Here is a 179,537-nt window from a genome sequence, read left to right on the forward strand (position 1 = left end):
AAACGATGTCGCAAAAGAAACGCATTGGTGATGCGCCGTCGATCCGCGCGGCTTCCACCAGCTCATCCGGCAGCGTCATAAAGAACTGGCGGAACAGGAAGGTGGCGGTCGCCGAGGCCATCAGCGGCAGCGTTAAGCCGGCGTAGCTGTCGAGCATCTTCAGATTGGCGATGACTTCCACCGTCGGGAAAATACGCACTTCAACCGGCAACATCAGAGTAATAAAAATCATCCAGAAGAAGAGGTTACGCAGCGGAAAACGAAACCAGACAATGGCAAATGCCGAGAGCATCGAGACGGTAATTTTGCCGAGCGTAATGCTGAACGCCATCACAAAGCTGTTAAGCAACATCCGCCAGAAAGGCGCACTATTCGTGCCTACCCCGTTCACCCAGATGTTGTGGATGTTTTCCAGCAGATGCGTGCCGGGGATGAGCGTCATCGGCGCGGCGTAGACGGCCTGTTTATCCAGCGTCGCCGCGACAAACGCCACGTACAGCGGGAAGAGGATCACCGCAATCCCGAGGATCAGCATGGTATGGCTGAATATCGTCAGCCACGGACGGTTCTCAATCATTGGTAACGCACCTTGCTTTCAACATAGCGGAACTGCACCACCGTCAGCACGATGACGAGGAACATCAACACTACCGACTGCGCGGCAGACGAAGCCAGATCCAGTCCGGTAAAGCCTTCGCGGTAGATCTTATAAATCAGCGTCGTGGTGGCCTGTACTGGCCCGCCGGACGTGGCGGCGTCGATCACCGGGAAGGTGTCGAAGAAGGCATACACCAGGTTCACCACCAGCAGGAAGAAACTCACCGGAGCGATAAGCGGCAGCGCAATCTTAAAGAAGCGGCGAATCGGGCCTGCACCGTCGATGGCTGCGGCTTCGATCAACGAACGGGGAATGGATTGCAGCGCGGCATAGAAGAACAGGAAGTTGTAGCTGATTTGCTTCCACACCGAGGCAAACACCACCAGAAACATCGCCTGACCGCTGTTTTGCGCGTGGTTCCAGTCGTAGCCGAACTCAGCGAGAAAATGGGTGATCAGCCCGCGACCAGGGTTAAACAGGAAGATCCACAATACGGCGGCAACGGCGGGAGCCACGGCATACGGCAGCAGCATCAAGGTTTGATAGAAACGGCTGCCGCGCACGATGTACTCCACCAGCGCCGCAAAGAACAGCGACACCAGCAAACCACTGACGGTGACAAAGGTGCTGAATTTTATCGTCGTCCAGAAGGAGTCGAGATAGTAGCTGTCATGAAACAGCGTGACGAAGTTATCCAGGCCGACAAACTGGCTGGAGAAACCAAACGGATCGACGCTTTGCAGCGAGTACCACAACGCTTCGCCCGCAGGCCAGATAAAAAAGATAACGGTGATGATGAGCTGCGGCGCGACCAGCAAATAGGGCAGCCAGCGCGAGCGGAACACCGGACGGGATGATGACATAGTTAAACTCTTCGTGTTGTGTTCCCCTCACCCCGGCCCTCTCCCCAGAGGGGCGAGGGAGAAAGGCGGTGCATACTTTCCCACCGAGCGAAGTTGCAAACCGACACGGCACCTGGATACCACGCCGATCGGTCCCCTCTCCCTTTGGGAGAGGGTTAGGGTGAGGGTAAGAGAATTAAGACTTCGTAGACTGCTCAAAGCGGCGCAGTAACTGATTCCCACGCTCAACGGCGGTATCCAGCGCCTGCTGTGGCGTCTTCTTACCGGTCCACACGCTCTCCAGCTCTTCATCCACAATCACGCGGATCTGCGGCATGTTGCCCAGACGCAGCCCTTTGGTGAACGGCAACGGCGGCTTATTCAGCATCTGACGCGTCGCGGTATCCGCCCCTGGGTTTTTCTCATAAAAACCCTGCTCACGGGTCAGGTCATACGCCGCTTTGGTGATTGGCAGATAACCAGTTTTCTGATGCCACTCGGCAGCGTTTTCTGGCTTCGCGAGGAAGTCGAGAAACTTCGCCACGCCGGTATACGTTTCTTTATCTTTGCCCTGCATCACCCACAGGCTGGCTCCGCCGATAATGGCGTTTTGTGGCGCATCTTTCGCATCGGCGTCGTAAGGCATCATACCTACGCCGTAGTTGAATTTGGCGTACTCACGAATATTGGCAAGAGAACCAGAAGAGGCGGTGGTCATCGCGCAATCACCGTTATAGAACTTCTCGGTGGATTCATCCTTACGACCGACGTAGCTGAAGTCGCCCTTCTTGTTCATCTCTTCGAGCATGGCGATGTGTTTCACCTGCTCCGGCTTGTTGAACTCCAGCACCGCGTCCGTGCCGTCAAAGCCGTTGTTTTTGCTGGCAAACGGCAGACCGTTCCAGGCGCTAAAGTTTTCCAGTTGGATCCAGCCCTGCCAGCCGCTGGCGTAGCCGCACTTCATGCCGGAGGCTTTCAGTTTTGCGGCATAGTCCGCCAGATCCTGCCAAGTTTTCGGCGGCTGTTCCGGGTCTAACCCCGCTTTCTTGAAGGCGTCTTTGTTGTAATAGAGAACAGGAGTCGAGCTATTGAACGGCTGGGAGAGTAAGTGGCCGGTTTTGCTGTCGGAGTAATAGCCTGAAACCGTCGGCACAAACTGCGACTCATCGAACTGAATCCCCGCCTCTTTAAACACGTCATACACCGGTTTAATGGCTTTCGACGCCATCATGGTGGCGGTGCCAACTTCATAAACCTGCAAAATAGCCGGAGCGTTGCCGGTACGAAATGCGGCAATCCCCGCGCTTAAATTCTGTTCGTAGTTGCCTTTATAGGTCGGTACAATTTTGTAATCCGGGTTTTCGGCGTTAAAACGTTGGGCAAGAGAATCCACCTCTTTACCCAGTTCCCCTTCCATAGAATGCCAGAACGGAATGGTCGTCACTGCCTGTGCATTCCCCATTAACGCCAGTCCGAGCGCCAGTGCTGAAGCTGTATAATGTAACGGTTTCATCGTTTATCTCTCTTGTTGTACCGAATGCGCGAATTCACGCGTTTTATGCTCGCGGGGTAACATGACATGCTCGAATTACAGAAAAATAACTTTTTTGTTACATTTGTAAGATAGTAAGGTGTCAGAAAGATGACAAGGCGGTGACGGTACGGGTGAGGGAAAATGGGAGATGGGGCACGGATAAGCGGGAAAAATAGAAGGTCTGAATCAAACTCTACAGATTGCTCATCGTTTCATGCCGGATGCGGCGTAAACGCCTTATCCGGCCTACAAGATCGTGCAAATTCAATATATTGCAACTCACCCAGTAGGCCTGATAAGCGCAGCGCATCAGGCAATTTTACATTTGTAACCTGTCTCAAAGGAGTCTTTTGACTCCTTATCAATCAACGTGTTATTACCCGCCTAAATACGCACTTCTCACCGCTTCATTTGCCAGCAGCGCGTCGCCGGTATCGGAGAGCACCACATGACCGTTTTCCAGCACGTAGCCGCGATCCGCCAGCTTCAGCGCCTGGTTGGCGTTCTGCTCGACGAGGAAGATGGTCATCCCCTGCTCGCGCAGCTGCTCGATGGTGTCGAAAATCTGCTGGATGATAATCGGCGCAAGACCGAGCGATGGCTCATCAAGCAACAATAAACGCGGGTTGCTCATCAGCGCGCGACCAATCGCCAGCATCTGCTGCTCACCGCCGGACATGGTGCCCGCCCGCTGAACACGGCGTTCATGGAGACGCGGAAACAGTTCATACACCCACTTTATGCGTTCCTGGAACTGGTCACGTTCAGCAAAAAAACCGCCCATCGCCAGGTTCTCTTCCACCGTCATCCGCGAGAAAACACGACGCCCTTCCGGGACAATCGCCACCGCTTCGCGCATGATTTTCGCCGTCTGCCAGTCGGTAATGTCTTTATCATCAAACACAATTCGCCCGCTGGTGGCGCGTGGGTCGCCGCATAACGTGCCGAGCAAGGTGGTTTTCCCCGCGCCGTTCGCGCCAATGAGGGTGACAATCTCGCCCTGATTGATATGCAGGCTCACCTCATGCAGCGCCTGGATTTTGCCGTAGTGGGCGCTGACTTTGTCAAAGGACAACATGACTTTTTCCATCTTATGCCTCACCTAAATAGGCACGGATCACGTCCGGGTTATTACGGATCTGCTCCGGCGTACCGTTTGCCAGCGGCGTCCCCTGGTTGACCACGTAAATTCTGTCTGAAATCCCCATCACCAGCTTCATATCGTGTTCAATCAACAAGATAGTGGTGTTGTGATGGTTACGCAGTTCGGCAATCAGCTCATCCAGCTCTTTCGTCTCTTTTGGGTTAAGACCCGCCGCCGGTTCATCGAGCATTAAAATCTCCGGCTGCGTCACCATGCAGCGGGCGATCTCCAGACGACGCTGGTCACCATAGGCCAGGTTACTCGCCTGACGGTTGGCGTGTTCCAGCAAACCAATACGCTCAAGCCAGGTGGCGGCGCGGTCGAGTGCTTCACTCTGGGCGCGACGGAAAGAGGGCGTTTTCAACAGGCCGGAGAACAGCCCGGTTTTCAGTTGCTGATGCTGCGCCACCAGCAGGTTTTCAATCACCGTCATTTCACGGAACAGACGCACATGCTGGAAGGTACGCACCACGCCCATGCGGGCAATTTGCTGCCCCGGTACACCTTCCAGATGCTGATCGCGCAGTAAAATAGTGCCGCCGGTGGGTTTATAGAATCCGGTCAGGCAGTTGAAGACCGTGGTTTTTCCGGCACCGTTAGGGCCGATTAACGAGACGATCTCCTGCGGGTACAGTTCAAGATTGACGTTGTTCACCGCCAGCAGGCCGCCGAAGCGCATCATCAGGCCGTTAACGGATAATAATGGCTGACTCATGCCTGCTCTCCTTTCGCTGCGCCGTTCTTCAGCTTGAGTTGCGGGCGCGTCATGGGCAGCAAACCCTGCGGACGCCAGATCATCATCAGCACCATCAAACCACCGAGCATTAACATGCTGTATTCGTTGAAATCACGCATCAATTCGCGCGACACCACCAGCAGAACTGCCGCCAGAATCACTGCAAATTGCGAACCCATACCGCCGAGCACCACTATTGCCAGCACAAAGGCTGATTCGGCAAAGGTGAAGGATTCCGGGCTGACAAAGCCCTGACGCGCAGCAAACAGCGTTCCGGCAAAACCGGCAAACGCGGCGCTGATGGTAAAGGCGGTCAGCTTGATACGACGCGGGCTTAAGCCCAGCGAACGGCAGGCAATTTCGTCTTCACGCAACGCTTCCCACGCACGACCCAACGGCATCCGCAGCAGGCGGTTAATGACAAACAGGCTTAACACCACCAGCAGCAACGCCACCAGGTAGAGGAAAATGACGCGATCGGAGGGATCGTATTTCAGGCCAAAGAAATTACTGAACGTGTCCCAGCCGCCTTCACGGGCGGTACGGCTGAACTCGAGTCCGAAGAGCGTCGGTTTCGGGATCTGACTGATTCCGTTCGGGCCGCCGGTGATTTCAGTGTTATTGAGCAGCAATATGCGCACAATTTCGCCGAAACCGAGGGTAACGATCGCCAGATAGTCGCCACGTAAACGCAACACCGGGAAGCCGAGCAGGAAGCCCGCCGCCGCTGCCATTAACCCGGCAATCGGCAGACAGGTCCAGAAGCCCAAACCGTAATAGTGATTGAGCAGCGCAAAAGTGTAAGCGCCGATGGCGTAAAAGCCGCCGTATCCCAGCACCAGCAGACCAGAAAGACCTACCACCACGTTCAGCCCGAGACCGAGAATAATGTAGATCATGGTCAGGGTGGCGATATCCACCGTCCCACGTGAAACCATAAACGGCCACGCCACCGCAAGCACCAGCAGCGCCACGAGAAACAGCTTTTGCTTCACCGTGGAGCCATCAATCGCTGGCAGAATAAACTTAGGCCCGGAAACGCTTTTCAGCCCTTTCTGGAAAGCAGGTCGCAAAATCTGGAAGAAAAAGACTACCGCCGTGCCGATAAACACCCACTGCCAACGGATGTCTGAAGCCGTGTCGACCACCAGTTTGGTGCCATCCAGCTCCAGTTGCACGCCCATAAAGACGCCAGCGAGGACAAAGAACATCGCGGCAGAAAGCAGCGCCATTGCAATATGCATCGGTTTCATACTTTCTCTACCTCCGGGCGACCCAGAATACCGGTCGGCATCACCAGCAACACCAGAATCAGCAGGGCGAATGAGACCACATCTTTATATTCCGTACTCAGATAGGCAGAAGAGAGCGCCTCCGCAATCCCCAGAATCAGGCCGCCAATCATCGCTCCCGGAATGCTGCCAATCCCACCGAGCACCGCAGCGGTAAAGGCTTTCATCCCGGCCATAAAGCCGATGTAGGGGTTAATGACGCCGTAGAACTGACCGAGCAGCACACCCGCCACCGCCGCCATCGCCGCGCCAATCACAAAGGTCAGCGCAATCACCCGATCGGTGTTGATGCCAAGCAGGCTCGCCATTTTCAGATCTTCCGCGCAGGCACGGCAGGCGCGCCCCATACGGGAATAGCGAATGAAAATCGTCAGCGCCAGCATGGCGAGGAAAGTAACAATCCATATCACCGCCTGCATGGTGGTAATAGAGGCAGAGAAGTTTTCGCTATGGCCCACCACCCACTGACCGTTAAACAGGCTGGGCAGCGCCACGTCGCGCGAACCTTCGGTCAGGCTAACGTAGTTTTGCAGGAAGATAGACATGCCGATTGCGGAAATAAGCGCAATCAGGCGCTTAGAGTTACGCACCGGACGATAGGCTACCCGTTCGATACTCCAGCCGTAGGCGCTGGCAATGACGATTGCGCCGACGAATCCCGCCGCCACCAGCAGCCAGCCGGTATCAATGCCCATCATCATCAGTGCGGCGATGATCATAAAGGAGACATAGCTACCAATCATATAAACCTCGCCGTGGGCGAAGTTGATCATGCCGATAATGCCGTAAACCATGGTGTAGCCGATGGCTATCAGCGCGTAGGTACTGCCCAGCGTGACGCCGTTAAACATCTGCTGCAAGAAATACAAAAACTGCTCAGACATAAGGTAACCTTTCTAAACCCGCCCGTTTTTCACGGGCGGTGGGATGATCACTTGGCTGCCGTGGATGAACCGTCGGCGTGCCACTGGAAGACACCAAAATCAAATCCCTTAAGATCGCCTTTTTCATCCCAGTTCAGCGGCCCAATCACGGTATTTGCACCGTTAGCTTTTAAATCTTTCACCAGCGCCAGCGGCTCATCGCTGCCGGTACGCTCAAGGGCAGTTGCCAGAGATTGCACCGCCGCGTAGGTGATCCAGACATATGGCCCGGATGGATCTTTCTTGTCTGCTTTCAGCGCATCAACGATGCCTTTGTTTGCCGGGTCCTGGTCATAGCGTTTTGGCATGGTGACCAACATGCCTTCGGCAGCATCGCCAGCAATGTTCGACAGCGACGCATTACCCACACCTTCCGGCCCCATAAATTGGGTTTTCAGGCCGACAGAACGGGCCTGGCGCAGCATCTGCCCCATTTCCGGGTAGTAACCGCCGTAGTAAACGAAGTCGATATTTTCTTTTTTCAGGCGGGCGATCAGCGCGGAGAAATCTTTCTCACCCGCGGTAATACCGTCGAAGAAGACAACGTTGGCGTTAGCCGCTTTCAGCCCGTCCTGCACCGAACGTGCCAGCCCTTCGCCATACTGTTGTTTGTCGTGAATGATGGCGATGCGCTGGGGCTTCACCGTCTCAAGAATGTATTTTGCCGCCGTTGGCCCCTGGGAAGAGTCCAGCCCGGCAGTACGCATGATGTATTGATAACCGCGTTGGGTCAGCTCCGGGTTGGTCGCACCCGGCGAGATCATCAGAATACCTTCGTCTTCGTAGATATCTGATGCAGGTTGGGTAGAGGAGGAACACAAGTGCCCAATAACGTATTTAATGCCGTCGTTAACGATTTTGTTGGCGACCGCAACGGCTTGTTTCGGGTCGCAGGCGTCGTCATATTCCACGCCCACCAGCTTATCGCCTTTAATTCCCCCTTTGGCATTAATGTCTTTAATCGCCTGACGCGCGCCGTTAAATTCCATATCGCCCCACTGGGCAATCGGGCCGGACATCGCGCCGACAACGGCGACTTTAATATCGTCAGCCATAGCGGTGTGTGAAATTGCCAGTGCAATCATCCCTGCGATGATAGGTTTCGCATTCCGTTTCATAGTCAAAAATCCCCATTCGTGATGTTGTGTTGCTTTGTTTTTATGTGTTAACAAATCAGACTGTTCTTTTTTTATACTGCACTGTTTTTGCCTGTCTGATTAAGGGTTTAGCGCAGTATTTTGTGATAATAGCGATTAAAATCCCTATTTTTCAGTCGATTAAGAACAGATAATATTCTGAATTTATTGATAGATAAACAGAAAAAAGTGCCGTTGTCAGCATAAAATAACGGCACAAAGGGCGGAATAATTCACTACCATTCAGGGGATTATGCTGGGTATTTTTCATTCTCTAATGTTTTAACTTTGTAATTATTGCTGAAAAAAAATTAATCACCTGCCAAAAGAAATAAAAAAGAGAAAGCCTCCGATTAAATTATTTCGCTACACTGGTTCCACTTTTGTGATTTACACGGGTTCCCCATGAAGCTGACCATCATTCGATTAGAAAACTTTAGCGACCAGGACCGGATTGACCTGCAAAAGATCTGGCCGGAGTATTCCCCTTCCTCGTTACAGGTTGACGATAACCACCGTATCTACGCCGCGCTTTTTAACGAGCGTCTGCTCGCGGCCGTACGGGTAACCTTAAGCGGCACCGAGGGAGCACTGGATTCCCTGCGTGTGAGGGAAGTCACCCGCCGTCGCGGTGTGGGACAATATCTGCTAGAAGAGGTTTTGCGTAACAATCCTGGCGTTTCATGTTGGTGGATGGCGGATGCTGGCGTGGAAGATCGCGGCGTGATGGCGACGTTTATGCAGGCATTGGGGTTTACGGCACAAAAGGGCGGCTGGGAGAAGCGTTAATCGTCAAGTTTGATTTCAAAAGTGATGACCAACGAGAAATTGCCTGATGCGCTACGCTTATCAGGCCTACAACGTGTGTTTCAATTTACTGATTTCTTTGGATCTTGTAGGCCGGATAAGGCGTTTACGCCGCATCCGGCATGAAGCAACGTACTCGATATTAGCAATTTGGCGGCAACCCAAAGTTGCCGATTAATGATTACTTCGCATCGGTCGCCGTGCCGTTGGCGTGCCAGTCAAATACGCCGAACTCAAAGCCTTTCAGATCGCCTTTCTCATCCCAGGTCAGCGGTCCCATCACGGTATCCACGGAGTTCGCTTTCAGGTATTTGGCGATTTCTGCCGGATCGTCAGACTGATTCAGGCCCGCCTGCAAAGATTGCAGCGCGGCGTAGGTGGTCCAAACGAATGCGCCGCTTGGGTCCTGTTTTTTCGCTTTGATCGCATCAACAATGGGTTTGTTCGCCGGAACCTGATCGTAGTTCTTCGGCTTGGTCACCAGCAGTCCTTCCGCTGATTCACCCGCAATGTTAGACAGCGAGACGTTAGCCACGCCTTCCGGCCCCATAAACTGAGTTTTCAGCCCTGCCGCGCGTGCCTGACGCAGGATTTGCCCCATTTCCGGGTGATAACCGCCGTAGTAAACGAAGTCGATATTCTCTTTTTTCAGACGCGCCACCAGCGTTGAGAAATCTTTTTCCCCAGCGGTGATACCATCAAAGAACACCACGTTAGCATTGCCTTTCTTCAGGCCGTCCTGCACCGCACGCGCCAGACCTTCGCCGTACTGCTGTTTGTCGTGGACGATAGCAATACGCTGCGGTTTCACTTTCTCAAGAATATATTTCACCGCCGTCGGCCCCTGGTCGGAGTCCAGGCCGGTAGTGCGCAGGATCAGCTGATAGCCACGGGCGGTCAGCTCCGGCGCGGTTGCCGCTGGGGTGATCATTAAAATGCCTTCATCTTCATAGATGTCTGACGCTGGCTGCGTTGATGAAGAACAGAGGTGACCAATCACATATTTAATGCCGTCGTTAACGACTTTGTTCGCCACCGCAACCGCCTGTTTCGGGTCACAGGCATCGTCATATTTTACGATTTGCAGTTTGTTGCCTTTAATGCCGCCTTTAGCATTGATATCCGCTACTGCCTGCTCTGCGCCAGTGAACTCCTGGTCACCGTACTGGGCCACCGGACCAGACATCGCGCCCACGACCGCGACTTTAATATCTTCTGCCAGAGCCATATTGCTGAATGCCAGCGCGATACATCCTGCCAGTAACGCTTTACCCTTTATATTCATCCTGAGAATCCCCATTCTTCTGGTTATTACGTGTGTTGTGGTGTTGTGATTCAGCACTTTATTTCGTTTTATGCATGACTACCCGTGCTTTAGCAGCATACTCTGCTAAAACATACCCCATTTTTATGATATTGGAATAGCTATTTTGACAGTTTATTAACAATCTGCGTGGGGATTGGCGTTTTGCCGGAGGGGGAAACTGATTATTGCAGAGGTCCAAAAAACAAAAACCCCGGATTCTCATCCAGGGTTCTCTGCTGAGTAGCGGAAATTACGCTTCAATGGCAGCGCGAAGTTTTTTCATCGCGTTCTTTTCCAGCTGGCGCACACGCTCAGCGGAAACACCGTAACGGTCAGCCAGTTCCTGCAACGTGGACTTGTTGTCTTCGTCCAGCCAGCGCGCGCGGATGATATCCTGGCTACGCTCGTCCAGACCTTGCATCGCGTCGGTCAGACGGTTTGCCGCCTGCTCTTCCCAGTTATCATCTTCGATGCCGTCAGCAAAGTTAGATGATTTATCCTGCAGATAGAGCACCGGAGCCATCGGCTGGCTGTCGGAATCGTCGTCGGAAGACAGGTCAAAGGTCATGTCCTGTGCCGCCATACGCGACTCCATCTCACGTACGTCTTTGCTGGTTACGCCCAGTTCACGGGCCACCATTTCAACTTCATCCTGATTAAACCAGCCCAGACGCTGCTTGGTTTTACGCAGGTTGAAGAACAGTTTGCGCTGCGCTTTGGTGGTCGCAACTTTGACGATACGCCAGTTACGCAGAACGTATTCGTGGATCTCTGCTTTGATCCAGTGGACGGCGAAGGAGACCAGGCGCACACCCACTTCCGGGTTGAAACGGCGCACTGCTTTCATCAGGCCGATGTTACCTTCCTGAATCAAATCCGCCTGTGGCAGGCCATAGCCCGCATAATTACGAGCAATATGAACAACAAACCGCAGGTGAGACAGGATCAGCGTTTTAGCTGCTTCCAGATCGCCATGGTAATGCAGCTTTTCAGCCAGCGCCCGCTCCTCGTCAGCCGACAACATCGGCCACGCGTTAGCTGCCCGGATGTAGGAATCCAGGTTGCCAACTGGGGCTAAAGCTAAACTTTGCATTTTGTCAGTCATTCAAATCCTCTCAATCGATATCTTCTGGCGCTTCAGTGGTAGCAACAACTGTGCCAGAGCTTAAGAGCAACGAGGTTATCATTCACTGTTTTATCAGACCGTGATTTTATCCACAAGTTCAATGCAACGCTGTGAATAAATTACGCACAAAATGTGACATAGAGATGAAATACCGGGAAGAGACAACGGGGTCTCTTTCCCTGCTACGGAACCCATTGCAGGGAAAGAGTATAACACGATTTTATTATTCCGGCGTAAAGTGGCGTAAATGTTGTACCGTGGCAAGCCACGCTGCCACCCAGCCAATCATCGAGCATACCAGCAGCAATAGCAGGCATTCATCGAACGATAAGCCATTGATATCGAACTTCGTTCCGAAAACCTGTGCCACTTCCGCAACCGCCGATGACAAACGCAGTACCAGAATTTCTGACAAAATTAATGACAGCAATGCGCCAGAAAATCCCAGCAATGCGCCTCCGTACAGGAACGGGCGCAGGATGAAACCATCCGTCGCACCAATCAGTTTTTGTACGTTAATGGAGTCACGGCGAGCAAAGATGCTCAGACGCACACTGTTGCCGATGACGAGGAACACTGCTGCCACCATCAACACGCCGATCATCGCCGAAACGCGCCCGACCAGCCCGGTCAACGCCGCCAGACGGGCAAACCAGCTGTCATCCATCCGCACTTCGTCAATGCCGTTGATCTGGGTGATACGATCACGCAGCGTATTCAGTGATTCCGTCCCCTGAAAATCGAGTTTCGGGATCACCACCGCCACTGCCGGAAGCGGGTTTTCTTCCAGCATATCCAGCGCACCACCAAAACCAGACCAGTTACGGAACTCGCCCAGTGCGTCTTCACGAGAAAGATAATTCACTTTCTCCACGCCTTGCTCGGCCTGCAACTGTGCCACCACGCCCGCAGCAGCGTCATCGTCCAGCGTTTTTTGCAGATAAACAGTGATTTGCGGTGACGGATAATATTGCGTCGCCGCCTGGTTAACGTTTTTGTACACCATATAACAGACGCTGGGCAGCGTCAGGGAGATGGCGATAACCATCACCGTTAAAAACGTGGCGAACGGTTTGCTTTTCAGATCCTGCAATGCGCCGTGGAAGGCATAGCGCACCTGTTCGTTGAAAACGTTGGTTTTGCGATTTACCGGTTTTGGCGAGGATTTCGCGCGTTTCGGCGCGTTACGACCGCCGTCGCCAGAGCCACCGACCGATTTACGGAAGCGATCCAGACGCCCGCCAAACTGCCGAATATGATTGATTGCATCGCGCTTATTCATGGCCCACGCCTCCATGCAAGTGACCATCGCTCAGGGTGAGCATGCGATAGGAACGCCGCGAAATCAGGTTGATGTCGTGCGTTGCCATCAATACGGTTACCCCAACGCGGTTAAACTCTTCAAACAGACGTAAAATGCCTTCCGACAGCGCGTCGTCCAGGTTACCAGTCGGTTCGTCAGCCAGCAGTACCGCGGGCTTGTTCACCACCGCACGGGCAATGCCAACACGCTGTTGTTCACCGCCGGAAAGCTGAATAGGGAAGTTCTTCGCTTTGTCCAGTAGCCCGACTTTATCCAGCGCCGCCGACACCCGGCGACGAATATCGTCACCGCTGGCACCGGCGATAATCAGCGGGATCGCCACATTATCGTAGACAGTACGGTCCATCAGTAGATGGTGATCCTGGAAAATCATGCCAATCTGGCGGCGCAGAAACGGAACTTCACGGTTTTTCAGACGCGTGATGTCATGGCCGCTAAACCAGATTTTCCCGGCGCTGGGCCGCTCAATCCCACAGATCAGCTTCAGGAGGGTACTTTTCCCTGCGCCGGAATGACCGGTCAGAAACGCCATCTCACCCGGCTGCATATGGAACGTAACGCCCTGCAGCGCCTGTCTCCCACCGAGATAAGCCTTGCTGACATGTTCAAAGCGAATCATTGTTAATCCTCTCGGGCAAAAAGTGCCTCTATAAAGTCGTCCGCCTTAAACGGACGCAAATCCTCAATACGTTCGCCGACACCAATGTAGCGGATAGGGATACCAAACTGGTCAGCCACCGAGAAAATTACCCCGCCTTTCGCCGTGCCGTCCAGTTTCGTTAGCGTGATGCCGGTTAAGCCAACAGCTTCGTGGAACAGTTTGGCCTGGCTTACCGCGTTCTGCCCGGTGCTGGCATCAATAGTCAGCATAACTTCATGCGGCGCTTCAACGTCGAGTTTCTTCATCACGCGGACGATTTTCTTCAACTCTTCCATCAGGTGCGATTTGTTCTGCAGGCGTCCGGCGGTATCGGCAATCAGGACGTCGATATTACGCGCTTTAGCAGCCTGAATGGCGTCGAAGATAACAGAGGCGGAATCCGCACCGGTATGCTGGGCAATCACCGGAATATTGTTGCGCTGACCCCAGACCTGAAGCTGTTCAACCGCTGCCGCACGGAAAGTATCGCCCGCCGCCAGCATCACCGATTTACCCTGCTGCTCAAACTGACGTGCCAGCTTACCAATCGTCGTGGTTTTACCCACACCGTTGACGCCCACCATCAGGATCACGAACGGCGTTTTACCTTCAACATTCAGCGGCTCATCGACTTTCGCCAGAATCTCGCCCATCTCTTCTTTCAGCAGGCCATAGAGCGCCTCGGCATCACGAAGCTGCTTGCGGGATGCGCCTTCCGTCAGATTGGTGATAATTTTACGTGTGGTTTCCACACCCACATCGGCGATCAAAAGCTGCTCTTCCAGCTCCTCAAACAGATCATCGTCGATTTTTTTACCGCGGAACAGGCTGATAAATCCGGAACCGAGATTTTCTTTGGTTTTTAACAGGCTGCGTTTCAGGCGCGCGAAGAAACCTTCTTTGGTCGGTTTTTCCTGCTCCTGAGCGATTTCATCCACCGGCTGCTCTTCTTCTGCCGGAGGAACCACCATCACCGCCTCTTCTGCCGCTTCGGCAGCCAGCGCCTGTGCTTCCAGCTCTTCGTCGGTGATTTCTTCTTTAGCCGCTTCTTCTTCCGCCGCGTCGACAATCTCTACGGTTTCCGCTTCAGCCCGCCACTCTTCTGGCGAAACCTCTTCGGCGTTGACGTCTTCCGGCAACGGCAGCTCTTCACGTTCGATAGCCACTGGCTCCGGCGTTTCTTCTGCGACCAGTTCCGGCTGTGCAACGACTTCCGCTTCAGGCTGTGCAACGACTTCCGCTTCAGGCTGCGCTTTTTCACTTTCAGCAACCTGTTCAGAGACTTCCACAACGTCGGCAGCAAAAGTTTCCGCCTCGGCCTCAGTATGCGCCTGCGGCTGCTCTTCAACGGCTTGTTCAGAAGCCTTCGCAGGCTCTTGCGCCGGAACGATTTCTTCTACAACCGGTTGTTCATTCTGAACTTCTGTCTCTTTTTCCGGGGTCTGCTCTTTTTGACCAAAGCCCAGCCAGGAAAAAAAGCCACGTTTTTTTTCTTTCGCCATTTGCGACTACACTCCTCGCTGTTGCTTCATGGCACAGCGTTAACGCTATGTACATAGCAGCTAAAAAAATGATGAAATAGTCTATCACTTAACTTAATTCACATCACCGCCTGCAAGTATGTGTTATCTGGCGGATTGAGCAATTTATCATGAAAAAACCGAATCATTCCGGCAGCGGCCAAATCCGCATTATTGGCGGGCAGTGGCGAGGCCGTAAACTCCCGGTTCCTGATAGCCCAGGTCTGCGCCCCACCACCGACCGCGTACGCGAAACGTTGTTTAACTGGCTGGCTCCGGTCATTGTTGACGCCCAATGTCTGGATTGCTTCGCCGGAAGCGGCGCGCTGGGGCTGGAAGCGTTGTCGCGCTATGCTGCGGGGGCCACGTTGATTGAGATGGATCGCGCGGTTTCTCAGCAGTTAATTAAGAATCTGGCGACACTAAAAGCAGGCAATGCACGCGTGGTGAACAGCAACGCAATGTCATTCCTGGCGCAAAAAGGCACACCGCATAATATCGTGTTTGTCGATCCACCGTTCCGCCGTGGCTTGTTAGAAGAGACGATAAATTTACTGGAAGATAACGGCTGGCTGGCTGACGAAGCCCTGATTTATGTCGAAAGCGAAGTCGAAAACGGTCTGCCCAACGTTCCGGCGAACTGGTCATTACATCGGGAAAAAGTGGCGGGTCAGGTGGCTTATCGGCTGTATCAACGCGAAGCACAAGGAGAAAGTGATGTTGATTAATATTGGACGTTTGTTAATGCTCTGCGTTTGGGGATTTTTAATCCTCAACCTGGTGCATCCCTTCCCGCGTCCGCTGAATATTTTCGTTAACGTGGCGCTGATTTTTACCGTGCTGATGCATGGTATGCAACTGGCGCTATTGAAATCCACTTTACCGAAAGATGGCCCGCAGATGACCACCGCCGAAAAGGTGCGGATTTTCCTTTTCGGCGTGTTTGAACTGCTGGTCTGGCAGAAGAAATTTAAAGTAAAAAAATAACCTTATTGTTCGCCAACAAAGCTGACAAAGCGCGTTCCTTTATAGCTCAGCGTACCTTTATCGCCCACTGTCAGGGCGTGGTACTGCTGGGCGTCGAGGCGAAACGTCTGCTCCATTCCTCCGCTTTGCGGTTTGAAGCTTGCCTCATAGCGCATACTGGTGCCTGCCGGAGTCACTTCCTGCTGGCGCGAACGGCGATCGTTAATCGGTTTTTCCCGCTTGTTGCTCACCACCACCAACTTTTGCTGGAGCGGTGCCATATCATTATCAGCTTTTTCCCGTCGTTGTTGCATAAAACGAAACGATGCGGCGACGATGATTAAGCCAATGATAACAATAAAGAAAAGAGGTGGTTTGCTCATCTTTATCCCTCATCGGAAAATGCGGAATTAAGCATACCCTGCCAGTTATGGTGTTGTCATCCGTCCACCCTCGCCACTAAACTGGAAGCAAGACCGTAGGCATTCCGCTTACGAAAAAATAACGAATTCAAGGAACTAAGATGCTTTGGTCGTTTATCGCTGTCTGTCTTTCCGCATGGCTATCTGTGGATGCATCGTATCGTGGGCCAACCTGGCAACGCTGGGTGTTTAAACCGTTAACCCTTCTTCTCCTGCTGTTACTGGCCTGGCAAGCGCCGATGTTCGACGCCATTAGCTATCTGGTGCTGGCAGGGCTGTGCGCCTCACTGCTGGGCGATGCGCTAACCCTGTTGCCACGTCAACGTCTGATGTACGCCATCGGCGCGTTTTTCCTCTCGCACCTGCTGTACACCATCTATTTCGCCAGCCAGATGACGCTCTCTTTCTTCTGGCCTTTGCCACTGGTGTTGGTGGTTCTGGGTGCGCTGTTACTGGCGATTATCTGGACGCGGCTGGAAGAGTACCGTTGGCCTATCTGCACGTTTATCGGCATGACGCTGGTGATGGTGTGGCTGGCAGGTGAACTTTGGTTCTTCCGTCCGACCGCTCCGGCGCTCTCTGCGTTTGTTGGCGCTTCGTTGCTGTTTATCAGTAACTTTGTCTGGCTGGGGAGCCACTATCGCCGCCGCTTCCGTGCGGATAACGCGATTGCTGCGGCCTGCTACTTTGCCGGTCATTTCCTCATCGTCCGCTCGCTGTATCTCTGATAAAACTTGACTCTGGAGTCGACTCCAGAGTGTATCCTTCGGTTAATGAGAAAAAACTTAACCGGAGGATGCCATGTCGACTCCTGACAATCACGGCAAGAAAGCCCCTCAATTTGCTGCGTTCAAACCGCTAACCACGGTACAGAACGCCAACGACTGTTGCTGCGACGGCGCATGTTCCAGCACGCCAACTCTCTCTGAAAACGTCTCCGGCACCCGCTATAGCTGGAAAGTCAGCGGCATGGACTGCGCCGCCTGTGCGCGCAAGGTAGAAAATGCCGTGCGCCAGCTTGCAGGCGTGAATCAGGTGCAGGTACTGTTCGCCACCGAAAAACTGGTGGTCGATGCCGACAATGACATCCGTGCCCAGGTTGAATCTGCGGTGCAAAAAGCGGGCTATTCCCTGCGCGATGAACAGGCCGCCGACGAACCGCAAACATCACGCCTGAAAGAGAATTTGCCGCTGATTACGCTAATCGTGATGATGGCAATCAGCTGGGGTCTGGAGCAGTTTAATCATCCGTTCGGGCAACTGGCGTTTATCGCGACCACGCTGGTTGGGCTGTACCCGATTGCTCGTCAGGCATTACGGCTGATCAAATCCGGCAGCTACTTTGCCATTGAAACGTTAATGAGCGTAGCCGCTATTGGTGCGCTGTTTATTGGCGCAACGGCTGAAGCTGCGATGGTGTTGCTGCTGTTTTTGATTGGTGAACGACTGGAAGGCTGGGCCGCCAGCCGCGCGCGTCAGGGCGTTAGCGCGTTAATGGCGCTGAAACCAGAAACCGCCACGCGCCTGCGTAACGGTGAGCGGGAAGAGGTGGCGATTAACAGCCTACGCCCTGGCGATGTGATTGAAGTCGCCGCAGGTGGACGTTTGCCTGCCGACGGTAAACTGCTCTCACCGTTTGCCAGTTTTGATGAAAGCGCCCTGACCGGCGAATCTATTCCGGTGGAGCGCGCAACGGGCGATAAAGTCCCTGCTGGAGCCACCAGCGTAGACCGTCTGGTAACGCTGGAAGTGCTGTCAGAACCGGGTGCCAGCGCCATTGACCGGATTCTGAAACTGATCGAAGAAGCCGAAGAGCGCCGCGCGCCCATTGAGCGGTTTATCGACCGCTTCAGCCGTATTTATACGCCAGCGATTATGGCCGTCGCCCTGCTGGTAACGCTGGTGCCACCGCTGCTGTTTGCCGCCAGCTGGCAAGAGTGGATTTATAAAGGCCTGACGCTGCTGCTGATTGGCTGCCCGTGCGCGTTAGTTATCTCCACGCCCGCGGCGATTACCTCCGGGCTGGCAGCAGCAGCGCGTCGTGGGGCGTTAATTAAAGGCGGTGCGGCGCTGGAACAGCTGGGTCGTGTTACCCAGGTGGCGTTTGATAAAACCGGTACGCTGACCGTCGGTAAACCGCGCGTTACCGCGATTCATCCGGCAACGGCTATTAGTGAATCTGAACTGCTGACACTGGCAGCGGCGGTCGAGCAAGGCGCGACGCATCCACTGGCGCAAGCCATCGTACGCGAAGCACAGCTTGCTGAACTCGCCATTCCCGCCGCCGAATCACAGCGGGCGCTGGTTGGGTCTGGCATTGAAGCGCAGGTTAACGGTGAGCGCGTGTTGATATGCGCTGCCGGAAAACATCCGGCTGTTGCATTTGCTGGTTTGATTAATGAACTGGAAAGCGCCGGGCAAACGGTAGTGCTGGTAGTACGTAACGATGACGTGCTTGGCGTAATTGCATTGCAGGATACCCTGCGCGCCGATGCTGCAACTGCTATCAGTGAACTTAACGCGCTGGGGGTTAAAGGAGTGATCCTCACCGGCGATAATCCACGCGCAGCGGCGGCAATTGCCGGGGAGTTGGGGCTGGAGTTTAAAGCGGGCCTGTTGCCGGAAGATAAAGTCAAAGCGGTGACCGAGCTGAATCAACATGCGCCGCTGGCGATGGTCGGTGACGGTATTAACGACGCGCCAGCGATGAAAGCCGCCGCCATCGGGATTGCAATGGGCAGTGGCACAGACGTGGCGCTGGAAACCGCCGATGCAGCATTAACCCATAACCACCTGCGCGGCCTGGTGCAAATGATTGAACTGGCACGCGCCACTCACGCCAATATCCGCCAGAACATCACTATTGCGCTGGGGCTGAAGGGCGTTTTCCTCGTCACGACGCTGTTAGGGATGACCGGACTGTGGCTGGCAGTGCTGGCAGATACCGGTGCGACGGTGCTGGTGACGGCGAATGCGTTAAGGCTGTTGCGCAGGAAATAAGGCAAACCGATCGCAACATTGAGCGCGATCGGTCCCCTCGCTCCTCTGGGGAGAGGGTTAGGGTGAGGGGAAAAGGCGGCATCGAAGCCAATCTTCCCCCATCAACCGCCTTTACGAATCAAATAACGATAAGGCAGTCCATCCGTCTCTTTAGCAACCAGTTCGTGTTCCATAAAGGTACAAAACCCAGGAATATCGCGGGTCGTCGCCGGATCGTCAGCAATAATCAGCAACGTTTCACCTGGCTGCATATTGCGCACTGTTTTGCGCACCATCATTACTGGTTCCGGGCAGCGCAGGCCAAGTGCGTCGAGTGTGTGGTCAGGGCTGGAAAAGAGATCGGTCATTTTCTTCTCATCACATAAAAAAACGGCGCTAGTTTACGCCCTGTGAGTCCGTAAGCAAACCAGGTTAACGATTGCGTGAAAATTAACCATTGCATTGTCAACGTAAAGCAGTATCATGCGGCGGCTCGAAAAAAGGGTAAGAACGTTATTTAATCAAGGTAAAATAGCGTGTCGTACGTATTGGGTTCCCTCACCCCAATGGTTAATCAAAAAGGTACAATATGAACGTTTTCTCGCAAACGCAACGCTATAAGGCGTTGTTCTGGTTATCGTTATTTCATCTTCTGGTGATCACCTCCAGTAACTATCTGGTTCAGCTTCCCGTCTCCATTTTTGGTTTCCATACCACATGGGGCGCGTTTAGCTTTCCGTTTATTTTCCTTGCTACCGACCTGACTGTGCGTATTTTTGGCGCACCGCTGGCCCGTCGTATCATCTTTGCGGTGATGATCCCGGCGTTGCTGATCTCCTACGTCATCTCGTCGCTGTTCTATATGGGTTCCTGGCAGGGATTCGGCGCGCTCGCCCACTTCAACCTGTTTGTCGCCCGTATCGCCACCGCCAGTTTCATGGCCTACGCGCTGGGGCAGATCCTCGACGTGCACGTTTTTAACCGCCTGCGTCAGAGTCGCCGCTGGTGGCTGGCACCGACAGCGTCCACACTGTTCGGTAACGTCAGCGACACGCTGGCCTTCTTCTTCATTGCCTTCTGGCGTAGCCCGGATGCCTTTATGGCTGAACACTGGATGGAAATCGCGCTGGTCGATTACTGTTTCAAAGTGTTAATCAGTATCGTTTTCTTCCTGCCAATGTATGGTGTATTACTCAATATGCTGTTGAAAAGACTGGCAGATAAATCTGAAATCAACGCTTTGCAGGCGAGTTAAAGGTTCGTTATCAGAGTTGTGATAAGATGGATGAATGAGCCGTTATGGCCGTTTATCGAAAGGAAGAAGTCAATGCGCAATCTGGTTAAATATGTCGGAATTGGCCTGCTGGTTATGGGGCTTGCGGCCTGTGATGATAAAGACACTAACGCTACGGCGCAGGGTTCGGTCGCAGAAAGTAACGCGACCGGGAATCCCGTCAACCTGCTTGATGGCAAGTTAAGTTTCTCGCTGCCAGCGGATATGACCGACCAGAGCGGTAAGCTGGGAACGCAGGCCAATAACATGCATGTCTGGTCCGACGCCACCGGGCAGAAAGCAGTCATCGTCATCATGGGCGATGATCCGAAAGAAGATCTGGCGGTGTTGGCGAAGCGTCTGGAAGATCAGCAACGTAGCCGCGATCCGCAGCTGCAAGTGGTAACCAATAAAGCCATTGAGCTGAAAGGTCACAAAATGCAGCAGTTAGACAGCATTATCTCCGCGAAAGGCCAGACGGCGTACTCTTCCGTTATTCTGGGTAACGTGGGTAATCAACTGCTGACCATGCAAATTACGCTGCCCGCTGACGATCAGCAAAAAGCGCAGACCACCGCAGAAAACATCATTAATACGCTGGTTATTCAGTAAGTTTTAAGATGATGAGGCGGCCTCAGGGACGTGTTCCGGAGGCCGTTTTTTTAATCGCCACGTCAGTAATAACGCGATTGCGACCAGTCCCGCCGCCGCCAGATAAATCACCGGTACGCCCGCCCAACTCATCACCAGCCCAGCCAGTGGTCCGGTCACGCCAAGCGATAAATCCATAAATACGGTGTAGGTTGCCAGCGCCGCCCCCTGATTTTGCTGTGGAACCGCTTTTACCGCCACTACGCCCAATGCCGGGAACACCAGCGAAAACCCTGCCCCCGCCAGTAAGACGCCGATTTTCGCCATCCACGGCATAGTCGCCACGCCAACCAGTAGCAGGCCGATTATCTCAACGCTAAAGCAAATCATCGCCACGTTTAAGCCGCCGATACGGTTAATGCCATTAGGGAATAACAAACGCGTACCGACAAACGCACAGCTAAACAGCGTCAGCGCGAAAGCCGCACCGTCCCAACCTTTAGCGTCATAAAACAGCGTGATAAAGGTGGCGATAACGCCAAATCCGGCGGAAGCCAGTGCCAGCGCCATGCCGTACAGCCAGACGCGCCCAAGCACCGCGCGAAACGGCAGCGGTTTGCCTTTACTGGCTTTTACCGTCGGACGCGGGATCGCCAACAAAATGGCCACCAGCGCCACGCCCATGATGATTAACGCTAACGCCTGCAAGCCGCCCCAGTGATAAAACACGACACCTAACGGCGCACCCATCGCCATCGCCCCGTAAGTGACAATGCCGTTCCACGAAATCACCCGCCCGATATGCAGCGAACCAACCACGCCAACGCCCCATAGGGTCGATCCCGTTCCGGCAAAACTTTGCCCAATCCCAAGGATGACGCGTCCCAGGCAAAGTAATAACAGGCTGATGACGGGCAGACTGGCGGTTAATCCTGCCGTCAGATATCCCAAACCGCTCAAAAAGCAGCCGCATAAACCGAAGACGACAATCTTTTTGGGGCCCAGCAAATCGGCGTAACGTCCGGCATGAGGGCGGCTCAGCAAGGTGGCGAAATATTGCAGGCTGATAACCAATCCTGCCCAGAAAGCGCTAAAGCCCATCACATCATGGACATAGCCCGGTAATACAGCGAGCGGCAACCCGATAGTGAGGTAGCTGGCGAAGTTAAACATGACAATGGAGACAATGCGCAAATTCAGGCGCAATCCGTTTAGCGCGGGTTCGGCTACGGGTTCGGGCATGAGGATCACCACATTTTTACAACAGTGTTTCATTTTTACCACGTGCTGACGTGAAAATCAGCAGTAAGAATCAGAATATTGCTGGCGTGACTCCCGCTACACTTAATACAAAAAGTCACAAGGAAGCCCCAATGGAAACCCCTCAACCCGATAAAACGGGCATGCACATTCTGCTCAAGCTGGCCTCGCTGGTAGTGATCCTCGCGGGCATTCACGCAGCGGCAGATATCATTGTGCAGCTATTACTGGCGCTGTTTTTTGCCATCGTTCTCAACCCGCTCGTCACCTGGTTTATTCGTCGGGGGGTACAACGCCCCGTTGCCATTACGATTGTGGTTGTGGTGATGCTGATCGCACTCACCGCGCTGGTCGGCGTACTGGCGGCATCGTTTAACGAATTTATCTCTATGCTGCCGAAGTTTAATAAGGAGCTGACGCGCAAACTTTTTAAATTGCAGGAGATGTTGCCTTTTCTTAATTTGCATATGTCGCCGGAGCGAATACTGCAGCGGATGGACTCGGAAAAAGTGGTTACCTTCACCACGGCGCTAATGACCGGGCTTTCCGGGGCAATGGCGAGCGTGCTTTTGCTAGTGATGACCGTAGTTTTTATGCTGTTTGAAGTGCGCCACGTCCCTTACAAAATGCGTTTCGCGTTGAATAATCCACAAATTCACATCGCCGGACTACACCGCGCACTTAAAGGCGTTTCGCATTATCTGGCGTTAAAGACGCTACTCAGTTTATGGACAGGCATAATCGTCTGGCTGGGGCTGGAGCTGATGGGGGTGCAGTTTGCGCTGATGTGGGCAGTACTGGCGTTTTTGCTCAACTACGTGCCCAATATCGGTGCGGTAATTTCCGCCGTACCGCCAATGATTCAGGTGCTGCTGTTTAATGGTATTTACGAATGTATTCTGGTCGGCGCATTGTTTTTAGTGGTCCATATGGTCATCGGCAATATTTTAGAACCACGGATGATGGGCCATCGCCTGGGGATGTCCACCATGGTGGTATTTCTTTCATTGTTAATTTGGGGATGGCTGCTCGGCCCGGTAGGGATGCTACTTTCGGTGCCATTAACCAGCGTGTGTAAAATCTGGATGGAAACCACCAAAGGCGGCAGCAAACTGGCGATTTTACTGGGGCCAGGCAGACCGAAAAGTCGGTTACCGGGATGAGGCGACAAGTGTTACGATACGCACTTTCATTTTCCATTAAACGTTGGCCCTGATATGTATCGGATAGTTCTGGGGAAAGTTTCGACCTTAAGCGCAGCTCCTCTGCCACCGGGTTTACGCGAGCAAGCACCGCAAGGTCCACGACGCGAACGCTGGCTGGCGGGACGTGCATTGCTTTCGCACACGCTTTCCCCGCTACCGGAGATCATCTATGGCGAACAAGGCAAACCTGCATTCGCGCCGGAAACGCCGCTATGGTTCAACTTAAGCCATAGCGGTGACGATATCGCCCTGCTGTTGAGCGATGAAGGCGAAGTCGGCTGCGATATCGAAGTGATTCGCCCGCGCGCCAACTGGCGCTGGCTGGCGAACGCCGTGTTCAGCCTCGGGGAACACGCTGAGATGGACGCCGTGCATCCTGATCAGCAACTGGAAATGTTCTGGCGCATCTGGACGCGCAAAGAAGCCATCGTTAAACAGCGTGGCGGCAGCGCCTGGCAAATCGTCAGCGTAGACAGCACCTATAACTCCTCGCTGTCAGTCAGCCATTGTCAGCTGGAAAATTTAAGCCTGGCGATCTGCACCCCTACCCCCTTTACGCTCACCGCCGACAGTGTGCAATGGATCGATTCAGTTAACTGATCCGCCCACCCGACTGCCCATCTATTGATCCAGAACAGGTAATCAGTATGACGAATACTTAAAATCGTCATACTTATTTCCGCCATCTATTTTAATCCATTGGGGTTACCATGTTCTCTACACTCCGCCGCACTCTATTTGCGCTGCTGGCTTGTGCGTCTTTTATCGTCCATGCCGCTGCACCAGATGAAATCACCACCGCCTGGCCGGTGAATGTCGGGCCACTAAACCCGCACCTTTACACGCCTAACCAGATGTTCGCCCAGAGCATGGTTTATGAACCATTGGTGAAATATCAGGCAGACGGTTCGGTGATCCCGTGGCTGGCAAAAAGCTGGACTCATTCAGAAGATGGTAAAACCTGGACCTTCACCCTGCGTGATGACGTGAAATTCTCCAACGGCGAACCGTTTGATGCAGAGGCGGCGGCAGAAAACTTCCGTGCAGTGCTCGATAACCGTCAACGTCACGCCTGGCTGGAGCTGGCAAACCAGATTGTTGATGTCAAAGCACTCAGCAAAAACGAGCTGCAAATCACCCTGAAAAGCGCCTACTATCCTTTCCTGCAAGAACTGGCCCTGCCCCGTCCTTTCCGTTTTATCGCACCCTCGCAGTTTAAAAACCACGAAACCATGAACGGAATTAAAGCGCCGATTGGCACCGGGCCGTGGGTTTTACAGGAATCGAAACTGAATCAGTACGATGTCTTCGTCCGTAACGAAAACTACTGGGGCGAAAAGCCGGCGATTAAAAAGATCACCTTTAACGTGATCCCGGACCCGACTACCCGCGCGGTGGCGTTTGAAACTGGCGATATCGACCTGCTGTACGGAAACGAAGGGTTATTACCGCTCGATACCTTCGCCCGCTTTAGCCAGAACCCGGCTTACCACACTCAACTGTCACAGCCGATCGAAACCGTGATGCTGGCGCTCAATACCGCCAAAGCCCCCACCAACGAGCTGGCCGTACGTGAAGCTCTTAATTACGCGGTAAACAAAAAATCGCTGATTGATAACGCGTTGTATGGCACCCAGCAGGTCGCCGACACCCTGTTTGCTCCTTCTGTGCCCTATGCCAACCTCGGCCTGAAACCGCGCCAGTACGATCCGCAGAAAGCGAAAGCGTTGCTGGAAAAAGCCGGTTGGACGTTGCCTGCGGGCAAAGACATTCGCGAGAAAAATGGTCAGCCGCTGCGCATTGAACTGTCGTTCATCGGCACCGATGCGTTAAGCAAATCGATGGCGGAAATCATTCAGGCTGATATGCGCCAGATTGGCGCAGATGTCTCACTGGTTGGCGAAGAAGAGAGCAGTATCTATGCTCGTCAGCGCGACGGTCGTTTTGGCATGATTTTCCATCGCACCTGGGGCGCGCCATACGATCCACACGCCTTCCTGAGTTCAATGCGCGTACCGTCGCACGCTGATTTCCAGGCACAGCAAGGATTAGCCGACAAGCCGCTGATTGATAAAGAGATCGGCGAAGTGCTGGCAACCCATGACGAAACGCAACGTCAGGCGCTGTATCGCGACATTCTGACCCGTCTGCATGACGAGGCGGTTTATCTGCCTATCAGCTACATCTCGATGATGGTGGTATCAAAACCGGAGCTGGGTAACATCCCCTACGCGCCGATCGCCACCGAAATTCCGTTCGAACAGATTAAACCGGTGAAACCTTAATGTTGCGTTACGTATTACGCCGCTTTCTGCTGCTGATCCCGATGGTGCTCGCCGCCTCGGTGATCATTTTTCTGATGCTGCGCCTCGGCACCGGCGACCCGGCGCTTGATTATTTGCGTCTGTCTAACCTGCCGCCGACGCCGGAGATGCTGGCCTCTACCCGCACCATGCTGGGGCTGGATCAGCCGCTGTACGTGCAATACGGCACCTGGCTATGGAAGGCGCTGCATCTCGATTTCGGTATCTCATTCGCCAGCCAACGCCCGGTGCTGGACGATATGCTGAACTTCCTGCCCGCCACGCTGGAACTGGCGGGTGCGGCGCTGGTATTAATTCTGCTCACCTCCGTGCCGCTCGGTATCTGGGCGGCACGCCACCGCGATCGCTTGCCCGATTTCGCCGTCCGTTTCATCGCGTTTCTCGGCGTGTCGATGCCTAACTTCTGGCTGGCGTTTTTACTGGTGATGGCGTTTTCGGTATATCTGCAATGGCTACCCGCGATGGGCTACGGCGGCTGGCAGCACATCATTTTGCCTGCGGTTTCCATTGCCTTTATGTCGCTGGCGATTAACGCGCGGCTACTGCGCGCCAGTATGCTGGACGTCGCCGGTCAGCGTCACGTCACCTGGGCGCGGCTACGCGGCCTGAATGACAAACAGACCGAGCGTCGTCATATTCTGCGCAATGCCTCGCTGCCGATGATCACCGCCGTGGGGATGCACATCGGCGAACTGATTGGCGGGACGATGATTATCGAAAACATCTTTGCCTGGCCGGGCGTCGGGCGCTATGCGGTGTCGGCGATTTTTAACCGTGACTATCCGGTGATCCAGTGCTTTACGCTGATGATGGTGGTGGTTTTTGTGGTCTGTAATTTGATTGTTGATTTGCTCAACGCCGCGCTGGACCCGCGCATTCGTCGTCATGAAGGAGCCCACGCGTGAACTTTTTCCTCTCTTCCCGCTGGTCGGTACGCCTGGCGCTGATCATTATCGCCCTGCTGGCGCTGATTGCGCTCACCAGCCAGTGGTGGCTGCCGTATGACCCACAGGCGATTGATCTGCCGTCGCGCCTGCTTTCACCGGATGCGCAGCACTGGCTGGGTACCGATCATTTAGGGCGCGATATTTTCTCGCGGCTGATGGCGGCGACCCGCGTGTCGCTCGGCTCGGTAATGGCCTGCCTGCTGCTGGTGCTGACATTAGGGCTAGTTATTGGCGGCAGCGCCGGGCTGATTGGCGGGCGCGTTGATCAGGCCACCATGCGCGTCGCGGATATGTTTATGACCTTCCCGACTTCGATTCTGTCGTTCTTTATGGTCGGCGTACTCGGCACCGGGTTGACCAACGTGATTATCGCCATCGCCCTGTCGCACTGGGCGTGGTATGCGCGCATGGTGCGCAGCCTGGTGATTTCGCTACGCCAGCGCGAGTTTGTACTGGCGTCACGGCTTTCTGGCGCGGGCCATGTGCGGGTGTTTGTTGATCATCTGGCAGGTGCGGTGATCCCTTCGCTGCTGGTGCTGGCGACGCTGGATATTGGTCATATGATGCTGCACGTCGCGGGGATGTCCTTCCTCGGCCTCGGCGTGACCGCGCCGACCGCCGAATGGGGCGTGATGATTAACGACGCGCGTCAGTATATCTGGACCCAGCCGCTGCAAATGTTCTGGCCGGGGCTGGCGCTGTTTATCAGCGTGATGGCCTTTAACCTGGTGGGTGACGCACTGCGCGATCATCTGGATCCTCATCTGGTGACGGAGCACGCACACTAATGCCGCAACAGATTGAACTGCGCGATATCGCGCTACAGGCCGCGCAGCCGCTGGTGCACGGCGTATCGTTAACCCTTAAACGCGGGCGTGTGCTGGCGTTAGTCGGCGGTAGCGGCAGCGGGAAATCACTGACCTGCGCCGCGACGCTGGGCATTCTGCCCGCAGGCGTTCGCCAGACGGCGGGGGAAATTTTAGCCGATGGCAAACCTGTTTCTCCCTGTGCCCTGCGCGGCATCAAAATTGCCACCATCATGCAGAACCCGCGCAGCGCCTTTAATCCGCTACACACCATGCACACCCACGCGCGTGAAACCTGCCTGGCGCTGGGGAAACCCGCCGATGACGCTACGCTTACCGCTGCCATAGAAGCGGTGGGGTTGGAAAACGCCGCGCGCGTGTTGAAGCTGTACCCGTTCGAGATGAGCGGCGGCATGTTGCAGCGCATGATGATTGCGATGGCGGTGTTGTGTGAATCGCCGTTTATCATCGCCGATGAACCGACCACCGATCTCGACGTGGTAGCACAGGCGCGCATCCTCGATCTGCTGGAAAGCATTATGCAAAAACAAGCGCCGGGAATGCTGCTGGTGACCCATGATATGGGCGTTGTGGCGCGTCTGGCGGATGACGTGGCGGTGATGTCACACGGTAAAATTGTCGAACAGGGCGATGTCGAAACGCTGTTTAATGCCCCCAAACATGCGGTAACGCGCAGCCTGGTTTCCGCTCATCTCGCCCTCTACGGTATGGAGCTGGCATCATGACTTTACTTAACGTCTGCGACCTTTCACATCACTATGCGCACGGTGGATTTAGCGGAAAACATCAGCATCAGGCGGTGCTGAATAACGTTTCCCTGACTCTGAAAAGCGGTGAAACCGTCGCCCTGCTGGGGCGCAGCGGCTGCGGAAAAAGCACCCTCGCGCGGCTATTGGTAGGTTTAGAATCGCCCTCACAAGGGAATATCAACTGGCGCGGCGAACCGTTGGCAAAGCTCAATCGCGCCCAGCGTAAAGCGTTCCGCCGCGATATTCAGATGGTATTTCAGGACTCCATCAGCGCCGTGAATCCGCGCAAAACCGTGCGCGAGATCCTGCGTGAACCGATGCGCCACCTGCTATCGCTGAAAAAAGCCGAACAACTGGCGCGCGCCAGCGAAATGCTGAAGGCGGTCGATCTCGATGACAGCGTTCTCGACAAGCGCCCACCGCAGTTAAGCGGCGGCCAGCTCCAGCGCGTCTGCCTGGCTCGCGCGCTGGCGGTCGAACCGAAACTGCTGATTCTGGATGAAGCCGTTTCTAACCTTGATCTCGTGTTACAGGCGGGCGTCATTCGCCTGCTGAAAAAGCTGCAACAACAGTTTGGCACCGCCTGCCTGTTCATCACCCACGACTTACGTCTTGTAGAACGCTTTTGCCAGCGGGTGATGGTGATGGACAACGGACAAATCGTCGAAACCCAGGCGGTGGGAGAGAAATTAACCTTTTCCTCTGACGCCGGACGTGTGCTACAAAACGCGGTATTACCCGCATTCCCCGTGCGCCGTCGCACCACAAAAAAGGTTTAACGCAAATGCAACGAGTCACCATCACGCTTGATGACGATTTACTGGAGACGCTGGACAGCCTGAGCCAGCGTCGTGGCTATAACAACCGTTCCGAAGCTATCCGCGATATTCTGCGTAGCGCCCTGGCGCAGGAAGCTACCCAGCAGCACGGCACACAAGGTTTCGCGGTGCTGTCGTATGTGTATGAACACGAAAAACGCGACTTAGCCAGCCGTATTGTCTCCACCCAGCATCATCACCACGATCTCTCGGTTGCTACTCTGCATGTGCACATTAATCACGACGACTGTCTGGAAATCGCCGTGTTGAAAGGTGACATGGGCGACGTGCAGCATTTTGCCGATGACGTCATCGCCCAGCGCGGCGTGCGGCACGGGCATTTGCAGTGCCTGCCGAAGGAAGATTGAGTTATTTCTAAAACGAGGAAAGAAAAGATATTAACTGAACTTAATTTATAAAATTAAGTTCAGTTGCATAGATAGATCCTGTAAAGGCAGATATTCTGCGTAATGTACGCCGCTAAAATTTATAAATGATTCAAACGCTCATTTAGCGTTTCAATAATATAAGTATTTACAGAGACTTGTTGCTGCGCAGCCGCATTAGTAAGGCGTTCACTCAGCGATTCTGGATAGCGTAATGTAAAAGTCTTAATCTTTTCTGTACGCGCATACGGCTCAATACCCGCAGCTTTACAATCCTCAAGATACTCTCGCAGGGAAAGCTCCCCTTCTTTTTGCAGCCCCTGAATGCTGTCAGAGACAAAATCACAATAACCTGACAAGCCCAGGAATTTGCCACGAAATGCATTCAGTTCTGGCACGTAAGTGATAACAGCAGGTTGCCCGGCAATCTCCATAGAGTTTGGCGTCTTCAGTTTGATCATGGTTTTACCCCTATACTTAGTAACCAGTCACGAACGCTTTCTACAGCGCCTTTATCGGTATCTGGCGACGGATGAGGCCGATGGAAACACGCAACGCTCATATTTAGTATGAACTTACAACGCGAACCTCTTCCTTCCTTAATTTCTCCGCCTAATGCTTTAACCAGTGACTCTATATCAGACCACTTGATCCCTTGAGGAACAGGAGTTTTAAATATTTGATCCAATGTATTTTTTTTTCTTCCGTAAAGCCTGTACCTTGGTTCTCATGGCATGTCCTTATGACTTCACTTTATGACATCAATAGTATGACATCACAATATGAAGTCAAGTTTCGCTTCCTTACGCCATTGTCCCAATCGTCTTCCTGAATCGCAGCAGCGCGATAGTGAAAAATGCGCCGCCAATTGCCATCAGCGTCAGGAACTTCGGCCAGACGATTTCGAATCCGGCACCACGGTAGAGGATGGCCTGCGCGAGGCTAACAAAGTGTGTCGTCGGCATGGTCAGCATAATGTCCTGCACCATCTGCGGCATACTTTCGCGCGGCGTGGAACCACCGGAAAGCATTTGCAGCGGCAGCAGCACCAGAATCACCAGCAGCCCCAGTTGCGGCATTGAACGCGCTATCGTCCCCATAAAAATGCCGATCGACGTAGTGGCAAACAGACTGAGCGCCACGCCAAGCATAAATAGCGGGATCGAGCCTTCAATCGGTACGCCCAGCACGCCTTTTACCATCAGCACCAGCGATAATCCCGATACCACCAGCACCACCAGCCCCATCGACCAGACCTTCGCCATCATGATCTCAAACGGTGTTATCGGCATCACCAGTAAGTGTTCCACCGTGCCGTGTTCACGCTCGCGGATCAGCGCCGATCCGGTCAATACAATCGCCAGCATGGTAATGTTGTTGATGATCGCCATCACCCCGCCAAACCACGCGGGATCGAGGTTCGGGTTAAAGCGCATCCGGGTTTCCAGCGATACCAACGGTTCGCTATTATCACGGTAGCGCGCGACAAAGCTGTTCACTTCACCGTTGATAATATTCTGGATATAACCGTTGCCAGTGAATGCCTGGCTCATGCGCGTGGCATCGACGTTCACCTGAATATCCGGCTGGCGTCCGGCGAGGACATCACGCTGAAAATTAGGCGGAATATTTATCGCGAAGGTATAGCGTCCGGCGTCCAGTCCGGCATCCATCTCATCGGCGGTGATCATCTCCGGTGGCAAAAACCACGGGCGATAGAAGCTGTTAACGATCCGGTTCGACAACTGCGATTGATCCATATCGGCTATGGCGATCGGCGCGAGGTTCAACGATCCTGGCGTGACGGTCGCTGACGAATACACCGATACCGTAAACGAGAAAACAATCAACGTCAGCATCGCTTTATCACCGAGCAGACTGCGCAACTCTTTGATACCCAGATTAAAAATATTGCGTAAATGGCGCATCATCCCTCCTGTTTTTTCAGCAGCAGGATGCTTAAGCCCATCACCAGCGGGATGGCTATCAGCAACGGGATAAAAAGTTGCCACAAATCAGTCAGATCCAGCGCTTTCGAGAACGTCCCGCGGGCAATAGTCAGAAAATGACTGGTGGGGTAAACCTCGCCGATCCAACGTCCTGGACCTTCCAGCGAAGCTACCGGATCGATCATCCCGGAAAACTGTGTCGCCGGGATCAACGTGATAATCGCCGTACCGAAAATGGCGGCAATCTGGCTTTTCATAAAGGTGGAGATCAGCAGCCCCATTCCGGTGGCAATGATGATATACAGCAGCGCCGCCAGGGTGAGCGTCAGGAAACTGCCTTTATGCGGTACGCCAAACACAAACACCGACAGGCCGCAGAGCAGGAAAAAGTTCAGCATCCCCAGCGCAATGTACGGCAGCTGTTTGCCAAGCAAAAATTCGCTACGGGTGGTGGGTGTCACGTAAAGGTTGATAATCGACCCCAACTCTTTTTCCCGCACCACGCTAAGGGCGCTTAGCATTGACGGGATCATCATCAGCAGAAGCGGGATCACCGCCGGAACAATCGCTGGCAGGCTTTTTACGTCCGGGTTATAGCGATAGCGCGTCTCAATGTTCATCAGCCCGCTTTGGCTGGAGGGTGTGGATTGTCGGCTCGCCACATCCTGTAGCCAGCTCTGGTGCATAGCCTGCACGTAACCTTTTACCGTTTCGGCACGACTGGGCATCGCACCGTCGATCCAGACACCGAGTTCCACAGGCGTACCACGCGCGATATCGCGCCCGAAATTGGGAGGGATCTCAATCGCCACCGTGATATCGCCCGCACGCATCCGACGATCAAGCTCGTCATAACTGGTGAGCGGCGGCTGTTCGATAAAGTAACGGGAACCGGAGAGATTGAGCGTCCACGCCTGGCTACTGACGGTCTGGTCGCGATCGAGCACCGCAAAGCGCAGGTTTTCCACATCCATACTGATGCCGTAACCCATTATCAGCATCAGGATCACCGTTCCCATCAGCGCCAGCGTCGAACGTACCGGATCGCGTCGCAGTTCCAGTGCTTCGCGACGGCTGTAGCTAAACAGACGGCGCAGACTAAATCCCTGACGCGGCGCGTGGGTGGCGTCGTGTACCACGGGCGGCGCTTCGGCTTCGCTGCTCTGCCCTGCCGCTTCCTGCAAATAGGCGATAAATGCCTCTTCCAGACTGGCGGATCCGCGTTTCTCAACCAGTTCCTGCGGTGTCCCGCTGGCGAGCACTTTTCCGGCGTGCATCAGTGAGATACGGTCGCAACGTTCCGCTTCGTTCATAAAGTGGGTGGAGATGAAGATAGTCACTTTGTCCTGGCGCGAGAGATCGACCATCAACTGCCAGAACATATCCCTCGCCACCGGATCGACGCCAGAAGTAGGCTCATCGAGGATTAACATCTCCGGGCGATGAATCACCGCCACCGCCAGCGAAAGCCGCTGGCGAATGCCGAGCGGTAATGACTCCGGCAGAACATCTTCAACGTCGTTGAGCTTAAAACGCTCGCTCATTTCAGCCACTCGCGCGGGAATTTCCGCTTCCGGGATGTGAAACAAACGGGCATGTAACTCCAGGTTTTGCCGCACGGTGAGCTCGTTATAGAGCGAAAACGCCTGCGACATATAGCCCACCCGACGGCGAGTATCGATATCTTTTGGATCAACCGGTTGCCCGAACAACCACGCCTCACCTTCGCTGGCGGGCAACAGTCCGGTAAGCATTTTCATGGTGGTGGATTTACCGCAGCCGTTCGAACCGAGGAAACCAAAAATCTCCCCGCGTGGAATGCGGAAATTGACGTGATCAACGGCAACGAAGGAACCAAAACGCATGGTCAGATCGCGCGCTTCGATGGCAATCTCTGCGTTTTCAGGTTGATATGGTGGGATCACTACCGCCTGATGCGCCTGGCGTTGCGCTTGCGGTAACAGATTTATAAATGCTTCTTCCAGCGTGGCGCTTTGCGTTTGCTGCCGCAGCTCTTCGGCGCTGCCGGTTGCCAGCACTTCTCCGGCATTCATCGCTACCAGCCAGTCGAAGCGTTCGGCCTCTTCCATGTAGGCGGTGGCGACCAGCACGCTCATATTGCTCTGCCGCTGGCGAATACTGTCGATCAGATCCCAGAACTGGGCGCGGGAGAGCGGGTCAACCCCCGTTGTTGGCTCATCAAGAATCAACAATTCCGGGTCGTGGATTAACGCACAGCACAGCCCAAGTTTTTGCTTCATCCCGCCGGAGAGTTTCCCTGCCGGACGATCGCGAAACGGCGCTAACCCGGTGCTGGTCAGCAGCTCATTAATTCGCACTTCCCGCTCCGCTTTGTCGTGACCGAACAGGCGGGCGAAAAAATCGACGTTTTCATACACCGACAAGGTGTGGTAGAGATTTTTGCCCAGCCCCTGCGGCATCCAGGCAATGCGCGGGCAGACGTCGCGGCGATGCTTCGGGTCGCGCATATCGCCGCCCAGCACCATCACATTGCCCTGCTCAATGACGCGGGCACCGGAAATCAACGACAACAAGCTCGACTTCCCGACGCCGTCCGGGCCAATCAGCCCGACCATACAGCGGGCCGGAATATCGAGAGTGATATTGTTCAGCGCAACGGTTTTTCCATAATGCTGGCTCACGCCCGCCAGTTGCGCGACAGGCGGGACGGGAACCAGTTCCAGATGCGTCATTGCGGCAACCTCACCACCAGGTTGTCAGGCCACGGAAGTTCTTCATTCACCCGCACCCACGCTACGCCCGGCAAACCGGTTTTGACATATTCCAGATGCTGCTGGAGTAATTCCGGTGGGATACGCGCTTTGACGCGGAACATTAGTTTCAGCCGTTCATCGCTGGTTTCGACAGTTTTTGGCGTGAACTGGGCGACGCTGGCGACAAAACTGATGGTCGCCGGAATACGCAGATCTGGCGCGGCATCGAGGATCAGCCGTGCTTCACCGCCCAGTTTCAGCGTGCCCGCCTGTTCGGTTGGCAGGAAGAAGGTCATATAGACGTCGCTGAGATCGACCATATTCAGTACCCGACCACCTGCCGCCAGCACTTCGCCTGGCTCGGCAACCTGATACTGCACGCGTCCGTCACGCGGGGCTTTCAGTTCGCTGTCATCGATATCTGCGGCAATGCGCCGTTCAGTGGCTTGCGCGGCTTCGACGCGAGTTTGCGCCTGAATGATATTGGTGCGTGCCGCTTCTATAGCCGCTTTAGAGGCTGAAACCTGGGCTTTCGCCGATTCCAGCGCGGCTCGGGCGCTCTCGGCGGCGGCGCGATCGTCATCCAGCTGTTGCGCAGAAATAGCCCCCCGTTGGGCAAGCGAGCGGGAACGCGTATGACGTTTAGCCACGGAGTCCAGTTCGGCCTGGCGTTGATTAACCAGCGACTGTGCGGCACGAGTTTCGCTTTGGCGTTGCTCCAGCAAAGCCTGCGCGGCGGCAACGGCGCTTTGCGCTTCTTTGATTTGCGCGATGGCTTCCAGTCGCTGCTCCTGCAACACGCGAGTATCCATCTTCGCCAACACTTCGCCTTCGCGAACAAACTGGCCTTCTTTCACCAGAATGGTATCGATACGCCCGGCAATTTTGCTGGCGATATCCACTTCCGTCGCTTCAATGCGCCCATTACTGACGGCAAAGCCTTCCGGCACACCTGCCGGGCGCAACAGCCACCACGCCACGACGGCAGCCACCGCCAGTAACCCGACAACCCACCATGCCAGATGGCGCTTACTCTTATCCATAATCGACCCGCCATAATCCCTGTAAACAAACGACGCGTGTTACAACTGCCGCCGAACGACGTTCAGCGGATTCTTCCATCCGGGATAAGAAGGAAACGGCAAATACGACCAGCGCGCAGAGCATTGAGCGCCAATGGGGAAGGCTTAGTGAAAACGGGTAGTAATGTTGTCATCATCAGCATTCCTGGCCGTAAATGAAACACGCATACTCATAAGTGTGATCTATAAAACTGGCTGACAAAACGGTATCCATCCTGTTGGATAGCGTTTCACGCCTGTTCAGTTGCAGGAACAGAGCATTCCTTTTTACGTTTTATCAACAGTCTCAACCAGATAGTAACATTAATATTCATGTTGTCTATGGTTCAGAGCTGTAACATTGTGCGCCTTCTAATCAAAGGCATAAGTCCATTTCTGTTTTTTTCATGCTGGTAAGACTTCCAGGGAGTGGTTATCTCAGGCCCTGCACCAGGGTTAATTTGGCAATTATGCATGCTGAACATTCTTCCAGCATGTTTACTGTCACGGGCGTTAAGACCTAAAACTGTCCCCGTTTCACCTATGCGTTCTCTCCCACCATTTCCGTTATGTGCAACAACTTGATTTATACCTAACATTTGTGAGCATGCTAATAGTGCTTCAAGTTTAGGTCTGTAATCTGTCGAAACAGAAAAATAACGATTAAAGGATCGACAAGAGATAGCCCGGCTAGTTTTAAACTTTTTACCATTAATTATAGTATGGTGCTTTTTATTAATAATTGCCGCTAATTCGACCGGATCGAGAGCATTGGTCATTTCATCAATAGAGACTGTTATCGGTCCTATAATGTAACGTTTTCGCTGATCATCAAAAGTTATCCCATGATGATTTGCCATTATTTTGTATTTGGGGTCATAGAAACATACAGGATAATCTTTTATCCCAGCGTAGGTATCCTCATCAAGTGGTTTCATACGCGTGAAGTTCTGCATATAGTTACCATTGCAATTCGTTTCATGATTTCCAGCTAATACATGAACGTTTTCATTGATACTCATTATACGTTTTAACAAATCGATGATAAATTGATCGCCACAGATATTACTAAATCGATCGCCGGTTTGGTCGCCAAGAAACGTACATGGCGTCACAGCGTCTTTATTAATAACTAAATAAGGCTGAAGACTTTCTAAAACTATATCTCTTCTGTTCAGAATACTGATTATTGTATTAACATTAGTGTCAAGTTGCTCATTAAAGTTCTCCCTTAGCAATACGTTGAGAACTTCATCTTCTATATTAAGCAACTGGCTAAGGAAATTTTCTCCTTCAGCCATAACTCCCAAATGCCCCGTTGCGAAAAGCGCGTACAAAACTGCACCAACTGAGCCATCGGTATCGCCAAAATAGGTTGGTCTGGTACTTGTGGGATCAACAGGTGAACAATTGGAGAAATAGGTTCTGTCAGCGAACTGGGGTTTTATTATTGTTTCGAATTTAATATCTGATACATTGTATTGCGATATTTTCCAGTCCCAGACGGGTTTGTACGACTCAGTAACTGCAACATCATTAGCATCATCATTTACTGTCATATTATTAAGTAAATAAACAATGCTGCACCAATTAATATCGGTATTATCAAGAGGGCAACCGTAATTTTTACTATTAATTGTCACAATAAACTGATAACAGTTATTCCTACGCAGAATATGAGCGCGCATGCCCGATAGCATACTATATTTTTCTGAATGATTCGTTTGTATGGTAAATGAAATTTTGTCATCTTGAATAGATTGTTGGAAACGTTCTATTTGCCAATCATCAATTTTTTCCACAACTTCACCGAGCATTGTCCTGGCAATACTTGATATATCATCACCTATCCCATTTGCAATATACCCAAACAGTTCTTTAGTGAAGTTGGTAACATGCTCTTGCACCATATCATTTGTTGCGATTGTCGTTGTACTGTCGTTAGTGCCTGCCACAGTTCCAATTTTCATCTTTTACCTCATATAATTCACCGCGAGGAATGCATAGTTAACATTTAATCTTATGACATACACCTCATGTTCGATGGAAAAATAATTATATTTTGCACAAATCATTCAGCCTTAAATCATAATATGAAATTTCTTATCTCATAGCAGAGAAAGTCCCTAAAGATTGTAGAGGCGTCATCAGAACATGCCTCTACAATCGATTAAGAAAACCTATGAAATACTGGCAGGATTAAAAAGACATACCACCGTATTCATGGAGTTTTAATGAGATTGAAAACAACTAAGCCCTGAGGAATAAATTATTTTATTATTTTTATCACGTGCTTCCTTCAGGGAATTTAGCCCCATAATACCATTATCAAATTGTTGATTCTGATCTACCCCGAGCCCATGATGCCCATATTTTTGTCTAATGTATTTGCTGGGGTCTTCACCTTTGAGTGTCTCCCCACATATGAAGATACGTTCACGTGTTGGTCTGAAATCAGTAGTGTTATCAAAATAATTAGCATATACAGGTGTGGGTTTCAAAGTATTGCTTCGGATTAGATGGAATAGAGGATCATCCATGTGTTCTTTATGTTTTTTATTAAAAATATTGGCTAATTCTTCAGGATCAGTAGGATTTTTCATCTGATTAAATGGAACCTGCAAAGCACCGAGACAATAACATTTTTTTCTTCATCTCTTATTATTCCGTGATGACTGGTTAAAACTTGCCTTTCTGAGTCATAATTACAAACATCGAGCGTTTTAATTAAGTTATACGTATCACCGGCAGAGAGTTTATGATTTGCTAATCGTGCAGTATAGTTACCATTAAAATTGATTTCATGATTTCCAGCCAGAACGACGACATTTTTATTAATACGGCTATCTTTATTATCCTCCATATTTCGCATAGAATTTAGCAAAGTAAGGATATATTTATCACCAAAAATAGTACTAAATCTATCGCCTGTATGATCCCCAAGGAAGATACAAGGGGTTATCGCATCGTCCTTTAAAAAAACATGTTGATGCAACTCATTCAAGATCATGTCTCTCGTATTTAATAAATCGTAGAGCACTTTATTATTTTTATGTTTGTATTCAAATGAAGCCATGTCTTCGTGTTTTAATAATTCACATAATAAACTCCAACCCTTTTCCATGATGCCTATATGCCCTGAAACGAGCAATGCATAAAGTACAGCGCCTACTCTTCCATCTGTATCGCCAAAATAAGCCGTGTTGGCATTTTGTGGGTTAATCACACCACACTGTTTATAAAAGTCTATTTTTGAAAAAACAGATTTAACATAGCTATCAAACTTTTCCTTAGTAAACGTCTCTTTAGAGACATCCCAACGCCAGTCAGGTTTGAAATTACCACTAAGAAGAGTAAAGAAATTTCTCGCTATGATAGAAAGCCCATCAACTTTATAAATTACATCTGATTTATCTCCAGAGGAATTAATAAAATAATAACCGCCCTTACACTCAACAGTAACGGTAATGGGAGACGATAATTTTAACACATGCTTATTGTCTGGTATAATTGTAAAGATAAACGTGTCAGTAGTATTGTCGGCGAATCTATTATATTCTTGAATATCTATAGAAGGTTCACTATTGTAAAACCATACTTTCTCCATCTGGTGACTACGATCATTTACCTTCCAGTGACCATGTTGCAGGAAATAGATGATATGCAGGCCAAAATCGTTATCTATTTGCGAATGTTTATTCAGCTTATCAATTTCAACTATCTTTGCACGATGTTTTTTATCAACCTTGCCATGGTGTTGATGACCGTTAACTTTATCTGAATGCTTATCTTGATGGCTTGAAGAGATGTTTATAATCTGATTGTGAATTGCTTTCATAAATAACCTGTGATATTTTTGACTTGTTTGTAACAAAATAAATAATACATGTCTGAAAGACATATTTTCGACGATATAAAGCAATAATGCGTATATGTTCGCTGATTTTAAGCACCGATACTATCCGGTCTTTTACCAAATAATGAAAAAGAATCCCTCCCTGGAAGATAATTGTAAAAAACAACAGAATAAGAATTAATCTTAGGATAAATATTTATTTACCATGGCCTTTTGAACGCTGAAAAGTAGCGCTCTGCAAAGTAAATCCCGCTATAGTTATGCTATGCATTTGTCTTTAATGATATCTCGTCATTATATTAACAGGCTGAAATTATCATTAATGCACATTTCAATATTAGCAGGGATACCTGAGGAGTTTAAAGTGAACATATATATCGGGTGGCTTTTCAAATTAATCCCTTTGATTATGGGCTTAATTTGTATCGCGTTAGGTGGCTTTGTGCTGGAAAGTTCTGGGCAAAGTGAGTATTTCGTCGCGGGTCATGTGCTGATTTCTCTGGCAGCCATATGCCTGGCATTATTCACTACCGCATTTATTATCATTTCGCAGCTCACGCGCGGCGTTAATACGTTTTACAATACATTGTTCCCCATTATTGGCTATGCGGGGTCAATTATCACCATGATATGGGGCTGGGCACTGTTAGCAGGCAATGATGTGATGGCAGACGAGTTTGTTGCCGGCCATGTTATTTTTGGCGTTGGTATGATTGCCGCCTGTGTATCGACAGTGGCAGCGTCATCCGGTCACTTTCTGCTCATTCCCAAAAACGCAGCAGGGAGCAAGAGCGATGGAACACCGGTACAGGCTTATTCGTCATTAATCGGTAATTGCCTCATTGCCGTTCCCGTTTTACTCACCCTGCTCGGTTTCATTTGGTCTATTACGCTGTTACGTAGTGCCGACATAACTCCGCATTATGTCGCCGGTCACGTATTGCTTGGGTTAACCGCAATCTGTGCCTGTCTAATTGGCCTTGTTGCCACAATCGTCCATCAAACACGTAATACGTTCTCATCCAAAGAGCACTGGCTGTGGTGTTATTGGGTTATTATTCTCGGCTCAATCACGGTGCTGCAGGGCATATACGTGTTAGTCAGCTCCGATGCAAGCGCCCGACTGGCTCCCGGCATTATCCTCATTTGCCTCGGAATGATCTGTTACAGCATATTCTCAAAAGTCTGGCTACTGGCACTGGTCTGGAGACGTACCTGTTCGTTAGCCAACAGAATACCGATGATTCCCGTCTTCACCTGCCTGTTTTGCCTTTTCCTGGCATCGTTTCTTGCGGAAATGGCGCAGACCGATATGGGATATTTTATTCCTTCGCGGGTTCTGGTCGGTTTGGGAGCGGTATGCTTTACGTTGTTCTCAATCGTTTCAATATTAGAAGCGGGTTCTGCTAAAAAATAATTGCAACGTACCGGATAAAACCAGCGTTGACCATTTGCGTAACGCTGGTTTTTCTTAGGTAGAATGAAATAACGCAGCATTAATGCATAGTGGTTAAGTATAAAAAACAGCAAAGTTACTGTTTTTTTCAACCTGTTCATATTTTATAAAGATCTGGCCACTGGGGGAGTTTTAATCACCTTTCCCTCCACCTTATATTAAGCATGGAGGGTCTCAGTTCACAGGCTCATTAGAAAATAATCACAAGATAACCACTATCAAAATTAGCTCATTTTTAATGCGACTCTAATAATTTTCATCTTTAGGAAATAGCTCAGGACGACTTCGCTGCAATCAAATCCTGCGCACAAGCCCATGCACTCGACCACGCCCACTGGAAGTTATAGCCCCCCAGCCAGCCGGTGACGTCCATCACTTCGCCGATGAAGTACAGCCCAGGCACTTTGCGCGCTTCCATCGTCCGTGAAGAGAGTTCGTTGGTGTCCACGCCGCCGAGCGTCACTTCGGCAGTGCGATAGCCTTCAGTGCCGTTGGGTTGTACGCGCCAGTCGGTCAATGTGCTAATCAGTGCCTGTTGGTCACGCACGTTGAGCTGTTTTAGCGAGACATCCGGGATTTGCCCGAGTTGTTGTAAACGTTCAACCAACCGCTTCGGTAGATGAACCGCCAGTGTGTTTTTCAGGCTCTGATTCGGATGTGCATTACGCTGCTCATTCAGGAAGGTTTCGAGGTCCACATCCGGTAGCAGATTGATACTGACAAATTCACCCGGTTGCCAGTAGCTGGAAATTTGCAACACCGCCGGTCCAGATAAGCCGCGGTGGGTGAAGAGTAAGTTCTCACGGAAAACGGTGCCGTTTTCAGCGGTAATCACGGAAGGCACCGCCACGCCCGCCAGCACCTGTAACTCTTCGAGCAACGGTTTATGCAGAGTGAATGGCACCAGGCCCGCGCGGGTCGGCAGCACGTTGAGGCCAAATTGTTCGGCAATCTTATAACCAAACGGCGACGCGCCCAGCCCCGGCATTGACAGTCCACCGGTCGCGATGACCAGCTTTTCGCAACCGACAGTCATGCCGTTCAGTTCAAGCGTGAAGCCTGTTTCATCCTTCGCCACGCTCAGCACTTCGCTACGCAATCTGAAGGCCACATTGCCCTTCTCGCACTCATCCACCAGCATGTCGACAATCTGCTGCGCGGAGTCATCGCAGAAGAGTTGCCCTAACGTTTTCTCGTGCCAGGTGATGCCGTGTTTATTGACCAGATCAATGAAATCCCACTGGGTAAAACGCGCGAGTGCTGACTTACAAAAATGCGGATTCTGGCTCAGATAAGCGCCCGGTTCGACATAAAGGTTGGTAAAGTTGCAGCGCCCACCGCCAGACATAAGGATTTTGCGCCCTGGTTTTTTACCATTATCGATCAGCAGAACCCGGCGTCCTGCCTGACCTGCCAGCGCAGAACAGAACATACCCGCCGCACCAGCGCCTATAATAATGGCATCAAACCTTTCCACGTTGCGCTCCTCTAAGAAAAAACGGGCGTGAATTGTAAAGATTCCTCAGTGGTCGCACCAGCATCAATATTACTAAAAGGAAGTATTTACCTGAATTATATAAAATAATTATTTTTTGAGTGAAATCCATACAGGAGGCAAATCAAAAAAAGTCTATATTTCACTTTGCCCGCGCCGCGAAAGTCACTGATAATGCGCCGCGTTCATGTCCTCAAAATGGCGTAACGTCCTATGCTACATTTGTTTGCTGGCCTGGATTTGCATACCGGGCTGTTATTATTGCTTGCACTGGCTTTTGTGCTGTTCTACGAAGCCATCAATGGTTTCCATGACACAGCCAACGCCGTGGCAACCGTTATCTATACCCGCGCGATGCGTTCTCAGCTCGCCGTGGTTATGGCGGCGGTGTTCAACTTTTTGGGTGTTTTGCTGGGTGGTCTGAGTGTTGCCTATGCCATTGTGCATATGCTGCCGACGGATCTGCTGCTTAATATGGGATCGTCTCATGGCCTTGCCATGGTGTTCTCTATGTTGCTGGCGGCGATTATCTGGAACCTGGGTACCTGGTACTTTGGTTTACCTGCATCCAGCTCTCATACGCTGATTGGCGCGATCATCGGGATTGGTTTAACCAATGCGTTGATGACCGGGACGTCAGTGGTGGATGCACTCAATATCCCGAAAGTATTAAGTATTTTCGGTTCTCTGATCGTTTCCCCTATTGTCGGCCTGGTGTTTGCTGGCGGTCTGATTTTCTTGCTGCGTCGCTACTGGAGCGGCACCAAGAAACGCGCCCGTATCCACCTGACCCCAGCGGAGCGTGAAAAGAAAGACGGCAAGAAAAAGCCGCCGTTCTGGACGCGTATTGCGCTGATCCTTTCCGCTATCGGCGTGGCGTTTTCGCACGGCGCGAACGATGGTCAGAAAGGTATTGGTCTGGTTATGTTGGTATTGATTGGCGTCGCACCAGCAGGCTTCGTGGTGAACATGAATGCCACTGGCTACGAAATCACCCGTACCCGTGATGCCATCAACAACGTGGAAGCTTACTTTGAGCAGCACCCTGCGCTGCTGAAACAGGCTACCGGTGCTGATCAGTTAGTACCGGCTCCGGAAGCTGGCGCAACGCAACCTGCGGAGTTCCATTGCCATCCGTCGAATACCATTAACGCGCTCAACCGCCTGAAAGGCATGTTGACTACCGATGTGGAAAGCTACGATAAGCTGTCGCTTGATCAACGTAGCCAGATGCGCCGCATTATGCTGTGCGTTTCTGACACTATCGACAAAGTGGTGAAGATGCCTGGTGTGAGTGCTGACGATCAGCGCCTGTTGAAGAAACTGAAGTCTGACATGCTTAGCACCATCGAGTATGCACCGGTGTGGATCATCATGGCGGTCGCGCTGGCGTTAGGTATCGGTACGATGATTGGCTGGCGTCGTGTGGCAACGACTATCGGTGAGAAAATCGGTAAGAAAGGCATGACCTACGCTCAGGGGATGTCTGCCCAGATGACGGCGGCAGTGTCCATCGGCCTGGCGAGTTATACCGGGATGCCGGTTTCCACCACTCACGTACTCTCCTCTTCTGTCGCGGGGACGATGGTGGTAGATGGCGGCGGCTTACAGCGTAAAACCGTGACCAGTATTCTGATGGCCTGGGTGTTTACCCTTCCGGCTGCGGTACTGCTTTCCGGCGGGCTTTACTGGCTCTCCTTGCAGTTCCTGTAATCGCACGCACCAAAACGAGCGGGTCAGTTTACTGGCCCGCTTTTTTTATGCGTTATTTTTGCTGAAGTGCTTAATGCCAAATCATCAATGCAATCAGGCTGACCACCACCAGACCACACAATGCGCTGGTCAGAATAAACTGCCGACGCACCCGCTCACAGCGGCGAATAAACTCATCATCGTGATGATCGCGATAACGTTGGGCATAGATATACCAAACGAGACGCACCTGTTTGTTGGGTTGGCCATGTGAGGTAAAAAAGCCCCCTCCATCAACATATTGATAGAGCAATGGATCGCAGTTACGCAGTACCACTAACAACGCGCGTAGTGATGAGAAATAGCGCGCCATGTTAACAATGCAAACGACACATAAAGCCCAAAATAATGCGACGGTGCTTATCATACCTCCTCCCCGGCGACCTGCCCGCGGAGTTCCACCCCGGGGCTACCGCTCCCGATACGCTGCCAATCAGTTAACACCAGGTCCTGGAGAAACCGCTTTTGTGGTGACCAACATCCGAGCGGCTCTATAGATAGTGTAGGAGATCAGGTTGTTTTTTTTCCAGAAGGTTAACCACTATCAATATATTCATGTCGAAAATTTGTTTATCTAACGGGTAAGCAAGGCGGATTGACGGATCATCCGGGTCGCTATAAGGTAAGGATGGTCTTAACACTGAATCTTTACGGCTGGGTTAGCCCCGCGCACGTAGTTCGCAGGACGCGGGTGACGTAACGGCACAAGAAACGCTAGCTGGCCAGTCATCGACAACTTTATGGAAGGAGTAACACTATGGCTTATAAACACATTCTCATCGCGGTCGATCTCTCCCCGGAAAGCAAAGTTCTGGTAGAGAAAGCAGTCTCTATGGCTCGCCCCTATAATGCGAAAGTTTCTCTGATCCACGTAGATGTAAACTACTCTGACCTATACACCGGGCTTATTGATGTGAATCTGGGTGATATGCAGAAACGCATCTCTGAAGAGACACATCATGCGCTGACCGAGCTTTCCACTAATGCAGGCTACCCAATCACTGAAACCCTGAGCGGCAGCGGCGACCTGGGCCAGGTTCTGGTCGATGCAATCAAGAAATACGATATGGATCTGGTGGTTTGTGGTCACCACCAGGACTTCTGGAGCAAACTGATGTCTTCCGCACGTCAGCTGATCAACACCGTTCACGTTGATATGCTGATTGTTCCGCTGCGCGACGAAGAAGAATAATCTTCCCTCTACGACGTGTTCCTGAACGCCCGCATATGCGGGCGTTTTGCTTTTTGGCGCGCCTTGTTACCTTGCAGCGTAAACACCTTATCTGGCCTACGGTCTGCGTACGCAATCAAAATCCCCTACCAATACAACATTTAACACCATCATATTTTCCATCATTAGTGTGATCAGCTGGTTATTTTCTGTTGTAATAGTGTATTAATTTATTCACCGCATCAATATTAAGAATCTCTGACAGATGTAAACTTTTTCGCGCGTTATCCCTTACGCGTTCATACTTTTCAGGATGGTATTGGAAGGTTAATAAATATGAATACAACAACACCCATGGGGATGCTGCAGCAACCTCGCCCGTTTTTCATGATCTTTTTTGTCGAGTTATGGGAGCGATTCGGCTACTACGGCGTGCAGGGCGTACTGGCGGTTTTCTTCGTTAAGCAGCTTGGATTCTCGCAAGAACAGGCTTTTGTCACTTTTGGTGCGTTTGCTGCGCTGGTCTATGGCCTCATTTCCATTGGCGGCTATGTCGGCGACCACCTGCTGGGGACCAAACGCACCATTGTTCTCGGAGCACTTGTGCTGGCGATTGGCTACTTCATGACCGGCATGTCGCTACTTAAGCCTGACCTGATTTTCATCGCCCTGGGGACTATCGCTGTCGGTAACGGCCTGTTTAAAGCTAACCCAGCCAGCTTGCTTTCGAAGTGCTATCCGCCGAAAGATCCGCGGCTTGATGGCGCATTTACCCTGTTCTATATGTCGATCAACATCGGCTCGTTGATAGCGTTATCGCTGGCCCCTGTGATCGCTGATAGATTCGGCTATTCAGTCACCTACAACCTGTGCGGTGCAGGATTAATTATCGCGCTATTGGTTTACATCGCCTGTCGCGGAATGGTGAAAGACATTGGTTCTGAACCCGACTTCCGGCCGATGAGCTTCAGCAAACTGTTGTACGTGTTACTTGGCAGCGTGGTGATGATCTTCGTCTGTGCATGGCTGATGCACAACGTAGAAGTCGCCAATCTGGTGCTGATTGTTCTCTCCATCGTCGTCACCATCATTTTCTTTCGTCAGGCATTCAAGCTGGATAAAACCGGGCGCAATAAAATGTTTGTCGCCTTTGTCCTGATGCTCGAAGCGGTGGTGTTTTACATTCTCTACGCCCAGATGCCAACGTCGCTGAACTTCTTTGCCATCAACAACGTGCATCATGAAATTCTCGGCTTTTCCATCAACCCGGTCAGCTTCCAGGCGCTTAACCCGTTCTGGGTGGTACTCGCCAGCCCAATACTGGCAGGCATTTACACGCATCTGGGTAACAAAGGCAAAGATCTCTCTATGCCGATGAAATTTACTCTCGGCATGTTTATGTGCTCACTGGGCTTTTTGACGGCTGCAGCTGCGGGAATGTGGTTTGCGGATGCCCAGGGGCTGACATCGCCGTGGTTTATTGTGCTGGTTTACTTATTCCAGAGCCTGGGTGAACTGTTTATTAGCGCCCTTGGCCTGGCGATGATTGCTGCCCTGGTGCCGCAGCATTTGATGGGCTTTATTCTCGGGATGTGGTTCCTGACGCAGGCTGCCGCGTTCTTGCTGGGCGGCTATGTGGCAACATTTACCGCAGTACCAGACAACATTACCGATCCGCTTGAGACGTTGCCCGTCTATACCAACGTGTTTGGTAAGATTGGCCTGGTTACGCTGGGCGTTGCGGTGGTGATGCTGCTGATGGTGCCGTGGCTGAAACGAATGATTGCGACGCCCGAAAGCCATTAATTATTCTTGCAGAAAGCAGGGTAGCGATAACGCTACCCTGCTTTACTTTTACACCGGCGTTCCGGCATAAATATCAAAGCGATGCCCTTTGGTCACTACCGCGTTTGGCGTGGCGACATTCGCCAGCGGCGGCGCGTAGTCCGGGCGCTTTACCACCACGCGTTTGGTCGCCAGCAAGCGTGCAGGCTCCAGCAATCCATCGGCATCAAGATCCGGCCCCACCAGCGACTGAAAGACTCGCATCTCTTTTTTCACCAACGCGCTTTTCTGCTTATGCGGGAACATCGGGTCGAGATAGACCACCTGCGGGCGCGGAGTAATATCGGTCAGCGCCGTCAGGCTGGAAGCGTGAATTAACTGCAACCGCTCCTGCAACCAGCCGCCGATTTCCGCATCCGCATAACCACGCGCCAGGCCGTCGTCGAGCAATGCAGCAACCACCGGATTACGCTCCAGCATCCGCACGCGGCAGCCGACCGAAGCCAGCACAAAGGCATCGCGCCCCAGCCCTGCGGTAGCGTCCACCACGTCTGGCAAATAATCGCCTTTAATACCCACCGCTTTCGCCACTGCCTCCCCACGTCCGCCGCCGAATTTGCGACGGTGCGCCATCGTCCCGCCAACAAAATCAACAAAGATGCCGCCAAGTTTTGGCTCATCACGCTTGCGCAGTTCCAGATGCTCCGGCGTTAATACCAGCGCCATCAGGTTGTCTTCATCATGTTCCAGCCCCCAGCGGGCCGCCAGAACAGATAAGGCACCGTCTCCGGTGCCTGTTTCATCAATTAAGCAGATTTTCACTGAATGATCAGCCCTTAATGCCGTAATGCTCCAGCATCGCATCCAGCTGCGGTTCACGACCACGGAAGCGTTTGAACAGATCCATCGGCTCTTCTGAACCGCCACGGCTCAGAATGTTGTCGAGGAACGACTGTCCGGTTTCACGGTTGAAAATGCCCTCTTCCTCAAAGCGCGAGAAGGCATCTGCCGCCAGCACGTCGGCCCACAGGTAGCTGTAGTAACCTGCGGCATAACCACCGGCGAAAATATGGCTGAAAGCGTGCGGGAAACGGCCCCAGGATGGAGACGGTACTACGGCAACCAGTTTCTTGATTTCTGCCAGAGTTTCGAGGATTTTCGCTCCCTGATCCGGGCGGAACTCGGCATGGAGGCGGAAATCAAACAGGCCGAACTCCAGCTGGCGCAGAATAAACAGCGCCGCCTGGTAGTTCTTAGCCGCCAGCATTTTATCCAGCAGCTCCTTCGGCAGCGGTTCGCCGGTTTCATAGTGACCGGAGATAAACGCCAGCGCCTCAGGCTCCCAGCACCAGTTTTCCATAAACTGGCTCGGCAGTTCGACCGCATCCCACGGCACCCCGCTGATACCAGACACACCGGCAGTTTCAATGCGGGTCAGCATATGGTGCAGGCCGTGACCGAACTCGTGGAACAGGGTGATCACTTCGTCATGGGTAAACAGCGCCGGTTTACCATTCACCGGGCGGTTGAAGTTACAGGTCAGATACGCGACCGGTTTTTGCAGCGAACCGTCGGCTTTACGCATCTGGCCTACGCAGTCATCCATCCACGCCCCGCCGCGCTTGTTCTCACGGGCATACAGGTCGAGGTAGAAGCTGCCGCGCAGTTCGTTGTTCTCGTCATACAGTTCGAAGAAACGTACATCCGGATGCCAGACATCAACATCTTTACGCTCTTTAGCGGTGATGCCGTAAATACGTTTCACCACTTCAAACAAGCCGTTAACCGCTTTGTTTTCCGGGAAGTACGGACGCAGTTGTTCGTCACTGATGCTGTAGAGGTGCTGTTTTTGTTTTTCGCTGTAGTACGCGATATCCCACGGCTGCAACTCATCCACGCCAAATTCGGCTTTAGCGAAGGCACGCAGTTGCGCCAGCTCTTTTTCACCTTGCGGACGCGCGCGTTTTGCCAGATCGGTTAAGAAATCAAGCACCTGCTGCGGATTTTCTGCCATTTTAGTGGCAAGGGATTTAAAGGCGTAGTTTTCAAAACCCAGCAGTTGCGCCAGTTCGTGACGCAGCGCGAGGATCTCTTCCATCACCTTGCTGTTGTCCCACTTACCGGCGTTCGGGCCTTGATCGGAAGCGCGGGTGCTGTAAGCACGATACATCTCTTCGCGCAGAGCCTGGTTGTCGCAGTAGGTCATTACCGGCAAGTAGCTTGGGATATCCAGCGTCAGCAAATAACCTTCCAGCTCTTTCGCTTCGGCCTGGGCTTTTGCCGCAGCCAGCGCGCTTTCTGGCATCCCCGCCAGCTCCGCTTCGTCGGTAACGAGTTTGGTCCAGCCCATTGTCGCATCGAGGACGTTGTTGCTGTACTGGTTGCCCAGCTCGGAAAGACGAGTGGCAATCTCACCGTAGCGTTGTTGTTTCTCTTTTGGCAGACCGATGCCAGAGAGTTCGAAGTCGCGCAGTGCGTTATCAACCGCTTTCTTCTGCGCCGTGTTCAGCGTGGCGTAATGATCGCCATCGCGCAGGTCGCGATAAGCTTTATACAGCCCTTCATGTTGCCCTACCCAGGTGCTGTATTCCGACAGCAGCGGCAGGGTTTGTTCGTAGGCTTCACGCAGTTCCGGGCTATTTTTCACCGAGTTCAGATGGCTGACCGGGGAGAAGATACGCCCCAGCACATCGTCCACTTCCGCCAACGGCTGGCAGAGATTTTCCCAGGTGTACGGTGCCCCTTGCGCTACTACGCGCTCCACATTTTCGCGGCAGTCGTTCAGCGCCTTAGTCACGGCTGGAACGACATGTTCCGGGAGAATTTTAGAAAACGGAGGCAATTCAAAGGGAGTCAGTAACGGATTCGTCATTAGCGCAGTCCTGGTTAAAGAGGTTAAGGAAGCGCTCAACAGGCGCTTTACATAATGTTTGTAGCATGGGGTTAAGTGTAGTGAATTTCAATGAGAAACGTTACGCTTTCGCGGCGGCGGCCTCTTTTCGGTATACTGTCCTGATAGGCTTTTGTGCGCCCCGAATACGGGCCGATTTTTACTTACCGGAACACCTTTACCCATGCTCAGTTATCGCCACAGCTTTCACGCTGGCAACCACGCCGACGTCCTTAAACATACCGTTCAGAGCCTGATCATCGAGTCGCTGAAAGAGAAAGATAAACCGTTTCTCTATCTCGATACCCACGCAGGGGCCGGGCGTTACCAGTTAGGCAGCGAACATGCCGAGCGTACCGGCGAATATCTCGAAGGTATCGCCCGTATCTGGCAGCAGGACGATTTGCCTGCAGAGCTGGAGGCGTACATCAATGTGGTAAAACACTTTAACCGTAGCGGTCAGTTGCGTTACTACCCCGGTTCACCGTTGATTGCCCGTCAGTTACTGCGTGAACAGGACAGCCTGCAACTGACCGAACTGCACCCGAGCGATTACCCGTTGCTGCGTTCTGAATTTCAGAAAGACAGCCGTGCGCGCGTCGAAAAAGCCGATGGCTTCCAGCAGCTTAAGGCCAAACTGCCGCCGGTTTCCCGCCGTGGTTTAATCCTTATCGACCCGCCGTATGAAATGAAAACCGACTATCAGGCGGTGGTCAGCGGGATAGCAGAAGGTTACAAACGTTTCGCCACGGGCACTTACGCATTATGGTATCCAGTGGTGCTGCGCCAGCAAATTAAGCGCATGATCCACGACCTGGAAGCGACCGGCATTCGCAAAATTCTGCAAATTGAACTGGCGGTGCTGCCAGACAGCGATCGCCGTGGCATGACCGCTTCCGGCATGATTGTGATTAATCCGCCGTGGAAACTGGAACAGCAGATGAATAACGTGCTGCCGTGGCTGCACAGCAAACTGGTTCCGGCTGGCACCGGGCACGCCACCGTAAGCTGGATCGTGCCGGAGTAATTGCAGCCATTGCTGGCACCTATTACGTCTCGCGCTACAATCGCGGTAATCAACGATAAGGACACTCTGTCATGACTAAACACTATGATTACATCGCCATCGGCGGCGGCAGCGGCGGTATCGCCTCCATCAACCGCGCGGCTATGTACGGTCAGAAATGCGCGCTGATTGAAGCCAAAGAACTGGGCGGCACCTGCGTAAATGTTGGCTGCGTACCGAAGAAAGTGATGTGGCACGCGGCGCAAATCCGTGAAGCGATCCACATGTACGGCCCGGATTATGGTTTTGATACCACTATCAATAAATTCAACTGGGAAACGTTGATCGCCAGCCGTACCGCCTATATCGACCGTATTCATACCTCCTATGAAAACGTGCTCGGTAAAAATAACGTTGATGTAATCAAAGGCTTTGCCCGCTTCGTTGATGCCAAAACGCTGGAGGTAAACGGCGAAACCATCACGGCCGATCATGTTCTGATCGCTACCGGCGGTCGTCCGAGCCACCCGGATATTCCGGGCGTGGAATACGGTATTGATTCTGATGGCTTCTTCGCCCTTCCTGCTTTGCCAGAGCGCGTGGCGGTTGTTGGCGCGGGTTACATCGCCGTTGAGCTGGCGGGCGTGATTAACGGCCTCGGCGCGAAAACGCATCTGTTTGTGCGTAAACATGCGCCGCTGCGCAGCTTCGACCCGATGATCTCTGAAACGCTGGTCGAAGTGATGAATGCCGAAGGTCCGCAGTTGCACACCAACGCCATCCCGAAAGCGGTAGTGAAAAATGCCGATGGCAGCCTGACGCTGGAGCTGGAAGATGGTCGCAGTGAAACGGTGGATTGCCTGATTTGGGCGATTGGTCGCGAGCCTGCCAATGACAACATCAACCTGGAAGCCGCTGGTGTAAAAACCAACGAAAAAGGCTATATCGTCGTCGATAAATATCAAAACACCAACGTTGAAGGTATTTACGCGGTGGGCGATAACACGGGTGCAGTGGAACTGACACCGGTGGCAGTTGCAGCGGGTCGCCGTCTCTCTGAACGCCTGTTTAATAACAAGCCGGATGAGCATCTGGATTACAGCAACATTCCAACCGTGGTCTTCAGCCATCCGCCGATTGGTACTGTTGGTTTAACGGAACCGCAGGCGCGCGAGCAGTACGGCGACGATCAGGTGAAAGTCTATAAATCCTCTTTCACCGCGATGTATACCGCCGTCACCACTCACCGCCAGCCGTGCCGCATGAAGCTGGTATGCGTTGGACCGGAAGAGAAGATTGTCGGTATTCACGGCATTGGTTTTGGTATGGATGAAATGTTGCAGGGCTTCGCGGTGGCGCTGAAGATGGGCGCAACCAAAAAAGACTTCGACAATACCGTCGCCATTCACCCGACGGCGGCAGAAGAGTTCGTGACAATGCGTTAAATGTTAAAGGGCTAAGAGTAGTGTGCTCTTAGCCCTTAATTACGTTTCCGCTATCAGTTCAGAAGCTGAAGCAGAAAGCGGATCAGTTCCAGCAGCGCAATTAACGCTCCAAGAACGATGATTGCTTTATCAATCACCCGTTTTCTCCATGCGATGGAGTGAGAATGCATCCGCTTACTCATCCACTGCCTGTCACGGCGCATGTCTCATTGTTAGATAAGAACTCTCTCACTCCGGCCAGAGCATCAGTTAACGGCACCACCCGTACTTCTGACCAGGACTTTGAAAGCGTTTATGCGCATTACCAGAGTGAAAATGCCTCAGAGCTAACTGGATAATCATACAGTATATGCAGACGATATAACCAGCACGTCCTTGCAATAGTTTCAGTATGGTATTAGCATTGATGCGTTAGATGATGGCATTCTCACTCCAACCAGGGCCACCAACTCAGGGCTGGAAAGTAAAAAACCGACGCGAAGTCGGTTTTTTTACGTCCGGATTCGGACAAGGCTTGGTACGGCAGCGACCCGATGAAAGTATATAAATCCTCTTTCACCAACATGTATAGCAAACTGTCCCTTCTCCAGCTGAAGAAATCGCTAATTCTTGCAATGTTAGCCACTGGCTAATAGTATTGAACTGTTAGATAAGAGCTCTCTCACTCCAGCCAGAGCCACCAACTCAGGGCTGGAAAGTAAAAAACCGACGCAAAGTCGGTTTTTTTACGTCCTGATTCAGACCTCCTTTCAAATGAATACCCAACGCTTAATTCACACCTATACCTTTCTCTGCACTTACATATTCGTTAAGTCATATATGTTTTTGACTTATCCGCTTCAAAGAGAGACACTACCTGCAACAATCAGGAGCGCAATATGTCATTTCTCTTACCCATCCAACTGTTCAAAATTCTTGCTGATGAAACCCGTCTGGGCATCGTTTTACTGCTTAGCGAACTGGGTGAGTTATGCGTCTGCGATCTCTGTACTGCCCTCGATCAGTCGCAGCCCAAGATCTCCCGCCATCTGGCATTGCTGCGTGAAAGTGGGCTATTGCTGGATCGCAAGCAGGGTAAGTGGGTTCATTACCGCTTATCGCCGCATATTCCAGCATGGGCAGCGAAAATTATTGAGCAAACAAGATTAAGCCAACTGGACGACGTGCAGGCTATCGCCCGTAAGCTGGCCGCAGCCAACTGCTCTGCAGACGGTAAAGCAAGCTGCAGTTAAAAAATTTGCCTGGATATATATGATTTTCCGAATGTGAGGTGTCGAAGATGAAGACGTTAACGGTGTTTGATCCGGCGATGTGTTGCAGTACCGGCGTCTGTGGTTCTGATGTTGATCAGGTGCTGGTCGATTTTTCCGCAGATGTGCAATGGCTGAAAAGCCGCGGTGTTCAGGTCGAACGTTACAATCTCGCGCAGCAACCGATGAGTTTCGTGCAAAACGAAAAAGCGAAAGCGTTTCTTGAGGCTTCCGGGGCGGAAGGATTGCCCTTGATCTTACTGGGAGGCGAAACCGTGATGGCGGGCCGTTATCCGAAACGCGCCGAGCTAGCCCGCTGGTTTGGGATCCCGCTGGAGAAGGTGGGACTGGCACCAACACACTGCTGTGGCGGAAAAACCGACTGTTGTTGAGCCGGTCAGGGGGACATATGAAATTCTTACAGAATATCCCGCCTTATCTGTTTTTTACCGGTAAGGGGGGCGTAGGTAAAACGTCAATTTCCTGCGCAACTGCTATCCATCTGGCGGAACGGCGAAAACGGGTTCTGCTTGTCAGCACCGACCCCGCATCGAATGTCGGTCAGGTATTTAATCAAACTATTGGTAACGCTATTACTCCTGTGACAGCGGTTCCCGGTTTGTCCGCGCTGGAAATTGACCCTCAGCAAGCCGCTGAACAGTATCGGGCCAGAATCGTTGACCCTATCAAAGGACTTCTCCCTGAGGAGGTTGTAAATAGTATACGCGAACAACTTTCGGGAGCATGTACGACGGAGATCGCGGCGTTCGATGAGTTCACCGGTTTACTGACCGATGCCTCTCTGCTGGCCCGCTTTGATCACATCATTTTTGATACCGCGCCAACGGGCCATACCATACGACTTCTGCAGCTCCCCGGTGCCTGGAGCAGTTTTATTGAAAGTAATCCCGATGGTGCCTCCTGTCTTGGCCCGATGGCTGGGCTGGAAAAACAGCGTGAGCAGTACGCTGATGCGGTAGAAGCATTATCCGATCCTGAGCGTACCCGCCTGGTGCTGGTTGCACGCCTGCAAAAATCAACATTGCAGGAAGTCGCTCGCACTCATGAAGAACTGGCAGCGATTGGTCTTAAAAATCAGTATCTGGTGATCAACGGCGTATTGCCTGAGTCCGGGCAGCAAAATGACCCACTAGCAATGGCAATAGTTCAGCGTGAGCAGGAAGCCCTGGTAAATTTACCCGCCGGTTTATCGACCATTCCAGCAGATACCCTCTTCCTTCAACCGGTGAACATGGTTGGCGTGCCTGCATTAAAAGGTCTTTTTAATACCCGTTTCGAGCCTGCACCGCTCTCTGACCAGATGCGCCAGCAATTCTCTGAAAACATGTCATTCTCTGAGCTAGTGAATGATATTGCCCGCAGTGAACACGGTCTGATCATGCTGATGGGAAAAGGCGGCGTGGGGAAAACCACAATGGCCGCAGCTATCGCCGTCAGGCTGGCAGATATGGGATTCGATGTGCATCTTACAACCTCCGATCCTGCTGCCCACATTAACACTACCCTAAACGGCACACTTACCAACCTACAGGTCAGCAGGATCAATCCGCAGGAAGAGACCGAGCGCTATCGCCAGCATGTCCTTGAGACAAAGGGAAAAGATCTCGATGAAGCGGGGAAACGACTGCTGGAAGAGGATTTACGCTCTCCCTGCACCGAAGAGATTGCTGTATTTCAGGCGTTCTCGCGCGTGATCCGTGAGGCGGGTAAACGTTTTGTGGTGATGGATACCGCGCCAACCGGTCACACGCTGTTACTGCTGGATGCCACCGGGGCTTATCACCGTGAAATGGCGAAAAAAATGGGCGAAAAAGGTCACTTTACTACGCCAATGATGCAACTTCAGGATCCGCAACGCACCAAAGTGCTGCTGGTTACGCTGCCTGAAACCACACCCGTACTGGAAGCGGCTAATTTGCAGGCCGATCTTAAACGCGCAGGGATTCATCCCTGGGGCTGGATAATCAATAACTGCCTTTCTATTGCGGAAACTCGTTCGTCGCTACTGTGTCAGCGAGCAACGCAGGAACGACCACAAATTGAGGCGGTGATGGCCCGACATGCTAAGCGTGTAGCGCTGGTCCCTCTATTCGCACAAGAACCTACGGGTATCGAAAAACTCAGAAAGCTGGCAAGTTAATTTTTTATACAGGGCGACCATGTCGCCCTGTCAGGAGGGTGTATGTTACTGGCAGGCGCTATTTTTGTCCTGACCATCGTATTGGTTATCTGGCAGCCGAAAGGTTTAGGCATCGGCTGGAGTGCAACGCTCGGCGCGGTACTGGCGTTGCTTACGGGCGTGGTTCATCCGGGTGATATTCCGGTGGTGTGGAATATCGTCTGGAACGCGACGGCGGCGTTTATTGCCGTCATTATCATCAGCCTGCTGCTGGATGAGTCCGGCTTTTTTGAATGGGCGGCGCTGCACGTCTCACGCTGGGGCAATGGACGCGGTCGCTTGCTGTTTACCTGGATTGTCCTGCTCGGTGCTGCCGTTGCAGCTCTGTTTGCCAATGATGGCGCGGCGCTTATTTTGACACCGATTGTCATCGCCATGCTGCTGGCTTTAGGGTTCAGTAAAGGCACTACGCTTGCGTTCGTGATGGCGGCCGGGTTCATTGCCGATACCGCCAGCCTGCCGCTTATTGTCTCCAACCTGGTGAATATCGTTTCCGCAGATTTCTTTGGCCTCGGCTTTCGCGAATACGCATCGGTGATGGTGCCGGTGGATATCGCCGCAATTGTTGCAACGCTGGTGATGTTGCATCTCTATTTCCGCAAAGATATTCCACAGAACTACGATATGGCGCTGCTGAAATCTCCCGCAGAAGCGATTAAAGATCCTGCTACGTTCAAAACTGGCTGGGTTGTTTTACTGTTTCTGCTGGTGGGATTTTTCGTCCTGGAACCGCTCGGCATTCCGGTAAGCGCCATTGCGGCAGTGGGCGCGCTGATATTATTTGCCGTCGCTAAACGCGGTCATGCAATTAATACGGGTAAAGTCCTGCGCGGTGCGCCCTGGCAGATTGTCATCTTCTCGCTCGGCATGTATCTGGTGGTTTATGGCCTGCGCAATGCCGGACTAACGGAATATCTTTCTGGCGTACTCAACGTGCTGGCGGAAAACGGCCTGTGGGCCGCGACGCTCGGCACCGGATTCCTCACCGCCTTCCTCTCTTCTATTATGAACAATATGCCGACGGTACTGGTTGGCGCGTTGTCCATTGATGGCAGCACGGCATCTGGCGTTATCAAAGAAGCGATGGTTTATGCCAACGTGATTGGCTGCGATTTGGGGCCGAAAATTACCCCAATTGGTAGCCTGGCGACGCTACTCTGGCTGCACGTACTTTCGCAGAAGAATATGACTATCAGCTGGGGATATTACTTCCGTACAGGGATTATCATGACCCTGCCGGTGCTTTTTGTGACGCTGGCTGCGCTGGCGCTACGTCTCTCTTTCACTTTGTAATGAGATATTGATATGAGCAACATTACCATTTATCACAACCCAGCCTGCGGCACGTCGCGAAATACGCTGGAGATGATCCGCAACAGCGGCACAGAACCGACCATTGTCTATTATCTGGAAACCCCACCGACGCGTGATGAACTGGTCAAACTCATTGCCGATATGGGGATTTCCGTACGCGCGCTGCTGCGTAAAAACGTCGAGCCGTATGAGGAACTGGGCCTTGCAGAAGATAAATTTACTGACGATCGGTTAATCGACTTTATGCTTCAGCACCCGATTCTGATTAATCGCCCGATTGTGGTGACGCCGCTGGGAACTCGCCTGTGCCGCCCTTCAGAAGTGGTGCTGGAAATTCTGCCAGATGCGCAACAACGCGCGTTCACCAAGGAAGATGGCGAGAAAGTGGTTGATGAAGCGGGTAAACGCCTGAAATAAAGCGGCGATATCCACTGCCGATAGTTGGTAAAGTGCGCTTCGTTTATGTCGGATGCGACGCTAACGCGTCTTATCCGACCTACAAAACCGTGCATGGCATGAAATCTGTAGCGCGTAGCGCATCAGGCAATTTTGCTATTTACGCAGCACTCCTCGCGTAAGAATTCAATTATCGCTTCCAGCATTGCGTATTGCGAAACACACATCAGCGTCCGACTCTCACGGTTTTGTTTGACCAGCCCTACCGATACCAGTGCTGAAATATGGTGACTGAGTGTAGAGCCGGGTATCCCAAGCTGCTTTTGCAACTCACCGACCGGCAAACCTTGTTCCCCCGCTTTGACCAAGTGTTTGAATATGAACAAACGGGTCGGGTGACCTAGCTCTTTCAGCGCTTTAGCAACTTCTTCCAACTGCATATGACACCCCCTTTGTCTGGTTGATATTTCGATAATACCAGAAATATCTTGATCTGAATTTCATTTCGATTATTCTGGAAATATAGATTTATTCAATGAGGTTACGTATGAGTAGTTGGCTTGCGATGCTGCAAGATGCTGCAGAGATGTTTGTGTTTCTCGCCGTCGAGCTTTCTTTGCTGTTTATAGTGATTAGTGCCGGTGTCAGCCTGATAAGACAAAAGGTGCCAGACCATAAAATCCAGCAAATGATGGGGGCCAGAAAAGGGAGAGGCTATCTCCTGGCTGCTCTGTTGGGAGCCGTTACCCCGTTCTGTAGTTGCTCGACAATCCCAATGTTACGTGGCTTGTTATCAGCGAAAGCCGGGTTTGGTCCGACTCTCACTTTTTTATTTGTTTCCCCATTACTTAATCCCATTATCGTCGGGTTAATGTGGGTGACCTTTGGCTGGAAAGTTACCTTGTTGTACGCGATTATCGCCGCCGGCGTCTCCGTACTTGCCAGTATTATCCTGGATTCTCTGGGATTTGAACGTCATATCATTGCCAGTAAAAGCTCATCAGCAAATTGTTGTGCTCCAGCCAAAACTTCGCCGGGGACGACATATACGCCAATAAAAGTGAGTTGCTGTAGTCCAGCGGCTAAAGCCATTGAGAAACCTGTAGTTACCTGTTGCAGTACCAAAGCTGTGGTAAGTATTAATCCCATAAAACTAGCCACCAAAGATGCGTTGCAACAGTTTAAAGATGTACTGCCATATCTTTTGTTAGGGGTATTAATAGGCTCTTTTATTTATGGCTTTATTCCCTCAGAGTGGATTGCCGCTCATGCAGGGGCAGATAATCCCTTCGCCATCCCATTGAGCGCCGTTGTCGGTATTCCGCTGTATATCCGGGCAGAGGCGGTTATCCCTCTGGCATCTGTTCTGATGACAAAAGGAATGGGTCTGGGAGCATTAATGGCATTAATCATCGGCAGTGCCGGCGCAAGCCTGACGGAAGTGATATTACTTAAATCAATGTTCAGAATGCCGATGATAGCTGCATTCCTGACGGTTATATTAGGTATGGCTATCTTGATGGGCTATTTGACTCAAATGCTATTTTAAATAGATGCCAGCAGTAAACTATAAGGAGCATTGTGAGTGCCTTATCCTTCTGAGTAGAAAATCATAGATAGGATAATCCTTAAAAAGCACAAATAACTTAACTAATGCTTTGAGAATGATGACGGATCCGTCAGTAAGTCATCAATCGACAATCACCACGCAATCATGCTTCTCTGACATTTTATCGGAGAAGCAATGCCTCTTTGTCTCAGTGCTATCCCCCCTTTTAAAGGGCAGATTTCAGTCGCCAATACAACACATTTTTAAATACACTTTAACCTGGTTCATTATTACACATCTAAAACATCACAAAAATATCACTTCACACACTATCGGAGAACATCATAACTTTTTAAAATGAGCGCTTTTTGATAGTTGTTAACGTTTTCCTTTACGATACTATCACTGCCCTTTTTTTATACACAAATATTACCGGGTGGAAATGAAAGGGAAGTTAAAGGTAATTATATCAGGAAGATATGGCGCATTATGTTTATTTCCGCGTAGAAGAAAATCCATTCCTGCTCTAATTCTCCGATTTACAAAAATTTAGCGAAATAGATGAACAATAAGGAATGTTATGTCAATTGACTTTACCCCAGGTATGATAAATACATATCACGGCGATATTTATAACCGCACAACAGATACCGACAATGTTAAAACACCAGACACACCGATGTGGCCTTGTGATAATCAGGAAGAACAACAACCCATTAATTCCCCATTCTCTGGAGAAGGATACAACCCTGAACAATATGATTTAGCGCGGAAACACCTCCCACAAATTTATGCGTGCCGCACGAACACCACATATACAAATGCAGACTACTCCAAAGTTGTGGCTCAACTTGTAAGTCTTATTACTAACATTGAATCGATAAGTTCGACACCACTTACGCGGCAGGCACAGGGACTACTTAATCAAATTAATAACATTAGATACGAAAAGAACAAAAGTGCTGAATGTCGAATCATTGTTGTCGCTAATCCTAAACCCGACAAGGCAATCATAACTAAAATTAGCGTAGAAGAGGGAATACCAGTAAGATTCAGTGTCCAAACCATGTTTTCAGATACTAATTTTATTGCTGAACAACGAGCTGACTTACCGACTAATATAAAAGATATTCAAAACCTGTATCAAAAAATGACGAAGTTATATATTGAGCACAGTGAAAATAAAAACAGGATGAAAGTCTTTGCCGGAACCAACTTTATTGATTTCAATATGACAGGACAGAACCTGTCCGGGTTCGTTCTAACCTTGTCAAGGTTTTATTTCGAAGATCTACTTAATATAAATTTCACTGACGCAAATTTAGGTGACACTATTTTTTCACATAAAGAACACCCTACCCCAAAATTATATAAAGACGAACAATATCTTGACAAACAAATCGAAGGTTTATTTTCAACATTATTAACCATTAATGACAACTTTTTACGAGCAAAAGCGGAAATTGCTTCGACAATAATTAAATTCTTAGAGGCCAGGATAACCAATATTTCATACAATGACATATTAAAATATCAGCAAGAATTCAAAAAACAATGTTATAAGCAAGTTAAAGCCTTTACGACACTACCCCGATACAATAAAATTCAAACATGGGCAGAAATGTCTGAATATCAATTCGAAGTATTTCAATACGAGACGCTTAACCCAAAAAAAATGTCATACGCACCTTATTTAAAGAGATCGCTACCTGATGAAAAAACTATAAATTATGGGGTGGAAATAGAAACACCATCTGGCAAAAGAATTCGCTTATCAAATCATTACCAGAATATAATCCCATAATATGAACATTAGCACTTTATAATCATTGAATAAAAATAGATTTTATGTACCTTTAAAAAAAGACTATTTTATGGGGCGATGGATACTCATGTCACGCCCCAAAATTAACAGAATTAAACTAAACAGAAGGGATATAAACATCAGACAGGTTTACGTTACTATCAGGCATATCGCCTCAGAATCAGATGAAAACTATAAAGAAATATCTATTATGGTTTTAATATTTGTTGATAAGGATAGTAACATGAACATGACAAAAGGTGCACTCATCCTCAGCCTTTCATTTTTGCTTGCCGCATGTAGTTCAATTCCGCAAAATATCAAAGGCAATAACCAACCTGATATTCAAAAAAGTTTTGTTGCTGTTCATAACCAGCCGGGGTTATATGTTGGTCAACAAGCGCGCTTTGGTGGGAAGGTTATCAACGTTATCAATGGCAAAACGGATACGTTGTTAGAAATCGCTGTATTACCGTTGGATAGCTATGCGAAGCCTGATATTGAAGCCAACTATCAGGGCCGACTGCTCGCCAGACAAAGCGGCTTCCTTGATCCAGTGAACTATCGTAATCACTTTGTTACCATCCTCGGTACCATTCAGGGTGAACAACCTGGCTTTATCAATAAAGTCCCGTATAACTTCCTCGAAGTGAATATGCAGGGCATCCAGGTGTGGCATTTGAGAGAAGTGGTTAATACCACCTATAACCTGTGGGATTACGGCTATGGTGCATTCTGGCCGGAACCGGGCTGGGGTGCGCCTTACTACACCAACGCGGTGAGTCAGGTAACACCTGAGCTGGTCAAATAACACCACCGAAAGATGCAGATGCTTTCTCAGCATCTGCATCATGCATTACATCAAATTAATACACAGCCAGCTAACTATTATTATAAGCCCTGTCCTGTTAATTACCTTTGGCAAACTGATTATAAAGTTAATGTTCGCACCAGGAGTCGGTTATGTTTCTTATAATTACCAGGGATACGATGTTCTTCACCGCGATGAAAAACATTCTGAGTAAAGGTAATGTCGTTCATATACAGAACGAAGAAGAGATCGACGTAATGTTGCATCAGAATGCCTTCGTCATTATTGATACATTAATGAATAATGTATTTCATTCTAATTTGCTCACTCAGATTGAACGATTAAAACCTGTCCATGTGATTATTTTCTCTCCCTTTAATATTAAACGCTGCCTGGGGAAAGTACCGGTGACCTTTGTTCCGCGAACTATCACCATCATCGACTTTGTCGCACTCATCAATGGCAGTTACTGCTCTGTGCCTGAAGCGGATGTGTCCCTTTCGCGCAAGCAGCATCAGGTTCTGAGCTGCATTGCGAGTCAAATGACAACGGAAGATATTCTGGAGAAACTGAAAATATCGCTAAAAACGTTCTACTGCCATAAACACAATATCATGATGATCCTCAATCTTAAGCGGATCAATGAGTTGGTACGCCATCAGCATATTGATTATCTGGTGTGATCGATTGATTAATATAAAGAGGCCCAGCAATAAATAGCCAGACCTCCCGTTAATTATACGTTATGCAGTAACGACTTCCGGTATCAGCGAAGCAATTTGCTTACGCCATTGCGCTTGCTCCTGTTCGCCTTCTGTACGTTGACCATAAAGTTGCGCTATCTGCGTACCATCATGGGCAAACAATTCCAGACTGGTCACATAACCGTCACTAGCAGGTTTACGGGTTACCCAGGTTTCAGCAATGCTCTCTTCTAATAGATGAAGAGTAAACGTCGGGTTAAAAATATTCAGCCAACCTTTCATTGGCACCACTTTTTCTACCACGCCAGTGAAAATCTGTACGCAGCCACGGTTGCCAACAAACACCATGATTTCATTGCCATCCTGCTGTGCAGATTCAAGAATTTGCGCCAACGCACTGTTGGATACTTTGCAGGCCAAATCGTCTGCCACCAGATTGAACGCCTGTTGGCGCGTCAGGTTGTGGCGCTTTAGCAACGTAAAAAACTGATGAACGTCGGTCATCGCCCGCCACTCTTGCTCGACCACACTGGCATCGGCTCGCATTTGAACGACTGGCGCATCAACGGCTTTTAACTCAAGCGGCGTATTCTCATCGGTGATAAACCGTGCCAGAAGCTCACTCCATGCCGCCATATCGGTATTGTCGGTGGCATAAACTTTTAGTAATGCATCGCCCTGATGATCAAAGAACTGAATACTCTGGCGTTCGCCACGAGTCGTATTTTCTTTAATGTGAAAAACACTGGCCCATTGATTGAGAAACAGACGCAAATCCAGCGCGCGTGGATTGAGGATCAATCCGGCATGTCCGTTCAAATGCTGGTTTGTGAACGCACCAACTTGCTCATGGACTGCATATTCATTACGGCAAATACATTTGGTCTCGCCAACACTTTCGAGCGCCGCCAGAATTTCACGGATATCGCCGCGCATCCGCCACGCATCGTGCGTGACGCGTGCAAATGCCAGTTCTGCTTCGCTAATATTCATTAACCCTGCGATGTCACGCGCGTACTTTCCGGGATTTTGTTCTTTTAACTCAAGCCAGCGTGTGTAGTGGTTCATTGTCTCTCTTCCTTCCAGATAAATGCCCCGAAATATCGGGGCAGATGATTACCATTGATAACTCACGAAAATTTTTCCGTTACGACCATCCTGTGGGATGCCTTGCGGCGACCAATACTCTTTGTCGAAAGCGTTACCCAACACCAAAGTAGTGGTCATACCTTTCAGCGCCTGTTGTCCTTGATAACTGACGTAGAAATCATTCACGCCATAGCCTGGTTGTTTGCTGTAACTGCTGCTGATATGTGTTGAGCGATCGGCAAACGTACCAACCCACCCAACAGAGAAGCCACTGTGAGCGATCGGAATATTCAGAGTGCTGGTAACGGTATCCGGGTTAATGCTGGAGATGTATTCGCCGGTATCGGTGTCTTTGCCGCGGGTACGGTTATAGGCCACATCAAGGCTAAACAGATCAGTGGTATATTTCGTCATTACATCCCAGCCCCAGATTTTGGCGTTCGGGACGTTATACGACATAGTTGTCGCCGCCGCGAAATCGACGGTCGTGGAGATGTAATCCTTCGCTTTGGTATCAAAGTAGCTGGCTTTAAATTCCAGGGCATCATTGGACAACATCAGGTCATCAAAACGCAGCCCAAAACCGTACTCCTGAGTTTCGTTAGTTTCCGGACGTAAGTTCGGGTTTGGCACCCAATAGTTGGTATAGAAGCGACCAATCGAGAAGTGCTTAGAATCGTTATACATTTCGCCCATCGTCGGGGCACGGAATGCCTGGGCATATGAGCCAAATAACATCAGCCAGTTAGTCGGATTGATAGTCATCCCCGCACGAGATGACCATTTGTCGGCATCAACATCTTTGTAACCGTCACTGCTACCGCGATAACTGTCATAGCGGGTTCCGCCAAGCAGGGTAATCGGCAGATCGCGTAAGGTGATCTCATCCTGTAGCCAGCCGGAGCTAAAATCGATTTTTGCTTGCGGGAAGCCCGTCGTCGCGCCGCCCGGATGTTGTTCCTGACGATAATACTCACCGCCATATGTCAGTAAGTGAGAAGCGAAACTGTCGGCAAAGAGAGTGGAACGGTTCTCCAGCCTGGCTCCTTTTGTTATCTGTTCACGATACTCGCCGGAACTCCCCGTGTTTTGCGCATTAATACGGACTTCCGACCAGTAAATTTTTGCATCTGCATTTAACCAGTCGTTGCCCTGCGGGGCGAGTTTATAAGAAAGCTGCGCATCGCGTTGAATTGTTGAACGATCAACCATCGGGTTGCTGCTATCAGAAGCCTCAACAGTCTGCGGATTTTTTGGTTCACGCGCGTCGTTGTTGTAGTAACGCACTAAACCGCTCAGAGACTGGGCTGAATCAATTTGCCAGGTCCCTTTCGCCAGCATGTTATTAATGGACTCGTCATTCGGCGCGGTTTCACCATTGCTCTGGCGTAAATCACCCCGATCGCGACTGGACCAGGCCACAATACCATCCAGATTTTCAGTTCGTCCAAACGCGCTCGCGCCTAATCCCAGGCTATGGTCCCCCGTGCCGCCAGTACCAAAGACACGAAAACCACTACTTTGTCCTTCCTGCAATAAATCTTTTGCATCGACCGTATCGTAGGAGATCACCCCACCCAGCGCGCCACTGCCATACAGTAATGCTGAAGGTCCGCGAACAATCTCAACACGCTTGATCAGCGCCGGATCAAGAAAAGTACCATTCAGGTGTCCGGTATCCGTTCCCTGGCGAACACCATCGACAAGAACCAGCACGCCGCGATGATCATAGCCACGCATATTTACATCCTGACCGTTGGTTCGTCCGGTACCATCAAGAGTAATTCCAGGAACATGACGCAGCAGATCGGTGGCTGAAGTAGCCGTTTGATTTTCAGGAGCGGAAGTGTCGATGACGCTGACCATCATAGGCGCTTCGAAGGAACTACGGGCATTCCCCGTTGCCGTAACGGTCATGGTTTCAGTAGCAAAAGCAAACGTTGGCAAGGTGGCAGAAACAGCCAAAGCCAACAAACTCAAACGCAACGAGGTAAATTGCGGACGTGACATAGCGATTCTCCATGAGGAAAATAAAAAATGCTGGCTGCCTGGGTTAATACCGGGGTGGCTGGCGAAAAATAAATTTATTTAAAATTCAGGGCGATAATATTCGCCGGGTGAGTTTACAGGCGTTTATATCCCATGAAATTGCCTGGTATCTCGGCAAATACGCAAAAGCACGCCCTCTTTGTCAGGCAAAACGATATGCCCCATCAGGAGTGAAGAGCGCTGTGCGTTACCCCTTGCAAATGATATGGCTTTGTTATCCATATGGCCGTATTTTGTTAAATGCAAACGTGATAATGAGAATTATTATCGATCAATTTTTTATGATCAAGCTTTTTTTTAACCGCCATTAACACAATAAACAGGGGGTTATGAAACTTATCCTGCGCCCTGGAAACCACTTTGTTTTTATGGTTATTCCCCCATGACCTCATCACTAAACTTTGTCGTTAACAGTGATAATTTTCTCTTCGCTTTGCTCTGCAAGCCTCGATATCTCTGGGTTCTCAGCTTTTTCCCGCGCTGAAATTTAGTCGGTAACAAGAACGTTAGCTGACGAAGCATCTTGATAAAAATCAAAAATAAATACGCTTGTAACGCCTTGCGTATTGAATCGACGGTTGTATTTCATATATAACTCAAATGATAATCATGATCATTCTCAATTTGATAAGAGTTCTCATATTATGCCAAGGATCATCACCAGGCCGTTTCTTTTTTCCCCACTGACGTTATGTATTTCAGCCGTGGCCTCTGCCGCGAAGACCGCGGTAAAACGAAAAAAATTGTTTACGGCAGTACTGGCTCTTAGCTGGGCTTTTAGCGTAACGGCTGCCGAACGTATCGTGGTCGCAGGAGGATCGCTGACGGAGCTAATCTACGCGATGGGCGCTGGCGAACGCGTGGTTGGTGTCGATGAAACGACATCTTATCCACCAGAAACCGCCAAACTGCCGCATATTGGCTACTGGAAACAACTCAGCAGCGAAGGCATTTTGTCACTTCGCCCGGATAGCGTAATTACCTGGCAGGATGCTGGACCGCAAATTGTGCTCGACCAACTACGGGCGCAGAAAGTCAACGTCGTTACCCTGCCGCGTGTGCCTGCCACCCTTGAGCAGATGTACGCCAACATTCGCCAACTGGCAAAAACGCTACAGGTTCCTGAACAAGGCGAGGCGCTGGTGACACAGATCAACCAACGCCTGGAGCGAGTACAGCAAAACGTGGCGGCCAAAAAAGCCCCGGTTAGAGCCATGTTTATTCTCTCCGCAGGCGGAAGTGCGCCACAGGTTGCCGGTAAAGGCAGCGTCGCGGACGCCATTCTTTCGCTTGCCGGAGCAGAAAACGTCGCAACCCACCAGCAGTACAAAAGCTACAGTGCAGAATCACTGATTGCGGCCAATCCAGAAGTGATTGTCGTAACCTCACAAATGGTCGATGGCGATATTAATCGGCTACGTTCTATTGCCGGAATTACCCACACTGCCGCATGGAAAAACCAGCGCATTATCACCGTTGATCAAAACCTGATTCTGGGAATGGGTCCGCGTATTGCTGATGTCGTTGAGTCTTTACACCAGCAGCTTTGGCCGCAATAAATGGATTTAAATCAGACGAATGAACGCAAATAACACCCTGGATCTCACGCCACATTTTGCTTTAGACGGTGATCAGCCATTTAAAGACAGGCGCGCCATGATGCCGTTTCGTGGAGCCATTCCGGTTGCCAAAGAGCAACTGGCACAGACCTGGCAAGAGATGATCAATCAAACGGTATCACCACGTAAGCGACTGGTTTATCTACACATTCCTTTTTGTGCGACACACTGCACGTTTTGTGGTTTTTATCAGAACCGTTTTAATGAGGATGCGTGTGCTCATTATACCGACGCCCTGATTCGTGAAATAGAAATGGAAGCGGACAGCGTATTGCATCAGTCTGCCCCCATCCACGCGGTCTATTTCGGTGGCGGTACGCCTTCCGCGCTTTCGGCACACGAGTTAGCCAGAATTATCAACACATTACGAGAAAAGCTGCCACTGGCCCCTGATTGTGAAATCACTATCGAAGGCCGGGTACTGAATTTTGACGCTGAGCGAATCGATGCTTGTCTTGATGCAGGAGCAAACCGTTTCTCAATTGGTATCCAGTCGTTTAACAGCAAAATCCGCAAGAAAATGGCCCGCACCTCGGATGGCCCAACCGCCATTGCGTTTATGGAAAGCCTGGTCAAACGTGACCGTGCTGCGGTGGTCTGTGACCTGCTGTTTGGCCTGCCAGGTCAGGATGCGCAAACCTGGGGAGAAGATCTGGCTATTGCCCGCGATATCGGTCTCGACGGCGTCGATCTCTATGCGCTCAATGTCCTGCCCAATACACCGCTGGGCAAAGCCGTGGAAAATGGGCGTACTACCGTGCCCTCTCCGGCAGAACGTCGCGATCTTTATCTGCAAGGGTGTGATTTTATGGACGATGTCGGTTGGCGCTGCATCAGTAACAGCCACTGGGGCCGTACCACACGCGAACGCAATCTCTATAACCTGCTGATTAAACAAGGTGCCGATTGTCTGGCCTTTGGTTCCGGAGCCGGCGGTTCGATTAATGGTTACTCCTGGATGAACGAACGCAATCTGCAGACCTGGCATGAATCCGTCGCGGCAGGCAAAAAACCGCTGATGATGATCATGCGTAACGCCGAACGTAATGCGCAATGGCGTCATACCTTGCAGTCAGGTGTTGAAACAGCGCGTGTACCGCTGGATGAACTTACGCCACATGCCGAAAAACTCGCGCCGTTACTGGCTCAATGGCACCAAAAAGGCTTAAGCCGCGATGCGTCAACTTGCCTGCGGCTGACTAATGAAGGTCGTTTCTGGGCAAGCAATATTTTGCAGTCTCTTAATGAACTAATTCAGGTACTTAATGCGCCAGCGATTGTGCGTGAAAAACCATAACAGGAGTGATTTATGAGCCATGTCTCGTTACAAGAATTTTTGAAAACGGAGCCGGACGGTACGCTGGAGGTGGTAGCCGAACAATACAACACCACACTGCTGGAAGTAGTGAAAAATCTGCCCTCCTCTACCATAGTGTCAGGCGATAAATTCGATACTGTCTGGGATACCGTCTGCGAATGGGGCAACGTCACCACGTTAGTACATACTGCCGATGTCATCCTCGAATTTAGCGGCGAACTGCCTTCGGGTTTCCACCGCCACGGCTATTTCAACCTACGCGGAAAGCACGGCATGTCCGGGCATATCAAAGCAGAAAACTGCACACATATTGCCTTGATCGAACGTAAATTTATGGGCATGGACACCGCATCCATTCTCTTTTTCAACAAAGAAGGCAGCGCAATGCTGAAAATCTTCCTCGGCAGGGATGACCATCGTCAGCTCCTGAGCGAACAAGTCAGCGCCTTCCATGCTCTGTCAGCATCGTTAAAGGAACACGCCTGATGACGCCGTGGCTACTCTTTGGCGCAGGCGGAAAAGGTGTGGGTGCCAGAACGCTTGAACTGGCGCTGGCAGAGCAACGTCCGGTCGTTGCTGTCGTTCGTCATGCCGATGCCGCCACGAAACTGGCGCAACAAGGCGTACAGGTTTTTACAGGCGACGCCTGTGATGCCAGCGTAGTCGCGGATGCTTGCCGCGCAGCTGGCCCGGATGCGCTTATCATCTCAACAATGGGCGGAGCTCAGGATTATCTGGCGCACAGAACAGTGATTGATGAGGCCGAAAAGGCCGGCATCAGTCGCATGATTCTGGTGACCTCTTTGGGATGCGGCGATAGCTGGCCGTTTTTATCGGAGCGGGCAAAGGCTGCGTTTGGTCAGGCGGTACGGGAAAAAACGCTGGCGGAAAGCTGGTTGCAAACCAGCCAGCTTGATTACGCCATTCTCCGCCCTGGCGGTCTGCTTGATGGTGCGGCAACGGGCAAAGCACAACGGATACAAAATCAGGAGTGTCATGGTTTTGTTCACCGTGCCGATGTCGCCGCACATATCCATGAACTGGCAAATGCGCCAGCACTTAACCAGCAGGTCTACAGTCTGATTGAACCGGACCTGAAACCGGCGTGATACCCCGGCGCGGCATGTCCGCGCCGTAATGTCGTAACGGAGTTTTGCGTGCTCAAGGATTCACTCTCTTCCGCCAGGGTCTTTATGGGGCTATCACTATTATTGCTCGCTCTGGTGCTGTTCGGTGCCAGTCAGGGAGCGTTAAGGATCAGTTTTGATGCTCTTTTTGATGAGGAATACCGCGATATCTGGCTCAATATTCGTCTACCACGGGTTTTGCTGGCGGTGCTGGTAGGTGCAGCGTTGGCAACCGCAGGGGTAATTATGCAGGGGCTTTTTCGCAACCCAATGGCTGACCCAGGATTACTCGGCGTCAGTAGCGGTTCTGCATTAATGGTTGGCGTTGCAATTGTGCTGCCCTTCTCCTTCCCAGTGGTGCTGGTGCTCTATGAGCAAATGGTGTTTGCCATTGCCGGAAGTTTAGTGGTCTGCACCATCATTTTTCTCATCACGCAGCGCCATCGCGATGGCAGCATGATGCAATTATTACTCGCCGGTATCGCCATCAATGCCCTGTGCGGCGCAGCGATCGGCATCCTGAGCTATATCGGCGATGAGCAGCAGCTACGACAACTCACATTGTGGATGATGGGCAATCTTGGACAGGCGCAATGGCCGACGTTATTGGTTGCCAGTTCATTCATCCTACCGGCCATTATCGCAACAACTTGTCTCGCCGGAACGCTGAATTTACTGCAGCTCGGTGATGAAGAAGCCCACTACCTCGGCGTGAACGTTAAGCGTAAACGCCAGCAATTACTGTTAGTGAGCTCACTGCTCGTTGGTGCCGCCGTATCGGTAAGCGGCATTATCGGCTTTATCGGCCTGGTGATCCCGCATCTGATTCGTATGACTACCGGGGCAAATCACCGCTGGCTAATCCCTTGCTCCGCCCTCGCCGGAGCCTGTTTATTGCTGATGGCAGACACGCTTGCCCGCACGCTGGTACAGCCAGCAGAAATGCCCGTGGGATTATTAACCAGCCTGCTTGGCGGTCCTTATTTTATGTGGTTGATTCTGCGCAACCGGAGGATCACATGATCAGCGCCCAGAATCTGGTTTATAGCCTTCAGGGGCGGTGTCTAACTGACAATGTCTCGCTGACTTTTCCCGGTGGGGAAATTGTTGCCATTCTCGGCCCTAATGGTGCGGGAAAATCTACGCTGCTTCGCCAGTTAACCGGCTATCTTCAACCTGATAGCGGCGAATGTCGGTTGTTTAATAAGCCATTAAATGAATGGTCGATTACTGAACTGGCGAAACACCGGGCCGTGATGCGTCAAAATAGCCACATGGCGTTTCCATTCAGCGTACAAGAAGTTATCCAGATGGGGCGGCATCCGCATCGCACTGGTAATCAGGATAATGAAACAGCACAAATAATGGCGTTATGTGACTGTCAGGCGTTAGCAAACCGTGACTATCGGCAATTATCCGGTGGTGAACAACAGCGCGTACAATTAGCGCGCCTGCTGGTGCAACTCTGGGAACCTACTCCCTCACCGAAATGGTTATTTCTTGATGAACCAACTTCGGCGCTGGATATTCACCATCAGCAGCACTTGTTCCGTTTATTACGCCAGTTAGTTCACGAACGGCAGTTCAATGTTTGCTGCGTATTGCACGATCTAAATCTTGCCGCGCGTTATGCAGACCGTATTGTATTAATGCAAAAAGGAAAGGTTATCGCAAATGGTAAACCGCAGGACGTATTGACACAGCAGGCGCTGACAATGCTCTACGGCGCGGATATTACCGTACTTAAAGATCCTGCCAACCATTCACCACTGATCGTCCTCGATCATTAAAACCAACAGGAGTACCGCACTGGTACTCCTGCGAATAAATAACTATACAGATTAGCTAATTGAAACGCCTTTCACCCCTGCCATCTCTTTTAATAATCGCAACAGATCTTCTATCGACGTTGTGGCATGAAGCTGGATATCAATGGCGACCACTTCATGATCTTCATTTTCCTGCAACGAAACTAAATCAGTTTTTATTTTTTGCTGCTTAAACCAGTCGAGCATTGATACCGTATTACCGTTCACTAATGTCAGCTGTAAATGGTAATTTTTGTTCATCAGGCGGAAGGTTAATTGATGGAAGACTTCCAGCACCAGTAAGGTCATCACTGAACCATAAATGCCCAGTTCGTACATACCGCTACCAATAACCATACCAATGGCGGCGGTCACCCAGATATCCGCTGCCGTCGTCAGACCTACAATATTTTGGTTACGAACGAGAATGTTACCTGCACCGATAAACCCGACGCCCGTCACCACCTGAGCAGCAATACGGCTGGGGTCCAGTCCGACGTGATCTAAAGACAGTACGTCAGCAAAACCATATTTCGAAACAATCATAAACAGGGCGCTTCCCATGCCAATTAATACATGTGTGCGTAACCCTGCTCCTTTGCCGCGTATTTGCCTTTCCATGCCAATAGCGCCACAGGCAATTGCTGCGAGTATAAGACGTATAATAAATTCTGCTGTCATATAAAAATGCAAAAAGGAGCAGCAAGATGGCTCAACTTGCTACTCCTTTTTACTTGTACCTCATTAATTCGGCAAGTCATTAGATGCTTGATTTTTGAAGGTATACAAATTTTTCTGCGGGTTTTTCTTGCAGTATTCGATCACTTTAGGAATTTGAGTGAGATCGGTTTCATTTAAAGTAACGGTATCGCCACCTTTATATACTGTCTCTTCATGCAGCATCCACCATGCAACCGGTGTCATTGCTTTTGGATTCAGATCAATAAATTCCTGGCAGGTCATATCTTTAGCAGATTCATTGGCTGCCAGCGCAGATTGTGCGTTCACCAGTGACAAAGCCGCTACAGCGCCCATAAAAATAAACGCTTTACGGAGAGATGAAATGTTCATTTTGTAACCCATTCAATATAGAGATTATATACAAACAGGAGGAATAGCTGCTTTTAAAGAAGATATTCCGGCCTGTTCAATATGCAAGGAAATACGATGTAACGCATTCCCGGTATTACATATCTTTCTTAATTTTGTCCCATTCGCCTTTAACTTTATCTTTAAAGCTGGCTTTTTTATCCTGAGTACAAGCCTGAACGATAGCTGGGGTTACGGTTGCAATACCCTGAACATCTAAAACCGCATCTTCTGGTTTATCTTTGTTGTTCAGCGCTTCAGCAAAACCAACTGCAGTTGGCTGGAAGGATTCGTCCACAGCCAGGAAATCTTCACAGGTCCAGGAGTTGACCGGTTTTTTGTTATCAGCTGCTTTTTGCGCATCCGCTGCATTGCTCACTACTGGCAGAAGAAGCAGACCACCAAGAATAACGCCTAATACTTTTTTCATCGTAATATCCTCAACTATAAAGTGAAAGAGCCGTCACGAATCAATTTCGACACTGAGGTTATAACCTGGTTTTCTGTATATGTCATGTTGATGGAAAATATCAAAATCAGATATTTTTATTTCAATACAATGAGTTACAGATGCATCAGATACTGTAATTAGGAAATTTTTATTAAATCGACTGCATTCTTAGACGCGTTTTTGGCATAGATTGATAGCAGGGGATTTTCTTCTTAATTTTATAGGGTGGTTCTATGTTATATATAGATAAGGCAACAATTTTGAAGTTTGATCTGGAGATGCTTAAAAAACATCGCAGAGCAATCCAGTTTATTGCCGTGCTGCTGTTTATCGTCGGGTTGCTGTGTATCAGTTTTCCGTTCGTCTCTGGCGATATTTTAAGCACAGTAGTGGGTGCATTATTAATCTGCTCGGGTATTGCGCTTATTGTTGGATTATTCAGCAACCGCAGTCATAATTTCTGGCCTGTATTATCCGGTTTCCTCGTCGCAGTCGCCTATTTATTGATCGGCTATTTCTTCATCCGCGCACCGGAGCTGGGCATTTTTGCCATTGCGGCATTTATTGCCGGTTTGTTCTGTGTTGCAGGGGTTATTCGCCTGATGAGTTGGTATCGTCAGCGTTCAATGAAAGGCAGCTGGCTACAGCTCGTTATTGGTGTGCTGGATATCGTCATTGCATGGATATTCCTTGGTGCAACGCCGATGGTGTCTGTAACTTTGGTTTCCACACTGGTGGGTATTGAACTGATATTTAGCGCCGCCAGCCTGTTCAGCTTCGCCAGTTTGTTCGTTAAGCAGCAATAATTATTCCTGTTGTCACCCGGATCATAGTCACTTGATGTGACTATGATCCGATTAATACTCTCTCCGCTACACAGCGTTGTAGATCAATTGCGCACTATCATTGAAATAATTACCTGCTGATGATTATTTCAACCTACTGAATTTCATCTAATTTTTTTCATTCCATGGCAAATTAGCCATTTCAAACATTATCATGGCTGATATTTTCCGTAGTCAGGTTTAATGTTTTAAAAGTGCTGTGGGAAAGTGAACAAAGAGTTCCGTAAGCGTTGATGCTATGGGCGGTTAAATAAGTAATCCGGGTTCATTTTTTTGCAACAGGCGTTGATTACATTGCATAAATATCCGTGTCTCCAGACGCTATATAAAAACCTGAAGACATGAATGCGTTATTTACTCAGGTAATTTCAATGCGTTAAAAGAAAGCTGGCAATCCAATTGCCAGCTTAAGTCGAAACAAGGAGACTCGATATTTAAATCGGATTACATTTTAACTTTAGTAATATTCTTCAGAGATCACAAACTGGTTATTGATAACTTATTCTTGGGCAGTAATCCGTAAACGTTAAGTTTTTGTTTGCCGTTTACAAACTGATAACAACCAGGAATTTTACTTAGGATCAATATATGGAGTGTGTGATGGATAAATCTGAAGCATTGATTAGTGTTAATAGACGTATTAGTTCACGAAAGGCAAAGTTCTTATAGGCGTTTACTATATTGAACAACGATTCGGACAAGGATGTAAATAATGAAAAGGATGACATGTTCGAAACGATAACGGCTAAGGAGCAAGTTATGATTTTTCTCATGACGAAAGATTCTTTTCTTTTACAGGGCTTTTGGCAGTTGAAAGATAATCACGAAATGATAAAAATCAATTCCCTGTCAGAGATCAAAAAAGTAGGCAATAAACCCTTCAAGGTTATCATTGATACCTATCACAATCATATCCTTGATGAAGAAGCGATTAAATTTCTGGAGAAATTAGATGCCGAGAGAATTATTGTTTTGGCACCTTATCACATCAGTAAACTAAAAGCTAAAGCGCCTATTTATTTTGTTAGCCGCAAAGAAAGTATCAAAAATCTTCTTGAGATTACTTATGGTAAACACTTGCCCCATAAGAATTCACAATTATGTTTTTCACATAATCAGTTCAAAATTATGCAACTGATTCTGAAAAATAAAAATGAAAGCAATATCACGTCGACGCTCAATATTTCGCAACAAACATTAAAGATTCAGAAATTCAACATTATGTACAAACTGAAACTAAGACGTATGAGCGACATCGTCACCCTGGGTATCACATCTTATTTTTAGTCAGGACATAAGCAACTGAAATTGATGGCTGGCATGACGAGGGATGCAGATGCTGATTTCATTACCCCCGGTGATTACTAAAGGAGAGGTTAAAACGACTTTATTCCCCTGGTATGTGTATCCACCAGTAGAACCCTTCGTTGCCCGAATGCTGGCAGGAACTGTTGGCAGAACGGCAACATTTTTTTTGTCGTTGACCTCACCATGTCGATCACTATGCCTGTATCCCACCTTACTGGCTGACAACCCCACTATGCCGCTGGTCTGTAAATCCCTCATATCTCTCCTCGCGCGCAATTTAAAGAACCGTTATTTCTCAAGAATTTTCAGGGACTAAAATGAACAGAAGAAGAAAGCTGTTAATACCGTTGTTATTCTGCGGCGCGATGCTCACCGCCTGCGATGACAAATCGGCGGAAAACGCCGCCGCCATGACGCCTGAGGTCGGTGTCGTCACACTCTCCCCCGGTTCGGTCAATGTATTGAGCGAATTGCCCGGTAGAACCGTTCCTTATGAAGTTGCCGAGATACGTCCCCAGGTTGGCGGTATTATCATTAAACGCAACTTTATCGAAGGCGATAAAGTGAACCAGGGCGATTCGCTGTATCAGATTGATCCTGCACCTTTACAGGCCGAGCTGAACTCCGCCAAAGGCACGCTGGCGAAAGCGCTCTCTACCGCCAGCAATGCCCGCATCACCTTTAACCGCCAGGCATCGTTGCTGAAGACCAACTACGTTAGCCGTCAGGATTACGACACCACGCGCACCCAGCTGAATGAAGCAGAAGCCAATGTCACCGTCGCCAAAGCGGCTGTTGAACAGGCGACGATCAATTTGCAATACGCGAATGTCACCTCGCCGATTACGGGCGTCAGCGGGAAATCGTCGGTGACCGTCGGCGCACTCGTTACCGCTAATCAGGCAGATTCGCTGGTTACCGTACAACGTCTGGACCCGATTTATGTCGATCTCACGCAGTCGGTGCAGGATTTCTTGCGTATGAAAGAAGAGGTCGCCAGTGGGCAAATCAAACAGGTTCAGGGCAGTACGCCAGTACAGCTCAATCTGGAAAATGGTAAACGTTACAGCCAGACCGGCACGCTGAAATTCTCCGACCCGACGGTGGATGAAACCACGGGCTCCGTGACGTTACGGGCGATTTTCCCCAACCCAAATGGTGACTTGCTGCCTGGCATGTACGTTACGGCATTAGTGGATGAAGGTAGCCGCCAGAATGTATTACTGGTGCCGCAGGAAGGCGTCACCCACAACGCCCAGGGTAAAGCAACGGCGCTCATTCTGGATAAAGACGATGTCGTGCAGCTACGCGAAATCGAAGCCAGCAAAGCCATCGGCGACCAGTGGGTTGTCACCTCTGGCTTGCAGGCTGGCGATCGGGTGATCGTTTCCGGTTTGCAACGCATTCGTCCGGGTATCAAAGCACGAGCAATTTCCTCCAGCCAGGAAAACGCCAGCACCGAATCGAAACAATAACGTTGCAGGCTTAAGGGGACTTTCATGGCTAACTATTTTATTGATCGCCCGGTTTTTGCCTGGGTACTTGCCATTATTATGATGCTTGCAGGCGGTCTGGCGATCATGAACTTACCGGTTGCGCAGTATCCGCAGATTGCGCCACCGACCATAACCGTCAGCGCAACCTATCCAGGTGCCGATGCGCAAACGGTAGAAGACTCGGTCACTCAGGTGATTGAGCAAAATATGAATGGGCTTGATGGCCTGATGTACATGTCTTCAACCAGTGATGCGGCGGGCAATGCCTCTATCACTCTGACCTTCGAGACTGGGACATCTCCTGATATCGCACAGGTTCAGGTGCAAAATAAACTGCAACTCGCTATGCCTTCATTACCTGAAGCGGTGCAGCAGCAGGGGATTAGCGTCGATAAGTCGAGCAGTAATATCCTGATGGTAGCGGCGTTTATTTCTGATAACGGCAGCCTCAACCAGTACGATATCGCGGACTATGTAGCGTCTAATATCAAAGACCCGCTAAGCCGTACCGCGGGCGTTGGTAGCGTACAGCTCTTTGGTTCCGAGTACGCCATGCGTATCTGGCTGGACCCGCAAAAACTCAATAAATACAATCTGGTACCTTCCGATGTTATTTCCCAGATTAAGGTGCAGAACAACCAGATTTCTGGTGGTCAACTGGGTGGCATGCCACAGGCGGCAGACCAGCAACTAAACGCCTCGATCATTGTGCAGACGCGTCTGCAAACGCCGGAAGAATTTGGCAAAATCCTGTTGAAAGTTCAGCAAGATGGTTCGCAAGTGCTGCTGCGTGATGTCGCCCGCGTCGAACTTGGAGCGGAAGATTATTCCACCGTGGCGCGCTATAACGGCAAACCTGCTGCCGGGATCGCCATCAAACTGGCTACCGGAGCAAACGCCCTGGATACCTCGCGGGCAGTCAAAGAGGAGCTGAACCGCTTATCAGCCTATTTCCCCGCAAGTCTGAAGACGGTTTATCCTTACGACACCACGCCGTTTATCGAAATTTCTATTCAGGAAGTTTTTAAAACACTGGTTGAGGCTATCATCCTCGTCTTCCTGGTCATGTATCTGTTTTTGCAGAATTTCCGTGCCACAATCATCCCGACGATTGCCGTACCGGTGGTTATTCTCGGGACGTTTGCGATCTTGTCGGCGGTCGGTTTCACCATCAACACGTTAACTATGTTCGGGATGGTGCTGGCGATAGGGTTACTGGTGGATGACGCCATCGTGGTGGTGGAGAACGTCGAGCGTGTCATTGCGGAAGATAAGCTACCGCCGAAGGAAGCAACGCATAAATCGATGGGGCAGATCCAACGTGCGCTGGTCGGGATTGCCGTTGTTCTTTCCGCAGTGTTTATGCCGATGGCCTTTATGAGCGGTGCAACCGGGGAGATCTACCGCCAGTTCTCCATCACGCTGATCTCCTCCATGCTGCTTTCAGTATTTGTGGCAATGAGCCTGACCCCTGCCCTGTGCGCCACCATTCTGAAAGCCGCGCCGGAAGGCGGTCATAAACCTAACGCCCTGTTCGCACGCTTCAACACGCTGTTTGAAAAATCAACTCAGCACTATACCGATAGCACCCGCTCGCTGTTGCGTTGTACCGGTCGCTACATGGTGGTCTACCTCCTGATTTGCGCCGGGATGGCGGTGCTGTTCCTGCGCACGCCGACCTCTTTCTTACCAGAAGAGGATCAGGGGGTATTTATGACCACCGCGCAGTTACCTTCCGGTGCCACCATGGTTAACACCACGAAAGTGCTGCAACAGGTGACGGATTATTATCTGACTAAAGAGAAAGATAATGTTCAGTCGGTGTTTACCGTTGGCGGCTTTGGCTTCAGCGGCCAGGGGCAAAACAACGGTCTGGCGTTTATCAGCCTCAAGCCGTGGTCTGAACGTGTCGGTGAGGAAAACTCGGTTACCGCGATCATTCAGCGGGCAATGATTGCGCTAAGCAGTATCAATAAAGCCGTCGTCTTCCCGTTCAACTTACCCGCGGTGGCTGAACTGGGTACCGCGTCAGGTTTTGATATGGAACTGCTGGACAACGGTAACCTGGGGCACGAAAAACTAACCCAGGCACGAAACGAGCTATTATCACTGGCAGCGCAATCACCGAATCAGGTCACCGGGGTACGCCCGAACGGCCTGGAAGATACGCCGATGTTCAAAGTGAACGTCAACGCCGCGAAAGCTGAGGCAATGGGTGTGGCGCTGTCTGATATCAACCAGACAATTTCCACCGCCTTCGGCAGCAGCTACGTGAACGACTTCCTCAACCAGGGGCGGGTGAAAAAAGTGTATGTCCAGGCAGGCACGCCGTTCCGTATGTTGCCGGATAACATCAACCAATGGTATGTACGCAACGCCTCTGGCACGATGGCACCGCTTTCTGCCTACTCGTCTACCGAATGGACCTATGGTTCACCGCGACTGGAACGCTACAACGGCATCCCGTCAATGGAGATTTTAGGTGAAGCGGCGGCCGGGAAAAGTACCGGTGACGCCATGAAATTTATGGCAGACCTGGTCGCTAAACTTCCGGCAGGCGTCGGCTACTCATGGACCGGACTGTCGTATCAGGAAGCGTTATCCTCAAATCAGGCTCCCACGCTGTATGCCATTTCACTGGTCGTGGTGTTCCTCGCCCTCGCCGCACTTTATGAGAGCTGGTCAATTCCGTTCTCGGTGATGTTGGTTGTACCGTTAGGCGTCGTTGGCGCATTACTGGCCACCGATCTACGCGGCTTAAGTAATGACGTCTACTTCCAGGTTGGTTTGCTGACCACCATCGGGCTTTCCGCCAAGAACGCCATCCTGATTGTCGAATTTGCCGTTGAGATGATGCAGAAAGAAGGGAAAACGCCGATAGAGGCAATCATCGAAGCGGCGCGGATGCGTTTACGCCCAATCCTGATGACCTCTCTGGCCTTTATTCTCGGCGTGCTGCCGCTGGTTATCAGTCATGGTGCCGGTTCTGGCGCGCAAAATGCGGTTGGTACCGGCGTGATGGGCGGGATGTTTGCCGCAACAGTGCTGGCAATTTACTTCGTTCCGGTCTTTTTCGTTGTAGTGGAACATCTCTTTGCCCGCTTTAAAAAAGCGTAACGTGTAAATGAGAGTAAGGTTGAACGTGAGGGTTCAGCCTTACTCTTTCCTGCCAACCATTCACCACTCAACAACCAGCTAACCGTCAGGAATACCAGGCTTAGTACACAGCACTGAAAGTAGAAACCACTCCAGCCATTCGTCATCAATTTGAATAACACAATAGTGACCCACATTCCCGTAATCGTATGAATTGTCAGCTTAATAATCCCAAACATGCCGAGTCTTTTCCTCCTGAAAATACCTATACCGCCTGGCAAACTGCGAAAGAGAACTAGCCGGTAGCCCGGCAGAAATCATCAGGGAAGAGTTTCACATGAAGCAGGTGTGAGATCCTGACCAATATTCAAATGCAAAATATGTCAGGAAAAGGTACCTGGCGAATGTTGCGCAAACTGATGTGGCGTTACACCATAATATTGTCGAAATGTGTTTATAAAGTACGACGTACTGCTATAGCCACATTTTTCCGCAATAGTATGCAGAGGAATTTGACGTAACTCGAGTAATCGTCTGGCCATCGACATCCTGGAGGCGAGTAATATTTTACTGAAACAGGTATTTTCATCCTGCAACTTTTTTTTGATGAGACTCTCGCTGGTATACATTCTTTCCGCAATATCGCGCAGATACCAACGTTTGGCGATATCAAAGCTAATAAGGCGTTCAACTTTTCCTGAAACAGTACTGATACTATTGAAAAGTAAGGGGATCAGTTCTTTCTTATGAGAAAACATCGATAAACAGGAAAGATAGAGCATTTTGCTCAGTATCGGTGAATTTACCCCTGATTCATTGAAACTATCAAAAATCGCCGTCACCAGCGGCATGGGGGGTGACTGGTTAATTAACAGACGGTCTTTGCTATGTAACCCTAAATTGCGTGGTATCTGACGAATATTTTGTAAGTAATGGCAAACTGTCAGCTCATCGATATCCAGTCGTCGCGTATCCGGTGAACAAAACGCAAAATCGTCTGCCAAATTTTTATCCAGTAACAGGATACTCTCGTTGTGCAACGATATTTTTTGCTGTTCATGATAAATATCGAATGAACGACGAACGAGGATCACCGAGCAGACATGAGTCATGACTATCCCTTATATTTCATTACTGCGATTATTTCAATTTCAGTATACTAATGAAATGATGCCAGACTGTTTCTTAGCGCAAAAACTGCCAGATTTGGTAGGACCAAAATTTATCCACAAAGTAGTTTTGCATAACAGTTAATTGATAATAAGTAAATGCAACACGAATATATTTTCGCACAGCGTATAGCTTATGTTTATAAAAAAATGGCTGATCTTATTTCCAGTAAAAGTTATATTTAACTTACTGAGAGCACAAAGTTTCCCGTGCCAACAGGGAGTGTTATAACGGTTTATTAGTCTGGAGACGGCAGACTATCCTCTTCCCGGTCCCCTATGCCGGGTTTTTTTTATCTCTGAGTAAAACTCTATAATCTTATTCCTTCCGTAGAACGGTCAGTGCCGTAAAAATTCCCTTGTGCAACAATACTTGCCGCCGGGTCACGGTTCGGCAATCCCTGCGCCGATCGCTCCTGATACTCTGTGGGCGTCATCCCATAATAATTTCGAAAAACGTAAATGAAATACGACACGCTGTGATATCCACAGGACACTGCAACTCGCTTAATTGAAACCCCATATATAACAATAAGTTGTAAAGCACGCTGCATCCTACACTCAGTAAGCAACTGTGAATATGACGTACCTTCTTCGCGCAATTTTTTCTTTAACAGGCTTGGGCTCATCAACAATTCGCTAGCGATTCGGGCTAATGTCCACTCATGGGCGATATTATTATTGATGACCGTACAAACTCGTGTTCGCATATTCGGTTGCAACACGTTCAGAAGTAACGGTATAAACTGCATATCCTCAAGAAAAACAGATAATAACGCAAAGATTAATGCCCTTTTACGTAGCATTTCTGCATAGCGAAGATTCTTATTCTGCGATAGTTGCGCAACTTCCTGAAAAACAGGAATATCTCTGGTACAGTGATGAACGAGTAATGCAGGAACTTTTTTATGTGCATGAAGTTTTAATGCCTCCTCCTTGAGCATCGGGAGAAATAATGAAAGCGTGTCTCTTGAAACTAATACGAAATTCTCAACACACTTATCCACTTGAATTTGGCTTGCATCCGCAAAAACCAGATCACCGCCATTAAAATAGCGATATTCACCATTAACCATGGTGAGAATATATTTATGTCTTGCGTACGCAATTAGACAATTACCATGTAGTGGTTGCATAGTTGACTTAATATTACATAAACATATTACTGTTTATTAATGTAGCACGCCGCCCTCTTAAGTCAAATTGATTGATAAATAAATTTAAACGAAGCGGGAAAACAGGATGATAATCTACGGCAGGATGACTGGATTTATAATACAAAAGGCGTGCTTAAGAACACGGTGAAATTAATAGTAAGCAAATAATCCCTTGCAGTGACATTAAAAATATCCGTTACATTGAATAAACATTCATATAACATATATCTTATCAACACGATGAATAGACAGCCAATATATTATTGCGATTAATAAGCAACCGAATGCCCAACTGTTTTTTAAAGGTTGGGTATTCGGTTTTTACAACGTTATGTTATCAGGTGTGTTTAAAGCTGTTCTGCTGGGCAATACCCTGCAGTTTCGGGTGATCGCTGAGATATTTCAGGGAGGCTTTGTAGTCTTCCAGCAACAGTTCAGCAAAGTCCATTTCGAAGCCACGACGACACATAATGCGCATCACCACGATGTCGGTGGCTTCACCGCCGAGAGTGAAGGCCGGAACCTGCCAGCCGCGCAGACGCAGACGTTCAGAGAGGTCGTAGAGGGTGTATCCCGGATCTTCACCATCTTTCAGTTTGAAGCAAACCGCCGGGATGCCTTCGTCCGGGCGACCGGTACAGATGAACTCATACGGCCCCAGTTTGGCGATTTCATCCGCCAGATAAGCGGCAACCTGGTAGGAAGCGTTCTGTACTTTGGTATAGCCTTCACGACCGAGGCGCAGGAATTCATAGTACTGTGCAATTACCTGACCCGCCGGGCGGGAGAAGTTGATGGCGAAAGTCCCAATCTGACCACCGAGGTAGTCAACGTTGAACACCAGTTCCTGCGGCAGCGCTTCTTCATCACGCCAGATAACCCAGCCGCAGCCCAGCGGAGCCAGACCGAATTTATGGCCTGAAGCACTGATCGATTTCACACGCGGCAGGCGGAAGTCCCAGACGATATCCGGGGCGACGAACGGTGCCAGGAAGCCACCGCTGGCGGCGTCGATGTGCATGTCGATGTCGATACCGGTGTCGGCCTGGAATTTATCCAGCGCATCGTGCAGCGGCTGCGGGAACTCATAGTTACCGGTGTAGGTCACGCCGAAAGTCGGCACCACGCCGATGGTGTTTTCGTCGCAGGCTTCAATCATGCGTTTCGGGTCCATAAACAACTGACCGGGGCGCATAGGGATCTCACGCAGCTCCACATCCCAGTAGCGGGCAAATTTATGCCAGCAGATTTGTACCGGACCGCACACCAGGTTTGGTTTGTTGGTCGGCTTACCTGCGGCTTCCATACGCTTGCGCCAACGCCATTTCATCGCCATCCCGCCGAGCATACAGGCCTCGGAAGAACCAATGGTGTTGGTGCCAACGGCCTGACCATTTTTCGGCGCAGGCGCATGCCACAGATCGGCAACCATGTTTACGCAACGCAGGTCGATGGCTGCAGATTGCGGATATTCTTCTTTGTCGATCCAGTTTTTATTGATCGACAAATCCATCAATTTATGGACGTTTTCGTCGTCCCAGGTCTGGCAGAAAGTGGCCAGGTTCTGACGAGCGTTGCCATCAAGATATAATTCATCATTGATAATCTGGAATGCGACATCATCGCGCATTTCGTGCAGCGGAAATCGTTTTGACTCCGCGATAGTAGAAATGGCCTTTGCGCCAAAACGTGAATCGAGTAGTTCTGAGCGGAAATCCGTTAACAGCTTCTGGTCCATTTCGAACTCCTTAAATTTATTTGAAGGCAATAAAAAAGTAGGATTTATCCGCAATGGAAGCAAGGCATTACAGGCTTAATTTAAATAACAAAATCCTAAGCAGAAAAACGACTTTTTATAATATAAACATTTAACATGATAATATTAAAAACAGACTTTATTATCGTAATAAAAATCGCCCAAACATTCCTGTTCGGGCGATTAAATTAATTATTGTTTATCCTGCATATACGGCGTGTAAACCCCGTTCAGACTGTGCAGGAAAGCTACGATATCATCCACATCCTCCTGCGGCAGCTCTTTGCCTACCTGATAGCGCAACATCAGTTTCACCGCCCCGTCCAGCGTCGGCACATCACCGCGATGGAAGTACGGTGCCGTTAGTGCAACGTTACGTAAACCGGGTACTTTCTGACGCAATTTATCGCGCTCTTCTTTAGTAACATTCATACGACCAATATCCGCCGCCGTAATTTCACCAAAGTTAAAGTCTTTTTTCAGCCCCAACGGTTCGAAGGAACGTCCGCCGAGAATAATACCACCATGACAAGTTGCACATTTATTATCTTTAAATAATTGATAGCCTTTTTTCTGTTGTGCCGTCAGCGCATTCTCATCTCCACGCAACCATTTATCAAATGGGGAATCCGGCGTAATTAATGTTTTCTCAAATTCAGCAATGGCATCAGTAATATTTTCGCCACTGAAACCTTGCGGATAGACTTCGAGGAACTGCGCTTTAAGCTGCGGATCTTTTTCCAGCTTAGCAATAATTTCGTCCCAGGATTTCGACGCCATTTCAATCGGATTCAACGGCGGTCCACCAGCCTGATCCTGCAATGTTGCCGCACGACCATCCCAGAACTGCTCAACGTTAAATACTGAGTTAAATACCGTCGGCGCGTTAATCGGCCCCACTGCGCCACCAACACCAATCGATGTTTTTCTGCCATCGACGCCCCCCGCATTCAACGCATGGCAATGAGCGCATGAAATGGTGCTATCAGCCGATAAACGGGGATCGTGATACAGCGCAAAGCCCAACGCCACTTTTTGCGCATCGGTAGGCAGTTTTTGCGGGATGGGCTGCACCGGTTCATTGTGATGCTCCGGAGCAGTATCATTACTGGCGTAATATTCTGCGCGTTGTTTTGCAATCCAGGCGAGTATTTCCGCCCGCTCTTCATCACTCACCTTACCCGCCCAGTGTAGCGCGGTATAACGCGTTGGTGGCATGGTTTCATACTGCATCACCCATTCAATCTTATTCAGATCGCTTTGCGAAACGGGTTTATCAGCCAGCAGAGCCGCACGCACGGCCTCGAGGTTAAAAGATTTATATCCAAGCTTAATGTCGTAATCCATCAACTGTTTCGCGCCAGGAATATAATAATAGGCGGGTAATTCTGCCGAAGGCGTGTGGCAATAGTCGCATCCTTTTTCGCGGAGAAAGCCTAAAACCTTATTATTTTCACTGACAGCAGATGCCTGAACATCAGCCTGTTTACTGCGTTTATTATCGTGGTACCACACATAACCAGATAACCCTAAATAGCAAATCGCGACGCCAGCCAGGCCGATCGCGGTAATACGTGAGACCATTTTCATTATTCTTCCCTCACGGTGGTGAGTTATTGTGACCCAGAAAATTTTCCAGAATGCTGCAAACGTCTCTGCGAGACAAAGCCATCATAAAAAACAGGGAAATATGCTTTTTGATAGGAATCAATCAATTACATGAATATAAACTATCAATAAGATAGCCTGTGCCTATTACCCAGATCAGGAATGGCATATCATGATTGCGGCGAGAGCAGAATTGAATGTTCTGAAAATGAAAAACAACACGAAATCTGTATTTTTATAAATTCCATGGATATTAGTACGTTATATTTTTTGACAGGTTAATAAACGTGATCCACCGCACGGTTTGTCGCCCACCAGGCGGAGCGAATGACTACCCTTAAAGAAAAGCCCGATAATTAGCGACGAATTTCGGAGGTTGGATCCTTATGCTCAATCAGAAAATTCAAAACCCTAATCCAGACGAACTGATGATCGAGGTCGATCTCTGCTATGAGCTGGACCCGTATGAATTAAAACTGGATGAGATGATCGAGGCAGAACCGGAACCCGAGATGATTGAAGGGCTGCCCGCCTCTGATGCGCTGACGCCTGCCGATCGCTATCTCGAACTGTTCGAGCATGTTCAGTCGGCGAAAATTTTCCCCGACAGTAAAACCTTTCCCGACTGCGCACCTAAAATGGACCCGCTGGATATCTTAATCCGCTACCGTAAAGTGCGCCGTCATCGTGATTTTGACTTGCGCAAGTTTGTTGAAAACCACTTCTGGCTGCCGGAGGTCTACTCCAGCGAGTATGTATCGGACCCGCAAAATTCCCTGAAAGAGCATATCGACCAGCTGTGGCCGGTGCTAACCCGCGAACCGCAGGATCACATTCCGTGGTCTTCTCTGCTGGCGCTGCCGCAGTCATATATTGTCCCGGGCGGCCGTTTTAGCGAAACCTACTATTGGGATTCCTATTTCACCATGCTGGGGCTGGCGGAAAGTGGTCGGGAAGATTTGCTGAAATGCATGGCCGATAACTTCGCCTGGATGATCGAAAACTACGGTCACATCCCCAACGGCAACCGCACCTATTATTTGAGCCGCTCGCAACCACCGGTTTTTGCGCTGATGGTGGAGTTGTTTGAAGAAGATGGTGTACGCGGTGCGCGCCGCTATCTCGACCACCTGAAAATGGAATATGCCTTCTGGATGGACGGTGCAGAATCGTTGATCCCTAATCAGGCCTATCGCCATGTTGTGCGGATGCCGGACGGATCGCTGCTCAACCGTTACTGGGACGATCGCGACACACCGCGTGACGAATCCTGGCTTGAGGACGTTGAAACCGCGAAACATTCTGGTCGCCCGCCCAACGAGGTGTACCGCGATTTACGCGCGGGGGCGGCCTCCGGTTGGGATTACTCTTCCCGCTGGCTGCGTGATACTGGTCGTCTGGCGAGCATTCGTACCACCCAGTTCATCCCCATCGATCTGAATGCCTTCCTGTTTAAACTGGAGAGCGCCATCGCCAACATCTCGGCGCTGAAAGGCGAGAAAGAGACAGAAGCACTGTTCCGCCAGAAGGCCTGTGCCCGTCGCGATGCGGTAAACCGTTACCTCTGGGATGATGAAAACGGTATCTACCGCGATTACGACTGGCGACGCGAGCAACTGGCGCTGTTTTCCGCTGCCGCCATTGTGCCGCTCTATGTCGGTATGGCGAACCATGAACAGGCCGATCGTCTGGCAAACGCCGTGCGCAGCCGATTACTGACACCTGGCGGGATTCTGGCAAGCGAGTACGAAACCGGTGAACAGTGGGATAAACCCAACGGCTGGGCACCGTTACAATGGATGGCGATTCAGGGATTTAAAATGTATGGCGATGACCTTCTGGGTGATGAAATCGCGCGCAGCTGGCTGAAGACGGTGAATCAGTTCTATCTGGAACAGCACAAACTGATCGAGAAATACCATATTGCCGATGGTGTTCCCCGCGAAGGCGGCGGTGGCGAGTATCCGTTGCAGGATGGGTTTGGCTGGACTAACGGTGTGGTGCGCCGTTTAATTGGTTTGTACGGTGAACCATAATATTTTTACAGCCAGCCGCTAACTTCCTGCTGGCTGTAAAATTATCCTCTTCAGGAGGAGATATTTAACATCATTGCCGCCTGGGTGCGATTTTTCACTTCCAGACGGCGATACAGGGATTCCAGATGCGCTTTTACCGTTCCGGTACTGATATTCAGCGCCCTGCCGATCTCCTTATTTGATTCGCCCGCCGCTAACATGGTTAAAATCTCCCGCTGGCGGGCGCTTAACGATTTGAGATCTTTAATGTCCTTTTCCGGCGTCGTCCGCCAGTCTCCAGGCAGAAACATCATCCCCATCGCCGCACTATTTACCGCCAACGCAAATGTCTCGACGGTTGAATCACGAGGCACAATGGCCAGCACATTAAAATGGATAACTTCCTGTAACCACCGTTTATTGCAATCCGTCGCCGTAATTAACACCTTAACCTCAGGAAATTGCACCACGGTTTTTTGCAGCAACCAGTAACAAAACTCACCATCCTGATCGCCATCGAGCATCACTAAGGCTTCAGGGTAACTTTCCAGCTTTTGCCATAACTCGTCTGCCTGACTGGCCCCCTGAATACTCACTCCTGGAATACGTTGCTGTAAACTGATTTTCATTCCATGAATAAATATTGACTGCCTGTCAAACATGACTATTTGCATAACTGAATCTCCACCTGAATACGTTAAAAAGACTTAAGTAGTGGAAGGGTATTACCCGCGAGAAAAAATAAGAATTCGCCATTTGGCGGTGGCCATTCTACAGAGATGACGCGTAGAAAATAGTTACCGATATAAATAGTTACAGCTAAACGCCTGAAATTACATGTCGAGGGCACTATTTAAAACAATTTTGAGGATTTCCTTATATTAGTGGTTAGTACGCATGCAATTAAAAATGAAATTCCGCGACCACAAGCCAAAATAACAAATGGCAATGAGACAAAAATAAGCACAAATAGCCAATACGTCCTCTGTTCACTTTAAAGGGAATCGCTGAAAAATACGCTCTGTTTAAGGGGATTCACCTTTCTCAGAAAGCTATTCCTCCCTTTTCCTACTGAGAAATCGCCACATTCGTCATGACAACATTGTGAAACCCGGCATTAGATGTTAGAAAAAACAATAAACAATGCGATATGCGCGTTACTGTTTCGTTGTGAACAACAATCGGTCAAAGAAATGGATAAAATTCACGCAATGCAGTTGTTCATCAAAGTCGCGGAGCTGGAAAGTTTTTCCCGCGCGGCGGATTTCTTTGCTTTGCCAAAGGGAAGTGTTTCGCGCCAGATACAGGCACTGGAACATCAACTTGGCACCCAGCTTCTCCAGCGCACCACGCGACGGGTCAAACTCACGCCAGAAGGCATGACCTATTATCAACGGGCAAAAGATGTGTTGAGTAATCTCAGCGAACTGGACGGTCTGTTTCAACAGGATGCCACCAGTATCAGCGGTAAATTACGCATCGACATCCCGCCAGGAATCGCGAAAAGCCTGTTACTGCCGCGTCTGTCGGAATTTCTCTATCTGCATCCGGGAATTGAGCTGGAGCTGAGTAGCCATGACCGTCCGGTAGATATTCTTCACGATGGTTTTGATTGCGTGATACGCACTGGCGCGTTACCGGAAGATGGCGTTATCGCCCGTCCCCTCGGCAAACTGACCATGGTCAACTGTGCCAGTCCGCACTATCTGACGCGCTTTGGTTATCCGCAAAGCCCCGATGATCTGACTTCACACGCAATAGTGCGTTATACACCGCACCTGGGTGTACATCCGTTAGGTTTTGAGGTTGCCAGCGTTAATGGCGTCCAGTGGTTTAAGTCTGGCGGCATGTTGACGGTAAACAGTAGCGAAAACTATCTCGCCGCCGGTCTTGCCGGTCTGGGGATTATTCAGATCCCGCGCATTGCCGTGCGCGAAGCCCTGCGTGCCGGGCGGCTTATTGAAGTATTACCTGGCTACCGTGCCGAGCCGCTCTCCCTTTCGCTGGTTTATCCGCAGCGTCGGGAGCTTTCCCGGCGTGTAAACCTGTTTATGCAGTGGCTGGCTGGCGTAATGAAAGAGTACCTGGACTGACCGACTATACTTTTTAAGAATGACCACGACAGAAGGACAAAAGAGCGGATGACGCAGGAAAACGAGATCAAACGTCCCACCCAGGATCTGGAGCACGAGCCGATTAAGCAGTTGGATAATAGCGAGAAAGGCGGCAAAGTTAGCCAGGCGCTGGAAACCGTCACCACCACTGCCGAAAAAGTCCAACGCCAACCGGTTATTGCGCACCTGATTCGCGCAACAGAACGCTTTAACGATCGGCTGGGTAACCAGTTTGGTGCGGCTATCACCTATTTCTCATTTTTATCGATGATCCCGATTTTGATGGTGTCGTTTGCCGCAGGGGGCTTTGTGCTGGCCTCCCATCCGATGTTGCTACAGGATATCTTCGACAAAATTCTGCAAAACATCAGCGATCCGACGCTAGCCGCCACGTTGAAAAACACCATCAACACCGCCGTTCAGCAGCGTACTACCGTAGGGCTTGTCGGCCTGGCGGTGGCACTTTATTCCGGCATCAACTGGATGGGTAACCTGCGTGAAGCGATTCGCGCCCAGTCACGCGATGTCTGGGAACGCTCGCCGCAAGATCAGGAGAAGTTCTGGGTAAAATATCTGCGTGATTTTATTTCGCTGATTGGTTTGTTGATTGCACTGATTGTGACGCTTTCGATCACCTCGGTTGCCGGTTCGGCGCAGCAAATGATTATTAGCGCCCTGCACCTGAACAGCATTGAGTGGCTGAAACCGACGTGGCGGTTGATTGGCCTGGCGATTTCCATCTTCGCCAACTATCTGCTTTTCTTCTGGATCTTCTGGCGCTTGCCGCGCCACCGTCCGCGCAAAAAAGCCCTGATTCGCGGAACATTTCTGGCTGCGATTGGTTTTGAAGTGATTAAAATCGTGATGACCTACACCCTGCCATCGCTGATGAAATCCCCCTCTGGCGCAGCATTTGGTTCCGTGCTGGGACTGATGGCATTTTTCTACTTCTTCGCCCGTTTGACGCTGTTTTGCGCGGCGTGGATTGCCACCGCCGAATATAAAGACGACCCGCGAATGCCGGGGAAAACGCAGCCTTAAAATATGCCGGATGCGGCGTAAACGCCTTATCCGGCATACGAATTTATTCGGCCTGGCTCCCCGTAGGCCGGATAAGATGCGCCAGCATCGCATCCGGCTATAATGCGCACATAACCTCTTAAAACTCTTTCCCAGAGCCTCTTTAGCCATCTATTCGGGAGCAAACAATTTCATACCAACTCATAACCCCAGCATATAAATCCAGTTGGTAACTTTTATTTAACCTGAAACCAGTTTTATCCACCATTTATAAAATTATGTGAAGCATTTCATAGAAGAAAAATCACTGGCCTAAACATTATCCCCTTTTTGCCTGATTTTTGACCATTTTCGCGATTTGTTACACATTGAAATATCACTTTTGCTGTGCGTAATATGGCTATTCGTTAGCCAAAAAATAAGAAAAGATTATGCAAGCAACAGCCACAACACTCGACCAAGAGCAAGAATACACGCCGATCAACTCGCGTAATAAAGTCCTTGTCGCCTCTCTCATTGGCACGGCCATTGAGTTCTTCGACTTTTATATTTACGCCACTGCGGCCGTTATTGTGTTTCCGCATATCTTCTTCCCGCAGGGCGATCCTACGGCAGCAACGCTACAGTCGCTTGCCACCTTCGCCATCGCCTTCGTCGCTCGCCCCATTGGCTCTGCCGTTTTTGGTCATTTTGGCGATCGCGTTGGGCGTAAAGCGACGCTGGTCGCCTCGTTGCTAACGATGGGGATTTCGACCGTGGTGATTGGTCTGCTGCCGGGCTATGCCACGATTGGTATTTTCGCCCCGCTGCTGCTGGCGCTGGCTCGATTTGGTCAAGGTCTGGGCTTAGGCGGTGAATGGGGCGGCGCGGCGCTGCTGGCGACTGAAAACGCCCCACCGCGCAAACGTGCACTGTATGGCTCCTTCCCGCAACTGGGCGCACCGATTGGCTTCTTCTTTGCCAACGGCACTTTCTTGCTGCTTTCCTGGCTACTGACCGACGAGCAGTTTATGAGCTGGGGCTGGCGTGTGCCATTTATCTTCTCGGCGGTGCTGGTCATTATCGGCCTGTATGTTCGCGTGTCGCTGCATGAGTCGCCGGTGTTTGAGAAAGTCGCTAAAGCGAAAAAGCAGGTGAAGATCCCGCTGGGTACGCTGCTGACCAAACATGTTCGCGTAACCGTACTGGGTACGTTCATTATGCTGGCAACCTATACGCTGTTTTACATCATGACGGTCTACTCTATGACCTTCAGTACCGCCGCCGCGCCAGTTGGGCTTGGCCTGCCGCGTAACGAAGTGTTGTGGATGCTGATGATGGCAGTTATTGGTTTTGGCGTGATGGTGCCAGTCGCCGGATTACTGGCTGATGCCTTTGGTCGCCGTAAAAGCATGGTAATCATCACCACGCTGATCATCCTGTTCGCGCTGTTCGCCTTTAACCCGCTGCTCGGTTCTGGCAACCCGATTCTGGTTTTTGCCTTCCTGCTGCTGGGGTTAAGTCTGATGGGACTGACCTTCGGGCCGATGGGCGCGCTGTTACCAGAGCTGTTCCCGACAGAAGTGCGTTACACCGGAGCATCGTTCTCTTACAACGTAGCGTCGATTCTCGGGGCTTCCGTTGCGCCGTATATCGCAGCCTGGTTGCAGACTAACTACGGGTTAGGTGCGGTGGGGTTATATCTGGCGGCGATGGCTGGCTTGACCTTAATCGCCCTACTGCTGACCCATGAGACGCGACATCAATCGTTGTAATAAGAGTGAAAAGCCTGATGCGCTACGCTTATCAGGCCTGAATTTCCATACAATATATTGAATTCGCAAAGATTTGTAGGACGGATAAGGCGTTCACGCCGCATCCGGCATGAACAAAGCACACTTTGCCAACACTCTAAATCTGTTTAATTGCCGGATGTCAGACATCCGGCAATTATCATCACTTCTTCATCTGCGACAAAATTGTCCGGCACTGATTAGCCTCCCCTTCGGAAGGTGAGATCAGCGCCAGTAACGCCGCCGCTGGCGTAACCAGCGTTGCCAGTGCCGCCGCAACAGCACCACGGGCAATCAACGGCCCGGCTTTCACCCCAGCCTGCGGATTTTTAAATGTCCCACGCACATACAGCGGCGAACGCAGCGTGATAATCCGAATCCCTTTACTTTCTGGATCGATAGTCAAATCCAGTTGCTCCGAAGCAAAACTTGCCGTGCCGGTAACATTGATCAACGCATTCTCAGTATCAAAAGCAAAAATCTGCGGACGCGCCACGCCGTTGGCAATATCCAGATTCGCCGCCGCACAGTTCACCCGCACCTCATCGTCACCAAATATCGCACCGACAATGTAGTTACCGACATTCAGCCCGACAATCTCCATCAGGTTGCGGCTCACCAGCCCGTCATTCATCAACAGTTTCAGGTTGCCGTTACTGTTGCCTAAAAGCGCCGCCACCGAGTTACCGCTACCGCGTAGTTCCGCGTCACCGTTCATTTCCCCCAGCGTCTTCTGCATCAGTTCCACATCGGGCATCAGTTCTTTCAGTTTCAGTCGACGAGCCTGAATATCTGCCCGCCCCTGCATCGGTTTTTTATCACCTTCCAGATGAATATTCGCCGCAATGCTGCCGCCCGCCATGCCAAATTTCAGCGGTTGCAGGCGCAGGTCAGCATTTTTGAGGATGATATGAGTAGAAAGATCGCTAATCGGCAGGCTACTGCCATGCTCAATGCGCCGCCCTTTGAAGCGAACATCGGCATCCATGACGTCCCATTTATCGGTTTCGAAGCGGTCATAAGGCAGCACTTTGCCCGCAGGCTGAACGCTTTTTTCGCCCTTCTTCTGTTCAGACCGTTTCGACTTTTCTGCCCCTTTCCCGGAATCAACGCCAATCAACGGTCCCAGGTCCGCCAGCCGCAATTGCCGCGACTCGACATCACCTTCCAGTTTTGGTCGTGGCTTGCCGGTGGTGTAGACCAGAGAACCGTGGATATCGCTATCGCCAATTCGCCCATTAAAACCGCGATAATCAAAGACCGACGATTTTTCAGTGTCGATTTTCGCTACCAGCCGACCATCCGTTTCAAACGGCGGGGTATCGGGCAGCAGAACGCCCGTCAGTTCATAGAGATCACCCAGCGAATCGCCAGAAAATTTAAGCCGTAAATCGACACCACCCATCTTCATTGGGTCATTCACGACGCCATCAAAAGCAACACGGGTGTTACCAGAGCGGAAATCAGCCTGTACCGGAAACGGCGTCCCTTCGCCACGCAGCGCCAGCATACCGCCTATTTTTCCCGTACCAGTGAGCGGCTCTCCGTTATAACGTCCCTGCGCCTTCAGGCCAAAAACGTAATCACCCACCTTTTCTTTATCCGCTTTACCTTTCGATCCAGTAACTTCGCTGAACGGCAGCGCCTTGCCTAACGGATCGACAAAAATTTCCAGATCCGCTTTGCTTACTTTGTCATCAATGGCGATCCGCCCTTGATCGAACAGAATATTATCCAGCCGAAACGACCATGCCGACGGCTTTGCAGTCGCGTCTTTGTTATCATCGTTGGCGAGATTAAAGGTCCAGTTATTGTTCTTTTCTGAGAGGCGAATCAGGCGTGCGTCGGGCTTTTCGAGCTTGATCCACGGTAGCCAGACCGTTTTGGTCAGCAGCGCCAGCGGGGCCAGTGTTGCCTCTACGCGTGGCAAATGCACCATTGTGACTTCGGGAATATCTGGTGGGTTGCCGAGAATGATGTCTTCCGCGTGTATATGGGGCCACGGCACCCAGCTGCGCCAGCCAGTTTCTTGTTTTTGTCGCTCCCACACCACGCCCAGATCGCCACGGATAGCGAACGGACGATTCAACTCCGCAGAGACTTTCTGGTTGATGGTCGGTTTGAGTCGATTCCAGTCAAAAGTTGCAATCAAAATGATCGCCACGACAATCAACAACAAGAAAGCCCCTGAAATCGCAGCGGTTATTTTGCCTGCCTTGCTCATCGTTCGCTTCCTCATATTCTTCCTGTGCCAGTCCTAAAGATAGTCCAGCCAGGCGGAAAATGAGGCAGCTTATAGCGCCAGAACCGCCGTATTCAGCGTTTCTATCGGTGCCGGGCGTGAAAGAAACCAGCCTTGTGCGGCGAATGCGGGCGAGTTCTGAACATCACGCCACTCTTCCGGTGTTTCTACGCCCTCGACAATCACCCCGCGACAATAGCGATTCATTAAATGTAAAAGCTGAGAAAAGAGTGTGCGTCCTTCCGGCGACTGACGCAGCATCACAAACAGCTCTCGCGCGATTTTGATGTAGTCATAACGCACTTCACTTAGCGCAGAGAAATTTGCCATCCCGGTGCCAAAATCATCCAGCCACAGCGGGCCAAATTCACACATCGAGGCAAAGGTTGAATCTTTCGGCAGACGGATGTGTTCCACCAGTTCGAAACGCAGCCAGGGAAGACGCTCAATCTGGCGCAGGATTTTTGGTTGCTGACGCAGGGCGATGAGCGTAGGGCCATCAATATTGACCGATGCCAGCAGGTCGTGCTCTACAAAGAAGTCGGCTTTTTGCGCCAGCAAATCAATCTGCTCTTTCACAACCTCCATCCGGTGGCTGACGGTGATTTCAGTAAAATAGCGATCCGGTGGCAGGCGTTGCGAAGGGTTCAAGGGATGCGTGACCAGCGTTAATAGCTCCACGGCCATTAACCGTCCGCATGTTTGATAGATCGGCTGCCAGGTGTAAGCACGCTCACACTGCAACCAAAAACGCCGTTCCTGCAAGCTCTCGATGCTTGCTTCAGGGTTGCTTATTCGCTGGATAACCTGCCTTATCATCAAAGATGTCCTGTGTTTAAAAGTGATGCTGCCCGGACTCGACAAAGATTATCGGCGCGCAAGGGCAGAACTTTACCGCCTGACCGGAGTAAATTTCCCCACTCCACAACGGAATCTTTCAGGAATACGTGCTGGCTCAAAAAAATAATGGAACACTGTTTTAATATGGTTGACCAGCAAACCACCACAGCGCAAACTAACGCTAATTTTTTACAGATCAGGTTCACGACTATGTCCAAAAAGATTGCCGTGATTGGCGAATGCATGATTGAGCTTTCCGAGAAAGGCGCGGACGTTAAGCGCGGTTTCGGCGGCGATACCCTGAACACTTCCGTCTATATCGCCCGTCAGGTCGATCCTGCGGCATTAACCGTTCATTACGTAACGGCGCTGGGAACGGACAGTTTTAGCCAGCAAATGCTGGACGCCTGGCACGGCGAGAACGTTGATACTTCCCTGACCCAACGGATGGAAAACCGTCTGCCGGGCCTTTACTACATTGAAACCGACAGCACCGGCGAACGTACGTTCTACTACTGGCGTAACGAAGCCGCCGCCAAATTCTGGCTGGAGAGCGAGCAGTCTGCGGCGATTTGCGAAGAGCTGGCGAATTTCGATTATCTCTACCTGAGCGGGATTAGCCTGGCGATCTTAAGCCCGACCAGCCGCGAGAAACTGCTTTCTTTGTTGCGCGAATGCCGCGCCAACGGCGGAAAAGTAATTTTCGACAATAACTATCGTCCGCGCCTGTGGGCCAGCAAAGAAGAGACACAGCAGGTATACCAGCAAATGCTGGAATGCACGGATATCGCCTTCCTGACGCTGGACGACGAAGACGCGCTATGGGGTCAACAGCCGGTGGAAGATGTCATTGCGCGCACCCATAACGCGGGCGTGAAAGAAGTGGTGGTGAAACGCGGGGCGGATTCTTGCCTGGTGTCCATTGCTGGCGAAGGGTTAGTGGATGTTCCAGCGGTGAAACTGCCGAAAGAAAAAGTGATCGATACCACCGCAGCTGGCGACTCTTTCAGTGCCGGTTATCTGGCGGTACGTTTGACGGGCGGCAGTGCGGAAAACGCGGCGAAACGCGGGCACCTGACCGCAAGTACCGTTATTCAGTATCGCGGCGCGATTATCCCGCGTGAAGCGATGCCAGCGTAAAAGCAGCATATGCAAAAGGCTGGATAGAGTGTTACCCCTCTATCCAGCTCATCCATAAATACCTGATGGTTGTGCTAACTCATCACCATCAGGCATTACTGTACAGGTGGAATATCCGTCACTTCAGGATGTACGTCATCCGTGGCGACAGAGGTGGCGGCAGCCGCAGTCGATGGGGCCATGATTTGATCCCAGGCCGCCTGCAACGCTTTCATGTTAAATTCCGGCTCGCCTTTCGGCTGCAGCAGTATTAACGCCATATCATTCGACAACTGCTGACGCAGATCCTGATTTAACATCTCCACCGCCAGGCTGTTAAGGAAATCCTGACGCAGTTTCTGATATTGCTCCGGCGCGATATCGACGACCTGATTTTGCAACGAACGCATCCGCTGCCCCATCAGAATATCGGTATCAGCTCGCGCATAGGCGGCAAACAGTTTCTGCAGCTCCAGTTTCTTTTGCGCCACTAACGCATTGAACTCTTCTTCCGGCAGACCTTTATCGCGAACCTTCGCCAGTTCACGCGCCACCAGATTAAGGTTGCTGTTCAGCTTGTCGTTTGGTGATTCGATGTTGATGGCACACTGCGCACGCAGATACAGCACACGACAGTCAAATCCAAGACCGATGTCTTTACTGTTACTGGCGCTTAACGCTTGCTGAACATGCCAGAACAGCGCCTCACGGGCCAGGTCCGCACGCCAGTAGCGCAGCAGTGCGGCTGATTCACGAATCGGCTGCCACGGCGTATCCCACATGATAGATAGCCGGTCCTGACGCACCGCGTCGGTCATAATACTCACCGCTTCCGCACGCAGCGGAGAAAGCGTCGGCACCGGAGCCGGTGTTTCACGTTTGCCTTTCAGTTCGCCAAACGTTTTATTGATTTGGTCGACGACCGAGCGCGCATCCACGTTTCCCACCACCAGCAGCGTCATTGCATCCGGGGTGTACCATTTCTGATAGAAATCTTTAATCTTTTCCGCTTCAACGGGTTGTTTCAGCGGATCGGCAGGATCGTGACCTAACAAGGTTGATCCTTTCAGACGATAGCGCCACCAGCCCTCTTTAGTATCGGCAGGCCAGGTTGCCACCATGTCCTGACTTTGCAGCGCGTGGTTGATGGTTTCTGGCGTGATAGTCAGTTTGCCAGTGGCATTTGCCAGATAAGAGAGCGCTTCTTTCAGCAAGTCGTTACGGTTATTGGGCAAACTCAGATTAAACAGCGTGGTGTCATAAGAGACAATTACCGGCGGCATCGGGCGTTTAGGGTCGATCCCCTGCTGCCACAATGAACGCGCCTGTGCTGCTTCAAGGCCACCGCTTTGCGTTAACGCAATACGAGGGATGGCGTGGCTGTAACCGCTCTGTTGTGTACTTTCGGCGAGCGAACCGGTATTAACCAGCAGGCGAATTTCAACACGATCGCTGGGACGCTGGGGCGTGGTCAGCACTTGCCACTGTAAACCGTTGGAAAGCGTCCCCTGTTGCCATGCTGGATCAGGCTGGAGCGCATCTGCCTGCACATAGCCAGCAGTGGCCATCATCAGCAAACCGCCCGCTAAAAGTCGAATTTTTGTGCCCTGCATGTGAACCCCTGATCAACTATCCTGGTAATAAAAAACTGCCCGTTGTCGGTCAGTCTAAATGACGTTAAAAACACTTCGTGTTAGACCGCAAGAACATGAAAATGTCACGGAAGAAGTGAAATAAACCTGAACTCACCCAGGTGGTAAGTTCAGGCACAGGGGTCAATTATGCGCAAACACCCGCACTCGGGGAAGGGAGTGCGGGCATAAGTGGTGAGATTAAGAGGATAATTCGTGCGTTTTGCCATCCGGCGCACGATTATTCAGCACATCGTCCAGTTTTTTGTGGTCCAGTTCTTTCACCCACTTAGCAACGACAATGGTCGCTACGCCGTTACCGACCAGGTTAGTCAGCGCACGAGCTTCTGACATAAAGCGGTCAATACCGAGGATCAGCGCCAGACCCGCTACCGGCAAATGGCCCACCGCAGAGAGCGTCGCCGCCAGCACGATAAAGCCACTCCCCGTTACCCCTGCCGCCCCTTTAGAAGAAAGCAGCAACACGATTAACAGCGTGATTTGGTGGACGATATCCATCTGACTGTTAGTGGCCTGGGCGATAAACACCGCCGCCATTGTCAGGTATATCGATGTGCCATCAAGGTTAAACGAGTAGCCTGTCGGGATGACCAGCCCCACCACCGATTTGCGGCAGCCGAGTTTCTCCATCTTGTCGAGCATACGTGGCAGCGCCGACTCGGAAGATGAAGTCCCCAGTACAATCAGCAGTTCTTCACGGATGTAGCGGATAAATTTGAAGATACTGAAACCCGTCGCTTTAGCGATTGAACCCAATACCAGCACCACAAACAGGATACAGGTAATGTAGAAACAGATAATCAGCTGCCCCAGCTGCACCAGTGTGCCGACGCCGTATTTACCGATAGTAAACGCCATTGCCCCGAACGCACCAATAGGTGCCAGACGCATGATCATATTGATGATGCCGAAGATGACCTGCGAGAAACTTTCGATCACGTTAAAAATCAGTTGGCCTTTGCTGCCCAGACGGTGGAGCGCAAAACCAAACAGTACGGCAAACAGCAGCACCTGCAGAATGTTACCGCTGGCAAATGCGCCAATGACGCTCGCCGGGATGACATCCATAATGAAGGCGACAATGCCCTGGTCTTTCGCCTGATCGGCGTAAACCGCTACCGCTTTCGCATCAAGCGTTGCCGGATCGACGTTCATTCCGGCACCAGGCTGCACGACGTTAACGATGATAAGACCAATAATCAGCGCGATGGTACTGACAATTTCAAAGTAAAGCAGTGCGACTGCGCCGGTACGACCGACAGCCTTCATGCTTTCCATGCCCGCAATGCCCGTTACGACGGTACAAAAGATGACAGGAGCGATGATCATCTTAATGAGCTTAACGAACCCGTCGCCAAGCGGTTTCATTTGCTCGCCTATTTCAGGGTAGAAATGGCCAAGGAGAATACCAATGGCTATCGCTGTCAGGACCTGAAAGTAAAGGCTTTTAAACAGAGAGGTTTTCATAGGGTGTCCTTTAGTAAAACCACAGGTCTTGTAAGGTTATGGGGTACCTGCGGCCTTAAAATAACACCCAGACAACATCACAGAAATGTACCTGGATCATAATTGAAACAAAAAGGTTAAAAAGTTTGAGCTGGCTCGCACAAACCAGCACTTTTTAAAGTTTTGTAATCAGTTTGGGGTAGCTACTTTTCTTCCAGGTAACTCTCTTCGAAGATTTCAATAGGGAGTGGGCGAGCAAAAAGGAAGCCCTGGGCAATACCAACGCCCGCTTTTGCCAGCCAGTCGCGTTGTGCTTCAGTCTCCACGCCTTCGGCAATCATTTGTAAGTTCAGGCTTTGCGCCAACATGATAATTGCAGCAATCATGCTGCTATCTTCCGGCAAGCCTTCAACAAACATTTTGTCGATTTTCAGTACGTCGATTGGCAACGATTTCATATGCTGCAGCTGACGCAGCCCCGCATAGCCCATGCCGAAATCATCCAGCGCCACCCGAACTCCGGCATTGCGCAGCGGACGGAGGATTGCCACCGCAGCATGAGGGTCGTCAATACGTCGGCTTTCTGTCACTTCCAGAATCAGTGTTCCCGGCTGAATGCGATAGCGGGTTAACAGTTCCAGCATATCCGCCACCATATTTGGGTGCATCAGTTGCAGCGCTGAGAGGTTTACCGACAAGGGCAGCATAATGCCGCGCTCTTGCCAGGCAGCCAGCAATCGACAGGACTCTTCCAGCACCCAGTGACCGACGGTAACCATCAGCCCACAGCACTCAATGCGATCGATTAAGCCATCCGGCAGATCCCAACTGCCATCCGGTTGCTGGATACGCAGTAACACTTCCGCACTGACCAGTTTACCGCTGGTCATCTCGACCTGTGGCTGTAACCAAATCGCAAACTGATGATTTTCCAGTGCATTAAGGATATCGCTCTCTTCCGTCAACCGCTGTTGGGCGGCTTCCATCTGCTGCGGATCAAAGAACTGAATCTGATTCTTGCCTTTATGGCGAGCGGTAAATGCCGCAGAAATAGCGCGACTGTAAAGCTGTTCGGCGGTGAGATCGCCGTAGAACATCGCCACGCCAATGCTACAGTGCGGACGGAGTTGAATACGTTCAATCGGCAGGCGCTCGCTCATGATAGTGAGCACTTGCTGACCTAAAGTGATTGCGTGCCACGGTTCCTGTACACCATTGGCAATGACAGCAAAGTCATAACCACTAATCTGCGCGAGGATCATACGTGGCGACAGTACCGATTTGAGTTTTTCCACCAGCGTCAGCAGCAGAATTTCTCTTTGCGCCTCTTTCAGCACGCCCGCAGTATCACGCAGGGTTTCACAGGTGATGATCATCAGCGCGGTGGTTTGTTTACGCGCGACAACCTGCTCCAGCATCTCCATCAGCAAGGCTTTGTTCGGCAAATCCGACACCGGGAAGCGCATCGCGTTTTCGTTCTGTTCTTCATAATGGCGCTGCAGCAATTGCTGGTTGAGGTTGTAACTGCGCACCAACATACCGATTTCATCATCCTGATGCAGACGCGGTAATGCCAGTTGGTGACCAACAAGCTCCTGGGCTGGGATGGCGTTAAGTTCGCGAGCAATATTGCGTAAAGGATGTAAAATCAGTCGATTAATACACCAGCTGATGGCGACGGTCAGGATAAGCGACAAAAGTAAGTAAATGGTCACTAACGTTGAGAGGGTGCTCATCACGAACTTATACATGCGGAAGGAATCCGCCTGTAGCACCAGATAGGCAATTGGCTGCGGGTTTGCCGGACGTTCCAGCGAGTAAACGCCCAGCGAGATTTGCACCGGCAGCTCAAACAGGCGAGTAACCATTACCGGCACTGGCCGCTCTGGAATAAAACTTTTACGCAGCGCCTGGAACTGGTTAGGCAGCACTACATCGGCACGGCTGACCACGCCTGCCGGTTTAATGCTGGCAAGAATAGCTTCCGCTTCGGGAATATCGCCTTTCAAAATAGCTGAAGATAAGGGTTCGCGGACAGAGCGAGCAATGCTTTCCAGTTGCGTAGCCGTGTTATAGCGATTCTGCTGGACCAGATGGAACAGCAAAACGGTGCAAAAAATAAAAACGAACACCAGGACAACGGCTGCCACCATTGCCATCTGCTTGATTGTTAACGAGCGACTTACGCGCAAATTGTCTCCCCCCGGAAATCCCAGATTGCCGCCCGAGTATACCCGATCGCAGCGGCATTAAGAGAGGCGCTATCTGAAAACTTACCAGTCGGCGTAAGGTATCAGCGGCTGCGGCGGTAAATCCATGTCACCCTGCCATCCGGCGGCGGAATAACGTACGTAGAGCAGGAAATGGCTGGGTGCGTAATCTTTCGCCTGCTGGATATCAATTGCCGTGCCGACAAACCAGTTGGAAGTAACACGTCGTTCAAGTAATGCCCGCGCCGTGTAGCCAAAGCCCTGACTGCTGCCGCCATCGTTCGATTGCCGCGCAGCTTCTTCCTGCCAGTCGGTCGGGATCAGATTCATCAGCGGATAACGCGGCATGGTTTTGGTGCGTGAATGCGACCACGAGCCAGACGCCCCCAGCTCCCACGACCAGTTTTCCGTCCGCTCCCGCCACATCACCGGTATGGCAAACGACAGATATTCCTGCGGGCTGTAGTAACCGCCCTGACCGAGTGAGTAGCCACTCAGGTCTTTGTCGTAATGCCAGATCATGTTGTTCAGGCCGATGGTGACGCGGCGATTGTTCTGGTTGATGACCTTATAGTAATAGCCCGTCATCCAGCGCACGCGCCAGTTATCTTCGACATTTTTACCGGTTAACTGGTCACCGCTAAGCGATGCCCAGACGCCGTTTGCTTCACCTTTATCGTAGCTCAGGCTTAGCCCCACGCCGTCGGCACGCACGCCACCCCATTTTTTCCCGGTATTGCTCGGGGAGTCTTTTTGCCCGCCAAAGGCCAGCAAAGAACTGGAAATGGGCCGACGATGGGCGTTAACGGTGTAACCCAGCGGCCCGATATCATCGCTGTAACTGATGCCGCCGACCACATCCACCACGTTGAAGCCCATCGGCGTGGTGCCGATATCCCAGCTCCAGACGTCATTTCGCCAGCCGACCGCCACGCTGGCACCGGAATCCGACTGGCTGCGGTTGCCGCTACAGTCCTGTAATGTACAGGTGCCCCAGTTGTCATCCCATTTGCCATCGGCATTAGTGGAGAAACTGCCGACGTTCATATTGACGAAATCACTGCGAAAGAACATCCGCCCGTCAGAATAGGGCGCGTCCACCTGCAACATAGTGGTGTGCGCTTTCAGATCGGAGTAACCACCGGTGCCGCTCGAACCCCAGTAATCGTGCTCGAGGGTGACGTTAAGATCCTGCTGGCGATAGAGGTCCGCTGCATCGCTGCGCACGCCGCGTTTCAGCCAGTCATCTTTCTCGTCGTTACGGGTCAGCCGGGTAAAGGTGTCGTTATCCTGCGGACGCGTCGTGGTCACACCGGATGCGACCATCGCGTCTTTGTAGGTTTCCAGCGCCTGCGTTGGATCGCCCGCCTGCGCTTCAAACTTCGCAGCGTCGCGCAGCACCATCGCACTTTCCATCGACGGCGGCTGAGATTTTGCCAGCGGGATCAACTTATTAAACGTCTGCTGCGCCGCTGCGGTATCGCCAAGCTGCGCCTGTGCCAGCGCCACGCGCCGCTGAGTGTTCAGCGAGGCGTTATCGGTGGCAGGCAGCTTCGCCAGCTGGCTACGTGCCGCCGCTTTGTCACCGGCAGCAATATCCACTTCCGTCAGACCAAGAATGGCATCGGCGTTAGTTGGCTCCCGCGTCAGGACATTCTGATATGCAGCGCGAGCGGCGGTGTAATCACGTCGTTGTTGCGCCCAGTCAGCCAGCGTGAGGTCAATACGCGTGGAAGGCGGTTGCTGGCGCAGCATCGCTTCCGCTTCTGCCTCTTTGCCGCTTTCTCGCAGGCGATTAGCGGTTTCCAGCACCTGATCGCTTTGCAGGCGATTAACCAGCTCCTGAATATTTCTGTTCCACTGCATGCGCGGCAGGCTGTTGATATGCGCCAGCGCCGCTCTGTCCTGATCATGACCAGAGAGATACAGCCCGTAAGCGTAAACCTGCTCCGGGTCGTTCGGCTTCTGCTGCGCCAGATTGCGCATTAACGTATCGGCCTGGCTGCGTTGTCCGGCCTGCCAGAGATCCTGTGAAAGTCGGTAAGTAATCCATACACTGCCGGGGTCCAGCGCCAGTCGTTGCCGCTGAAGTGCTGCCGCCTGCGCCCATTTGCCCTGCTTTTCCAGTGTCTCTGCCTGCTGTGCCAGACGGTCGTTTTGCAGGCTGCGTTCGATATCATCAATGCTGCGCCGCTGACTGGCAGAGAGCGAGGCGATAAACGCTTCGGCTTTTTCTGGCAACTGCTGGCGGTAAATATTCGCCAGCCCGCGCACGGCGTTAGTGTTGCTACTGTCCATACGCAGCGTCTGCTGGTAATAGCGTTCAGCGGCGGGATAATCTTTGCGCGCCATCGCCACATCGCCCAGCCCCAGCACCGCATAGCTGTCGGTGTTATCGACATTACGTGCCTGCTGGAACAACCGTTCTGCCCGGTCAGGATTATTGGCTTTCAGCGCAGCATCGCCCTGCTGGATCGCCAGCCAGTAGCGGTTCACTTTCAGGAGACTGTTCCATTTGTCGTTGTTGCTGCTGTGCGGATCCAGGGCGAGGGCTTTTTCCAGATTCGCCACTGCATTGGCGCGATCGCCTTTCTGAGAATACGCCTGGCCCAGCGCCCCCAGCGCCTCACTGTCTTTCGGGTTCGCCCGCACCGCCTGTTGTAGTTCGGGAATGGCTTTACCCGCCATACCAGAGTCCACCGCCGCTAAACCTTGCGCACGAGCGCGGAAAGCAGGGTCGGCCAGCTGTTTTTGCTGTTCTGCCAGTTGCGATTGCGCCGCAGCTACGCTATCGCCATCACTAAATATCGAGAGATATTTTTTCAGCGCCTGCACGCTGGCATCGCTGACGGGCATGTCTTTAATCTGCCCGTACCAGATTTTAGAGGCCCCTTCGCGCCCGGCGTTTGATTTCGCCATCTGTTCCAGGACGGCAAAACCTTCGTCACGGCGATCGCTACTAAACAGCAATAGCGCCAGATTGTTTTGCAGGCCCGTATTGCCCGGCGTATCCGCATTAATGCGTTTTAGCTGATTAATCGCTTCGCCACGGCGAGCCGGAATTTTCGCCACCGTACTCCAGTACTCGACGGCAATGTCACCTTCCGGCGGCGCACCGTTGAACAGTTTGTTGTAACTCGCCACAGCTTCTTCTGCATGACCAGTAGTCGCCTGCAATCTTGCCTGTTGCAGTGCCTGACGACCATCCGGCGTGGAAAGCAACATTGTGGTCCGCGACGATTTATACGCATTTGAACTCGGCGCTAACTGCGACAGCCGATCGAGCTGTTTTTGCGCGCCATCAATATCGCCCTGACGTAACAGAGAACGGAAACGGGCGGCAACGACGTCCGGGTTATTCGGATCAATAAGTTCCAGACGATACAACGACTGTTGCACCAGGTCTTCACGATGGGTCGCTTCGCCTAACCGAACTTGCTCCAGCAACTGTTGCTGAGCGGTTGGTGCTGCCTCGACCATCGGCATGACGGCCAGACCGAGGGAAAGCGTGAATATGTTTAGTGTGAATTTGCGCATTCCTGGCCCCAGTCAGGTAATAACTCACCTTTTGTCGAGAAGCGGAAACGGTGTTGATCCCAGCCTTGTCCAAACAGGGTCAGCACATAGTTGTAATAGGCATCGCTGCCGGGAAAGTTATCGGCCACGCGCTGGCGCTGAACGGCCTGCGCATCGCGGTTTTGTAAAAAGGGCAGCATGGCGGCAGAAAAACCGACCGGTCCTTTACCCTGCGCTTTCCCCGTAGCCACATCCACTTTTTCTGGCGGATAGCCGTTTTTCTCGGTGAATGTCGCCATCGGTTTAAACCGGTTGAGCATCCGCGCTTTTTGCGGATCGCTGTCAGGCATCATGCCTACCCACATGTAAACGCGGATCGCGTCGTAGCTGCTGATCAATGTTTTTTCGGCTTTTAGCTGCCAGCCTTTGTCTTTCTCATAGCGCACCCAGTCTGGCGAAAAGCCTTTCGGGGCGGTTTCCAGCAATAAACGTTGATTGGTTTCGCGCAGCGTGGTCCACGGTGCGCCAAAGCGGGTGAAATACTGCGCCAGCGTCGGCGGCAGGTAGCTGGGGTTAAAACGCCAGCTGTTATCCTCTGCAAATCCCACTTTGCCCGGCAACAACATGGAACCCAGTCCAGGCACCGTCACCACTTCCTCCCGCGCAATACGTTTTAACAACGCGCTGCCGATGTCGGTATAACGCTGCTCTTTCCACAAACGCCCCGCCTCCAGCAACGACCAGGCCATCCAGACATCACCATCGGAGGCCGAATTGCTGTCCAGCACTTCCCACTTACTGTTCTCTTTCTTGCCCCACAGCCATGCGGGCAAACGTTCTTTTAAAGAACCCTGAGCGAGATTGTTCTGCGTCCAGTCGAGAATATTATCGAAAGCTGCACGGTCGTTAGCCGCCAGGGCAAAGAACATACCGTAACTTTGCCCTTCAGAGGTGGTGATTTTACGCGCGTCACTTGGGTCAATGACGCGCCCTTCCTGACTGATGTAATCCTTTTTGAACTGCTCCCAGGCAGGCCAGTTGCAGGCTGCCTGAACACTAAAGGCAGCCAGCAGCAGCATCGTCACGAGTCCACTACGCAACACATTCATCTTCAATTACTCGTTATCCGGGTTAAGACGACGACGGCTGATAATACGCAGCAGACGCCACAGTACCCATGCCAGCAGCACGACGCTGATTGCCGCCAGCACCGCCAGCAGAATCGGATGGTTTGCCAGCGCATACCATAAGCGTTCGAACCACGGCAGATGGCCAACGTAATAGACGTCGCCAACGCGTAGGCTATTGATACCGGACTCGCGGATCACCGCGACCGAACCGAACATGGTGGCGCGTTTGCCGCTATCGTTCACCGCATCGTTAAGCATTTCATAACCGCGTGGGCTATCTGCCAGCAGCGCAATCACGCTGCGCTGGTCGTTATACGGCGACTGGAAGCCAATCACCGCCGCCATCGCACCGGAAGAGGTCAGCGTTGACTGGGTTTCTGCCGCGCGATCGCTCTCGTCCGGAACAATGCCGGGGAACGGGGTCTGGCGCATCGGCGTTTTCACCCAGCTTTCGGTCGCCTGCACCAACAGGTCGATCTGCTTGTCGTCTTTCAGTTTGTCCGGGATACCACCGATGATCATGATGTCGGCATCTTTGCCCTGAATGGTGCTGCCATCATCGGTCACCGTCAGATTAATCGCCGGGAAGCCCGTCTGTGCGCCGATAAAACCAACAGTATTCAGCAACGTTTCCATCTGTGCTTCGTTAGGCGTTTTCGGCATCACGGTGATGGTTTGCGACAGATCCGCCATCCGGCTGAACGGGAAGCCCGCGTTAGCAAAAGCGCGTAGATCCGGCATCGGGATGAAGTGGTAATACTTCGAGAAGTCGATGGTGGAGTCGTCACCAATCACCACATGATTCTGCACCGGCTGGAAGGTAATACAGTTATCCACCGAACCGCCAGGCATCGGGTTCATATACTCAAAGTCAAAGCGCAGCTGGTTGGTCGCGCCCAGTTTCAGCGCCGGAATAGAGACATCCGTTTTGCCATCCAGCAAACCTTGTAATACCGGAATCCGCAGCAGCAGGCGGTTCGCCTCCTGTTTGCTGCTCAGATTGAATGATTGCAGGAACTGGTTATTCAGGCTGATATCCATCCGCGAACTGTCTTTCACCGGCGGCATGGTGTAGCGGTAATTAATATCCATATCAATGCCGGTACTGCGCATCAGGTAGAGATCTGGCGGCAGGTTTAGCGAAACATTAATCGCTGCTGGCTCAAGACCGCTGGATTGCAACTGTTCTTCATAGGTTTTCAGTTCACCAAAGGTGACCGGACGATCGGTACGCACCCAGTTCGGCGCATCGTACGGCTTACGCGGTAGCAGCGGTTTCACTTCATTCACTACCACGCTTTCACCACGGAACAGGATGTTACCCTGAGCGATACCTTTCGCTGCCTGCAACAGGTCTTTGTCGTCACGACCAAACACCACCAGCAGTTTGACGTAAGGATTCTGCGGATGGTTGATCATCTCAATTACCGGGGCTTTTACCGCCGGATGATCGCGCAGGAAGTCCGGCCGTTTGTCGTTGGTTGCAAAGACAATGGCATTGCGATCCGGCAGTTGGTTATAGAGCACCGGGAAGTTCTGCCCACGCCAGCCAGAACGCGAACCAAACCACGAGGCGACAATGGCAGATGCTTGTTGCAGCCCAACATCCGGCGCACCCGCAAAGACCATCGGCAAGGTGTTGGTGCGGTTATCACGCGGGTCAAAGAATGGTACCGGGAAGTGTGACAGATCATTCTTCACATTCAGGGTCTGATAGGTCAGATCCAGTCCACTGCTCCGCCCAACATCCAGCCAAAGCGTGGTGCTGGCCGGGTTTTCGCACACGTCCTGATAATGACCGACAAACTCCAGCCGCACACGGTTGAAGTCGGTAATAAACAGTGGGTTAATGGGCATTTGTGCCAGCGTTTTTTTACCCAACTGTTCTTTGGTCACTGGCAGCACGCCCATCAGTTCATCATTGAGATAAACCTTTAACTGCGACTGGACAGGCAGTAACGATGGCGATGGCGTGTATTCGAGGTTGAGCATCGCCTTCGTCACCACTTCATCGCTGCGCATACCAAACTCAATGCTGCCGTTCGGGTTAATGCCACGTAGCACCATGCTGCCCGGCGGCGGCGCAATTTGCGCAAAGGTCAGCTTCACATCACGCGAAGGACCGTTCTGCGCCACGACTGGCGCATCAGCGCCCTGCACGCCTGGCATCACTTGTCCCACCTGCGGATTTTGTTCCGTCTGGGCGGCTACAGCTGGCTCAGCATTGATCAGTGGTTGCGTTGCTGGCGTCGCCTGCGTCATGAAAGAGGGGAACGCACTCATCCCCATAGCCACTGCACAAATCCAGAATAGTTTTCTTTTCATCGCGTTATCATCATTGTTGAGCCAAAGCCTGATCCGATGGTTGTGCCGTTTCGCTCCGCGCCGGGCGGCGCGGAATAAACGATACAACCCAGGAAACCAGAGAAGTCAGCACACGGAATATGCCCTTCACCGAAGAAGGCGCAAACTCCGCCAGATGGCGGTAGCCACGGAAGCCGAGCTTCAGAATATCCAGCAGACTTTCCAGCGGCTTATCTTCCGGATAGCTGTCCTGCCAGAGCGCCCATGTATCCGCACGGGCAAACGTACACTGCACAAAATCGATATGTTGCTGGGTGGTGAGCGGCATTAATTTCAGCCCAACTTCATTACCCATCACGCGCGCCACCTGGGTGGGGAAGACGTATTCCTGCTGACCGCGTTTAAGCAACAGATTCACTTTCTGCCCTTCCAGAATCTGCGCCTGACCGTTGATCTTGATCCCCAAACCACCGTCGGAGAAATCCTGAACGGTACATGAGAAGAGGTGACCATCTTCGCGGGCAATTGCCGCGGGCATCGTCATCTCCACGCGGTGCGATCGGCGTACCTGTTTGCTTTCTACCGATACCGCAACTGCGCCGCCAAGAACAATCAGGTTGTAGAATACCCACACCATACTGACGACCACGGTGAGCATCTCGGTTGGCGGGCCATAGAAGTAGCGCCAGATGCCTACCGCAACGCCCACCAGGTTGAGCAGAACAAGGAAGATGTAGGGCCGCGAGATCACCCAGTCGACGTACTCTTCTTCCACCAGTCCACCTTTGGCGGTGACGTTAAATTTGCCTTTGTGCGGGTTAATCAGCGCCACCAGCGTCGGTGGTGCGATATACCACGCCAGCACCGTTTCGTAGATTTCACTCCAGAAAGAGTGGCGATATTTGCCCTGGATCTTCGAGTTGGTCAGGCTGGCATGAATCATATGCGGCAGCACGAACAGGGCGATCATCAACGCTGGCGCATAGATGATGTAGGCATGAAGCAGCAGGAACGCCAGCGGCGCAGTCAGGAAGATCAGCCGTGGAATGCCCGACAAGAAGTGGAACATGGCGTTGACGTAACATAGCCGCTGAGCAAACTTCAGCCCTTTACCGGTGAGCGGGTTATCGAGACGGAAGATTTGCACCATCCCGCGCGCCCAGCGAATACGCTGACCGATATGCGCCGACAGACTTTCGGTCGCCAGCCCCGCCGCCTGCGGAATACGCATATACGCGGAGGTATAGCCACGACGGTGCAAACGCAGAGAAGTATGCGCATCTTCAGTCACAGTTTCGACAGCAATGCCGCCAATTTCATCCAGCGGCTTACGGCGAATCACCGCACAGGAACCGCAGAAGAAAGTGGCGTCCCACATATCGTTGCCATCCTGCACCAGACCATAGAACAGCGTGCCTTCGTTCGGTGTTTTACGAAAACGCCCCAGGTTGCGTTCAAACGGGTCCGGTGAGAAGAAGTGGTGCGGCGTCTGCATCATCGCCAGCTGTTTTTCTTTCAGGAACCAGCCCATGGTCATTTGCAGGAACGATCGCGTTGGTACGTGGTCGCAGTCGAAAATCGACACGAACTCGCCTTTGGCATATTTCAGCGCATTGTTGATGTTGCCCGCTTTCGCATGTTCATGAGTGGTGCGGGCGATATATTTCACCCCCACGTTTTGCGCAAACTGGCGAAACTCTTCCCTGCCGCCGTCATCGAGGATCCAGATGTTCAGTTTGTCTTTCGGCCAGTCGATACCCAGCGAGGCGTAAATGGTATTTTTCACCACGTTGAGATCTTCGTTGTAAGTCGGGACAAAGATATCCACCGACGGCCACAGCGACATATCTTTCGGCAATGGCACCGGCTGACGATTCAGCGGCCATACTACCTGGAAGTAACCGAGCACCAGCACAATCCACGCGTACGTTTCGGCGAACAGCAGAATAAGCCCGCACACCAGGCTGACCGGATCGTCCCAGTTCAGCGTAGAGGTGTAGCGCCACCAGATATAACGGCAAGAAACGGTCAGCGACAGCACAATCAACATTAGCGCCGAGAAGCGCCCCGGCATCCGCCGTACGATCAGCGCTACACCCCACAGCAGCATCAGGAAGATAAACTGCGCCAGCGGGTTAAACGGCTGGGTAACGCAGATTAACGCCAGAATCAGCGAGAAGGTGACGATGATACCGAGGATCAACCGCCGCGCCCCGGCACTCAAATGGCCGAGCTCTTTTTTCTCATCAAGATGCTGTGTTTTATGGCTAACGCGCTCAGGCAGCTCGTTCATCCATTGATGGTAACGTCCACGAATATTCTGCAGACCTGAAAATGCCCGCCTGCGCGGTTTCGGCGTTTCTTTGCGCGATGCACCGATCAGTAACCAGCATGTTTGAATGAGATAACGGACCGGGTCCAGCGGACGCGGACGCGAGGCGTTGATATGCGGATACAGGTTTTTATGTTCTGCGCGAATACGCTGCCAGCGCGGGTGCTCCAGCGGAATAAAAATCCAGGCCAGGATCAACCAAAAACAGCCGAGCGTCGCGCTGAAAGCCGACGCGCCGTGACGACGATAATCGCGATAACGCCCGATAAGCCGCGCGTTGACCGGCGGGATAAGCAACCACCGGGTCAGGATACTCATGATGCACTCCCGACTGGCGTTTTCAGCCCGGAATAGTTCAACAGGCACCAGTTAGCCAGCGTCAGTATCTCTTCAGCCGCCAGCGCATCACTGCGATATTCACCGACTGGTTGCTTAGCCGCCAGGCATTCAGCCATCGCTTCATCACGATGAATGAGCATCGGCAGTAATCGGCGCTGGCTTTGCAACCAAAGCTGGTAAATATCGTCCTGAACTTGACTGCCGATACGGAAGTCATTAATCAAAATATGCGCGCCATCCGGCAGCGCCTGCTGATGCAGCCGGATATGGCAGTTGGCATCCACATTGACGATTGCCAGCGAGTGATCGCACAAACTCAGCAGCTGGTGGGTTATCTGCGAGGAATCACGCGGTAAGTCGATTAAAATCCAATGGTAACGCCCGCTGGCTTTTAGTTGCTGTAAGCCGGAGCAAATATCGCTCAGCCGGGTTTGCCAGTGCTGCGGATTTTCTTGTTCTTCAATGGATAACTGACCAAAAGGCAGCAAATCGAGCTGCGAGGTATAGCGCAACCCGGCGTCACGCCAGTCCTGGTCATCCAGCATAGCTCTGGCCCAGCCCTGACGGTGGGTAAAATCAACGTTAAATGACAGGCGCAACAAGTTGTCCGGGCAGGCATCGACCACCAGGACATTTTCTCCTAACATTTGTAATGACCAGGCTAATGCGGCGGTGATGGTTGTTGTCCCCACGCCTCCCCGCACCCCCTGCAATCCCAGTACGGCCATTCACCAATCCCCTACTTTTGTTGCGCAAACTCTGCCAGCAACGGCCAGCGTTTTAATGCCGCGGCCAACTGTTCGCGTTGGGAAATATCGGCATAATCAATATCAGGCAGTGAAAATGCCTGCTTTAACGCCAAAATATCATTCTGGAAGATATAGCCTATCGCGGGATCAGGCAGAGTATCTGGTTCATTGTTATTCATTTGCTTGATCCCTATGAAATAACCGTACCGTTCATGAGACAATTCTAACCGTGAGCATTTCGCCGGTTTATTGTTTACGGCGAGACGGGAATTTGCTCACTTTTTGACTTTCCGTTACGCAACAAAAAAAGTTAAAAACGAAAAGACTAAAATCACACGTCTTGTGACCTGCTAAATTGATTCACATGCTAAATCTGATAAGTTTTAATTTCAATGGTAGGTTTATTTCTTAGCTTTCGCTAGTAAACTGATAATCAGACAAAATGATGACATGAGGGACATTGTGGACCCTGTATTCTCTATCGGTATCTCATCATTATGGGATGAGCTGCGACATATGCCAGCAGGCGGCGTCTGGTGGTTTAACGTCGATCGCCATAAAGATGCTATCAGTCTGGCGAATCAAACAATTGCATCCCAGGCTGAAACCGCACACGTCGCGGTCATTAGCATGGACAGCGATCCGGCGAAAATCTTTCAATTAGATGATTCTCAAGGACCGGAAAAAATAAAATTATTTTCAATGCTAAATCATGAAAAAGGTCTATACTATTTGGCCCGTGATTTGCAGTGTTCTATTGATCCCCATAATTACCTTTTTATTCTTGTTTGCGCAAATAACGCATGGCAAAACATTCCTGCCGAGCGGCTTCGCTCATGGTTGGATAAAATGAATAAATGGAGCAGGTTAAACCATTGTTCGCTTTTGGTAATTAATCCCGGAAATAATAACGATAAACAATTTTCATTGTTGCTTGAGGAATACCGTTCACTTTTTGGTCTTGCCAGTTTGCGTTTTCAGGGCGACCAACATTTGCTGGATATTGCCTTCTGGTGCAACGAAAAAGGGGTCAGCGCCCGTCAGCAGCTTAGCGTTCAGCAACAAAATGGTATCTGGACATTAGTTCAAAGCGAAGAGGCGGAGATCCAACCACGCAGCGACGAAAAACGCATTCTGAGTAATGTTGCTGTGCTGGAAGGTGCGCCGCCGCTATCGGAACACTGGCAACTGTTCAACAATAACGAAGTCCTGTTCAATGAAGCCCGTACCGCTCAGGCGGCGACGGTGGTCTTTTCTTTACAACAAAATGCGCAAATCGAGCCACTGGCCCGCAGCATTCATACTCTGCGTCGCCAGCGCGGTAGTGCGATGAAAATCCTCGTACGGGAAAATACCGCAAGCCTGCGCGCCACCGATGAACGTTTGTTATTGGCCTGCGGTGCAAATATGGTTATTCCGTGGAATGCGCCTCTCTCCCGTTGTCTGACGATGATCGAAAGCGTGCAAGGGCAGAAGTTTAGTCGCTATGTGCCGGAAGATATCACTACCTTGCTGTCAATGACCCAGCCGCTCAAACTGCGTGGTTTCCAGAAGTGGGATGTATTCTGTAATGCCGTCAACAACATGATGAATAACCCTCTATTACCTGCCCACGGTAAAGGCGTTCTGGTTGCCCTACGTCCGGTACCGGGTATCCGCGTTGAGCAAGCCCTGACGCTGTGTCGCCCTAACCGCACCGGCGATATCATGACTATTGGCGGTAATCGGCTGGTGCTGTTTCTCTCATTCTGTCGGATTAACGATCTGGATACCGCGTTGAATCATATTTTCCCATTGCCGACTGGCGACATTTTCTCAAACCGTATGGTCTGGTTTGAAGATGATCAAATCAGTGCCGAGCTGGTGCAGATGCGCCTGCTTGCCCCAGAACAATGGGGCATGCCGCTGCCTTTAACGCAAAGTTCTAAACCGGTCATCAATGCCGAGCACGATGGTCGCCACTGGCGACGAATACCAGAACCAATGCGACTGTTAGATGATGCTGTGGAGCGCTCATCATGATGACCATCAGCGATATCATTGAAATTATTGTCGTTTGCGCACTGATATTTTTCCCGCTGGGCTATCTGGCGCGGCACTCTTTGCGACGCATTCGCGACACCTTACGTTTGTTCTTTGCTAAACCTCGTTATGTTAAACCGGCCGGGACGTTACGCCGCACGGAAAAAGCCAGGGCAACCAAAAAATGACTCAATTTACGCAAAATACCGCCATGCCTTCTTCCCTCTGGCAATACTGGCGCGGTCTTTCCGGCTGGAACTTCTATTTTCTGGTTAAGTTCGGCCTGTTGTGGGCGGGATATCTTAACTTCCATCCGCTCCTCAATCTGGTGTTTGCCGCGTTTCTGCTGATGCCCATTCCGCGCTACAGCCTGCATCGCTTACGCCACTGGATTGCCCTGCCGATCGGCTTTGCTTTGTTCTGGCATGACACCTGGTTGCCTGGCCCGGAAAGCATAATGAGCCAGGGTTCGCAGGTGGCGGGGTTCAGTACCGATTATTTAATCGACCTTGTCACACGCTTTATTAACTGGCAGATGATTGGGGCCATTTTTGTTTTATTAGTGGCCTGGTTATTCCTGTCACAATGGATTCGCATTACCGTTTTTGTGGTTGCCATTCTGCTATGGCTGAACGTACTTACCCTGGCGGGACCAAGTTTCTCCTTGTGGCCAGCCGGTCAACCGACGACCACTGTAACAACGACGGGTGGTAACGCAGCGGCAACCGTTGCCGCGACGGGTGGCGCACCGGTAGTGGGTGATATGCCCGCACAAACTGCACCGCCAACAACGGCGAACCTTAACGCCTGGCTGAATAATTTCTATAACGCGGAGGCGAAACGTAAATCGACCTTCCCGTCTTCACTGCCCGCTGATGCTCAGCCATTTGAACTACTGGTGATTAATATCTGTTCGCTTTCCTGGTCGGATATTGAAGCCGCCGGGTTGATGTCGCATCCGCTGTGGTCGCATTTCGATATTGAGTTCAAGAACTTTAACTCCGCCACCTCCTACAGTGGCCCGGCGGCGATCCGTTTACTGCGCGCCAGCTGCGGGCAGACTTCGCACACTAATCTGTATCAACCGGCAAATAATGACTGCTATCTGTTTGATAACCTGTCGAAACTGGGCTTTACACAGCACCTGATGATGGGACATAACGGCCAGTTCGGCGGTTTTTTGAAAGAAGTTCGCGAAAATGGCGGCATGCAGACCGAATTGATGGATCAAACAAATCTGCCGGTTATTTTGCTGGGCTTTGATGGTTCGCCGGTTTATGACGATACCGCCGTGCTTAACCGCTGGCTGGACGTTACCGAAAAAGATAAAAACAGCCGTAGTGCTACGTTCTACAACACACTTCCACTGCATGACGGCAACCATTATCCGGGCGTCAGCAAAACAGCGGATTACAAAGCACGAGCACAGAAATTCTTTGATGAGCTGGAAGCCTTCTTTACTGAACTGGAGAAATCGGGTCGTAAAGTGATGGTGGTAGTGGTGCCGGAACACGGTGGCGCGCTGAAGGGCGACAGAATGCAGGTATCTGGTCTACGTGATATCCCTAGCCCGTCTATCACAGACGTCCCCGTTGGGGTGAAATTCTTCGGCATGAAGGCACCACATCAGGGGGCACCGATTGTCATCGACCAACCGAGCAGCTTCCTGGCTATCTCCGATCTGGTGGTTCGCGTTCTTGATGGCAAGATTTTCTCCGAAGACAATGTTGACTGGAAAAAACTCACCAGTGGGTTGCCACAAACAGCACCGGTCTCCGAGAACTCAAATGCAGTAGTTATTCAATACCAGGATAAACCGTACGTTCGCCTGAACGGCGGCGACTGGGTGCCTTACCCGCAGTAAGCACGAAAAAGGCCGCAGAGTTTCACCCCTGCGGCCTGGTCCGGGCGCAAATTGCCATTACGGCAGCCTGACGCCCGCATGACACGTTACTTCCGCTTATTCAGCCAGTTCACGATCATACTGGCAAGAATGCCAGCAATGACCGGAGCCGCTAAATCATGCCAGAAGGCCATGCCCAGTTCTGCGAGCGTCATATAGCCGCCTGTGTTGTAATGACAACGTTTCGCGGCTATTCTTGAGTTGTTCAGGTTCAAGAATGGCCCCCGTGATGTTGTCAGGTGCATACCTGCAACGTGCGGGGGTTTTCTCTCTCCAGCAACCAATGCCACCAGGGATTAAGCCCCCGCAACATTGCGCCTCACCGGAACCTTTCCGGCTTGCCGCTGATTCTACGACTGTTTTTCTGTTCCGGAATCCATCACGTCTTCACTCTGTGCTGCGCATTCCGCAGAATATTATCCGCTTGCAACCGTTGCATTTTTCTTACGAAAAAGGCCGCAGAGTTTCACCCCTGCGGCCTGATCCGGGCGCAAATTGCCATTACGGCAGCCTGACGCCCGCATGACACGTTACTTCCGCTTGTTCAGCCAGTTCACGATCATGCTGGCAAGAATGCCAGCAATGACCGGAGCCGCTAAATCGTGCCAGAAGGCCATGCCCAGCTCTGCGAGCGTCATATAGCCGCCTCTGTTGTAATGACAACGTTTCGCGGCTATTCTTGAGTTGTGTAGGTTCAAGAATGGCCCCCGTGATGTTGTCAGGTGCATACCTGCAACGTGCGGGGGTTTTCTCTCTCCAGCAACCAATGCCACCAGGGATAAAGCCCCCGCAACATTGCGCCTCACCGGAACCTTTCCGGCTTGCCGCTGATTCTACGATTGCTTTTTACCGTCAGCACCCGGCAATCTTCCTCATTGCGTGATGCCTTCCAGCTTAATTTCTTTATTTGCAATAGTTGCAGTTCATATCCGGGCTGACTCCAGACTGGTAGTGAAATGCGCAATTTTGTAGAATTGCGCCTCCTCGCGACCTCCCCAGTGAATCTGTTGCCTCATTTTTTACATACTGCGTATTCGACTTCTCCACCTGTTGCGCAAGAGAAACTGGGTTTATTCATTTTTGCGAGGCCGACTTCTTTCTGGACAGGACTTTATGCAGCACAACACACTACCGAAACACGATCAGAAAATGCCGTTTACACGCTACGACTTCGGCTGGGTTTTATTATGCATAGGCATGGCGATTGGTGCCGGAACCGTGCTGATGCCAGTACAAATTGGCTTGAAGGGAATTTGGGTATTTATTACCGCAGCGATCATTGCTTATCCTGCCACCTGGGTAGTGCAGGACATTTATTTAAAAACCCTTTCTGAAAGCGATTCCTGTAATGACTACACCGATATTATCAGTCATTACCTGGGGAAGAACTGGGGAATTTTCCTCGGGGTTATCTACTTTTTGATGATTATCCACGGGATTTTTATCTACTCTCTCTCCGTGGTTTTCGACAGCGCCTCGTACCTGAAAACCTTCGGTTTAACCGATGCCGATCTTTCACAATCTCTACTTTATAAAGTCGCCATTTTCGCCGTACTGGTGGCAATTGCGTCTGGTGGTGAACGATTACTGTTTAAGATTTCCGGGCCAATGGTGGTGGTCAAAGTAGGGATTATTGTCGTGTTCGGTTTTGCGATGATCCCGCACTGGAATTTCGCCAATATAACCGCCTTCCCGCAAGCCTCCGTCTTTTTCCGCGATGTCCTGCTTACCATTCCCTTTTGCTTCTTTTCTGCGGTATTTATTCAGGTACTTAACCCAATGAATATTGCCTATCGTAAACGGGAAGCGGATAAAGTACTGGCAACCCGGCTCGCGCTGCGTACCCACCGAATTAGTTATATCACGCTCATTGCGGTGATCCTGTTTTTTGCCTTTTCGTTTACCTTCTCAATTAGCCACGAAGAAGCCGTTTCTGCCTTTGAACAAAATATCTCGGCACTGGCACTGGCCGCGCAGGTGATCCCTGGGCATATCATTCATATCACCTCTACGGTGCTGAATATCTTTGCCGTACTGACCGCATTCTTTGGCATTTATCTCGGTTTCCACGAGGCTATTAAAGGCATTATTCTCAATCTGTTAAGCCGAATTATTGATACCAAGAAAATTAATTCACGCGTGCTGACTCTGGCGATCTGCGCTTTTATCGTCATTACGTTGACGATTTGGGTTTCGTTTCGTGTATCGGTGCTGGTGTTCTTTCAGTTGGGAAGCCCGTTATATGGCATTGTGTCGTGCCTCATTCCGTTTTTCCTGATCTATAAAGTCGCACAACTGGAAAAACTTCGCGGATTTAAAGCCTGGCTGATTCTGCTTTACGGCATTTTGCTATGCTTGTCGCCACTGTTGAAGCTGATTGAGTAAACCGGAGCGCACGGCCCCGGTTTTGTGAGTTAACGCTGCGGATTTTCATCCTGATCAACAGCAAAACAAGCTACCAGTTGCCCGCCGTAGTCTTTTAGCTGCGGCTGCAACTGGGTGCAGGGGCCGAAGCGCCGACGACAGCGGGCGTTAAACGCGCAGCCCGGCGGTGGATTGAGCGGGCTTGGCAGTTCACCGGTGAGCTTGATGCGCTCGCGGCGATCGTCCGGGTTCAGGCGCGGCGTCGCGGAGAGTAGCGCCTGAGTGTACGGATGACGCGGGTTATTGAAGATTTGGTCCTTCGTTCCCTTCTCCACGCAGCGGCCCAGGTACATCACCATCACTTCATCGGCAATGTGCTCAACCACTGACAGGTCGTGCGAGATAAAGACATAAGACAGCCCCAACTCCTGCTGCAAATCCATCATCAGATTCAGCACCTGCGCACGCACTGAAACGTCCAGCGCGGAAACCGGTTCATCGGCAATCACCACATCCGGGTCGAGCATCAGACCACGGGCAATGGCGATACGCTGACGCTGACCGCCGGAGAACATATGCGGATAGCGGTCGTAATGCTCGGTTTTCAGGCCGACTTTCGCCATCATCGACAGGGCTTTTTCCCGACGCTGTTCTTTGCTTAAGCTGGTATTAATAAGCAGCGGCTCTTCAAGAATTTGCCCAACTTTTTTACGCGGATTTAGCGAACCATAGGGATTCTGAAAGACGATCTGGATTTTCTGCCGACGCAACTTCTGCGCCTGCGGATCGTGCTTGAGCAGATCCTGCCCCTGGTAATACAGCTCACCACCGGTGGGCATTTCGATCATCGTCAGCAACCGACCGAGGGTCGATTTACCGCAGCCAGATTCACCTACTACTGCCAGCGTTTTGCCACGTTCAAGGTTAAACGAAACGCCGTCCAGCGCCTTCACCAGACGTTCCGGCGCGAACATACCTTTCTTCACCGGATAATGTTTTTTCAGGTCGATAGCCTGCAACAGCGGTTGTTGCGAGGTGGCCTCATGCGTACTCATAGTGTCGGCCTCCCGGCATCATTAAGTGGGTAATGGCATTTGGACTGACGCCCGTCAGAGAGCATATTCAGCGCCGGTTCTTCAGCGCGACATCTGTCAGTGGCATAGGGGCAGCGCGGGTTAAGCAGGCAGCCGTTCGGGCGGTCATACTTGCCGGGAACAACACCTGGCAACGACGCCAGACGTTCTTTGTCCTGAGCAAATTCCGGCAGCGCACGCAGCAATGCCTGAGTATATGGATGACGCGGCGCATGGAAGATGGCGTGGGCATCGCCCGTTTCCACCACCTGGCCTGCATACATCACGATGATTTTATGTGCCGCTTCCGCCACCAGTGCCAGGTCATGAGTGATCAACACCAGCGCCATGTTCTCTTTCTGCTGCAACTCCAGCAGTAGTTCGATGATTTGCGCCTGAATGGTCACGTCCAGCGCGGTGGTCGGCTCATCGGCAATCAGCAGTTTTGGCCGACAGGCAATCGCCATCGCGATCATCACACGCTGGCTCATGCCGCCGGAAAGCTGATGCGGGTAAACATCCAGACGCGAAGCCGGATCGGGAATACCGACCTGATTCAACAGGTCAATCGCCCGCTGACGACGAGTGCTCTTATTACCGCCCTGATGCACCTTTATCGCTTCCATAATCTGGAAACCCACGGTGTAGCACGGGTTAAGGCTGGTCATCGGGTCCTGGAAGATCATTGCCACTTCGGCACCCACCAGGTTGCGGCGCTCTTTTTCTGAGATACGCTGTAAATCCTGACCGTTAAACTCCAGCTTTTCCGCCATTACGCGGCCCGGATAATCAATCAGCCCCATAATCGCCAGCGAACTGACCGATTTACCAGAGCCGGACTCACCCACAATCCCGACCACTTCGCCCTGTTTTACGCTGTAGCTGATGCGGTCTACGGCGCGGAACGGTGCGCTTTCGTCGCCGAAATGCACCGATAATTTATCTACATTTAATAACGCCATCTCGAACCTCTTACTGCTTCAGTTTGGGATCGAGCGCGTCACGCAGACCGTCACCCATCAGGTTAAATGCCAGCACCGTCAGCAGGATCGCCAGACCCGGGAAGGTCACGACCCACCAGGCGCTTTGCGCGAACTGCAACACGTCGGAGAGCATGGTGCCCCACTCCGGCGTTGGCGGCTGCGCCCCCATGCCGAGGAAACCAAGAGCAGCCATATCGAGAATGGCGTTAGAGAAACCGAGCGACGCCTGAACAATCAGAGGCGCAAGGCAGTTCGGGAAGATGTTAATAAACATCTGACGCATCGCCCCGGCACCTGCCACGCGAGACGCGGTAACGTAATCGCGATTCACCTCCACCAGCACGGCGGCGCGTGTTAAGCGCACATAGTGCGGCAAGGCAACGAAGGTCAGCGCCAGCGCGGCGTTACCAATCGACGGGCCGAAAATCGCCACCAGCACCAGTGCCAACAGCAGACTTGGCAGCGCCAGCATGATATCGACCACGCGCATGATGATGTTATCGACCAGGCCGCCGAAGTAACCGGCGATCAGGCCGAGAATAACGCCCATAATCAGCGATAACACAACTACCAGACAGCCAACCAGCAGCGACAAGCGCGCGCCGTACATCAGCCGCGACAGCACATCACGCCCCACGTCATCAGTGCCCAGCAAGTGCGCCATGCTGCCGCCTTCCTGCCAGGCTGGCGGGGCGAGCAGTGCATCGCGGAACTGTTCCGCCGGGTTATAGGGTGCAATCCAGTTGGCAAAGATCGCGATAAACAGCACGATGACGACGTAAACCAGCCCGACAACCGCGCCTTTGTTGCGTTTAAAATAGTGCCAGAACTCCTGTAACGGGGTCATCGGCACCGGTGCGCTAATCACTTTATTTTCAGTAACCTGTGACATGATGTCCCCTTACTTCTTATGACGAATACGCGGGTTCACCACGCCGTACAGCAGATCGACCAGCAGATTGACGAGGATAATCATCGTCGCCACCAGCAATACGCCGCCCTGCACTACCGGATAGTCGCGGCGTTGCAGTGCGTCAATCAACCAGCGCCCCAGACCGGGCCACGAGAAGATGGTTTCGGTCAGAATCGCCCCCGCCAGCAATGTTCCCACCTGCAGGCCGATAACGGTCACTACTGGCAGCATGGCGTTACGCAGCGCATGGACGATAATCACCCTAAGGCGGGTCAACCCTTTGGCGCGCGCGGTGCGGATATAATCTTCACCCAGCACTTCCAGCATCGAGGAGCGTGTCATACGCACAATGACCGCCAGCGGGATAGTACCCAGCACAATGGCGGGCAAGATCATATGGGCGACGGCATCGATAAAGTTACCGTCTTCACCCCAGATGGCGGTGTCGATCAGCATAAAACCGGTTAACGGATTGGAATCATCGAGGAACACCATGTCGCTCACGCGACCGGAGACGGGCGTCAGGTTCCAGTGCACCGAAACCAGCATGATCAGCATCATGCCCCACCAGAAGATAGGCATTGAATAACCTGTCAGCGCCAGGCCAACCGCCGTGTGATCGAAAATGGAACCGCGTTTAACCGCAGCCAGCACACCAACCGGAATACCGACTGCCGTAGCAAAAATCATCGCGCAGACGCCAAGTTCCAGCGTGGCCTGAAAGCGCGGCACGAACTCTTCCCATACCGGGATGCGGCTTTTCATCGAAATGCCTAAATCGCCGTGCATTACGCCCCAAATGTAATGGAGATACTGCTGCCACATCGGTTTATCTAAGCCGAGTTCAGCCAGCAGCTGCGCGTGACGCTCTGGGGAGATCCCACGCTCGCCCGCCATGATCATCACCGGATCGCCCGGGATCATGTGGACAAAGGCAAATGTGAGAAGGGTAATACCGATAAACGTGGGGATGACGAGTCCCAAACGTCGGAGAATAAACTGCAACATAACCCGGATTCTCTGTAGTGACCCGCAGCCTGGAACTGCGTGTCTGTATTGCTCACAAATCAATTCCCGCCCGTGCCGGTCAGGGAATGAAGTATTGCTGCCGGATGGCGCTGCACGCAGAGATGCAGCGCCACCGGGTATGGCTTTTAATTATTCGATAGAGACGTTTTCGAAGTGATGTTTGCCTAATGGATCAACCACATAGCCTTTAACTTCTTTGCGTACCGGTTCAAACACGGTGGAGTGAGCGATGATCAGTGCCGGAGCCTGATCGTGCATCACCACCTGCGCTTGCTTGTACAGTTCAACGCGTTTGTTGTGGTCGTCGGTAGCACGCGCCGGTTGAATCAGATCTTCAAACGGTTTGTAGCACCATTTTGAGTAGTTAGAACCTTGTTCAGAGGCGGCGCAGCTGAACAGGGTGGCGAAGAAGTTATCCGGATCCCCATTATCGCCAGTCCAGCCCATCATTACCGTCTGGTGCTCGCCATCTTTCGCACGCTTGAGGTACTCACCCCATTCGTAGGTGACAATTTTGGCCTGCACGCCGACTTTCGCCCAGTCTGCCTGAATCATCTCCGCCATGCGGCGAGCGTTCGGGTTATACGGACGTTGTACCGGCATCGCCCACAGGTCGATGGAGAAACCTTTTTCCAGGCCCGCTTCTTTCAGCAAGGCTTTCGCTTTTTCGGGATCGTAGGTGTAGTCCTGAACGTCGTCGTTATAGCCCCACATGGTTGGCGGGATCAGGTTTTTCGCTGCCACGCCCGCGCCCTGATAAACCGCTTTGATGATAGCGTCTTTGTTCACCGCGTAGGTCAGAGCCTGGCGAACTTTCACGTCATCAAGTGGTTTTTTCTGCACGTTATATGAAAGATAGCCGACGTTAAGCCCCGGCATTTCCATCAGATTGATGGATTTATCCTGCTTCATGCGAGCGATATCTGCCGGGTTCGGGTACGGCATCACCTGGCATTCATTCTTCTGCAATTTCGCGTAACGCACGGAAGCATCAGGGGTAATAGAGAAAACCAGCGTATCGATCTGCGGTTTGGTGCCCCAGTAGCCATCAAACGCTTTGTAGCGGATACGGGAATCTTTTTGGTACTGCTGTAACTGGAACGGACCGGTGCCGATTGGGTTGAGGTCCAGTTTTTCCGGTGTACCGGCTTTCATCATCGCGTCAGCATATTCTTTTGACAGAATAGAGGCGAAGTCCATTGCCAGGTCAGCGAGGAACGGCGCTTCCGGTCGAGTCAGCACAAACTGAACGGTGTTGTCGTCCACCTTTTTCACTTCGCTGATCAGCTCCGGCAAGCCCATGCCTTCAAAGTATTCGTAGCTGCCGCCAGAAACTTTATGGTACGGGTTTTGCGCGTTTTTCTGACGATCGAACGAGAACACCACGTCATCGGCGTTCAGTTCGCGCGTCGGTTTGAATTCTTTGTTGTCGTGCCACTTCACACCTTTACGCAGATGGAAGGTATAGGTTTTACCGTCTTCGCTGACTTCCCACTTTTCAGCGAGGCCCGGGATTACTTCGGTGGTGCCGATTTTAAATTCAACCAGGCGGTTATAAAGCGGCACGGAAGAGGCGTCATAGGTGGTACCGGAGGTAAACAGCTGCGGGTTAAACCCTTCCGGAGATCCTTCTGAGCAATAAACCAGAGTTTTAGCCTGAACACTTGCTGCGACGGTCATAGCCACCAGGCTGAGACCAAGCTTCAGCATCCCTGACTTTTTCAAGGAAATACGCATTATTCTGCTCCAATTGTGATGTTTGTTGTTTTAACCCTTTGCAGTGGGTTGTCGCCGCCTGACCTTTTTTGTTTTTTGCCCGGTCGGGTCAACGTTATGAGGTGGGGATGCCGTACTAATTAACATCAGTGTAACAGTGCGGATCCTCCATAAAATGCCCCTCGTGACCTACAATCTGTCAACAGAATGTGAAAACGTCAATACAGCCAACCGGGATTTACACCAACGGTGAGAATCCACAAACAAAGATTAAAAAAACTTCAAACAGCTATTTGCAGCAGAGAAATTTGTGCTACTCCAACATGACCAGAACAATCAGCTTAATATTTAGCAACAATTGGTGATTAAGTTTTATGCATTTAGTGAAAAAAATCTGAGGAAAAGGTGGATATCTGAGCGATTAATACCATGAACGCTAAAACGCACAGCGGAAAATGCCAGCGCCAGCCATAAGTAACGCAAAAAAAGATTTAAGCAAATATAAAAAAAGACAATGGTTTCTGTCACAAATCCGTTAATGGATAGTGAGATATGGGGCGCAAATTTGGCAGGGAAATGTGTGGTGTGTAGGTCGAATAAGGTGTTCACGCCGCATCCGACAATGGGCCGGCACATTTGCCTGATGCGACGCTGGCGCGTCTTATCAGGCCTACGTCGAATCGAACCTCCCTGCCCCCGGAGGTTCTCTTCCTCATGAGCTACAAATGCAAAAAAGCCTGCTCGCTGAGCAGGCTTTTCGAATTTGGTCGGTGATAGAGGATTCGAACCTCCGACCCCTTCGTCCCGAACGAAGTGCGCTACCAGGCTGCGCCAATCACCGAATGCGGGGCGCATCTTACTGCGCAGATACGCCCTCGTCAATCCCTTAATAGCAAAATGCCTTTTGATCGGCGAGAAAGTCAGCAGGCCGCTTAGTTAGCCGCCGCCTCTCTTGCCTGCGGGATGTGGCACCAGTTGTTGTTTTCGTTAATTCCACCATCCGGTGAAGTATAGCCAAGACAACCCATGATGGTGTCGTACAGCTCTACGTGACGGCGTGGCACTTTCATGTCGGCTTCTTTTTTCAGCTGCGCAAATGCTTGCGCATTGACCGGATTTTCCAGATATTTATCTGACATCCAGACCATCATCGGCACACGGAACTGCTCCGGCGGTGCCAGTTCACGCGGCGTGCCGTGCAGGTGCTCGCGTTCATTAATTGACTCACCGTGGTCAGCTGCGTAGAACACAATCGCTTTCTTATCGCGAACCTGATCAATCACGCTGGAGATAAAGTGATCCACATAGGTCACCGAGTTGTCATAGGAGTTGATCATCTGCGCTTTGGTACAGCCGCTATCAACACCAATACATTCCGGCTTCCACTGCGCAAAGCTGCGCGGGTAACGCTGGGTGTAGTTAAAGTGCGAACCTTTGGTATGCAGAATGATCAGATGCTTACCATCCGGGTTGCGCCCCAGCGATTGCTGCATTTCGTCTACCAGCAACATATCATCTACCGGCTTGCCACGGTTACGTGGCTCCGCACCAATCTGCTCACGATAAGCAATGTTGTCCGCCATCGTGTTGCTGTAGAACCACATTTCGCTCTGCATAGCGTAGAGGTCAGAACTGAATCCTAACTGCTTCAGCACCGCGAAAATGTTCTGTTCTTTTAATGTGCGCTGCGGATTATCTTCCGCTCCACCCTCTCGTACAAACATGCAACGCAGAGAAAGTTTGGTCGCCGTGTCACAAGAATAGCCACGGAACGCTGCCAGATTTTTCTCCTGGGCCAGCTTCGGCGTGGTATTACGCTCATAGCCAAAAATGCCCATATGGTCCCAACGCGTGGTTTCACCGATGATAAACACGACATAAGTGTCATCAACGTTTTGCGGTGCCTGATAAGTGAATTTCTTCGCCGGATTAAGCAATGAATTGTTATCGGAAGATTCATCGACCCGCGCCCAGGCATACAGCCCCAACGCAGAAAGCCAGTTTGATGGCAGATAAGAGTTCGCTACGACACCGCCATAACTCGGCAAATCAACACCGGTCGCCCTCTCCACTTTCTTCTGCTGGATATCCAGCAAACGAATCGGTGCCCAAACCATAATACCCGCTAGCACGACGACCGCCAGGCTGCGAATACGCTGTCCAGGGGTTCGCAGCTGTCGGAGCAAGGTGTAACGACAGCGGTTATTCCAGATAAGGATAAGAGGCAATGCACTAACGGCGATTAACCAGAGAATAAAGTTCAGACCAACAACTTCTTTTGACAGGTCGATATCGGTGGTCATGACGGAAGCGATGATGCCATAACCAATGACCACATTAAGGAAGGTCATGTAATAGCTGGCACCGGCGGAAAAGAGCACAACCAGCGATGCCAGAATACGCCAGCTGCGGCGGCCAAACAGCGAAAGAAGACGTAGTAAAAAGAAGGTCACCAGTACGGTGGCGGCCAGTTCAACAACAGCAGAAATGCCTTTCCAGACGGTAAAATCGTGCGCATAGCTGCCGAAGCGGCGGTAAAAAACCGCGCCATTCATAAAAAGGCCAATATAGATTGCAAGCAAAAAGCTCAGCTTCTGCTGTGTAATCGATTTGATGTATCTCATGCAAACAAACCCTGGACAAACAGGTGATAACACCCTGCTTAACGGCTTTTCGGGCCCGGCAGGGGAAAAGTGCGGAGGTAGTCAGATAAGTAAAATCTACACGCGCGAATAAGTAGACCACAGCAAAGGGAAAAAGTGTGGGGAAAGAGTGTGCATGAAGCACAAATTTACAAAAATGCAAGTTTGAAAAGAGACTTTAGCGTTACAAAAAGCAGTAAAAAGGGCCAGTTAACTGGCCCAAATTTTACGCGTTATTGTTTATACATTTCGTTGATGCGTTTGATGCATACTGAAGCTGAAGCCCAGTAGCTCACGGCTGAGCATTAAAGGGAGCCATGCGCCTCACGCAACATTTTCTGCTCTGGCTGGCGAATGGTTGTAGAAAGCGCCAGTGACAGAATCAGCAGGGCGAAAATCACGTAGAAGGTCACATAGAAGCCGCCAAACAGTGAGGCGATAATCGACCCACAAATGCTGCCGATACCGAAACCGAGATAAATCACACCGTAGTTTTTCGCCAGGTTATTGAGGCCGAAGAACTCACTGACCAGTGACGGGAACACCGTGATAGTGCCGCCAAAGTTAAACGCCACGCAGGCAATCGCTGCAAAGAACGTCACTGCATTCAATGGTGCAAACAGCAGGGCCGCCATACCCACCAGAGAAATCACCTGACCAATGGTGATAACACGGATTCGGGCGATTTTGTCAGACAGAACGCCCAGCACCAGACGACCTGAAAGGTTGGCGATGGAAATAACAGTGACTGCATTGGCTGCGGAAACCACATCAAGGTGTGCCAGACTTTGGGCGATATCTTTCGCTACCCCAATCACGTACAGGCCGCTCATGCAGGCAGTCAGGAACATTACCGCTAACATCCAGTACTGCGGTTTACGCATCGACTCTGCCAGCGTGTAATCTTTCTCCACCACACCATTGCTGGTTTTCACTTCCTGTTTTGGTGCGTCTTTCATTAACGTTGCGCCGAAAACAATCATCACCAGCGCAATCGCACCCCAAATCACAAATGTTTTTTCCAGACCCACCGTTTCCAGCAGCTGCGTGTCGATAAATTTGAAACCCAGGCTACCCAGACCATAAGAACCGATAGCGAACGCGGAGATCAGACCTTTACGCTCCGGGAACCACTTCACGCAGTTAGAGAGCGTCAGCAGGTAACCCGCGCCATCCGCCAGACCGACCAGCACACCGGCGCTTAACCACAGCATCATCAGGTTGTCAGAATGCGCTGTCAGGAAGAAGCCTAATCCCAGCAAAATGCCGGAAGCCATAGTGACGCGTTTAACGCCAAAACGTTCCTGTAATTTCCCCGCAACAGAAGATGAAATTGCCAGCCCCAGACTTAACAAGCCGAAAGAGAAAGCGACCTGGCTTACCGGCGCATCCAGCTTGGCAGAAAGCGCGCCGTTAAACAGGCTCCAGGTATAAACCGACCCCAGCGCAAACTGGGTAATGATAGTACCGATGAGTGTCAACCAGCGGGTACGCTGATAATTTGAGGGTGTCATGGCAGTATTCCTGCAGTAATAAAAAGGAAAAATCTCTGCTGACAACCATAACGAAGTGCACTTTATGCCTGGGGAAAAACGGCATGAAATGCCATCAGAACGGAATGAAATGCATTAGTTCAGGAATGAATGACTCGACAATTATTCACCAAATTTATTATTTAGTAAGTTAGCACCCACTATCGCCACAACTGTTGTTATCCAATGGTTTCAATTGTATCTATAACGTTAAAATCTGGCACTAACCCCCATCGTATACAGATAGTCGCTATTGTTAGTGGTATTTTCTGCCTGAGATAGCGCAGCATAGGCAGCAATATTTTGATTGAGCAACATATCAGCGCCTACGGTGACATCCAGCCAGTTGCCGTTCTGGTTTGTCGCCGTCATCCGGCTCAGGCCTGATTGCGCCTTCCAGATATTCTCGCCAAATTGCTGGTTATAGCTGATTTGCGCCCAGGGTCGGAGATCGCCAAGCCGGGAGTCAACACGCCAGCCTAAGGTACTCACGCTGGCATGCCATAACGGATCGGCCAGCGTGGTAGTACTGTCGCCAAACTCGTTATACATCGAGGTGGTTGTGCCATCGTAATGTAATGCCGCGACCGGGCCGGTTGTAACCTGCTCATATAAAGGAAAATTCCAGCCCATACTCATACTGCTGGTCACATCCACAGGAGTTTCTTCCGCCAGATTGACTTCCAGTCCCAGCGCCCTTTGGCTACTTTGAATACGTTGCGACAAAATATCGTTGTAATCAGGTTGATGGTCACTATCCCAGGTGTAACGCTCTGTGGAATGTCCGGGTTGCGTATCAACGATATATTCTTGTTGCCAGGCGTAAGCTGTGTTGAGAAAAAAGGCACTGATTACCACACTCGCCAGCAGGCTTAGCTGCCAGCGACCACCGCTTTTTTTTATGATCATTAACACGACTCCAGGGAAGAGCCGAATTCGGCAATATTATTGTCATTGTATGAAGGATATCGGGCATAGTAGCCCTGTATTAAATATTGACTTTTTCACCGATGCGTCAAGAAAAGCGGCTGAAATTTTTACGATCGGGTACATAGCGAGGGAAAGTATGGAACGTTGCGGCTGGGTGAGTCAGGACCCGCTTTATATTGCCTACCATGATAATGAGTGGGGCGTGCCTGAAACTGACAGTAAAAAACTGTTCGAAATGATCTGCCTTGAAGGGCAGCAGGCTGGATTATCGTGGATCACCGTCCTCAAAAAACGCGAAAACTATCGCGCCAGCTTTCATCAGTTCGATCCGGTGAAGGTGGCTGCAATGCAGGAAGAGGATGTCGAAAGACTGGTACAGGACGCCGGGATTATCCGCCATCGCGGGAAAATTCAGGCAATTATTGGTAATGCGCGGGCGTACCTGCAAATGGAACAGAACGGCGAACCGTTTGCCGACTTTGTCTGGTCGTTTGTCAATCATCAACCACAGGTGACACAAGCCACAACGTTGAGCGAAATCCCTACATCTACGCCCGCCTCCGACGCTCTATCTAAAGCCCTGAAAAAGCGTGGTTTTAAGTTTGTTGGTACCACAATCTGTTACTCCTTTATGCAGGCATGTGGGCTGGTGAATGATCATGTGGTTGGCTGCTGTTGCTATCCGGGAAATAAACCATGATTCGGGAAGCGCAACGTTCAGAACTCCCCGCGATCCTCGAACTGTGGCTGGAAAGTACAACCTGGGGGCATCCCTTTATAAAAGCGAATTACTGGCGTGATTGCATTCCGCTGGTGCGGGATGCCTATCTTGCCAACGCGCAAAACTGGGTCTGGGAAGAAGACGGTAAGCTTCTCGGTTTTGTCAGCATTATGGAAGGCCGATTTCTGGCTGCAATGTTTGTCGCACCGAAGGCCGTCAGACGCGGTATTGGTAAGGCGCTAATGCAGTATGTGCAGCAGCGCCATCCCCATCTGATGCTGGAGGTTTATCAAAAAAATCAACCGGCGATAGATTTTTACCATGCGCAGGGTTTTCACATTGTCGACTGCGCATGGCAGGATGAAACCCAACTACCCACCTGGATTATGAGCTGGCCGGTGGTTCAAACGCTGTAAGTGTCAGTTCCGGACCGTTGTATTTTTCCAGCCATGCCAGTGCCGTATTACCCGCACAGCCATTCCCCAGCCGCGAGCTGGGGAGATCTTTGGTCAGAACGTTCACCGCGCCGTTTTTACAAATACCGTCAGCGGTTAAATCCAGATCCGGCCATGCCCCTTCATGAATACAAATCACGCCAGGTTTAATTCCCTCGCTAATGACCGCTCCGGCAAGAATTTGCCCGCGTGCGTTCCACAACCGAACAATATCGCCATCTTGTATGCCGCGCGCCTGGGCATCGTCAGGATGAATGGTGACAGGCTCACGATTTGCCACCGCGTACAATTCGCGCAGAGAACTGTAATTCAGCTGGCTGTGCAGACGATGTGCCGGATGAGCAGAAAGTACCTGCAACTGTTCTGGTTCGGCATTGCCCTGCCACTCATCCGGCTCCAGCCACATCGGATGCCCAGGGCAATCCTGGTAACCATAATCGGCAATACGCTGCGAGAATATTTCAATCTTACCGCTGGCGGTTTTTAATGGATGCGCCTGCGGATCGCGGCGAAAATCGGCGAAGCGAATAAACCGCTCACTGTCCGGGTTTTCCGGCATCTCAATTAACTGGTTGGCTTCCCAGAACTCAGCAAATGGCGGCAATTCAACCTGCTGGCTTGCCCCGCGCTGCCGGGCAACGTTATAAAACGTTTCCAGCCATTGCAGCTCACTTTTTCCTTCCGTAAACCGCGCATAGCCGCCCTTCTCCCAACGTTCACTCAACTCGGCAAAGACATCAAAATCATTACGCGATTCATAACGTGGCGGCACCACTTGCTTCATCGGCACCAGATGCTGATTACTGTAATCGCCGGTCATGGTGAGATCATTACGCTCAAACGAAGTGGTCGCAGGCAGAACGATATCCGCGTGTTTCGCCGCAGCCGTCCAGAAGCATTCAGAGATCACCACCAGCTCCGGTTTTTGCCAGGCACGGATCAGGCGATTGGTATCCTGATGATGAGTAAAGTTGGCACCGCCCGCCCACCAGATAAAACGAATATCCGGGAAATGTCGGTCCATACCGTTATGTTGATATGCGCCACCGGGGTTTTCCAGTGCTTCAACAATGCGGGCAACAGGGATTTTATCCACCGCATCGGTGCCGCCAGGCAAGCTGCCCTGCATGGAAGAGAGCACCGCAGCGCGGCGCGTGGGGTTACCACCATTGGCAAAATGGTAAGAAAGTCCAAAACCGCCGCCGGGTGTGCCGATTTGCCCCAACATTGCCGCCAGCGTGACGATCATCCAATGTTTTTGCTCACCAAACTGTTGACGCTGCATTCCCCAGCCAGCCATCAGCATGGTCGTGTTTTGGTGGAAAAGAGCCGCCAGCTCGCGGATTTTCTCTGCGTTAACCCCACAAATCCCTGCCGCCCATTCGGCGGTTTTGGCTATTCCGTCACTCTCGCCCAGCAAATAAGAGGCGAAGACGGCATAACCGGTGGTGCAACGCGCCAGAAACGCTTCGTCGTGCCAACCATTTTCCACCAGCGTATGGGCGATCCCCAGCATCAGCGCAACATCGGTGCCCATGTGCGGTGCCACCCACTCCATTTTATCGCCAAAGAAATCGACGGTTTCCGATCGCATTGGATCAATGCAGATCAGCTTTTTCCCGCTGTCACGCAGTGCGGAAAAGTAAGAAAGCCCCTGCTCATCGGATGCATTCCAAGCAATTTTCAGCGTATTGAGTGGATTAGCACTCCACAGCACCACAACATCGCTATATTCCAGCACCAGCGGCCAACTGGTTTGCTGTTGATAAACTTCGCTGCCACCCACGACATACGGCATGATCGCCTGTGCCGCGCCGGTCGAATAATCCCCCAGATGCCCGGTATAACCGCCTGCCAGCGCCATATAGCGTTGTAATAATGTCGAGGCCTTATGCAGCACGCCGTTTGAACGCCAGCCGTAGGAACCAGCAAAAATCGATGCCGGACCATAAGCCTCACGAATGCGTTTATGTTGTTGGTGAATAAGATCCAGCGCCTCATCCCAACTCACACGAACAAATTCATCCTGCCCGCGAATGCCTTGCGGTTTTTCCGGTGACGCAAGAAAGCCTTTGCGCACCATTGGAAATCGTACCCGCGTATTGCTGTGAACCTGGTCGCGAACCGCGCTCTGCAAGGAGTTTTCCATTCCTGTGGTTAACGCGCCACGCGAGCTAAGCACGGTTTCGCCGTCGGTTTCAACCAGCATGGGCCCCCAGTGGGCGGCAGTCAGAACGGAATATCGTGAGGATGAGTTGGCCAAACCGAAGACTCCTGAAAGGTTAGATGTATTGAGCAGTTAAATATTACTTACAAATTTCCGAGTATTCCCAGGAATAATCTTCATGTTCACGCGGCATAATCTCCCGCCACGGAACCCGTGGCAAAGAATAAAAAGGTTATTAAGGATTAACAATGAAGAAACGTGTTTATCTTATTGCCGCCGTAGTGAGTGGCGCTCTGGCGGTATCTGGCTGCACAACTAACCCTTACACCGGCGAACGCGAAGCAGGTAAATCTGCTATCGGCGCAGGTCTGGGCTCTCTCGTGGGCGCAGGTATTGGTGCGCTCTCTTCTTCGAAGAAAGATCGCGGTAAAGGCGCGCTGATTGGCGCAGCAGCGGGTGCAGCTCTGGGCGGCGGCGTTGGTTATTACATGGATGTGCAGGAAGCGAAGCTGCGTGACAAAATGCGCGGCACTGGTGTTAGCGTAACCCGCAGCGGGGATAACATTATCCTCAATATGCCGAACAATGTGACCTTCGACAGCAGCAGCGCGACCCTGAAACCGGCAGGCGCTAACACCCTGACCGGCGTGGCAATGGTGCTGAAAGAGTATCCGAAAACGGCGGTTAACGTGATTGGTTATACCGATAGCACGGGTGGGCACGACCTGAACATGCGTCTCTCCCAGCAGCGTGCGGATTCCGTTGCCAGCGCGTTGATCACCCAGGGCGTGGACGCCAGCCGCATCCGTACTCAGGGCCTTGGCCCGGCTAACCCAATCGCCAGCAACAGCACCGCAGAAGGTAAGGCGCAAAACCGCCGTGTAGAAATTACCTTAAGCCCGCTGTAATCCCTTTCATGCCAGGTGATGCAAAAATCACCTGGCATTCTTCAGTTTTCCTTCATCATATTTCAGGCTAAGGTGATCGCCTTATCAGTGAATGGAGAGAAGCATGAAGCCGTCCGTTATCCTCTACAAAGCCTTACCTGATGATTTACTGCAACGCCTGCAAGAGCATTTCACCGTTCACCAGGTGGCAAACCTCAGCCCACAAACCGTCGAACAAAATGCAGCAATTTTTGCCGAAGCTGAAGGTTTACTGGGTTCAAACGAGAATGTTGATGCCGCATTGCTGGAAAAAATGCCGAAACTGCGTGCCACATCAACGATCTCCGTCGGCTATGACAATTTTGATGTCGATGCGCTTACCGCCCGAAAAATTCTGCTGATGCACACGCCAACCGTATTAACAGAAACCGTCGCCGATACGCTGATGGCGCTGGTGTTGTCTACCGCTCGTCGGGTTGTGGAGGTAGCAGAACGAGTAAAAGCAGGCGAATGGACCGCGAGCATAGGTCCGGACTGGTATGGCACTGACGTTCACCATAAAACACTGGGCATTGTCGGGATGGGACGGATCGGCATGGCGCTGGCACAACGTGCGCACTTTGGCTTCAACATGCCCATCCTCTATAACGCGCGCCGCCACCATAAAGAAGCAGAAGAACGCTTCAACGCCCGCTACTGCGATTTGGATACACTGTTACAAGAGTCAGATTTCGTTTGCCTGATCCTGCCGTTAACTGATGAAACGCATCATCTGTTTGGCGCAGAACAATTCGCCAAAATGAAATCCTCCGCCATTTTCATTAATGCCGGACGTGGCCCGGTGGTTGATGAAAATGCACTGATTGCTGCATTGCAGAAAGGGGAAATTCACGCCGCCGGGCTGGATGTCTTCGAACAAGAGCCACTTTCCGTAGATTCGCCGTTGCTCTCAATGGCCAACGTCGTCGCAGTACCGCATATTGGATCTGCCACCCATGAGACGCGTTATGGCATGGCCGCCTGTGCCGTGGATAATTTGATTGATGCGTTACAAGGAAAGGTTGAGAAGAACTGTGTGAATCCGCACGTCGCGGACTAAGCCGCGACTGCGTGGAGTAAAGCCCGATAATCGCCCGGGCTTTTACTCTTTATTGGGTTGCAGTAACTGCTGTAGTCCAGGCCTGATTAAACGCCTGATGCTGTGCCGGTAATGGCGCAATCAGTTTGTTATATTCACTTGCCTGCTGTGACGTCGGGAACTGGATGCCATTTGCGACAAAGCTCACCTGAGTACCTTGCTGAGCAATGTAGTCTCCAACCATCACCAGTTGTTGCGTGAAAGTTTGTGCCGCCGGAATCAACGGTTGCAATGCATCAGCTGGCGTCGTTACCACTTTGGTGAATGCCTGATCAAAGACCGGTTTCAGGTCATCGCTCTGTTTTAGCGCAGAGTGCGCAGCATCGGCCTGCAACTTCGCATTTTGCAGTTGTTGCGCCAGCACACCTAGCGAACCGTTCATTTCACGCAGTGGGCCGCTTTGCGTAACGTAATCCTGCGGTACGCGAATTGCGTTAACGCTGTCTACGACCGGGCGCAGACCGGAATCCATCGCCTGATTCACCTGCTGAGAATAACCATACAGAATCGCGTAATCAGAGACAAAAGGACCAAATTGTTTTTTCTGATCGGCAGTCAGGGTAGGTAGACGTTCACCGCTACGCATCACTGTATTCTGCAGGAAGTCGATAAACGCTTTACGCTGATCGCCTTCTTTATCAAAACACCCACTCAGGCTAACTACCATTAATAACGCCGCAAGAGGCGCAAACCAGCGAGAGCAGGACTTTCCTGTCGCCATTTTCTTACTCCTTTCACCCAAAAAAAGCGCACAACGACACACGCGTGTCTGACGTGACAAGGATAGTCCAGGACAGGCTTGCAGGATACCCTTTCTACGTAATCTTCCTGGTAAAATCATGGAGAAAATGAAACAAGGTTAATTTGTTGTTTCATTGTTAAAAAATAATAGTGCCGTTGCCTTTCTTGTAGCCCGAGATTTACGCCTTCGCAGAACATTAGATTTTCGAAATCTTTACAAACCGGGAGTGGTAAGAGATATATCGGCATTTATCAGATCGTTAGGTGGCTATAAGTCACGCTAAATGACTGGCTGAATCGAATCATAGCCAGAGCATGCCCTGACTACACCCCGCTGTGTCTGTTTTTCCCGACTATTCTTAATGAGCTTCGATGCAATTCACGATCCCGCAGTGTGATTTGAGGAGTTTTCAATGGAATATAAAGATCCAATGCATGAGCTGTTGAGCAGCCTGGAACAGATTGTTTTTAAAGATGAAACGCAGAAAATTACCCTGACGCACAGAACAACGTCCTGTACCGAAATTGAGCAGTTACGAAAAGGGACAGGGTTAAAAATCGATGATTTCGCCCGGGTTTTGGGCGTATCAGTCGCCATGGTAAAGGAATGGGAATCCAGACGCGTGAAGCCTTCAAGTGCCGAACTAAAATTGATGCGTTTGATTCAAGCCAACCCGGCATTAAGTAAGCAGTTGATGGAATAGACTTTTATCCACTTTATTGCTGTTTACGGTCCTGATGACAGGACCGTTTTCCAACCGATTAATCATAAATATGAAAAATAATTGTTGCATCACCCGCCAATGCGTGGCTTAATGCACATCAACGGTTTGACGTACAGACCATTAAAGCAGTGTAGTAAGGCAAGTCCCTTCAAGAGTTATCGTTGATACCCCTCGTAGTGCACATTCCTTTAACGCTTCAAAATCTGTAAAGCACGCCATATCGCCGAAAGGCACACTTAATTATTAAAGGTAATACACTATGTCCGGTAAAATGACTGGTATCGTAAAATGGTTCAACGCTGACAAAGGCTTCGGCTTCATCACTCCTGACGATGGCTCTAAAGACGTGTTCGTACACTTCTCTGCTATCCAGAACGATGGTTACAAATCTCTGGACGAAGGTCAGAAAGTGTCCTTCACCATCGAAAGCGGCGCTAAAGGCCCGGCAGCTGGTAACGTAACCAGCCTGTAATCTCTGCTTAAAAGCACAGAATCTAAGATCCCTGCCATTTGGCGGGGATTTTTTTATTTGTTTTTCAGGAAATAAATAATCGATCGCGTAATAGAATCTAGTGTTATTTTTGTGAAGAATAAATTTGGGTGCAATGAGAATGCGCAACACCGTAAGAAAGGCGGGAATAATTTCCCGCCGAAGACGCTTACTCTTTCAATTTGCAGGCTAAAAACGCCGCCAGCTCATAACTCTCCTGTTTAATATGCAATTCACACAGTGAATCTCTTATCATCCAGGTGAAAAATAAAAGCGTGAAACAAATCACTATTAAAGAAAGTAATCTATATTTCTGCGGCATTCCCAGCCCCCTGTGTTGATTTCCAACGAGTAAGAGGCTAACCTTATGGTGTCTATGCATAGAGGGGCCTCACTTTGATTTATAGTCAGGTGGGGCTTTTCTCTGTCTGCCTTTCGGTGAATACCTGAGACAAACAGTCTCAAGCACCCGTGGCTATTCTAGCTTAATAAGTTCGTTTCTTCTCCTTGATATAATCCTAAAAAAATCTCATAAAATTAATATATGAGATAATCTTTATTCATCAGAAGATTATTAAAGGTTGCTGTATTATTTAGCAATAAAAAAAGCCTGCCAGATGGCAGGCTTTTTAATAACGGCGTTATTACTGCAACAGCGAAATATCCGCAACGCGCAGGAACAGTTCGCGCAGTTTCTCCAGCATGGTCAGACGGTTGATACGCAATTCTTTGTCATCAACCATGACCATCACTTTATCGAAGAAAGCATCAACCGGTTCACGTAGCTCAGCCAGTTCGACCAGCGCATCCTGGTAACGACCTTCGGCGAAGTACGGCTCCAGCTTGTCACGTAGCACCACAACCTGCATCGCCAGCTTAATTTCTTCCGGCTCTTTCAGGGTAGAGGCATTCACGCGGTCGCTCAGCACTTCGTCAGATTTCGCCAGAATGTTGGATACACGTTTGTTCGCCGCCGCCAGTGCAGCAGCTGCATCCAGGGTACGGAAGTGCGATACTGCTTTCATACGGGCATCGAAATCTGCCGGACGAGTCGGACGACGCGCCAGTACCGCCTGGATGGTATCAACGGTATAACCTTCGTCCTGATACCAGGCGCGGAAGCGACCGAGCATAAAGTCGATAACATCATCAACCACGTTGGCATTAGTCAGCTTATTGCCATACAGACGCACTGCTTCTTCGGTCAGGGTTTGCAGGTCAAGATTGAGGTTCTTCTCAACGATAATGCGCAGTACGCCCAGCGCCGCACGACGCAGTGCAAACGGGTCTTTATCGCCTTTCGGATGCTGACCAATACCGAAGATACCCGCGAGGGTGTCCATCTTGTCAGCAATCGCCAGCGCACAAGCCACTGGGTTAGACGGCAGGTCATCACCGGCAAAACGCGGCTGATACTGCTCATTCAGCGCCACCGCGACATCTTCCGCTTCGCCATCGTGACGCGCGTAGTGCATCCCCATAACGCCCTGGGTGTCGGTGAACTCGAAGACCATGTTGGTCATCAGGTCACACTTAGACAGCAGGCCCGCACGGGTAGCGTGGTTAACGTCAGCGCCAATCTGTTCAGCAATCCAGCCAGCCAGCGCCTGGATGCGGTCAGTTTTGTCGCGCAGTGTACCCAGCTGTTGCTGAAACAACACGGTTTGCAGGCGCGGCAGGTTATCTTCCAGACGTTTTTTACGGTCGGTGTTGAAGAAGAACTCGGCATCCGCCAAACGTGGACGAACGACTTTCTCGTTACCAGAGATAATTTGCTGCGGATCTTTCGATTCGATATTGGCAACGAAGATAAAGTTCGGCAGCAGTTTGCCGTCGTTCGCATACACCGGGAAGTATTTCTGGTCACCTTTCATGGTGTAAACCAGCGCTTCAGACGGCACCGCGAGGAATTTCTCTTCGAATTTTGCGGTCAGCACAACCGGCCATTCCACCAGCGAAGCCACTTCTTCCAACAGGCTTTCGCTTAAGTCAGCGTTACCGCCAATCTTACGCGCCGCTTCTTCGGCATCGGCTTTAATCTTCGCCTTACGTTCTTCGTAATCGGCGATGACTTTCCCGCGCTCACGCAGAATTTCCGGATACTGATCGGCATTGTCGATAGTGAATTCCGGCTCGCCCATAAAGCGGTGGCCGCGAATTACGCGATCGGACTGAATGCCCAGAATGGTAGCCGGAATAACTTTGTCGCCCAGCAACAGAGTCACGGTGTGCACCGGACGCACGAAGTGCACGTCGCTTGCGCCCCAGCGCATCAGTTTCGGGATCGGCAGTTTCGCCAGCGAAGTCGCAACCATATTCGGCAGCAGTGCTTCGGTGCTTTCGCCCTTCACGTGGGCGCGATACAGCAGCCATTCGCCTTTATCGGTAGTCAGACGCTCAGCCTGGTCAACGGTAATACCGCAACCACGCGCCCAACCTTCTGCCGCTTTGCTCGGTTTGCCTTCAGCGTCGAACGCCTGAGCAATCGCCGGGCCGCGTTTTTCGATTTCACGATCCGGTTGCGCTTCCGCCAGGTTAGCTACTTTCAGCGCCAGACGACGCGGAGCAGCAAACCATTGAACGGTGCCGTGTGCGAGGCCAGCGTTATCCAGCTCCGCAGTAAAATTCGCAGCAAAGGACTCAGCCAGGCTGCGCAGTGCTTTTGGTGGCAGCTCTTCAGTGCCGATTTCCACCAGAAAAGTTTTCTCAGACATAGCCGCCTCTTACTTATCTTTGTTGCACATCGGGAAGCCGAGGGCTTCACGGGAAGCGTAGTATGCTTCAGCCACTGCTTTGGTCAGGGTGCGAATTCGCAGAATGTAGCGCTGACGCTCGGTGACGGAGATGGCTTTACGCGCATCCAGCAGGTTGAAGCTGTGGGCGGCTTTCAGAATACGCTCGTAGGCTGGCAGCGGCAGCGGATTTTCCAGCGCCAGCAGCTGCTGCGCTTCTTTCTCGTACTGCTCAAAGCAGGTGAACAGGAAGTCCACATCCGCGTATTCGAAGTTGTAAGTGGACTGCTCCACTTCGTTCTGATGGAACACGTCGCCGTAGGTGGTTTTACCCAGCGGGCCGTCGCTCCAGACCAGGTCGTAAACGCTGTCTACGCCCTGAATGTACATTGCCAGACGTTCCAGACCGTAGGTGATCTCGCCGGTAACCGGTTTACACTCCAGACCACCAACCTGCTGGAAGTAAGTGAACTGCGTCACTTCCATGCCGTTCAGCCACACTTCCCAGCCCAGTCCCCAGGCACCCAGCGTCGGGTTTTCCCAGTTATCTTCCACGAAACGGATGTCGTGGATGGTCGGGTCCATGCCCAGCTCTTTCAGAGAACCGAGGTACAGCTCCTGAATATTGTCCGGCGATGGCTTAATGACCACCTGGAACTGATAGTAGTGCTGTAAACGGTTGGGGTTTTCGCCGTAGCGACCATCGGTCGGGCGACGAGAAGGCTGAACATAAGCAGCCGCCATCGGTTCTGGCCCCAGCGCGCGCAGACAGGTCATTGGGTGAGAGGTTCCCGCGCCGACTTCCATGTCCAATGGTTGAACAATGGTGCAGCCCTGGCGAGCCCAGTAATCCTGTAAGGTCAGGATCAAGCCCTGGAAGGTCCTGGTATCAAACTTTTGCATATTATTTCGTGCTGGATACGTGTGGATTTAAAGGAAGGGATCAGTATACCCGCTGGATGGAAGATATACAGTACGAAACGGGAAAAAGCAGGGCTTAACGCATGGAAAGATGCAAAAAATGGCCATCTGCGTCAAAAGAACAGACAAACTGCTCTTTACGGAAGGTATAACCGCGCATTTCGTAGCTCCCCTGGAACTGTTCAAATGCGGTGACGTCGATTTTTTGCGCACCTGTATTATAGCGTTTTGCCGCCTGATCTTTGCATAGCCCTTCCATATTCAACGAACGCAGAGGATCAACCTTTACCCGTTGTGCTTTCTGCACGGGTGGCGGTGTAGAACAACCCACTAGCGCCATAAGCACCATAAGCGCCATTGCCGGAAAGAAAGAGTTCATCATCATTAAATTACCGTCTGGTTTGCAGGTGAGTCTTATTATTTATATCGGTATAGTGGCTGATATCTTACGAATTTCCTTAAGCCTCTATAAGCTGTAGTGATAAAACTCAGATTATTCCAGTGCGCCAACCGAATGATTTATCGGTCAGACTTTTTTTAACCAGATACAGAGACACAGATGCAGCCCAAAATTTACTGGATTGATAACCTGCGAGGGATAGCGTGTTTAATGGTGGTGATGATTCACACCACTACCTGGTATGTGACCAATGCTCATAGTGTTAGCCCCGTCACATGGGATATCGCCAATGTTCTGAATTCTGCCTCTCGTGTCAGCGTGCCGCTATTTTTCATGATTTCCGGCTATCTCTTTTTTGGCGAACGCAGCGCCCAGCCGCGCCATTTCTTGCGTATCGGCTTATGTCTGCTTTTTTATAGCGCAATCGCACTGCTCTACATTGCGCTGTTTACCTCCATCAATATGGAGTTAGCGCTGAAAAACCTGCTGCAAAAGCCAGTGTTTTACCACTTGTGGTTTTTCTTCGCGATTGCGGTGATTTATCTGGTTTCACCGCTGATTCAGGTGAAGAACGTCGGCGGAAAAATGTTGCTGGTGCTAATGGTGGTGATTGGTATTATCGCTAACCCAAACACAGTGCCGCAGAAAATTGACGGTTTTGAATGGCTGCCAATTAACTTATATATCAATGGCGATACTTTTTACTACATCCTTTATGGCATGTTGGGCCGCGCTATAGGGATGATGGACACACAGCATAAAGCACTGTCGTGGGGGAGCGCCGCACTGTTTGCGACGGGGGTTTTTATTATCTCTCGCGGGACATTATATGAATTGCAGTGGCGCGGAAATTTTGCCGATACCTGGTATCTTTACTGTGGGCCGATGGTTTTTATCTGCGCAATCACGCTATTGACTCTGGTTAAAAACACGCTTGATACGCGTACCGTTCGCGGACTTGGCTTAATCTCCCGCCATTCGTTGGGTATATACGGATTCCACGCCTTGATTATCCATGCACTGCGCACCCGGGGAATTGAGCTTAAAAACTGGCCAATACTCGATATTATTTGGATCTTTTGCGCGACGTTGGCAGCGAGTTTGTTACTTTCTATGCTGGTACAACGAATCGACAGAAACAGACTAGTGAGTTAAATAAAAGCCCGGTCACATTGGACTGACCGGGCTTATGTGAATTATTCGCTGTATTCTTCCTGGGTAACCTGTGTTTCTTTTGGTGGGTTTATTCCGGCATCACGAATATTCTTCTGCACCGCTACTGCACCAAACAAGCTTAAGAAGAAAGCCAGTCCATAAAAACCTTTCTCGCTGAGTAATAACGTCGCATTCCACAGACCTACCATCAGTAACGCAACAGAGATAATAAAGACAGTCAGGCAGGTCATATAATAAATGGAGGTGGTCGGTATGCCTTCATACTTGTCCCGAACGGTCTTTTGATAAGACGCCGCAGAAAACAGTCCTAATACCAGTACGGCAAAATAATATCCTTTTTCATTTAACTGCATCTCTGCATTCCATAGCCCTAACAGATAGGTAACGATACCACCAACGAGAGCTATCCATGACACAATACTGAATGCCGGAGAATAGGTTGATATTTTGTTGTCCATCACAGTATTCCTTTCATTCCTGAATGTGTAAGAGCTTTATGTTGCTCATGCCGGGCGAAACAAACGCATTTGACCAAACAAGCAGACAAAAAAGGCGATAGGGTAGATCACCATTTCATAAGCATTGATAGGTGCGTTTAAAACACCGATAAACAAGAGACCGATAGTGATTAACGCAACTAACTGGCAGATGTGGGTAAAAAAATCATCCAGTTGCCCGAGTTTTTCTGCGCGAAGATATGCATAGTTGCCAAAAGTTGCCGTCATTAACACGCCAAGAAAATAGCCTTTTCCACTTAACAATGGGCATGAGATCCATAGCCCAAGCAGATAAACCAGCGCCCCGACAACAAATAATATTTTTGCCACAGTCTTTGAGGTTTTCATAACGATCTCCATATCTACCAGCGATACATTACGAGTAACCAACGAAAGACAAAACTGAAAAATGCCATTAACAAATGATTTCAGAATAAATTCATACTAAATATTAATTAATTACTGATATATATAGATGTGAATTATCCCCCACCCGGTCAGGCAGGGGATAACGTTTACGCCATTAATGGCAGAAGTTGCTGATAGAGGCGACGGAACGTTTCACGTCGTGGCTGATAAGCGGCATAACGCTGCGCATCTGGTAGATGCGACTGTTCTAACGGCAGTTGCGGCAACAACTCAATGAGCGATTTCTCTGGATTCGCCGCAATCTGCGCCAGCCTTGCTGCGCCCAGTGCTGGCCCCACATCCCCCCCCGTACGGTAATCGAGCCGCTGACCGCTGATATCCGCCAGCATCTGACGCCAGTACTCACTACGCGCCCCGCCACCAATCAACGTAACACTTTGCGGTTTAATGCCGCAGGCATGCACGACATCCATGCCATCTGCCAGCGCATAACCCACGCCTTCCAGCACTGCTCGCGCCAGTTCATTGGGGCCATGTTGATGAGTCAAACCAAAGAAAACCCCCTTCGCCTGGGGATTATTGTGTGGTGTACGCTCGCCGGAAAGATAAGGCAGAAACCAAACTGGCTCGGCACTTTCATCAGCCTGTTGAGCAGCCGCGATTAAAGCTGGGACATTGTTCAGGCCCGTTAATTTCGCAGCCCAATCCAGACACGACGCTGCACTCAGCATTACAGACATTAAATGCCAACGCTGCGGTAGCGCATGGCAAAAGCTGTGTACGGCGCTTTCTGGCTTGCTTAAGAACCCTTCGCTGACAGCAAAATAGACCCCCGACGTCCCCAGCGATAACATTGCCTGATTAGCATCAACCATTCCTACACCAACCGCACCAGCTGCATTATCACCACCGCCTGCGACAACTGGCACCGCCGCCATACCCCACGCTTTCGCAACTTCAGGTAGCAAAGCACCAGTAATTTCGCTGCCTTCGTATAATGCGGGCATCTGGTCACGAGATAAGTGGCAAGCCTGCAGCATGTCGTCACTCCAGTCACGCTTTGCGACATCCAGCCACATGGTGCCAGCTGCGTCAGACATATCGCTGGCAAACGCCCCCGTCATACGCAGACGCAAGTAATCTTTCGGTAATAATACTTTGTCGATTTGACGGAATATCTCCGGCTCATGCCGCTGAACCCATAACAATTTAGGCGCAGTAAATCCGGGCATCATCAGGTTACCGGTAATCACCCGTGATTGCGGAACTCGCGCTTCCAGCAAAGTGCACTCTTGCGCACAGCGCCCGTCGTTCCACAAAATGGCAGGCCGTAATACCCGTTGCTGAGCATCCAGTAAGGTTGCACCGTGCATCTGTCCGGCAATACCTAATGCTTTAACGTCTTGCAGAGAATGCTGAACGCCCAGAGCTTTCATTGCGCGATCAGTTGCCTGCCACCACTGTTCCGGGTCTTGTTCCGACCAGAGTGGATGCGGGCGCGAAACGGTCAGCTTTTCCGTTTGCGAAGCAACCACCTCGCCCTGCTCGTTGAGCAAAATAACTTTTACGCCCGAGGTGCCAAGATCTATCCCGATATACATATCGATCGTTCCTTAAAAAAATGCCCGGTATCGCTACCGATAACCGGGCCAACGGACTGCACAGTTAGCCGTTATTTGTCGAACAGATAATGGTTTACCAGATTTTCCAGTTGCTCCTGGCGACCACTCTGATGCACCGGAGACAAATTATGTTCCTGAGCATATTTGGCTAAATCTGCCAGTGACATTTGGCCTTTCAGGATTTGCTGGCCTAATTCGCTATTCCAGCCGGAATAACGCTGCGCGATGCGTTTATCCAGCTCGCCATCTTCAATCATGCGTGCTGCAATTTTCAGCGCCAACGCCATCGTATCCATCGCGCCGATATGACCGTAAAACAGATCATATTTATCAGTACTTTGACGACGTACTTTGGCATCGAAGTTCAGACCGCCGGTGGTGAAACCGCCTGCTTTGAGAATTTCATACATCACCAGCGCATTCTCTTCCACACTGTTCGGGAACTGGTCGGTATCCCAGCCCAGTTGTGCATCGCCACGGTTAGCGTCGACAGAACCGAACAGGCCAAGCGCAATGGCGGTGGCTATTTCATGATGGAAAGAGTGACCTGCCAGCGTCGCGTGGTTAGCTTCAATGTTCAGTTTAATCTCTTTTTCCAGACCAAACTGTTTCAGGAAGCCATACACCGTCGCAGCATCGTAATCATATTGATGTTTAGTCGGTTCTTGCGGTTTCGGTTCGATAAGCAACGTACCCTGGAAGCCGATTTTATGTTTATGCTCAACCACCATTTGCATAAAGCGGCCCAGCTGTTCACGCTCCTGACGCAAGTCGGTATTTAACAACGTTTCGTAACCTTCACGACCGCCCCACAGGACATAGTTTTCACCGCCCAATTTATGGGTTGCTTCCATCGCTGTAACAACTTGAGTTGCCGCCCAACTAAAGACTTCTGGATCTGGGTTCGTCGCAGCACCCGCACCGTAGCGAGGGTTTGTAAAGCAGTTAGCGGTTCCCCACAGCAGCTTCACGCCGCTCTCTTCTTGCTTGCCTGCAAGGACATCAACCATTTGCGCAAAATTATTGATGTACTCTTTTAACGACGCGCCCTCAGGGGAAACATCCACATCGTGGAAGCAATAAAATGGCACATGTAACTTGTGGAAAAACTCAAATGCGACATCTGCTTTACGCTTCGCCAACGCCAGTGCCTCACCAGGCTGCTGCCACGGACGATTAAACGCCCCCACACCAAACATGTCCGCCCCGTTCCAGCAGAAGGTGTGCCAGTAGCAGGCGGCAAAACGCAAGTGCTCTTCCATACGCTTGCCCAACACCAGTTCGTCGGGATTATAGTGATGGAATGCTAACGGGTTAGAGGATTTTGAGCCTTCATAACGAACGCGATCGAGCTGGTCAAAATAGGCTTGCATATTGAACTCCATAATCAGGTAATGCCGCGGGTGATGGATGATGTCGTAATATTGGGCACTCCCTTTCAGTTGCTCAATTATGTTATTTCACACTGCTATTGAGATAATTCACAAGTGTGCGCTCGCTCGCAAAATAAAATGGAATGAGGAAACTGGGTAATTCCTCGAAGAGAAAAATGCAATAAGTACAATTGCGCAACAAAAGTAAGATCTCTGTCATAAATCAAGAAATAAACCAAAAATCGTAATCGAAAGATAAAAATCTGTAATTGTTTTCCCCTGTTTAGTTGCTAAAAATTGGTTACGTTTATCGCGGTGATTGTTACTTATTAAAGCTGTCCTCTACCTACAGAAGGCCCTACACCATGAAAATAAAGAACATTCTACTCACCCTTTGCACCTCACTTCTGCTTACCAACGTTGCGGCACACGCCAAAGAAGTCAAAATAGGTATGGCGATTGATGATCTCCGTCTTGAACGCTGGCAAAAAGATCGAGATATCTTTGTGAAAAAGGCAGAATCTCTCGGCGCGAAAGTATTTGTACAGTCTGCAAATGGCAATGAAGAAACACAAATGTCGCAGATTGAAAACATGATTAACCGGGGTGTCGATGTTCTTGTCATTATTCCGTATAACGGTCAGGTATTAAGTAACGTTGTAAAAGAAGCCAAACAAGAAGGTATTAAAGTATTAGCTTACGACCGTATGATTAACGATGCGGATATCGATTTTTATATTTCTTTCGATAACGAAAAAGTCGGTGAATTGCAGGCAAAAGCCCTGGTCGATATTGTTCCGCAAGGTAATTACTTCCTGATGGGCGGCTCGCCGGTAGATAACAACGCCAAGCTGTTCCGCGCCGGGCAAATGAAAGTGTTAAAACCTTACGTTGATTCCGGAAAAATTAAAGTCGTTGGTGACCAATGGGTTGATGGCTGGTTACCGGAAAACGCATTAAAAATTATGGAAAACGCGCTAACCGCCAATAACAACAAAATTGATGCTGTAGTTGCCTCAAACGATGCCACCGCAGGTGGGGCAATTCAGGCATTAAGTGCGCAAGGTTTATCAGGGAAAGTAGCAATTTCCGGCCAGGATGCGGATCTCGCAGGTATTAAACGTATTGCTGCCGGTACGCAAACTATGACGGTGTATAAACCTATTACATTGTTGGCAAATACTGCCGCAGAAATTGCCGTTGAGTTGGGCAATGGTCAGGAACCAAAAGCAGATACCACACTGAATAATGGTCTGAAAGATGTTCCCTCCCGCCTGCTGACACCGATCGATGTGAATAAAAACAACATCAAAGATACGGTAGTTAAAGACGGATTCCACAAAGAGAGCGAGCTGTAAGCGTTACGCCCCGGCGCAGAGCGGGGGCGTGATTTCTCTCCATGCCGCGTGAATGAATTGGCTTAGGTGGAGTCGTTATGCCTTATCTACTTGAAATGAAGAACATTACCAAAACCTTCGGCAGTGTGAAGGCGATTGATAACGTCAGCTTGCGGTTGAATGCTGGCGAAATCGTCTCACTCTGTGGGGAAAATGGGTCTGGTAAATCAACGCTGATGAAAGTGCTGTGTGGTATTTATCCCCATGGCTCCTACGAAGGCGAAATTATTTTTGCGGGAGAAGAGATTCAGGCGAGTCACATCCGCGATACCGAACGCAAAGGTATCGCCATCATTCACCAGGAATTGGCCCTGGTGAAAGAATTGACCGTGCTGGAAAATATCTTCCTGGGTAACGAAATAACCCACAATGGCATTATGGATTATGATCTGATGACGCTACGCTGTCAGAAGCTGCTCGCACAGGTCAGTTTATCCATTTCACCTGATACCCGCGTTGGCGATTTAGGGCTTGGGCAACAACAACTGGTTGAAATTGCCAAGGCACTTAATAAACAGGTGCGCTTGTTAATTCTCGATGAACCGACAGCCTCATTAACTGAGCAGGAAACGTCGGTTTTACTGGATATTATTCGCGATCTACAACAGCACGGTATCGCCTGTATTTATATTTCGCACAAACTCAACGAAGTCAAAGCGATTTCCGATACGATTTGCGTTATTCGCGACGGTCAGCACATTGGTACGCATAATGCTGCCGGAATGAGTGAAGACGATATTATCACCATGATGGTCGGACGAGAGTTAACCGCGCTTTACCCTAATGAACCACATACCACCGGAGATGAAATATTACGTATTGAACATCTGACGGCATGGCATCCGGTTAATCGTCATATTAAACGAGTTAATGATGTCTCGTTTTCCCTGAAACGTGGCGAAATACTGGGTATTGCCGGACTCGTTGGTGCCGGACGTACCGAGACCATTCAGTGCCTGTTTGGCGTGTGGCCCGGACAATGGGAAGGAAAAATTTATATTGATGGCAAACAGGTAGATATTCGTAACTGTCAGCAAGCCATCGCCCAGGGGATTGCGATGGTACCCGAAGACAGAAAGCGCGACGGCATCGTTCCGGTAATGGCAGTTGGTAAAAATATTACCCTCGCCGCACTCAATAAATTTACCGGCGGTATTAGCCAGCTTGATGACGCGGCAGAGCAAAAATGTATTCTGGAATCAATCCAGCAACTCAAAGTTAAAACGTCGTCCCCCGACCTTGCTATTGGACGTTTGAGCGGCGGCAATCAGCAAAAAGCGATCCTCGCTCGCTGTCTGTTACTTAACCCGCGCATCCTCATTCTTGATGAACCTACCAGGGGTATCGATATTGGCGCGAAATACGAGATCTACAAATTAATTAACCAACTCGTCCAGCAGGGTATTGCCGTTATTGTCATCTCTTCCGAATTACCTGAAGTGCTCGGCCTTAGCGATCGTGTACTGGTGATGCATGAAGGGAAACTAAAAGCCAACCTGATAAATCATAACCTGACTCAGGAGCAGGTGATGGAAGCCGCATTGAGGAGCGAACATCATGTCGAAAAGCAATCCGTCTGAAGTGAAATTGGCCGTACCGACATCCGGTGGCTTTTCCGGGCTGAAGTCACTGAATTTGCAGGTCTTCGTGATGATTGCAGCTATCATCGCAATCATGCTGTTCTTTACCTGGACCACCGATGGTGCCTACTTAAGCGCTCGTAACGTCTCCAACCTGTTACGCCAGACCGCGATTACCGGCATCCTCGCGGTAGGAATGGTGTTCGTCATAATTTCTGCTGAAATTGACCTTTCCGTCGGCTCAATGATGGGGCTGTTAGGTGGCGTCGCGGCGATTTGTGACGTCTGGCTAGGCTGGCCTTTGCCACTTACCATCATTGTGACTTTGGTTCTGGGACTGCTTCTCGGTGCCTGGAACGGATGGTGGGTCGCGTACCGTAAAGTCCCTTCATTTATTGTCACCCTCGCGGGCATGTTGGCATTTCGCGGCATACTCATTGGCATCACCAACGGCACGACTGTATCCCCCACCAGCGCCGCGATGTCACAAATTGGGCAAAGCTATCTACCTGCCAGCACCGGCTTCATCATTGGCGCGCTTGGCTTAATGGCTTTTGTTGGCTGGCAATGGCGCGGAAGAATGCGCCGTCAGGCTTTGGGTTTGCAGTCTCCGGCCTCTACCGCAGTTGTCGGTCGCCAGTCATTAACGGCGATTATCGTCTTAGGCGCAATCTGGCTGTTGAACGATTACCGTGGCGTTCCCACTCCTGTTCTGCTGCTGACGTTGCTGTTACTCGGCGGAATGTTTATGGCAACGCGGACGGCATTTGGACGACGCATTTATGCCATCGGCGGCAATCTGGAAGCAGCACGGCTCTCCGGGATTAACGTTGAACGCACCAAACTTGCCGTGTTCGCAATTAACGGATTAATGGTAGCCATCGCCGGATTAATCCTCAGTTCTCGACTTGGCGCTGGTTCACCTTCTGCGGGGAATATCGCCGAGCTGGACGCAATTGCAGCATGCGTGATTGGCGGCACCAGTCTGGCTGGCGGTGTCGGGAGCGTGGCTGGAGCGGTAATGGGGGCATTCATCATGGCTTCACTGGATAACGGCATGAGTATGATGGATGTACCGACCTTCTGGCAGTATATCGTTAAAGGTGCGATTCTGTTGCTGGCAGTATGGATGGACTCCGCAACCAAACGCCGTTCTTGATTTTGATAAAAATTTTCTCAAAGCCGGTAATGTATTACCGGTTTTGAGTTTTTGCATGATTCAGCAGGAAAAGAACCATGTTTACTAAACGTCACCGCATCACATTACTGTTCAATGCCAATAAAGCCTATGACCGGCAGGTAGTAGAAGGCGTAGGGGAATATTTACAGGCGTCACAATCGGAATGGGATATTTTCATTGAAGAAGATTTCCGCGCCCGCATTGATAAAATCAAGGACTGGTTAGGAGATGGCGTCATTGCCGACTTCGACGACAAACAAATCGAGCAAGCGCTAGCTGATGTCGACGTCCCCATTGTTGGGGTTGGTGGCTCGTATCACCTTGCCGAAAGTTACCCACCCGTTCATTACATTGCCACCGATAACTATGCGCTGGTTGAAAGCGCATTTTTGCATTTAAAAGAGAAAGGCGTTAACCGCTTTGCTTTTTATGGTCTTCCGGAATCAAGCGGTAAACGTTGGGCCACTGAACGCGAATATACATTTCGTCAGCTTGTCGCCGAAGAAAAGTATCGCGGAGTGGTTTATCAGGGGTTAGAAACCGCGCCAGAGAACTGGCAACACGCGCAAAATCGGCTGGCAGACTGGCTACAAACGCTGCCACCGCAAACCGGGATTATTGCCGTTACTGACGCCCGGGCGCGGCATATTCTGCAAGTATGTGAACATCTACACATTCCCGTACCGGAAAAATTATGCGTGATTGGCATCGATAACGAAGAACTGACCCGCTATCTGTCGCGTGTCGCCCTTTCTTCGGTCGCTCAGGGCGCGCGGCAAATGGGCTATCAGGCGGCAAAACTGTTGCATCGATTATTAGATAAAGAAGAAATGCCGCTACAGCGGATTTTGGTCCCTCCAGTTCGCGTCATTGAACGGCGCTCAACAGATTACCGCTCGCTGACCGATCCCGCCGTTATTCAGGCCATGCATTACATTCGTAATCACGCCTGTAAAGGGATTAAAGTGGATCAGGTACTCGATGCGGTCGGGATCTCGCGCTCCAATCTTGAGAAGCGTTTTAAAGAAGAAGTGGGCGAAACCATCCATGCCATGATTCATGCCGAGAAGTTGGAGAAAGCGCGAAGTCTGCTGATTTCAACCACCTTGTCGATCAATGAGATATCGCAAATGTGCGGTTATCCATCGCTGCAATATTTCTACTCTGTTTTTAAAAAAGCATATGACACGACGCCAAAAGAGTATCGCGATGTAAATAGCGAGGTCATGTTGTAGCGATGATGAGAATTGTCGGCGTCGCATCAGGTAACTCAGCACAACCACCTGATGCGAGCAAAAGCCTTATCCGACTGACAAGTCGGATAAGGCTCGAGGAAATGCAATTACATATGCGCCGCGATTAACCGTTGGTTATCCTGGTACATTGCGAACAGGTAGTTGTTATAACTCTTCCCTTTGGTCGAGTAGCCCTTCAGCTTGTGAATCATCGCTGTGGCAGTCACTTCCTGATCCGCTTTACGCAGCTGTGCACGCGATTTACGGAACGAAGAGTAAGCCGGGTGCGTATTCAGGTTAGTGACATAGGCGCTCACCGATTCTTTGACAGAACTAAACTGTGAGTACCCTTTCACTTTACCCGGCGCATTGGTACAACGTCCTTTCATGCATTTCATGCCGAACAGATTGTTGTTGTTGCGCGCCAGCTTTGACGTTCCCCAACCGCTTTCTGCTGCAGCCATCGTCGCCACCATACTGGTAGGGATAATGTCTACGCGTTCAAGCAAGGTATTCCACGGGATTTTTCGCGTATTACCAGACCACTTCACCTTGTAGCGTTTGGCGATGTCTTTCAGACGCGCACGCTCAGCAGGTGACCATTGGCCCTGATACTGTTTTGAAATCAGCCAGTTACGTTCCGCAGTAATGGCCGCATTTTGGCTGGTAATGTAAGGCATTACAGTCCGGAGAAACGCCTTTTTCCTTGGTGTTCCGGAAGGGTATTTTCGCAAATCAGGAAGTGAACTACTCTTTGCACTATTGCGAGAATACTCTTGTTTACTGCTTACCTGTTTATTACTAGCTTTAGTTAAGTGGGACTTTTGACTCGCTGTTGTTGTGTGCGTCTTCGCTAACACCTCACTCGAAAACACCAGAGTGAGTAACATAAGAATCATCGCCCCATATCGTCGTATGGGAGTCAAAATCATCAGGTCTCCTGGTCGGATTTAATCATTCCAACACCTTATATTTTTCACAAATTTGAGAGTTGAATCTCAAATCATATCAAAAATAGCTGTCAAGAGCACCCCAAGGAATAGTCCAAATCTGAAACTATGTCACGAGTTAACGATTCAGATTGGCGCTAAATCGCAGAAAATGTGGGGTTTATCGCAAAATTCAGCCGTTTTTTGCGCGCGATCGCTCACCCTTGCTTCTCATCCTGTGGACTTACCGCTCAGGGATGAGTTTTGTCTGGCTTATCGCTGGCAAACTGTCTGAAATCGCAGCAATAAGGACTCATCCGCCATGAAACTCGCCGCCTGTTTTCTGACACTCCTTCCTGGCTTCGCCGTTGCCGCCAGCTGGACTTCTCCGGGGTTTCCCGCCTTTAGCGAACAGGGGACGGGAACATTTGTCAGCCACGCGCAGTTGCCCAAAGGTACGCGTCCACTAACGCTAAATTTTGACCAACAGTGCTGGCAGCCTGCGGATGCGATAAAACTCAATCAGATGCTTTCCCTGCAACCTTGTAGCAACACGCCACCTCAATGGCGATTGTTCAGGGACGGCGAATATACGCTGCAACTAGACACCCGCTCCGGTACACCAACATTGATGATTTCCATCCAGAACGCCGTCGAACCGGTAGCAAGCCTGGTCCGTGAATGCCCGAAATGGGATGGATTACCGCTCACACTGGATGTTAGCGCCACTTTTCCGGAGGGAGCCGCCGTCCGGGATTATTACAGCCAGCAAATTGCGATAGTGAAGAACGGTCAAATAACGTTACAACCCGCTGCCACCAGCAACGGTTTACTCCTGCTGGAACGGGCAGAAACTGACGCCTCCGCCCCTTTCGACTGGCATAACGCCACGGTTTACTTTGTGCTGACAGATCGTTTCGAAAACGGCGATCCCAGTAATGACCAGAGTTACGGACGTCATAAAGACGGTATGGCAGAAATTGGCACTTTTCACGGCGGCGATTTACGCGGCCTGACCAACAAACTGGATTACCTCCAGCAGCTGGGCGTCAATGCTTTATGGATAAGTGCCCCATTTGAGCAAATTCACGGCTGGGTCGGCGGCGGTACAAAAGGTGATTTCCCGCATTATGCCTATCATGGTTATTACACCCAGGACTGGACGAACCTTGATGCCAATATGGGCAGCGAAGCCGATCTACGGACGCTGGTTGATAGCGCGCATCAGCGCGGTATTCGTATTCTCTTTGATGTCGTGATGAACCACACCGGCTATGCCACACTGGCGGATATGCAGGAGTATCAGTTTGGCGCGTTATATCTTTCTGGTGACGAAGTGAAAAAAACGTTGGGGGAACGCTGGAGCGACTGGAAACCTGCCGCCGGGCAAACCTGGCATAGCTTTAACGATTACATTAATTTCAGCGACAAAACAGGCTGGGATAAATGGTGGGGAAAAAACTGGATCAGAACCGATATCGGCGATTACGACAATCCGGGATTTGACGATCTCACTATGTCGCTGGCCTTTTTGCCGGATATCAAAACCGAATCAACTACCGCTTCAGGTCTGCCGGTGTTCTATAAAAACAAAACGAATACCCACGCTAAAGTCATCGACGGTTTTACCCCTCGCGATTACTTAACCCACTGGTTAAGTCAGTGGGTTCGCGACTATGGGATTGATGGTTTTCGGGTCGATACCGCCAAACATGTTGAGTTGCCCGCCTGGCAGCAACTGAAAACCGAAGCCAGCGCCGCACTTCGCGAATGGAAAAAAGCTAACCCCGACAAAACATTAGATGACAAACCGTTCTGGATGACCGGTGAAGCCTGGGGCCACGGCGTGATGCAAAGTGACTACTATCGCCACGGCTTCGATGCGATGATCAATTTCGATTATCAGGAGCAGGCGGCTAAAGCAGTCGATTGTCTGGCGCAGATGGATACTACCTGGCAGAAAATGGCGGAGAAATTGCAGGATTTCAACGTGTTGAGCTACCTCTCGTCGCATGATACCCGCCTGTTCCGTGAAGGGGGCGACAAAGCAGCAGAGTTATTATTATTAGCGCCAGGCGCGGTACAAATCTTTTATGGTGATGAATCCTCGCGTCCGTTCGGCCCCACCGGTTCGGATCCGCTGCAAGGTACGCGTTCGGATATGAACTGGCAGGATGTTAGCGGTAAATCTGCCGCCAGCGTCGCGCACTGGCAGAAAATCAGCCAGTTCCGCGCCCGCCATCCCGCAATTGGCGAGGGCAAACAAACGACACTTTCGCTGAAGCAGGGCTACGGCTTTGTTCGTGAGCATGGCGACGATAAAGTGCTGGTCATCTGGGCTGGGCAACAGTGACTTTTCCGGCTTCCCGTTCGTCAGTACCTCGGGAAGCCGCCAACCAGGATAAAATGTCAGCTCTAATCAGCGTTGCAGGATAAAGCACCGCTCCCTCTTCAACAGAGCGATTTGCACCCCAGCAAATGTAGCGTTATTGTTACCTTCCTTGCTACAGAGTTCGACAGATATCCCGCTATGACATTCTCCCTTTTTGGTGACAAATTTACCCGCCACTCCGGCATTACGCTGCTGATGGAAGATCTGAACGACGGTTTACGCACGCCTGGCGCGATTATGCTCGGCGGCGGTAATCCAGCGCAGATCCCGGAAATGCAGGACTACTTCCAGACGCTACTGACCGACATGCTGGAAAGTGGCAAAGCGACTGATGCACTGTGCAATTACGACGGTCCACAGGGGAAAACGGAGCTACTCACACTGCTTGCCGGAATGCTGCGCGAGAAGTTGGGTTGGGATATCGAACCACAGAATATTGCACTAACAAACGGCAGCCAGAGCGCGTTTTTCTACTTATTTAATCTGTTTGCCGGACGCCGTGCCGATGGTCGGGTCAAAAAAGTGCTGTTCCCGCTGGCACCTGAATATATTGGCTACGCTGACGCCGGACTGGAAGAAGATCTGTTTGTCTCTGCGCGTCCGAATATTGAACTGCTGCCGGAAGGCCAGTTTAAATATCACGTCGATTTCGAACATCTGCGCATTGGCGAAGAGACGGGGATGATTTGCGTCTCGCGACCGACGAACCCAACAGGTAATGTGATAACCGATGAAGAGTTGCTGAAGCTGGATGCGCTGGCGAATCAGCACGGGATCCCGCTGGTGATTGATAACGCCTATGGCGTCCCGTTCCCGGGCATCATCTTTAGCGAAGCGCGCCCGCTGTGGAATCCGAATATCGTGCTATGCATGAGCCTTTCCAAGCTAGGTCTGCCAGGTTCGCGCTGCGGCATTATCATCGCCAATGAAAAAATCATCACCGCCATCACTAATATGAACGGCATTATCAGTCTCGCGCCTGGCGGCATTGGTCCGGCGATAATGTGTGAAATGATTAAGCGTAACGATCTGCTGCGCCTGTCAGAAACGGTCATCAAGCCGTTCTATTACCAGCGTGTTCAGGAGACTATCGCCATCATTCGCCGCTATTTACCGGAAGATCGCTGCCTGATTCATAAACCCGAAGGAGCCATTTTCCTCTGGCTATGGTTTAAAGATTTGCCAATTACCACCGAGCAGCTTTATCTGCGTCTGAAGGCGCGCGGCGTGCTGATGGTGCCGGGCCACAACTTCTTCCCAGGGCTGGATAAACCGTGGCCGCATACGCATCAATGTATGCGCATGAACTACGTACCGGAGCCGGATAAAATTGAAGCAGGGGTGAAGATTCTGGCGGAAGAGATTGAACGCGCCTGGGCTGAAAGTCATTAAAAATTGCCTGATGCGCTACGCTTATCAGGCCTACATGATTTCTGCAATATATTGAATTTGGAAAAATTTGTAGGCCGGATAAGGCGTTTAAGCCGCATCCGGCATAAACAAAGCGCACTATTCCTGCGTTAAAAAACGCCGGAAAAACGTTTCAAACAGGCTGTTGTCGTAGCCGATTTCGCTGCACTTTCTCAACATCCATACACTGCAACGCCTTTGTCGGGCAGGCTTCAACACAGGCCGGCCCTGTCGCCCGATGCCAGCAGAGATCGCACTTAATCGCCCTCGCCTTTGTACGCGATGAAACGACCTCCATTGCACCAAATGGACACGCCAGCATGCAGCTTTTACAGCCAATACAACGTGATTGTTCAACGAAAATATGCCCATGTTCGCGGCGAATAGCGTCTACAGGGCAGACATTCGCGCACGGCGCATCTTCACACTGATGGCAGGCTACTGCCGTGGTCCAGGTGTGGTCTTTAATAACACGGATACGGGAAATAAACTCGTCTGGTGACAACGCAGCGCAATCCTGATTCTCCTGATGCGACACTGCGCAAGCCACTTCACAGGTACGGCAACCGATACATTTCGTCGCATCCGCAATAATAAACCGGTTCATGATCACTCCTTTGCACTAAAACAGCAGAGTGCCAGAGAGCGCGTCTCTACTGCTTTGATCCAACGAAGGAAATGTTAAAGTTTTGGCACTTGTCCAAAGCGTTATGTGATCGCGCCCTGGTCGTCCCTGACAGTAAATCCCAGTTCATTAGAAATAGCCTGCGCGGTTTCACGCAGTGGTTTCAGGAGATTTTTCTCCCCCACCTGTTTCAGACGTGATGTCGAAAGCGAAATCGACACGGCGTACGGCACCCGCCCATGAATATCAAACACCGGAACAGCAATACAGGAGACGCCGAGTTCGTTTTCTTCTCTGTCCATCGCCGCTCCGCTTTCACGAATGTGCGCCAGTTCGTCGAACATCGCGGGCAGCTCGGTAATGGTATTGCGGGTTAACGGCTGGATCTCATTCTGATGGCTTTTCCAGTATGACTTCACGTAGTCCGGGTGACCAAACGCCATGTAGATCTTGCCCATTGCGGAACAGTAGAGCGGCATATGCTGGCCTATATAGGCACGGGTTCGCAGCATCCCAGTTGTGGGTTCCAGCTTATAAATCAAAATAGCGTGATCGTCTTCGCGGCTGGAGAAGTTAATGGTTTCACCAGTGGCGATGTTCAGTGCCTCAAGATGCGGAGCGGCGATATGAATGATATTCAGCGAAGACAGCGCCTTCTGCCCGACGGCAATAAATTTGGTAGTCAGGCGGTAACTCCCTGCGGCGGGCGCGGTGGTCACATAGCCGCAGGACTGTAATCCCTGCAATAAGCGATGGACGGTACTCTTATTTAAACCAGCCAGTTCCGAAAGATGCGCCAACGGACAACCGTTTGGATAGTTGCTCAAAATCTCAATCAGCATCAACCCGCGAAACAGACTCTGGCTTCCGGCTGGACGCTCTTTTTCCTGCGCCATCTCGTTCTCTTTTTTTCCCATCACTTCTTTCCCCATTTTGTCGCGTCCTGATGGTAGCGCAAAGTGTGTCGTAGTTCACGATCTCGACAGATAATTTATAACCACTTGATTTTTAAGTTTTTTGAAATTCATCAATCAGATTGCTTTGTTAAAAAGCGATCGATATATTTGAAATTAGATTTCGCATATTGAAATTTTAAGCCAAAAAAGCGATCAAAAAAACAAGGAAGCCAGGGATGAAAGTGACATTTGAGCAGTTAAAAGCAGCCTTTAATCGAGTCTTAATTTCACGCGGCGTTGACAGCGAAACGGCTGATGCCTGTGCCGAAATGTTCGCCCGCACCACCGAATCCGGCGTTTATTCTCACGGCGTCAACCGTTTCCCTCGTTTCATTCAACAACTGGAAAACGGCGATATCATTCCCGATGCCCAACCCAAACGTATAACCAGCCTCGGCGCAATTGAACAGTGGGACGCTCAGCGTTCGATCGGTAACCTGACAGCGAAAAAGATGATGGATCGCGCCATTGAACTGGCTGCCGATCACGGTATTGGTCTGGTGGCACTACGTAATGCCAACCACTGGATGCGCGGCGGCAGCTACGGCTGGCAGGCGGCGGAAAAAGGCTATATTGGCATTTGCTGGACCAACTCCATCGCCGTAATGCCGCCGTGGGGCGCAAAAGAGTGTCGCATCGGCACCAACCCGCTGATCGTCGCCATTCCTTCTACCCCAATCACCATGGTCGATATGTCGATGTCGATGTTCTCTTACGGCATGTTAGAAGTTAACCGTCTGGCAGGTCGTCAGCTCCCGGTTGATGGTGGCTTTGATGATGAGGGCAATTTGACCAAAGAACCTGGCGTTATCGAGAAGAATCGCCGCATTTTGCCGATGGGCTACTGGAAAGGTTCTGGCATGTCGATTGTGCTGGATATGATCGCCACTCTCCTTTCCGACGGCGCATCGGTTGCCGAAGTCACCCAGGACAACAGCGACGAATACGGCGTTTCGCAAATCTTTATCGCCATCGAAGTGGATAAATTGATCGACGGCCCCACCCGCGATGCAAAGCTGCAACGCATCATGGATTACGTTACTACCGCTGAACGCGCTGACGAAAACCAGGCCATCCGCTTACCCGGCCACGAATTTACTACCCTGCTGGCCGAAAACCGCCGTAACGGCATCACCGTTGATGACAGCGTGTGGGCCAAAATCCAGGCGTTATGAGGAGATAAGTCATGATTTTTGGACATATCGCGCAACCCAATCCGTGCCGTTTGCCTGCCGCCATTGAAAAGGCGCTCGATTTTCTGCGCGCTACCGATTTCAACGCCCTGGAGCCGGGTGTTGTCGAAATCGACGGCAAGAATATTTATGCGCAAATTATCGACTTAACGACGCGAGATAAAATCGAAAACCGTCCGGAAGTGCATCGTCGGTATATCGATATTCAGTTTCTGGCGTGGGGTGAAGAGAAAATCGGCATAGCTATTGATACGGGAAATAATAAAGTCAGCGAATCACTATTAGATCAGCGCGATATTATTTTTTATCACGATAGTGAACATGAATCATTTATAGAAATGATACCGGGCAGCTACGCTATTTTCTTCCCGCAGGATGTTCATCGACCAGGTTGTATTCTGCAAACAGCCTCTGAGATACGAAAAATTGTGGTTAAAGTCGCATTAACAGCGCTGAATTAATCGAATAATCGTCTACGCCAGAACGCCTGGGTAATGTTATTGCTCTAACTATATTAATAATTTAGGTTGCTGCACATGTAACTTGAATTATGACAAACATAGCCTCAAGGAATAGCTATGAAAAAAATACTTGAAGCAATACTGGCGATTAATCTCGCCGTACTTTCCTGTATTGTGTTTATAAACATTATTTTAAGATATGGTTTTCAGACAAGCATTTTATCTGTAGATGAATTGTCACGTTATTTATTTGTCTGGTTAACATTTATTGGCGCGATTGTGGCTTTTATGGATAACGCCCACGTTCAGGTCACCTTTCTGGTGGAGAAACTCTCCCCCGCATGGCAGCGACGAGTCGCTCTGGTTACCCATTCCTTAATCTTATTTATTTGTGGCGCACTGGCCTGGGGCGCAACGCTAAAAACAATTCAGGACTGGAGCGATTATTCACCGATCCTCGGTTTGCCCATCGGCCTGATGTATGCCGCTTGTCTGCCCACCAGCCTCGTTATCGCATTCTTTGAACTGCGTCATTTATATCAACTCATCACGCGTAGCAATTCTCTAACGTCGCCACCGCAAGGAGCTTAATCATGGCTGTGCTGATTTTTCTGGGCTGTCTGTTGGGTGGTATTGCTATCGGTTTGCCTATTGCCTGGGCACTTTTGTTGTGCGGGGCGGCGTTAATGTTCTGGCTGGATATGTTTGATGTCCAGATCATGGCACAAACGCTGGTGAACGGAGCCGACAGTTTCTCCCTGCTGGCGATACCGTTCTTTGTGCTGGCGGGTGAAATTATGAATGCGGGCGGCTTGTCGAAACGCATTGTTGACCTGCCGATGAAACTGGTGGGGCATAAACCTGGCGGGCTGGGCTACGTCGGCGTGCTGGCGGCTATGATTATGGCAAGCCTTTCCGGTTCTGCCGTTGCAGATACCGCCGCCGTCGCCGCGTTACTGGTGCCGATGATGCGCAGCGCTAACTACCCGGTCAACCGTGCTGCGGGGCTGATTGCCTCTGGCGGGATTATCGCGCCAATTATTCCTCCTTCCATTCCGTTTATTATCTTCGGCGTTTCCAGCGGATTATCCATCAGTAAGCTGTTTATGGCGGGCATTGCCCCTGGCATGATGATGGGTGCAACGCTGATGCTTACCTGGTGGTGGCAGGCCAGTCGCCTTAATTTACCCCGCCAGCAAAAAGCAACGATGCAGGAAATCTGGCACTCTTTTGTCTCCGGTATCTGGGCGCTGTTTCTTCCAGTCATCATTATTGGCGGGTTTCGCTCCGGTCTGTTTACCCCTACCGAAGCCGGGGCCGTTGCTGCTTTCTATGCGCTGTTTGTCGCCACAGTTATTTACCGTGAAATGACCTTCGCCACACTTTGGCATGTGCTCATTGGCGCAGCGAAAACGACCTCAGTGGTGATGTTTCTGGTGGCCTCGGCACAAGTTTCCGCCTGGCTGATCACCATTGCTGAACTGCCGATGATGGTTTCTGATTTACTGCAACCGCTGGTCGATTCACCGCGTCTGCTGTTTATCGTCATTATGGTGGCTATCCTGATTGTCGGCATGGTCATGGATTTAACGCCGACGGTATTAATTCTTACCCCGGTATTAATGCCTTTAGTTAAAGAGGCAGGAATCGATCCGATTTATTTCGGTGTCATGTTTATCATTAACTGCTCAATCGGCTTAATTACACCGCCTATCGGTAATGTGCTTAACGTTATTTCAGGGGTGGCAAAACTCAAATTCGATGATGCAGTCAGAGGCGTTTTCCCTTACGTCCTGGTTTTATATTCATTATTAGTCGTATTTGTTTTTATTCCCGATCTCATCATCCTCCCTTTGAAATGGATTAATTAAAAGGAAAATATTATGAAATTACGCTCTGTAACCTACGCATTATTCATTGCTGGCCTGGCTGCATTTAGTACATCTTCAATGGCGGCGCAGTCTTTACGTTTCGGTTATGAAACCTCACAAACCGACTCGCAACATATTGCGGCGAAAAAATTCAATGATTTATTGCAGGAGAGAACCAAAGGCGAGCTGAAATTAAAACTGTTCCCGGACAGCACTCTCGGTAACGCGCAGGCGATGATCAGCGGCGTACGTGGCGGCACCATCGATATGGAAATGTCCGGCTCGAATAACTTTGCCGGGTTATCACCAGTGATGAACTTGCTTGATGTCCCTTTCCTGTTCCGCGATACCGCTCACGCGCATAAAACGCTCGACGGCAAAGTCGGTGATGATTTGAAAGCCTCACTTGAAGGTAAAGGACTGAAAGTACTTGCCTACTGGGAAAACGGCTGGCGCGATGTCACCAACTCCCGCGCACCAGTTAAAACCCCCGCAGACCTGAAAGGGTTGAAAATCCGCACCAACAATAGCCCGATGAATATCGCCGCATTCAAAGTCTTTGGCGCTAACCCGATCCCGATGCCGTTTGCCGAAGTCTATACCGGGCTGGAAACGCGCACTATCGACGCTCAGGAACACCCGATCAACGTCGTCTGGTCAGCAAAATTTTTCGAAGTACAGAAGTACCTTTCTCTGACGCACCACGCCTATTCGCCACTTCTGGTGGTGATCAACAAAGCGAAGTTTGACGGCTTAACCCCGGAGTTCCAGCAGGCGCTGATCTCATCTGCGCAGGAAGCGGGTAACTACCAGCGCAAACTGGTTGCCGAAGATCAGCAAAAAATCATCGACGGCATGAAAGAAGCGGGCGTGGAAGTCATCACCGATCTCGACCGCAAAGCCTTTAGCGACGCACTGGGGAATCAGGTTCGCGACATGTTTGTTAAAGATGTGCCGCAGGGAGCTGATCTGCTGAAAGCCGTGGATGAGGTGCAATAAACCATGACGCAATACTGGCTGGGGTTAGATTGTGGCGGTAGCTGGCTGAAAGCCGGGCTGTATGACCGCGAAGGCCGGGAGGCAGGCGTGCAACGCCTGCCGCTGTGCACATTAAGCCCGCAGCCAGGCTGGGCAGAGCGCGATATGGCAGAACTGTGGCAATGCTGCATGGCTGTCATTCGCGCCCTGCTTACCCATTCCGGCGTTAGCGGGGAACAAATTGTCGGTATCGGCATCTCCGCACAGGGAAAGGGCTTGTTTTTGCTGGATAAAAACGACAAGCCGCTCGGTAACGCCATTTTGTCCTCGGATCGCCGGGCGATGGAAATCGTTCATCGCTGGCAGGAAGATGGCATCCCGGAAAAACTCTACCCGCTGACCCGACAAACCTTGTGGACCGGGCATCCGGTGTCGCTGTTACGCTGGCTGAAAGAGCACGAACCGGAACGCTACGCGCAAATTGGCTGCGTGATGATGACGCACGACTACCTGCGCTGGTGTTTAACCGGCGTCAAAGGTTGCGAAGAGAGCAATATTTCTGAGTCCAATCTCTACAACATGAGTCTTGGGGAATATGACCCGTGCCTCACCGACTGGCTTGGGATCGCTGAAATCAACCACGCCCTGCCGCCTGTTGTCGGATCTGCCGAAATCTGCGGGGAGATCACCGCTCAGACAGCCGCACTGACCGGTCTGAAAGCGGGTACGCCCGTTGTCGGCGGCCTGTTTGATGTGGTTTCCACCGCACTCTGTGCCGGGATCGAAGACGAATTTACCCTTAATGCGGTGATGGGCACCTGGGCGGTGACCAGCGGAATAACCCGTGGTTTACGTGACGGTGAAGCGCATCCGTATGTCTATGGTCGCTACGTTAACGATGGTCAATTTATCGTTCACGAAGCCAGCCCCACCTCTTCCGGCAACCTCGAATGGTTTACCGCACAGTGGGGAGAAATCTCGTTTGATGAGATTAACCAGGCCGTTGCCAGCTTGCCAAAGGCCGGGGGCGATCTCTTTTTCCTGCCGTTCCTGTACGGCAGCAACGCCGGACTCGAGATGACCAGCGGTTTCTACGGGATGCAGGCCATTCACACCCGCGCACACCTGTTGCAGGCCATTTATGAAGGGGTGGTATTCAGCCATATGACCCATCTCAACCGGATGCGCGAACGTTTTACTGATGTGCACACCCTGCGCGTCACTGGCGGCCCGGCGCATTCCGATGTCTGGATGCAAATGCTGGCGGACGTCAGCGGGCTGCGTATCGAACTGCCGCAGGTGGAAGAAACCGGCTGTTTTGGCGCGGCGCTTGCCGCCCGCGTCGGCACCGGGGTTTATCGCGATTTCAGCGAAGCCCAACGTGATTTACAGCACCCAGTACGCACCCTGCTGCCGGATATGACCGCACATCAGCTTTACCAACAAAAATACCAACGCTATCAGCATCTCATTGCCGCACTTCAGGGCTTTCACGCCCGCATCAAGGAGCACACATTATGAGCCGACCACTTCTGCAACTGGCCCTCGACCACTCATCACTTGAAGCCGCGCAGCGCGACGTGATGCTGTTAAAAGACAGCGTCGATATCGTCGAAGCGGGCACTATTCTCTGTTTAAACGAAGGGCTTGGCGCGGTGAAAGCCTTGCGCGAACAGTGCCCGGATAAAATCATCGTTGCCGACTGGAAGGTCGCCGACGCGGGTGAAACGCTCGTGCAACAGGCATTTGGCGCAGGCGCTAACTGGATGACCATCATCTGCGCCGCGCCGCTCGCGACGGTGGAAAAAGGCCACGCCATGGCGCAACGCTGCGGTGGTGAAATTCAGATAGAACTGTTCGGCAACTGGACGCTGGACGACGCCCGCGACTGGCATCGTATTGGCGTGCGGCAGGCCATTTATCATCGCGGTCGTGACGCGCAAGCCAGCGGGCAACAGTGGTGCGAAGCCGATCTGGCACGTATGAAGGCGCTTTCCGATATCGGCCTTGAGCTTTCCATTACCGGCGGGATTACCCCTGCTGACCTGCCGCTGTTTAAAGATATCCGCGTGAAAGCGTTTATTGCCGGGCGGGCGCTGGCAGGCGCAGCAAATCCGGCGCAGGTGGCTGGCGATTTCCATGCGCAAATCGACGCTATCTGGGGAGGCGCGCGTGCGTAATCATCCGTTAGGTATTTATGAAAAAGCGCTGGCGAAAGATCTCTCCTGGCCTGAGCGGCTGGTGCTGGCGAAAAGCTGCGGTTTTGATTTTGTCGAAATGTCGGTGGATGAAACCGACGAACGTTTGTCACGCCTTGACTGGAACGCCGCACAACGTGCTTCACTGGTCACTGCGATGATCGAAACGGGTGTTGCCATTCCGTCAATGTGCCTGTCCGCACATCGTCGCTTTCCCTTTGGCAGCCGGGACGAGGCGGTGCGCGAACGGGCGCGGAAAATCATGAGTAAAGCGATTCGCCTGGCGCGCGATCTCGGCATTCGCACCATTCAACTGGCGGGTTATGACGTCTATTACGAAGACCACGACGAAGGCACCCGGCAACGTTTTGCTGAAGGGCTGGCGTGGGCGGTCGAACAGGCGGCGGCATCACAAGTAATGCTGGCGGTGGAGATTATGGATACCGCGTTTATGAACTCCATCAGCAAATGGAAAAAATGGGACGAGATGCTCGCCTCGCCGTGGTTCACCGTCTACCCGGACGTCGGCAACCTCAGCGCCTGGGGCAATGATGTTTCCGCCGAACTGAAACTGGGCATTGACCGTATTGCCGCAATCCACCTGAAAGACACCCGGCCAGTGACCGAGCAAAGCCCCGGACAGTTCCGTGATGTGCCGTTTGGCGAAGGCTGCGTCGATTTCGTTGGCATCTTCAAAACGCTGCATGAACTGAACTATCGCGGTTCTTTCCTGATTGAGATGTGGACCGAAAAAGCCAAAGAGCCGGTGCTGGAGATTATTCAGGCGCGGCGCTGGATTGAAGCGCGTATGCAGGAGGCTGGATTTATATGTTAGAGCAACTGAAAGCCGACGTGCTGGCGGCAAATCTGGCACTTCCCGCTCACCATCTGGTGACGTTCACCTGGGGCAATGTCAGCGCGGTAGACGAAACGCGGCAATGGATGGTAATCAAACCTTCCGGCGTCGAGTACGACGTGATGACTGCCGACGATATGGTGGTGGTTGAGATAGCCAGCGGTAAGGGGGTGGAAGGCAGCAAAAAGCCCTCGTCCGACACGCCAACGCATCTGGCGCTCTACCGTCGCTATGCCGAAATCGGTGGCATTGTGCATACCCACTCGCGCCACGCGACCATCTGGTCACAGGCCGGGCTGGATCTCCCCGCCTGGGGCACCACGCACGCCGATTACTTCTATGGAGCCATCCCCTGCACGCGCCTGATGACCGCAGAAGAGATCAACGGCGAGTATGAATACCAGACTGGCGAAGTGATCATTGAAACCCTCGAAGAACGCGGCAGGAGTCCAGCGCAAATCCCGGCGGTTCTGGTACATTCTCACGGCCCGTTCGCCTGGGGTAAAAACGCCGCCGATGCGGTGCATAATGCCGTAGTGCTGGAAGAGTGCGCCTATATGGGCCTGTTCTCGCGCCAGCTTGCGCCGCAACTCCCTGCGATGCAAAACGAACTGTTGGATAAGCACTACCTGCGTAAGCATGGGGCCAATGCCTATTACGGGCAGTAATCCCTCACGCCGGGGCTTCATTGCCCCGGCACTACGAATTGATATGTTCCTTGCTGTAACGTCGCTTCCACGCAGCTGGCGTTAAACCGGTGTGTTTGCGAAAAATCTGCCGGAAATAGCCAACGTCATTAAACCCACACAACGCCGCCACTTCCGTGAGCGATCGCGCTTCGCTAATTAACAGCTTTTCGGCTTCGCGCACTCGCTGGCGATGGATTGCTTCTGTTAACGTCAGATGAAACACCCGCCGATAGACGCGCCCAAGATAATCGGCATTGCAGTACAGCTCGCGGGCTAAAAGCGCCGTGGAAAGCGGGCGATGATATTGCGTGCGGATCAGTTTCTGCGCTTTCCAGGCAAGCGTGGTACCTGCGGCATCGGCCTGTTCATCAAGACGCGCGTCACGGGTGAGTTGCTGCAAAATCAGCAGCACAATAAACTCCAGCGCCGGAGTGCGTTGATGCTTTTCCTGTTCGCTTAAGAACTGGCGAAACAGGGCCACCAGCGCCTGCGGATCGGCAACCTTCGTTTGTTGCGGCACGCTAAGATGAGTGAGCCAGCGCGGGTCGCTATCCGGCGCTTTAACCTCAAAATGCAGCCAGTAAAATTTGAGATCGGCGGGAAAATCCTCTACCCCAACATGCTGTCGGTTCGGCCAGAGTAATAAACTCTCTCCCGCATCGACCAGAAATATCCGCTCTTCTTCCTGAATCGTTAATCGACCTTTTTCGACAAAGATAATTTCCCATGACTCCAGCCGCCTTGCCGGATGCCTCCCTACGCCACGGGAAATAAATAATCCACCATTTTGCACTTTAATCGGTAACGTCATGGATAATTCGAGCATTGATATGTAATTTCCCGCTTATTCATTAATGATTAAACACATTACCTTTTGATTATTAATCAAAAACATTAATTTCACCTGATCCATTTCACACTTTTAAATTCAGGTCGGAATCGTCACCTTTTTTTACTCTTTTCTCGCCTTGTTGATATTCCCGTTCACGGCAGAATTAATCATGTCATTGCAATAAAACTAAAAATTGCTCCCTATTCACGAGGAATATCTATGACCTCTACACCGATTACTACCGCTGATATCGCTAAAGGTAAAATTGACGATGCGTTATCTGTACGGGAAAAAATAGGCTACGGCCTGGGTGACGCAGGCGGCACCGTAATAACTTGCCTGATCATGAACTTTCTCACCTTTTTCTACACCGACGTTTTTGGCTTAACTCCGGCGCTGGTCGGCACGCTGTTTATTGCACTGCGCGTGTTTGATGCCATCTCCGACCCGGTGATGGGCGTCATTGCCGACCGGACGCAAAGTCGCTGGGGGCGCTTTCGTCCGTGGCAGTTATGGATTGCCATTCCCATCGGCATTATCGGCATCCTGACGTTCACCGTGCCAGATGCCAGCATGGGAGTAAAAATCGCCTGGGCGTTCGGCACTTACCTGCTCCTTTCAGTCGGTTATACCGCCATCAACGTGCCGTACTGCGCGCTGATCAACACCATGACCACCCGCCACAATGAAGTGATCTCCTGCCAGTCCTGGCGATTCGTTCTCTGCGGCGTAGCGGGATTTCTGGTTTCGGTTGGCCTGCCGTGGATGGTGGATCTCTTCGGTCAGGGTAATGCCGCGCGCGGCTATCAACTGGGCGTCGGCGTATTGTGCGCCATCGCTGTGGTGATGTTCCTGTGCTGTTTCTTCTGGGTTCGTGAACGGGTACCACTCTCCACAATGGGGAAATTTACCCTGCGCGAACATCTTGCCGGGCTGCGAAACAACGACCAACTGCTGCTGATGCTGGTCATGTCTTTCCTGCTGATTAACGTCTTTAACATTCGCGGCGGTGGGTATATGTACTTCATTACCTACGTCTTACAAGGCAGTACGGGCTACACGTCGCTGTTCTTCACCATGGTCACCTTCGCCTCCATTATCGGCTCGGTGATTGTCAGCCCGTTAACGCGACGTTTCGATACCGTCAAAATTTACTACTACACCAACCTGCTCCTCGCCGCGCTGGCGGTGTTGATGTGGTTCCTGCCTTCTGGCCCGGCTTATCAAACGCTGTGGCTGGCGGTGATCCTCGGTAATGGCGTGATTCTTGGCTTCACATTGCCATTGCACTTCTCATTGATGGCCTTTGCCGATGACTACGGCGAGTGGAAAACCCGCGTACGTTCTTCCGGCATGAACTTCGCCTTCAATCTGTTTTTCATCAAACTGGCCTGGGCCTCCAGCGCCGGGATCATCAGCCTGCTGTTTATTTTTGTCGCCTACCAGCCAGGCGTGGAAAACCAGACCACCAGTTCGCTTGGCGGGATCACGGCGATGGAAACATTACTGCCTGCGCTATTCCACCTGCTGCTGGCAGGGGCGATCCGCTTTTGCAAACTCAATAACCCTATGATGTCACGCATTGCTACCGACCTGCGTCAGCGTCATGTACAGCCTTAAGGAGCACAAGATGAACATTTCGGAAGTCGATCTGCATAAACTGACGGTCAGCGATCCGTTCCTCGGTCAGTACCAACAACTGGTCCGCGATGTGGTGATTCCTTATCAGTGGGACGCCTTGAACGATCGTATCCCAGAAGCGGAACCCAGCCATGCGATTGAAAACTTTCGCATTGCCGCAGGACTGCAAGACGGTGAATTTTACGGGATGGTGTTTCAGGACAGCGACGTCGCCAAATGGCTGGAAGCGGTAGCCTGGTCGCTGTGCCAGAAGCCGGATGCCGAACTGGAAAAAACCGCTGACGAGGTAATCGAACTGGTCGCTTCCGCCCAGTGCGAAGATGGCTATCTCAATACTTACTTTACGGTAAAAGCGCCCGAAGAACGCTGGAGCAATCTGGCGGAGTGTCATGAACTTTACTGCGCCGGTCATCTGATTGAAGCCGGAGTCGCCTTCTTCCAGGCCACGGGAAAACGGCGCTTGCTGGAAGTGGTTTGCCGTCTGGCCGATCATATCGACAGCGTATTTGGTCCAGGTGAAAGTAAGTTACACGGTTATCCTGGTCACCCGGAAATTGAACTGGCACTAATGCGCCTGTATGAAGTGACCGAAGAGCCGCGCTACCTGGCGCTGACAAACTATTTTGTCGAACAGCGTGGTGCGCAACCGCACTATTACGACCAGGAATATGAAAAGCGCGGGCAGACCTCGCACTGGCACACCTACGGCCCGGCGTGGATGGTGAAAGATAAAGCCTACAGCCAGGCGCATTTGCCCATCGCACAGCAACAAACCGCCATCGGACATGCAGTACGCTTTGTATATCTGATGACTGGCGTCGCACATCTGGCGCGTTTAAGTCACGATGAAAGCAAGCGTCAGGACTGCCTGCGGCTGTGGAACAATATGGCCCAGCGTCAGTTATATATTACCGGCGGCATTGGCTCACAAAGCAGCGGCGAAGCGTTCAGCAGCGATTACGATCTGCCGAATGACACGGTATACGCTGAAAGCTGCGCCTCCATCGGCCTGATGATGTTTGCCCGGCGAATGCTGGAAATGGAAGGCGACAGTCAATATGCCGATGTGATGGAGCGCGCGCTGTACAACACTGTGCTCGGCGGCATGGCACTGGATGGCAAACATTTCTTCTATGTGAATCCGCTGGAAGTACATCCAAAATCGCTGAAATTCAACCATATCTACGATCACGTTAAGCCGATCCGCCAGCGTTGGTTTGGTTGCGCTTGTTGTCCGCCAAATATCGCCCGCGTGCTAACCTCGATTGGTCATTATCTCTACACGCCGCGTGAAGATGCGTTGTATATCAACATCTACGCAGGAAACAGCATGGAAGTGCCGGTAGAAAATGGCACGCTGCGCCTGCGGGTTAGCGGAAACTATCCGTGGCAGGAGCAGGTGACGATTGCGGTTGAATCGCCCCAGCCGGTGCGTCATACGCTGGCTTTACGTCTGCCGGACTGGTGCACACAGCCGCAGATCATATTGAATGGGGAAGAGGTCGAGCAGGATATTCGTAAAGGGTATTTGCACATTACCCGCGAATGGCAGGAGGGCGATATGCTGAATCTGACTTTGCCGATGCCGGTACGCCGCGTTTACGGTAACCCGCTGGTGCGTCACGTCGCCGGAAAAGTGGCGATTCAGCGCGGCCCACTGGTGTATTGCCTGGAACACGCCGACAACGGCGAGTCACTGCATAACCTGTGGCTGCCCGCCGATGCGCCATTTACGACATTTGAAGGTAATGGATTGTTCCGCCATAAGATCTTAATCCAGGCTCCGGGTTACCGGTATGAACAGAGCAATCCAGAGCAGCAACCGCTGTGGCATTACGACAGCGCGCCAGCCAAACGCCAGCCGCAAACCCTGACCTTTATCCCGTGGTTTAGCTGGGCCAACCGGGGTGAAGGCGAAATGCGGATCTGGGTGAATGAGGAAACCAGCGCATGATGCGACGCTTAACGCGTCTTATCAGTATCAACATATCGGTGCGGTTGCCCGCCAACCATCGAAACGCGAGATTAAACGCCCGGCAATACACGCCGGGCAGCTTCCGCCAGAAACGCACTTCTGTTGGCATAGTCTGGGTTATTGCGCACGTAGGTATCAATCTTGTTCAGTAATCTTTTTGGCATCGTAATATTGATACGTTCAGCCCGACCTTCGAACTGATTCATATTGATATCCACCAGCAACCATTGCCCGCCAATAAAGTCCTGCGCACGCTGGACCAGATGTGTTTCCACAGAGCCTGGAAGCGGCAACTCTTCATTCATCTCGCATAAGGTTTCGAAGTGCGCGACCAGTGCACTTCGCGCATCCTGGAAAGCGTAGTCCAGCGTATCACCAGCAAAATAACAGCCTGGAACATCAGGGAAAAAACCGCTGGCGCTGCCGTCAGGATCACTGTGGATATAGGCGGGATAAAACATATTGCCTCCTGAAATTTTAAAATGTTAAACCAGCCTGACGCCCAATTTGCGCCAGCGTACCGGGCTTAATATCTTTTTTAGGGTGCGGAACCGTCACCAGACCCGGATGAACAGGGTGGCGGAACTGATGACGACTGCCACGGGTTCGAATATGTTCCCAGCCATGCTGCTTCAGGATGGCGATCACGTCTGCACTTTTCACATCCCTGCCCTTCCATGATTATACACACGATACACACACAATTAGCGATAACAATCACGATAGCGCGATTTATATGGGCCGTCAGGGGGATAAAGTTGACTCAGGAATGCCGCTCGGAAGAAGAATAACGGTGTGCAGTAATTGGTAGAAAATATGCGAGGATGCTCGCAATTTACATATAACTCATAGTATTAGGTGTTAAAAAATCTGTATTAGATTATCCATGCGATATCGAAGCTAGTCTTGCTATAGCTCCAACTCGTATTCATTGAACGTTTAAAACAACCAATAAAAGACACTGTTTTATTTTCTTGATAAATATCAAGTTTGTTTCACCATTGTATTTACAATGTGCAAACATTATTTTTTGTGTGTTATACATTAACTATGACCAATGATAAAGCGTTAATATATAAATATTTTCTATATTTTTATCAAACGCATTTTTATTAAATATATATAAGGAGTTATAATGTCTATGGAGTTTATAGATAAGCTGAATTCATTATCCGCAAAAATAAAACAACAAGCCGGAGTCATTGAAACGGAGGAAGCTACCAAAAATGCTTTCGTAATGCCGTTCATTAACAATGTGTTAGGTTATGATGTCTTTGATCCTACCGAAGTTATCCCAGAGTTTGTATGCGATATTGGAACGAAGAAAGGTGAAAGGATTGACTATGCAATCTTAAAAAATAGCGAGGTTCAGATTCTCATTGAATGCAAAAAAATTGGCGATCCTCTAAATATAAATCATGCTTCACAGCTTTTTCGATACTTTCATGTAACAAATGCAAGAATATCTATTCTAACCAATGGACAAGTTTATAAATTTTTTACTGATTTAGAAGCACCTAATAAAATGGATGAAAAACCATTTCTTGAGATAGATCTACTTGACTTAGACGAAACAGTTGTTCCCGAGATAAAGAAGCTTACTAAATCAGCATTTGATTTGGAATCAATAATTAATGCTGCAGGTGAATTAAAATATGTTAGTTTAATTAAAAAAGTTCTCCATGCACAAATGAATAATCCTGAAGAGGATTTTGTAAAATTCTTTGCAGCAAGAATTTATGAAGGTATGTTAACACAAAAGGTAAAAGATACGTTTGCAAAATTAACAAAGAAAGCTGCCAATCAATATATTAACTCTCAAATAAACGAAAGATTGAAATCGGCAATAGGTGGTGGGTCATTATCTGTAATTGATTCGAATTCACACAATGAGGAAGTTGAATGTATTAATAAAGAAGAAACCGATATTGCCACTACTATGGAGGAACTTGAAGGATTTCATATTGTTAAAGCTATAGTTCGCGTAGTGCTTGATGCACCACGAATAGTCCACAGAGATACAAAAAGCTATTTTGGTATACTTGTAGATGACAATAATCGAAAGCCACTCTGTAGATTACATTTCAATCGAAATCAAAAATATATTGGTTTATTTGACTTAGAGAAAAACGAAACCCGCCATCCTATTGAATCTCTCGATGATATTTATTCTTTCAGCGATGAGTTGAAAGCGACTGCCGCTTTATACAACTAAAACAAAGGCAGACAACTATTAACGTTGCCTGCCTTTCACATCAGAACAGCCCCAACGGTTTATCCGAGTAGCTCACCAGCAGGCACTTGGTTTGCTGGTAATGCTCAAGCATCATTTTGTGGGTTTCGCGGCCAATGCCTGATTGTTTGTAGCCACCAAACGCCGCATGTGCCGGGTAAGCGTGATAACAGTTGGTCCACACGCGCCCGGCCTGAATGCCGCGCCCCATCTTATAGGCCAGATTACCGTTGCGGCTCCAGACACCCGCGCCCAGGCCATATTTCGTGTCGTTCGCCAGCTCCAGCGCTTCTTCCATCGTTTTGAAGGTGGTCACCGCCAGCACCGGGCCAAAAATCTCCTCCTGGAACACGCGCATATTATTCTGACCAAACAGAATCGTCGGTTCGAGGTAGTAGCCGTCTTTCAGTTCGCCTTCCAGCAGCTTGCGCCGCCCGCCGGTGAGCACATCAGCGCCTTCTTTTTTACCGATATCAATGTAATTGAGGATGGTTTCCAGTTGCCCGTGCGAAACCTGCGCTCCCATTTGCGTCACGCTGTCGAGTGGGTTACCGCTACGAATGCTTTCGACACGGCGGATGGCGCGTTCCATAAAGCGTTCGTAGATAGACTCCTGTACTAAAGCACGGCTTGGACAGGTGCAAACTTCGCCCTGGTTAAAGGCAAACAGTGCAAAGCCTTCCAGCGCTTTATCGAAAAAGGCATCTTCTTCATCCATCACATCAGCAAAGAAGATATTTGGCGATTTGCCGCCCAGCTCCAGGGTTACCGGAATAATGTTTTGCGTAGCGTATTGCATAATTTGTTGGCCCACTTCCGTTGAGCCGGTAAACGCCACTTTAGCGATGCGTTTCGAGGTCGCCAGATATTCGCCAATTTCCCCACCTGCACCGTTGACCACGTTCACCACGCCTGGCGGCAGTAAATCACCGACGATTTCCATTAGCAGCAGTACAGAAAGCGGGGTAAGACGTGCGGGTTTCAGCACCACACAGTTGCCCGCCGCCAGCGCGGGGGCCATTTTCCAGCTCGCCATCAGCAGCGGGAAGTTCCACGGAATAATCTGCCCCACCACGCCTAACGGTTCGTGGAAGTGATAAGCCACGGTTTCGCTATCCACTTCACTAATACCGCCTTCCTGCGCCCGAATACACGAGGCGAAATAGCGGAAATGGTCAATCGCCAGCGGCACATCGGCAGCACTGGTTTCGCGAATGGGTTTGCCGTTATCCCAGGTTTCAGCGGTCGCTAACAGTTCGAGGTTCTGCTCCATCCGATCGGCGATCTTAAACAGAATCGCCGCGCGCTCCTGCACCGAAGTATGCGCCCATTTATCTTTCACTTTGTGCGCAGCATCCAGCGCCAGATCGATGTCTCGTTTGCCCGAAGACGCCACTTCGCACAGCAGCTGCCCGGTCACCGGCGTCAGGTTCTGGTAATACTCGCCGTCGGCAGGGGCTACCCACTCGCCGCCGATAAAGTTGTCATAACGGGCTTTTAACTTAAGAGGAAAACCATACTCGCCGGGCTTAATCTGTGCTGAAGGGGGATTATTGGTCATGATCGTCTCCTTGCGGTGTGAGGTATAACAAGGGTAGACGTGGCTGGCGAAATCTTCGCCAACTGGTGATAGCTTTACGACGGCTATCACGAATTTACGGGCAAGGATTACAGAGATAACTAAAACTCTCTCAAAAATCGCAAATTTTGAGAGAGTTTAAAAAATGGCTGACAATTAGCCAGCCATTGGGGGAATGATGATTACATCGCAGCGCGATAAATCGCCACAATTTCTTCGTGAGTTGCCTGAATCGGGTTAGTAAACCCACACGCATCTTTCAGGGCATTTGTGGCCAGTACCGCGAAATCCTCTTCTTTCACGTTCAGGTCACGCAGGCCTGCCGGGATATTCACTTTCTTCGCCAGTTCACGGATGGCATTGATGCACGCTTCTGCGCCTTCCGCGTCATTTTTGCCTGTCACGTTCACGCCCATAGCAGCAGCACAGTCACGCAGACGCGCAGCGGCGACTTTGCTGTTGAATACCTGAACATGCGGCAGCAGAACGGCGTTACATACACCGTGCGGCAGATTGTAGAAACCGCCCAGCTGGTGCGCCATCGCATGAACATAACCCAGAGAAGCGTTGTTGAATGCCATGCCAGCGAGGAACTGGGCATAAGCCATTGCTTCACGCGCTTTAGCATTGCTGCCATTTTCAACGGCTAACGGCAGGTTTTCGGCAATCATGGTCACCGCTTTCAATGCACAAGCGTCAGTGATCGGCGTGGCAGCAATAGAAACATACGCTTCGATAGCGTGCGTTAAGGCATCCATACCCGTTGCGGCGGTCAGTGACTGCGGCATACCAATCATCAGAGAGGAGTCATTGACAGAAAGCAACGGAGTGACATGTTTATCAACAATCGCCATTTTGATATGACGCGCTTCGTCAGTGATGATGCAGAAACGGGTCATTTCAGAGGCCGTACCCGCCGTGGTGTTGATGGCGATCATCGGCAGCTGCGGTTTTGCAGAGCGGTCAACGCCTTCGTAATCGCGAATATCGCCGCCATTGGCTGCCACCAGCGCAATACCTTTTGCGCAGTCGTGCGGAGAACCACCGCCTAAGGAGATCACGCTATCGCAATTATTTTCTTTAAGTAATTTCAAACCTGCAGCGACGTTTTCCGTGGTGGGGTTAGGTTGGGTGCCATCATAAATAACGCTAAAAATATTGCGTTCTTCCAGTGCTTTTTGCACATCACCCGCCATACCCAATTTCGTTAACATATTGTCAGTGACAATTAAGGTACGGGTAAATCCATAATCTGCCATCATATTCATTGCATCATTCAATGAATCAGCACCAATAACATTCACGGAAGGAATAAAAAAGGTTGAAGCTGCCATAACACACTCCTGAAAGTGTAAAAAAGGGCGGGCAGCTTACTGAGGATTTTCATTCGAAAATATGATCAGTATTATTGTTTATCAAAATTAATCTAATAAAAAGCACATTGTATTCATTAAACAATGTGCTTTTTTTAAATTCATAAGAATTTTGTATTAATTTATTTTAAAACTTAATTAATCATTTCCTTATTTTTCCGGAAATAATAATGCGTCGCGCAATAAATGATCATTTCCCCGACGACGCGTAAAACCAATGCGGTCAAAATATTCCAGAATTTGAATTGCCAGTTTTCGACCAACACCTAAACGATCGCGGAAATCCGCCGCGCAGGTTGAACCACATTCCTGATCGAGATCGCGGATCATATTGGCAAATTCGACAATCCGATCGTTACGGTAATAACGATCTTTAACGATCGCCGTAATTATCCCCTGCTGGGCCGCCTGGCGTAGAGTCAGGCGCATTGCCTGCTCGTCGGTTCCCGTCTCTTTTGCCAGGTCTCGCACCCACCACGGTTCGTCACCAAACAGCGGCTCTGCTTTTTGCCAGATGGCCTGCTGCTCTTCGCTGAAGCCCGCTTTGTGATCCGGCAGATGCAGCCAGCCGTGATGACTGAGGATGTCGCCGCTTTCGCGCATCTTTTCAATCAGCAACAGTACCAGCGCTTCATCTTCCATTGGCAACGCCATACGTCGCAGACGTTCGCGCCCAGGACCAGGTTCATCGCGATGTTGCTCATGATAAGTCGCTAATGTGTCGAGAATTTTCCGCTGCCAGCGAGCGGCAACCGGCGCATTCAACAAGCTATAACCAGCCTGAATATAGCCAGGCTGTTGCAGCAGTTCGCGCATCCCTTCGCCGTTGAGCTGCCGTGCCCAGGCGAAATCCGCAAGGTTAACCGCTCCGCGTTCCAGATGAACAGATAACGCATCGGCATCGCTCTGCGCCCGTGCAAGAGACGCCAGCCATTGCAGATATTCCGGCTTACGCTTACCGCGACGCGGCGGGTTAAGCATCACCACACGCGCCCCCGCCAGCGTGTTGCGGGCCGAGATATCGCGCAGCACTAAGCGATCGTTATCCGCCAGCCACAGCGGCGTGTCGAACACCAGCTCGGCAAGGTTATCTTCCAGCAGCGAAACGCGTCCCGTAACGTGGCTGGCGGCGTGGTGAATATGCAGCGGCTGCCACTGGGTCAGCGGTGTATGGGTTTGAAGCTCGACAATCACCCGTGTGAACGGCTCCGGCGGCGCATCGGCAAGCAGCCAGTCGCCACGGTTAATCTGCTCTTTTTCCGCATCACCCGCGATGTTAAGCGCGATACGCTGCCCGGCATGGGCAGTTTCTGTTGGCTGATTTTGCGCATGTAGCGCACGCACGCGCATCGGTTTATTTACACCAGTCAGCCAGAGTGAATCGCCTACCTTCACTTCCCCGCTTAACGCCGTACCGGTGACGACCAGCCCGGCACCTTTTACGGTAAATGCACGGTCGATCGCGAGGCGGAAACTATGTTGGCTGGCGTGTTCGCGTTCTGGTAACTGAAGCAGATGCTCGCGCAGGGCATCAATTCCCCGACCTTCGGTTGCTGCGGTGATAAACAGTTTTGCCTCAGCAAAACCGTATTCCCGTAGCACCTCCTTTACCTGGCGTTCAACCTCATCAACACGCGCTTCGTCCACGCGATCGGCTTTGGTCAGCGCCACTGTCAGCATCGGATTACCGGTCAGCTGCAAAATCGCCAGATGCTCACGGGTCTGTGCCATCACGCCGTCATCGCACGCCACCACCAACAGCGCGTGATCGATACCACCAACGCCCGCCAGCATGTTGGAAAGAAACTTTTCATGACCGGGTACGTCGATAAAACCAGGCACGCGACCATCCGGCTGCGGCCAGTAGGCATAGCCGAGATCGATAGTCATGCCGCGCTTTTTTTCTTCCGGCAGACGATCGGCATTTACGCCAGTAATCGCCTGCAATAAGGTTGTTTTGCCGTGGTCAACGTGTCCGGCAGTCGCAATAATCATTTCAACAACATCTCCAAAAACCGTTGCTCATCTTCAAGGCAGCGTAAATCCAGCCACAATCGTCCGTCATAAATACGACCAATCACCGGCACTGGCAATTCACGCCAGCGGGCGGCTAATGACTCAAGGTGGCTACCGCGTCCATCATGGGGTGTAAACGTTAATGCCGCACTCGGCAGGCGATCAACCGGCAGCGAACCACTGCCAATCTGCGAAAGACATGGCATAACCTGTACCGCAAACTCCGCGCCGTAATGTGTGGCAAGGGGGGCCTGTAAACGTTGTGCCTGGATTTGAATGACCTCTGCGCTGCGGGTAAGCAGACGCAGGGTCGGTAATTTTTCACTCAGCGCCTCAGGGTGTAAATAAAGACGCAGCGTGGCTTCCAGCGCCGCGAGGGTCATTTTATCCGCGCGTAATGCACGCTTCAGTGGATGGCTTTGCAGGCGGGCGATCATCTCTTTTTTACCAACAATAATTCCAGCCTGCGGCCCGCCTAACAACTTGTCGCCGGAGAAGCTCACCAGACTGACGCCCGCCGCAATCAACTCCTGCGGCATTGGCTCTTTCGGCAAACCGAACTGGCTAAGATCGACCAGCGAGCCACTGCCTAAATCAGTCACTACGGGAACATCCAGCTCTTTGCCGAGCGCCACCAGTTCCGCTTCATCTATCGCTTTGGTGAATCCCTGAATGCTGTAGTTACTGGTGTGTACTTTCATCAACAGCGCGGTATTTTCATTCACCGCCTGACGATAATCATTAGCGTGCGTGCGGTTGGTGGTCCCCACTTCGTGTAGGGTGCAGCCTGCCTGACGCATGACATCAGGAATACGAAACGCGCCGCCAATCTCCACCAGTTCGCCGCGAGAAACCACCACCTCTTTCCCGCTGGCAGTGGCCGCCAACATCAATAACACCGCCGCCGCATTGTTATTAACGATACAGGCATCTTCCGCTCCCGTAATGCGGCACAGCAGCTGCGCCAGCGCCCGATCGCGATGTCCGCGTCCGGCGTCGTCCAGATCGTACTCGAGGGTCACTGGCGAACGCATAGCCTGCGCAACGGCTTCCACCGCGGCTTCTGCCTGTAAAGCTCGCCCAAGATTGGTATGCAGCACGGTTCCCGTCAGGTTGATCACCGGACGCAGCGCGCTCTGCGCCTCCTTCGTCAGTCGGGCATCGACTTCTTGCGCCCAGTTTTCACACCATGCGGGCAGCGTCTGGCTGTCACGAATCACTTCTCGCGCTTCGTCAAGCATCTGACGCAGCAATTCCACTACGCGGGTGTGGCCATAAGTATCACGCAAAGAAAGGAAGGAGCTATCGCGCAATAAGCGATCAATAGCCGGAAGTTGACTATAGAGGGAACGCGTTTCGGTTGTCATAGGAAACCTGGCTGATCAAGGCCCTCTCACACGGAGAAGGGCGTTTAACATAACCACGGATTGTAACGTGAGATGGGTCAGGAGGACATATCGCGCATCAAGCCTTTGGCGGTTCGGTGCGAGCAAAACTTTCGCGGCTAAACAGGTTTTCGACCAGTTTGACTAAGTGTGGGCGGTCGACACACCAGCCTGGCGCAACGCGGCGGAAATTGAGATATCCGACGGCACAGGCAATGGCGATAGTCGCCAGATTGACCGTATCGGTTTTGAGCGTGCCATCGACCAGATATCCTTCCAGCACATCCAGACTGCGGTTGATTTTCTCCCGCTGGCGTAACAATTCATCTTCAGACTGCTGCGCCGCCGGACGCGCCTGTTCACGCACCGATACCAGCCCGGCATCCATAATGCCATCCGCCAGCGCCTCAATTTTGCGCACCCGCAACGACTCCAGCGGATCGCGCGGCAACATCGCCGGAGCGACATTCATTAATTCAATATATTCAGCGATGATCGGCGAATCAAACCAACATTCGCCCTCTTCGGTCACCAGCACCGGCACTTTCCCTAACGGGTTAAATTGCGCCACGCCGTTGTCCGCGTTATAGGGCAGTTCATTAATAAATTCGAAAGTTATGCCCTTTTCTAACAACAGAATAGAAAGTTTGCGTACAAACGGGCTGGTGTAGCTACCGACGAGTTTCATGCCGAGTCCTTTGTGCGAGGAAAAATATCAGTATGGCCTGGTGATGGGAAAAAGGGCAGAAAATGTTGATGGTTTGTTACTTCCCAATAAATCACATATTTATCATGGTGATATAAATATTTTCCTAATTGTTCTTATCTGACAGATATCTCACTTAAGGCTTTCTTATAAATCTGTAGGGTTTCGCCTGTCAGCAGACAAATAACCCGATAAAACAAGGATGAGCAGATGAGCGGAAAACCGGCGGCGCGTCAG

General features: G+C 50.9%; 155 protein-coding genes, 1 tRNA gene and 3 pseudogenes (1 of these 159 only partly in view). 75 read left to right on the forward strand and 84 right to left on the reverse strand.

Annotated elements, in window-relative coordinates; all coding sequences use genetic code 11:
• The 8 genes from ugpE to livK all read right to left on the reverse strand — a co-directional run.
• Nucleotides 1–577, reverse strand: partial view of a sn-glycerol-3-phosphate ABC transporter permease UgpE gene (gene ugpE, locus ACJHXB_RS11790; protein ID WP_000572164.1) — the 5' portion only. The gene continues 269 nt to the left of window position 1, outside the view; 577 of the gene's 846 nt are visible here — the first part of the coding sequence; it begins with the start codon at nt 575–577; its stop codon lies beyond the left edge, outside the window.
• On the reverse strand, nt 574–1,461 hold the full coding sequence (ugpA, locus tag ACJHXB_RS11795; protein ID WP_000099289.1) for a sn-glycerol-3-phosphate ABC transporter permease UgpA: 888 nt from the start codon (nt 1,459–1,461) through the stop codon (nt 574–576). The genes ugpE and ugpA overlap by 4 nt, the downstream gene beginning before the upstream one ends.
• Nucleotides 1,462–1,636: 175 nt before the next feature.
• Entirely contained in the window at nt 1,637–2,953 is a 1,317-nt protein-coding gene (gene ugpB / locus ACJHXB_RS11800; protein WP_000803191.1) for a sn-glycerol-3-phosphate ABC transporter substrate-binding protein UgpB, read from the reverse strand.
• Nucleotides 2,954–3,350: 397 nt separating this feature from the next.
• Nucleotides 3,351–4,064, reverse strand: coding sequence for a high-affinity branched-chain amino acid ABC transporter ATP-binding protein LivF (livF, locus tag ACJHXB_RS11805; protein WP_000416895.1), 714 nt, complete (start codon nt 4,062–4,064; stop codon nt 3,351–3,353).
• 1 nt (nt 4,065) lies between these two features.
• Nucleotides 4,066–4,833, reverse strand: a complete 768-nt coding sequence (livG, locus tag ACJHXB_RS11810) for a high-affinity branched-chain amino acid ABC transporter ATP-binding protein LivG (RefSeq protein WP_000082108.1) — start codon at nt 4,831–4,833, stop codon at nt 4,066–4,068.
• A complete protein-coding gene (gene livM, locus ACJHXB_RS11815) occupies nt 4,830–6,107 on the reverse strand; it encodes a branched chain amino acid ABC transporter permease LivM (protein ID WP_000803794.1) in 1,278 nt (425 codons plus the stop codon). The genes livG and livM overlap by 4 nt, the downstream gene beginning before the upstream one ends.
• The gene (gene livH / locus ACJHXB_RS11820; protein WP_001295111.1) at nt 6,104–7,030 is read right to left on the reverse strand and encodes a high-affinity branched-chain amino acid ABC transporter permease LivH; all 927 of its coding nucleotides are present in this window, start codon (nt 7,028–7,030) and stop codon (nt 6,104–6,106) included. The genes livM and livH overlap by 4 nt, the downstream gene beginning before the upstream one ends.
• 47 nt (nt 7,031–7,077) lie before the next feature.
• Complete coding sequence (gene livK / locus ACJHXB_RS11825) at nt 7,078–8,187, reverse strand: high-affinity branched-chain amino acid ABC transporter substrate-binding protein LivK (protein WP_001469403.1); 1,110 nt, start codon at nt 8,185–8,187, stop codon at nt 7,078–7,080.
• Between the two features lie 423 nt (nt 8,188–8,610).
• Here livK and panM point away from each other — a divergent pair, with 423 nt between their 5' ends.
• Complete coding sequence (gene panM / locus ACJHXB_RS11830; RefSeq protein WP_000778778.1) at nt 8,611–8,994, forward strand: aspartate 1-decarboxylase autocleavage activator PanM; 384 nt, start codon at nt 8,611–8,613, stop codon at nt 8,992–8,994.
• 199 nt (nt 8,995–9,193) lie between these two features.
• On the opposite strand, the gene livJ is transcribed toward panM, so the two are convergent.
• The 5 genes from livJ to ftsY form a co-directional block, all read right to left on the reverse strand.
• Entirely contained in the window at nt 9,194–10,297 is a 1,104-nt protein-coding gene (livJ, locus tag ACJHXB_RS11835) for a branched chain amino acid ABC transporter substrate-binding protein LivJ (RefSeq protein WP_001022006.1), read from the reverse strand.
• A 271-nt stretch (nt 10,298–10,568) separates the two neighbouring features.
• Entirely contained in the window at nt 10,569–11,423 is an 855-nt protein-coding gene (gene rpoH, locus ACJHXB_RS11840; RefSeq protein WP_000130217.1) for an RNA polymerase sigma factor RpoH, read from the reverse strand.
• Between the two features lie 244 nt (nt 11,424–11,667).
• Nucleotides 11,668–12,726 (reverse strand): permease-like cell division protein FtsX, encoded by a 1,059-nt coding sequence (gene ftsX / locus ACJHXB_RS11845; protein ID WP_001042003.1) that lies wholly within the window; start codon nt 12,724–12,726, stop codon nt 11,668–11,670.
• The gene (gene ftsE / locus ACJHXB_RS11850; protein WP_000617723.1) at nt 12,719–13,387 is read right to left on the reverse strand and encodes a cell division ATP-binding protein FtsE; all 669 of its coding nucleotides are present in this window, start codon (nt 13,385–13,387) and stop codon (nt 12,719–12,721) included. The genes ftsX and ftsE overlap by 8 nt, the downstream gene beginning before the upstream one ends.
• A 2-nt stretch (nt 13,388–13,389) precedes the next feature.
• Nucleotides 13,390–14,910, reverse strand: coding sequence for a signal recognition particle-docking protein FtsY (gene ftsY / locus ACJHXB_RS11855; protein WP_001040616.1), 1,521 nt, complete (start codon nt 14,908–14,910; stop codon nt 13,390–13,392).
• 149 nt (nt 14,911–15,059) lie between these two features.
• On the opposite strand from ftsY, the gene rsmD reads away from it, so the two are divergent.
• Nucleotides 15,060–15,656: a 16S rRNA (guanine(966)-N(2))-methyltransferase gene (gene rsmD, locus ACJHXB_RS11860; RefSeq protein ID WP_000743190.1), complete on the forward strand. Its 597-nt coding sequence runs from the start codon at nt 15,060–15,062 to the stop codon at nt 15,654–15,656.
• On the forward strand, nt 15,646–15,915 hold the full coding sequence (locus ACJHXB_RS11865; RefSeq protein WP_001295207.1) for a DUF1145 family protein: 270 nt from the start codon (nt 15,646–15,648) through the stop codon (nt 15,913–15,915). The genes rsmD and ACJHXB_RS11865 overlap by 11 nt, the downstream gene beginning before the upstream one ends.
• 2 nt (nt 15,916–15,917) lie before the next feature.
• On the opposite strand, the gene ACJHXB_RS11870 is transcribed toward ACJHXB_RS11865, so the two are convergent.
• Nucleotides 15,918–16,277 carry a DUF2500 domain-containing protein gene (locus ACJHXB_RS11870; protein ID WP_000042886.1) on the reverse strand — a complete coding sequence of 120 codons (360 nt, stop codon included), beginning with the start codon at nt 16,275–16,277 and terminating at the stop codon, nt 15,918–15,920.
• 140 nt (nt 16,278–16,417) lie between these two features.
• On the opposite strand from ACJHXB_RS11870, the gene ACJHXB_RS11875 reads away from it, so the two are divergent.
• Nucleotides 16,418–17,044 carry a lysoplasmalogenase gene (locus ACJHXB_RS11875; RefSeq protein ID WP_000964726.1) on the forward strand — a complete coding sequence of 209 codons (627 nt, stop codon included), beginning with the start codon at nt 16,418–16,420 and terminating at the stop codon, nt 17,042–17,044.
• Between the two features lie 73 nt (nt 17,045–17,117).
• On the forward strand, nt 17,118–19,316 hold the full coding sequence (gene zntA, locus ACJHXB_RS11880) for a Zn(II)/Cd(II)/Pb(II) translocating P-type ATPase ZntA (protein ID WP_000106571.1): 2,199 nt from the start codon (nt 17,118–17,120) through the stop codon (nt 19,314–19,316).
• Nucleotides 19,317–19,417: 101 nt separating this feature from the next.
• Here the strand turns inward: zntA and tusA are convergent, their stop codons facing one another.
• On the reverse strand, nt 19,418–19,663 hold the full coding sequence (gene tusA, locus ACJHXB_RS11885) for a sulfurtransferase TusA (RefSeq protein WP_000130621.1): 246 nt from the start codon (nt 19,661–19,663) through the stop codon (nt 19,418–19,420).
• A 221-nt stretch (nt 19,664–19,884) separates the two neighbouring features.
• On the opposite strand from tusA, the gene ACJHXB_RS11890 reads away from it, so the two are divergent.
• Entirely contained in the window at nt 19,885–20,550 is a 666-nt protein-coding gene (locus tag ACJHXB_RS11890; RefSeq protein WP_001100467.1) for a 7-cyano-7-deazaguanine/7-aminomethyl-7-deazaguanine transporter, read from the forward strand.
• A gap of 72 nt (nt 20,551–20,622) precedes the next feature.
• Complete coding sequence (gene dcrB / locus ACJHXB_RS11895) at nt 20,623–21,180, forward strand: phage sensitivity protein DcrB (RefSeq protein ID WP_001245295.1); 558 nt, start codon at nt 20,623–20,625, stop codon at nt 21,178–21,180.
• 3 nt (nt 21,181–21,183) lie between these two features.
• Here dcrB and ACJHXB_RS11900 read toward each other — a convergent pair whose 3' ends face one another.
• Nucleotides 21,184–22,401 carry an MFS transporter gene (locus ACJHXB_RS11900; protein WP_001309018.1) on the reverse strand — a complete coding sequence of 406 codons (1,218 nt, stop codon included), beginning with the start codon at nt 22,399–22,401 and terminating at the stop codon, nt 21,184–21,186.
• A 131-nt stretch (nt 22,402–22,532) separates the two neighbouring features.
• Here ACJHXB_RS11900 and ACJHXB_RS11905 point away from each other — a divergent pair, with 131 nt between their 5' ends.
• The 8 genes from ACJHXB_RS11905 (at nt 22,533) to nikR (ending at nt 29,657) form a co-directional block, all read left to right on the forward strand.
• Nucleotides 22,533–23,582 carry an AI-2E family transporter gene (locus ACJHXB_RS11905; RefSeq protein WP_001314208.1) on the forward strand — a complete coding sequence of 350 codons (1,050 nt, stop codon included), beginning with the start codon at nt 22,533–22,535 and terminating at the stop codon, nt 23,580–23,582.
• Nucleotides 23,583–23,636: 54 nt separating this feature from the next.
• The gene (acpT, locus tag ACJHXB_RS11910) at nt 23,637–24,224 is read left to right on the forward strand and encodes a 4'-phosphopantetheinyl transferase AcpT (protein WP_000285789.1); all 588 of its coding nucleotides are present in this window, start codon (nt 23,637–23,639) and stop codon (nt 24,222–24,224) included.
• Nucleotides 24,225–24,334: 110 nt separating this feature from the next.
• Nucleotides 24,335–25,909 carry a nickel ABC transporter substrate-binding protein gene (gene nikA / locus ACJHXB_RS11915; RefSeq protein WP_000493125.1) on the forward strand — a complete coding sequence of 525 codons (1,575 nt, stop codon included), beginning with the start codon at nt 24,335–24,337 and terminating at the stop codon, nt 25,907–25,909.
• Entirely contained in the window at nt 25,909–26,853 is a 945-nt protein-coding gene (gene nikB / locus ACJHXB_RS11920; protein ID WP_000947068.1) for a nickel ABC transporter permease subunit NikB, read from the forward strand. Before nikA ends, nikB begins: the two co-directional genes overlap by 1 nt.
• A complete protein-coding gene (gene nikC / locus ACJHXB_RS11925) occupies nt 26,850–27,683 on the forward strand; it encodes a nickel ABC transporter permease subunit NikC (RefSeq protein ID WP_001008963.1) in 834 nt (277 codons plus the stop codon). The genes nikB and nikC overlap by 4 nt, the downstream gene beginning before the upstream one ends.
• A complete protein-coding gene (gene nikD / locus ACJHXB_RS11930) occupies nt 27,683–28,447 on the forward strand; it encodes a nickel import ATP-binding protein NikD (protein ID WP_001136197.1) in 765 nt (254 codons plus the stop codon). Before nikC ends, nikD begins: the two co-directional genes overlap by 1 nt.
• Nucleotides 28,444–29,250, forward strand: a complete 807-nt coding sequence (gene nikE / locus ACJHXB_RS11935) for a nickel import ATP-binding protein NikE (protein ID WP_000173651.1) — start codon at nt 28,444–28,446, stop codon at nt 29,248–29,250. Before nikD ends, nikE begins: the two co-directional genes overlap by 4 nt.
• 5 nt (nt 29,251–29,255) lie before the next feature.
• On the forward strand, nt 29,256–29,657 hold the full coding sequence (nikR, locus tag ACJHXB_RS11940) for a nickel-responsive transcriptional regulator NikR (protein WP_001190062.1): 402 nt from the start codon (nt 29,256–29,258) through the stop codon (nt 29,655–29,657).
• 119 nt (nt 29,658–29,776) lie between these two features.
• Here nikR and ACJHXB_RS11945 read toward each other — a convergent pair whose 3' ends face one another.
• The 8 genes and pseudogenes from ACJHXB_RS11945 to ACJHXB_RS11980 form a co-directional block, all read right to left on the reverse strand.
• The gene (locus ACJHXB_RS11945) at nt 29,777–30,136 is read right to left on the reverse strand and encodes a type II toxin-antitoxin system HicB family antitoxin (RefSeq protein WP_000593557.1); all 360 of its coding nucleotides are present in this window, start codon (nt 30,134–30,136) and stop codon (nt 29,777–29,779) included.
• Nucleotides 30,133–30,406: pseudogene (locus ACJHXB_RS11950) on the reverse strand (type II toxin-antitoxin system HicA family toxin). The gene ACJHXB_RS11945 and the pseudogene ACJHXB_RS11950 overlap by 4 nt, the downstream one beginning before the upstream one ends.
• Nucleotides 30,407–30,478: 72 nt before the next feature.
• Nucleotides 30,479–31,603, reverse strand: a complete 1,125-nt coding sequence (locus tag ACJHXB_RS11955) for an ABC transporter permease (RefSeq protein ID WP_001469404.1) — start codon at nt 31,601–31,603, stop codon at nt 30,479–30,481.
• Nucleotides 31,603–34,338: a ribosome-associated ATPase/putative transporter RbbA gene (gene rbbA, locus ACJHXB_RS11960; protein ID WP_000149145.1), complete on the reverse strand. Its 2,736-nt coding sequence runs from the start codon at nt 34,336–34,338 to the stop codon at nt 31,603–31,605. The genes ACJHXB_RS11955 and rbbA overlap by 1 nt, the downstream gene beginning before the upstream one ends.
• Nucleotides 34,335–35,402 (reverse strand): HlyD family secretion protein, encoded by a 1,068-nt coding sequence (locus tag ACJHXB_RS11965; protein ID WP_410233499.1) that lies wholly within the window; start codon nt 35,400–35,402, stop codon nt 34,335–34,337. Before ACJHXB_RS11965 ends, rbbA begins: the two co-directional genes overlap by 4 nt.
• 62 nt (nt 35,403–35,464) lie before the next feature.
• Nucleotides 35,465–35,578: a protein YhiY gene (gene yhiY, locus ACJHXB_RS11970; protein ID WP_001296785.1), complete on the reverse strand. Its 114-nt coding sequence runs from the start codon at nt 35,576–35,578 to the stop codon at nt 35,465–35,467.
• A gap of 189 nt (nt 35,579–35,767) precedes the next feature.
• On the reverse strand, nt 35,768–37,390 hold the full coding sequence (locus tag ACJHXB_RS11975; RefSeq protein ID WP_001604918.1) for a DUF4049 domain-containing protein: 1,623 nt from the start codon (nt 37,388–37,390) through the stop codon (nt 35,768–35,770).
• A 261-nt stretch (nt 37,391–37,651) separates the two neighbouring features.
• Nucleotides 37,652–39,258, reverse strand: a pseudogene (locus ACJHXB_RS11980) (YhiJ/YhiL family protein).
• A gap of 382 nt (nt 39,259–39,640) precedes the next feature.
• Here ACJHXB_RS11980 and ACJHXB_RS11985 point away from each other — a divergent pair.
• Complete coding sequence (locus ACJHXB_RS11985) at nt 39,641–40,693, forward strand: DUF2776 domain-containing protein (protein ID WP_001028900.1); 1,053 nt, start codon at nt 39,641–39,643, stop codon at nt 40,691–40,693.
• 313 nt (nt 40,694–41,006) lie between these two features.
• On the opposite strand, the gene ACJHXB_RS11990 is transcribed toward ACJHXB_RS11985, so the two are convergent.
• Complete coding sequence (locus tag ACJHXB_RS11990; RefSeq protein ID WP_000439201.1) at nt 41,007–42,209, reverse strand: NAD(P)/FAD-dependent oxidoreductase; 1,203 nt, start codon at nt 42,207–42,209, stop codon at nt 41,007–41,009.
• Between the two features lie 231 nt (nt 42,210–42,440).
• Between ACJHXB_RS11990 and pitA the strand changes: the two genes are divergently transcribed.
• The gene (gene pitA / locus ACJHXB_RS11995) at nt 42,441–43,940 is read left to right on the forward strand and encodes an inorganic phosphate transporter PitA (protein WP_000902780.1); all 1,500 of its coding nucleotides are present in this window, start codon (nt 42,441–42,443) and stop codon (nt 43,938–43,940) included.
• 70 nt (nt 43,941–44,010) lie between these two features.
• Here the strand turns inward: pitA and uspB are convergent, their stop codons facing one another.
• Nucleotides 44,011–44,346 carry a universal stress protein UspB gene (gene uspB / locus ACJHXB_RS12000; RefSeq protein ID WP_000626187.1) on the reverse strand — a complete coding sequence of 112 codons (336 nt, stop codon included), beginning with the start codon at nt 44,344–44,346 and terminating at the stop codon, nt 44,011–44,013.
• A gap of 390 nt (nt 44,347–44,736) precedes the next feature.
• On the opposite strand from uspB, the gene uspA reads away from it, so the two are divergent.
• Nucleotides 44,737–45,171, forward strand: a complete 435-nt coding sequence (gene uspA / locus ACJHXB_RS12005; protein ID WP_000323571.1) for a universal stress protein UspA — start codon at nt 44,737–44,739, stop codon at nt 45,169–45,171.
• Between the two features lie 315 nt (nt 45,172–45,486).
• Nucleotides 45,487–46,956, forward strand: coding sequence for a dipeptide/tripeptide permease DtpB (dtpB, locus tag ACJHXB_RS12010; RefSeq protein WP_001098652.1), 1,470 nt, complete (start codon nt 45,487–45,489; stop codon nt 46,954–46,956).
• Nucleotides 46,957–47,004: 48 nt separating this feature from the next.
• Here dtpB and rsmJ read toward each other — a convergent pair whose 3' ends face one another.
• Both rsmJ and prlC read right to left on the reverse strand, forming a co-directional pair.
• The gene (gene rsmJ, locus ACJHXB_RS12015; protein WP_000686622.1) at nt 47,005–47,757 is read right to left on the reverse strand and encodes a 16S rRNA (guanine(1516)-N(2))-methyltransferase RsmJ; all 753 of its coding nucleotides are present in this window, start codon (nt 47,755–47,757) and stop codon (nt 47,005–47,007) included.
• A gap of 7 nt (nt 47,758–47,764) precedes the next feature.
• Nucleotides 47,765–49,807 carry an oligopeptidase A gene (prlC, locus tag ACJHXB_RS12020; RefSeq protein ID WP_001298719.1) on the reverse strand — a complete coding sequence of 681 codons (2,043 nt, stop codon included), beginning with the start codon at nt 49,805–49,807 and terminating at the stop codon, nt 47,765–47,767.
• 202 nt (nt 49,808–50,009) lie between these two features.
• On the opposite strand from prlC, the gene rlmJ reads away from it, so the two are divergent.
• A complete protein-coding gene (gene rlmJ, locus ACJHXB_RS12025) occupies nt 50,010–50,852 on the forward strand; it encodes a 23S rRNA (adenine(2030)-N(6))-methyltransferase (RefSeq protein ID WP_000954225.1) in 843 nt (280 codons plus the stop codon).
• A gap of 71 nt (nt 50,853–50,923) precedes the next feature.
• Nucleotides 50,924–52,276: a glutathione-disulfide reductase gene (gorA, locus tag ACJHXB_RS12030; RefSeq protein WP_000160826.1), complete on the forward strand. Its 1,353-nt coding sequence runs from the start codon at nt 50,924–50,926 to the stop codon at nt 52,274–52,276.
• 53 nt (nt 52,277–52,329) lie between these two features.
• Here the strand turns inward: gorA and dinQ are convergent, their stop codons facing one another.
• Entirely contained in the window at nt 52,330–52,413 is an 84-nt protein-coding gene (gene dinQ / locus ACJHXB_RS12035) for a damage-inducible type I toxin DinQ (protein WP_001295215.1), read from the reverse strand.
• A 741-nt stretch (nt 52,414–53,154) separates the two neighbouring features.
• Here dinQ and ACJHXB_RS12040 point away from each other — a divergent pair.
• The 5 genes from ACJHXB_RS12040 to arsC are packed head-to-tail and all read left to right on the forward strand — an operon-like array spanning nt 53,155 to nt 57,457.
• Nucleotides 53,155–53,508: a transcriptional regulator gene (locus ACJHXB_RS12040; protein WP_000008964.1), complete on the forward strand. Its 354-nt coding sequence runs from the start codon at nt 53,155–53,157 to the stop codon at nt 53,506–53,508.
• A gap of 47 nt (nt 53,509–53,555) precedes the next feature.
• Nucleotides 53,556–53,918, forward strand: a complete 363-nt coding sequence (gene arsD / locus ACJHXB_RS12045) for an arsenite efflux transporter metallochaperone ArsD (RefSeq protein ID WP_000855180.1) — start codon at nt 53,556–53,558, stop codon at nt 53,916–53,918.
• A gap of 17 nt (nt 53,919–53,935) precedes the next feature.
• On the forward strand, nt 53,936–55,687 hold the full coding sequence (gene arsA / locus ACJHXB_RS12050; RefSeq protein ID WP_000670587.1) for an arsenical pump-driving ATPase: 1,752 nt from the start codon (nt 53,936–53,938) through the stop codon (nt 55,685–55,687).
• Nucleotides 55,688–55,729: 42 nt separating this feature from the next.
• Nucleotides 55,730–57,019, forward strand: a complete 1,290-nt coding sequence (gene arsB / locus ACJHXB_RS12055; protein ID WP_000922632.1) for an arsenite/antimonite:H(+) antiporter ArsB — start codon at nt 55,730–55,732, stop codon at nt 57,017–57,019.
• A gap of 12 nt (nt 57,020–57,031) precedes the next feature.
• Entirely contained in the window at nt 57,032–57,457 is a 426-nt protein-coding gene (gene arsC / locus ACJHXB_RS12060; protein WP_000065801.1) for a glutaredoxin-dependent arsenate reductase, read from the forward strand.
• Between the two features lie 122 nt (nt 57,458–57,579).
• On the opposite strand, the gene ACJHXB_RS12065 is transcribed toward arsC, so the two are convergent.
• Nucleotides 57,580–57,876: an ArsR/SmtB family transcription factor gene (locus ACJHXB_RS12065; RefSeq protein ID WP_001175589.1), complete on the reverse strand. Its 297-nt coding sequence runs from the start codon at nt 57,874–57,876 to the stop codon at nt 57,580–57,582.
• 107 nt (nt 57,877–57,983) lie between these two features.
• Between ACJHXB_RS12065 and ACJHXB_RS12070 the strand changes: the two genes are divergently transcribed.
• The 4 genes and pseudogenes from ACJHXB_RS12070 to ACJHXB_RS12085 all read left to right on the forward strand — a co-directional run bounded on the left by ACJHXB_RS12070 (nt 57,984) and on the right by ACJHXB_RS12085 (nt 62,283).
• Entirely contained in the window at nt 57,984–58,985 is a 1,002-nt protein-coding gene (locus ACJHXB_RS12070) for a permease (RefSeq protein WP_000100284.1), read from the forward strand.
• 580 nt (nt 58,986–59,565) lie between these two features.
• Nucleotides 59,566–60,682: pseudogene (locus tag ACJHXB_RS12075) on the forward strand (hypothetical protein).
• Nucleotides 60,683–61,033: 351 nt separating this feature from the next.
• Complete coding sequence (slp, locus tag ACJHXB_RS12080; protein ID WP_001057453.1) at nt 61,034–61,600, forward strand: outer membrane lipoprotein Slp; 567 nt, start codon at nt 61,034–61,036, stop codon at nt 61,598–61,600.
• Nucleotides 61,601–61,752: 152 nt separating this feature from the next.
• Nucleotides 61,753–62,283: a helix-turn-helix transcriptional regulator gene (locus tag ACJHXB_RS12085; protein ID WP_000478624.1), complete on the forward strand. Its 531-nt coding sequence runs from the start codon at nt 61,753–61,755 to the stop codon at nt 62,281–62,283.
• A 60-nt stretch (nt 62,284–62,343) separates the two neighbouring features.
• Here the strand turns inward: ACJHXB_RS12085 and chuS are convergent, their stop codons facing one another.
• Together chuS and chuA are read right to left on the reverse strand one after the other, a co-directional pair.
• Nucleotides 62,344–63,372, reverse strand: coding sequence for a hematinate-forming heme oxygenase ChuS (chuS, locus tag ACJHXB_RS12090; protein WP_001017196.1), 1,029 nt, complete (start codon nt 63,370–63,372; stop codon nt 62,344–62,346).
• Between the two features lie 48 nt (nt 63,373–63,420).
• Complete coding sequence (gene chuA, locus ACJHXB_RS12095; RefSeq protein ID WP_000089583.1) at nt 63,421–65,403, reverse strand: TonB-dependent heme/hemoglobin receptor ChuA/ShuA; 1,983 nt, start codon at nt 65,401–65,403, stop codon at nt 63,421–63,423.
• 683 nt (nt 65,404–66,086) lie between these two features.
• On the opposite strand from chuA, the gene shuT reads away from it, so the two are divergent.
• From shuT to ACJHXB_RS12125, 6 genes are read left to right on the forward strand one after another with little or no spacing between them, the layout of a single operon-like run.
• Nucleotides 66,087–67,001, forward strand: coding sequence for a heme ABC transporter substrate-binding protein ShuT (gene shuT, locus ACJHXB_RS12100; protein WP_001469405.1), 915 nt, complete (start codon nt 66,087–66,089; stop codon nt 66,999–67,001).
• Between the two features lie 19 nt (nt 67,002–67,020).
• Nucleotides 67,021–68,358 (forward strand): heme anaerobic degradation radical SAM methyltransferase ChuW/HutW, encoded by a 1,338-nt coding sequence (gene hutW / locus ACJHXB_RS12105; RefSeq protein ID WP_000993322.1) that lies wholly within the window; start codon nt 67,021–67,023, stop codon nt 68,356–68,358.
• Nucleotides 68,359–68,370: 12 nt separating this feature from the next.
• A complete protein-coding gene (hutX, locus tag ACJHXB_RS12110) occupies nt 68,371–68,865 on the forward strand; it encodes a heme utilization cystosolic carrier protein HutX (RefSeq protein WP_000020042.1) in 495 nt (164 codons plus the stop codon).
• Entirely contained in the window at nt 68,865–69,488 is a 624-nt protein-coding gene (chuY, locus tag ACJHXB_RS12115) for an anaerobilin reductase (protein WP_000189365.1), read from the forward strand. Before hutX ends, chuY begins: the two co-directional genes overlap by 1 nt.
• Before the next feature lie 48 nt (nt 69,489–69,536).
• Nucleotides 69,537–70,529 carry a heme ABC transporter permease ShuU/ChuU gene (gene shuU, locus ACJHXB_RS12120; protein WP_000910408.1) on the forward strand — a complete coding sequence of 331 codons (993 nt, stop codon included), beginning with the start codon at nt 69,537–69,539 and terminating at the stop codon, nt 70,527–70,529.
• Nucleotides 70,526–71,296, forward strand: coding sequence for a heme ABC transporter ATP-binding protein (locus ACJHXB_RS12125; protein ID WP_001469407.1), 771 nt, complete (start codon nt 70,526–70,528; stop codon nt 71,294–71,296). Before shuU ends, ACJHXB_RS12125 begins: the two co-directional genes overlap by 4 nt.
• Nucleotides 71,297–71,347: 51 nt before the next feature.
• On the opposite strand, the gene ACJHXB_RS12130 is transcribed toward ACJHXB_RS12125, so the two are convergent.
• The 3 genes from ACJHXB_RS12130 to hdeA all read right to left on the reverse strand — a co-directional run bounded on the left by ACJHXB_RS12130 (nt 71,348) and on the right by hdeA (nt 72,833).
• A complete protein-coding gene (locus ACJHXB_RS12130) occupies nt 71,348–71,995 on the reverse strand; it encodes an MgtC/SapB family protein (protein WP_001604922.1) in 648 nt (215 codons plus the stop codon).
• A 63-nt stretch (nt 71,996–72,058) separates the two neighbouring features.
• The gene (gene hdeB / locus ACJHXB_RS12135) at nt 72,059–72,385 is read right to left on the reverse strand and encodes an acid-activated periplasmic chaperone HdeB (RefSeq protein WP_001298717.1); all 327 of its coding nucleotides are present in this window, start codon (nt 72,383–72,385) and stop codon (nt 72,059–72,061) included.
• A gap of 115 nt (nt 72,386–72,500) precedes the next feature.
• Nucleotides 72,501–72,833, reverse strand: coding sequence for an acid-activated periplasmic chaperone HdeA (gene hdeA, locus ACJHXB_RS12140; RefSeq protein WP_000756548.1), 333 nt, complete (start codon nt 72,831–72,833; stop codon nt 72,501–72,503).
• 254 nt (nt 72,834–73,087) lie between these two features.
• On the opposite strand from hdeA, the gene hdeD reads away from it, so the two are divergent.
• Together hdeD and gadE are read left to right on the forward strand one after the other, a co-directional pair.
• Complete coding sequence (gene hdeD, locus ACJHXB_RS12145; RefSeq protein WP_000965672.1) at nt 73,088–73,660, forward strand: acid-resistance protein HdeD; 573 nt, start codon at nt 73,088–73,090, stop codon at nt 73,658–73,660.
• Nucleotides 73,661–74,458: 798 nt separating this feature from the next.
• Nucleotides 74,459–74,986 (forward strand): acid resistance transcriptional activator GadE, encoded by a 528-nt coding sequence (gene gadE / locus ACJHXB_RS12150; RefSeq protein WP_000576690.1) that lies wholly within the window; start codon nt 74,459–74,461, stop codon nt 74,984–74,986.
• Here the strand turns inward: gadE and ACJHXB_RS12155 are convergent, their stop codons facing one another.
• Complete coding sequence (locus tag ACJHXB_RS12155) at nt 74,987–75,265, reverse strand: hypothetical protein (RefSeq protein ID WP_001551801.1); 279 nt, start codon at nt 75,263–75,265, stop codon at nt 74,987–74,989.
• A gap of 107 nt (nt 75,266–75,372) precedes the next feature.
• On the opposite strand from ACJHXB_RS12155, the gene mdtE reads away from it, so the two are divergent.
• Nucleotides 75,373–76,482 (forward strand): multidrug transporter subunit MdtE, encoded by a 1,110-nt coding sequence (gene mdtE, locus ACJHXB_RS12160; RefSeq protein ID WP_308325444.1) that lies wholly within the window; start codon nt 75,373–75,375, stop codon nt 76,480–76,482.
• Nucleotides 76,483–76,506: 24 nt separating this feature from the next.
• Nucleotides 76,507–79,620: a multidrug efflux pump RND permease MdtF gene (mdtF, locus tag ACJHXB_RS12165; protein WP_042097927.1), complete on the forward strand. Its 3,114-nt coding sequence runs from the start codon at nt 76,507–76,509 to the stop codon at nt 79,618–79,620.
• A gap of 362 nt (nt 79,621–79,982) precedes the next feature.
• On the opposite strand, the gene gadW is transcribed toward mdtF, so the two are convergent.
• The 4 genes from gadW to ccp all read right to left on the reverse strand — a co-directional run bounded on the left by gadW (nt 79,983) and on the right by ccp (nt 85,271).
• Complete coding sequence (gadW, locus tag ACJHXB_RS12170) at nt 79,983–80,711, reverse strand: acid resistance transcriptional activator GadW (RefSeq protein WP_001521544.1); 729 nt, start codon at nt 80,709–80,711, stop codon at nt 79,983–79,985.
• 368 nt (nt 80,712–81,079) lie between these two features.
• Nucleotides 81,080–81,904, reverse strand: coding sequence for an acid resistance transcriptional activator GadX (gene gadX, locus ACJHXB_RS12175; protein ID WP_097446916.1), 825 nt, complete (start codon nt 81,902–81,904; stop codon nt 81,080–81,082).
• Nucleotides 81,905–82,262: 358 nt separating this feature from the next.
• A complete protein-coding gene (locus ACJHXB_RS12180; RefSeq protein ID WP_000372259.1) occupies nt 82,263–83,663 on the reverse strand; it encodes a glutamate decarboxylase in 1,401 nt (466 codons plus the stop codon).
• A 210-nt stretch (nt 83,664–83,873) separates the two neighbouring features.
• Entirely contained in the window at nt 83,874–85,271 is a 1,398-nt protein-coding gene (gene ccp / locus ACJHXB_RS12185) for a cytochrome c peroxidase (RefSeq protein WP_000784813.1), read from the reverse strand.
• A gap of 404 nt (nt 85,272–85,675) precedes the next feature.
• On the opposite strand from ccp, the gene ACJHXB_RS12190 reads away from it, so the two are divergent.
• Nucleotides 85,676–87,325 (forward strand): alpha,alpha-trehalase, encoded by a 1,650-nt coding sequence (locus ACJHXB_RS12190; protein WP_000934212.1) that lies wholly within the window; start codon nt 85,676–85,678, stop codon nt 87,323–87,325.
• 50 nt (nt 87,326–87,375) lie between these two features.
• Here the strand turns inward: ACJHXB_RS12190 and ACJHXB_RS12195 are convergent, their stop codons facing one another.
• The gene (locus ACJHXB_RS12195) at nt 87,376–87,978 is read right to left on the reverse strand and encodes a helix-turn-helix transcriptional regulator (RefSeq protein WP_001167676.1); all 603 of its coding nucleotides are present in this window, start codon (nt 87,976–87,978) and stop codon (nt 87,376–87,378) included.
• A gap of 519 nt (nt 87,979–88,497) precedes the next feature.
• Between ACJHXB_RS12195 and ACJHXB_RS12200 the strand changes: the two genes are divergently transcribed.
• From ACJHXB_RS12200 to ACJHXB_RS12210, 3 genes are all read left to right on the forward strand, one after another.
• On the forward strand, nt 88,498–89,397 hold the full coding sequence (locus tag ACJHXB_RS12200) for a LysR family transcriptional regulator (protein WP_001493482.1): 900 nt from the start codon (nt 88,498–88,500) through the stop codon (nt 89,395–89,397).
• Nucleotides 89,398–89,445: 48 nt separating this feature from the next.
• The gene (gene yhjD / locus ACJHXB_RS12205) at nt 89,446–90,459 is read left to right on the forward strand and encodes an inner membrane protein YhjD (RefSeq protein ID WP_000191257.1); all 1,014 of its coding nucleotides are present in this window, start codon (nt 89,446–89,448) and stop codon (nt 90,457–90,459) included.
• Between the two features lie 410 nt (nt 90,460–90,869).
• Entirely contained in the window at nt 90,870–92,192 is a 1,323-nt protein-coding gene (locus ACJHXB_RS12210; RefSeq protein ID WP_001149023.1) for an MFS transporter, read from the forward strand.
• 181 nt (nt 92,193–92,373) lie between these two features.
• Here ACJHXB_RS12210 and ACJHXB_RS12215 read toward each other — a convergent pair whose 3' ends face one another.
• Together ACJHXB_RS12215 and pdeH are read right to left on the reverse strand one after the other, a co-directional pair.
• Nucleotides 92,374–94,434: an AsmA family protein gene (locus ACJHXB_RS12215; RefSeq protein WP_001469366.1), complete on the reverse strand. Its 2,061-nt coding sequence runs from the start codon at nt 94,432–94,434 to the stop codon at nt 92,374–92,376.
• 69 nt (nt 94,435–94,503) lie between these two features.
• On the reverse strand, nt 94,504–95,271 hold the full coding sequence (pdeH, locus tag ACJHXB_RS12220; RefSeq protein WP_001469364.1) for a cyclic-guanylate-specific phosphodiesterase: 768 nt from the start codon (nt 95,269–95,271) through the stop codon (nt 94,504–94,506).
• Nucleotides 95,272–95,502: 231 nt separating this feature from the next.
• Between pdeH and kdgK the strand changes: the two genes are divergently transcribed.
• A complete protein-coding gene (gene kdgK / locus ACJHXB_RS12225) occupies nt 95,503–96,432 on the forward strand; it encodes a 2-dehydro-3-deoxygluconokinase (protein WP_001296796.1) in 930 nt (309 codons plus the stop codon).
• A gap of 95 nt (nt 96,433–96,527) precedes the next feature.
• Here kdgK and ACJHXB_RS12230 read toward each other — a convergent pair whose 3' ends face one another.
• From ACJHXB_RS12230 to bcsR, 9 genes are all read right to left on the reverse strand, one after another.
• The gene (locus ACJHXB_RS12230; RefSeq protein WP_001163156.1) at nt 96,528–98,024 is read right to left on the reverse strand and encodes a M16 family metallopeptidase; all 1,497 of its coding nucleotides are present in this window, start codon (nt 98,022–98,024) and stop codon (nt 96,528–96,530) included.
• Between the two features lie 219 nt (nt 98,025–98,243).
• Nucleotides 98,244–99,530, reverse strand: a complete 1,287-nt coding sequence (gene dctA / locus ACJHXB_RS12235) for a C4-dicarboxylate transporter DctC (protein WP_000858214.1) — start codon at nt 99,528–99,530, stop codon at nt 98,244–98,246.
• Between the two features lie 182 nt (nt 99,531–99,712).
• Complete coding sequence (gene hmsP, locus ACJHXB_RS12240; RefSeq protein WP_001266310.1) at nt 99,713–101,701, reverse strand: biofilm formation regulator HmsP; 1,989 nt, start codon at nt 101,699–101,701, stop codon at nt 99,713–99,715.
• Between the two features lie 81 nt (nt 101,702–101,782).
• Nucleotides 101,783–105,256: a cellulose synthase complex outer membrane protein BcsC gene (gene bcsC, locus ACJHXB_RS12245; RefSeq protein ID WP_001225137.1), complete on the reverse strand. Its 3,474-nt coding sequence runs from the start codon at nt 105,254–105,256 to the stop codon at nt 101,783–101,785.
• On the reverse strand, nt 105,238–106,344 hold the full coding sequence (bcsZ, locus tag ACJHXB_RS12250) for a cellulose synthase complex periplasmic endoglucanase BcsZ (RefSeq protein WP_001330682.1): 1,107 nt from the start codon (nt 106,342–106,344) through the stop codon (nt 105,238–105,240). The genes bcsC and bcsZ overlap by 19 nt, the downstream gene beginning before the upstream one ends.
• Nucleotides 106,345–106,350: 6 nt before the next feature.
• Nucleotides 106,351–108,690 (reverse strand): cellulose biosynthesis cyclic di-GMP-binding regulatory protein BcsB, encoded by a 2,340-nt coding sequence (gene bcsB / locus ACJHXB_RS12255; RefSeq protein ID WP_001309834.1) that lies wholly within the window; start codon nt 108,688–108,690, stop codon nt 106,351–106,353.
• Between the two features lie 10 nt (nt 108,691–108,700).
• The gene (bcsA, locus tag ACJHXB_RS12260; RefSeq protein ID WP_000025848.1) at nt 108,701–111,319 is read right to left on the reverse strand and encodes a UDP-forming cellulose synthase catalytic subunit; all 2,619 of its coding nucleotides are present in this window, start codon (nt 111,317–111,319) and stop codon (nt 108,701–108,703) included.
• The gene (gene bcsQ, locus ACJHXB_RS12265; RefSeq protein ID WP_000279503.1) at nt 111,316–112,068 is read right to left on the reverse strand and encodes a cellulose biosynthesis protein BcsQ; all 753 of its coding nucleotides are present in this window, start codon (nt 112,066–112,068) and stop codon (nt 111,316–111,318) included. Before bcsQ ends, bcsA begins: the two co-directional genes overlap by 4 nt.
• Nucleotides 112,069–112,079: 11 nt before the next feature.
• Nucleotides 112,080–112,268 carry a cellulose biosynthesis protein BcsR gene (gene bcsR, locus ACJHXB_RS12270; RefSeq protein WP_001063314.1) on the reverse strand — a complete coding sequence of 63 codons (189 nt, stop codon included), beginning with the start codon at nt 112,266–112,268 and terminating at the stop codon, nt 112,080–112,082.
• 271 nt (nt 112,269–112,539) lie between these two features.
• Here bcsR and bcsE point away from each other — a divergent pair, with 271 nt between their 5' ends.
• From bcsE to bcsG, 3 genes are read left to right on the forward strand one after another with little or no spacing between them, the layout of a single operon-like run.
• Complete coding sequence (gene bcsE / locus ACJHXB_RS12275; RefSeq protein WP_001204954.1) at nt 112,540–114,111, forward strand: cellulose biosynthesis c-di-GMP-binding protein BcsE; 1,572 nt, start codon at nt 112,540–112,542, stop codon at nt 114,109–114,111.
• A complete protein-coding gene (gene bcsF, locus ACJHXB_RS12280) occupies nt 114,108–114,299 on the forward strand; it encodes a cellulose biosynthesis protein BcsF (protein ID WP_000988308.1) in 192 nt (63 codons plus the stop codon). The genes bcsE and bcsF overlap by 4 nt, the downstream gene beginning before the upstream one ends.
• Nucleotides 114,296–115,975 carry a cellulose biosynthesis protein BcsG gene (gene bcsG, locus ACJHXB_RS12285; protein WP_000191599.1) on the forward strand — a complete coding sequence of 560 codons (1,680 nt, stop codon included), beginning with the start codon at nt 114,296–114,298 and terminating at the stop codon, nt 115,973–115,975. Before bcsF ends, bcsG begins: the two co-directional genes overlap by 4 nt.
• Before the next feature lie 86 nt (nt 115,976–116,061).
• Here bcsG and ACJHXB_RS12290 read toward each other — a convergent pair whose 3' ends face one another.
• Complete coding sequence (locus tag ACJHXB_RS12290; RefSeq protein WP_001295224.1) at nt 116,062–116,169, reverse strand: type I toxin-antitoxin system toxin Ldr family protein; 108 nt, start codon at nt 116,167–116,169, stop codon at nt 116,062–116,064.
• Between the two features lie 375 nt (nt 116,170–116,544).
• Entirely contained in the window at nt 116,545–116,652 is a 108-nt protein-coding gene (locus tag ACJHXB_RS12295; protein WP_001295224.1) for a type I toxin-antitoxin system toxin Ldr family protein, read from the reverse strand.
• A 475-nt stretch (nt 116,653–117,127) separates the two neighbouring features.
• Here ACJHXB_RS12295 and ACJHXB_RS12300 point away from each other — a divergent pair, with 475 nt between their 5' ends.
• A complete protein-coding gene (locus ACJHXB_RS12300; RefSeq protein WP_001316716.1) occupies nt 117,128–118,399 on the forward strand; it encodes an aromatic amino acid transport family protein in 1,272 nt (423 codons plus the stop codon).
• Between the two features lie 29 nt (nt 118,400–118,428).
• Here ACJHXB_RS12300 and dppF read toward each other — a convergent pair whose 3' ends face one another.
• The 9 genes from dppF to ACJHXB_RS12345 all read right to left on the reverse strand — a co-directional run bounded on the left by dppF (nt 118,429) and on the right by ACJHXB_RS12345 (nt 129,175).
• Nucleotides 118,429–119,433, reverse strand: coding sequence for a dipeptide ABC transporter ATP-binding subunit DppF (gene dppF, locus ACJHXB_RS12305; protein WP_000103574.1), 1,005 nt, complete (start codon nt 119,431–119,433; stop codon nt 118,429–118,431).
• Entirely contained in the window at nt 119,430–120,413 is a 984-nt protein-coding gene (gene dppD / locus ACJHXB_RS12310; RefSeq protein ID WP_001196488.1) for a dipeptide ABC transporter ATP-binding protein, read from the reverse strand. Before dppD ends, dppF begins: the two co-directional genes overlap by 4 nt.
• A 10-nt stretch (nt 120,414–120,423) precedes the next feature.
• On the reverse strand, nt 120,424–121,326 hold the full coding sequence (gene dppC / locus ACJHXB_RS12315; RefSeq protein ID WP_000084677.1) for a dipeptide ABC transporter permease DppC: 903 nt from the start codon (nt 121,324–121,326) through the stop codon (nt 120,424–120,426).
• 9 nt (nt 121,327–121,335) lie between these two features.
• The gene (gene dppB / locus ACJHXB_RS12320; RefSeq protein WP_000938853.1) at nt 121,336–122,355 is read right to left on the reverse strand and encodes a dipeptide ABC transporter permease DppB; all 1,020 of its coding nucleotides are present in this window, start codon (nt 122,353–122,355) and stop codon (nt 121,336–121,338) included.
• A 150-nt stretch (nt 122,356–122,505) separates the two neighbouring features.
• Nucleotides 122,506–124,113, reverse strand: a complete 1,608-nt coding sequence (gene dppA / locus ACJHXB_RS12325) for a dipeptide ABC transporter substrate-binding protein DppA (protein WP_001222876.1) — start codon at nt 124,111–124,113, stop codon at nt 122,506–122,508.
• A 743-nt stretch (nt 124,114–124,856) separates the two neighbouring features.
• Nucleotides 124,857–124,933: transfer RNA gene (locus tag ACJHXB_RS12330), tRNA-Pro, on the reverse strand.
• A gap of 91 nt (nt 124,934–125,024) precedes the next feature.
• A complete protein-coding gene (gene eptB / locus ACJHXB_RS12335) occupies nt 125,025–126,716 on the reverse strand; it encodes a kdo(2)-lipid A phosphoethanolamine 7''-transferase (RefSeq protein WP_001269196.1) in 1,692 nt (563 codons plus the stop codon).
• Nucleotides 126,717–127,039: 323 nt separating this feature from the next.
• Entirely contained in the window at nt 127,040–128,248 is a 1,209-nt protein-coding gene (locus ACJHXB_RS12340; RefSeq protein WP_000189026.1) for an MFS transporter, read from the reverse strand.
• A gap of 228 nt (nt 128,249–128,476) precedes the next feature.
• A complete protein-coding gene (locus tag ACJHXB_RS12345) occupies nt 128,477–129,175 on the reverse strand; it encodes an autotransporter outer membrane beta-barrel domain-containing protein (protein ID WP_000584467.1) in 699 nt (232 codons plus the stop codon).
• A gap of 157 nt (nt 129,176–129,332) precedes the next feature.
• Between ACJHXB_RS12345 and tag the strand changes: the two genes are divergently transcribed.
• Both tag and ACJHXB_RS12355 read left to right on the forward strand, forming a co-directional pair.
• Nucleotides 129,333–129,896 carry a DNA-3-methyladenine glycosylase I gene (gene tag, locus ACJHXB_RS12350; protein ID WP_000438962.1) on the forward strand — a complete coding sequence of 188 codons (564 nt, stop codon included), beginning with the start codon at nt 129,333–129,335 and terminating at the stop codon, nt 129,894–129,896.
• On the forward strand, nt 129,893–130,333 hold the full coding sequence (locus ACJHXB_RS12355; RefSeq protein ID WP_000617470.1) for an N-acetyltransferase: 441 nt from the start codon (nt 129,893–129,895) through the stop codon (nt 130,331–130,333). The genes tag and ACJHXB_RS12355 overlap by 4 nt, the downstream gene beginning before the upstream one ends.
• Here the strand turns inward: ACJHXB_RS12355 and bisC are convergent.
• Nucleotides 130,302–132,635 (reverse strand): biotin sulfoxide reductase, encoded by a 2,334-nt coding sequence (gene bisC, locus ACJHXB_RS12360; RefSeq protein WP_000024003.1) that lies wholly within the window; start codon nt 132,633–132,635, stop codon nt 130,302–130,304. The two genes, ACJHXB_RS12355 and bisC, sit on opposite strands and share 32 nt — an antisense overlap.
• 152 nt (nt 132,636–132,787) lie before the next feature.
• Between bisC and ACJHXB_RS12365 the strand changes: the two genes are divergently transcribed.
• Together ACJHXB_RS12365 and ghrB are read left to right on the forward strand one after the other, a co-directional pair.
• Complete coding sequence (locus tag ACJHXB_RS12365) at nt 132,788–133,447, forward strand: OmpA family lipoprotein (protein ID WP_000747625.1); 660 nt, start codon at nt 132,788–132,790, stop codon at nt 133,445–133,447.
• 103 nt (nt 133,448–133,550) lie between these two features.
• Entirely contained in the window at nt 133,551–134,525 is a 975-nt protein-coding gene (gene ghrB / locus ACJHXB_RS12370) for a glyoxylate/hydroxypyruvate reductase GhrB (protein WP_000805027.1), read from the forward strand.
• 49 nt (nt 134,526–134,574) lie between these two features.
• Here ghrB and ACJHXB_RS12375 read toward each other — a convergent pair whose 3' ends face one another.
• Complete coding sequence (locus ACJHXB_RS12375; protein ID WP_000190516.1) at nt 134,575–135,285, reverse strand: DUF3053 domain-containing protein; 711 nt, start codon at nt 135,283–135,285, stop codon at nt 134,575–134,577.
• A 433-nt stretch (nt 135,286–135,718) separates the two neighbouring features.
• On the opposite strand from ACJHXB_RS12375, the gene ACJHXB_RS12380 reads away from it, so the two are divergent.
• From ACJHXB_RS12380 to ACJHXB_RS12390, 3 genes are all read left to right on the forward strand, one after another.
• Nucleotides 135,719–136,009 (forward strand): HTH-type transcriptional regulator, encoded by a 291-nt coding sequence (locus ACJHXB_RS12380; RefSeq protein WP_000455798.1) that lies wholly within the window; start codon nt 135,719–135,721, stop codon nt 136,007–136,009.
• Nucleotides 136,010–136,289: 280 nt separating this feature from the next.
• A complete protein-coding gene (cspA, locus tag ACJHXB_RS12385; protein ID WP_000014594.1) occupies nt 136,290–136,502 on the forward strand; it encodes an RNA chaperone/antiterminator CspA in 213 nt (70 codons plus the stop codon).
• A 139-nt stretch (nt 136,503–136,641) separates the two neighbouring features.
• Nucleotides 136,642–136,713, forward strand: coding sequence for a hypothetical protein (locus ACJHXB_RS12390; protein WP_212734239.1), 72 nt, complete (start codon nt 136,642–136,644; stop codon nt 136,711–136,713).
• On the opposite strand, the gene hokA is transcribed toward ACJHXB_RS12390, so the two are convergent.
• The 4 genes from hokA to ACJHXB_RS12410 form a co-directional block, all read right to left on the reverse strand.
• Nucleotides 136,690–136,842, reverse strand: a complete 153-nt coding sequence (gene hokA, locus ACJHXB_RS12395) for a type I toxin-antitoxin system toxin HokA (RefSeq protein ID WP_001135732.1) — start codon at nt 136,840–136,842, stop codon at nt 136,690–136,692. The two genes, ACJHXB_RS12390 and hokA, sit on opposite strands and share 24 nt — an antisense overlap.
• A gap of 322 nt (nt 136,843–137,164) precedes the next feature.
• A complete protein-coding gene (gene glyS, locus ACJHXB_RS12400; protein WP_001291791.1) occupies nt 137,165–139,234 on the reverse strand; it encodes a glycine--tRNA ligase subunit beta in 2,070 nt (689 codons plus the stop codon).
• A gap of 9 nt (nt 139,235–139,243) precedes the next feature.
• Nucleotides 139,244–140,155, reverse strand: a complete 912-nt coding sequence (gene glyQ, locus ACJHXB_RS12405) for a glycine--tRNA ligase subunit alpha (protein ID WP_001168544.1) — start codon at nt 140,153–140,155, stop codon at nt 139,244–139,246.
• A 94-nt stretch (nt 140,156–140,249) separates the two neighbouring features.
• The gene (locus tag ACJHXB_RS12410) at nt 140,250–140,558 is read right to left on the reverse strand and encodes a YsaB family lipoprotein (protein ID WP_000980158.1); all 309 of its coding nucleotides are present in this window, start codon (nt 140,556–140,558) and stop codon (nt 140,250–140,252) included.
• A gap of 174 nt (nt 140,559–140,732) precedes the next feature.
• Between ACJHXB_RS12410 and wecH the strand changes: the two genes are divergently transcribed.
• The gene (wecH, locus tag ACJHXB_RS12415; protein WP_001182660.1) at nt 140,733–141,728 is read left to right on the forward strand and encodes an O-acetyltransferase WecH; all 996 of its coding nucleotides are present in this window, start codon (nt 140,733–140,735) and stop codon (nt 141,726–141,728) included.
• A 41-nt stretch (nt 141,729–141,769) separates the two neighbouring features.
• Here wecH and yiaA read toward each other — a convergent pair whose 3' ends face one another.
• From yiaA to xylA, 4 genes are all read right to left on the reverse strand, one after another.
• Nucleotides 141,770–142,207, reverse strand: coding sequence for an inner membrane protein YiaA (gene yiaA, locus ACJHXB_RS12420; protein ID WP_001296808.1), 438 nt, complete (start codon nt 142,205–142,207; stop codon nt 141,770–141,772).
• Nucleotides 142,208–142,252: 45 nt separating this feature from the next.
• On the reverse strand, nt 142,253–142,594 hold the full coding sequence (yiaB, locus tag ACJHXB_RS12425; protein WP_001306605.1) for an inner membrane protein YiaB: 342 nt from the start codon (nt 142,592–142,594) through the stop codon (nt 142,253–142,255).
• A gap of 167 nt (nt 142,595–142,761) precedes the next feature.
• Nucleotides 142,762–144,216 (reverse strand): xylulokinase, encoded by a 1,455-nt coding sequence (gene xylB / locus ACJHXB_RS12430; RefSeq protein ID WP_000275402.1) that lies wholly within the window; start codon nt 144,214–144,216, stop codon nt 142,762–142,764.
• A 71-nt stretch (nt 144,217–144,287) separates the two neighbouring features.
• Entirely contained in the window at nt 144,288–145,610 is a 1,323-nt protein-coding gene (gene xylA, locus ACJHXB_RS12435) for a xylose isomerase (protein WP_001149573.1), read from the reverse strand.
• A 365-nt stretch (nt 145,611–145,975) separates the two neighbouring features.
• Between xylA and xylF the strand changes: the two genes are divergently transcribed.
• From xylF to xylR, 4 genes are all read left to right on the forward strand, one after another.
• Nucleotides 145,976–146,968 (forward strand): D-xylose ABC transporter substrate-binding protein, encoded by a 993-nt coding sequence (gene xylF, locus ACJHXB_RS12440; RefSeq protein WP_001296518.1) that lies wholly within the window; start codon nt 145,976–145,978, stop codon nt 146,966–146,968.
• Between the two features lie 77 nt (nt 146,969–147,045).
• Nucleotides 147,046–148,587 carry a D-xylose ABC transporter ATP-binding protein gene (gene xylG, locus ACJHXB_RS12445; protein ID WP_001146496.1) on the forward strand — a complete coding sequence of 514 codons (1,542 nt, stop codon included), beginning with the start codon at nt 147,046–147,048 and terminating at the stop codon, nt 148,585–148,587.
• The gene (gene xylH, locus ACJHXB_RS12450) at nt 148,565–149,746 is read left to right on the forward strand and encodes a xylose ABC transporter permease XylH (RefSeq protein WP_000045986.1); all 1,182 of its coding nucleotides are present in this window, start codon (nt 148,565–148,567) and stop codon (nt 149,744–149,746) included. The genes xylG and xylH overlap by 23 nt, the downstream gene beginning before the upstream one ends.
• Nucleotides 149,747–149,823: 77 nt before the next feature.
• On the forward strand, nt 149,824–151,002 hold the full coding sequence (xylR, locus tag ACJHXB_RS12455; protein WP_000494487.1) for a D-xylose utilization transcriptional activator XylR: 1,179 nt from the start codon (nt 149,824–149,826) through the stop codon (nt 151,000–151,002).
• Between the two features lie 107 nt (nt 151,003–151,109).
• On the opposite strand, the gene ACJHXB_RS12460 is transcribed toward xylR, so the two are convergent.
• Complete coding sequence (locus ACJHXB_RS12460; RefSeq protein WP_001297957.1) at nt 151,110–151,934, reverse strand: protein bax; 825 nt, start codon at nt 151,932–151,934, stop codon at nt 151,110–151,112.
• A 319-nt stretch (nt 151,935–152,253) separates the two neighbouring features.
• Here ACJHXB_RS12460 and malS point away from each other — a divergent pair, with 319 nt between their 5' ends.
• Nucleotides 152,254–154,284: an alpha-amylase gene (gene malS, locus ACJHXB_RS12465; RefSeq protein WP_000761243.1), complete on the forward strand. Its 2,031-nt coding sequence runs from the start codon at nt 152,254–152,256 to the stop codon at nt 154,282–154,284.
• 177 nt (nt 154,285–154,461) lie between these two features.
• Nucleotides 154,462–155,715 (forward strand): valine--pyruvate transaminase, encoded by a 1,254-nt coding sequence (gene avtA / locus ACJHXB_RS12470; protein ID WP_000144366.1) that lies wholly within the window; start codon nt 154,462–154,464, stop codon nt 155,713–155,715.
• Between the two features lie 151 nt (nt 155,716–155,866).
• Here avtA and ACJHXB_RS12475 read toward each other — a convergent pair whose 3' ends face one another.
• Together ACJHXB_RS12475 and yiaJ are read right to left on the reverse strand one after the other, a co-directional pair.
• A complete protein-coding gene (locus ACJHXB_RS12475; protein WP_001469358.1) occupies nt 155,867–156,340 on the reverse strand; it encodes a 4Fe-4S dicluster domain-containing protein in 474 nt (157 codons plus the stop codon).
• 101 nt (nt 156,341–156,441) lie between these two features.
• Nucleotides 156,442–157,290 (reverse strand): IclR family transcriptional regulator YiaJ, encoded by an 849-nt coding sequence (gene yiaJ, locus ACJHXB_RS12480; protein ID WP_000514245.1) that lies wholly within the window; start codon nt 157,288–157,290, stop codon nt 156,442–156,444.
• A 200-nt stretch (nt 157,291–157,490) separates the two neighbouring features.
• Between yiaJ and yiaK the strand changes: the two genes are divergently transcribed.
• The 9 genes from yiaK (at nt 157,491) to araD (ending at nt 165,539) form a co-directional block, all read left to right on the forward strand.
• Complete coding sequence (gene yiaK / locus ACJHXB_RS12485) at nt 157,491–158,489, forward strand: 3-dehydro-L-gulonate 2-dehydrogenase (protein WP_000869042.1); 999 nt, start codon at nt 157,491–157,493, stop codon at nt 158,487–158,489.
• Nucleotides 158,490–158,500: 11 nt separating this feature from the next.
• A complete protein-coding gene (locus ACJHXB_RS12490; RefSeq protein WP_000576068.1) occupies nt 158,501–158,968 on the forward strand; it encodes a YhcH/YjgK/YiaL family protein in 468 nt (155 codons plus the stop codon).
• A 117-nt stretch (nt 158,969–159,085) separates the two neighbouring features.
• Nucleotides 159,086–159,559 (forward strand): 2,3-diketo-L-gulonate TRAP transporter small permease YiaM, encoded by a 474-nt coding sequence (yiaM, locus tag ACJHXB_RS12495; protein ID WP_000721664.1) that lies wholly within the window; start codon nt 159,086–159,088, stop codon nt 159,557–159,559.
• Nucleotides 159,560–159,561: 2 nt separating this feature from the next.
• A complete protein-coding gene (gene yiaN / locus ACJHXB_RS12500) occupies nt 159,562–160,839 on the forward strand; it encodes a 2,3-diketo-L-gulonate TRAP transporter large permease YiaN (RefSeq protein WP_000279599.1) in 1,278 nt (425 codons plus the stop codon).
• A gap of 12 nt (nt 160,840–160,851) precedes the next feature.
• Complete coding sequence (gene yiaO / locus ACJHXB_RS12505) at nt 160,852–161,838, forward strand: 2,3-diketo-L-gulonate TRAP transporter substrate-binding protein YiaO (protein WP_000776910.1); 987 nt, start codon at nt 160,852–160,854, stop codon at nt 161,836–161,838.
• Nucleotides 161,839–161,841: 3 nt separating this feature from the next.
• Nucleotides 161,842–163,338 carry an L-xylulokinase gene (gene lyxK, locus ACJHXB_RS12510; RefSeq protein WP_000196116.1) on the forward strand — a complete coding sequence of 499 codons (1,497 nt, stop codon included), beginning with the start codon at nt 161,842–161,844 and terminating at the stop codon, nt 163,336–163,338.
• Nucleotides 163,335–163,997 carry a 3-keto-L-gulonate-6-phosphate decarboxylase UlaD gene (gene ulaD / locus ACJHXB_RS12515; protein ID WP_000089469.1) on the forward strand — a complete coding sequence of 221 codons (663 nt, stop codon included), beginning with the start codon at nt 163,335–163,337 and terminating at the stop codon, nt 163,995–163,997. Before lyxK ends, ulaD begins: the two co-directional genes overlap by 4 nt.
• Nucleotides 163,990–164,850: an L-ribulose-5-phosphate 3-epimerase gene (locus ACJHXB_RS12520; RefSeq protein ID WP_001469354.1), complete on the forward strand. Its 861-nt coding sequence runs from the start codon at nt 163,990–163,992 to the stop codon at nt 164,848–164,850. The genes ulaD and ACJHXB_RS12520 overlap by 8 nt, the downstream gene beginning before the upstream one ends.
• The gene (gene araD / locus ACJHXB_RS12525; RefSeq protein WP_000893130.1) at nt 164,844–165,539 is read left to right on the forward strand and encodes an L-ribulose-5-phosphate 4-epimerase; all 696 of its coding nucleotides are present in this window, start codon (nt 164,844–164,846) and stop codon (nt 165,537–165,539) included. Before ACJHXB_RS12520 ends, araD begins: the two co-directional genes overlap by 7 nt.
• Before the next feature lie 31 nt (nt 165,540–165,570).
• On the opposite strand, the gene ACJHXB_RS12530 is transcribed toward araD, so the two are convergent.
• On the reverse strand, nt 165,571–166,386 hold the full coding sequence (locus tag ACJHXB_RS12530) for an AraC family transcriptional regulator (protein WP_000891838.1): 816 nt from the start codon (nt 166,384–166,386) through the stop codon (nt 165,571–165,573).
• A gap of 225 nt (nt 166,387–166,611) precedes the next feature.
• Here ACJHXB_RS12530 and ACJHXB_RS12535 point away from each other — a divergent pair, with 225 nt between their 5' ends.
• Both ACJHXB_RS12535 and ACJHXB_RS12540 read left to right on the forward strand, forming a co-directional pair.
• On the forward strand, nt 166,612–168,012 hold the full coding sequence (locus ACJHXB_RS12535) for an MFS transporter (protein ID WP_000204815.1): 1,401 nt from the start codon (nt 166,612–166,614) through the stop codon (nt 168,010–168,012).
• 10 nt (nt 168,013–168,022) lie between these two features.
• Nucleotides 168,023–169,987, forward strand: a complete 1,965-nt coding sequence (locus ACJHXB_RS12540) for a glycoside hydrolase family 127 protein (protein ID WP_001026871.1) — start codon at nt 168,023–168,025, stop codon at nt 169,985–169,987.
• A 71-nt stretch (nt 169,988–170,058) separates the two neighbouring features.
• On the opposite strand, the gene ACJHXB_RS12545 is transcribed toward ACJHXB_RS12540, so the two are convergent.
• Both ACJHXB_RS12545 and ACJHXB_RS12550 read right to left on the reverse strand, forming a co-directional pair.
• Nucleotides 170,059–170,469: a type II toxin-antitoxin system HicB family antitoxin gene (locus tag ACJHXB_RS12545; RefSeq protein ID WP_000499746.1), complete on the reverse strand. Its 411-nt coding sequence runs from the start codon at nt 170,467–170,469 to the stop codon at nt 170,059–170,061.
• A gap of 16 nt (nt 170,470–170,485) precedes the next feature.
• Nucleotides 170,486–170,671 (reverse strand): type II toxin-antitoxin system HicA family toxin, encoded by a 186-nt coding sequence (locus tag ACJHXB_RS12550; RefSeq protein WP_000833474.1) that lies wholly within the window; start codon nt 170,669–170,671, stop codon nt 170,486–170,488.
• 472 nt (nt 170,672–171,143) lie between these two features.
• On the opposite strand from ACJHXB_RS12550, the gene ACJHXB_RS12555 reads away from it, so the two are divergent.
• Nucleotides 171,144–172,223, forward strand: a complete 1,080-nt coding sequence (locus ACJHXB_RS12555; RefSeq protein WP_000061479.1) for a type I restriction endonuclease — start codon at nt 171,144–171,146, stop codon at nt 172,221–172,223.
• Nucleotides 172,224–172,263: 40 nt separating this feature from the next.
• Here the strand turns inward: ACJHXB_RS12555 and aldB are convergent, their stop codons facing one another.
• The 5 genes from aldB to ACJHXB_RS12580 form a co-directional block, all read right to left on the reverse strand.
• Complete coding sequence (aldB, locus tag ACJHXB_RS12560) at nt 172,264–173,802, reverse strand: aldehyde dehydrogenase AldB (RefSeq protein ID WP_001469350.1); 1,539 nt, start codon at nt 173,800–173,802, stop codon at nt 172,264–172,266.
• Nucleotides 173,803–174,002: 200 nt separating this feature from the next.
• Nucleotides 174,003–175,154, reverse strand: a complete 1,152-nt coding sequence (yiaY, locus tag ACJHXB_RS12565; RefSeq protein WP_000741506.1) for an L-threonine dehydrogenase — start codon at nt 175,152–175,154, stop codon at nt 174,003–174,005.
• A gap of 189 nt (nt 175,155–175,343) precedes the next feature.
• On the reverse strand, nt 175,344–177,188 hold the full coding sequence (selB, locus tag ACJHXB_RS12570; RefSeq protein WP_000582429.1) for a selenocysteine-specific translation elongation factor: 1,845 nt from the start codon (nt 177,186–177,188) through the stop codon (nt 175,344–175,346).
• Nucleotides 177,185–178,576: an L-seryl-tRNA(Sec) selenium transferase gene (gene selA, locus ACJHXB_RS12575; protein WP_000206243.1), complete on the reverse strand. Its 1,392-nt coding sequence runs from the start codon at nt 178,574–178,576 to the stop codon at nt 177,185–177,187. The genes selB and selA overlap by 4 nt, the downstream gene beginning before the upstream one ends.
• Nucleotides 178,577–178,673: 97 nt before the next feature.
• The gene (locus tag ACJHXB_RS12580) at nt 178,674–179,282 is read right to left on the reverse strand and encodes a glutathione S-transferase (protein WP_000779792.1); all 609 of its coding nucleotides are present in this window, start codon (nt 179,280–179,282) and stop codon (nt 178,674–178,676) included.
• Nucleotides 179,283–179,537 lie beyond the last annotated feature (255 nt).

This window comes from Escherichia sp. WS3227_2, assembly GCF_046486495.1.
Taxonomy (GTDB): Bacteria; Pseudomonadota; Gammaproteobacteria; order Enterobacterales; family Enterobacteriaceae; genus Escherichia; species Escherichia coli.

Bases quoted from the DNA above. Each gene is read 5' to 3' on its own strand.
- ACJHXB_RS12190 (WP_000934212.1), top strand. From the start codon at position 85,676: ATGCTCAATCAGAAAATTCAAAACCCTAATCCAGACGAACTGATGATC.
- hdeB (WP_001298717.1), bottom strand. From the start codon at position 72,385: ATGAACATTTCATCTCTCCGTAAAGCGTTTATTTTTATGGGCGCTGTA.
- avtA (WP_000144366.1), top strand. From the start codon at position 154,462: ATGACATTCTCCCTTTTTGGTGACAAATTTACCCGCCACTCCGGCATT.
- glyQ (WP_001168544.1), bottom strand. From the start codon at position 140,155: ATGCAAAAGTTTGATACCAGGACCTTCCAGGGCTTGATCCTGACCTTA.
- hdeD (WP_000965672.1), top strand. From the start codon at position 73,088: ATGTTATATATAGATAAGGCAACAATTTTGAAGTTTGATCTGGAGATG.
- ACJHXB_RS11900 (WP_001309018.1), bottom strand. From the start codon at position 22,401: ATGCCCGAACCCGTAGCCGAACCCGCGCTAAACGGATTGCGCCTGAAT.
- ACJHXB_RS11975 (WP_001604918.1), bottom strand. From the start codon at position 37,390: ATGAAAATTGGAACTGTGGCAGGCACTAACGACAGTACAACGACAATC.
- ACJHXB_RS12345 (WP_000584467.1), bottom strand. From the start codon at position 129,175: ATGATCATAAAAAAAAGCGGTGGTCGCTGGCAGCTAAGCCTGCTGGCG.
- dctA (WP_000858214.1), bottom strand. From the start codon at position 99,530: ATGAAAACCTCTCTGTTTAAAAGCCTTTACTTTCAGGTCCTGACAGCG.
- arsB (WP_000922632.1), top strand. From the start codon at position 55,730: ATGTTACTGGCAGGCGCTATTTTTGTCCTGACCATCGTATTGGTTATC.
- dtpB (WP_001098652.1), top strand. From the start codon at position 45,487: ATGAATACAACAACACCCATGGGGATGCTGCAGCAACCTCGCCCGTTT.
- ACJHXB_RS12300 (WP_001316716.1), top strand. From the start codon at position 117,128: ATGCAGCACAACACACTACCGAAACACGATCAGAAAATGCCGTTTACA.
- ACJHXB_RS12295 (WP_001295224.1), bottom strand. From the start codon at position 116,652: ATGACGCTCGCAGAGCTGGGCATGGCCTTCTGGCACGATTTAGCGGCT.
- livJ (WP_001022006.1), bottom strand. From the start codon at position 10,297: ATGAATATAAAGGGTAAAGCGTTACTGGCAGGATGTATCGCGCTGGCA.
- dppA (WP_001222876.1), bottom strand. From the start codon at position 124,113: ATGCGTATTTCCTTGAAAAAGTCAGGGATGCTGAAGCTTGGTCTCAGC.
- yiaB (WP_001306605.1), bottom strand. From the start codon at position 142,594: ATGAAAACCTCAAAGACTGTGGCAAAAATATTATTTGTTGTCGGGGCG.
- slp (WP_001057453.1), top strand. From the start codon at position 61,034: ATGAACATGACAAAAGGTGCACTCATCCTCAGCCTTTCATTTTTGCTT.
- ACJHXB_RS12065 (WP_001175589.1), bottom strand. From the start codon at position 57,876: ATGCAGTTGGAAGAAGTTGCTAAAGCGCTGAAAGAGCTAGGTCACCCG.
- zntA (WP_000106571.1), top strand. From the start codon at position 17,118: ATGTCGACTCCTGACAATCACGGCAAGAAAGCCCCTCAATTTGCTGCG.
- rbbA (WP_000149145.1), bottom strand. From the start codon at position 34,338: ATGACGCATCTGGAACTGGTTCCCGTCCCGCCTGTCGCGCAACTGGCG.
- ACJHXB_RS12125 (WP_001469407.1), top strand. From the start codon at position 70,526: ATGATCAGCGCCCAGAATCTGGTTTATAGCCTTCAGGGGCGGTGTCTA.
- ACJHXB_RS12580 (WP_000779792.1), bottom strand. From the start codon at position 179,282: ATGAAACTCGTCGGTAGCTACACCAGCCCGTTTGTACGCAAACTTTCT.
- xylA (WP_001149573.1), bottom strand. From the start codon at position 145,610: ATGCAAGCCTATTTTGACCAGCTCGATCGCGTTCGTTATGAAGGCTCA.
- ACJHXB_RS12130 (WP_001604922.1), bottom strand. From the start codon at position 71,995: ATGACAGCAGAATTTATTATACGTCTTATACTCGCAGCAATTGCCTGT.
- ACJHXB_RS11870 (WP_000042886.1), bottom strand. From the start codon at position 16,277: ATGAGCAAACCACCTCTTTTCTTTATTGTTATCATTGGCTTAATCATC.
- yiaA (WP_001296808.1), bottom strand. From the start codon at position 142,207: ATGGACAACAAAATATCAACCTATTCTCCGGCATTCAGTATTGTGTCA.
- yiaY (WP_000741506.1), bottom strand. From the start codon at position 175,154: ATGGCAGCTTCAACCTTTTTTATTCCTTCCGTGAATGTTATTGGTGCT.
- bcsF (WP_000988308.1), top strand. From the start codon at position 114,108: ATGATGACCATCAGCGATATCATTGAAATTATTGTCGTTTGCGCACTG.
- yiaN (WP_000279599.1), top strand. From the start codon at position 159,562: ATGGCTGTGCTGATTTTTCTGGGCTGTCTGTTGGGTGGTATTGCTATC.
- rsmD (WP_000743190.1), top strand. From the start codon at position 15,060: ATGAAAAAACCGAATCATTCCGGCAGCGGCCAAATCCGCATTATTGGC.
- shuT (WP_001469405.1), top strand. From the start codon at position 66,087: ATGCCAAGGATCATCACCAGGCCGTTTCTTTTTTCCCCACTGACGTTA.
- livM (WP_000803794.1), bottom strand. From the start codon at position 6,107: ATGAAACCGATGCATATTGCAATGGCGCTGCTTTCTGCCGCGATGTTC.
- ACJHXB_RS11905 (WP_001314208.1), top strand. From the start codon at position 22,533: ATGGAAACCCCTCAACCCGATAAAACGGGCATGCACATTCTGCTCAAG.
- xylR (WP_000494487.1), top strand. From the start codon at position 149,824: ATGTTTACTAAACGTCACCGCATCACATTACTGTTCAATGCCAATAAA.
- ACJHXB_RS12475 (WP_001469358.1), bottom strand. From the start codon at position 156,340: ATGAACCGGTTTATTATTGCGGATGCGACGAAATGTATCGGTTGCCGT.
- bcsE (WP_001204954.1), top strand. From the start codon at position 112,540: ATGAGGGACATTGTGGACCCTGTATTCTCTATCGGTATCTCATCATTA.
- yhiY (WP_001296785.1), bottom strand. From the start codon at position 35,578: ATGATGACAACATTACTACCCGTTTTCACTAAGCCTTCCCCATTGGCG.
- gadW (WP_001521544.1), bottom strand. From the start codon at position 80,711: ATGACTCATGTCTGCTCGGTGATCCTCGTTCGTCGTTCATTCGATATT.
- ftsX (WP_001042003.1), bottom strand. From the start codon at position 12,726: ATGAATAAGCGCGATGCAATCAATCATATTCGGCAGTTTGGCGGGCGT.
- ACJHXB_RS12340 (WP_000189026.1), bottom strand. From the start codon at position 128,248: ATGACACCCTCAAATTATCAGCGTACCCGCTGGTTGACACTCATCGGT.
- hutX (WP_000020042.1), top strand. From the start codon at position 68,371: ATGAGCCATGTCTCGTTACAAGAATTTTTGAAAACGGAGCCGGACGGT.
- selB (WP_000582429.1), bottom strand. From the start codon at position 177,188: ATGATTATTGCGACTGCCGGACACGTTGACCACGGCAAAACAACCTTA.
- chuS (WP_001017196.1), bottom strand. From the start codon at position 63,372: ATGAACCACTACACACGCTGGCTTGAGTTAAAAGAACAAAATCCCGGA.
- ACJHXB_RS12535 (WP_000204815.1), top strand. From the start codon at position 166,612: ATGACCTCTACACCGATTACTACCGCTGATATCGCTAAAGGTAAAATT.
- livF (WP_000416895.1), bottom strand. From the start codon at position 4,064: ATGGAAAAAGTCATGTTGTCCTTTGACAAAGTCAGCGCCCACTACGGC.
- ACJHXB_RS11865 (WP_001295207.1), top strand. From the start codon at position 15,646: ATGTTGATTAATATTGGACGTTTGTTAATGCTCTGCGTTTGGGGATTT.
- bcsA (WP_000025848.1), bottom strand. From the start codon at position 111,319: ATGAGTATCCTGACCCGGTGGTTGCTTATCCCGCCGGTCAACGCGCGG.
- ACJHXB_RS12040 (WP_000008964.1), top strand. From the start codon at position 53,155: ATGTCATTTCTCTTACCCATCCAACTGTTCAAAATTCTTGCTGATGAA.
- ACJHXB_RS12290 (WP_001295224.1), bottom strand. From the start codon at position 116,169: ATGACGCTCGCAGAACTGGGCATGGCCTTCTGGCATGATTTAGCGGCT.
- xylG (WP_001146496.1), top strand. From the start codon at position 147,046: ATGCCTTATCTACTTGAAATGAAGAACATTACCAAAACCTTCGGCAGT.
- ACJHXB_RS12070 (WP_000100284.1), top strand. From the start codon at position 57,984: ATGAGTAGTTGGCTTGCGATGCTGCAAGATGCTGCAGAGATGTTTGTG.
- hokA (WP_001135732.1), bottom strand. From the start codon at position 136,842: ATGCCGCAGAAATATAGATTACTTTCTTTAATAGTGATTTGTTTCACG.
- dppD (WP_001196488.1), bottom strand. From the start codon at position 120,413: ATGGCGTTATTAAATGTAGATAAATTATCGGTGCATTTCGGCGACGAA.
- gadX (WP_097446916.1), bottom strand. From the start codon at position 81,904: ATGCAACCACTACATGGTAATTGTCTAATTGCGTACGCAAGACATAAA.
- ACJHXB_RS12460 (WP_001297957.1), bottom strand. From the start codon at position 151,934: ATGATTTTGACTCCCATACGACGATATGGGGCGATGATTCTTATGTTA.
- dppB (WP_000938853.1), bottom strand. From the start codon at position 122,355: ATGTTGCAGTTTATTCTCCGACGTTTGGGACTCGTCATCCCCACGTTT.
- panM (WP_000778778.1), top strand. From the start codon at position 8,611: ATGAAGCTGACCATCATTCGATTAGAAAACTTTAGCGACCAGGACCGG.
- ftsY (WP_001040616.1), bottom strand. From the start codon at position 14,910: ATGGCGAAAGAAAAAAAACGTGGCTTTTTTTCCTGGCTGGGCTTTGGT.
- nikD (WP_001136197.1), top strand. From the start codon at position 27,683: ATGCCGCAACAGATTGAACTGCGCGATATCGCGCTACAGGCCGCGCAG.
- xylH (WP_000045986.1), top strand. From the start codon at position 148,565: ATGTCGAAAAGCAATCCGTCTGAAGTGAAATTGGCCGTACCGACATCC.
- uspB (WP_000626187.1), bottom strand. From the start codon at position 44,346: ATGATAAGCACCGTCGCATTATTTTGGGCTTTATGTGTCGTTTGCATT.
- livG (WP_000082108.1), bottom strand. From the start codon at position 4,833: ATGAGTCAGCCATTATTATCCGTTAACGGCCTGATGATGCGCTTCGGC.
- ghrB (WP_000805027.1), top strand. From the start codon at position 133,551: ATGAAGCCGTCCGTTATCCTCTACAAAGCCTTACCTGATGATTTACTG.
- malS (WP_000761243.1), top strand. From the start codon at position 152,254: ATGAAACTCGCCGCCTGTTTTCTGACACTCCTTCCTGGCTTCGCCGTT.
- ACJHXB_RS12210 (WP_001149023.1), top strand. From the start codon at position 90,870: ATGCAAGCAACAGCCACAACACTCGACCAAGAGCAAGAATACACGCCG.
- bcsG (WP_000191599.1), top strand. From the start codon at position 114,296: ATGACTCAATTTACGCAAAATACCGCCATGCCTTCTTCCCTCTGGCAA.
- ftsE (WP_000617723.1), bottom strand. From the start codon at position 13,387: ATGATTCGCTTTGAACATGTCAGCAAGGCTTATCTCGGTGGGAGACAG.
- ACJHXB_RS12200 (WP_001493482.1), top strand. From the start codon at position 88,498: ATGGATAAAATTCACGCAATGCAGTTGTTCATCAAAGTCGCGGAGCTG.
- kdgK (WP_001296796.1), top strand. From the start codon at position 95,503: ATGTCCAAAAAGATTGCCGTGATTGGCGAATGCATGATTGAGCTTTCC.
- uspA (WP_000323571.1), top strand. From the start codon at position 44,737: ATGGCTTATAAACACATTCTCATCGCGGTCGATCTCTCCCCGGAAAGC.
- acpT (WP_000285789.1), top strand. From the start codon at position 23,637: ATGTATCGGATAGTTCTGGGGAAAGTTTCGACCTTAAGCGCAGCTCCT.
- tag (WP_000438962.1), top strand. From the start codon at position 129,333: ATGGAACGTTGCGGCTGGGTGAGTCAGGACCCGCTTTATATTGCCTAC.
- yiaK (WP_000869042.1), top strand. From the start codon at position 157,491: ATGAAAGTGACATTTGAGCAGTTAAAAGCAGCCTTTAATCGAGTCTTA.
- ACJHXB_RS12365 (WP_000747625.1), top strand. From the start codon at position 132,788: ATGAAGAAACGTGTTTATCTTATTGCCGCCGTAGTGAGTGGCGCTCTG.
- selA (WP_000206243.1), bottom strand. From the start codon at position 178,576: ATGACAACCGAAACGCGTTCCCTCTATAGTCAACTTCCGGCTATTGAT.
- gorA (WP_000160826.1), top strand. From the start codon at position 50,924: ATGACTAAACACTATGATTACATCGCCATCGGCGGCGGCAGCGGCGGT.
- ccp (WP_000784813.1), bottom strand. From the start codon at position 85,271: ATGAAAATGGTCTCACGTATTACCGCGATCGGCCTGGCTGGCGTCGCG.
- mdtF (WP_042097927.1), top strand. From the start codon at position 76,507: ATGGCTAACTATTTTATTGATCGCCCGGTTTTTGCCTGGGTACTTGCC.
- prlC (WP_001298719.1), bottom strand. From the start codon at position 49,807: ATGACGAATCCGTTACTGACTCCCTTTGAATTGCCTCCGTTTTCTAAA.
- pitA (WP_000902780.1), top strand. From the start codon at position 42,441: ATGCTACATTTGTTTGCTGGCCTGGATTTGCATACCGGGCTGTTATTA.
- nikB (WP_000947068.1), top strand. From the start codon at position 25,909: ATGTTGCGTTACGTATTACGCCGCTTTCTGCTGCTGATCCCGATGGTG.
- ACJHXB_RS11875 (WP_000964726.1), top strand. From the start codon at position 16,418: ATGCTTTGGTCGTTTATCGCTGTCTGTCTTTCCGCATGGCTATCTGTG.
- ACJHXB_RS12215 (WP_001469366.1), bottom strand. From the start codon at position 94,434: ATGAGCAAGGCAGGCAAAATAACCGCTGCGATTTCAGGGGCTTTCTTG.
- xylB (WP_000275402.1), bottom strand. From the start codon at position 144,216: ATGTATATCGGGATAGATCTTGGCACCTCGGGCGTAAAAGTTATTTTG.
- ACJHXB_RS12540 (WP_001026871.1), top strand. From the start codon at position 168,023: ATGAACATTTCGGAAGTCGATCTGCATAAACTGACGGTCAGCGATCCG.
- livK (WP_001469403.1), bottom strand. From the start codon at position 8,187: ATGAAACGGAATGCGAAACCTATCATCGCAGGGATGATTGCACTGGCA.
- glyS (WP_001291791.1), bottom strand. From the start codon at position 139,234: ATGTCTGAGAAAACTTTTCTGGTGGAAATCGGCACTGAAGAGCTGCCA.
- yhjD (WP_000191257.1), top strand. From the start codon at position 89,446: ATGACGCAGGAAAACGAGATCAAACGTCCCACCCAGGATCTGGAGCAC.
- pdeH (WP_001469364.1), bottom strand. From the start codon at position 95,271: ATGATAAGGCAGGTTATCCAGCGAATAAGCAACCCTGAAGCAAGCATC.
- ACJHXB_RS12530 (WP_000891838.1), bottom strand. From the start codon at position 166,386: ATGCTCGAATTATCCATGACGTTACCGATTAAAGTGCAAAATGGTGGA.
- ACJHXB_RS12180 (WP_000372259.1), bottom strand. From the start codon at position 83,663: ATGGACCAGAAGCTGTTAACGGATTTCCGCTCAGAACTACTCGATTCA.
- bcsQ (WP_000279503.1), bottom strand. From the start codon at position 112,068: ATGGCCGTACTGGGATTGCAGGGGGTGCGGGGAGGCGTGGGGACAACA.
- wecH (WP_001182660.1), top strand. From the start codon at position 140,733: ATGCAGCCCAAAATTTACTGGATTGATAACCTGCGAGGGATAGCGTGT.
- dppC (WP_000084677.1), bottom strand. From the start codon at position 121,326: ATGTCACAGGTTACTGAAAATAAAGTGATTAGCGCACCGGTGCCGATG.
- ACJHXB_RS12555 (WP_000061479.1), top strand. From the start codon at position 171,144: ATGTCTATGGAGTTTATAGATAAGCTGAATTCATTATCCGCAAAAATA.
- bcsC (WP_001225137.1), bottom strand. From the start codon at position 105,256: ATGCGCAAATTCACACTAAACATATTCACGCTTTCCCTCGGTCTGGCC.
- xylF (WP_001296518.1), top strand. From the start codon at position 145,976: ATGAAAATAAAGAACATTCTACTCACCCTTTGCACCTCACTTCTGCTT.
- ulaD (WP_000089469.1), top strand. From the start codon at position 163,335: ATGAGCCGACCACTTCTGCAACTGGCCCTCGACCACTCATCACTTGAA.
- arsD (WP_000855180.1), top strand. From the start codon at position 53,556: ATGAAGACGTTAACGGTGTTTGATCCGGCGATGTGTTGCAGTACCGGC.
- yiaM (WP_000721664.1), top strand. From the start codon at position 159,086: ATGAAAAAAATACTTGAAGCAATACTGGCGATTAATCTCGCCGTACTT.
- chuY (WP_000189365.1), top strand. From the start codon at position 68,865: ATGACGCCGTGGCTACTCTTTGGCGCAGGCGGAAAAGGTGTGGGTGCC.
- ACJHXB_RS12085 (WP_000478624.1), top strand. From the start codon at position 61,753: ATGTTTCTTATAATTACCAGGGATACGATGTTCTTCACCGCGATGAAA.
- mdtE (WP_308325444.1), top strand. From the start codon at position 75,373: ATGCTCACCGCCTGCGATGACAAATCGGCGGAAAACGCCGCCGCCATG.
- ACJHXB_RS12380 (WP_000455798.1), top strand. From the start codon at position 135,719: ATGGAATATAAAGATCCAATGCATGAGCTGTTGAGCAGCCTGGAACAG.
- ACJHXB_RS12230 (WP_001163156.1), bottom strand. From the start codon at position 98,024: ATGCAGGGCACAAAAATTCGACTTTTAGCGGGCGGTTTGCTGATGATG.
- arsA (WP_000670587.1), top strand. From the start codon at position 53,936: ATGAAATTCTTACAGAATATCCCGCCTTATCTGTTTTTTACCGGTAAG.
- nikR (WP_001190062.1), top strand. From the start codon at position 29,256: ATGCAACGAGTCACCATCACGCTTGATGACGATTTACTGGAGACGCTG.
- tusA (WP_000130621.1), bottom strand. From the start codon at position 19,663: ATGACCGATCTCTTTTCCAGCCCTGACCACACACTCGACGCACTTGGC.
- nikA (WP_000493125.1), top strand. From the start codon at position 24,335: ATGTTCTCTACACTCCGCCGCACTCTATTTGCGCTGCTGGCTTGTGCG.
- rlmJ (WP_000954225.1), top strand. From the start codon at position 50,010: ATGCTCAGTTATCGCCACAGCTTTCACGCTGGCAACCACGCCGACGTC.
- dcrB (WP_001245295.1), top strand. From the start codon at position 20,623: ATGCGCAATCTGGTTAAATATGTCGGAATTGGCCTGCTGGTTATGGGG.
- nikE (WP_000173651.1), top strand. From the start codon at position 28,444: ATGACTTTACTTAACGTCTGCGACCTTTCACATCACTATGCGCACGGT.
- ACJHXB_RS11890 (WP_001100467.1), top strand. From the start codon at position 19,885: ATGAACGTTTTCTCGCAAACGCAACGCTATAAGGCGTTGTTCTGGTTA.
- ugpA (WP_000099289.1), bottom strand. From the start codon at position 1,461: ATGTCATCATCCCGTCCGGTGTTCCGCTCGCGCTGGCTGCCCTATTTG.
- ugpB (WP_000803191.1), bottom strand. From the start codon at position 2,953: ATGAAACCGTTACATTATACAGCTTCAGCACTGGCGCTCGGACTGGCG.
- cspA (WP_000014594.1), top strand. From the start codon at position 136,290: ATGTCCGGTAAAATGACTGGTATCGTAAAATGGTTCAACGCTGACAAA.
- ACJHXB_RS12375 (WP_000190516.1), bottom strand. From the start codon at position 135,285: ATGGCGACAGGAAAGTCCTGCTCTCGCTGGTTTGCGCCTCTTGCGGCG.
- lyxK (WP_000196116.1), top strand. From the start codon at position 161,842: ATGACGCAATACTGGCTGGGGTTAGATTGTGGCGGTAGCTGGCTGAAA.
- ACJHXB_RS12355 (WP_000617470.1), top strand. From the start codon at position 129,893: ATGATTCGGGAAGCGCAACGTTCAGAACTCCCCGCGATCCTCGAACTG.
- yiaJ (WP_000514245.1), bottom strand. From the start codon at position 157,290: ATGGGGAAAGAAGTGATGGGAAAAAAAGAGAACGAGATGGCGCAGGAA.
- ACJHXB_RS12195 (WP_001167676.1), bottom strand. From the start codon at position 87,978: ATGCAAATAGTCATGTTTGACAGGCAGTCAATATTTATTCATGGAATG.
- hdeA (WP_000756548.1), bottom strand. From the start codon at position 72,833: ATGAAAAAAGTATTAGGCGTTATTCTTGGTGGTCTGCTTCTTCTGCCA.
- araD (WP_000893130.1), top strand. From the start codon at position 164,844: ATGTTAGAGCAACTGAAAGCCGACGTGCTGGCGGCAAATCTGGCACTT.
- ACJHXB_RS12410 (WP_000980158.1), bottom strand. From the start codon at position 140,558: ATGATGATGAACTCTTTCTTTCCGGCAATGGCGCTTATGGTGCTTATG.
- yiaO (WP_000776910.1), top strand. From the start codon at position 160,852: ATGAAATTACGCTCTGTAACCTACGCATTATTCATTGCTGGCCTGGCT.
- livH (WP_001295111.1), bottom strand. From the start codon at position 7,030: ATGTCTGAGCAGTTTTTGTATTTCTTGCAGCAGATGTTTAACGGCGTC.
- bcsR (WP_001063314.1), bottom strand. From the start codon at position 112,268: ATGAATAACAATGAACCAGATACTCTGCCTGATCCCGCGATAGGCTAT.
- ACJHXB_RS11965 (WP_410233499.1), bottom strand. From the start codon at position 35,402: ATGGATAAGAGTAAGCGCCATCTGGCATGGTGGGTTGTCGGGTTACTG.
- ACJHXB_RS11945 (WP_000593557.1), bottom strand. From the start codon at position 30,136: ATGATCAAACTGAAGACGCCAAACTCTATGGAGATTGCCGGGCAACCT.
- bcsB (WP_001309834.1), bottom strand. From the start codon at position 108,690: ATGAAAAGAAAACTATTCTGGATTTGTGCAGTGGCTATGGGGATGAGT.
- eptB (WP_001269196.1), bottom strand. From the start codon at position 126,716: ATGAGATACATCAAATCGATTACACAGCAGAAGCTGAGCTTTTTGCTT.
- hutW (WP_000993322.1), top strand. From the start codon at position 67,021: ATGAACGCAAATAACACCCTGGATCTCACGCCACATTTTGCTTTAGAC.
- ACJHXB_RS12545 (WP_000499746.1), bottom strand. From the start codon at position 170,469: ATGTTTTATCCCGCCTATATCCACAGTGATCCTGACGGCAGCGCCAGC.
- ACJHXB_RS11955 (WP_001469404.1), bottom strand. From the start codon at position 31,603: ATGCGCCATTTACGCAATATTTTTAATCTGGGTATCAAAGAGTTGCGC.
- dppF (WP_000103574.1), bottom strand. From the start codon at position 119,433: ATGAGTACGCATGAGGCCACCTCGCAACAACCGCTGTTGCAGGCTATC.
- arsC (WP_000065801.1), top strand. From the start codon at position 57,032: ATGAGCAACATTACCATTTATCACAACCCAGCCTGCGGCACGTCGCGA.
- ACJHXB_RS12155 (WP_001551801.1), bottom strand. From the start codon at position 75,265: ATGAGGGATTTACAGACCAGCGGCATAGTGGGGTTGTCAGCCAGTAAG.
- chuA (WP_000089583.1), bottom strand. From the start codon at position 65,403: ATGTCACGTCCGCAATTTACCTCGTTGCGTTTGAGTTTGTTGGCTTTG.
- aldB (WP_001469350.1), bottom strand. From the start codon at position 173,802: ATGACCAATAATCCCCCTTCAGCACAGATTAAGCCCGGCGAGTATGGT.
- bcsZ (WP_001330682.1), bottom strand. From the start codon at position 106,344: ATGAATGTGTTGCGTAGTGGACTCGTGACGATGCTGCTGCTGGCTGCC.
- ACJHXB_RS12490 (WP_000576068.1), top strand. From the start codon at position 158,501: ATGATTTTTGGACATATCGCGCAACCCAATCCGTGCCGTTTGCCTGCC.
- rpoH (WP_000130217.1), bottom strand. From the start codon at position 11,423: ATGACTGACAAAATGCAAAGTTTAGCTTTAGCCCCAGTTGGCAACCTG.
- gadE (WP_000576690.1), top strand. From the start codon at position 74,459: ATGATTTTTCTCATGACGAAAGATTCTTTTCTTTTACAGGGCTTTTGG.